Origin of the sequence: Nocardia sp. NPDC019219 (assembly GCF_040632645.1) — a bacterium.
GTDB lineage: Bacteria > Actinomycetota > Actinomycetes > Mycobacteriales > Mycobacteriaceae > Nocardia > Nocardia sputorum.
The window spans coordinates 1-230686 of the sequence record NZ_JBEYCG010000006.1 but is presented as its reverse complement, the minus strand read 5'-3'; the positions used below and the strand labels follow the sequence as shown (position 1 = coordinate 230686).

Here is a 230686-nt window from a genome sequence, read left to right as displayed (position 1 = left end):
GCCCGACACGGTCTCCGACGAGACCGCGGCCCAGTTGCTGGCCATGCCGTTGAGCGCGCTGATGCTCATCGACGACCTCGGGCTGCGGCCAGGCGAGTGGCTGGCGATCAATGCCGCCAACGGCGCTGTCGGGAGGCTGGTGAACGTCTTCGCCCGGCAACGCGGTCTGCACGTGCTGAATCTGGTTCGCGGTCCCGGCTCCGTGGCGGCACTGCGCGAACTCGGCTACGAGCCGGTGCTCGATACCGAGAGCGAGGGCTGGCGCGAGCAGGTCGAAGCCGCCACCTCGGGTGCGCCCATCGTCCGGGCCGTCGATCAGGTCGGCGGGCGCGCCGCGGCCGACGAATTGGCGTTGCTCGCGCCGGGCGGGCAGCTGATCTCCTTCGGCGCGCTCTCGGGTAAGCCGCTGTCGCTCGACGCGGGCAGTCTCATCTTCGGCCAAGTCGCGGTGAAGGGCTTCTGGGGCGCCAAGCGGATCGAGGAGATCGGCGCCGACCAGCGCGGACGGCTCATCGGCGAACTGATCGATCTCGCGGCCCGCGGCGAGCTGCGGCTCGACATCGAAGCCGCCTACCCCCTCGAGGCCGCGGCCGACGCCGCTGTCGCCACCGAGACGCCGGGGCGCGCCGCGAAGATCGCGCTGCGGGCTCAGCCCGCCTGACCGGCGGCGAGCACGGCCATCGCGGCGTTGTGCCCGGGAATCCCGCTGACGCCGCCGCCCCGGATGGCGCCCGCGCCGCACAGGAACACGTTGCGGTGGCCGGTCGCCACGCCCCACCGGACGGCGGGGTCGGCCGGGTCGGCGTCCTCCGGGAGGTAGGGGAAGGCCAGATCCCGGTGGAAGATGTGTCCACCGGGCAGGCCGACCTCGCGCTCGAGTTCGATCGGCGTCTTCGCCTCCAGGCAGGGCGCGCCGTTCTCGTCTTTCGCCAAGCAGTCGGCGATCGGCTCGGCTAGTACCGAGTCCAGTTGGGCCAGCGTGGCTTTCACGAACTCGGCTTTGACCGACGCGTGGTCGGCGGCGAAAAGCTTCGCGCGAGCATGCAGGCCGAACAGGGTGAGGGTGTGCGCACCCTGCGCAGCCAGATCCGGTGACAGGATCGTCGGATCGGTCAGCGTGTGGCAATAGATCTCGGCCGGCGGCGCGGACGGGATCCGGCCGATCGCGGCCTCGCCGTAGGCTCGGTCGAGCTGGGCGTACGACTCGCCGATGTGGAAAGTCCCGGCGAATGCTTCCCGGGGATCGACTTCGGCGTCGCGCAATCGTGGGAGGCGGCGCAGCAGCATATTGATCTTCACCTGCGCGCCCTCGGGCTTCGGCGGCGGGGACTCGCCGAGCAACCCGGCAAGGGTGTACGGTGCCACATTCGCCAGGACGTACCGCGCTCCGATCTTGCCGTCCGCGTAACCGACTTCCGCTGTCCCGCCGTCGGTTTCGATGCTCGTCACCTCGCGCCCGGTGACGATCTCCGCGCCTGCCGCGCGCGCGGCCTCGGCCAGCGCGTCGGTGAGTGCGCCCATGCCGCCGATCGGCACATCCCAGTCGCCGGTCCCGCCGCCGATCACGTGATACAGGAAGCAGCGATTCTGCCGCAGCGACGGATCGTGCGCGTGGGTGAACGTGCCGATCAGCGCATCGGTGAGCACCACGCCGCGCACCGTGTCGTCGGCGAAGGTCGACTCGATCGTCTCGCCGAGCGGCCGCTCGAACAGCGCCTCCCAGGTGGCCGCATCGTCCACGATGTGCCGCAACGCCTCTTTCGACGGAAGCGGCAGGGTCAGCGTCGGGAAGACCCGCCGGGCTAGCTGCCCCGTGGACGCGTAGAACCGCCGCCATGCCCGGTATTCGCTCTCCGAGCCGGTCGCCCGCGCGAAACTCGCCTCCGTCCGCGCGGGCGCCGACGAGACCAGCAAACCCCCTGCCCCGACCGGTGTGTAGGACGAGACCGCCCGCCGCCGCGTCTCGAACCGTAAGCCCAGATCCGTCACGATCGACCGCGGCAACAGGCTCACCAGATACGAGTACCGCGACAACCGGGCGTCGACGCCCGCGAACACCCGCTCGGACACCGCCGCACCACCGACATGCGGTTGCCGCTCCAGCACCAGCACAGAGCGCCCGGCCCGCGCCAGATACGCGGCGGCCACCAAACCGTTGTGCCCGCCGCCGACGATCACGACATCGTAGAAGGAGCGCGTCGGCGTCATCCGTTCTCGATAGCACGAATCGGCGCCGGATGGACAGCGACGCCGCCGACAACGGCGAGGAATCGATTCCGAACCGACCACGGCCGTTGCGACGGCGATCGGATGACGCGGCCCTCCACCCTGGCCGCCGATGGCCTCTTCCGGGCGTCCGACCGGCGCGGTACAGGTAAACGGTCGGCGGAATATCGATGGTGGCCTGGGCGGATGAGAAATTCGGGCTGCTGCACCGACAAGGCGTGATAGCTTATGCGGCAAGGGGAGTCTTGATTGTGGGGGGGTACTCAATTGGTTACCGACCATGCTCGACCGGGGCTAGTCGATGTGCGCGCGCCAGCGGCGGATGCGGTGAATCGCCGGTCTCGAAGGAACGCCGACGAACCGGTGTTGCGGCTTCGGAGGAACGCTTTCTACACAGCTGCCGATGACCGGCTCGCGGTTCTGTCGCACCGCGGATTCGTCACGAGAACCGTTCCCGATGCCGAAGGGTGGATGACCCTTCTCGCCCCACTGCTGGACGGGCACAACACCTTGCGTGATATCACTCAGCCGTTCCCGCAGCAGCATCGATGTTTCGCGGAGAAGCTGATATCCCTTTTGGTCGATCTGGGCGTGGTTCAGCAGAAGTCGGCCGACGATCCCTACCCGGATGACCCGGAAGTCGATCTCATCGGCTACTCCGTCGCGGACCCAACTGCCGCGCTCGCTGTGCTACGGGGCGCGCCGACGGTCGTCATCGGCACCAGCCCGCTGGCCGAGGCAGCCGCTGCGGCCCTTCGGGACTCCGATATCGAGACGACATGCATCGACCCCGCCGCCCTGGAAACGGTCCAATTCTCGGCCTGCAACGCGGTCGCGTGCCTGGCGATCACCGATGTCGGCCGCATCGCCGCGGTCGAGCAGTGGTGTCTACACAAAAACGCGCCCTTGGTGCTGGCGGCACTCGGGCAGTCGTCCGTGTGGATCGCGCCGCCGGGCGTCACCTTCACCGAAGTGCGTCCACGCTTGGATGCCATCGACTCGGCAGCCCCTTTGGCTGATTACGCGGCCGCTGCCCTTGCCGCGGTTGCCGCCTATCTGGCCCGAACCTTGATCCAGTGCGCGACCACGATCGATGACGACAGTACCGATCGACGACTTGCGCGCATAGACACCGAAACCTTGGCGACGACCACACATCGTTACCTACCCTTCCGGCGAACGCCGCGACCACCTGATCCGGAATCATTTCTGCGGCGTCTGGCTACCGCACGATCGACGGCTTCGTTGCAAGATGCAGACTTTGCTCGCCGAGCCGTCGGAATCACGGATGACCGAGTGGGCGTCATCAGCACGGTCAGCGAGGGACCATACGCGCAGCTGCCGCTACGCGTCGCCGAGTCGGTGGTTGCCGATCCGGCCGGCGAAATCAAAACCAAGATCCGGGCCTTCGGGGTCGGCAAGAACACCGCCTCTGCACGGCTGTCCGCGGCGCGTGCCGCGTTGCGAACATCCGCGGCGCTCGCGGCTCCACGCGACGGATCCGTGTTCGGCTACAGCCTCGATGATCGCACGCCAGTCGCGATGAGCGCGGCCACTGCTTTCGAGATAGCAGCGATGAAAACTACGTATGGGCTGCCGGTCGGCACCGCCTACGGTGACAGCCTCGACCAGGCGGTCCTGGCCGGCCTGCTCGATCATTGTCGTTCCATCACCGTCTCGACGGTGCGAGGTCGAGCCGGGTACCTGTTCCCGGAGATCGATGCTGCGGCATTCGTCGGCGCGCTCGGCCGTTACTGTCTGTCGGCGCTGGAGGCGATGCGTGTCACGGTGCAGCTGTTCGCCCTCACCGAGGTTCTGGGCGCACCGGTCGTTGCTGTCTTGGTCGACGGGGTCACCCTGGCCTACGGGTGCGGGGTCGACCTCGCGGGTGCGGTCGAGGACGGAATCATCACCGCGACCGTGTGCCAGCAGTCGCTGTACCACGACGAACCGGACTACCGTCCTGCCCCGGTGCCCGAACTTCCCACCAGCGTACGTGGAACTCGTGGCGAACCCCCGACGGCAGCCGTGCGGCAGGGAGAATTGGTTCGGTCTTTGCATGCGCGGGGCTATACGTCGTCGTTCGTGTTGCTCGATGATGATCCGTGGATCAGCGCGATCATGCCTCATGTGGTTCGCGTCATCGTAAGGAAGCGTTCGTGAAGAGGGCGGATCGAGCCGAGGAACCTGCCCTTTGCGACGAGTCGGCTTACTGGGCAGCGATATTGCTGCAGTACGCCTTGTGCGCCCCGGCCTGGTTGGTCCGATCATCCGAACCGGATCCGGCTGAGTACGTCGATACGTTCGCGTGGTCGCCTCGTGAACAGGACACGCCGGGGTGGCGAGCACCGTTGACGGCGTTGACGATGGCGATCGTGCGAGCTCGGCCTGCGCGTGGAGGGGAAGGACCCGCGGAGGCATCCATCGTGCTGAACATCCCGACTGCGGACGACCTCCGCACCGCCGATACGGCCGCTCGGTACGGCGATGTCACCACGTTTCCGGCGAACCTGGTCTTGGAAGGTCTGGATGTCGCCGCGGCCTTCCGAGGTCGCCTGCATGCGGTCCGCTCGGTGATCGACGAGGTCGACCGCCAACTCGACAAGGTTCCAGCCGCGGGCGCTCGGTACCGGCGATTGCGGGATGCCGATACCGCGACGGGTCCGATCCTGCGATCGTTGCCGGAGCCCCCGGTGTCGTACACGTACCAGCACAAGCAGGTGCCGCACGAGCGCGCACGGAATGCGGCGGACAAAGGCGGCCACGCGGAAAAACCCGCCCCCGTCATCGACTTGAGCGTGACGATGAACAGCCGGGTCCCGGAGATGACCGCGCGTTGGACAATCGACCGAAATGTAATCTCCGAGAACGACATCGCCGCGCTCAGGTCGGCGTGGCGGCTGGCGCTGTCGCGGATCGTCTTCGAGAACTCGAGCACGCACGAACCGGCAATCGGAGGATGACCCACAGCGATGATCAAGGCACGTGAACTCGAACAGATCTTTCATTCTCGACGGCGTCGCGGGCGTACCGCTGAGCGGGTGCACGCGGTGAAAGGGGTCACCTTCGATGTTGCGGAGGGGGAGATCGTGTCCTGTCTCGGCCCGAACGGCGCCGGGAAGACGACGACGTTGCGGATGCTGACCACGCTGCTGCCGCCGACATCGGGGGAGGCGCTCGTCGCCGGATTCGATATCGCGACCGATTCCCGGCAGGTCCGCCGCAACATCGGGTACGTATCCCAAGCCGGATCGACAAACGCCGCGGCGACGGCGCTCGACGAGGTCACCGATCACGGGATGCTGTACGGGCTTTCGAAGAAGGAGGCGCGCGACCGCGCAGGGATTTTGTTCGAGCAACTGGACCTGATGGGGCTGGAGAGACGGCAGTGCAAGAGCATGTCCGGCGGGCAGCGCCGTCGGCTCGACCTCGCCATCGGGATGGTGCACGATCCCCGGTTGCTGATTCTCGATGAACCGTCGGTCGGGCTCGACCCGCAATCGCGTGCCAACCTGTGGGACCACATCCGCCGGCTGCGCGCTGATCGCCAAGCCACCGTGTTGTTGACAACCCATTACTTGGACGAGGCGGACGCACTCAGTGATCGCGTGATCGTCATCGACGATGGTCGAATCATCGCTGATGACACACCGGAATCGCTGAAGGCCCGCTACGGGGAAGAGACGTTGGACATGGAGGTGACCGACGTGGCGATGGTTGCGAGCACCGTCGGGGAGATACGCATACTCACCGAGTCCGGCGATGACATCCGGGTCGACGGGTGTCGGGTGCGGGCCAGTGTCGGTCACGGCAAAACGAATATGCAGCAGCTGATGCGGCAATTGGAGCGCGCCGAAGTCGAGTTGCGGTCGGTCTCGATCCACTCGCCGTCCTTGGATAACGTCTTCCTCGAGCTCACCGGCCGCTCCCTGCGGGAGGACCGTAGCGGAAGTGGTGCGGTATGAGGTTCGCGCGTGAATGCTTCATCGTCTACCGGCGGCAGATGCGGATCATGTTGCGCTATCCAGGGTGGCTGTTGGTCACCATGAGCAATCCCGCGTTGTACCTCGTTGCGTACGGGCCGTTGCTGTCACCATTGGCCGATCGGATCGGGACAACCGACACAAACGCGTTCTTCGTGCCCGGGATGCTTGTCATGCAAGCGCTGTTCGGCGCTACCTTCGCAGGCTTCCTCGTGATAACGGAATTGCATGACGGTGTCATCGAGGCCGAACGGGTGACGCCTGCCAGCCGTACGGCTCTGCTGGTCGGACGGATACTGCGGGTAGTCACGCTGGTGGCTGCCCAAGCGTTGGCGCTGATCGCGATCGGCTATGTGATGGGTATGCGACCGGCCTTCGGTGGTGTCCTCGCGGGGCTCACCCTGGTGCTGTTGCTGGCTGGAGCGCTCACCGCGGCCTCCTGCGCTCTCGGGCTCACGATGAAGGACGCCAACGCGATGTCCCCGATCACCCAGGGCCTCAATATGGTTCTCTTGCTTCTGTCCGGCATCTTCCTGCCGATGACGATCGCTCCGACCTGGCTGCAGGTGATCTCCGACTTCGTGCCCACCAGGCACATAGTCGATGCCGTCCGTACCTGTTTCGACGGGTCCTTCGATCTCGCAGTGATCGCCCGAGGGGGCACGTTCGCCGTGGTGATCATGGCCGCCGCGTTGTGGTGGGGAACGCACACGTTCCGTAAAGCGGCTGCTTGAAACGTCAATCGTCACTCTTCAAGACTGATGGGGCCGTTGTGCGCGGCACCAACCCCAACAGCGGCAACTCCGTCGGATCGTTACCGCCGAACACCGTGGTCTCGACGTCGAGCCAGCCGGTGGAGAAGTGCGGCGGCACCCCGATCGGGCCGGTTTTGCCGTTCGGAAGTCGCGGCAACTTGTCCATGCTTACGGCTTCTGGGTCGTCAACGATATAGATTGCCCCCCACACACCGGTGCTCTCGTAAGACACCCACGTCTTCAAGCGAACGCCTGGGAATCCGGTGAAGTCACTCCGCGCTTTGTCCGCCACCCACTTTCGGAGTTCATCGAAAGTGACGGTGTGGTCGAGTTTGTGCAGCTTCCAGCCGAGAAACATGAAATACATCGCGGTCCTTCTGTCATGCGAACGGGTGCGGGTCCTGGTTAAGTTCGGCCGTCGTGAGGGGGCGTGCGGTGTACCCGAGGCGATGCGGGACCGAAAGAAGCCGCGGGATGCCCTCGACTCGTCGATTGGCGTGGCCGAACGCGAGGGGGACGGCACCGGTGACGACGGCTCGCACACAGCACAGGTCGGCGGCGGTGTGCTCCGGCCCGGTGAGATCGACGATGACTGATTCCATCCCACTATCCCCGAGCATCGACACGATGGTGGTGAGCGCTTTACTGATGTCGGTGATGGCGTCGAACCGTGCGGGCGTTTCCGGCACACGGCGTAGGGTGGCGCGAGTTTCGGTCAGGAAGCGCAGCCGGTCGAACGCTTCAGGCGCGAAGTACATGTTGGCGTGATCGATCAGCAGACGCACCGAAGAGGGGTTTGCAGCCAGATCTGCGCACCGCTGTCGGTACTCGGGCTGCTCGCTCGATTCTGAGTTGTGCGCGAGCATCGCACTGACTTCGGTGAGTGCGGCTAGTACGGCCGTACCAGGCACAGGATGTGCCGCGGCGGCGACCGCGGCCTTGGGCCAGTCTGTCTCGACATTGACGCCGAGTGCGCAGACGCTCGGTACGCCGTGCTCCATGGTGGTGTCGAATACCCGGGCGTCGAAGCCGCGCTCTCGCAAGCCGGCGACGATCAGGCGTGCATCGGTGGAAAACGTGTCGACATCCAGTTCCGGCACGGGTAAGGAGCCGTACCACGTGATCAGGAACGCGTCGCGTTCGATCACTTCGAGCAAGGCGTGCAGCGCGGCTTCTTCTTTGCTGGCTCCGAGCGCGGTGCCATTGGACGTTTCGTGGACGAAACGGGTGTGCGTCGCCGGTGGTAAGCCGAAGTAGACGAGAGTCTCGGGGACCAGAATCGGCCGACGCTGGATCATCGAGAATCCCCAGACCCAAGTACAAGGGGTGTCCGGCGTGAAGGGCTGCAGCTTGTCGTCGGCGTCGTACGCGGCCTGCGCGGGAAGGCCGGTGCTGCGGGGGTCGAGAGCCACTGACGCCAGCTCGGCGTAGCTGCCGCGAACGGTGGTGCGCCTGCCGCGCGGACACAGGTTGGCGTACCGCTCGAGGGCCTCGAGAATGGCGACTACTTCGGTATCCGGGAATCGCCTGCCGCGACCGGCAGAAGACTCCAAGGCTCCGTTGGGGCGGCGGAACTGTGCACTGGTGCGAGGCAGCACGTCGGTGTAGGTGCGGCGTAGTACAGCTATGAGACCGGTCTCGCTGTCGACGTAGGTGGACTTCAATCGCTCCCTGTCAGTCATGATGTTGCGCGTCCGGAAAGCGCCAAGCCCGACGAAGGGCTCCGATCGCGGGGTTATTTGTGTCACCTCTGGGGTGTCGACAGGAAGCGGATGGCATGCGCAGCCGGGCACCGGCAGGAACGGGTGGCGGGAGACCGTGAGGTCGGCCAAATCGATGATGAGCAAGGCACGGACGGTTCTCGGCTGTCGCCCGGTCGCGCAGCGTTGGTACTCGTCTGCCACGAGGACCGCCACGAGCTTGCCTGCTTGCCGCGTCAGCCATCGCGAGGGCTGGTCTTCCAGCGCGGCTCGGTGTTCCCGGATCAGACGCGCATAGATATCGCGCTCGACCCTGGCTTCGGTCCGGCGCACGTCCGCACAACGCGGACACCCCGGTTCACCGGGCAGCTTCATTGGGCCGATGATGACCCGGCCGAGTTCGGTGTGAACCCCGAGTTGGGGTCGGTCGCCGGCAGCGTCGAGGTGTGTGCTCGCCCATTTGTCGCTGACTGTGAACAAGACCGAGGGCGAGGTGACGTTCATCAAATCGGCGAGCTCTGCGCGGACCGCATCGGCGAGCACCCCGTCGCCGCGGACCTCCGCTACGAGCGGTGAATTTTCCGTGGTAACAGGGTTCTTCATGTCGAATTCTCCCGAGATCGTTGTGCGGTGCCGACGACCATGGAACCGATGCCGCACAACTGCCATGGAGCGCGGCGCGTGGCTTCGGCGAGCGCAGCGATGTCGACCGGACCCCATGCCAAGGCCCCCAGCCCGAGCGCTGTGGCTACGAGATACAGGTTCTGTGTCAGAACACCGGCATTGCGGAGCATCAGGGAGTAGCCGATCTGCGCGTATTTGCGCAGTACGGAATCCTCTGCGGCGACGATCAGCAGCGCCTGCGGCGTGGCCCCACCGATCGTGGGGCCGATCGGCCGGAGAAACTGCGCGAGCGCAGGGTGCTCGCCCGTTGTGACCGGACACAATGTGTGATCGACCGGACGGTAGTGATAGATGCCTTGCTCAATACCGGTGACCGCACGCGCCACCAGGTAGATCTCGATCTCGTAAGCCGCGCCGCCGGACGGGTAGGGGCGGCTGAGCTGAGCCGTCCGCGTGCGGTCGCGGGCTCCTGCAGCTCGAAACAGTAGTTCGCCGAGCTGGGTCACCGTGACCGGGTGCGCGTCATCGAATCGGCGGCACGATCGGCGATCCTCGAGTGCTTCGGTCAGCGTCATATCGAGCTTTCGCAAGGACCGTAGATCCGGTTCGTGCAGCTTGATCGACTTATCCGTGGCGGGCGGTGGCCGAACCGGCTCCTCGCGTGCCGACGTGGTCGCGGCGAATGCTTCGGCATGCCAACCACGCCCGCTCAAGGAACTGCGGTGATGGAACCACAGTTCGTGAGCGCTCCACGGGGGCTCGTCCGAGGACGCGTCCGCCTCTGATAGCCGCGGACGGAGATGCTTCGACCAGGCGAGGTCGGCGCGGACATGATCGGCGACCGGAGCCGGGAGCCCTGCCCGCGACGGAAGGAGCAGCAGTGCCGCGATCCGTACATCGTGTAGTCGGATATCGCACCAGGACGTCGGATTCTCCGATACCAGATGCTCATGGTGGCGTCGCACGATGGTGTATTTCGACAGCTCGAGTTCTTCGGCCCGAGGCCGGAATGCGGAGGGCCGATCGAACGGCACCATGGTGTACAGCGGTGCACCCTCCCAGTCGACGGTGACGGCGAGAAGCCCTCGTGCCCAAAACGACCGGAGGACTGCTCGGACCTCCGCACCGTGCATGCGGGTGAGTTCGTCCACTGTGTGCGCGCCATGGGCGAGGGTGCGCAGCACTTCGGTTCGTGCGCGGACCCCAAGTGGAAGTGGGTGGATTCGTGGCCACGCGATCAGCGCAACAATATCTCCGCTCTTGTTGCCGGCGGACAACCCGGGGCGCAAGCAGTAGCGCTCACGGAGCTCAGCGGCGAACGGGCGGTCGGTGGCTGTCCATCCCGGAGAAGGTGCCGTCACGAGCGAACTCCCACCAATTCGCCGAGCAACCGCTGGACCAGATGTCGCAGATAATGTTCCTCGTGGGGTGCGACGCCGATGCGGTTGCAAAACAGGTGCGCGCAGACATCGAGGATCGGCAAGGCTGCGCATGACGTGGTCGCGGACACCGGAAGTTCCAGTGGTGCAGCGGCTTCTATCGCGGTCAGGTCGGCGGCGAGTTCGGTGACGGTGTCCCACCAGCGAGGAAGGGTGGAGCCGGGGGCAGCGATGACGTCGCGAACCACCTCGATGAGCCTGCCCCGCTGTCCGGTGTACCGTTCGTGGAGCAGTGCGTCATAGTCGGCGGCGACAGGGCGGAAGGAATCCCACGGATTGTTCACCGCCCATGCGTGCAGGCTGGTGGCGTCGCGGGTCGCGGCGAGCCACGACTGTAGAATCGCGACCAAGGCGACCGCGTTGAGCTGCCCATCGGACGGAGCGGCGCTCACGATTGCTGTCGCGATTCGGCTGGATCGGCCGAAATGCTGCTCGACCGCGACGATGGCTCGTCCGGTGCCGTACCTGTCGTGTTCTCGTGCGTACTCGATGAACCGCACCGATTGATTGGGAAACAGTGTGTCCGAGAAGGTTTGCGCGCCTTCGCGGGCCGCGAGCCGGTGCGCGTACGAGCGGTAGTCGCGCTGGGACAAGTGAGTGCGCGACGGGTTGACTTCGAAGAAGGTAGTCGCAGCGGAGAGAACGCCGCGGCGTATCGGGCCGGCAGCGACGCCGTGGGCAGGCAACAGCCGCAAGCGCACATGCGGACCGCCATCCCAGTAGCGGAGATAGAACCAATCCCTGATCGAGCCACCGCTCGAAAGCTGCTGGGTGAGTGGAGCGACGAGATCGGTGAGAACCGTGGTCAACGAGCCGTGATAGAAGATGTGCGCACTGACCCACGGTGACGCCGCGGTTCGATCTGCCGAGGACAGTCGGCTTGTCATGGCCGCGGCCCAGCGGTAGGAAGTTCGATGACGTACTCCATGACGTGCCGCAGTTGAGAGTTCGCCAGCGGCAGGGGATCTGGAAGGGCTTCCTCGAGAACGATCTGCGGCGAATCGGGAAGATTCCGGAAGGCGTCGAGGGCGGCGATGATATTGCGGACGTCGATGTACAACGGTTTGCGGCGCTTGTCGAATACCTGCTCGGTCGTGAGATATGCCCGTACGAAGAACCGCTCGGGAAGCGCCAGTTCGTGCAGCCAACCGGACAGACGGAGCAGGAATTGCGCGTCGGTTTCGGTGCGGTGGGGGCGCGGCACGAGGCCGGTATCGATGACCCACGCCTGCCGGCAAAGGACCACTGATCCGATGCTGACTCGAGGATGCCGGCGCACGCCGGGAGCGATCTCCCGGCCGAAGGGAGCGAACGGCGTGACGACGGATGCCCGAAAGGAGTGGAAGGCGCCGAACCACAAACACAATGTCCGCGCTGCGGACGGCAGCAGCCGCGTGTCCATCATGCCGTTGTGGACCGGAAGCACCTGAGTGCGCAGCGCAGCGGAGTGCAGGGTCAACCGGCGGGCGTCCAACCGAATCTGCAGATCGGACATCGGGATGCACTGCTCGGCACTGCGGCGCGGCGTCACGCCGGGGTAGGCGATCGCGTACGGAGCCGCTGGAGTGCACTGATTGAATGCTGCTCCGAATATTCCTTCGATTTCCGCGAAGACGACGCCGTCCGGGTTCTCGGGGCTGACCAGCGGCCGCGGATGGTGCCCGGCGCGCTCACGGAGGTGGTGGATACGCGAGCGGTTCCGCCCCCACCCGGGGTGGATTGCGTTCAGCACGAATCGGCACCTGCCTCCCGTGTGGTCCGGCTGGACGTAGTAGGCCACTGACGCCGATCCAGCCATGTCTTCAGGCCATTGGGACGCGGAGGCGTACACCGTCTCCGGCGAGAGTTCGATGCCGCCGGGAGTCTGCCCGGCGCGCAGTGCGGCGAGCATCTGCTGGCGCACTGAATGCATATGACGCAGCCTCGGATGCTGCCAGGGTGTATCGGGGCGGAGCAGCAGGTCGACCTGACTGCGTATCGACGGCGCTGTGACCATCAGCCGGAGGTCCGCCTCGGCGGCACTGTCGATGTCACCTCGCTGCAGGATCTGTTGCAGGTGCAGGTGCGCTTCGACGAAGGGAACACTGCGATCATCACCGAAGGCATCGCACAACAGCTCGTGTACGCAGACCCGGGTGACAGTCAGCGGATCAAGAGCGGTGACAACGCGGTTCACCGCTAGGAGATCGTGCAACGGTTCGTCCCACTCCGCTGACGACGCCGGTACGGCCGTTGCGAGCACCGCTGTTTCGTGCACCGGGGACGAGGTGAGCACCGGCTCGATCGGCGGCAGGTGTAACCGGTTGCGGATTGCTTCCACACACTGGGCGGTCCGGTGTGACCATCGCCGATAACCGATTACGTCACCCGAGGCCGGTGGACTGGCGAGCAGCCGCGCCAGCGCTTGCAACTCAGCGGTCAAATCCCAAGTGGGATGATGTACCGACAACCACGACGACAGAGCCGTGACCGGGTCCACTGTGGTATCGGCTGCCGGGCCGTCCAGTATCAGCACATCGGCATCGATGAGCTTGCCGAAGAGCGCGGCTGCGCTGGAGCGGTCGATGCCGAGATGGTTCGACATATCCCGCACTGCCGCGTCGAGCGGACGTGCGGGGCGCGTCGCACCGAGTTCGGATACCACGGCGTCCACCAGCGGAGTCACCCGAACGGAGACGACCGCCTCCCGCTGTGTGACAAGGAGGATGTGCTCGCCGACCCGGGTCGCTGTGGGGTTGACCCGCACAGTCAGGTGCGGCCTGACCCGCGGGTGATCCGCTACTCTTGCCGCGATCGAGCCGATCAGCCGGGCTTCCAGGTCGACGACGAAAGCCGGCGCGAGGTTTTGGACTGGAGATGCTGTGGCGTCGCCGGTCCAATCGACCTCCGCCGCAATGGTGAAACCACTGTAGAGTGTTGTTTTCGTCGCCGCACGGACGACGAATTTGCAAACGCGTTCCAGTTTACGGCGTTTAGGCGCTATGCCTCTGGCAAGCCAGAGTTCGACCTCGGCGGCAAGGGGCTCGCTGCTGGCCGCGATACCGCGGCGAACACAGTCGTAGCCGGCCAGTCGAGCAAGCACCGTGCTCAGCCGCTCCCGCTCCGCCGCGACGGTGTTTTCCAGTTTCGAGAGGGCATCATGCAGCTCACCGAGCGTTTGCTGCCAGAGCTCGACCTCGGCCACGAGTCGCGCCGGAATCGCAGTCCGAAGCTCCGGATTCCATTCGTCCCCGCTGAGTCGTCGCTGATTGTGAATCGACCGTCTCAGGCCGATGAGTCGGCGACGACGAATGTCGCTCGGGGGCAGCACGCCTATGACCTCGTACAGCTGGTCGCCCAGCACTACACCTCGGCCGGTGAGCGCCCTTTGCAAGCCGTGAATCTGTGCGAGCGCAGCGTAGGTGGCGTTCGAGCGGAGGCCGGTGAGCGCCTCGGCAGGCAATGCCGCGATCCTGGCGATCGCCAGTGGGCGAAGCGTCGCGGTTCCGCCTCGAGTGGACCTCGAAGGTTGTTCGCGCACCTGGAAAGACATGATCGCCCCGTCCTCATCGCTCAGATGGAATTCGTACTCGGTGCCGTGACGAAGAAGTAGCAAGTCGGCAGACCCGGTCCCGCTTCGCGAGCGGGACCGGGCTTCGATCTCGGCTGCTCTTACGAGCTGCAGCCGCCACCGGTGTTTCCATCGACCGAGGCGACCGGCTGGCTGCCGTGCGGCGCGGCGTCGCTGGTCAGGGTCTCCACCTGAAGCTCGTCGAGGAGATCGACATCGGCGGACAGGCGGCTGAGGTTGTTGTGTGCGGGCATGATTTCACCCCCTCTTGCGTCTACCGCAGCGGTGACACACGGCAGGGCCGTGAGTGGGCATTGGCTACGTCATGCTGCAGATCTTCTGCCGCCCCCGCTGCTATTCGATAGCATGACATTTCATATGCTATAGCATAGAGCGCCGATTGGGAACCCCCGGCGATGCAGGACCGGACATCACTTCGGGCACCCATGCGGTCACTCGCCTAGGATTCGACCGCGGCGAACGCTTCCGCTGTCGAACTCCGACCGATGCGCCCACGTCTCGGGAATCACAGGCCCTGCGCAAGAATGGACATGACATGCCGGTCAACGAACATCCGACAGAGAGACCCGGTTTCGCCGAGCGACTGAGAGTGCTCCTCGATCAGTCGGCCACCGACCCCGAGGCGCGGATCACCGTGAAGGAACTGTCGCGACGCACGAGAGCGGCAGGCGCTCCCGTGTCGGAGCCGTATCTGTATCAGCTTCTGGACGGCCGTCGTAAGAACCCATCGCTGGCCGCTGTGCGCGCGATCGCAGCGGCGCTCGGGGTGCCGGCCGCTTACTTCGTCGACAGCGCCGAGCCCGAGTCGTTACCCCGCCAACCCGCGAGTAGCGACCTGGCCGATCTGGAGGATGAACTCCGACAGTTGAACCCCGAAAACTTCCGTCAGGTACGCGAATTCGTCGCTTTCCTCCTCGCCAGGCAGCGACTTCGAGACTGAGCTGGCCGAGGTGCGGATTCGAGGTTGCATGCCGAACTACGCCGCGGCAGTGGCGGCCGTTCGCGTCCGCTCGCCCTAGGCTCCGATCAGCGGCTCGCCATCCGGCGCACCGGACAGGTTCGGCCGCCCCGGACAGGACTCGGCAGCGCCTATCGGGAGCCGCGCCGAGGCGGGGAGACTCCGGTTCATGTTCTGTCGAGGGACGCGCGGGCGCGGAGGTGCGCGACAGCGGATTCCGGGTCCTCGGCGAAGTAGCGGAAGGTGCGAGCCTGCGCCGGCTTGCCCAACGGCCGGCTGAAGGTGACCGGTTCGGTCAGTGACACGGTGACCGTTGTCTGGCCGGACACGGCGAGATCCGCCGCGTCGCCGTCCACGGCCGCCAGCCGGGTGTCGGGGTAGCGGCGGTGGACGCGGACGGACGCGATGCGCTCAGCGGGGATGTGGATGTCGAGAAGCGCTCCGTAACGCAGCCGCAGCGAGCCGTCGGCGCCGACGACGTGCGGGCGCACGACACAGGAGGCATGCAACGCGACGACGAAGAAGACGCCCCATACGTCGACGACGAGGACGATCGCGTGCACCGGCGGCCAAGGGATGACGTACGCGAGAGCCGCTGTCTCCACGACACAGACGACGAGGAAGCCGTACATGACGGCCGCCTGCCCAGAGGCGTACGGCACCGCCACGTCGCCGTCGCGCACACCGTGGGGCCCGCGACGAATCACCCAGCGCAGAAAGCTGGTGACGAGAGCGAACTCGTGCGCGATGAGCTTGCGTACGACCGCGGGAACCAGATCCGCGACGGCAGCCGAGACCGCCTGACGCCAGGTCAGTGCGGCGCGGCGGTGCCGGTAGGAGTCCAGGACCAGCAGCGCGGCCGCGGCCGTCAGCACGGCGAACACCGACAGCTCCACGGCCACCCGCACGGGCGGTGCGAGGGAGATCCCCGACACCAGGCAAACGACAAGCGCCGATTCGCCGGGCAGCACCGCCGCGAACGACCACCGCACGGCCCGGCGCAGGGCCCGCAACTCCTTCATCGTCCCCGCTCCTGCAGCAATGCGATGACGCGACGCATCGCCGCCGCCTGCGCCGGTGCGAAGTCCGCGAAAAACGCTTCCGCGAAACCATTTCCGCCTGTCGTCTCCGGCTGCTGATCGCCAGGAACACGCAGCGCCTCCAGCATCCCGTCCGGCATGCTGCCGACAACGGCCCGGGCTGCCTCCTCCACCCGAGGATCGTCCTCGGGTACTCCCGACAGCTCGTCGAGCTGGGCATAGATCTCGTACGCGCGCGTCATGGCCGCCGGATCGGACCTCAGCGCGCGCACCATCCCGTCGAGCCAACCGTCACCGATCGGTGCGCTGGTCTCCAGCAGCGCCAACAGTTCACGTTCCTTGACCGCCATCGCGGGCTCCGGCCCGGGACGCCCGGCGCAGGCACGGGCCATGTCGTCGAACAGCGCGGCGAGCGCCGGGGAGACCGGCGCGTCGGCGGACAGCCCGCCGCCCTCCTCCGCCTGCCGCAGCAGCTGCGCCAAGCGGGCGCGCCGCTGCCGGAGGGACGCCTCTTGGCGCGCCAGGTCGGCGTCCAGTTCGACGAGCACCTCCACCAAGTCCTTGCCCGCGTCCTCGGCCAGGACGTCGCGGACCTCGTCCAGGCTCAATCCCAGCTCGGTGAGCCTGCGGATGCGGGCGAGCTCGACCGCGTCGCGCAGGGAGTACCGACGGTAGCCGTTGGGTTGGCGCGGGGGTTCCGGAAGCAGTCCGATGCGGTGGTAGTGCCGCACGGCGCGGGTGGTGATGCCGACCGTGTCGGCGAGTTCTCTGATCCGCATGGCATCAGTGAAAACGTTGTCGTCGCGACAATGTCAAGCGAAGGTGCGCGCACCGGTGCACCGCCGTGCGATCCGGCGTGCAGAGGACGGCGGGTGCCCGTTCAGACGACCTCGAAGACTCGATAGGCGATGCCGCCCTCGACCGGATATCCCGAGCCGACGCACACGACATCGTTGAGCCACCGATAGTCTCGAGCGCCGGTTTCGAACACCGGGGTGGTGCGGAAGTAGTAGCTTCCGGGATCGACGAGATGTCGCGTGGCCGGATTCCCCATCCGGTCGCGCACCGATTCCGGAATGGTCCACCGTCCACCGTAGGTCATCTGCACCAGGGCGTCGTCGTCGGTGCGCAAGGTCAGCCGGACATCGAGCGTCATGCTCCCGTCCTGCCGGAACGTCGCCCAATCGCCGCCGCCCGGCAACACCGCGCCGCGTAGCTTCGGACCTTCGAAGGACCCGCCTACCGCACCGAACAGTACCCGGCCCCGTCCGATGTTCAGCGGCGGCGCCAGATCCACCACGACGTCGAACAGCTGCCTGGTCTCGATCCCGGCGATGTCCTCGACCCGTGCGTCCATGTCATCTCCCTCCGAACAGCTTCTGCCGTACCGCGTCGGTGGAGACGCCCGATTGGGCGCACAGCTCCGACAGGTCGAAATGGAAGTACTCTCCTGCGATCAGCCCGTCGGCGAACGCGAAGCGAAGGAACACCGGTAGCTCCGCCCGCCGGCCGTTCGGCTCGACGCCGAATCTGTTGCCCGTCATGGTCATTCGCACCGTGCCCCAGCAGGCCAGCGTCTCCCCGTCGGCTGCGTTCCCGCCCAGCTGGACGTCGTAGTCCGGAAACGAGGCGAAGAAGGTTCGTAACGCCGCCTCGTTCGCGTCCAGCCCGCGCGCCACCGTCCCGAACGCCGGTGCTTCCAAGACCATTTCGTCGTGCATGAGCCGCAACGCCGCAGTGACGTCCTGCCTGCTTTTGACCACCGCGAGTTCCGTCGCCAGGTCCATCATCCAACCACCGCCCATGACTTAACTATACGTTCGACCGTATTTATTGTCTACATGCGAGCACGACCCGAGCGTTCGGCTCGGAGACGAGCGTTGGCCCGGAAATCCCGAAGACGGCGACTACTCCGCGCCGAAGCACCTGTGCCAGGGGTGAGTTCGGCGATCAGCTCGAAGTGCTCGGTGAACTCGACGTGCGGCGAGGTCGCGCAGAACACCGAGATATGGCACGCTGATAATTCGACTCGATTCTTTTCGCGCAGGGGGAATTTCGGTGAACGAGCCGTCGCGGACGCAGGCCGTCGTCCTGGACCCGTGGGATGTGCCGTCGGCTCGCGCGCTGGCAGCGGCCCACGGCGTCGAGGTGCAGGAGTTCCCGCGCCGCGGGATCGAGCCGGTCACGACCGTGACCCTGCTGCTGATCGGTGCGGCGGCCGCCGTCGGCGCGGTCTTGCACATCTTGGAGCAGCGCAAAGGCGGTCAGGTGATCGACCTGCGGCCGGGCGCCCCGAAAGCGTTCTACCGCACCCCGGATGTCGTGTACGGCACCGTCGTGATCGTCACCGTCGACGGCAAGGTGACCGTGGAGGTCAGGGAGCCGGAAGGCATGTTCGGCAAAGTGGTATCGACCCTGCCGCAGTTGCTTTCCAGCGGCGGCAGCGCGGAGGAGGTCACTCGAACGGTGACCGAGAGGTTCGGCGCGGACATCGCTATAGAGACGGCGGACATCGCGGTCGAGACGATTGATGGCGATCCGGCTCCCGAGGGCGGCGCATAGGTGCACGGTGACGCCCAGCGAGCAGCACAGCGGTATTACGAGCAGCTGCGGGCGGCACTGGAGGAGCCCGAGCCCGGCGATCTCGCCGGAGCCGACCTGGCCGAATTCCAGGCCCTGGCTACGGAACTCCTCGAACGGATCCTGCGGGACTACGCGGCCCCCGAGGTCACCCCGGAAATACGGGCCGAGGCGGAGCGGGTGGTCGCCCAGTTCATGCGCGGTCGCGCGGGCCGCGACGAGATCGAAGTCGAGCAGCTGAGCAGAATCCAGGACCGGATCGAAGCGGCCATACCGACCATGTTCCCGGACGGCTTGGCCCGGGTCGGCGGGCGCCCGTTGGTGCGTCCGCTGCGAACCGGGCAGCTCAATGCCGTCTGCACGCTGACGCCGGGCCGTTCGGATGCCTACCTGGTGCTCGTCGAGGACCAGATGGAGCAGTTCTGGCACAAGCTGAGCGCGGCGGTCGCCTGGGCGATCCCGCGCGGCCCCGTGCACGACGGACATCTGCACGACTATCGGCTCGGCGTGTCCGCCGTGACCGAGCGGATCGAGTCCGATCCGGATGTCCTCGCTCGTTTCGTCGACGCCGTCACCGGTTACGCCGTGACCGGCCGGTTCGATCGGACCGAGTCCTATCCCATGCTGCCGCCGGGCTACCTCAACTTCGCGAACATGTTGGGACAGTCCCTGGAAAACTTCGTGATCGGCCACGAATACGGGCACATCCTGCTCGGCCATCTGCACAAGACGGCGTCGAGCCGAGGCGTCCTGCCGATCGACGATGTCGGCACGCTGACCTACTCGTGGAAGCAGGAGCTCGAAGCCGACTTCATCGGCATGAGCCTGGCGCTCAACTGCACCGGCGAATATCCGGTCGAGTTGAGTTTTCTGGGCATCAGCCTGTTCTTCGATGCCCTGGACGTCATGGATCGCGCGGTGTCCCTCCTGGAAACCGGCGACGAGAACGTCCGCCAGCTGGGCTCGCACCCACCGTCCTATCTGCGCAGGCGACGATTGCGGGAGTCGCTCGAGCAGCTGGCTCGCGCCGACGGCACGGACGAGCGGGAGAAGGCCGAACGGTTTCGGGCGGCGCTGAGAAACGCCGAGGTGCAAGCGGACGTCGTGCGCCTGCTGTGGGAGCGCACGCGACCGCGCCTGCTCGACCTCCGCGAGCGTGGCGTGCGACCGGCCCGTACCTGGCGAACCATCCCGAAAGAAGTGCCGGCAACCGAGCCCCCGCTCGATCCGGGGTCGCTACACCCCGATGAGGCCGCGTCGCACTACTACCGAAATCTGCTGGCGCGGACCGACGCCCTGCTCGGCGCCCGCGCTCGAGTCGACCCGGCCGCTCTGGGAACCGAACTGGATCGCTTTCTCCGCGTCGAGCGAGCCGACGATCCGCGCGCGGCGACGGTGCATCTGGGTCGCGATCCGCGGGACATGGGCGACCTGTTCTCCGAGGTGCTGGACTGGACCGAGAGCGCGTTGCGGGCCGAGGTGGCCGAATTCCCCCGCCCGCTCGTCGGCCACCTCCGGACGGGTCGGCTCGACGCGGTGCTCGCACCCGTGCCGGGCCATTGGGACGCTCGGGGCACCTGCCTGATGCTCATCGAAGACGAGCTGGCGCTGTTCGCGTTCAAGTTCGGCGAAGCGGTCCTGTCGGCTCTGCCGCAGCGGCGCGCGGATGAGAACGGCAGAACCAGCTTCGTCTTCGACGAGTCCGCAGCGGCCGAGCGACTGGATGCCGAGCCGATGCTCGCCGCGCGCTTCGCCGAGATCGTCAGCGCTTACGCCATGACCGGCAGCGTCGTCGGCCACGCACTCGGCGGGCTGCCGGGTGGTCAGCTCGACTTCGCCGCGGACCTGCGTGATTCCCTCCTCCGTTTCGTCCTGGGGCACGCGTACGCGCACCTTCTGGTGCACGCCCGTGCAGCGACGCCGCGCGCGGAAATGCTGCCGGTCCCCGATGTCGAATCACTCACGCACTCCTGGCAACAGGAGCTGCTGGCCGACGAGATCAGCTTGGGCATTCTCGCGACAGCCGGTTTCGGCGATGCCGACAACGTCGACCTGGTAGGCGCCTTCCTGGGTATCGGCTTGTACTTCGATGTCGTGGACGTGATGGATCGCGCGTTGTCGCTGCTGGAGACCGGCGCGGAGGAGGCTCGTCAACTCGGTTCCCATCCGCCCTCGGACGTGCGAAAGCAACGGCTGGGTGAGCTTCTGGTGACGAGCGCCGAATCGACACGCCCGGTGGTCGGAGCAGCCGAGGCACAAGGCAGGATCGTCCGCCTGTTCTGGGCCCGTGCCCGGCCGCGCCTGCTGGAACTGCACCGGCAGGGCGCGCGTCCGGCGCCCATGTGGCGGACGATCCCGAAAGAGACCGAAGCCGACGCCGCACGCGACCGGTAGGGACTGGTCCATCCGCGGGTGAGTGCGTTGACCACGAACTTTTGCCGGTCAGGCGGCGGTCGTGCGGATTCGTGACCGGCCCCAGCGTTGCGGCGTTCGCTGCGAACATTCATGGTCGACGCACTAGCCGAAGTACCGGTGGAACCACGCCGTCAGGTCGGCTTCGTTCTTCGGTCCCTGATCCGGATGATCGGCGCGCAACGTGCAGAAATGCCCGGCGATAGCGAACTTCTGGTGGACCACGAACAGGCAACTGGGTCCCAGTGCGGGATCGGTGTTCGGGTAGCAGAAGAAGCGGCCGAGGACGTTGCCGTTCTGTCGCCAGGCGTCGTCGCCCGGGTCGCCGCTGCCGCACACATGCCCCGAGAACTGGCCGCGGTTCGCCTCGTACAGGTACATCGCGGACTCCTGGTCCGGGAAGCCGAAGAATTCCGCCGCTGGGAACCCGGCCTTCGTGCCGCAGGCCAGCATCGCGTCCACCGGGCCGGGCGGCGGATCGGCGTGGCGGCAATTGGCCGGACCGAAATCACCGGCCAGGTGGTTCAGCACCGCACGATCGGCCTGGGTGAAATAGTCCGGATCCCGGGCGGTGTCGGGAGTACGAAACCCGAAACCGTTGCGTGCGGCCACATAATCGCGGTACCGCTGGTCGGCCGGATCCCAGAGGTACACCGCGGCGGCCAACGCCTGCTCGTCCGTCACCAGCAGCGCCGGGCGCGGCGCGGCGGGATCGTCCACCTTGCTCAGGAAACACGATTTGCGGCCGACTTCCGCGCCGTCGCGCAGCATCGGTCCATCCTGCCCCGGCGGATCTCCGGGGCAATTTCGTCCCTGCAGACCGGTCAGCAAGGAGGAGATGTAGCCGCGCAACTGGTCGACGGTGCGAAACCGCAGGAACCGCGCGGCGGGATCGCTCGCGGCCGGATTCGCGGCGCAGAACACCACGGCGACGGTCGGCGAAGCGGGGTTCTCGTGCACACAGTTGGCGCGTTTGTAACCAGACGGGCCCACCAGGGACAGCAGGTCGATGTCCGGGCCGTCGGGCGCGCTCGCGTCGGGAACCGCGGCGCCGGTGGTGGGCCGGGTCGACTCCCAGCCGAGCAAGCCGAGCGCGGCGGCCAGAAGGACGACGCCCAGCAAGGCGAGCACGCGAAGCACCCGTCGGCGGCGGGGTCGGCCGCCGTCCCGGCTGCGCAGGCCGGTCGTCGCGCCCGATCGGTCCCCCGGCGGGCCCGCTGTGGTCGGCGGACCTTTGTCCTCCGGCTCCGTCGGCGTCTCCGGTGAGCGGCTCGAGGCGACCGCCGCCTGCGCGGCCGCGCCGAGCTCTCCTGCCGTGGCGTACCGGGCCTGCGGGTCCTTGGCCATGCCGCGCGCGATCACCTCGTCCAATCGGGCGGGCAGTCCGGGACGGCACTCGTGCGGGCGCGGCGGCGGCTCGAACAGGTGCGCGGAGATGATCTGGGCTTCGGTGTCCTTCGGGAACGGCCGCGAACCGGTGAGGCATTCGTACAGCACGCAGGTCAGGGCATAGACGTCGGCGGCGGGGGTCACGGCGCGGGAGTGGAACCGCTCCGGTGCCATGTAGTGGAACGATCCGATCGCCGAACCGGTGCTGGTGAGGCTCTCCCACGTGGCCGACTGCGCGATCCCGAAGTCCACCAGGTAGGCGAAGCCGTCCGCGGTGAGCAGGATGTTGTCCGGCTTGATGTCGCGGTGCACCAAACCGTCGGCGTGTGCGGCGTCCAGTGCCGCGGCGACCTGCCGGATGATCGCGACCGCCCGCTCCGGCTCCAGCGGCGCCCGCTCGGTCAGCAGCGCGCGCAGGCTGTCGCCACCGACCAGGCGCATATCGATGAAGAGCCGGCCGTCGATCTCGCCGTAATCGTGGATCGGGATGATGTGCGGTTCCTGCAAACGCGCCGCGACATGCGATTCGCGCCGGAACCGTTCCCGGAACACCGGATCGTCGTGCAGCCGCTCGGGCAGCACCTTCAGGGCGATGGTGCGGTCCTTGACGGTGTCGTAGGCCTCGAACACTTCCCCCATGCCGCCACGACCGATCAGGCGATCCAGGCGGTACGGCCCGAATCGCGACCCCACCTCGAGCGTCTGACGTCGCGTCGTCATCTCGTCCTCCGTGACGGGGACCCGGAGGGTGTCCGGCGCGGACCGAGCCGAACGCCTTCCCGGGGCCGTGACCCGGGTTCTGCGCTCAACTGTAGGCCGCGGCGATCCCTTCGGCAGGCGTATCGCGCAGCGGGCCGGTCAATCGCCGATTCGCGTCGGCGCAGGTCCCTGGCCTGTCGGCGCGGTCGGAGCCGGACGGCGCCGCGGTGCCAGGAGGCGTCTTTCACGCGTCTTCAGACCACCCGCAACGGGTGCCGCCCTCGTCGCCCGCCTTCCCGATAGGCGGGCACCGCGACGACCGGAGGCGAGTGCCGGTATTCCCCGGGATTCGAGCCATGGCGGCTCCGCTGCCACCGGGCGAACATCCTCGATCATTACCGAACGTCAGGGTGGTGCCCCCGGTTTGTGCAGTGCCCACGGCGACTGTCCGTCCGAACTGTGCACCTTCAAATCGGCGGACCTGGCCGTACCGGGGCCCATACCCTCCCCGCTTTGCCCTAGTTCCAGGTAGCCGGTGTTGGCGTGGACTTCGGTCACTCCGGCCTCGGAATGCAGAATCTTGGCCGCGCGGGCGCCCACATCGGAGAGCGGCGCGTGAGACAGCAAGGCCACCGTCCCGCCGTTCTGCTCGACAGCCCGTTGGAAATACTTGTTTCCAGCCAGGATGCGGGCGTAGTCGGCTTCACCGACGGCGACGGTCTCCCGCTTGCGGCCCGCGCGCACTTGCAGGAGGACATTGTCGACCGGCGCTGCGTCGATGTCGTCGAGCCGCGGTGACGCAAGACTGGCGTTGATGGCCAGGACTGGCGGCTTGTCACGGAACGGCACAGCCCAGGGCACTCGAGGCTGCGACCCGGACGTCACACCGTAATTCTCCTTGTACTCGCCGAGCTCGTAGTAGAAAGACCGGAACATGTCCATGGAGTCCGCTCCCGCCCATGCCTTGTACCTCCTGGCGTCCTCTTTCGACAGGGGGAACGCAACTCCTAGGTCGACAATCGTCCGGAATTCGTCCTGGTACGATCCCATGCGGCCGATCAGGCGAACGGACTCCACGTCTTTCGGGTCGATCGTCGCGGGATCAATCGTCTGGAAGAACGGATGGAACCGTAACGCCTCGGCGGAATCGGTCTCCACGTAGCGACTGACCGCTTCGCGCAGCTCATCTCCCGGGACCCGCCTGGACAGGCCCTCGCCCGCGTGCCGCAATTGCAGGGCGAGCCGCTCCGCCACCCACTTCCATTTAGCGGACAGCATCGCTAATCCCGCGTTGCCGACCCGTCGCGGTGCAGAGCTTCGGCCCGCAGCCGGAACGCCGCACGACCGTTGGCATTGAGAAGGATGTCGACGCCCGGCGGTATGACGGCAGGCAACTCATCCCCCACCAGCCGGAGCCACCGCTGCACCGGCGGGCCGAACTTCTGCGCGTGCGCAGTAACGACGAGGACACAGGGCACATCGTCCGGTGCCTTGTCGATGACCGGCCGGCCGTGTTCGTCGCAACCGATCTCCACCACCGACTGCCGCAAGGTCGGCACGAGTTCGGCGCCGGCGTCCGCGTCCCCGGCATGGATCAGATGAAGCAACGCGTCCAGCGGATCGGTCGGCGACTGTTCGTCGGGCGGCAGATACGCGGGGTTCGGTTCGAACGGTCCTACCCGTCCGTCGGCGCCTATCTTCCAGCGTCCGACGATCGTCCGAGGCGGGGGCGATTGCTCCGACTCGTTCGGCTCCCACGCCGGTGACGTCAGGACGAACCAGTCACCCTGCCTGACGGTTCCCGACTCCGAACGATCCATCACTGCTCCCGCCAGCGCTGTCCCCGAACCCCGCGGTTCTTCCTCACTCAGGCCTCCGCCCAGCCACATCGCGACTCAGCGTAGTCCGGAACTGCCGGACAACCTGTGCGGCCACGTCGATGCGGGTCAGGTGACGGGCCGACTCCGATCCGGTCACGCTACCCGTGCCGAAGTCACGGCGGCATCCCCGATTTCTTTCGGCACCGGCGATGGTGCGCCCCCATGAGGCGGCCACGCCTCGATCGTGAGCCGATAGGTAGATCGTCCGCATCGGTGTGTGCGGCACGCCTGATGGTCGGCTGCCGTCACGTCGGGGGGGCCTTGGGTGTGCGGCGGTGCAGGGCGAGCTGGATCTCCAGCAGCAGGCGGTCGGCGGGGTCGTCGAGGTCCATGCCGAGGATGTCCTCGACGCGGCGAAGCCGGTAGCGCAGCGTGTTCGGATGCACGCACAGTGCCACGGCGGCGGCGCGCACGTCGCCGTGTTCGCGCAGATAGGTCTCGACACTGTCGCGCAGGCTCGCGGAATGCTTGCGGTCGTAGTCGAACAGCGCGCGCAGCCGCGGATCGTGCAGCTCCGCCCGCGATCCGACGAGATCGAGCACCTCACCGAGCAGCACGGCGGTCCGCGCCTCGGCCAGGGTGGTCACCCGGCTCGCGGGCGTGGCCGCGCCGCTGCCGTCCAGGACCCGATCGACTTCCGCGCGCGCGTCGGCCACCCGGCCGAGATCGGTTACCGGACAGGCGATCGCCGCCCGCAGCGACAGCGAGCGCTGGGCTTCGAACTGGTCGATCAGCTGGCGCGTCCACGCCGTCACCGCCTGCGTGGAGCGGTAACCGGGCAGCAGCACGTAGACGCGGTCACCGATCGTGGTGGTCACGGAGTCACCGCGAAAAGCGCCCGCCCGCAATCGCAGAACGCCGCCTATGGCAGCCGCCTCGGCGCCCGCCGCCCGCTCGCCCGCCGCGAGCGCGAACCCGATCACCGCCGCCGGACCGGTCGACGGTAGGCGCAGCGCGTTCGCGACCGCCGCGGCGTCGATCGCGGGGCCGCCCGCGCCGAACAGCCGCCGGATCAGCAGCGTCTCGGTGGTGGGCGCGTCAAGGCTCCGGGAGATCAGCCGTGCCGCGATGGCCGCCGCGCCGCGCAGGATCTCGGCCGCGTCCGGGGCGAACGGCCGATCACCCTGCTGCAGCCAGATCGCGCCGAGCAGCTGCGGGCCGGCCGCCTGCGCGTCCGCGGGACGGCGGATGCCGATCACCAACCTGCGCTTGATGTTCAGCTCGACGTGCGCGGGCACGTCGACGACTTCGTCGGTGTTACGCAGCCGATCGAACACGCCCCACTGCCGCAGCAGACTCAGATATTCGCGCGGGCCCTCCCGGCCGAGAATCGAGCGCACGCGCAACTCGTCGGCGTTCTCGTCGGACGCCGAGTACGCGAGCACATGTGACAACGGGTCCTCGATCGACACCATCCCGTCCGCGTCGTCCGCGATCATCTGTGCCAGCGCGAACAGGTCGAGCTCCGCGGCACCCTGATCAGCATCCCCGCCCACGTTCCCGCCCTTCGGCCAACTCGACAACGCACTTGCCCCATCTTTGTCCGATCGACTCATTCTCCGGGCAGTTTTCCGGTGTTGACTTCCATCTACCGAAAAATCATCTAATGCCAGGAGGTCTCATGGACGCGGTCGTGGCCCCGCCCCCGCCGGTCAACGAACCGGTGGGCAGCTTCGCGCCGGGCACGGCGGAACGTGCGCGCCTACGGGTGAAGCTGGCCGAACTCGCCGCGACGCCGACCGACGTCGCCCACGTCATCGGCGGTGCGCACCGCCACGGTTCGGGCGAGCGCGTCGCGGTGGTGCAGCCGCACCGGCACGCCGCCGTGCTCGGCACACTCACCACGGCCGGACCGGGCGAGGTCCACGACGCCATCGCGGCGGCGACCGCCGCGGCGCCGGACTGGCGGGCGCTGCCCTTCGCCGAGCGCGCCGCGGTCTTCTTGCGCGCCGCGGACCTGCTGGCCGGTCCGTGGCGCGAAACCATCGCGGCGGCAACGATGTTGGGGCAATCCAAGACCGCATACCAGGCCGAGATCGACACCCCGTGCGAGCTGGTGGACTTCTGGCGGTTCAACGTGCACTTCGCGCGCCGGATCCTCGCCGACCAGCCGCTGTCGGTCCCCGGGGTGTGGAATCGGATGGACTACCGCCCGCTCGAAGGGTTCGTCTACGCGATCACGCCGTTCAACTTCTCCGCCATCGCGGGCAACCTGCCCACCGCGCCCGCGCTGATGGGCAACACCGTCGTGTGGAAACCGGCGATCACCCAGTCGGTGGCGGCGTACTGGACGATGCGACTGCTGGAGGCGGCGGGCCTGCCGCCCGGGGTGATCAACATGGTGCACGGCGCGGGCCCCGAGGTCTCGCGAGTAGCGCTGGCCGATCACCGGCTCGCGGGCATCCATTTCACCGGCTCCACCGCGACCTTCCGGCACCTCTGGCGCACCGTCGCGGCGAATCTCGACCGCTACGACGCCTACCCGCGCCTGGTCGGCGAGACCGGCGGCAAGGACTTCGTCGTGGCGCACAGCTCCGCCGATCCCGAGGTGCTGACCACGGCCCTGATCCGCGGCGCGTTCGACTACCAAGGCCAGAAGTGCTCGGCCGCCTCGCGCGCGTTCCTCCCCCGGTCGGTGTGGAACCGGATGGGCCGCGAGTTCATCGACCGGGTGGCCGCGCTCAGTTACGGCGATATCACCGACTTCGGTCACTTCGGCGGGGCGCTCATCGATCGGCGGGCCTTCGCCAAGAACGCGGACGCCCTCACGCGCGCCAAGGCGACCCCCGGCTTGACCATCGCCACGGGCGGCCACGCCGACGACAGCGTCGGCTACTTCGTCGAGCCCACCGTCCTGCTCGGCGACGACCCGGGTGACGAGGCATTCCGCACCGAGTACTTCGGCCCGATCCTGGCCGTGCACGTCTACGACGATTCCGCCCGGGGCTCGTTCGAGGCCACGATCGATCTCATCGACCGGGGCTCGCCCTACGGCTTGACCGGCGCGGTCATCGCCCGGGACCGCACGGCGATCGGCACGGCCCTCGACCGGTTGCGCTTCGCGGCGGGCAACTTCTACGTCAACGACAAACCCACCGGCGCGATCGTCGGCCAGCAGCCGTTCGGCGGGTCGCGCGCGTCCGGCACCAACGACAAGGCAGGCTCGGCACAGAACCTGCTGCGCTGGACCTCCGCTCGCACGATCAAGGAAACCTTCGTTCCCGCGACCGACCACCGCTACCCGCACCAGGAGTTGTGATGGCCTTCTCCGGACTGCTGCGGCCCGCCCTGCTGGCGGCCTCCCGTTCCCCGCGCGTGGAGCGCGCGATCACCCGCGCCGCCACCACCAAGAAGCTGGTCGACCGGTTCGTCGCGGGTGAGACCGAGAGCGACGCGGTCGCCACGGCCTCGGCATTGCTCGGCTCCAGCCGCTGCGTGACCATCGACTACCTCGGCGAGGACACCACCGATCTCGACCACGCCCGCGGAACCGTGGCGCATTATTTGCGGCTGCTGTCGGCGCTGGCGGAGCTGCGCGCCGCGGAGGAGACCACGGTGCCGCGGCTGGAGGTGTCGCTCAAGCTCTCCGCCCTGGGCCAGTCGCTTCCGCAGAACGGGTACGCCATCGCCCGCGAACACGCCTACGAGATCTGCACGGCGGCGAAGGCGGCCGGGATCTGGGTGACCGTGGACGCCGAGGACCACACCACCACCGACTCGACGCTGTCGATCGTGCGTGAACTGCGGCTGGACTTCCCGTGGCTGGGCACCGTCCTGCAGGCCTATCTGAAGCGCACCGAGGAGGACTGCCGGACCTTCGCAGGCCCCGGATCACGGATCCGGTTGTGCAAAGGCGCCTATCGCGAACCCGCGTCGGTGGCCTACCAGAGCCGCTCCGCGGTGGACGAGTCGTATCTGCGCTGCTTGCGGGTGCTGATGGAGGGCAAGGGCTACCCGATGGTCGCCACGCACGACCCGGCGTTGATCGATGCGGCGCTGCGCCACGTATGGGAAAGCGGTCGCAAATCCGGCGATTTCGAGTTCCAGATGTTGCACGGCATCCGCGACGCCGAACAGCGTCGCCTGGCCGCAGCGGGCCACGCGCTGCGGGTCTACGTGCCCTACGGAGACCAGTGGTACGGCTATTTCATGCGCAGGTTGGCCGAACGCCCGGCCAATATCGCCTTCTTCCTGCGCTCCTTCGGCCGCGACCGCTGAGCGCTACCCGGTCCGGGAAAACCGGATCCAGTCGCAAAGTGACCACAGACGCCGGTGACGTGGCCGTGCTTCCAGCGATCGGCCGCCGGAGGTGGACTTGCGGCCGGGGGTCGCACACCGGAACCGGATCACCAGCATTGGCACGCTTTCGCCGCAACTCGCGACGCCACGCGACCATACTTGCGAACATACGGTTTCGAGCGAAGCGAGACCGAGCATCCGCCGTTCGTGGCCCGGCTCGCGTTTGCGCGGCCGTCGCGTAGGCGACGAAGGAGCAAGCGGCGGTCGCGCACACGCGAGCCACAAGAGGACCGCGAACACCCAGCGCCGCAGGCGCTGGAAACAAGCACAGGAGTCGCATGTCCCTCGCGCAATTACGCGCCCAGATGACGCGCCGCAAGCCGCTCGGCGAGGTCGAGGACGAAGCCGCCGCGGCCGACGAGCAACTGTCGCGGTCGCTCGGATTGTGGCAGCTCACCGCGATCGGCGTCGGCGGCATCATCGGCGCGGGCATCTTCACCCTGGCCGGTGCGGTGGCGCACTCGGTCACCGGGCCTTCGGTACTGATCTCGTTCCTCATCGCGGGCGTGGCCAGCGCCGCGGCCGCGCTGTGCTATGCCGAGTTCGCCGGGATGGTGCCCAAGGCCGGATCCGCCTACACCTACGGGTACGTGTCGCTCGGCGAGATCGCGGGCTGGTTCATCGGCTGGGATCTGCTGCTGGAGTACGTCGCGGTCGCGGCGGTCGTCGCCATCGGGGTCTCCGGGTACTCCAAGTTCCTGCTGGAACAGGTCGACATCACGCTGCCGGATTGGATGCTGGGCGCTGCGGGCACCGGCGAGGGTCACGTCGTCGACGTGTTCGCCGTGCTGTTCTGCCTCGGCACGGCGTGGCTGCTCTCGCGCGGCATCCGCAGCGTCGGCCGGTTCGAGACCGTCGCGGTCGGCATCAAGGTCGCGCTGGTCGTGCTGATCATCGCGCTCGGCGTGTTCCACATCGACAGCTCGAACTACACCCCGTACTTCCCGTTCGGCACGGGCGCGGTGTGGACGGGCGCGGCCACCGTCTTCTTCGCCGTGTTCGGCTACGACGCGATGAGCACCGCCGCCGAGGAGTCCACCGACGGCAAGAAGCACCTGCCGAAGGCGATCATCTATTCGCTGGCCATCGCCATGGTGCTCTACGTGCTGGCCACCCTGGTGCTGACCGGCATGCAGAAGTACACCGAGATCAGTCCGACCAGCGGGTTCTCCACCGCCTTCGAGTCGGTCGGGCAACCGGGCGTGGCGAACATCATCGCGGTCGGCGCCATCGTCGGCATCGTCACCGTGGTGCTCACCTTCATGCTCGGCGTCACCCGGGTCTGGTTCGCCATGAGCCGCGACGGGCTGTTGCCCGCGTGGTTCGCCAAGACCCATCCGGTTCGCAAGGTGCCTACCCGGGTGACCTGGATCGTCGGCATCGGCTCGGCGCTGATGGCCGGGTTGCTGGACATCACCGTGGTCGCCGAGCTGACCAATATCGGCATCCTGATGGCGTTCATCGTGGTGTCCGTGGCCGTGATCGTGCTGCGGCGCACCCGTCCCGACGAGCCGCGCGAGTTCCGCCTGCCGTTCATGCCGGTCGTGCCGCTGATCGGCATCGGGTTCTCGCTGTACCTGATCTGGTCGCTGCCCTGGGAGACGTGGGCGCGGTTCGTGATCTGGCTCGTGGTCGGCCTGGTCGTCTACTTCGGCTACTCGCGCACCCATTCCCTGCTCGAGCGCGGCCGCCGCGCCGCGGCCGAGGGCCCCGCGTCCTTCTGATCGCCCATCCTTGGACAGGTTCGCGAGCGGTATCCATTGCGGAATGGTTGCTCGACTGCATACGGTCGGGAATGCCTGCATCGGCGTCGAGCCCGGAAGGAGCACGAGCGGATGGATCTGCGAGAGGTCGTTTCGTCGGGTGTGCTCGAACAGCGCGAACTGCTGGCCCAGGGGGCGCTGTCCGCGGAGGAGTTGGTCGAGGCGACGCTCGACGGGATCGATGCCGCCGCTGACCTCGGCGCCTTCACCCACATCCTGCGGGAGGAGGCCAGGGCCGAGGCCGTCGAGCGGGACCGGGAACGCGCGGCGGGCGGCACGGTGGGCCCGTTGCACGGGGTTCCGGTCGCGGTGAAGGACGAATTCGACGTCGCCGGCGTGGTGACCAGCTTCGGCACCAGGGCGAACGCGACGCCCGCCGTGACGGACGCCGAGGCGGTGCGCAGGCTGCGCGCGGCCGGGGCGGTCATCGTCGGCAAGACCTCGATGCCGGAATTCGGGCAGTGGCCGTTCACCGAGTCCAGCACCTTCGGCATGGCCCGCAATCCGTGGGACCCGAGCCGCTCCGCGGGTGGATCCAGCGGCGGATCCGCCGCCGCGGTGGCGGCCGGGCTGGTGCCCGCCGCGCTCGGCGGCGACGGGGGCGGGTCGATTCGCATCCCGGCAGCGTGCTGCGGATTGTTCGGCCTCAAGCCGCAACGCGGGCGAGTGCCGCTTGCCCCGAACGAGCACCTGTGGTGGGCGCTGGGTGTCGCCGGGCCGCTGACCCGCGGGGTGCTGGACTCCGCCGTCGTCTACGACGTGATCCGCGGCAGCACCCGCACCGACCGATTCCGGGCGCCGGAACCGGCGACCTCGTTCGAAGCGGCGGCGCGCGGACCGGCCCGGCCGTTGCGCATCGGCTACAGCGTCAAATCACCGATCCCGTCGGTGCGACCGGATCCGCAGCATGTGCGCGCCGTCCGCGACACCGCGATACTGCTCGCCGAACTGGGCCACACGGTGGCGGAGATCGACCCGCACTACCCGGATTCCACGCATGCTTTCTTTCCGCAGTTCTTCGGCGGGGTGCGCGCCGAATTGGCCGAGGTGGACCATCCGGAACTGCTGGAACGCCGCACCAAGCAGACGATCGCGGTCGGCTCCTGGGCGCGCAGGCCGGTCGTCGAATGGGCGATCCGGCGCGGAGAGGCGGTGCGGCGCAAAGCCGATCGGATCTTCGCCGAGTGCGACCTGCTGCTGACGCCCACCATCGCGATCCGCCCGCCGCTGCTCGGCGTGCTCGACGGGGCGAACACGGTGCGCGCGCAGCTCGCCTCGGTTCCGATGGTCGCCTACACCGCGATCTGGAACGTCACCGGCCACCCCGCCGCCTCGGTGCCCGCCGGTGTCGGCGACGACGGGCTTCCCTTGTCGGTTCAGCTGGTCGGCCCCACGAACGGCGAGACGAGAATCCTCCCGATCGCCGTACAGCTCGAGCAGGTGCGTCCGCAGCCTCGCCCGGTCCTCCCTCCAGCCGGGTAGATCTACGTGGGCCCCGTCTCGGCGGGAGCGGAAGCCGGTCGGGATGACGTGTATCTCGCGCGCCCCTCTCCGGAGCAGCTCCGGTGCTGCGCGACTATCGAGCCTGACCGTCACCGCCCGGGCGCTGGTATCACCGCTTCGGTGTCAGCAGGACAAGCGGGATCTCGCGCGTGGTCTTCGTCTGATACCCGGCGTACACCGACTGCGCGGCGGTGACCCGGGGCCACAGCTGCGCCCGCTCCTCCGGCGTGGCCACCCGAGCCGTCATCGGCGTCTTCGGCCCGCTCCGCACCGACACGACGACATCCGGATTGTCACGCAGATTCAGGAACCACGCCGGGTGCACGGGGTCGCCGCCGCGCGAGGCGACGACGACATAGGTGTCGCCGTCGATGATCGGCGCCGTGAGCATCACCGAGTGCGGTCGCCCGGACTTGCGGCCGGTGGTCGTGAGTTCGAGCGACGGCATGCCGGAGAAATCGTTGCCCAGCTTCCCGAAGCTGAGTTTCAGCAGGGCGCGATGCACCGTATTCATGGTCTTCAGCGCGAAATTCGAGGGCATGCGATCCTCACGATCGACTCGGCGGGTGGTCCGGCTCGCCGTCTCCCGCGGCGGGAAGCGGCGAATCGGACTGTACCGGAACCGGCGTGGCCGGCTCAGCTCGCGGACCATCCCGACCAGCGCGCCACCTCGATGGCGATCACCGGTCCCGGTGGCGGCTGTCGCTCGTACTGGGGGTAGCGCGCGGTCAATCGGCGGATCGCCGCTTCCGCCTCGGCGCCGTGGGCGAGACGAGCCGCGCCGTCCGCGCGGGCCCACCACAACCGGGTCCAGTCGTCGTCGTAGCTGTCGACGAGCACGGCGACCGCCGGGTTCGCCGCGATGTTGTCCAGACGGCGCAGCGCGGTGGTCGTCTTCGGCTTCGCGTCGACACTGGTGTAGACGATCTCGCCGGCCACGGCGAACACGATGGGCACCAGGTGCGGGCGCAGCCGCGCCGAAACGGTCGCCAACCGCGCGACCGGACTGGTCGCGAATCGTTTGCGGGCCTCCTCGGAACTCAGCAGCACACCCGTCTCCTCGGCATCGCCTTCCCCGTGAATCGGGGATCCAGTCGGTTACCTCCCCTATGCAACCGGACATTTGCCGTGAAATCACGGCGATCTACTACTCCCACGCTACGGTCGAGTCAACGTGTGACCCGTCAGAGGCTATGTCGCCAAAAAGTGGAGGCGGTCGTGGACATCGATATCACTGCTCGGCTGAACCTAGCGTTCGAAATGTGGGAGCGTGCGCACGGACGCCCGCTCGCCGACGATACGGTCGAGACCTGGGTGACCGCGGCCGGGTACGACTTGGAGCCAGGTCACCTGGCGAAAGTCCGGCGCGGAGAGCTCACCGCGCTGCCGGAGCAGGCCCGCGCCGGGCTGGCTCATGTCTTCGGGCTCGACCCCAGCTATTTCGTCTTCGATCCCGGCCCGGACCGGGCCGACGACGCCGAAGTGATCGCGCACCTGGACAATTCGGCGCTGCGCCGCCTGGGCCAAGCCGTGAACGGCGTGTCGCTGCGGACGCTGTTGTACCTGGAGTCCGTCGCCGAAGTGCTCCGCCAGGCCGACGGCCTGCCTCCGTGCGAGCAGACCGCGCAACTCTGATCGACGACAGCGGCTCGGTTTCGGCCCCCGGCCCGGGAAGTCCGGCGGGCCGGCCACACCGCCCGGGCGCGCCCACCGCTCACCGCCGCGGCTACCCGGCACGCCGATAAGCCAAATTTCGAATACCACCTCCCTGGCGCGAGGGTGGGAGTCCAGGTAGAGGTAGAGGGGGGATTTCTGGTGAGTAGCGAGGTGGCAGGACTGTGGGTATGGGCGGCTCAGTTGCGCCTGGGCGTTCGTGACAAGTCCATCCCGCGGGGGATGGTGCGGCGGCACCCGTAAACGGCGGATGAGGGCCAGAGAGCACCGGTTGCACGTCGCAAGGAATGGCAGGAAGAGAGTTGAATCAATGGCTCGGATCTGGTACTCGTGCGCGGCAAACTACGCGATCATTCTTGACCGCGATTCCGCCACGAACCCACCGAGTATGCATCGCTCGGTGTTCGTCTTCCAGGCTCAGGATGACCCGGACGATGCCATCGCCAAAGCCTTGGAGATCGCGAGATCCCGCGAGCAGGACTACATGGGTGGAGCGCCTGGAGACTCCGCGCGGGTCGTCTGGCGTCTGGAAAGCCTGGAAACCATCGATATCCTCGGCGAGTCCATCGTCGACGGCCGCGAGATCTACGCCGAGCCGATTCCCGTTCCCGATCACGTCAACTGGACCGTTGAGACTCGATTCACCCCAGATACGACCGACATCGGCACGAGCGGAGTTCAGCCACTGCTTGCTTTCAGAGACCAACGGTCGTCGGGTGGACACGATTAATGCCCTGTGGCAGTGCATTTCGGCTGCATGGGAGGGCCCGTCCAAAAAGCTGATGTCGTCGGCTGCGGGGTTGGCGATGATGCATCTCGGGAACTGATCCGCAGCGCCGGTTGTTGCCGTGCGTATGACCGGCGAAACCTCAACGGCGCCCCACCGGCGCGCCCAACTGCGTGAGTTCCTCCGTACCCGCAGAGCGCGGCTCACACCGGCGGATGTCGGTCTGGCGACGGGAGGCAGGCGGCGCACACCCGGCCTGCGGCGCGAGGAGGTCGCGTTGCTCGCCGGAGTGGGCGTGTCCTGGTACACGTGGCTGGAACAGGGCCGCGACATCACCGTGTCGGCGGAGGTGCTCGACGCGATCGGCACGGCACTGCGCCTGTCCGGACCGGAGCGGACGCATCTGTATCTGCTCGCCGGTCTCAACCCGCCGCCCGGCCGGGCGCGCGACACCGAGGTCACCCCCGAACTGCGCCGACTGCTCGACGCGTGGGGCGCGCGCCCGGCGGTGCTGCGCGACCGCTGTTGGAATCTGCTCGGGGTCAACGATGCCGCGCGCTCGGTCTTCGGGTTCGGCGACGCTGACCACAACTGCCTGGTCTCCTTCTTCACCAATCCCCGATACCGGGGTATGCACGTGGAATGGACCGCGATCGCGCCCGCGGTCGTGGCCGCTTTCCGTGCCGACGCGGCGCACGCCCCCGATGATCCCGCGTTCGCCCGGGTGGTCGGCGAACTCAGCGCGGCGAGTCCCGAATTTGCTCGCTTGTGGGCCCGCCACGACGTGGACGCCGCCGTGCAAGCCGTGAAAGCGGTGCGTCACCCCGACGCCGGTGACCTGGTGTTCGACACGACCACCCTCGCGGTGGCCGACCGTCCCGGATGGTTCCTGGTGCTCTACAACCCGCAGCCGGACACCGGCACAGCGCAGCGGGTCGACGGGCTGATGCGGATCAGGCTCGCCGCCCCGGCGTGACCGTAGCCTGGTGGTGCCACACCTAGGTCGACTGGACACTGTTCGGCCGCGGTGGCCTTCGGCACGCTGATTCCCATGACGCACAACATCTCCCGATTCGACGGCAAGGTCGCGCTGGTCACCGGCGGCTCGAGCGGCATGGGGCTGGCCACCGCACGACGGCTGCTCGCCGAAGGCGCGCAGGTGGTCATCACCGGCCGGGACGAGACACGGCTGGACGCCGCGGTCGAAGCGCTGCACGGCGACGAGCGAGTGCTCGCGATCCGCGCCGACGCGGGTCGTCTCGCCGATCTCGACGCGCTCGCCACCGCCATCCGTGACCGGCACGGCCGCCTCGACGTGGTCTTCGCCAACGCCGGGGTCGCGTCCTTCCAGCCGAGCGCCGAGATCACCGAGGACGAGTTCGACCGGGTCGTGGACATCAACTTCAAAGGCGTGTTCTTCACCATCCAGAAAGTGCTGCCGCTGCTGTCGGAGCACGCGTCGGTCGTCATCAACGCGTCGTGGACGCTGCACCGCGGCCTGCCCGGCGCCGCGCTCTACGCGGCCACCAAGGCGGCCGTGCACAACCTGGCCCGCACGCTCGCGGCGGAGCTGGGGCCCAGGGGAATTCGAGTCAATTCGGTGAGTCCCGGGTACATCGAGACCCCGATGTTCCACGACAACGTCAGCCCCGACGCGCACGCCGCCGTGCTCACCGAGGTGGCGAGCCGCCGGTTGGGCACCGCCGAGGAGGTGGCCGACGCCGTGGCATTCCTCGCCTCCGCCGAGGCGTCCTACGTCAACGGGCAGGACCTGGTCATCGACGGTGGTCTCGTCGCGGCCGTCTCCCGGGAGCTGCTCTGACCGTCAGGCCCGCGAACCGGCTTCGCGACGCACGGAGTCGACGATCGCTTCCCGGATGGGCCGCCAGCGCAGATCGAGTTCGGCCAGCGTGCGGGAGTCGTCGGTCGGCGTGGCGGTGGTGAGCAGCCACGCCGCCTCGTAGCTGAGCCCGGCGCTGATCGGCAGGATTCGGGCGGCGGCGTCGGTGAGCCGTCCGAGCCCGAGCAGCGCGGCCTTCGGCACCGGAATCCGCCGGATCCGCTGTCCCACAGCGCTTTCCAGGATGTCCACGATCTCGTCGAAGGCCACCATGTGGCCGCCGCACAGATAGCGCCGTGGCCCGAGGCCGGGGCTCATCACGGCGGCGTGCACCGCGGCCACGTCCCGGACGTCGATCATCTGCATGCCACCGCGGATCCGAGGAGCGACGCGGGCCCGCAGGATGACACCCCACCCGTCGGAGGTGATCCCGGCCTGGGCGCCGAGACCGGGGCCGACGACGCTGGAGGGATAGGTGATCACGACCGGAGCGCCCGCGGCCTGCAACGCCCGCGCGATCCGGTCGGCGGCCGACTTGGTGCGGCCGTAGGCACTGCGCCCCGGCGCGGTCGGGCTGTCGGGCGTGATGACCGGATCCGGGCTGGGAAACAGCGCGCTGTAGCTGGCGACGTGCACGATCGGATCCAGGCCGAGCGCGGTCGCGCGGGCCAGGACGGTGGCGGTCGCGTCGACGTTGACCTCCCACATCAGTCGCTCGCGCCGGTCATCGGTGCCGACCACGCCCGCCGCGTGCAGGACGGCGTCGCATCCGTCGAGCAACGCTTCGACCGTCTTCGGGTCCCGGATGTCGCCCGGCAGCACCGCGAGCGCTTCGGGCGTGGTGTCGAACATGCCGACGACCGCCGAGACGGATTCGCTGGGGTGGACCAGCAGCACGACGCGGTGCCCGGCCCGCAGGAGGGCGGCGACGGTGTGCGCGCCGAGATAGCCCGTGCCGCCGGTGACGGCGATGCGCAGACCCGTCTCTCGCAGTTCCCCGCCGGCGTCCGCTTCTCGCGCTGCCGTGCCGGTATCCGCCGGTATGTCCTTCGGTCCACCCATTTCGTTCCTTCGTCACCATGGATTCCGCCGTTCGGTCCACCGGCGCCGCGCCTTCGGGGCACGCGACAATGGCCGCACATCGGAAGCATCGGCACAAATTCGATGCCACTGGCATCGTAATTGAGGAAAGGAGCGGTATGGCGGAAACGGCGCGGGATCCGCACTCGGCGAACCGGGGCGCCGGCCGGCCGCGCGACGAGTCGGTCGAGCAGCGAGTGCTGGCGACCGTGCGGGAGATGCTGGTCGAAGTGGGGTGGGACGAGCTGAGCGTGCGGGCGGTGGCGGCCCGCGCGGGCGTCGGCCGGGCATCCATCGCTCGCCGCTGGCCATCGAAGGCCGAATTGGTGCTGCACGCCGTGCTGGGTGAGACGCCCGACCTGGAGCCGTTCGAGGGAACCGACCGGCAGGGGTGGCTCGAGTGGGTGCTGCGCGGCAGCCGGGAGCTGTTCGCCCGCAGCGAGGTGCGCGCCGCCGTTCCCGGGCTGTTGACCGCACTCGATCGGGACCAGCACTTGCGCCACCGGTTGTGGGCCGGATTCAGCGCCCCGGCGGCCGCGCTCTTCGCCGCGGGCGACACCACACCCGGCGCGCGCTCCGAGTTGGACGCCAGGGCCGTCATCGCGCTGGCGGCCGGTGCGGCGTTGTTCCTGGAGTTCGTCGCCGACGGGGACGACACCGCGCTGCTCCACCGGCGCATCGGCGAACTGCTGCGTCGCGCCGTGCTCGAGCACTGAACGGGGCGATCCGCGCGAAAACCGGTTGGCGACCTGTTCCGGCCGCTCAGTACAGTGGGCCGGTGATTCGCACCGCCGCACTGGCCCATGTCCGGAATCGCCGCCTGCTGCAAGCGCGCTCAGTGGGCAAGGACGTCTTCTACATGGCCGGCGGCAAGATCGACCCCGGCGAGACGCCCGAGGCCGCGCTGCACCGCGAGGTGCGCGAGGAACTCGGCGTCGGCGTGGTCTCCTGCGACGAACTCGGGGTTTTCCACGCCGAGGCGTACGGGCACTCCCCCGGCACCCGGCTGCACATGACCTGCTTCACCGCGGAACTGGACGGCGACCCGACGCCCGCGAGCGAGATCGCCGAGCTGCGCTACTTCACCGTGAGCGAGTACGCCGCCATGGACCATGTGGCCCCTGGCTCCATGCTGGTCTTCCGCAAACTCCACGAACTCGGCGCCGTCGACTGGTAGTCCGCCGAGAACCGGGCGCGGGCCGGAGCATCAGGCCGATGCGTCCCGTGGTCCGGGACGGATCCGTACCTCAAGCGAACCGTGCGGATAGTACGGCATAACACGGAAACGGCGCCGATTCGGCACGCGCCGCGCTCGCCGTCAGCGGAGCGCGGCGCTCGGTATCTCGTCGTCGAGCACTTCCACGCCGCGCCAGAAGGCGACGTGGTCTTTGATCTGCTCCGCCGCGCTTTTCGGGTCGGGGTAGTACCAGGCGGCGTCCTCGTTACGGTTGCCGTGGACTTCCAGGGTGTAGTAGCTGGCCTCACCCTTCCACGGACACGTCGTGTGCGTCTCGGAAGGCCGGAGGAATTCCTTCCGGACGGACTCGGCCGGGAAGTAGTGGTTGCCCTCGACCATCACGGTATCGGAGCTGCTCGCCAGAATTTCGCCATCCCACATTGCCTTTGCCATATCGCGATCCTGTCGCGCCCACGCGGACGAAAGAATGCTCCGCGGCAGCCGTATCCGAGTCGGTACACGGATGTTGCCGTATCGATTCGCTCCTGTAGTCGCGCGAAGGAGGTGGCGACTTACTGCCCGCACGATATCGGCCGACCGGCGGATTGCCGGCCGGCAAGACAGGTCGGGCCCCTACGCGGAGCTACTCACGGTGCGGGCGGCGAGGGGCAGCCACGCCATGAGCGAGCCCGGCGATCAGGTCACCCTCGGGCCCCGTCTCCTGTGGCGCCGGGACCGCGACGCGCATGCTCGGCCACCCACACGCCGACGCCGATCGCCCCCGCGACCGGCCACGACACCAGCCCGGTGACCGCCGCCGCTCCGAGCCCGCCGAAGTAGAGCAACGACTCCCGATCCGGTACCCGGTTGCGCACCGCCGTGGTCGCCGAGGAGACGCCGGTCGCCACGGTGCGCGGCCCGGGCGGTAGCGGAACTCGGGCCATCCGCATGCCCACCGTCGGAACCGGGATCCGCAGCCGGGCGCGTGCGGTAGCCGGGGTATCCGATTTCGTCGGCGGTTCGGTCTCGGTGTCCGGCACGGCGCGTGCCGGCTCGGGTGATTCGGAACCGGACTCGCGGACCTTCTGGGCCGCTGTCTTGGACATGACCGCTCCTTCCTTCGTCCTGAACCTCGTCGCTGGTTATGTGATCCAGCCAAGCCGTGCTCGCGCCGCGTCGCAACCCCCGCCTGGAATCCCTTTCGCGCTCGGCGAGCATCGCCCGGACGGGGAATGCGACCGCGCTGCTCGTACGCCGCTTTCCCTTACCGGATGACAGCACGGACATGCAATGGCTAACAGATTGCTGGAAGTCACAATACCTCGCCGAAACAGTGCAGATTCTGCGCATTTTCTCGATGCGAGAAAGTTTTTCATGCAATCCTGACTCACCTCCACATGTCGCTGGTAGTTTGCCGAACGAGGCACTCGGAGGCAGACCACTGGTCGGCGAATCCGCCGAACTACCCCTGGAGGTCAAGGTCGTGACTCGTCCGTTTCTTCGTTCCCCCCGCGGCAGACGCATCGGTTCGGTCCGTGTCCTCGGCGCCCTGGGCGGGATGGCACTCGCCCTCCTGCTGGCGACGACGGCCACTGCGGAACCGGTCTATCCGCAGCCCGATCCAGACCCGTTCTACGCCGCACCGGCCGATCTGGCGGCGCACAACCCTGGCGACGTGCTGGACGTACGGGTCCTGCCGCCGCTGGCCCTCTTCCCCGGCGCCACCGTCAGGCTGGTCGAGTTCCGGTCCACCAATTCGCGGGGCGCGCCGATCGCGGCGACCACCACGATCCTCACCCCCCTCGGACAACGGCCCGGGATGCCGCTGCTGTCGTATCAGCACTTCATCAACGCGCTCGGCACGCATTGCGCGGTATCGCACCTGCTCTACAGCAACGATCTGAATCTGTCGGCGTCGTCGTCGATGCTGAACGTCCTGCTGGCGCGCGGCTGGACGGTCGCGCTGCCGGATCATCTCGGCCCCCAGTTCGCGCTCGGCGCCGGGCGTTTGGGCGGCCAGATCACTTTGGACGGCGTCCGCGCGGCGAAACGACTACCCGAACTCGGCCTGCAGAACAGCCCGGCGGCGTTGACCGGTTACTCCGGCGGCGGGCTCGCCACGGCATGGGCGGCCGCGCTGCAGCCGTCCTACGCACCCGAGCTGCGGCTCGCCGGCGCGGCCATCGGCGGCGCTCCGATGAACCTGGTGGCGATGGCGCGGGGGCTGGGTCTGGAGCCGCACCCGGCGTTCGGCCTGGCCATGGCAACGGCCATCGGCCTGGAGCGGGAGTATCCCGACCAGGTGCCGATCAGCCAGAATCTCAACGAGCGCGGACGGGCGCTGCGCGACGCGATGGCCAACAGCTGCACCAACGACATCCTCGCCGTCGGCGCAGGCGGCAGCGCGCGCGAACTCGTGGACAACACTTCGGTCTTCGACTCGCCGGGCGCGTGGTCCGTGGTGGAGGAGAACAGCGTGGAGCTCTACCCCGGCTCCCCGGCAATGCCGATATTCGAGTGGCATTCGCCGAGCGACCCGCTGATTCCGGTCGCCGCGATCGACAACACGATCCACCACTGGTGCTCGGCCGGTGTGCCGCTGCAGACCGTGCACGTGCCCGACGCCGAGCATCTGACCGCGGCGGTGCTCGGCGCCCCCTCGGTGCTGGGGTGGCTCGAGGGCCGCGTTCGCGGCGAGCCCGCGCCCAGCACCTGCTGACACGGGCAGACATCCGCGGCCGCTCGGCGCCGCGCGTTCTTCCCGACCGGATTGCGCGCGAATTCCCGGGGTAAGCCGCAAGCACAGGAGGTGATGACATGCCGAAGGCTTGGACAGACAAGCAAGAACGCCAGTACGAGCACATCAAGGATTCGGCGAAGTCCCGTGGCACGAGCACGGGACGCGCGAAGGAGATGGCCGCTCGCACGGTCAACAAGAACCGTGCCCAGTCCGGGCAGTCCAAGACCGCGAGCAAGACGTCGACCGACGACAAGTCGCCGCAGCAGCGCGGCGGTCAGCGTTCGCACAGCGGCGCGCAAGGGCCGACCCGCGACCAGCTGTACAACGAGGCCAAGAAACGCAATGTCGAAGGCCGCTCGAAGATGACGAAGAAGGAGCTGGCGCACGCGCTCGGACGGGACTGAGCCCGCTCGAAGACGAAGAACCGAGAGGAGTGGAAATGGCCGAGCAGCAGGAAACCGGCACCGTGACCGGCACCAGGGACAAGGACTACAACCTGATCTGGTTCGTCGAAGCGTCCCTGGAGAACGCTCTGCGTCTGGATACGTTCATCCAGGACGCGGAACGGGACGGAGACAGCGAGCTGGTGGAATTCTTCCGCAAGGCGCAGGCCGACAGCCGTAAGGGCGGTCGGATGGGCAAAGAACTCTTGTCGAAGCGCCTCGCGAAATCCGATATGTGATCTTCGGTACAACAGGCGGGGAGGGCGGCAGTGCCGCCCTCCCCGCCTGTTCCCCTCTTTATCCAGCTGATGCGGAGTGCCCGCGTGTCGTCGTCCTGATGCTGGGTACCTCGACCTCGAATCCTGCCGCCGAGCCGAGGAGCAGCTATGCGTGTTGTCGTGGTCGGTGCCACTGGAAACGTGGGAACGAGTCTGCTGGAGACACTGTCGACCGAAGCGGGGGTCGGCTCGATCGTCGGGATCGCGCGGCGCCTGCCGGACGAGCCCCGGGAAGGGGTGGAGTGGGTGCGGGCGGATGTGCGTACCGACGACCTCGAGGCCCACTTCCACGGGGCCGACGTGGTGGTGCATCTGGCCTGGCTGTTCCAGCCCACCCACCAGCCTATGGTCACGTGGCGCGCGAATGTCGGCGGTACGGAACGCGTGCTGCGCGCCGTGGCCGCGGCACAGGTCCCGGCTCTGATCTACGCCTCGTCGGTCGGTGCCTACTCCCCCTGCCACGATGACGAGCCGGTGCCGGAGAGCTGGCCGACCGACGGCTGGCCACCTGCCGCGTACACCCGCGAAAAGGCCTACGTCGAAAGGCTGCTGGATCGGTTCGAAGCCGAGAATCCGGACCGCCGCGTGGTGCGCATGCGCCCGGCGTTCATCTTCCGCCGGGAGACCGCCAGTCAGCAGCGGCGACTGTTCGCCGGTCCGCTGCTGCCGAATCGCCTGATCCGGCCGGGGCTCCCGCCGATCCTGCCGATCCCGCGCGGACTGCGCTTCCAGGCGGTGCACAGTGACGACGTCGGCCGCGCCTACGCGCTGGCGATCGCGACCGACGCCCGCGGACCGTTCAATCTGGCGGCGGAGCCGGTGATCGATCGCGACCGGCTGGCCGAACTCTTCGATGCCCGGGTGGTATCCGTGCCGCCCGCGCTCGTCCGCGCCGCGCTCGCGCTGGGCTGGCACGCCAGGACCCTGCCAGCGGCGCCGGATCTGTTCGACGCGGTACTGCGCCTGCCGATCCTGGACACCGGTCGCGCGCGGGCAGAGCTGGGCTGGACACCGCGGTACACCGCGGTCGACGCCCTCCGGCACTTGCTGTCCGGTCTGCGGGCGGGCGCTGGGGCCGACACCCCTCCCTTGGCCCGCGAAGCGGGCGGGCCTTGGCGCTGGCGGGAGTTCGCTTCCGGGGTCGGCGGACGCGAACTAGGTGTCGGCTAGTTCGCCGGGCCGGCTCTCCGGCTGTCCGCCGCTGGATGTGGCCACCGGCTGGGATGCTCGGCGCACGAAGGGCGACGACTGCCACCGCGGCGCCGGTGGATAACCGAAGCCGACGGCTGTACCTGCGCACGGCCGGAGAGGCCGACCCCAATCGTGGTCGGCCCCTCTGGTTTTCCTGATACCTCGTTCACCTGGGCGGCACACCTGCCTCGGACTCGGGTAGGTGCGGGAGCCGCGTCAGCTATAGGTGAAGAAGACGCCGGAAGCGATACCGCCCGGCCCGGTAACCGTCACCGGCACGGAACCGACCCCCGCCGGAGTGACCGCGGTGATCTGCGTATCGGAGACCACCGTGAACGACACTGCCGGAAGGAGACCGAAGAACACGCTGGTCGCGCCGGTGAACCCGGTGCCGGAGATCGTCACCGTGGTGCCGCCGGTCACCGGCCCTGTGTTCGGGGTGATCGAGCTCAGACTCGGCACGGACACATAGGTGAACGGCACTCCCGCACTGGTGCCGGCCGAAGTGGTGACCGTGACCGGCACGGTACCCGTTCCCGGCGGAGCGATCGCGATGATCAAGTTGCTGGAAAGCGCGAAGAAGAGCAGGGCCGGGGTAGCTCCGAAGTTCACGGAGGTAACTCCGGTGAAACCGCTTCCCAAGATCAGAACCACGGTACCGCCGGTCGCGGGCCCGGAATTCGGAATAACCGCGGACACCACGGGAACCTGCACCACAGAGGTGTAGGTGTAGGGAACACCATTGCTGATACCGTCCGCATTGGAAACGGTGACCTGCACAGTGCCCGTGCCCGGCGGAGCGATCGCCGTGATTTGAGTGGGGGAATCCAGAGTGAAAGTGGTTGCGGTTCCGCCGAATCGGACCGTGGTCGGCCCGCCGAATCCGGTTCCGGTGATAACCACGCTGTTACCCCCAGAACTCGGGCCCGTGGTCGGCGATACCGAAGTGATAGTAGGCATGACATTTCCCCTTTTCAGTATTGATTACCTGCACCGGGGAGCGCTCGACCTTCAGGTAGCCCGGCTGTAACCATTAACGCCCCGAAACCACCACTACGGCAATGCAAATGGGATCCGTTTTCGTCCGTTTTCGTCTGGTTTCGCCCGTGCGCTATTCGTGCGCTCCGGCCGGCATTTCCGCGATCCGGGCGGGCAAAGCCCGGCCGCGTGCAACGGCTCGGTCGAGCGCATACGGCTGAGGACGAAAGCGCCCTCGAGAGCGGCGGATACGGCGAGGATGAACTCGTGGGCGTCGGGACGGGCGCAGGCTCGCCGAACTCATGAGGCTCGGCTGGTCGAAATCGACGACACGTACGTCGAACCTGGCGGGCTCGTCGCCCGGCTACTCGGCGAGTGGCGGTTTGCCTTGACGCCGACGAGAAGGTTTAGCGTGGCGAGGACGAAAGGCGAAGGAGGACGGATGCGCATCGGCGAATTGGCGCAGCGGGCCGGCACCAGCACGCGCGCCCTGCGCTACTACGAGGAGCACGGCCTGGTGCGGCCCCGCCGCGCCGCCAACGGATACCGCTCCTACGACGACGCGGAAGTGCTGATCGTGGCGAAGATCCGCGAACTGCTCGGCGCGGGCTTCGACCTCGACGACATCCGTCCCTTCGTCGCGTGCCTGCGGGCGGGTAACGGCTCCGGCGACGTCTGCCCGGACTCGGTCTCCACGTTGCGGCGCAAGCTGGCCGAGGTCGATTCGTACCTGGAGCGGCTGACGGACGTCCGCCGCCTGCTGAGCGACCGGCTGACGGCGGCCTGCGAGTTCGACCGGATCACGGCGGCCTGCGAGTTCGACGGGCTCGGGGAGCGGCCGTGAAATTCGCGGTCAGCTATAGCACCCCGTTCTTCGGCGTCGACCCCGATCGGCTGCTCGGCTACGCCCAGCATGCCGAACGATGCGGCTTCGAGGCGATCTACCTGCCGGAGCACGTCGCGCTGTACCCGGGCGCCGCGGTCGGGCCGATGGAATTCACGCCGACGGTCCCGTTCGCCGACCCGCTGGACGCGCTGAGCTTCGTGGCCGCCGCGACCGAGCGGATCCTGCTCGGCACCGCGGTGCTGCTGCTGCCCTATCACCATCCGGTGGTGCTGGCCAAGCGCCTGGCGACCATCGACGTGCTGTCCAAGGGACGCCTGCGGCTGCTGACGGTGGGACTGGGCACCCTGCCCGGCGAGGCGCACGCCCTCGGCGTCGAGTTCGCCACCCGAGGCCGCCGCGCCGATGAGGCCATCGACGTGCTGCGACTGCTGTGGTCCGGCGATGCGGACGGGGTGAGTTTCGACGGCGAGTTCTTCCGGTTCGAGAACCTGTGCAGCTATCCGAAACCGACGGAAGGCCGACCCCTGCCGATTCACGTGGGTGGTTCGAGCCGCGCCGCGGCGCGCCGTGCCGGATCCCGCGGCGACGGCTATTTCCCCGGCGGCATGCTCGGTCCGGCCGAACGCGCCACCCAACTGGAGATCGCCCGTGCCGAGGCCGCTGCGGCGGGCCGCGACCCCGGGGCGTTCGAGTACACCCGCTGGGGATCGATCGACATGCCGGCCGAGCGGGTCGAGGGACTGGCCGCACAGGGCGTCACGCGCATCGTGGTGAGCGCGAGCACCGGCGACCCGGAGCGCGCCCGCGACGAGTTGTCCGCCTTCGCCGAACGCTTCGATATTGCGAACGCACTGCGGTAGCGATCACGGCGCGGTTCGCGCCGGTAACCTCCTCAGACGGTATGGCCCGCAACCAGATCCGCGACGGAGTGATAATGCAGCGTCTCCGCGGCCGGTCGCAGCACGGCGCCGTCCTCGGGCTCGAGCAGCATTCCGACGTGATCGCCGAGGTCGTAGCGCTCGCGGATGTGGGCGCTGAACCAGCTCGGCACCGTGCTGAGCACCGGAATGCCGCCCGGGCCCGCGTGCCAGTCGCAGTGCACGAACTTGTCGATGTCGTCGCCGGTCTCACCGCCGAAAAGCCGCGCCAGGGAGAGCTGTTCGCTGCCGAGCAAATGTACCGCGAGCCGGTCGGCGCGCTGCGCGACCCGATAGGTGTGGTTCTTCTTCGACAGGCCGATCAAGAACCGGCGCGGCTCGATGCTGACCTGCGTCGCGAATCCGACGAGACAGCCGGCGCGCCGGCCGTCCGCCTGCGCGGTGACCAGCAGCACGGGATAGTCCGCCGCCGCGACCACCGCGTCGAACACTGCGGTCCGGTCTTCGGTAGCCATCGGTCCTCCCAGCGTGATGCGACGTCTTCCCCGGATGCCCGCGCGATCGCCGCGCAAACATGCCGGACCGGGCAGCGCTCACCCTACAACCGAGGCGCCCGAGTCGTCTCAGACGCCGACGCCGGCAGGGGTGGGGCGCCCGTACGACGGCCCTGCAGACCGGCTCTTTCCGGTCTACATCCCGTGGATGATAGTCCACCACAACGACTTCCGCGCCTGCACTGAAAACGCATGGTGGCGGTCGCCACATTGCGAGCACATCAGTGCACTGAGGGGGCGCCGGCCGATGGAGGCGTTCCAGCCGTGCCGGTCGCGCTCCGGACTCAGCGGTAAGCGGCGCTCTCGGCGGACCGGGTCACGACTCCGGGCTCCGGCGCGCGGGCACGTCGCGGGCTCGCCCCCGCAGCGTCAGCACCCCCACGGCGGCGGCGACCATGCACAGTCCCACCACCCAGAGCCCGGCCCGCCGGCTCCCCGTCACGTCCGTCAACCCACCGGTGACGTACGGAGCCACGAAACCGCTGACGTTGCCGATCGAGTTGATCAGCGCAATACCGCCCGCCGCGGCGGCGCCGGACAGGAAGGTGCCGGGCAGGGCCCAGAACGTCGGCAGCGCCGCGAGCACGCCCACCGCGCACACGGTGACCGCGACCATCGCGGCGAACGGGTCACCGAGGTACAAAGCCACCGGAATGGCGAGACCGCCCAGCAGCGCGGGCAGCGCGACGTGCCATATCCGCTCCCCGGTCCGGTCGGCGTGCCGACCCCACCACACCATCACGATCGCCCCGACGAGATAGGGCACCGCATTGATCAGTCCGCGCTGCACCACCGAGTACTGGACGCCGTACTGCTGCTGGAAGCCGTCGATGATCGACGGCAAGAAGAAGCCCAGCGCGTAGAGACCGTAGACGATGCCGCCGTAGACCAGGGCGAGCCCGAGCACCCGCGGATGGGTCAGCGCCCGGCGCACCGTCCAGTGCTCGGCGCGCCGCAACGCGGACTGCTCGGCCGCGATTTCACCTGCGAGCCAGTCCCTTTCGTCCGGTTCCAACCAGGTCGCCCGCTCCGGGCGGTCGGTCAGGTAGAACCAGGTCACCACCGCCAGCGCGATGGCGGGCAAGCCCTCGACCAAGAACATGAACCGCCATCCGCTGAGCCCGAAGATCCCGTCGCCGTATCGAATGATCAGGCTGGACACGGTCGCGCCCAGGGCGGTGGAAATCGGCACGGCGGTCATGAACAAGGCCACGATCCGCGCCCGTTGCGCTTGCGGGAACCAGTACGTCAGATACAGCAGGATGCCGGGGAAGAACCCCGCCTCCACCACGCCCAGCAGGAATCGCAGGACATACAGCACGGTGGCGTCGGGCACGAAGGCCATCGCCGTGGCCACCAGACCCCAGCTGACCATGATGCGGGCGATCCAGCGCCGGGCGCCGAAGCGGTGCAGCGCCAGGTTGCTCGGCACCTCGAGCAGCAGGTAGCCGACGAAGAAAATGCCCGAGGCGAACCCGAAGGCGGTCTCGGTGAGACCGAGATCGGTCTTCATGCCGCTGGGCCCGGCGAACCCGATGTTGACCCGGTCCAGGTAGTTGACGAAATACAGCAGCCCGAGAAAGGGCACCAGGCGAATCGTGACCTTGCGCAACGTCGTGCCGGCCACCTCGGAGGTGGAAACCATCAGCGCACTCTCGGCCCAGCACGGCCACTTCGTCAAGTGCCCGCGGCGAGCTCCCCGCGCCCCCGGGGCGGGAGGCGCGGGGGGCGGCGCTAGTCCGCCTGCTCCAGGTACACCGGAAGCCTGGCGTGCCCGTTGGAGATGAAGCTGGACACGCTGCCGAGGTCGGCGGGGCCGGCCGCCAAGCGTAGGTTCGGGAAGCGCCGGAACAGCGCGGGCAGCGCGATTTCCGCTTCCAGCCGGGCCAGTGGCGCGCCCAGGCAGTGATGCGCCCCGTAACCGAAGGCCAGGTGCTCCTTGGTCGGTCGCCGTACGTCGAACTCGTCGGCGGTGGCGCCGTGCAGTTTCGGATCGCGGTTTGCCCCGGCATACGAGGCGAGGATCGGCTCGCCCTTGGCGATGCGCAGCCCGTCGATCTCGATGTCCTCGGCGGCGAAGCGCAGCGGGAGGTGCGCCACCGGCGCCTCGTAGCGCAGCGCCTCCTCGATCAGATCCGTCCAGGCCGCGCGCCCCTCGGTCACCTCGGCGCGCTGATCCTGGTGGGTCAGCAGCGCGAAGACGGCCTGATCGAGCAGGTTCACCGTGGTCTCGTGCCCGGCGCTGATCACCAGCAGCAGCGTGTCGACCAGTTCCTGCTCGGTCAGCTGTGAGCCGTCCTCCTCGTCGCGGTGCGAGATCAGCAGGCTGGTCATGTCGTCCCCGGGCGTCTGCCGCCGGTAGGCGACGAGTTCACCGAGGATCCGGTACATCTCCATATAGTTCGCTTGCGACTCCTCCGGCCCGAGCGACGTGTCGAAGATGCCGTCGACGCAGGTGCGCAGACCGGCGTTCAGGTTTTCCGGAACGCCCATCAGCGCGCTGATGACCTGGATCGGCAGCGGGTAGGCGAAGCCTTCCCTGAGGTCCACCGCTTCCCCCGCCGGCGTCGCCGCGAGTTCGGTCAGGAGGTCCGCGGTGATCTGCTCGATCATCGAGCGCATCGCCTGGGTGCGGCGGTGGGTGAACGCGGGCGCGACGAGTTTGCGCAGTCGGCGATGGTCCGCGCCGTACGCGGTGAACATGTTGTTCACCGCGACCCACGGCAACAGCGGCCAGTCCTGCGGGATCTCCCCGTTGATGAGCGCAGGCCAGTGCTGCTTACCATCTTTCGACACCCTGGGGTCCGCCAGCAACCGCTTCAGCACGTCGGCGTCGGTGACCGACCACGCCCGCACGCCGCCCGGCAATTCGACCAGGGTCACCGGCCCGCGCGCGCGAATTCGCGCGGACTCGCCCTGGATGTCGGCGCCCGCGGGGTCGAGGACTAGAGGTTGTGTGTCCATCGGGACTCCTTAGAAGACGGTCAGCGGAGGGGATTTCGGGAAGACGACCGGCAGGGACACCAGAGCGCGGTGGAACGGGCCCGGCCGCCAGCTCAATCGCTCGGCCGGCACGGCAAGGCTCATCTCGGGCAAGGCGTCGAGGATCTGATCGATGGCGTCCTGGACGACCAGATACGCGGCCGAACGGGCGGGGCAGGCGTGCGGCCCCACGCTCCACGCCAGGTGCGCCCGGCTGTCGGTGCGCTGGCCGACGCCGATCGCGGGATCGTTGTTGCAGCCGGCCATGCTGATCACGACCGGCTGGTGCGCGGGCAGCCAGACGTCATCGATGAGGATCGGCTGTTTCGGGTAGCTGACGCAGTAGTTCGCCATCGGCGGGTCGTCGAACAGCACCTCGTCGAGCGCGTCGCGGGTCGACAGGCTGCCGCCGAGGAAGTCTCCCGCGAAACGCTCGTCGGTGAGCATCAGCAGCACCGTGTTGACGATCAGGTTCTGCATCGGTTCGATGCCGGCGCCGTACAGCGTGATCAGCTGATGGATCATCTCGACGTCGTCCAGGCCCGCTTCGTGCCGCAACAGCCTGGAGGTGATGTCGTCGCCGGGGTCCTTGCGCTTCAGCTGCACGAGCTCGAACAGCGCGTCGGTGAGCATCGCGTTGCCCTTGTCCGCGTTGACGCCTTCGAAGATGGCGGCCATACCGGTCGCGACCTGCTGGCCGATGTCCGCCGGGCAGCCGAGCATGGCGTTGAGCACCGCGAAGCTGAGCGGGAACGCGTACTGGCTGATGAGATCCGCCGCGCCGTCCTCGCAGAAGGCGTTGATCAGCGGAACGGCGATCTGCTCGACGGTTCCGTGCAGTGCGTGCAGATCGACCCCGGCGATGCTCGCCACGTTCGCCTGCCGGTAGCGCAGATGTTCCAGGCCCGAACTGCGCAGCGCGTTCTTCCGCCACTCCAGCATCGGCAGGACCGGGCACTCGCCCGGGATGTCCCTCTGCCAGATACGCGGATCGGCCGGAAAGTGGTCGGGGTCGTTCAAGATGCGCAGCGCGGTGTGGTAGCCGATCACCAAGGTGGCAGGCACGCCCGGCGACAACTCGACCGGGACGAGCGACCCGAACCGGCGGCGCATCTCACGGTACGCCTTGTGTGGATCCTCGGCGTATTCCTGCGAATACAACGCGTAGCGGGGACCGCTGGTGTCGATCGGCGAGCCGTGCCGGACGGGACATCCGTTCGCGGGCGTGGACGGCGGGAAGTGTGGCGTGGTCAAAGACGAGACTCCAGAGAAACGAACAATTCGACGAACACGACGACCTGGGCGCGTGCGCGCCGCGGCGGCGTCAGTCGACGTGATGCGTGGGATCGGTGACAGGCCGGCGCACACCCTCATCAGCTGTGTGCACGACGACCTCTGAGCGGCAACCTCCTTCTGGATTCGGCATACGGCGATGTCGGTTCGCCGGACGGAGTGCGGCTACGACGCCGAATTCCGCTCCGGCTGAAGGACCGGCAGTGGCGGGGATTCCGGAAAGCGGACCGGCAGGGCCGTCAGCGATCGATGGAACGGCCCCGGCCGCCAGGTCAGCTCCTCGGCGGGGACGGCCAGCCGCAGCTCCGGCAACGCGTCGAGCAGCTGGTCGATGGCGTCCTGGGCGATCAGATACGCCACCGACCGGGCCGGACAGGTGTGCGGCCCGACACTCCACGCGAGATGTGACCGGTTGTCGGTGTACTGCCCCGTGTTGATCGCCGGGTCGTTGTTGCATCCGGCCATGCTGATGACCACAGGCTGGTGCGCCGGTAGCCAGACGCCGTCGATCAGTATCGGCTGGCGGGGGAAAGTCACACAGTAGTTCGACAGCGGCGGGTCGGTGAACAGCACCTCGTCCAGCGCGTCCCGGGTCGACAGGCTGCCGCCGAGAATGCCGCCGGCGAACCGCTGGTCGGTGAGCATCAACCGCATGGTGTTGACGATCAGGTTCTGCTGCGGCTCGATGCCCGCGCCGTACAGCATCAGCACCTGCTGGACCATCTCCTCGTCATCGAAATCGACGGGGTGCCGCACGATGCGCGAGACGATGTCGTCGCCGGGCTGGGATCGCTTGAGCGCCACCAGATCCGCCATAGCTCCGGTGAACATCGCGTTGCCTTGCTCGGCGTCCACGCCCTCGAACATCGCCGCGAGCCCCATCGCCGCCCGCTGCCCGATGTCCGGCGGGCATCCGAGCATGGCGTTGATCACCGCGAACGACAGCGGGAACGCGTATTGCGCGATCAGGTCCGCCGAACCGTCCCCGCAGAAACTGTTGATCAGGGGAACGGCGATCCGCTCCACCGTGTTACGCAGGGCGAACTGGTCGATCTCCTCGATGCCCGCGACCGTGGCCTGCCGGTACCGGGCGTGCTCGAGACCGGAATTGCGGATCGCGGCCGGACGCCACTCGAGCAAGGGCAGGACCGGACAGTCACTTGGCACGGTCTGCTGCCACGTCCGCGAATCGGCCGGGAAGTGGTCGGGATCGTTCAGGATGCGCACCGCGGTGTGATAGCCGATCACGAGCGTCGCGGGCACACCGGGCGACAGTTCCACCGGGACGAGCGAACCGTACCGTCCGCGCATCTCACGATAGGCACGATGGGGGTCCGCCGCGAAATCGTCCGAGTACAGCGCGACCCGGGGGCCGTCTGCACCGACCGGTGAGCCGTGCCGGACCGGGCAGCCGCCGGAGGTGGACGCGGACGAGGACTGTGCGTGGGTCAAAACGTGACTCCAAAGTCGGAACGTTCGACGAGCAGGGTTGGTACACGACATGTCCGGGTTCCGGAAGCCGAATCGCCGTGCGAGCGTAGCGAATTCGACCTTACGCCGAATTGCGCTGGGGCAGAGCATAACTCGTGCGCCACATCGACGCGATCGGGCGGGCGCGGTGCGGCCGCTTGCGGTGCCAACACCTGTACCCGCGTATCGCGACGGATACGCGGGATGCCAGGCCCGACCCAAGTGTGCCGAGCCCCGAAACCGGACAGGTGTGCGCGGGATATTCGTGCGGACCGGACTACTCCGCGGCCTCCAGGAAGACCGGCAGCTCGGCGTGGCCGTTGGAGATGAAGCTGAGCACCGGGCCCAGCTCGGACGGGTCGGCCGCGAGGCGCATGTCCGGGAAGCGCCGGAAGAGGGCCGGAAGGGCGATCTCGGCCTCCAGCCGGGCCAGCGGCGCGCCCAGGCAGTGATGCGCTCCGTAACCGAAGGCCAGGTGATCCTTGACCGACCGGCGCGGGTCGAACTCGTTCGCCGTCACGCCGTGCACCTTCGGATCGCGGTTGGCCGCCACGTAGGAGGCGAGGATCGCCTCCCCCTTGGGGATACGGAAGCCCGCGATGTCGATGTCCTCGACGGCGTAACGCAGCGGCAGATGGGCGACCGGCGCCTCGAAGCGCAGCGACTCCTCCACCACGTCCGACCAGGGGATCCGGCCCGCCACCACGTCGGCACGCTGGTCCGCCCGGGTGAGCAGCGCGAAGATGGCCTGATCGAGCAGGTTCACCGTCGTCTCGTGCCCCGCGTTGATGACCAGCATCAGGGTGTCGACGAGTTCCTTCTCGGTCAGCTGCGAGCCGTCCTCTTCGTCCCGGCTGGCGATCAGCACACTGGTGATGTCGTCGCCCGGGGTCTCCCGCCGATACGCCACGAGTTCGCTGATGAGCCGGTACATCTCCAGGTAGTTGGCCTGGGCTTCCTCCGGCCCGAAGGAGGTGTCGAAGAATCCGTCGACACATTTCCGCACGCCGGGGCCCAAGTGCTCGGGCACGCCCATCAGCTCGGTGATGACCTGGATCGGCACCGGATAGGCGTAGCCCTCGCGCAGGTCGACGGCCGTGCCGGGCGGGGTCGCCGCCAGCTGGTCGAGCAGGTCGGCGGTGATCGCTTCGATGCGCGGTCGAAGCGCCACCGTCCGACGGTGCGTGAACGCGGGAGCGACCAGCTTGCGCAGCCGCCGATGCTCGGCGCCGTAGGCGGTGAACATGTTGTCGACCGCCACCCATGGGTGCAGCGGCCACTCCTGGGTGATCTCGCCGTTCATGAACGCCGCCCAGTGCTGCCTGGGATCCTTCGACACGCGCGGGTCGGCCAGAAGGCTCTTGAGCACGACGGCATCGGTGATCGACCACGCCGGCACCCCGCCGGGCAGTTCCACCAGGGCCACCGGCCCACGCTCGCGCAGCCGCGCCGCTTCGCCTTGGATATCGGAACCGGTCAGATCCAAGACTATCGGCTCTTGCGACATCGGACGCTTCTCCTTACACCATGTTCAACGGAGGGGACTTGGGGAAGACGACCGGCAAGGCCGCCAACGCCCGGTGGAATGGGCCGGGCCGCCAGACCACTTGGTCCACGGGCACGGCCAGTTGCATTTCGGGGAGAGCGTCCAGGAGCTGGTCGATGGCTTCCTGGACGACCACCGACGCCACCGACTTCGCGGGACAGGCGTGCGGCCCGACCGCCCACGCCAAGTGGGAACGGTTGCCGGTGCGGTCGCCGCCGCGGATCGCCGGATCGTTGTTGCAGGCGGCGAGGCTGACCAGAACCGGCTGATGCGCGGGCAGCCAGGTGTTGTCGATCAAGATGGGCTGCCGGGGATAGGTGATGCAGAAGTTCGCCATCGGCGGGTCGTTGAACAACACCTCGTCCAGCGCGTCGCGCGTGGACAGGCTGCCGCCGAGGACGTCGCCGCCGAAACGGTCGTCGGTGAGCATCAGCAGCAGGGTGTTGGTGATCAGGTTCTGCTGCGGCTCGATTCCGGCGCCGTAGAGGCTGATCAGGTTCGATAGCATCTCCTCGTCGTTCAGATTGGACGAGTGATGGGCCAACCGGGACGTCACGTCGTCGCCCGGCTCCGCGCGGCGCTCGTGGATCAGCTCCATCAACGCCTCGGACAACATCTGCATGCCCTTGGCCGCCTCGACGGTGTCGAACAGCATCGCCATGCCCGTGGCGACCCGCTGCCCCAGTTCCCTCGAACAACCGACGATCCGATTGAGCACTTCGAAGACGAGCGGGAACGCGTACTGCGTCACCAGATCGGCGGATCCGACCTCGCAGAAGTTGTTGATCAGCGGAATGGCGATACGCTCGACCATCGAATGCACTTCGTGCAGGTCGATGGCGTCGATGCTCGCGGTATAGGCGCCCCGGTAGCGGGCGTGCGCGGCGCCGCTGTTGCGCAGTGCGTTCGGATACCACTCCATCATCGGCCGGATGGGCGAGTCCTCGGGGATGTTCTTCTGCCAGATACGGGGATCGGCGGGGAAGTGCTCGGGATCGTTGAGGATCCGGACGGCTTCCTGATAGCCGATCACCAGCGTGGCGGGCACACCGGGCGACAGTTCGATCGGGACCAGCGAACCATGGCGCCTGCGCATCTCCCGGTAGACCCCGTGCGGGTCGGCCGCGAAACCCTCCGCGTAGAGGGGAATCCTGGGACCGTCGGTATCGATCGGCGATCCGTGCGCGACCGGGCAGGCGCCGCCGGCTAGGTGCGTGGGGAAGGTCGAGGACTGAGACATGGTCAAATGCGAGACTCCAAACGGTGGAACAAGAATTCGACGAGCGTGATCAGCGAACGCAGGCACGTGCCCCGATCACGCGCGTCCAGTGCCGTCAGCGGTGTGCCCGGTTCCAGGTCGAGGGCATCGCGCACCTCTTCCAGCGGGTAGGGCCGCGCGCCTTCGAACTGATTGACCGCCACCGAATACGGGACGCCGCGTTCCTCGAGCACCGAAAGGACCTCGTCGGACTTCTCGATGCGGCGGGTGTCGACCAGCACGAGCGCGCCGAGCGCACCGCGGGCCAGCTCCTCCCACAAGGGGACGAAACGCTGCTGGCCCGGAGTGCCGAACAGGTAGAGCGCGAGTTTCGGACTGAGCGTGATGCGACCGAAGTCCATCGCGACCGTGGTCTGCGATTTGCCGGGCAGCCCCGCCATGTCGTCCACACCGACGCTGGCTTCGGTGATGGTCTCCTCGGTGCGCAGCGGCTTGATCTCCGAGACGCTGCTCACGAACGTGGTCTTGCCGACACCGAAGTTGCCGGCCACCAGCAGTTTCACCGAGCGGGTCACGGTCTCCGGCACGTAGTCGACGGCGCGATCAGACGGCGAGAGCACGGAGCCCATTGAGTACCTCCTCCAGCAGAGCGATCTCCGGCAGGGACTCGGCCGGGGTGGGGGTGACCAGGTGCCCCCCGTCCATGAGATCGGACGCGACGATCTTCACGACGGACGGCGGGAGGTCGAGGTACGCCGCGATCTCGGCGATCGACAGCGCACCTCGACGGCTGCACAGGGCCATGACCCGGCGCGCGTCGGGCGACGCGCCGGGGAGTGGATCTTTGGCGGTCAGGACCAAAGTAACCAGGTCCAGCTCGCGAGTGGGACGCGTACGCCCTCCGGTGCGCACATAGGCCCGGACCAGGTCCGGGTCGCGCCGCGGCTTGCTCATGACGGCACCTCGCTCGTGCTCGGCTCCGTGATGCCCAGCGGCGCAGTACCTTTGACTCGCTCGCTGCGCTCGATCATGGCATTTCGCTGCCGTCTACGCGCCTGCGCGGCTGACTGCCGAGCTCGCGCCCGACCCGGCCGGCCAGCTCGTTCATCCGGTGGGCGACGAGGCCCACGTCGATGTCGTTGGTGGTCGCGACGCCGAGCAGCGCGCCCTCCCCCGCCGCGGTGATGAGGATCATCCCCTGGTCGTACTCGGTCATGTTCTGCCGCACCCCGTTCGCGGAGTCGCCGCAGAACTCGCCGAGCGCCTTGCCGAGCGAGCGCAGGCCCGAAGCCGCGGCGGCGAAGCGTTCCGCCTCGTCGCGGGCGATCCCCGCGGAGTGGGCGATGCGCAGGCCGTCGTCGGAAAGCAACACCGCGAACCGCACACCCGTGATGTTGAGATCTTCGAGTAGCCAGCCCAGTTTGTTGCTGCTGTCGGTCACGGGTGTGGCCATCAGGATGTCATCCCTTCCGTGTCATCGGATGCGGCGGCGCGGCCGCTCTTGGAGCCGGTATGCCAAGCTGCGGCGACCTCGGGGCGAGCGAGGCCGGGTTCGGTGCGCGGCCCGACCGGGGCGAGCGCGACCGTTCGGCGTCGTCGCTTGGGTAGTCCGCCGCTGGTGATCTCGCTGACCGTCAGCGAGTGCTCGTCCTCGACGGGCTGCTCGCTCGGCGCGTCCTTCGCGGGAACTGTGGCCGGCTCCGGTTTTGCCTCGGTCACGGGCGCGACCTCCTGGACGTTCTGCGGGGTGACCAGCAGCGACTCCGGGATGTAGACCATCGCGCGCATGCCGCCGTAGACGTTCGGGCCGTCGATGTAGACGGTGAAACCGTAACGGCGGGCCAGCGCGGCGATACCCGGGAAGCCGACCTTCGGCGACGGGCCGAGCTGGTGGATGTCGACGGGCCGCTCGTGCGCGAGCACTTGGCGGGCTTCCTCCATCTGCTCGGCGTTCATCCGCACGCCCGCGTCATCGATGATGACGGTGACGCCGTGATGACCCTCCTGGAAGTTGACGTCCACGTAGGAGGTCGGCGGAGAGTACCGCAACGCGTTGTCCAGCAGGGTCGCCAGCGTGTGCACGAGGGGTTCCACCGCACGGCTGATCACGACGCGGTCGAGCTGGTTGGGCCGCACCCGCAGGTATTCCCGGACGCGTCCGATGGCGCCGCCGACCACGTCGGTCAGTGTCTGCGCTGGCCAGCGGCGGCCGGGCAGGCCACCGCAGACGATCACGTAGGACTGCGCCTGACGGATCATCTGCTGCACGGTGTGGTCGATGCGGGTGAGGGTCTCGTACACCGCGTCGTCGCGATGCTCACGCAGCGCGGCGCTCACCACCTGGCTGACGTCCGCGCCGAGGCTGACCACCGAGGTGCCGAACGAGCGGACCGCGGCGCTGGTCGCCTGCCGCGACGCGGCGGCGACCTCGGTGCGCGCGGTCTCCTCGGCGGCCTTGATCGCCTGCTGCGCTTCGTTGTTGGTCAGGTCCCTGGTCTCCGAGCGCATCAGGCTCAGATCGTCGGCGTACCGCTCGGAGATCCACCGCAGGATCTGCGCGAGCCGCGAATTCTCCATGCCCGCCTGGACTTCGACCGGGGGCACCTGCGACTCGAACCGCCGGATCGACTCGGCCACCGCGGGTAGCGTGGTGGCGGCGAACCGCTCGAGCGTGTCTTCTGTCGCGCGTTGTTCCCTGATCAGCGTCTCGACCTTGGCCCGCTGAGCCCTGGCATACTGCACTGCATACAACGCCCCCGCTACGGCGATCACCACAGCGGCGGCGAGGATCCATGAAAGCACCACGGCGATATCTTGATTCATCAGTTCTTTCGTCGTTGACTGGTCTCGAGGAATCGGCCCACTGCCATCCTGCTTCGCTCGCCTTCCCTCGCCTGCCGACCATGAACGGACCGGTCGGTGGGGTCCGCGTCGGAGTACCGGAAACCCCGCGACGACACCGGCACTCACCAGAGTGCCTACCGCATAGTGCCCGCAGGACAGGCGATTACACGTGAATCGCCGACCGCCCGGATCGTGTCCGAACGGTAACCAGAACCCGACCATTCGCACATTAGCAGCATTCCAACGAAGTCTCTGCCGATCCCATCGACACTTTCCGGATTCCCGGAGCTGGGACGATACGTGCCGCAGATCGCGACATAGTTGGGCAATAATGTTGGGCTGCCATGCAACCCGCAGGCCATTTGCCCTGCGTACGGGACCGCGCGCCGGACGGGCACCGGAGACGGCCGTCTCGGCGCTTCGGTCGATGCGCCCGCCGCGATAGGGGCCGAGCAGGCAGAACAGGCATTCACTGACGCGTCAACAAATGTATTGGCGGGTGTCGCGATTCGTTTTCGCAAAGACGAGTTCGCCTGGAACCGGAAGTCCACCCGACCGGCCGCCCTCCCGGCCGGGCGCACCACCGGCGCCGGATACCATGCGCCCATGGCAAAGCTGAAGGTCTCGGTCGACGTCCCGATCTCGCCCGAGGAGGCCTGGACGCACACCTCCAACCTCGCCGAACTCGACAAATGGCTGACCATGCACGAAGCGTGGCGCGGTGCGGTTCCGGCCGAGCTGACCGTCGGCACCCAGCTGGTCGGCATCGCCTCGGTGAAGGGCCTGCGCAACCGGGTCACCTGGACCGTGCGGGCCGCCGAGCCGCCGCGTCGCCTGCAACTGACCGGCGCGGGCAAAGGCGGCACGAAACTGGGACTGCAACTGCTCGTCGCGCCGAAAGGCTCCGGATCGGAGGTCACCGTCGACATCGAACTCGGCGGCGCGCCCCTGTTCGGCCCGATCGGCTCCGGAGTGGCCCGCGCGGTCAAAGGCGATATCGAGCGCTCGCTGGACCGCTTCATCGCCCTCTACGGCTGACCTCGACCGTCACCCGCCGAGGGCGTCGAAGATCTCCTCGGCGCGGTCGCGGGTGCGGTACATGTCCCACGCGGTGTCGGCCAGGTCGTCCGGATCGAGGGTGTGGCCTTCGGGGCTGCCGAAGCGCGCCGGATCGGCGGTGACCATGGCGTGGATGTCGCCGCGTTCGACGAGGCCGCCGATGGTGAGCGTGCCCGCGTAGAGGTTGCGCCCGGCCAGCGCGGCGTTGAGGGTGAGCGCGTAGTTGCGCAGCGCGGCGGCCGCGAGAGCGAGGTGGCCGAGCATGGGCATGGGGCGGACACTGGAGAGCCCCCCGGCGAAAAACAGTGCGCCGTCGCCATGTTCGAGCATTCCGGGCAGCACGTCGCTCACCACGTCGATCGCGGGCCACACCCACTCGAACGCCGACTGTGCCGTGGCCGCGTCGACGTCGGTGATCGGCACCGGATGCTGCGCCGGCCCCGGCCCGTAGTAGACCATGCCGATCGGGCCGCCCCCGCGGATGTCACCGAGTACCGCGCCGAGCCGCGAGCGATCGGTGACGTCCGCGACGTGGGCGGTGGCGTCGATGCCGCGACTTGCCAGGTCCGCCAGATACGCGGCATGCCGCGCGTCGCTCCGTGAGACCAGCGCGACCCGGAATCCTTCCCGGCCGAAGCGCCGCGCCATCGACATGCCGAGACCGGGGCCGACGCCGACGATCACCGCTGTTCCCTGCTGTGCCATGCCTTCTCCTAGAATCTGAGGCCCCCCTCGAATTCGTACCGTAGCACGAAATCGAGGGCTGCCTCAGATTTTGTAGAATGACCGGGTGACCAAACCGCTGCGCCGCGACGCCGCCCGCAATCGCGAGAAATTGCTCGCAGCAGCGGCCGATGTATTCACCGAGCAGGGACTGGAAGGCTCCCTGGAAGAAATCGCGCGGCGCGCGGGTGTCAGCATCGGGACCCTCTACAACCATTTCCCGACCCGCGACGCGCTCATCGACGCACTCCTACCGCCCCGGCTGGCGGCGGTGGACGAGATCGCCGCCCGGGCAGCGGCAGAGCCGGACGCGTGGACGGCGTTCACCGGGTTCGTCGAAGACCTGCTGGTCCGGCTGACCGCCGATCGCGGTCTGCTCGAGGCGTTCACCGGGGATCATCCCGCCGCGGTGCGACTGGCGCAGGCCTGCCACCGCGGAATGTCGCAGCTGTCGGCCATTCTCGCGCGCGTGCGGGAAGACGGTGCGCTGCGCGCCGACGCGACCGACGAAGACGTCGTCAACTTGGTATGGGCGCTGTCGCTGCTCGGCGAGACCACGGGCTCGCCGTCGTGGCGGCGCGCCTCGCAGATCGTGTTCGACGGCCTGCGAAGCCGTCGGTGACCGGAAGGATTGCGACACGTGCCTCACGCAGTGGCGTCCGACGGGGTTCGCCTCGCCTATCAGGTGGCGGGCGCGGGTAGCCCGCTGGTCCTGCTCGCGGGTCAGGCCAACACCCACCACTGGTGGGACGGCATCCGCGCGGACTTCGAGACCCAACACCGCACCATCACCCTCGACTGGCGTGGCACCGGCGACAGCGACAAACCCGACGAGGTGTACAGCACGGCGGGTTTCGCCGACGACGTGGTCGCGGTACTCGACGACCTGGGCGTAGACCGGGCCGCCGTCTACGGCACGTCCATGGGCGGCCGGGTGGCCCAATGGTTGGCCGCGCGGCATCCCGATCGGGTGCACACCCTGGTGCTCGGCTGCACCTCTCCTGGCGGGAAGCATGCCGTCGAGCGCGGGCCGGAGGTCAGGCGCTCGCTCGCGCAGTCCGATCCGGCCGCCGCCCGCCAGGCTCTGCTGGAACTGATGTACACCCCCGACCGGCTGGCGAGTACGGCCGGCCCGTACAACACACTCGGCGATCCGGCCATGCCCGCCTATGCGAAACGCAGGCATCTCTACGCCAGCAACAAGCACGACGCGTGGGACGTTCTGCCGGACATCCGCGTCCCCACCCTGGTGGTGCACGGCACCGATGATCGGTTCAATCCGGCGGCGAACGCTCTCTTACTGGCCGAGCGCATTCCCGGTGCGCGACTGCATCTGGTCGAAGGCGCACGGCACGCGTACTTCGACGAGTTCCGTGCGGTGGCGAGCCCGGTCGTCCGGACATTTCTCGACGCGGCGCGGCCCTGACCTGCCGCCGCCGGTACGTCCTGGTGGACCGGCGTGGCGCGTGCCCGCGGGAATGTCCCGGGATCGCCTGGCGGACAGGCGATCCCGGGACATGTACCGCTACGCGTGGATCACGGTCGCCGCGTCGGCCGCCTGCGGGTCCTTCGGCTTCGTGCGCGGCAGGAAGGACGCCGGGATCAAGGTGAGCACGATCAGCACCAGCGCCACCACATAGGTGTGGCTGAACGCTTCGGCGGCCTGCTGCAGACCGGTATCGACGGCCCCGGGCGGAAGCTGCTCCGCCAGGCGGGGATCGAAGTTCGACGCGATCGCCGGACGCGCGAGCGGTTGGTTGTTCAGCAGGTTGGTCAGCACCACCGACATCGTCGCCGTGCCGATCGAGCCCGCGGTCTGGTTGACGATGTTCATCAGCGTCGACCCGCGCGCCACCTGCTGGTGGGTCAGGGTCTGGATCGCCGCGGTCATGATCGGCATCATGGTGCAGCCCATGCCCAGGCCCATCACGACCAGCGCGCCGATCATCGGCAGATACGAGCTGTCCGCGTCGAGTTGGACGAAGTAGGCGGTGCCGATCGAGATCAGCGTGATGCCGATGAGCACGATCTTGCCGGGGCCGATCTTGTCCACGAAACGCCCCGCGATCGGCATGCTGAGCATCGCGCCGATGCCCTGCGGCGCGATCAGCAGACCCGCTTGCAGCGCCGACTCGCCGCGCACCTGCTGCAGATACGTCGGCAGGAGCAGACCCGCCCCGAAGAACGCGACGGCGAACAGCACCATCGTGAGTACCGCGAAGGTGAGCGCGCGGTTGCGGAACAGATGCAGATCGATGAGCGGGTGTTCGGTGCGCAGCGCGTGCAGCACGAACGCGACCATCAGCAGCGCGCCGATGGCGGCCGGGATCAGCACCCGCGCCGCCAGCACCGTTCCCTGCTCCGGGATGGAGGAGACGCCGAACAGGAACAGGGCCAGGCCGGGCGAGGCCAGCAGCATGCCGATGAAGTCGAACGACTCCGACGGCTCCGGCTTGTCGCTGGGCAACACGATGAACGCGAGCGCCAGGGCGACCACGCCGATCGGCAGGTTGATCAGGAAGATCCAATGCCAGCTGAAGTTCTCGATCAGCCAGCCGCCCAGGATGGGGCCGCCGATCGGGCCGAGCAGCATCGGCACGCCCAGCACCGCCATCACCCGGCCCACCCGCTGCGGGCCGGCGGCATGGGTCATGATCGTCATGCCCAGCGGCATCAGCATGCCGCCACCCAGGCCCTGGATCACGCGGAAGGCGATCAGCGATTCGATGTTCCACGCCGTGCTGCACAGCAGGGAGCCGAGCACGAAGAAGGTGAGCGCCATGATGTACAGCCGCTTGGTGCCGAAACGGTCGGCCGCCCAGCCGGTCAGCGGGATCACGGTGGCCAGCGCGAGCGTGTAGCCGGTCATCGTCCACGCCGCGATGGCGTAGCTCGTGTCGAATTCGCGCTGGAAGGTCGGGATGGCGACGCTGACGACGGTGATGTCGAGAATCGACATGATCGCGCCCAGCACGACCACGCCGGCGACCTTGAAGACGGCCGCGTCCAGTTTGTCGCTCGTCGGGTCGGGCCCAGCAGCCTGGGTATCCGGAGGTTGTGTCACCGCTTAAGCGTGGCACCTTCGGGGCCGCAATACCAGTCATTACCGGTTCCTGTCGCCGGGAATTCCGCGAGCACCGACAACGCGGCCCGCGTCGCGGCCTCGCTCGCGGGTAGCAGCGGCAACCGGACCATCGGACTCGGTATGCGACCCTGCGCCGCGAGCACCGCTTTGATCACCGTCGGATTGGGTTCGGCGAACAGCGCGGCCGACAATACCGCCAGCCGGTGACCGAGCGACCGCGCCGCGCCGACCGGACCGGTGCGCCACGCGGCGACCAGAGCCGCGAACGCCGCGGTGTGCACGGCGGCGGAGGCCGTGATCGCGCCGGATGCGCCGAGGGCCAGCAGCGCCGGAGCGAACAAGTCGTCGCCGGCCAGCACGGCGAAATCCGCGGGCAACGCGCTCATCAGCGCGACGGTCGCTTCGTCGACGGCGCCGACGGCATGCTTGAGACCGATGACGTTGGGCAGGTCGGCGAGGGCGAGCAAGGTGCCGGTACCGAGGGAGAGCCCCGTCCGGTAGGGGATGTGGTAGACGACCAGCGGCACCGGCGCCGCCGCGGCGAGCTCACGGAAGTGCGCGAGCACACCCGCCTCGGAGGGCCGCGTGTAGTACGGGACCACGGTGAGGGCCGCGGCGCTCCGCGCGTCCAGACCTTCGAGGGCTTCGACGGAAGCGGCCGTCGAGTTCGATCCCACGCCGACGATCAACGGCGCGTCGTGTGCCCGGCAGACGCGCGCGCAGACGGCGACCACCTCCGCCCGCTCCGGGGCCGTCAGGGTCGCGGGTTCCCCGGTGGTGCCGAGTGCGACGAGGCCGGTGGCACCGTCGTCCAGTACCTCGTGGGCGAGCCGCTCCAGCGCGTCGGCGGCGAGTGCGCCGTCGGCGGTGAACGGCGTGATCAGGGGGACGAAAAGACCTGCGAGCGTCATGACAGTCAGCCTGATCGCTGAAAACCATCAGATCCAGTTCACGTTTCTGTCGCAGACCATAAGCTGAACTGATGCTCGATGTCCGCAAACTGCGTCTGCTGCGGGAACTGTCCCATCGCGAGACCATCGCCGCGGTCGCGGAAGCCCTCGCCTACACCCCTTCGGCGGTCTCCCAGCAGCTCACCGCCCTGGAACGGGAGGCGGGTGTGCCGCTGCTCGCGCGAACCGGCCGGCGGGTGACGCTCACCCCGGCGGCGGTGGCCCTCGTCCAGCACACCGAGCGCATTCTCGCGGTGCTCGAGCAGGCCACCGCCGAACTCGCCACGACACGCGCCGAACTGACCGGAACTCTCCGCATCGGAGCGTTCCCCACCGCCGTGCGGACCATCCTCTCCCCCGCACTCGTCGCGCTGAGCAGTGCGCATCCACGGCTGGAACTGCGCGTGACCGAACTGGATCCGGCGCTGGCGCCCGACGCGCTCCGCGCCGAGACACTGGACGTCGCGCTGATCCAGGAGTACGACTACGTGCCGGTCCCCGCCGATCCCGCGCTGCACAGCGAGCCGCTGTTCGAGGAGGTCGTCTATCTCGCCGCGCGCTGCCCCGGCCCGCTCTCCGCGCACCGCGAAAGTCCCTGGATCGCGAGCACGCCCGGCACGCTGTGCCACACGATGACGGTGCGCGCTTGCGAGGCGGCGGGATTCACACCCCGGATCCGGCATCACGCCGACGACTTCGGCACGGTCCTCGCGCTCGTGGCGGCCGGGCAGGGCGTCGCGCTGGTCCCGGAATTCGGGACGCGGGATTGCCCAGGAGGCGTCACGCTCGTCGCACTGCCGACGCGACGGCGGACCCACCTCGCCTATCGGCGCGGCGCGGGCGACCATCCCGTCGTGCGCGCCGCTCGGGTGGCGCTGCGCGAATCGGCCGAACGCTCTCCCGGCCGCTGACCACTCAGCGCAGCCGATACCGGCTGGTCGGCACGACATCCAGGTTCCGATCGCCACCGAAGGTCGCGACGCTGGCCATCAGCCGGTCGATCCGGCGGGCCAGCTCCGCCGCGTCACCGCCGCTGCCGTAGAACGCGTGCGGATCGCCGAGCGCTTCGATCGGGAACAATTCCTCCACGATTCCCGCGATGCCGGGCGCACCGGCCGTGGCGGGCCCGGTCACGACGTTCTGCACGTAGCCGAACGTCGCCTGCGTCTCGATGGCGATCGCGGTGTGGCGGTTGCGCCAGCGGTCCAGCCAGTCGGCCTGCGGCAGGCCGTCCGGCTTGCGCAGGAAGGCGATGTTCGACAGGCCCGGCGCGCGCTCGAGCGCGGCGGTGACCGGCGGCGGGATCGGCGTCACCTCCTCGACGTGCCAGCCGGCCACCCGCTCGGCGACAGCGCTCAACGCTCGCTCGGCCGCCTCCGGCCGCGGGTCACCCGCCCACCAGACGCTGACGACGGCCCGCACCGGCGCGTCGAACGTCGTGATGCGCAGCATCGCCGTCTCGACCGCCGCGTCCGCGATGTTCGCCTGCGCGGCGGCCACTTCCGGCAGGCGCGCCGCCAGATCCGCCGCGCGCAGGTCTCCGACACCCCACAGCGCAAAGATGGTCTTCATCCGCAGGCCACTTTCTAGAACACGTTTCACTATCGGTGCGAGCCTAGCCCACCGGCGCGGTTGGCCGCCGCGGCTCGGGGTATCCGACCGTCAAGCTGCGAAGGTGGTGATCCGTGCGGACCATATCGACCGACATCCCGGCCAGACTCGATCGTCTGCCCTGGTCGCGATGGCACTGGATGATCGTGATCGGGCTCGGATCCGTGTGGATCCTCGACGGGCTCGAAGTCACCGTCGTCGGCAGCGTGGCCGCCCGGCTGTCACAACCGGACAGTGGCCTGACCATCACAGCCGCACAGGTCTCCGGCATCGCCGCCGCCATGTACGTCGCGGGCGCAGGCTCCGGCGCGCTGTTCTTCGGTTGGCTGACCGACAGATTCGGGCGGAAGAAGCTGTTCCTGATCACCCTCGCGGTGTACCTCTTCGCGACCGCGATGACGGCGCTGTCGTTCTCGATGTGGTGGTTCGTCTTGTTCCGGTTCCTCACCGGGTTCGGTATCGGCGGCGAGTACGCGGCCATCAATTCCGCCATCGACGAACTGATTCCGAAACAGTACCGCGGCCGCATCGACATCGTCATCAACGGCACCTACTGGCTCGGGGCCGTCGGCGGTGCGCTGCTGTCCATCGTCGCGCTGAACACGGACCTGTTCCCGCCGAATGTGGGCTGGCGGTTGACCTTCGCGCTCGGCGCGGTCTTCGGTCTGGTCATCCTGCTGGTGCGCAGGCATGTCCCGGAGAGTCCGCGCTGGCAGTTCATCCACGGTCACGAGGACGACGCGGAACGCACCGTCACCGCGATCGAACAGCGCGTCCGCGCGGATACGGGCACGGCGTTGGCCGACGTGTCCGATCAGCGGATCCGCGTCCGGCAGCGCCGGACGATCTCCTTCCGGGAGATCGCCGAGGTGATGGTGCGGCGCTATCCGCGCCGCGGTGTGCTCGGCCTGTCGTTGTTCATCGGGCAGGCGTTCCTCTACAACGCCATCACGTTCAACTACGCGCTCATCCTGTCCAGGTCGTTCGAGATCCCGGACGACCGGGTCGGCTACTACTTCGCGGTGCTGTGCTTCGGCAACTTCCTGGGCCCGCTGCTGCTGGGCAAGCTGTTCGACACGGTCGGGCGCAAGCCGATGATCGCGGGCAGTTATCTCGGGTCGGCGGTGCTCTTGCTGGGCACCGCATGGCTTTTCGCGGGCGGTCACCTGACCGCTACGACGCTCACCGCGTGCTGGACCGCGGTGCTGTTCGTCGCGTCGTGCGGCGCCAGCGCGGCCTATCTGACCGTCAGCGAGATCTTCCCGATGGAGACCCGCGCCATGGCCATCGCCTTCTTCTACGCGATCGGGACGGTCGCGGGCGGCGTCGCGGGACCGTTGGTGTTCGCCGAGCTCACTGCGGACGGTGAGCCGGGGAAGACCGCCCTGGCGTTCGTCGTCGGCGCGCTGGCCATGTTCGCGGCCGGGTTGGTCGAAGTGGCTTATGGGGTGCGCGCCGAAGGCCGGTCGCTGGAGGACTTGGCCGAGCCGCTCAGCGCGACGCCGGAGCCGAGCCGGGTGGAGGCCGGTCAGCCGCCGCCGAGTGGATAGGGGCGGCACTGCGCGGTGTCCTCGGCGGAAGCCCGGCCACAGCCGTAGATCATCACGGGTTCGGCGTTGGTCGAGGGATCCCAGATCTGCTCCACGCTGAGCATGCCCACCCACTTGTCGTGCGCCACCCGGCCCGCGTGCGCGCCTTGACTGACCGAGAAGTCCAGCACGCCGCTACTGGATTCGATCACCGGATGCCGAGGGAGATCACGCAGCGCGGCCCACACCGCGGCCGCGCTGATCGGGATCGGCTCGGTCCACACGCCGGAGACGGCCGGAGCCAGCGCTTGCACGGCGCGCACGAACAAGCCCACCGCGTCGTAGGTCAGCGCGACCCGTTCACCCAGCGGATGTAACTGCGCGCGCTCGCCCAGCGGTTTGTCCGCCTCGGCGCAGGCGTTCCAGCTCGGGATGTCCGGATCCACGGTGGTGGCGAGGTTGTAGAACTCGACCCGGCTGCGCCGGCCCTGTCCCTTGTTCCGGCAGGTCACCAAGCTCGCTTTGGCCACGTAGACGAGCGGGCGCGCGCTGTTGGCGGCCCTACGCCGGTCCGCGCTGGCCATGAACCGGTTGACCGAATCGTCCGCGATCAACAGCACCCGCCGATCGCCGCACGCCTTGTTGAGGCTCTGCAGGAAGTCGGGGAACTCCGAATCCCGGCCTGCGAAGAACAGCACCTCGTCGCAGGCGTCGGTGTTGTCCGGCCCGGTGAAAGCCTCGCGCCGGTCCCAGGACCCGTCCCAGATCCGGCGCCCGCCCCGGGCCAGGATGTGCAGGTCGGCGGCCATGTTCTCGGTGTAGAGATCGGTCGGGTCGGGCCGGTGGTAGATCCGCACGCCGCGTCCGGCCAGCCCGGGCAGCGAATCCAGGTACTGCTCGATCATGTCGGCGATCGCGGAGTTCGGCGGAGCGATCTGGAAGTACAGCGGCGACGATTTCACCATCTCGTCGGCCGACAGGCTCGGCGCGACGATCGGAAGGCCGAGGCCGGTCAGCGCGTTGATCATGCCCAGCGTCGCGGTGCGGCTCTGGTCGAGCCCGATCGCCCCGACGATGCTCGGCTCGGCGCGGACGAGCGGCGCCAGCAGATCGACGACCTGCGCCCCCTGCAAATTGGCCGGCCCGGTGTTGGCGAGCAGCAACCTGATCAACGGGATCGTGTCGGGCGTGCGGGCGTCGGACAGCGCGACCGCTTCGAGTCCGCTGTACTGCGCCAGGGCCAAGCCCTCGATGTCCTCGCTCTGCGCCGGGTAGTCGCCCGGGACGCCGGTGAGCTGACCGAAATAGACCAGCGTGAACAGCGGCCGCGCCGGCTGCTCCCGAGCCAGCTGTTCGGCCAGCAGATTCTGTTTGTACACCCGTCGCTGCACGTCCACCAGGCGGTGGCTGCCGGGCTCGTCGCTCGCGAACAGGAAGCCCCGGCCGCCTGCCGCGGGATCGTCCGGATCGTAGGCGCTGAAACCGACGCAATTGCCGTCCGCGCCGGAAACGACGCGCACCCACCGGTCGGCTGTACCGGTCGAGCACGCGGGTGCGCCCGCACGCCACGGTCGCCACGTCGCGAAGCCGGCCGCGGCCAGTGCCAGCACGACCACCAGCACCATCGCGGTCACCGTCACCGCCCGCCGCGCCCACCACGGCGGCGCGGGCGGATCGATGCGACGGAACGGGTCCGGTTCGTCGTCGTTCGGGCCGGTCGCGGGGACCCCGAACCACAGCTGCCACGCCCGCTGCCGCTGCCGCTGCCGCGCGACGGGCAATTCGTCCAGCCAGATCTCGTACAACCGCCGCACCCGGTACGCCGGTCGCGCGATGACGCCCAGCGGCGGGGTCCGCGTGCCTGCCACCACCAGCAGCGGATCGTCCTTGCCGGTCTCGTTGCGGACGTCGTTGATCAGATCCAGCAGCCGGGGACCGGCTTCACCGTCGAGAGCGCGCAGGATCGCGACCGGATAGGTGGTGCGCCGCGCGGCGGCGATGCCCAACCAACGCCGTTGGTAGGCGACCCGCAGGTCTTCGACGAACGCGTGCACCAGCAGCTTGGCCAGCTGGTCGCCGTTCTCGCGACGGCGGGCGCCCTCGGTGAGCCGGTGGGCGAAGCCGAGGAACTGGCTGGACTGTTCCGGCGCCAGGTACTGCTGGCGCATGAACCAGCGGAACTCGCGCCCCACCCCGGGTATCCGGCCGCCGGTGCGCGCCCGGAACACCGCCGTCGGGAGCACGATGCGCAGCAATCCCAGCACGAGCCGCTGCACCACACCCACGGTGGCCTCGGCTTCGCCGAGCAACTCCTCACCCCAGCGGCCGAAGTCTCTGCGCAGCAGCGACGCCAGTTCGTCGAGCTCGTTGTCGGAACTCAGCCTGCGGGCCATCAACCACTCGGCCAGCCGGTAGCGCCGGAACAGCAACGGGCTCGATCGTCCGAAGCGGTCGGCGGACAATCCTTTGCAGAGGTTGTAGAGCAGTCGGCGCAGATCGGTGAGCCCCGGCGTGGTGTCGTCGACTACCGAACTGCCCTCGGGCAAAGGGTCGAGAGCATCGACGTCCACGGCCACGTGCAAGGCGCCGCCCAGTGCCGTCCCGAACATGTCCAGACAGGCGTCGACGTTGGTGAGATCGCCGCACAGGACCACCATCGGCAGCGTCAGCTCACCCCGCGACGGCCGTCGTACCAACCAGCGCAGCAGATCCTCGAGCACATCGACTCCCCGAAAGGAGACAGCTCTGGTGCCGGACATGACGCCCCCGTGTCCTCCGCCGAATGTGACCACCCATTGAAGCAGAAGCCAAAGTCTTTGACAGCCACAGCGGTTGGCTGGAGGCAGCGGCAGGAGAGCGCGGCAACCGGGCAGCAGGCACGCCGCACAAGCCCGGGATACGCGGGAGAGCACGGTCGGGAGGGGGCGTACAGTTCAGCGGAACTCGAAACGAGCCTGCGATTTCACACGGCTCGGAGTGTGTTTCACGGGAGCGGCCGGCGAATTCGCGGCGCGTCCTGTTCGGTGCTCGAGCCGCGACCGGCTATTCACCCGCCGCCGTCGCGTTTACCGGTGTCATCGGCTCCATGTGAAAGTACTTTTGCACGTGCATTCGCGAGCGGGACGCCGGGTCCACAATTACGGCGCCACCGTCGCGACCCTGGGCAGGGCCGCGCACGGTATCGGAATCCAGCCGTCCGGACGTCACGCAGGACCGGAGGACGCCGCCGGCTCGCTCAGTTGTGGCGCGGGTCGGCGGAGGAGTGGGGCCGGGTGATCCGGCGATGGGCCATGACCTCGGCCCACCAGCCGCTGAGCGGGCTGGGGTCGGGCCATACGATCCGATCTCGTTCGTCGTCGTCCGCGACGGGCGCTTCGGGCTTCTCGATCACGATGACATTCCTCTGCGCTGGTGCACGTAGCCGTACACATACTTGCGGAGAGCCCTCGTGTTCGTGCGCGCCGGTAGTCCGCGACAGAGCGCTTCGAAACGGCTGAACATCGAGCAGCGCGGGTTCCTCGCCCCTTTTATCGGATGACCGCGCTGTCGATCCGATACATCCCACATTTACCACAGCCGCCATGAAACAAACCGATCTTTTCGGTTTACGATCCGGACACCAACTGGTCACTTGGTAACATTTCTGCCCGCTGAACAGTGAAAATAGCCGCTGGACCAGCTTTCTTACACGAAACCGAAAAAGGGCCCGGGTGGCGAAACGCACCCGGCCGCCGCGCCCCGCCGACGGACGGCACGCGGACCGGCGGAATCGCGCTTCCCGACGGCTCTCGGTACCCGGCTCGCCGCAGAGCCACGCCTGCTCATCGTTGGCCGAACCCGGCCGAGTGCGCACCCGGTGGCCCGCGTACCCCTCGGCGAGGGGTGATGCCACCCGGGTGCGGCCCGAGCCGCCGGTCGGCGGGCAGGAGCCATCGAAAATCCCACGGTCACAAACCATTCGACTATCGACCGGACAGCCCCGGGCACCACGCGAAGTTTTGCGTCGACTGATTCGGCTCGAGCCACCCGGGTATCCGCCGATTATGGTTCGCCGAACCGAAGCCGTTGGCACACACGACGGAGTCACCAGGGCGCCGAGGCCCACGGACCGGGTGGCGCCCGATGGTTGCCGAAGACGATCGGCGCGGGCGTCCATGGCCGACGAAACCAGGTGATACCGATGGCCGACCTCCGCCGGATAATCCGAAAGCACGGTCCCTTCGCCTCGGTCTGCTTCGACAGTTCGCAGGACACCGAGGACGCGGCGCGGGAAAGCGAGCTGCGCTGGCACTCGATCGACACCGAACTGGAACGCAGCGGAGCCCGGCCGCGCCTGCGGCGGCTGCTGGCCCAGGCGATCGCGCTGCACCCACCACTGCGGGGCCGCTGCGGCAGACTGCTCATCGCCGACGAGACCGAAGTGCTCGCCGACGAACGCTTGCCGAGCCCGCCGGCCACCCGGATCGTCCGGGTGTCACCGCTGCCCTATCTGCTGCCGCTCCTGGAAGCGCAGGCGGAGAAGGTGCCGCACGTCGTCGCGCTCGTGGACCGGGTGGGCTCGGAACTCTACTCGCTGGACGGCCACGGCAGCGAAGCGCGGGAAGCCCTGCGCGGTCCCGCCCACCCGGCGCAGCCGATCCGGCACGACGACTGGTCGCATCGCACGCTCCGGCAGCGGGTCGAGGACACCACGCGGCGCAACATCCGCGAGTTCGCCTACGAGCTGGACCGGCTGGCCGAGACCGTGCGCGCGGAGGTCGTCGTGCTCGCCGGGGAAGCGCGAGCCCGTTCGGAATTGCGCGCGGCGTTCGACGCGAAGGGCCGCGACGTCGTCGAGGCCGAAGCCGGTCCGCTGGCACCGGGTTCGGACCCGAAGGCACTCGACGCGGAGATCCGCGAGATCCTGCATCGGGTGGTGGCGCAGCGCCGCCGCCGGGTGCTCGATCGCTTCGCCACCGAGATCCGGCTGCCGGACGGCTTGGCGGTGGCCGGGCTGGCCGCGACCACGACCGCGTTGCGCGCCGCCGCCGTGGAGCGGCTGCTGCTCGACCCGGGGGCGCTGGGCGACCGCCTGGTGCTGGCCGGGACCGCGCCGAACCCGCTGCTCGGCCCGGCCGTGCACAGCTCGGCCGGGGAGATGCGCCGCGCCGACGAAGCCCTCCCGGTGGCCGCCCTGGCGATCGGGGCCGAGGTCATGCTGGTCGAGGCCGTCGCCGCCCTGCGCGACGGGGTCGGCGCCGTGCTGCGGGACCGCTAGGACTCCAGGCGCGGCGACCTCACGACTTCGGCACGCGCTCGTGCAGCGTGAGCAGCATGTGGTCGAAGGCGGTCTGCACCGCGGGCGGAGCCTGCGGCAGACAATCGAGTTCGGCGATGAGCTGGGCGGCGAGGTCGCGCAATTTGACGTTGGTCTCCTGCGAACGCCACTGCAGGACGTGGAACGCCTGGTCGGCGTTGATCCGGTAGACCCGCATCAGCACGCCTTTGGCCTGCTCGATCAGCGCGCGCGCCTCGAACAGTCTCGGCAGCGTGCCGTCGAGCAGATCCTGGCGTTCCTCGGCGATGGTGGCCGTCAGGTCGACGTAGTAGCCCGCGGTGCCGACCACGATGCCGTCCTTGTCGGTCATGGTGTCGCCCAGCACGAGGACATGGTGCGGCACACCGGCGGTGTCGATGATGCGGTGGCGGCTGCAGAACGGTTCGGCGTTGCGGACCGACTTCTCGATCGCCTCGGCGACGTGATCCCGGTCCTCCGGATGCTTGTGCGCGAGGAGCAACTCGGTCGTCGGCGTCACCGTGTCGGGCGCGTATCCGTGCATCGCGGCGACCTCGTCCGACCACTCCCACCGCTGATCGGCGAACCAGAACCGGAAGCTTCCCGTGGTCTGCGGCGTCCCGGCGCCCACCACCCGGGCCACCGTTCCCTCGGCCGTGTCCACGATTCGGCCGCCCGATTCGTTCATCGCGTCCGTATGCTCCTGCCTGCAGCGTCGTACCGTGCATCCCTTCGGTCGAGACAGCCGTCCCGACCTGCGGTGACGACATCATCTTAGGCCGATCGAAGCGAGTTTCCGGCACGGCCGGGGATGCTCGGCGACACCGCCATCCCCCGCCGTCGTCAGAACAGACCTCTGGTATGCGAACTGCCTATGACAGAGGAAGCGCACCTCGTCTTCACGCGGCGCGATGGAGCCACGCCCGGATTGGCGAAACGGGTTCGCGCAGCGACACGCGCAGGCCGCCGGGGCTCCGGACGGCCGGTTCCCCGCACGCCGAACGGAGAGGGACGGCTGCCGCGCCTGCGTGGGTGCGGATAGTCTTGGGTGTGTGCCGGGGCAGGTGGAGTCTGCCCCGGGACACCCGTGCCGAGCGTCAGTCAGCGTGCGCCAGAGAGACCCGCTGCCTCTCGGCATCGATATCGAGAACGCGCACCGTCAGAGTGGCACCGATCTGCGGCTCGGTAGACCACTCGGTTCGGTGCAGCAACCCGTGAACGCCCGGAGCGACCTCCAAGAACGCGCCGAACGGCGCGATGTGGACGACGGCAGCCTCGAGCACGGAGCCCTGCGCGTGCGCGGCGACGAAATCCGGCCAGCCGCGCTGCGGCGATGATTCCGAAGGGGACATGTGTTCACCTCCTTCCGATGTCCCTGTAGTTCATGGGATTTCGCGAAGAAGGCGGGCGGGCCCCTGGCCCGCCGGAAGATCACAGCGCGGCCGGGTAACCGTTCTGTGTGCGGCGTGTCGCCGACCCGGCAGTCATCGCGACGACCATAACCCAGCGCGTCGCCATGGAACAAGGACGAAATTCGGAAAGCAGCGAAAAGTACGGTCGGAAAGCGATTTTCGCGCTCCCGAGACGTCCTCCCGCGGGTGTGAGAGCGCGTCAGCGCGAACGTCCGGACCAGAACGCGCAGTCGTGGCGGGCGGCGAAATCGTCCGTCATGAAACTGCCGGTCGCGCGCATGGTCAGCGCGGGCCCGTCGGTGCCCTGCCCGGCCGATTCCGGCCAGGCCGACCATTGCGGCGAGCCGGGAGCGTTCGGGTCGCCGGTATGAGCGAAGGTGGTCCACCATCGTTGCATCTGCGCGGCGAACGCGGCGGACGCTCCGGTCCAGGGAATCGGCAGTCCCATGAATCTGGTGAACAGATACAACAACTCGGAGGAGTGGAAGGCCCCGGGCAGAATCGGATCGGCCGCACCGAGGGGCGCCTGATCGAATTCGTACTGCCACAGTGGATGGCCGGCCTCGCGCGCCGTCCGGCTGGTGATCAGCGCCGGACAGGCGAATCGGCTGTCGGTGATCACGGCGATCTGGGCAGCCGCCGGTGAGGGGTACCGGGCGAGCGGATATCGAGCCAGCACCTGGTCGGCGTCGGCGCCGAAAGACTCGCGCACGTAACGTTCATAGCTTGCCGCGTCCGGGACATGGCCGACGGCATAGTCGGTTTCGGCGACGCTCAGTGCGCCTTCCGCGCTGGTGCTCCCGACGATCAGCGGCGCCTTCCTCACGTCTCCCGTCAGGGCCGCGTCGAGTGTCCGAGTGATGACGACACCGTCGATACTCGGCACCCAGATGGGAGTCTGCCCGTCGGATTCGACGTTCGGCGCGTCCAGGAGGGTCGCCGGGGGCAGCGCGCGCAGGCAGGCCAGCCGGGTTGCGGCGTCGGCGCATCCGACGCGCTCCGCATAGCGCCGCGAGCGCGCGAAGGCGTCAGCCGGATCGATGGGGGCCAGGGGCGCTTGCGCGCAGGCGCCGCTCTGCACGATCGCTTTGGCGAACAGGGCGTCGGACCCGGGTGCGGCGAAATGCGTGCAGACGCTCACGCCGCCGGCCGACTCACCGAATATCGTGACATTGCCCGGATCGCCGCCGAAGGCGGGCGCGTTGTCGCGCACCCACCGCAGAGCGGCTTGCTGGTCCTGGATACCGGCCGTTCCGGTGGCGCCGCCGGATTCGGCCGTGAGTTCGGGCAGCGACAGGAAGCCGAACGGTCCGAGGCGGTAATTGGGGATGGCCACGATGACGTCGCCGTCGGCGGCCATCCGGGTGGGTCCGTCGTATTCGCTGTTGGAGCCGTTGATATAGCCGCCACCGTGGAGGAACACCATGACGGGCAGCGGGCGCTCCCGGGCGCGGTCCGGCGCGTATACGTCGATGGTCAGGCAATCTTCGCTGGTGGGGCCGAGCGGCGGTAGACCGGGCAGGTATCCGTTCTGCGAACACTGCGGCCCGTGGTCGCGCGCGGGGCGCACGCCGGGCCACGGCGGAACCGGACGCGGCGGGCCGAACCGCGCTGAGCCTCCGGTGGACGCGGCGAACGGGATGCCCAGGTATTCGACGGTTCCGTCGACGACGCGACCGGAGATCGAGCCGCCGGTCACCAGCACCTCCAGCGGCGCCGACGCGACCACGGACGCCGGGATACCCGCGAACCACGAACCGGTGACGACCGTCAGGGCGATCACGGTTCGCACGATCCAACGAATCATCGCTGCCCCATACCTCCGATGCGGTCGCTGCGGTCGGCGGCGGGGCTTCCGGCCTCGTCCGCCGCGGTAGCCCGATCGGCTCGGCGTCGCGGTGCGCTGCCGGATCGGCAGTCGACCGGCCGCACGCGACGGAAGCCGAATCGTCGCTGCAACCCTCATCCGGTGGATCACACGCACGGCGCCCGTAGACTCCGGTCCGACTCCGCCGACGATGTCCGAATCCCTGCCCGGGGCAGCGGACATCGCGCCCGGCCCTCATCGTCTGCTCACTCCATGACGTCCCCGCAACCCATCTGAGCTGGAGCGATAGCACCTCGGGTGATGCTACAGCGGTCCGGTGCGCGGCGCGGGACATGACGCAACTGTTCGGATCGCCCCAGTCGGCATCGCCGCGTGTTCCGGTCCGATCGCGAGAGCCGGATCGGGCGTCAGTTCTCGGTGAGCACGGCCAATTCCTCGGTGAGGATCTTGATCGTTTCGCGGATCTGATCCTCGGTATGGCAGGCGGTGACGAAGAACCGCAGGCGCGCGAGGTGCTCCGGTACCGCCGGGTACAGGATCGGGTTGACGTTGACGCCGCGGCGCAGCAGGGCGTTCGACAGTTTCAGCGTCTTCAGCGAGTCACCCACGATGCACGGGATGATCGGCGTGTCGTGGCTGTCGCCCGTGTCGATGCCCGCCTCCCTGGCCAGCCGCAGGAACAGCCGGGAGTTGCGGCGCAAACGTTCCAGCGGTTCGCCCTCGGACCGCAGCTGCCGGATGGCCGCGGCCGAGGCGGCCGCGTTCATCGGCGTCATGCCGACGCTGTAGACGAAGCCCGGCGTCGTGTACTTCAAGAAGCGGATCAGCTCCGCGCTGCCCGCGACGTAGCCGCCGCACCCGGCCAGCGCTTTCGACGTGGTCCCGGACCACAATTCGACATCACCGCGATCGACGCCGAAGTGCTCGCCGATGCCGCCGCCGCCCGCGCCAAGCACGCCGACGCTGTGCGCCTCGTCGATCATCAACAGCGCCTTGTGCTTCTTCTTCACCGCGATGATCGCGGGCAGGTCCGGGATGTCGCCGTCCTGGCTGTAGACGCCCTCGATCAGGATCAGCACCCGCCGGTACTGGTGGCGGATCTCGGTCAGCAGTTCGTCGAGGGCGGCGTGGTCGTTGTGCGGGAACGGACGGCGCGTCGCGCCCGACAGCTTGCAGCCCTGCATGATGCTGTCGTGGGCGAGGCTGTCGTGGATCACCAGGTCCTCCGGCCCGACCAGGTGCCCGATGATCGTGACGTTCGTGGAGTGGCCGCCGACCAGCGCGATGGCGTCCTCGGTGCCGAGCAGGCCCGCGAGTTCCGCCTCGAGTTCGCGGTGCACCGGCTTCTCGCCGGAGAGGATCCGGCTGGCCGAGCACGAGCTGCCGTAGCGCGCCACCGCGTCTTGCACGGCGGCGACGACCGCCGGATGGCCGGACAATCCGAGGTAGTTGTAGCTGGAGAAGTTGATCGCGGGCGCGCCGTCGACCACGGAGGTGTCCCGGGTGACGCCGTCGTTGATCAAGAAGTAGGGGTTGCGCAAGCCGAGCGCTTCGGCGCCGGAGACCCGCTCGGCGAGCGCCTTCACCTCCGCGAAGTCCGCGATCCGGTACTCCGGCTCGACCGCCGTGCGCTGGGGTTCGGGCGCTTCGGCAGGGACGGGTTCGGGTTGCCGCGGCGCGGGCGCGCCCGCCTGTCCGGTGACGTAGGCGAGGACGTCACCGAGCGTCGTCGTGGGCGTGAACCGGGCCGGGTCGATGGTCACCGCGGGCAGCTTGCGAACGAGCGCGGCGATCAGATCGGTCAGCATGAGCGAGTCGAAGCCCAGGTCGTCGCCGAGGGTTTGGGCCTCGCGGAGCCGATCGGCCGGGAACCCGCTCACCCTGGCGAACTCGGCGCGGACGACACCCGCGACGGCTTCCGCGTCGACCGGCCGGTCCGCGGCGGTGGTCCGCGCCGCGGCCGCTTGTGCCGCCGGCGCAGCGCTACCCACCTGCGGGACGCGCCCGGCGGGCGGAGCGCCCACCAGGCTCGCCAGTACGGCGTTCTGTTCACGGAAGAGTGCGATCAACTGGTCCATCGAAGTTTCCTCTGGTGCTGCGGAGGGCGCAGGCGTAGTGCTCGGTTCGAGCCAGAAGCGCTGGCCGGTGGCGAACTCGTAGCCGGGCAGCCGACGCCGGACGCGCTGTTCGGGTTCGTAGAGCCGGTCCCACTCGGGGTCGAGGCCGTCGCGATACAGGGCCGCGACGGTGGCGGCGAGCTCGTCGCCGGTCGCGCCCGGCCCCGGGCTGGGTGTCAGGCAGCGCGCCGCGAGATCCGGGCGGACGCGGCCGACCAGCCCGGTGAGGATGCGACGCGGCCCGATCTCGACGACATGGCTTGGATCGGTGCCGAGCGCGGCCTCGACGGCCGCGCCGAATCGGACGGTGGCACGGACGTGCTCGGTCCAGTACGCGGCGTCCATCGGCTCGTCGGCCTCGAGCAGGCGCCCGCGCACGGTCGAGTAGAGGGGCAGAGCCGGCGTGCGATAGACGCATTCGCGGGCGACGGCCTCGAACCGCTCGAGCATGGGATCCATCAGCGGACTGTGGAAGGCGTGGGACACGGTGAGCGCCTTGGCGCCCACCCCGCGCGCCGCGAGTGCCTCCCGCACCCGGTCGATCGCCTCGGCGGCGCCGGACAACACGATCTCCTTCGGTCCGTTGATCGCGGCGATCGCGACCCCGGAACGATCGGCGAGCAGGTCGGCGAGGTCGTCCGCGTCCGCCCGCACGGCGAGCATCGCACCGCCCGCGGGCAACCGCTGCATCAGCTCGCCGCGCGCGACGACGAGACGGCAGGCGTCGTCCAGGTCGAACACGCCCGCCACCGCCGCGGCCGCGAACTCGCCGATGCTGTGCCCGAGCACCCAGGCGGGACGAACGCCGGCGTCGGCGAGCGATTTCGCCACGGCGTACTCCATCGCGAAGATCGCAGGTTGCGCGAGATCGGTGCGGTCGAGCTCGATGTGCTCGTCGAGCATCAGCTCGCGCACGGAGCGACCGAGCGGGGCCCGCATGGCCTGGTCGACCAGTTCCAGCGCGCGCCGGAACAACGGACTGGCCGCGTTCAGCGCACGCGCCATGCCCGCGAATTGCGATCCTTGCCCGGTGAACATCCAGCCGACGCCGAGCGGGCGCACCACCCCGGTTTCGGTGCCGTCGCGCAACCGCGCGATCGCGGTGTCACGATCGGCGGCGACCACGGCGAGCCGGGCGCGCCCGGACGCCTTGACGTGGTTGCTCGTCCAGCAGAGTTGCGCGAAATGGTCCGGCGAGCAGGCGGCCAAGGCATCGGCGAGGCGATGAGCATTGCGCCGCAACCCTTCGGCGTCGTTCGCCGAGACCGTCAGCACTCCCCCGCCGGACGCCGTCGGCGTTGCGGCGGCGGGGGCGCTGCCCAGCACGACATGGGCGTTCGTGCCGCCGATGCCGAAGCTGCTGACTCCGCCGTAGCCGGGACCCGCCAGCGGCATGGGCTCGGCGAGCAGCCGCAGCCCCTGCTGCGCCATGCGCAGGCGCGGGTTCTCCTGATCGGCGAACCGCGACGGCGGTACGACGCCGTGCCACAGGCCGAGGGCGACCTTGATCAGGCCCGCCACGCCCGCGGCGCCCTCGGTGTGGCCGAGATTGCCCTTGATCGAACCGATTCCACACGGCCGTGTCCGGTCCCGCCCGTGCAGCTGTCCCAGCGCCTTGACCTCGATCATGTCACCGAGCACTGTTCCGGTGCCGTGTGCCTCGAGGAAGTCCACCTGCTCGGGCCGCACCCCGGCGCGCTCGCACGCCTCGCCGATCACCTGCTGCTGCGCCCACCGGTTCGGCGCCGTGATGCCGTTGCTGCGCCCGTCGGAATTGACCGCGCTGCCCTTGATCACCGCGTAGATCGGCAGGCCCGCCGCCTGGGCGTCGGCGAGCCGCCGCAGCACGAGCACCGCCACGCCCTCCCCGCGCACGATTCCGTCGGCGCTGCCGCTGAACGGCTTGCACCGCGCGTCCGGCGCGGACAGACCCGCCTGGGTGTAGAAGACCCCGACCGCGGGCGTGAGCACGAGGTTGACCCCACCGGCGACCGCCTGGTCGCACTCGCCGGAAGCCAGTGCGCCGCAGGCGAGATGGACCGCGACCAGCGACGACGAGCAGGCCGTATCGACCGCGACACTCGGCCCCTCGAGATCGAACTGGTAGGACAGCCGGTTGGCGGTCATGAAGTACCCGTTGCCGGAGCCGTGCTGCGGCGTGATCGCGGCGTAGTCGCTCATCTGCAGGTTGGCCCATTCGTTGGCCATCACGCCGACGAAAACGCCGGTTCGCGAACCCGCCTCGCCGCGCGGGTCGAGTGTGGCGTCCTCGAAAGCCCGCCAGGTGGCTTGCAGCAGCAGCCGCTGTTGCGGATCCATCGCCTCGGCTTCCCGCGGGGCGATACCGAAGAACTCGGCGTCGAACGCGTCCGCGTCGTCGAGGAAGCCGCCGCTGCGGGTGTTGATCGTGCCGGGGGCACCGGCCGGATCGTGGAAGTCGGCGGCGTTCCAGCGGCTCGAGGGGACCTCGGAGATCGCGTCACGTCCATCCATCAGCAGCCGCCACAGCGCGGCCGGATCAGGCGCTTGGGGGAATCGGCAGTCGATGCCGACGATAGCGATGTCGGTCATGCGGCCAGGGTGAACTCGGCGGCGAGGTAGGCGGCGATGTCGGCGATGGTGGGGTACTCGAAGACCAGCACCGGGTCGACCTCGAGCGACCACCGGTCCTCGATCTCGCCGCACAGTGTCACCGCCGAAACGGAATCCAAGCCCAGCTCGGCGAGCGGGACGACCGGATCCACCTCGCGGGGGGCGCGTTCGGTGTAGTCGGCCACGCGCTCGACGAGCCAATCCTGGATCGTGGTCGAACGGGTAATCGTGCTGCTGAACATGTTTGGGCTCCTCGGCGGATTTCGGTCGGTCAGGCGGTCATGGCCCGGCGCAGCGCCGGTTCGAGGTCGTCGTGCAGGACGCCCTCGACGCGATGCGCCGAGAACGCCTCCCGCGCCGCACTGCGCTGGACCTTCCCGCTGGTGGTGCGCGGTACGGAGTGGGGCTCGACGAGCACCACGTTCGGTGCCGCCACGTCGAACCCGCGGGCGACCGCGATCTTGATCGCGGAAGCCAGCTCGGCGAGCGTGGTGGCGCCCTGGCGTGCCGTCTTGACGCCCTGCACCACGACAAGCCGTTCCCGGCCGCCCGCGTCGACGGAGACGGCGACACCGGCGGCGCCGAGCGCTGGATGCAGGCCGCGCACCAGTTCCTCGACGTCCTGCGGATACAGGTTGCGGCCGTTGACGATCAGAAGGTCCTTGCGCCGCCCGGTGACGAACAGCTCACCCCCGTGCAGCAGGCCGAGGTCGCCGGTGCGCAAGAAGGGCCCGTCGGCTCCGAGGTACGCCTCGAATGTCTCGCGGGATTCCTCCGGGCGGTTCCAGTAGCCCGCGGCGACACTCCCGCCGCCGATCCAGATCTCTCCGACGGTGTCCTCCGGCAGCTGCCGCCGGGTATCCGGGTCGATGATGCGGATGTCGAGGCCATGGGCCGGCCGGCCGCAGCCGACCAGCCGCGCTTCGCGGCCGACGTCGAGGTACACCGGCTCCGCGTCGATGGACCCGACGGCCGCCAGCAGTGTCACCTCGGCCAGCCCGTAGGCGGGCAGCAACGCCGTCGGCCGCAGCCCCGCGGGTGCCAAACGCTCGGTGACGGCCGCGATGGTTTTTTCGCGGATCGGCTCCGCACCGCTCATCGCGATCTCGAGGGTGGTCAGGTCGAGTTCTGCCAGCTGTTCGTCGGTCACCCGGCGCGCGATCAGGTCGTAGGCGAAGTTCGGTGCGGCGGTCAAAGTCGCGCGGTAGTCGCCGATGGCCCGCAGCCAGCGCACCGGGTGCTTGAGGAAGGTGGTCGGCGCCATGAACACCAGATCCGCCCCGATATACAACGATCCGAGCAGCATGCCGATCAGGCCCATGTCGTGGAAGTGCGGGATCCAGCTGACGGCGACCGACTCGTCGTCGAACCCGATCGCGGTGATGGCCGCTTCGTTGTGCATCAGGTTGCGATGCGTCACGACAACACCCTTCGGGTCGCCGGTCGAACCCGACGTGTACTGGAGGAACGCGATCGTTTCCGGGCCGATATCCGGCATACGCCACTCGCCGGGGTCGCCCAGCGGGCCATCGGTGGCGACGACGGCCGCGCTGAGCGCGGTCTCGAGGAGCGGTCGCACATCACCGGTGGTGAGCACCAGCTCCGCGCCGGAGTCCGACACGATGCCCGCGACGCGGTGGGCGCTGCGCTCGTCGTGCGGCAAGGGAGCGGGTACGGCGATCACGCCCGCGTACAGGCAGCCGAGAAACGCCCGCAGAAAGGCCAGCCCGTCGTGATAGAGCAGCACGACCGGTTGCGCCGCCTCCGGACGGTCGGCCAGCCAGGCGGCGACGGCTCGCGCGTCGTGGTCGAGCTCGAGGTAGGTGAGGACCTCTTCGCGTAGCTCGCGCCCTGCCTCGTGCAGGTAGGTGTACGACCTGGTCGTCCCATAATCAGAAATTTGCTGCCTGACGTGGTGAACGTAAGTCGGCTGCATCTCGTGGTTCCTCGGTAGGGGTCGGCGTCTGGGGTCGGCTACTACTTTTCGCCGCCTATGTCCGCAGAACCAGGGACCTCAGGGAGGATCCGGCAAACCTGTGGGTGGGCATGGGCCCACCCTGGGGTGCGTTGCCGTGCCTACGTTAGCTACGTGGCTGCTACCCCCCGGCTCCATGAACCACACCACTCCGAGCCACTATTTGCTTAGCACTAGCAATTACTATATAGTTGCATAGCGCAAGCAACTTATCTCGTCTGGAGGGGGACATGGCGGTCTCACCCGATACGGCTCAGAGCCTGATCAAAGAGCTCTATCTGATGGGCCGGGCAATCCGCGTCGCACTCGCGCACCCTGAGGAAGGACACCTTCTCCCGGGTGGCATCGGGGTGCTCGGCACCCTCGAGTCGAAAGGCCCGTGCAGGCAGGTGGACCTCGCCATGGACCTGTGCATCAGCCCGAGCGCGCTGAGCAGGCACGTCACCGAACTCGTCGGTGCGGGCTACATCAGCAGGCACGCCGATCCCACCGACGGGCGGGCCACCCTCATCCGGGTGACGGACGAGGGCCGCGATCTGCTCTACCGCGTTCGCGGTTCACGGGCGCGGGGCCTGCAGAACGTCCTCGCCGACTGGAGCGAAGACGACGCCGAGGCCGCCTGCACCGCCGTGCAGAAGCTCCGCAACGCATTGACCGCGCACGCGCAGAGCGGCGCCGTGCACGCCCACCAGCCGGTTTCGAAAGAGAGTCAGGAAGTAGATGTCTAGTTCAGTCGAGTCGGTGACGCGACGCGACCCGTACGCGATGACCCACCGCGAAGTCCTGGAAGCGATGACCGGACTGCTCGCGGCGTTGTTCACAGCGCTACTGAGCACGACGATCGTCGCGACCGCGCTGCCCACCATCATCGGCGACCTGCAGGGCTCGCAGACCGCCTACGCGTGGGTCATCACCTCGGCGCTGCTGGCCAACGCGGCCTCCACGCCGATCTGGGGCAAGTTCGCCGACCTGTTCAACAAGAAGGCACTGGTCCAGTCGGCCATCGTCGTCTTCGTCCTCGGCTCGGTGATCGCCGGATTCGCGGGCAACGTCGCCCTGCTGCTGGTCGCGCGCGTCATCCAGGGCATCGGCATGGGCGGCTTGACCGCGCTCGTCGTCGCGATCATCGGCTCCATCGTCGCGCCGCGCGAACGCGGGCGCTACTCCGGGTACATGGGCGCCGTCATGGCGGTCTCGATGTCCGGCGGACCCGTCCTCGGCGGTGTCATCGTCGACAGCCCGCTGGGCTGGCGCTGGTGCTTCTTCGTGTGCGTGCCACTGGCCGTGATCGCGCTGGTGCTGCTGCAGCGGACGCTGCGGCTGCCCACCGACCGCAAGGAGGGCGTGTCGATCGACTGGCTCGGCGCGGCGCTGCTGACCGGAGGTGTCTCGGTGCTGCTCATCTGGGTGTCGTTCGCCGGCAAGGCCGGCTACTACGAGTGGATGTCGCGGGAATCGGCGATCTATGTCGGTTCCGGTGTGCTGCTGCTGCTCGCGACCGTGTGGGTGGAGTCGCGCGCCGCGTCGCCGATCATCCCACTGCCGATCGTCACCGAACGCACCACCGGCCTCGCGATCATCGCCTCCATCGCGGTCGGCGTCGGCATGTTCGGCGCGACCACCTTCCTGGGCCAGTACTTCCAGACCGCGCGCGGCTACTCCCCGACCGCGGCCGGCGTGCTGACCATCCCGCTCGTCGCCGGCATGCTGATCGCCTCGGTCGGCTCCGGCCAGCTGATCACCCGGCGCGGTAAGTGGAAGGGTTTCGTGGTCGCAGGCGCCGCGCTGCTGGTGGCCGGATTCGCCCTGCTGTCGACCATTGATCACGCGACGAGCCTGTGGCTGGTCGGCGGATACATCACCGTCGTCGGGTTCGGTGTCGGCATGATGATGCAGAACCTGGTCCTGGCCGTGCAGAACACCGTGAGCGTGTACAACATCGGCGCCGCGTCGAGCAGTGTCGCCTTCTTCCGTACCTTCGGCGGCGCGATCGGGGTCTCGGTGCTGGGTTCGGTGCTGGCCACCCGGGTCGGCGAACTATCGGCGGAGGGATTCGCCGAGCTCGGTATCCAGACCAAGTCCTCCGGCGGCAGCAACCTGGATCTCGATGCCCTGCCCGCGCCGATCGCGACCATCATCCGCGCCGCCTACGGCGACGCGACCGGGCGGATCTTCCTCATCGCCGCGGCCGCGACGGTCGTCGCGCTCATCGCGGCAGCGCTGCTGCCGAACCGGCCGTTGCGTCGCACGATCGACATCGATCCCGCCCTCGACTCGATGCAGGCCGAGGCAGGCACCGCGGCCCGGACGGAAGGCGCCAAACAACCGGCGCTGCTCGACTGAGCCACGCCGCACGCGCGGAGCCCCGAGAAGCCCTCGGGGCTCCGCCCGTCTCGCCAGGATGCGTCGCGAGATCAGTACCGCGGACGCTCGCCCGTGCGCGCGGCCACGGTCGTCGCCGAGGTCACGGCGACGGCCAGGCAGCGCAATTCGCCAGGAATCAGCACCGATCGAATCGCACCCTGGAAACACTCGAGCACCGCTCCGTCGGGCCATCGCACGTCGTAGCGGTACCAGCACCGGCGCGCCCCGCCGGCGCGCTGGATGTCGCGCTCGACCCGGACGGCGAGTTCACTGAGCGCGGCGTGCACCTGACTCGGCGCGCCGGTGCTGGCGATCTTCCACCACGGCCGGTTGAAGTAGCCCGGCTCGGAGATCTCGACCAGGTAGAGCAACGGCATCCCCACGGCGTCGGAGGCGGTCATACCGCTCAGAGTGCCGCAAAACGGACTGGACAAATGGGTGAAACGCCGGAGGTGTACCAATGCGATACCGAGCTCCGGGCGCCCGCCGATCACGACCCCAGGCGGTCCAGGAGCCAGGTCGGACCCACCGTCTCCGCACCGGCGGCCGCGACGCGATCACGCAGTCCCCGATCAGCCGTCACCACCGTCACCGGACGGCTGCTATCCTCCGCCCGCGCAGCGGCCACAACCCCGACGATCGCGTCGTCCCCCGACCCGTCCGCGCACACCACGCACACGCCGCCGGACGAAGGTTCCCCCGCGTCGACCGCGGCCTTCGCCGCCCCCTCGAGCACCACGACCACCTCGGCCGCTTCCGCCAGACGCGCGCGCAGCCCGGTCATTCGCTCGAGCAGTCGCCGGGTGGCGCCGGAGCGATCCCGCCACCACCCGTCGGGCCGCGAACCGACGACGTTCGCGGCGTCCACCACGATCAGCCGAACACCGTTGGCCGCCACCCGCTCAGTCTCCTCCCACGGTGAGCACCGCACCCGCCGAGGGCTCGGCGGCGCCGGGCCCGGCCGCCCGCACGGCGGCGAGCGCGTTCAGCCTGCCGTACCCGTATTTGTCGCTGTGCCCGTCGGTCCCGTAGCCGCCGCCCTGCGGGTCGATCTTGTCGCAGGCGCCTTTGAGCAGGTTCTTCACCGCCTCCCAGGTGAGATCCGGGTTCACCGACAGCATCAGGGCCACTACACCGGCCGCGCCGGGGCACGCGCTGGAGGTTCCGCCGAAGTCGTTGGTGTAGTCGCCCGCCGCGTCACCCGCCGCCACCGTGCCGGGGTTGTAGCCGCTCGCGCCGTGCCGATCCACCGTCCAGATCCCGGGCGTCAGGGCGTCGGGATGTCCGAAAGGCCGGTGCCCGAAGTCGCTGCTGGGGAACGCGCACCACACCGCCTTGCCGAAATCGCTGTAGACGCTGCGTTTGCCGGTGTCGTTGCACGCCGCGACCGCGATCACCTTCGCGAAACTGGCATAGCCGTCGTTGTCGACGGATTCGTTGCCGTTGCCCGCCGCGAACAGCACCACGCAGCCCTTGCCGCCGCGTCCGGTGGTGACGGCGTGTTCGATCGCCAGCCTGGTGCTCGCGGGCAGCGCAGCGACGCGGTTGTGCACCGGATCGTCCGGCTGGAACCACTTGCCGTCGGCTGGGCCCCAGCTGCACGAGATGACGTCGGCCCCGTGCTCGGCGGCCCACCCGAAAGCCTCCGCCTCGGCCTGTGAGCCGAGCCCGGAGGCGAGCCGGATCGGCATCAGCGCCGCTTCCGGCGCGACCCCGGAGGCACCGGCCGTGCCGTTGGCGCACGCGACGCCGGCGCACGCGGTGCCGTGGTTGTCCCCGTTGTCCGGGCCGGTGCCGTAGGTGTCCTTCGGACGCGGATCGCTGCTGTTCGCCGTGACATCCCGGGGCGCGACGATTTTGGCGGCGCCGGCGAATTCGGGGTGGTCGATGTCGACGCCGTCGTCGATGACGGCGATCGTCACCCCGGCCCCCCGGGTGACCGCGTGCGCGGCTTCCACCGCCGCGTGCGCGTCGACCACGACACCGCCGATGGTGGTCTTCTTCAGATGCCACTGCTGGGGGAAGATCGTCTTCCTGGCCCGGTGCCGGATCAGCTCCGGATGGCAGTATTCGACGTCCTCGCGCGTCAGCAGCGAGGTGGCGATGTCGAAGACCCGCTGGCCGGTGCCCTCGGGCGCGGCCGTGAAATACGCGTTGGTCGCATACGACACCGCCCGCCGCACAGTCAGTTCCGCCGCGTTCAGGACGGCGAGGCAGTGCTCATGGTCGACGCGGTCGACGAATTTCACGAAGATGTTCTCCGTATAGAGCACCGGTTCGCCGGTGGCCGGGTCCACCAGCACATGTCCGGCGAAGCGCACCTCCGGCGCGGCGTCGAGCGCCTCCTTGCGTTCCTCCACCGACCGTGAACCCGCGGGGAGCCGATAGACCTCGACCCCTGCCTCCGGGTAGGCCTGTACCAGTGTCGCGTCGTCGAGTTCACCGCTGAGCGGCGTGCGCACCGATCCCGACTGCCGCCGGATCCCCCGACCGCTGTGCGTGCGCACCGCGATCAGATCGGGACTCTGCCGCAACTCGAAACCGGGATCGTCCTTCGTACCGAAATTCGCGGTTGGCACCATGATCTCCTTCGCCGTGGGGACCCGAGCACCAACTATGAACCACGTTCCGGCAACCACGAAAACACCCGGACACCGCGGCGCCCGGGCGGGTCTTCGAAAACGACCGGTACCCAAGTGTTCTCGCCGCGGATTCGGATTCTCTTCGCGAATCCACGGCGAGCACCGGTTACCAGGCCGCGCGACCGGTCAGCGGAAGGCCCGCCGGTACGCCTGAGGCGTCACCCCCACGGTCTTGCGGAAGACTTTCCGGAATGCGGCCACCGAGGCGAACCCCGTTCGATCGGTGATGCATTCCATCGTGAGGATGGTCGTCTCGAGCAGCACTTGGGCCTTGCGCACCCGGGCGGTCTGGAGCCACTCGTTCGGTGTCATCCGGACCTGCTCGTGGAAGCGCCGGATCAGCGTGCGCTTGCTGACTCCGGCTCGATCCGCGAGATCCAGCACGGTGATCTTCTCACCGAGCATCGTTTCCGCCCACTCCAAGGTCGGATTGATGGACTTGCTGTCCGCCTCCGATCGCGGACGTTCCGCGATGAACTGCGCCTGCCCCCCGTCCCGGGTCAGTGGCATGACCGAGAGCCGGGCGGTAGCCGCCGCCACGGCGGTCCCGTAGTCCTGCCGCACCATATGGAGGCACAGATCGAGCCCAGCCGCGGCACCGGCCGAGGTCAGGATGCCCCCGTTGTCCACATACAGCACCGTGGGATCCACGCGGACCCGCGGATAGCTTCGCGACAGTTCGGTGGCGGCCATCCAATGCGTGGTCGCCCGCCGTCCGTCGAGCAACCCGACGGCGGCGAGGGTGAACGCCCCCAAGCAGATCGATGCCACCCTCGCGCCACGTTCGTGGGCCCGCACCAACGCCTTGCGCAGCCGATCCGACGGCCGCGACCGGTAACTCATCGCTCCCGGCACGACGATGGTCTCGGCCTTCTCCTCGAGATATTCGATGTCGCCCAGACATGAGATCCCGAAGAACTTCGACGGAACGTCGGAGTTCACCCCGCAGACCTGGACCTCGTACGCCGCGGTTCCGTCCTCCTGCCGGGTCCGGCCGAAGATTTCCAGCGGGACCGCGAGATCGAACGGAATCACGTCGTCGACGGCCAGAACAGCCAATGACCTCATGCCTCGGACCTAGCCGACCCGCTGTTCCGCTTCCGGCCCGGCCACCACCAATCCGGCGCGAATCAAGCGCTTCAAGGCTCGTCCCTGCAGCACCGTCAACCGGGGCGCCAGCTCCGACCACCGGGCGGGACCACGGTTCAGCGTTTCCCACAGCTCTTCACCCCCATCCCGCTCCAGGCACCGCACCTCGACGCCCGGGTCGGCCGCGGAGTAGATCCGGTAGCAGGGAACGGTGTCGGCGAGCGGCGACGGCGCCGCATCGCTGTTCGCGATGGGGTCGCGCCAGTACATGGCCAGCCCGTCGCGCGCCTCCTGCGGGATCTCGAACGGCGGCGACATCCCCTTGAAGCCCGGAATGTCCGCTGCCACGCCTGCGCGGATGCGCGCGTCCGGCGACAGCGCCACGATGTCGCCGGCCGCCAGGTCGACCGCGTCGGCGGCGGTGAAGGCTCGCAGGTAGGGCCCCTCGGTGGCCAGGTCACGCGGGTCGCGGGAGCCCTTGGTCATGATGTTCAGCAGGTCGGGCACCAGCGCGGTGTTCAGCAACGCCTGGAACGTCCCCTCGGTGGCGTTGTCGGCCTCCACTCGCCGGCCTTCCGCGCTCCAGTAGGGGCTGTCCGGATGCGAGCGTGAGATCTCGTGATACCACTGGTCGATGCTCAGTGCCCAGGTCTGCGCCATGCCGCGCCACTCGACGTCGTAATTACGCCAGAGGTCTTCCTTCGATCGCTCGTCCAGGTCCTTGTCGAACGTCTTGCGCAGGACCAACGCGGCCGCCCAGGCTTGGGTGACGGCGAAGGACATTCCGGAGGAGAACAGCGGATCGACGAAGTACGACGCGTCCCCGACCGCCATCCACCGATCCTCGTACGAGCCGAAGCATTCGCTCACCCGGGAATAGTTGGTGGCCGTCAGCATCTCGGCACGAATCGGCTCCGCGTTCGCCACCAGATCCTGCAGCACCGGAATCGACTTGATCGTCTTCAGGAAGATGTCCGGATCACGCAGGTCCACGCGGGCGATCGACTCCGGGTTGGTGACGATGCCGATGGACCACACGGTTTCCCGGGTGCCGTCGACCAACCGAGGCGTCGGGATGTACCACACCCATCCGTGCTCGAAGGCCACCGCGTAGATCGGTGACAAGTCGTCGTCGCGGAAGACGTTCCAGTCGCCCGCCGCCCGCTGTGCGGGCACGCAGTTGCGGTAGTGCGACCAGACGGCCACGTTGCGGTAATCCGACAGCCATTGCTTGTCGCGCTGTGAACCGCGGGCGGCGACCTGATTCGCCCGGCCGGACGCGTCGACGAAATAGCCTGCGGCGACCTCGGTTCCGTCTTCCAGCACCACCGTGGCCTTGCCGTCGCCGGGGAGGAACCGCACGACCCGCACGCCCTGGAAGACGTGGGCGCCGCAGGCTTCGGCGTGCTCGAGCAGCACCGTGTCGAATTCGGCGCGATTGACGTGCACCGACCACCGGTAGACGCCGTCGACCAGGTAGTCGGCGTGCTCGAAGAAGCCGACGAACGGCCGGGCGGTGTCCCACTGGTAGATTCCGCCGAATTTCTGGATCCAGCACTCACTCGCGAGCACCTTCTCCAGCGCGCCGCTCGCTTGCAGAACGGGGACCAAAGGGTGCGCACCCGATTCGCCGATGTGCTCCCGGGGGAACACCTCGCGATCGAAGATCGCCACACGAAGATCGGTGTCGCGGCAGAGCATCGCGGCGAGCGTGGACCCGGCGGGACCACCGCCCATGATCACCACGTCGTACTCGTCCGCCGGTCTGGAGATTGGGGTAGCCATTGACATTCCTCTCTGATGGCCGATTGCTCAGATGATCTGGATGCGTTGCAGATGCCGGGTAACCGAGCCGGTGAACGCATTCCTGCCGTGCAGCAGCGCGTGGTTCTCGGCCACCACGATGTCGCCGGTCCGCCACTCGTGGGCGTAGCAGTAGCGAGCGTCGTGCAGCCGCTCGCGCAAGTCCTCCATGACCCGGACGCCGTCCTCGGCCGAGATGCCGTCCACGGTCAAGAACAGCGGATTGGCGTAGCGCGCGGGATCCAGTGGTTCGGCATATCGGATCGTCGTCTCACCGGTCGCCGGATGGGTGCCGAGCAATGGCCATTCGGCCAGGCCGCCATAGTGCGCCAGCTTGTCGGTGCGGTACGTGATCGTGGTTCGTGCCCACAGTTGCCTCAGGTCTTCCGGCGCGTCCCGATAGGCCTGGACACTGTCGCAGAACACGGTCTCGCCGCCCGCGCCCTCTCCTCGCACGCATTGGAAGAGGAAGAACCGCGGCACTTGCTCGGCGAACGCGCCGTCCCAGTGGAACGGGACGTCGCCTTTGTCGAACAGGTAGTTCTCGGCAGTGTCCCGGACCACCAGATCGAGGATCGAACCGAAGTTCCACTGCAGGATCTCTCCCGCAGCGCGGCAATAGGTTTCCAGTTCCGGCTTGTCGAGCAGGCCGAATCCGCGGAGTACCACCACTTTCGCCTGGAGCGTCAGCGCGAGCAGCTCCTCGATCGGCACGTCGGCGAGGGTGCGCCCCTCCGTATCGGACGCCACCAGACGGCCGAAGGGCCGCAGCGGCTCGCTGTCCAGCAGGACCTTGTTCACGCTTTTCGTCATGGGTCTCCTCACCCTCGCTGTGCTTCGGTCTCGGGCATCCGTCCGAGGACGAAATGACTGGGACGGCTGTTGCGCCACACCACACGCGCCCCCAGTTCCTCGGCATGCATCCGCTTGACCAGCGTGTAATTCGCTCCGTCGTCGAGCACCACGCCGTGCCACGGCGTCAGCCAGCTGTCCTGGGTGCGCAGCAGATGGAAGCCGATCTTCTCGGAGTGGTTCGCCTGCGGATGGATCGACAGCCGGACCGCGTCCGTGAAGATCTCCGCCATCAGGCTGCTCCACGCTTGACTGCGTTGCACCACCTCGTAAGCCGTCTCCTTCGATCGGTTCCGCCGCTGCGTGGCGGACAACTCGGGCAGCAGCACGGCGTTGTCCTCGACCATGAAGCGATGGATCCCGTTGAACATCCGCCGGGCCGCCGGATCGGTCCGGACCGCCTCACGCAGCACGTCGATGCCGTCGGAGTACTCCTTCAGCAACCGCTGCCTGCGTTCGTCCCAGGTCATCTCCGGCATGGCGTCGCGCAGGCCGTACAGACCGATGGAACCCCCGCCGGTCGACCGGATGATGCGGCGCAGTTCGTCGCCGTAGTCGTCGACGTGACCGTCCGGAATCCCCAATGCGTCACTGAAGACGTGGCCGTCGGAGCAGATCGTGACGATGGCGCCCGGCCGGTAGACGGCCGAGATCTGATCGCAGAACCCTTGCAGTGACTCGATCGCCAGGGTCTCCGCCCTATCGGGCAAGCGCCCCAGCGTCTTCCGGCGGTTTCGCGACTTCGCCGGGAACGCGGGGATGATGAAGTGGACCGGCACGCCGGCCTCGAGGTATCGGATCACCTTGCCCAGGTGCGGTGCGAAACAGTCCGCACACGGGGCCAGGTCGCACAGGGACTTCGATTCCGCGCTGCGCCGGCGCGCGAAGACGATGCGCAGTATCTGCGTAGCAACGGATCCGACGTCGTCGCCGGGTCTGTGGTGTAGTCGTGGTCGTCCGAGCTCCTGGACGCGCTCGGAGCCGTTGTCGACAGTCGTGCTCATTACTACCTTCCGGACACACAAACGAGCGCACGCAACGGACCGCACGGTGACAATTCCGCCATCAGCGCGAAAAGAGCCGTCGGTAGCTGCCTGCGATCAGAACGTCGTAGTAGGACACGGATTCGGATCCCGGATTTCATCCGATATCCAGGATCGGCGAGCCCCGATGCTCACAGCCGAATCCGAATCACGTGGCCCATTCGATGAAACAACCCCCGTATTCACAATCTAAACTGTGGTTTATAACACCATCAGGATACCGCTGCCCGGACGGTAGGGCAACCATATTGCCAGGCATGGGGATACAAATGAATCGGAGGCCCGTGGCAACGCCACGGGCCTCCGAACAGGCATTTCGATCTCCGCCGATCATGTACTCCGGAGCGTCTGGCCTGCCATCCTTTCTCCGGCGACCGCAGGTCGTTTCGGCCGGGCAAAGCGGCGCATTGCCGGAGATTCCACGAAGGTGAACAACAACCATGCGGCGAAAATATTCAGGCAGAACAGGCCGACAATCAACAGCACCGCGACCGGAGCACCGAACGTGGCGGCGTTCATCAACCGGCGGACGTAGAACAGCGTCACGCCCTGACAGATGTAGAAGGCGAACGAGATCTCGCCGAGCCGCACGGAGAGCCGGCTGGACAGGAATTTCGAGGTACCGTCGAGGTCCGACTGTGCCGCCGACGCGATCAGCAGCGCGAGCGGAACAGCGGTTGCCAGGATGAAGCCGATGTAGAACGGCGTGTACGTCGCCACCACGTATCCCGCGCCGACCGCGGCCACGGCCGCCCACAACGGAATCCGTATCCACCGGCCCTCCGCCACTATTCTCGCCATGAACACGCCGAGAAAGAATTCGAAGAGACGCGTCGGCGGAAAGAGATATCCGAACCATAGCTGCAGCACCGGTATGGGCGTGAGTTCCGATTTCTCGGAACCCGGGATGACGAATACGGTCAGCAGTACGATCACGCCCATGCCGACCACCATCGCCGCGGCTCCGTACCACAGATACTTTCCGTCGATACGTAGCACCAGCGGAATCAGGAACGGAAACAGAACGTAGAAGAGCAACTCGCACGACAATGTCCACGACGGCGTGTTGACACCCGCATTGATATAGTTCTGCGGGAACCAGGCATGCAGCAGGAAGAAATTCGGCAGCCATGCCTTCCACGGCGTGATCGCCGCCGCGAACAGCACCATCGACGCCACCCAGAGCGTCAGGTGGTTGGGAAATATCTTGACCACGCGCCGCCGGATGAACTGCAGCTTGCTCGATCCCGGTTTCCACGACCAGGTCAACACGAAGCCGCTCAGGATGAAGAAGAACGAGACCCCCAGGAAACCGGCCTTGCCGACCACCCACGCCGCGTCGTACGCGATATCCGGGTCGGCGAAGAGATTCACCGGCTTGTAGGGCGGTATCGGCGAGTTGGGCAGCATCACGTGGAAGACGAAGACCGAGAACGCCGCGAAGAACCGCAGCCCGGTCAACGACGGCAGCCGCTTGCGGTTGTCGATGTCCATCGCGATCAACCCAGACCCACGACGAAGGGGAATTCCGGCCTGCCGCCCAGGACGAAGGCTCCGGTGGACTGGATCACCTGGTCGTGCGCGATGATGTGCCGTGCCATGGTGTTCGTGTCACGCAACCAGATGTCGAGCGGATTGGGCCGGTAGATCGAATCGGTGCCGACGAGTTCGCACAGCCGGGTGACGATCCGTTGCGCGGCACGGAAGGCGTTCGTTCTGGCCAGCGCGGTCGCGATCCGCAGGTCGGTGGGCAGGTCGGCGAAACGCTTGCCGTCCAGCGCGTCCCACAGTTCCGCCACCGTGTTCACGACGGCGCCGCGCGCGACGATGTACTCCATCTCGCACTCGCCGAGCAGGTACTGGGCACGATAGTTGTCGGCCCACTTCTGTCGGGTCGCGGTCACGATCTTCCCGTCCGCGAGGCCGCGCACGTAGTCCAGCGCCGCACGGGCGGTTCCCAGCGGCACACCCGGCATGATCCGGGCCAGAGCCTCCGGCTCGGAGAGCCTCCCGCGACAGCTCTTGCGTTCGCTGAACGCGAAGGAATGGTGTTCGGGAACGAACAGATCCTCGACGGCGTAATCGTTACTGCCGCTACCGCGCAGGCCCGTTGTATCCCAGGTGTCGAATACGGCCACCTGATCACGGCGCATGAAGAAGAGCCGGACGAGCGGCCCGCCCTCTGCGGTCTCCTCCATGCGGCCGCCCGAGGTCACGAAAGCGCCGCCGATGACCAGATCGGCGTGCGTGATCGCACTGCCGAACTTCCACCGTCCCGTCAACCGGTAACCGCCTGCCACCCGTTCGGCGCGGCCGGCCGGAAAGATCAGTCCCGCGGTGATCAGATCCTGCGTCGGCATCAGCTCCGCGACGGCCCGCTCGTCGAGATATCCGGCGTAGATGCCGGTGGCGGCGCCGATCATGGCGCACCAGCCGGTGGCGGTGTCGCCGTAGGACAGTGCCTCGACGACTTCCAATTGCTCGAGCGAAGTCAAGCCGGGACCGCCGATCTCCGCGCTGAAACACATGCGGTAGACGCCGATGTCGCGGAGCCGTTCGACGATGTCCATCGGGAGCTTGCGCTCGGCATCGATCTCGCTGCGACGCGCCGCCAGGTCGGGGGTCAGCGAACGCACTGCGGTCAGCAGGGATGTCGCCGAGATTGTTGCTGCAGTCATTGTCCGAACTCCTAAGCCAGAGAAGGTGCGTGCGATGGCGGCCGCTCACGCAGCAGAAGCTCGATCGCCGAAGTGGTCTGCTCGGGCCCGAGAGCCGAGTAGCCGCCGTCCACGGTCCACTCGGCGCCGGTCACGAAACTCGCCTTGGGCGAAGCGAGGAAGGCGGCCACCTCGCCGATCTCGCGCGCGTCGCCCGCCCGGCCCAGCATGTGGAACCGGGACGCCACCGCGTCGGTGCGGGCCCGGTCCCCCTCGGTGATCTCGTTCATCACGCGAGACCAGGTCCAGCCCGGCGAGACACTGTTCACCCGGATCCCGTCGGCCGCGTATTCCAATGCGAGACTGCGGGTCAGTTGCAGCAGGGCGGCCTTGCTGACCGGATATCGAATCCGCCCGGCCTGAGCGACGCGTCCGCTGGGCGAGGTGAAGGTGACGATGGACCCGGACGTGTCGCGCAAGGCGCTGCGCGCCTCCGCGCACAACATCGCCGTACCGGCGACGTTGGTGTTCAGGACCTCGAGCCACTCGGCCCGCGCGTCCGTGCCGGGACCGTCGTCACCGTAAACGCACGCGATGTTGACCAGCGTGTCGATCCGTCCGTGCCGGTCGATCGCGGCTGCGACGAACGACCTGACCGACGGGTCGCTGCGCAGGTCGAGGGGGACGAAGACGGCTCGGTCGCCGATCGCCGCGGCCGCCTCCTCTCCCCCGTCCGTATCGATGTCTCCCAGGACGACATTCGCGGAATATTCGGCGAATACCCGGGCTACTTCAGCGCCGATGATGGTCGCCGCACCGGTTATGAGTACTGTCTTACCTTCGAACAACGTCGACTCCCCTCGGCTGCGCCCTCCGACCGGCACAAGCCATGGATGGAAGTATTCCCGCCGAAAAGAGCGACCAGCCAGTACGATCCGCGACAGAGATGCACTCCTTTGCGCCAGCAGGCGCGCGGTCACGGTGAGGGTGGCGTAGCTCACTGTCCGCTCTCGCCGGCCGGTCGGGTGCGATATCGTCGCAGAACAGACAGTCCATGTTTCGGGGGTTCCGCGCTGCGATCGATGCGGTAGGCGGATGTCCCGTGCCCGTGTCGAATCCGCTTCCGCGATGTCCTCGATGTCGAACGGAGTCGAGGCCTTGCCGAGCGACCAAATGATCTTCTTGCTTCTGGATCTCGTCCTGATCGTGGCCGCCGCGCGCCTGCTGGGCTGGCTCGCCGCGAGGGTGGGCCAGCCCCCGGTGATCGGCGAGATCGTGGCAGGCATACTCGCGGGCCCCACGGTCCTCGGAGTCCATCTGTCGGAGACGATCTTCCCGCACGACACGCGTTCGTATCTCACGGCGTTCGCGAACGTCGGCGTGATGATCTTCATGTTCTCGGCCGGACTCGAGATGGATCTCCGGTCGGTCGCCGGGCGGCGGCGGTCGGTCACGGCGATCGCGCTGTCGGCCTATCTCACGCCGTTCGCGCTCGGTTCGGTCATCGCGCTGTGGGCGCTGGCCCGGCACGACGGCGGCAACCAGCTCAGCTTCGCGCTCTTCATCGGTTGCGCGCTCGCCGTCACCGCGTTCCCGGTGCTGGCGCGCATCCTGCACGACCGCAAATTGCTCGGCACCCGACTCGGCCAGTCCGCCATGACCTGCGCCGCACTCGACGACATCCTCGCCTGGTGTGTCCTGGCGGTGGTCATCGGCATCGCCCGACCCGGCCTCGGCCACCACTGGCGATTGCTGCTGTTCGTTCCGCTGGTCATGATGATGTGGTGGGCGGTACGTCCCGCCCTGGACCGCCTCGCGGGCACCGGATCCGAGAAGAACACCGCCAATATGGTCTTCATCGGCGTCTCCGGCGCTCTACTGCTCGGAGCCGCCACCGAATGGATCGGGTTGCATCTGATCTTCGGCGCGTTCCTGTTCGGCGTCGTCTTCCCCCGACGACTGCGCGCGGCCGTCGACAGCGGCGCCCAACTGCTCAGCAGCATCTTCCTGCCCGCGTTTTTCGTCGTGGCCGGCCTCCAGGTGAACCTGGGCGGACTCGACCGCGCCAGTATCGCCGAGTTCGCCGCGATCATGGGCGCCGCACTCGCGGGCAAACTCGGCGGCACCTACCTGGCGGCTCGCCTCAGCCGCACCGACCGGACCGAGTCCGCGGCACTCGCCGCGCTGATGAACACCCGAGGCTTGACCGAACTGGTCATCCTCAACATCGGACTGACGATCGGCGTTATCGACCAGCGGCTGTACTCGCTGCTGGTCATGATGGCGTTGATCACCACCGCGATGACGGCGCCGCTGCTGAAACTCTTCGGTGTCCCGCGCGTCCTGCCCGACGGCGACCGGGTAACCGGGGCGAAAGGGCCGCGCACCGATTCCGCCGTGCACACCGAGGTCACGGCCCCATGACCCAACGGGGCATTCCGGAAACCACGGGGGCAGGTGCGCCGCTGGGATCCGAGAGCTGCGCTGTGCCAGCCGCTTTCGTCGATGTCGACGAAACGTTGGTGCGTGATGTCACCTTCTTGTCCTTGTTCTCCTTCGACGCGCGGCAACGCGGGCGCGGCGCCGTGGCCGACGCCGTGATCGAGGAGTTCCGGGCGCTGCGGGCGGCGGGAATGAGCCGCGGCGAATCCCATCGGTGGTTCTATCGGCACTGGGCCGGCCGCGAGGTCGCCGAGATCCGGCGCGTCGGCCGTGCATGGTTCGCGTCCCGCGCCGCGGACCCGGCGTTCTTCAATATCGCGGTGCGACAGCGGCTGGAGGTGTTGTCCCGCTCCGGGAGCCGGATCGTCCTGGTGTCGGGCTCGTTCACCCCGGCGCTGCGCCCGATCGCCGAGGCAGTCGGCGCGACGTCGGTGCTGTGTACGACCTTGGCGACGACGGCAGGGCAGTACACCGGCGAGGTCCTCGCGACGATGGTCGGCGCCGACAAATCCGCGGCCTTGCTCCGGTACGCCGAGGAGGCGGTCATCGATCTGTCGTCTTGCGCGGCGTTCGGCGACCACCACTCCGACATCGCGATGTTCGAGCTGGTCGGCCATCCCGTCGTCGTCGGCGACGCCGATCCGCGGCTGCGCGGCTATCCGGCGCGGCGGCTGCCCGGCTAGACCGGGGGCACCCGTCAGTCGCGGATCGTGAACGTGCGCCGATACTGCCCCGGACTGACACCGAGATGGCGCTTGAACACCGCCCGGGTATTGGCCGGGTTGCCCAGGCCGACGCGGTAACCGATCTGGTCGATGGGCAGCTCGGTCGTCTCCAGCAGCTCTCGCGCCTGGTTCAGGCGCGCACTGGTGATCCAGACGTGCGTGGAGGTTCCGGTCTCTTCCCGGAATCGGCGGATGAAACTGCGGCGCGAGAGATTCGACCGCCTCGCCAGGTCCTCGAGCGAATGCCTGCGGTCGAGGTTCGCGAGGATCCACGCGCGTGTCTCGGAGAGCACACCCGCGGAGGTCTGCTTGGGGAACTGCCGGGTGTACTGGGCTTGACCGCCCTCGCGGACCGGTGGCGCCACCAGGTCGCGGGCACGTTCGTTGGCGGCGGCCGCACCGATGTCCTTGCGCACCACGTGCAGGCACAGGTCGATCCCGCTGGTCACGCCGGCGGAGGTCAGCACGTCGCCGTCGTCCACGAACAGACGATCGGCATGGACCTCGACGTCGGGATACCGGCTCTGCAGCAACGCCGCGGCCCGCCAGTGCGTCGTCGCGGGCCGGTGGGCCAGCAGCCCCGCGGCGGCCAGCGCGAACGCGCCGGTGCAGATCGACAGCATGCGCGCGCCTCGGCCGTGGGCGTCGCGAAGCGCGCGGAGCACCGGTTCCGGCGGCGGCGTCGCGTAGGAGGCGTAACCGGGCACCACCACCGTTTCCGCGTGCCGCAGAGCCTCCAGCCCGGCCACCGCCACACAGGACAACCCCGGCACCGACGTCGGCGCCGTCGGCGAGACCGCGCACACCTCCAGCCGGTAGTGGGGGTCGGAGCCGAACACGTCGATCGGGATCGCGGCATCCAGAACGACCACTTCGTCGGGGATGACCACGGTCACTCGGCGCGCGCCCCCATCCGATTGCATGGCCCGATCGTAGCGGTGATCGGCACTCGGGCTACTACCCCGGCCTTCCGGCGCGCACATAGCCTCGCTGGAGCATCCGAGCCGACAAGCCGAAAGAAGGGGTTTGATGTCCGATTTGACGGACTTCTCCACCAGCAACGGAGGGTTCCGGGGTGTGGTCGTGACCGCCGTGGAGATGTCGACCGCTGTCGGCGCCGACACCGATGCGACATGGAAAGGACTGCTCGCCGGGGAGACCGGGATCGCCAAGGTGCAGGACCCCGACTTCGAGCGCTTCCAAGTCCCCGTCGATATCGGCGGCCAGTTCAAGCTCGATCCGACCGACGAACTCAGCCGAGTCCAGAAGCGTCGCATGTCCTACGTCCAGCAGATCGCCTATGTCATGGGCAACCGGATCTGGGACACCGCGGGCCGCCCCGAGGTCGATCTCGATCGGCTCGGCGTCTGCATCGGCACCGGCCTCGGCGGCGCCGACACGATCATCGAGTCCAACGACCAGATGCAGAACGCGGGCTACCGCAAGGTGTCCCCCTTCGCGGTGCCGATGGCCATGCCCAACGGCGCCGCCGCGGTGGTCGGGTTGGAACTCGGCGCGCGCGCCAGCGTGATCACCCCCGTCTCCGCGTGCGCGTCGGGATGCGAGGCGCTGGTGCACGCGTGGCGTTCGATCATCCTGGGCGAGGCCGACATCATCGTCGCGGGCGGCGTGGAAGGCCGGATCAACCCGCTGGCCGTGGCCGGATTCTCGATGATGCGGGCGTTGAGCACCCGGATCGACGAGCCCGAGCGCGCCTCCCGCCCGTTCGACCGGGACCGCGACGGTTTCGTGTTCGGCGAAGCCGCCGCGCTGTTCGTGCTGGAGTCGGAGGACCACGCACGGGCGCGCGGGGCCAAGCCGCTGGCACGACTGATGGGCGCGGGCCTGACCGCCGACGGCTACCACATGGTCCTCCCGCATCCGGAGGGCGCGGGCAACATCCGGGCGATGCGCCGCGCGATCGAAACGGCGGGCGTGAGCCCCACCGACATCGACCACGTCAATGCCCACGCCACGGCCACCCCGTTCGGCGACCTGGCGGAAGCCAAGGGCATCCGCGCGGCGGTGGGCGATCACGCCTCGGTCTACGCGCCCAAGTCCGCGTTGGGTCACTCGGTCGGCGCGGTCGGCGCGGTCGAAGCCGCCTTGACCGTGCTCAGCATCCGGGACGGAGTGGTGCCGCCCACGCTGAACCTGGACAACCAGGACCCGGAGATCGAGCTCGACATCGTCCACGGCAGCGCGCGCACCCAGAATATCGAGTACGCGCTGAACAACTCGTACGGTTTCGGCGGCCACAACGCGGCGGTCGTCTTCGGCCGCTGCTGACCGGAGAGCCGTCACCCGCAGGGTCACGCGTGGCGGGCGCGGCGGCCGGACTCCTCTTCGCCGGTTCGATCGCTTCCGGCGCTTCGACGGGCGCGCTTTCCGCGCGCGATCTCCGTCGCCAGCGCGTCGAGCGGTTGCGCGAACCGGTGCAACGGGTCCGCCAGCTCGGTCAGCCAGGCTCGGGCGGCGTCGAGGCCCGAGGGGTCGAGGGCGTACCACCGTCGCGTGCCCTCGGCGCGGACGAGCACCAGCCCGGCGTCGCGGAGCACCTTGAGGTGCTGGGAGACGCCGGGCTGCGAGATCCGCGTGTGCTGTTGCACGGCGGCGACCACCGCGCCCGCGGGCTGTTCCTCGGTCGCCACCAATTCGAGGATGAACCGGCGGACCGGGTCGCCGAGCGCCTCGAAGATCTGTGCGGGAGCCCGATCCATCAGGACTCGGTGCCGTCCTCGGGAACGACCGTGTAGAAGTCGACGGTCCGCAGCGCCGCCGCGTTCGCCGCGGCCGGTTCGTCACCGTCGCCGACGGCAGCCTCCGCCCAGCCCAGCGCCGCCGTCCGGACGAACGTCACGCCCTCGGGGGTCGTCGGGAAGGCAAGGGCCTCGGCCGCGTCCACCGGCGCTCCGCTCGAAAGATGCAGCCCGAGGCCCACCAGAGCGAGATCCCACCCGACGCCGACCGCGCCGGGTCCGTACTGGTCCCAGAACTCCGGAGCGACCGGGGCCTCGTGCCGCAGCTCCAGCTCGGTGCCGTCCTCGATCGGCGTGAGGGTGACCGTCACCCATGAGATCTGCGGACCCATCTCCCATGTCACGGCGAACCGTTCCGGCGCATCGCAGTGTTCGACGACACCGTTGGCATTGCCCTCGAGCTGATAGCGGCCGCCGACCCGCAGGTCACCGCTGACGGGCAGGAACCAGCGCGGGATCCGGTCGATATCGGTGAGCGCGTCCCACAGATCCGCCTGATCGGTCGGGTAACGGCGGCGGGCGACGGCGATCCGGGTCGGCGCGCCGTCGCGCGATCCGGTGCGGACTTCACGGGTGACGAGCCCGGCGACGGCGGCGGGATCGGACAACAACGGCATGAGCTCCTCCTTGATAAGTTTTAACTTATATTAGCGAGCGACAGCGAGCGCGCAAGCACCCGACCGCATCCGGCCGCGGCGTGCGGGCCATGGATCCGACGAACTGCCGGCCGATCAGCCGCTCGGGGACACCCCCGCGATGGCGCGCAGCGCGGAGATCATGCCCGCGACCGGGATGCCGGGGTCGATGGATCGGAACAAGCCCAGCCCGACGCCGAGCGCCAGCACCGCGACAGCGGCTTCCGCCTGCGGCATCGGCGCGGGGTGATCGCCGGTCGCCGTCAACGCCGCCCCGACCATGCCCGTGATGTTGCCGAGCCGGGTCGCGAGTTCGGCGCGGAGGTGTTCGTCGCGCCGCGCCTGGACGCCGAACTCCAGTTCCAATCGCGTCCAGTCGGGATCACCGACCACCCGTTCGGCCCATTCCGTCATCCGCTCGAGCCGCTCGGCGGCCGTAGGCGCGGCGATGATCGCGGCGACTTCCGCCGCCCGCTCGCCATGGATTTCGTCGAGCACGGCCAGACACAACTCGTCTTTGGTGCGGAAGTTCGAATACACCGCCCCTTTGGTGAAACCGGCCGCTTTCGCGACCTTCTCCAGAGTCGTCGCCTGATAGCCGTCCGTCAGAAAAAGCCGTTTGGCGGTCGCGATCAATACGGTGCGCGTCCGCGCTTGACTTTGCGCTCGTGTCGGCCGCGAACGCCCTGTCCCCCGAAGCGGCCGACACTCATCGCTATTCCCGGACAATCTCTACCCCTTACAGATACTCTCAGTATCCGATTCTAGATGCCCTGGGTATCCCAATCGCAGGAAGGATCGCATCGTGAGGAGCCGAATACTCAGATTGGCCACAGCTTTGACGGGAACTTTCCTCGTGGTCGGGGGCGGGGCGATCGCCGCCCCGCAAGCATGGACGGAACCGGCCGCGGAGACCGTGGCCGGCGACGATTTCTACATTCCGCCCGCGTCACCGGCGGGCGCGCCGGGCTCCATCATCCGCGCCGAAGCGTCGCGCCTGGCGATTTCGGTCCCCGGACAACCGGGGCAGATCCCCGCGACGTCGACGCGGATCATGTATGCCAGCAGTGATACCCACGGCGAGCGGGCGGCGGTGGTGGGCACCTATCTGGAGCCGGCTCAGCCATGGACCGGTCCGGGCGACCGCCCGCTGATCGCGTACGCGGTCGGCACGAAGGGGCAGGGCGATCAGTGCGCGCCCTCGAAACTGCTCGCGCAATTCATCCAATACCAGCCCCCGTTCGACGTCATCGTCGAATACGACGTGCTGGCGCTGTACACACTGCTGGCCCGGGGCATGGCGGTGATGGTGACCGATTACCACGGTCTGGGCACACCGGCGGTGCACGACTATCTCAACCGGAAATCACAGGCGTACGCACTGCTCGACGCGGCGCGTGCGGCGCTGCAATTGCCCGGCACCAGCCTCCATCCCGGCTCGCCCGTCATCCTGTACGGGTACTCCCAGGGTGGCATGGCCTCCGCCGGCGCGGCCGAACTGCAGCCGAGCTACGCCCCCGAGTTGAACGTGCGGGGCGCCTACGCCGGCGGACCGGTCGTGGACGACGAATACTTCATCGGATTCAACGACGGCCGGGCTCCGCTCGGACCCGCCTTCGCGTGGATTCTCAACGGCATCGCCGCGAACTATCCCGAAACCCGACCGGTGCTCGACGCCGAACTCAACGACACCGGTAAGGCGATCCTGCGCGAGTCGGCGGACAAGTGCGCCGTACCGCTCGGACTGGCCCAGCAGTTCCCGAACACCTCGCAGTGGACCACCAGCGGGCAGCCGCTCACCGCGGTGATCGATCAGTCCCCGGTCCTGAAGGCGGCGTTCAACGATCAGCGCGTCGGAACGCTCACCCCGCGGGTGCCCGTCCTCATCGCCTCGAGCCCGATCGACGAGGGTGCGCCCTACGTGCCCGTCCGTGAACTGGCTGCCGGATGGTGCGGCGGCGGCGCGCCGGTCCAATTGAACGCGAACGGCGAACTTCCCAGCGTCATCAGCGGGTTGCGGGCCACCCACGTGCTGGCGTTCTTCCCGTCCCTGGTGGCATCACAGGACTGGATGACACAGCGGCTCGCCGACCAGCCGGCACCGTCCAATTGCGGGGCACTGCCCTGATTTGCGGAAACACCGAACAGTCGGATACCGTCGGTATCTCGATCGGAGTCTCGGCGCAGCGCCTCGCGCAGCGGTTCCACCCGTAGCGCCGTGATCTCCTCGCACAGTGGTCGGCCGCGGTTCGGTCCCACGACCGAGCCGCGGCCGACTTGCTGCCCGGGACGCGCGAATCCCCAGGCGGCGAGTAGCTTCACCCGCAATCGTTCATACGCCCGCCGGAGTCGGCGGATGATGTGCACTGAGTCAGCCGTGTCGCTGTTCCACCGTTCGTCAGCTAGATCGATTTCGGTACAGAAAGGTTCGAATGTCGGAGTTGGCTCATCCCCACCGGCCTGAGCCGCTCGGGGGCGCACAGCGGTGACTCTCGGAGATCCGGCCCGGATCGACTCGTCCCCGACATGGCGGCGCGGACCGGCGCGCACTGCCCGCTCAGCCGACGGTTTCGACGGATCGCCACCAGCCAGCGAACTTCTAGCTATTCTTGAATCGCGTGCACGGTGTAGGTGTTCTCCGCAGTCGGAACTGTCGGTTGAGTGTTGTCCTCACGGATCGGCGAGATGACTATGACGATCTTCGAGCACACGCAAGCCCGCGACCCCAAACGCTATCTGTGGGTTCTGGGTCTGATCGCCCCGGGTTGCGCGCTTCTTCCCTCTCAGCTGGTGGTACACACCGGGCTGGAGGTGTTCTGGTGGATCGGGCCGATCATCGTGCTGGTGATCATCCCGCTGCTGGATTGGACCATCGGCGACGACGGAAGCAACCCTCGCGACGAAGACTACGAGGCGTTGTCCAACGACCGTTACTACCGGTGGTGCACCTTTCTCTTCCTGCCGCTGCAGTTCATCGGCCTGCTCATCGCCTGCTACTTGTGGGCCAGCCATGAGCTGAGCCTGGCCGACAAGCTCGGCTTGGCCGTCACCCTCGGCTTCGTCTCGGGGATCGGCATCAACGCGGCCCACGAACTCGGCCACCGCTCCGAACGTCTCGAGCGGTGGCTGGCCAAGATCGCGCTCGCGCAGTCCGGGTACGGGCACTTCTTCGTGGAGCACAATCGCGGCCATCACGTCCGCGTCGCCACGCCCGAGGACCCGGCCAGCGCCCGCTTCGGCGAATCGCTGTGGCAATTCCTGCCGCGCACGATAACGGGGGGATTCCGCTCCGCTCTCGACCTGGAGCGCAAGCGGCTGGCGCGCAACGGCAAACGCTGGCTCAGCCCCAGCAATCATCTCCTGCAAGCGTGGGCGATGAGCGCGGCGCTGTTCACCACCCTGATCGCGGTTTTCGGCCCCGGCACGATCCCGTATCTCGCCATTCAGGCGGTCATCGGCGCGGGGCTACTCGAGACCGTCAACTACGTCGAGCACTACGGACTGCTGCGCACCCGGCGCCCGGACGGCCGGTACGCCCGCTGCTCGCCGCGCGACAGCTGGAACAGCGACCGCTTGGTCACCAACATCTTCCTGTTCCACCTGCAACGCCACAGCGACCACCACGCCAATCCCGGTCGCCGTTACCAAACCCTCCGTAGCTGCGACGTGGCGCCCCAGCTACCTGCGGGCTACGCCACCATGGTCGTGCTCGCCGCGATCCCGCCGCTGTGGCGCGCGGTCATGGACCACCGCGTCCTGGACCACTACAACGGCGACCTCACGCTGGTCAACACCAAGCCCCACAGGCGCAGGCTCGTCCTGCCGATCCGGCGTCCGCGTGCGGAAGCGCCGACGGATGCGAGCCCGCGCGCCCACAGCTCGAACCCGTCCACCGACACCGACGAGGACTGGTTCCCAACCGAGGCGAATCGGTGACGCCACCGCCTGCGGAGCAAGCCCTCCGCAGCCGAACCTCGGGGCTCACAACAGCGCGGATCGGTGCCGAGCATCGGGTTTGCGGCAGGTGAACTGCATGACGTCGGTGTGTCCACGGCGGAAGTACTCCGCGGACCCGGTCAGATACCGCAGGTAGGCGTTGTAGGTGTCCTGCCCGGCGAGCCGGACCGCCTGATCCCGGTGCTCACGCAGGGCGTCGGCCCAGCGGTCCAGGGTGGTGGTGTAGTGCGGACCCAGTGCCTGCACGTCGGCGACGGTGAATCCGGCGTCCTCCGCGTATTCGGTGATCCCTTTGGGGTGGTGGCCGGTCGGTAGCGGAAGCTGGCCACCGGGGAAGATGGTCTCGCGCAGGAACCGCAAGAACGCGAAATCGTCGCTGGTGATCCGGCCTCCGTGCGCCCGCAGATGGTCGCGGCTGTGACTCACCACGGTCTGCAGCAGCAGCACCCCGTCCGCGGGCATGATCCGGTAGGCGAAATCGAAGAACTCCCCGTAGCGGTCCACCGGCAGGTGTTCCAGCGCTCCGATGCACACGATCCGGTCGGCGCGCCGGTCGAAGTCCTCCCAGCCCTGCACGCGCACCCCGCCGTACGGGCGCCCACGGATCAGCCGGTCGACGAGCATGTCCCGCACGTAACGGTACTGATTACGGCTTCGGGTCAACCCGATCGTGTTCACCCCGTAGGTGTCCATGGCGCGCAGCATGGTCGAACCCCATCCGCAGCCGACGTCCAGCAAGGTCATCCCCGGCTGCAGATCGCATTTGGCCAAGGCGAGATCGATCTTCGCCATCTGGGCTTTTTCCAGGGTGTCGTCGGAGTGGGTCCACAGCGCGCAACTGTAGGTCCGGGTCGGGTCGAGGAACAGTCCGAAGAACTCGTCCGGCAGCTCTTCCCGGCAGAGGACTTCGCGGTAGAGAGGGGCTTGAACACTCATGACGGCGGAACTTTCTCGCAAACCAGCACTGCTGTTCAGCGGGAGCCGCCGGGCCGTGACGGCTTCCAGCCGGATGCGACCACGATGTCCGTAGACGCACCGACCACTCGCTGCCGACGAGGTCTCCCGCGCCGACAGCAACGTCGCCGACGTGTCCGGACCTCGGCCGGCACTCCTTCACGCTACCTCGACACCCGAGAACCTGTTCTCGTAACCGGCCAGATCAGCAAACACACGGCGCCACCATGCCACCCGACCGCTGGGCGATCTCGGGCCTCGCCCCCGCCATAGGACCGCGCGTACCCGCGTGGGCAAGTGCGCTCGGGGCGCGGAAGGCAGCACAGGTCAGGTAGCGCACTACTCGGGTCAGGATGCCCTCGGATAGCTACATTTGCCTCATATCGCATCCAGCACCTGCCGCCCGGCCTCGGACGGATCGGTCACCACTCGGCGCGGAGTGCGGCACGCCGCCGTGACGACGTTGTCACGGCTCGCGGGCGGGACCTTTCGGCAGGTGCTCGGCACCCGATCACAAGCGGCGCCCTGAACGTCGGGGCGTGCGCACGACCACTCCTGATCTGATCATTTGATCAGGTATGATTCCCGTACCGATGGGGAAGGTGGGAGAGGTCGATGACTGCGGAGCCGGTAGTACGTACTCGGACCGATCGACGCCGGGAACGCACCCGCAACGCGCTGCTGGCGGCCGCACGGAAGTTCCTGTCGGAAGGCAGGTCGGCGGTGAGCATCCAAGAGATCACCGACGCCGCCGACGTCGGTTTCGGCTCGTTCTACAACCACTTCCAGACCAAAGAGCAGCTGTTCGACGAGGCGGTGAGCTCGGCGCTGGAGGTCTACGCCCAGATGCGCGACGAGATCGTCCGGCTCTACGACGATCCGGCCGAGGTGTTCGCGGTGAGTTTCCGGATGACCGGCCGGTTGCAGCGGCAGGTGCCCGAGATGGTGCGGGTCATCCTGCATTCGGGCATGTCGGTGCTCTCCCGTGACGAGGGTCTGGCCCCTCGAGCGCGCCGCGACATCCTCGCCGCCCAAGATGCGGGCCGGTTCGAGGAGATGGATCCGGAGATGGCGGTGATGGCCGCGGGCGGCGCGCTGCTGGGGTTGTTACAGCTGCTCGAGCAGCGCCCCGACGCCGATGCCGGGGCGCTGTCGGACGAGATGACCTTCCACGTCCTGCGCATGTTCGGGATGCCGAAACGCTCGGCCCGCAAGTTGGTGTCCGCGCCGCTTCCTCCCCAGCCGCCGTTGTGAAGGCGTTCGGCGCGCGGCGTTACCCCGATCACGCCGGTGGTCATCGAGTCTCCTCGTATTGCGGCGTTCCGTCGGCGCCGGTGACCGGCTGGTCGACCGTGAGCCGTCCTGGAAGTGCGGATATGCCCAGTTGCCGGCGCAATTCGGCGACCAACGGCCCGCCGCGACCGGGGGCGGCGACACCGAAGACGAACCGGTCGGGGCGCAGGACGACCACGCCGCCGGTGCGCAGTCCCGCCTTGGCGAACCATCGGGTCAGCGTGCCGGTGTGGTCTTCGACATCGATGACGTCGTCACGTCCGTCGCCCGGTTTGCCCTGCGGGCGTCCGCCGATCGGGTACACGGTTACGAAAGCGGCGCCGAGACAACTCAGCACCGCCGAATCCTCCGGCCCCAGAACCCGGCGGGGATCGGTCCCATAACCCAGCACCGCGAACCCGACCCCCAATACGTCGTCCAGGCGCCGATGGCGTCCGTCGTAGTCGCGGACGTCCGGCTGCGGGGCCAACGTTCCTTCCACACCGCGCAGGCGGCGCCGGGGTAGACCGAGGTATGCGCCGCAGCGGAAACGCGGCCGCGGTTTCATCTTCGCGCCGCGGATCCAGCCGCCGAGCCCGGGCACCCGCAAGGCGGTGGTGAGACCGACGTCCCTGCCCGCCGCGATCATCTTGTTGTCGATCGAGACGAGCTTCTTGTTCAGCACGGACAGATCGATCATCGCCTTGGCGTGCGGCCGTCGTTCCGACTCGTAGCTGTCCAGGATCTCCAGCGCCGCACCGTGTTCCAGGATCGCGGCCAGCTTCCAGGACAGGTTGTCCGCGTCGCGCACCCCGGAGTTCATGCCCTGCCCGATGAACTGCGGGGTCATGTGCGCGGCGTCGCCCGCGACGAGGATTCGCCGGTCGCGCCAGCGGTCGGCGACGACCGCGTTGAAGGTGTAGACCAGCTTGCGCAGCACCTCCACTTCGTCCGGATCGACGAACCGGGCGATGTAGCGGCGCACCGTGTCCGGGTCCTCCATCTCCTCCTTCGTCTGCGACGGCGACAGCATGAACTCGAAGCGGTGATGCCGATCCGGCTGCGGGCAGGACACGATCGGCAGTTCGGGATCGCACACGAAGTCGAAGTACGGCAGATGCCGGAAGGCATCGACACCGTCGCGGGCGCGCAGATCGACCACCAGCCACCGTTCCGGAAAACTGGTGCCGGACATCTCGATACCGAGCTTGGTGCGCACCACACTGCGCCCGCCGTCGCAGCCGACCAGGAACTCGGCCCGCACCCGTTCGGCAGTGCGCGGATCGGTGTCCGCCGGATGCTTGCCGTATCCGGTGCCCCGGCATTCGACGTGCTCGACGCTCACGCCGTCGGCGTCCTGCTCGAAATCGACGACCGCGCGGCCGCGCCGCACCGTGACGTGCGGATAGCGGCCGAGCGCCCGTTCCAGGGTGTTCTCCAGATACGGCTGGTACAGGAAATTGACCACCGGCCAGCCCAGCGGCCGATCGGTCTGATGGAACTGCGCCAGCACCGAGCCGTCCGCGCGCACCCACTGCACGGTCGAATCGATGTTCATGTCCGCCGCCAATTCGTCCGCGGCGCCCGCGGTCTGGAAGATTCGCATACCTTCGTCGTCGGTGTAGACCGCACGAGCCAGCCCGTAGTACTCCGGTTCGCGTTCCAGCGCCAGCACCCGCACCCCACGCCGTCCCAGCAGGTTGGCCAAGGTCAACCCGGTCGGGCCGAGGCCGACCACTACGACATCCACATCGAAAACGCTCATCGCGATGGTCCTCCCGCCAGTTGGGGAACAGTGGGTTCCGGTGTGCGCACGGTCCGCAGGGCGTGCCGGAATTGGGCGAACTTGTCCAGCACCGTCTCCCCCACCGTCGTGTGGCCCCAGACGCTGATGCCGTGATAGGTGCTCGGTTCCCAGGTCGATTCCAGTTCCGGACCGATCACCACCGGATTCCAGCCGACCTCCAGCTCGAAGCCCGACGGCGTCACGCAATAGAACGACAGCTCACGATCGTTGGTGTGCTGGCCGACCGACCACGCCATACGGAAACCCAGATCGGTGACCCGCCCGTACGCGGCCAGCATGTCGTCCAGGCTCGCGGACTGGATGTTGATGTGCTGCACGCGCGTGCGCAGCGGATCGATCTTCACCCCGCGCAGGTTCGCGATCGCGATCGAGTGATGGCGCTCGTTCACCCTGAGAAACCGGATCTTCATCTTCAGGCCGGAGACGTTCTCATCGATGTAGTCGGTCAACCGCGCGTCGAACACCGTGTCGTAGTAGCTGCGCATCGACTCCGGTTGGCGGGAAACGATCGCCACGTGACCCATCCCCGCCTCCCCCGTGACCCAGCCGGAACCGATCATCTCCAGCGGCTCCGGAGTCGTCACCGGGGTGGCGAAGATTTCGGTGGCGATGCCTTTGGGGCCCGGGAAGCGCCACAGCCGCTGCACGCCGCGTGCGGCCGCCTGCTCGGCGGTGCCTTCCTCGATCGGCACGCCGCGGTCGCTGACCCGCGCGAGGATGCGTTCGAAGGTCTCGTGGTCGTCGACCTGCCAGCCCAGCGCGGTGACGTCCTCGGCCGGGCCGCGCCGGATGAGGAAACGGCAAGCGTGGTCGTCCAATCGGAAGCGCAGCACGTCGGTGTCGAGTTCGTCGACGTGCATCCCGATCGCCGACGCGCCGAACCGGCGCCAGTCGGCCTGCCGCTGGGAGTGCACCACCACGTAGCCCAGGTGCACCGCACCGAACACCGAGCCCGAGCGCATCAGACCGCTCCCAGGAACGCGCCGGCCAACTCGTTGAACAGCTCCGCGCGCTCCCACTGCACCCAATGGCCGGTCTCGGCCGCCAGGTACAGATCGCAGTGCGGCATCCGCTCGGCGAGCATGCGCCCGCCCGCGGGCCGGTTCACCTTGTCTTCGGCGCCCCAGATCACCAGGGTCGGATGCTGCACTCGCGACAGCCGGGGGTCGCGGGTGAAATCCATCCGCCACAGCGTCCGCAATGCCGACGGGCCCGAGGGACGCCGCAAGGGCGGGTCGGCCACCACGTCCGGATCGAGACTGGCTCGGTAACGCTCGTCGATGACGTCTTCGCCGACGTCGCCTGCATCGTAGACCAGGTATTCGCGGACGAACTCGGCCAGTTTGGCGCGGCTGGGCCCATCGCCGTCGTAGTAGGACAGCAGCGACTGCAGGCCCTTGGTCGGCAACGAGCGCGTGGTGCCCACGCCACCGGGGCCCATGAGGATCAGCTTGCGTACCTTCTCGGGCCGGTCCATCGCCAAACGCAGCGCCGCCGCTCCCCCGTAGGAATTCCCGATCAGGTGTGCCGAGCCGATGCCGAGGGCGTCCAGCAGGCCACCGATAGCCGCGGCCAAGTCACCGAACGGGTCGGACTGATCGATGTGTTTCGTCGAACGCCCGTAGCCGGGCATATCCGGCACGATCACCCGGAAACGCCGGGCCAACGCCGCGACATTGCGGGCGTAGTTCGACATGCCGCTCGCGCCCGGCCCACCCCCGTGCAAGAGCACCACCGCATCGCCGGCGCCGGCCTCGCTGTAGAAGATGTCCCGAGCGCCGACCCGGACAGTCCGCCCGGTCTCGGCGGCGTTGTCGATTGTCATCACTGCCTCCGATTCACTGATCTGATGCAATCATCAGTTATGCGGAAATACTCTGTCAAGCAAAAATGATGAAATCATCAGAATCGGTTGCGTGACGCTCCGGGGTGCGCCAGAGTGAGGGTTCGGACCCTTCGGGCACCCATCGGACCCGGCGCGTCCGGAGAAAGGACTGCTCAATGAACCGCATCGATGTGCATCAGCACCTGATCCCTCCGAGCTACGCCGACGCGCTCCGGGAGCACGGTCTCACCGCTCCCGGTGGACGTGCGCTGCCCGAGTGGAGCGCCGAAGGGGCGCGGGCGTTGATGACGCAAGCCGGGATCGCGGCGGCGGTGCTGTCGGTGTCGACTCCCGGCACCACCTTCCTGGCCGATCCGGCCCAGGCGGCCGCGCTCGCCCGCGCGCTCAACGACGACACCGCCGCGCTGGCGCACGCCGACCCCGACCGGTTCGGTTTCCTCGCCACCCTCGCCATGCCGGACGTCGACGCGGCCGCCACCGAGGCCGAGCGCGCCCTCGACGACCTGGGCGCCGACGGTGTCGTGCTGCTCGGCAACGCGGCGGGGACCTATTTGGGCGAAGAAGGGCAGGACGCCCTCTTCCAGGTGCTGGACCGGAGAGCGGCCGTCGCGTTCGTCCATCCGGCCGACCTGCCCGCGCCCGCCGTGCCGGGTGTTCCGCCGTTCGCCGCGGATTTCCTCCTCGACACCACCCGGGCCGCCTTCCTCCTCGTGCGCAACGGCATCCGGCGCCGGTATCCCAACATCCGTTTCATCCTGAGTCACGCCGGTGGGTTCGTCCCGTACGCCGCGCACCGCATGGCGCTGGCCATCGTCAACGACACCGGGCGCAGCCCGTTGGACATCCTCGACGATTTCGCCGGATTCTATTTCGACACAGCGTTGTCAGCCGGCGCCGCGACGTTACCGAGCCTGCTCGCGTTCGCTGAACCCGGGCACGTGCTCTACGGCAGCGACTGGCCCTTCGCCCCGGAGCCCGCGGTCCATTATTTCAACGCCGGGCTCGACACCTTTTCCGGATGTGACGACACCACGCGGCGAAATATACAGCGCGACAATGCCCTAGCGTTGTTTCCGAAGTTCGGCGACGCCGCGCCGACGCCGGAGCCACCGCTGCTCACCAGGGCGCGAGCGGCCTTGCGGCACCAACTCTTCCGGAGTGTGGCCAAGGCGATGGCCCGCCGCTGAACCGGCGGGTCGGATCGTCCGACCGTCGGGTGGATCGGCGGTCCGGCGTCAGAGGCTCAGCCGCTCGAATTCGGTCGCACAATGCGCGGAGAACACGGTCACCACGTCGCCGTGGTCACGGACGAGTTCGCGCAGCCGCTGCTGATTCTCGATCCGAGACTGCCGCTCGGTGTCCACATACCACTGGAAAATTCGCGTGCCCAAAGGCATGAACGGCTCGGCACACATTTGTCCGTGATAGGTGTAGGCGTCGCCGGCGTGCAACAACCAACCGTTTCCCGTGTCGACAGCGACACCGACATGACCGCGCGTATGTCCGGCCAGGGGAACGAGGAGTATTTCCGGAGGCAGGCCCCGCAGTTCGCGGACCGCCCGGAAATCGAACCAGCTCGACATACTGCTGTCGGATTCGTCGTAAACCGACCACTTGGGTCCGTGCTCGAATTGCGCTCGGCGGTAGCGGAATTCTTCACGACGGCCGTAGGCCCCTTCGGCGGCGTCCAACTCCGCACGGTGGACGTGCACGGTGGCCGCGGGGAAATCGGCTAGGCCGCCCGCGTGGTCGAGATCGAGGTGCGTCACGATGATGTCCCGGACGTCGTCGCGGGCGAAGCCCAGCGCCTCGATCTGCCGGGCGATCGGGTGGTCGAGGGCCGGGTTAGATTGCCGGATGAGCTGCCGCCCGACCCAGGCCTCCGGCCGGATCAGCGCCTGTTCGCCGTATCCGGTGTCGATCAGGGCCAATCCGGCGGAGTGCTCGATCAACAAGCAGTGACACGCGCCGACGGCCCTGCGCCGAACCCCCGGCCGGCCGTCGAACAAACGGCCTCCGAAAGGACGTGTCCCCCCGGCATCCAAATGATGGACACGCACCAGTCCGCTCCTATCCGCGCCGTCCGGTCAGCCACCCTACTCGCCCGTGTCGTCGCGCGCGACAGACGCCGAGCATGCTTGTGACCCGAAACGGCAGTGCGCGAACAGGTTCGGCGCGCCGTTCGCCGCCTCCTCGACCGATATCAGGCGATCTTCAAGGTGCCGCCATCGATGACGTAGTCCGCACCGACGATATTGGCGGCTTTCGGCGACGCGAGGAAGGCGACGAGGGCGGCGACCTCCTCCGGTTCGCTGATCCGGCCGGACGCGATGCCGAACTGCTCGGGGACGGCCGCGAGCAATTCCTCCTGCGAAACGCCCTGCGCCGCGGCGAACTTGGCGCCGACGCCGTGCGGTCCGCGCCACATCGGCGTGCCCACCACACCGGGAGAGACGGTGTTGACCCGCACCCCGCGCGGGCCGTACTCCTCGCTGAGCCGCTTGGTGAGCGCGGTCAACGCGGCCTTGGCCTCGCTGTAACCGACCGGTCCAGCGGCCGGGAGATGCTTGTTGATCGATGAGACGGTGACGATCGAGCCGCGCCGCTCCAGCAGGCTGGGCAGGGCCGCGCGGGTGATCCAGATGGCGCTGAACAAATTCAGATCCAAGAGTTCTCGCCATTGCTCGTCCTCGACGTCGAGGAAGCCGCCCAATTCCAGACGAGCGGCGTTCACGGCGCCGACGTTGTTGACGAGGATGTCGATGCCGCCCAATTCGTCCAGTGCGGCGCCGATCAGCCGGGCCGCTCCCGCCGAGGTGGCAAGATCGACGGAAATCGCAGCGACACTGGATTTTTCGAGTTCGGGGGTGATGGTGCGCGCGGCGCCGACCACTCGGACACCTTCGGCGGACAACGCTTCGGCGACGGCCAGGCCGATGCCGCGACTGGCGCCGGTGACGACGGCGGTCTTGCCGGACAGTTCGAGATCCATGATTGATCCTCTCTTTTCTTGAACTACAGGTCAAAAATATGGGCAGCAAGCGCGGCGGCGGTGGAAAGCGGAATTCAGAGGCCGGTCAGAGCGGTGTCGATGATGCGATGCAAGGTGGGCGCGTCGTAGGTCTTCGCCATCACGCGAAGGCCGACGATGGTGTTCATCAGGAATTCGGCCATCTCCCGCGGGTCGGTGTCCGCGCGCACGTCACCGTCGCGCCGCCCCTGGTCGATTCGGGCCTCCAACGCCGCCATCACGTGGTCCTGCATGGTGCGCACCGCCCGGGTGATCTCCGCATCGTGCCCGGCCAATTCCATGGCCGTGTTCACCGCCAGGCAGCCGCGCCGAACCGGCTGCGCGAGATCGGCGTCGACCATTCCGCGCAGGAAGGCGGCCACGCACTCACGGGTGGTGCCCGGGCGGGTCAGGATGTCGGCGGCCAGCTCGACCCCCAGCCGGTCGTAGCGGTCCAGAGCCCGGTCGAACAACGCGCGCTTGCTGCCGAAAGCGTGGTAGAGACTGCCCTTCCCGATACCGGTGGCATCGGCCAACTGCGCGGGAGAGGTGTTGGCGTACCCATGGGTCCAGAACGCCTCCATGGCCCGTTCCACCACCGTGTCGGGGTCGAAGTTGCGCGGCCTGCCCATGACCGGAACAGTAACGGTTTTAGACCTTTGGGTCAACAAAGTCGGTGGCCGTTTCCGTGGCCAGTGGCGCTATCGGATCGCGCTGAGCGCAACGATGCCCGTCGGTCATGCGCCCGGCTAACCTTCCCGGCAGGACGCTGTTACGGAGGAGCGCGCGGTGACCACTGAGTCGACCATCGACGCCGATACCGCACTACACCCGCTCGACGACCCGGTCAGGGCGTCGCTGCGTGGCGCGCACCGCCGGTTCGCCGGCTGGGTGGGACGGATCGGCCGTTACGACCCGCAGGTCGCCAGGTTCGTAGGCCATCCGCCGGTGCTGAACGCGCAGGACTGGGCCGACTTGGCCACACTGCTCGGACCGGGCGGCAGTACCGCCTTGCGCGGCCACGGCCACGTGCCGCCGGACGGCTGGACAGTGCTGGAGGAGATGGACTCGGTACAAATGGACGGCGCCGCGCTGCGCGTCGCCCAGGACCCGGAATTGGAAGTTCTCACCGCGGCCGATGTGCCCGAGATCCTGGAACTGATCGCCCGCACCGAACCGGGCCCCTACGCGCCGCGGACCATCGAAATGGGCACCTATCTGGGCCTGCGGGTCGGCGGCAGACTGGTCGCGATGGCCGGAGAGCGCCTGCACCCGCCGGGTTGGACCGAGATCAGCGCCGTGTGCACCGACGCGGAATTCCGGGGCCGCGGGTTCGCCACCCGCCTGATCCGCGCGGTCGGCGCAGGCATCCGCGCGCGCGGCGAGACCCCGTTCCTGCACGCGCTGGCCCGCAATACGACAGCGATCGGTCTGTACGAGACGCTGGGCTTCACGCTGCGCAGACGCTCGAAATTGACGGTCGTGCAGGCGCCGACGTCGTTCGGCAGTGCCCTGCGCTGACGCGTGCCGGCTGGTTGCCACTGAGAGTTCGATCACTCCTTTTCGACGGCCCGGGACGGGCGTTCCACAGAGCGCGGTGGCCGAATTCGATACAGATGCGCTGAATCCAGCGCATATCCGACGGACGATCAGTTCGACAGACAACCGACCGGCGCTGAAGCACTGCGCGCCGGTCCACCGACGTTTGCCGTCTCGGACAGTTCGCGCTGCGGATCCAGACAGAGTTGGGTATGCTTCCGCGACGTAAGTCGAATTATGCTGCGGTAGAACACTTTTGGTAGACCGGTCGGTATGACGGCAGGGTCCGGCCGCAGCGCCAATTGCCGGCGACGTAAGCAGGGGAGTTCAGACGTGTCGAGGTGGCACCGGGCACACGGATCGTCGGGATACACGACCCGCCCAGCAGGCCTGCGACCATTCTCCCCCGCGGCGCCTCAGCGGCTTCTCGCACACGCATTCCTTCGGTAGCCGACCGGCTGTCCACGCCGGCCGGATCCGCCTACGCCAGAGAAGCCGTGCGGAGTCTGCCGTCGATCTCGCATTCCTCCTCCAGGAGTCCGTTGTGACTATTCCCCCTTCCTTTTCGCTGCCCTTCGAGCCCTCCGGTGCGCACACGTGAAGCTGTATTCGGACGAGTTCGCCGCCGACCCCCATGCCGCGTACCGGCAGATGCGAAGCGATCACGGCCCGCTCGTCCCGGTCGAAGTAGCGCCGGATGTGTCGGCGACTCTGATCATCGATTACCGAACAGCATTGGACGTCCTCACCGACTCGGCGCGTTTCTCCGCCGATCCGAGCGAATGGGAACAGCATGTGCCGCCGGAGTGCCCGGTGCCGTGGACGATGCGGTGGCGGCCGGACGCCTCGCGCGCAGCGGGAGACGAGCATGCCCGCTACCGGAACGCGGTCACCGGCAGCCTCGACCGGATCGATCTGCACCGGCTGCGCGACACAGTGGAACGCACCGCCGTGTCGCTGATCAACGGTTTCTGCGCGGCCGGTGCGGCAGATCTGCTCAACGAGTACGCGATTCCGCTCACCGTCCGCGTGCTCGAGGAAGTACTCGGATTCCCACCGGAAATCCGCGAAGACGCCTACACAGCGATGATGAACCTGCGCGACGCCGTCGACCCCGGCTCGGTGGACGAGAACCGGCGAACGCTCAACGCGGCCATGCTCGAGGTGATCGCGGCCAAGCGGGCAGCGCCTGCCGGAGACGTGGCGTCCTGGCTGGTCCAGCATCCGGCTCGGCTCAGCGAAACCGAACTCGTCCATCAGATGGCCTCGCTGTACACCACGGGGGCCGAGCCGACCTGGAACCTCATCGCGGTCACCGTGCTGTTGCTGATGACCGATGACCGATTCGGCGGCGAACTCCTCGGCGGAGCATTGTCCACCCGCGACGCCATCGACGAGGTGCTGTTCACCGATCCCCCGACGGCGAATTCGTGTGTGCGATACCCGAATCAGCCGCAGATCGTCGGGAACGTGTGGCTGCCGCAACATCAACCGGTACTGATCGGTTTGGCGGCCTGCAACAACGATCCCACGGCGGTAGCGGGCGACCGCCAGGGCAACCGCTCCCACCTGGCCTGGGGCGCCGGTCCGCACACCTGTCCCGCCCAGTCGGTCGCCATGGTCATCGTCCAAGAGGCGCTCGACCAGCTGCTCGACGCGCTACCGGAGATCCGGCTCGCGATCCCCGCCGCGGAAGTGAAGTGGCTGCCGAGCTCCTTCCACCGGGCACCGGCCACCGTCCCGGTCACTTTTCCGGAGTCGCCGCCCCTCGCTCTGCTCTGAGACCCACAGGTGGGTGCCGGTGCCCCGCGGCGAGCGAGAGGCTTGTTACGAATCACCTGAATGTCTAAAACAATTACCCATCTGTAAAATAACGCCCTACTCTGGGGAGGTGCCGAGTCATCGCACCCCGGATCCCGCCCACCGCGTCCGCGACGCCGAACGGACGAAACGCTGTCTGCTCGAAGCGGCCTTGGACGAGTTCGCCGCAAAGGGCTACGCCGGCGCCCGAGTCGGCGACATCGCCGAACGAGCCGGCGTCAACAAGCAGCTGATCACCTACTACTTCGGCGGCAAGGAAGGCCTGTACCGGGCGCTCCAGCAGAGCTGGCTGGAGCGCGAGGCCGCATTCAGCGATCCGGCGCTGCCGTTGGCGGAGGTGGTCACGAACTATCTGCGCGACGGGTTGCGCGACCCGCGCGGCATCCGCCTGCTCATGTGGCGCGGACTGTCGGATGCCGCACCGCCCGGCGAGCACCCGATATCACGGAGCGATCTCGCCGCGACCAGGCGCAGGCAAGAGGACGGCGAGGTCGCCGCCGACCTCGACCCCGCCGCCTTCCAGCTCGCGGTGATGGGGATGGTCATCGCCCCCCTGCTGCTACCGGTGCAGGTTCGCGAACTGTTCGGCGTGGATGCCCAGTCCGCCGAGTTCGAGCACCGCTACGGCGCACAGTTGCGCCGCATTCTCGCCCATCTCACCGATTCCCCTTCCGAAGGAGAAACCCCATGACCTACCTCGTCACCGGCGTTCGCGGCATCGTCGGCCGCGCCGTCGTCGATCAACTGCGCGAAGCCGGAAAGCCGGTGCGGGCGGCCAGTTCCCAACCGGCCGAAACCACCGTGCCGGACGGCGTCGACCTCGTCGGGCTCGACCTGACCGATCCCGGATCGGTCACCGCCGCCCTCACGGGTGTCGATAAAATCTTCTGCTACGCCGCCGCCGAGGGCATCGACAACTTCGTCGACGCCGCGAAGGCCGCCGGAGTCGCCCACATCGTGTTGCTGTCCTCCATCGCGGCCGAGAACGACCACAACCCCATCGGCGCAAGGCATCTCGCGGTCGAGAACCCGCTACGCGGGTCCGGCCTGCCGTTGACCGTCCTGCGGCCCGGCGCCTTCGCGGCCAACGCCCGCTTCTGGTTCTCCACCATCAAGGCCGACCGCGTCGTCCGCGTCCCCTTCCCGGACCTGCAACTGACCCCGATCCATGAGGCCGACATCGCCGCCGCGGCTGTCACAGCGCTCGACGACCCCTCCCACGCGGGCAAAATCTACCCGCTGACCGGCCCGGAATCCCTCTCGCATCGCCAACAGGTCGCCGCCATCGCCGCTGCCCTGGGCGAGCGAATCAACCTGATCGAACTGAGCTACGAGGAAGCGGCCGACATCTACTACCGCCCGGTCCTCGACCTGTGGGCGAAGGCCGGAACGGAACCGAGCCCCGTCGGCCCCACTTCCGAATCGATCACCGGCACCCCCGCCCGCACCTTCGCCCAGTGGGCGGTAGACCACGTGGACGACTATCGCTGAGCGCCCGGCCTTCAGTCCCCGCGCCACGGCCCCCGCCCGCACCGGCGAGCCCAAGCCACCGCCCACCCCGCCAGGCACCACAACCCACTCTGACTAGGCGATTAGCACCGCCCCACCCTCGTGCGGTAATCTCTTCGAGCGCCCGCACAGCGGACGCGACGGGCTGTGGCGCAGTTTGGTAGCGCACTTGACTGGGGGTCAAGTGGTCGCAGGTTCAAATCCTGTCAGCCCGACACAGAAAACCCCTTCCGACCAGCGTCGGAAGGGGTTTTCTCGTTCCGTGGAGGGGTGCCGGGATTCGACCCATCTCACAGAAATCTCACGTTTTCGGGCTCTGCCCACGCGCCCAGGCTTCCAGGACAGCACGGTTGTCGGGCACGGTCTCAGGCACGTCGATGTAGTGGGTCTTGGCGACCTCGCGGGTGTTGCCGAGCTGGCGGGCTGCCCGTTCGGGGTCGTCGAAGGCGTGATCGACCGCGGTCGCCACGCCCTTGCGGAAGGTTCGCGGGGTAACCCAGGCGAAGTCCTCACCGCGCGCGGCCCGCCAGGTGCGCCCGAAGTTGTTCGGGTTGCGCAGCGACCCGTTGCGTGCCGGGAACAACAAGCCCATAGGGTTCGGGCGGTCGGTGACCTCGAGGTCTTTGATCGCCTCCCGGATCGCTTCGACGGCGTGTTCGGGCAGCAGGATCCGCCGCCAGCCGTTCTCCGACTTGGGCGCCGGCTTGCGCACCCACCCTCCGGCTCCGGCGCCCTTCTCTTCGACCAGTGTGCCGGTCACGTCCAGGTACGGATCGCTGGCGTCGAGGTCGATGTCGTCGAGCAGCAGGGCGAAGACCTCATGCGGGCGCATCCCGGTCCCGGTGATCACGTCCACCACCCACACCACCGTCCAATCCCGCGGCGGACCACTCTTGTACGCCGGAGTCCCCGGGATAGCTTCCCCACGCGCCCACGCTCGCACCTGGGCCCGGAACGCCGGCAGCGCAGCGTGGTCTTGGACCTTGCCGCGCGCGGGTACGCGGCGGCGGGTGAAGGCACTCACGCCGTCGATCGGGTTGGCGTCGAGGACGCCGTGGCGGACCGCGATCTGCATCATCGCCCGCAGGATGATCTTGTGCTGCTTGGCCTTACGCCGCAGCCCCAGCGACACCAGTCGTTTCAGGTGTCGGTCGAGCTCGCCTGCGGTGGCCTGCCAGATCTGCAGGTTCCCGATCGAGTTCTCGATCTTGATCGTGTCCCGCTTGGCGCGCCGGTCCTTGGAGACGTAGATCTCGCGGCGGTAGTCCTCGACGTTGCCCGCGGTGTAGGCGTCGTCGGCCTCGAGTTCGTCGAGCAACTCCTTCGCCAGTTGGACCAGCTTGGTGTTGCGGGTGATCCGATCGTGCCCGAGCTGTTCACGAAAATCCCGCATCGCCTCGGCCAACCGGTTTCTCGCGTCGTCGGCACTGACACCCATCCGTTCCAGCTGCTGCGACCCACCCGCACCGTAATAGCGGACGGTGGTCCTGTACCGCCCGTTCTTCTGCTTCTTCGGCCTCGTCGGTGTCCCGAACGTCCCGACCGGCTTCGGCAACCTCCCACCCATTACACCCTTCCCCACACCTGGATAACCATCGATTCACAGGCGCAGCCCACGGCCCGATCGGCGGCGCTGCCGCACCGCTGGAAACGCCGAGTCGTAGGTGAACGCACTGCGGAAGCATGGGCAGACGACCACATGAGCCTCAAGAGGTGAAAAGTAGCTAGAAGATAGCCTGCATGCGGATTGACGCTTACAGCTCGCTAGGCTCATGCAGCAGCGGCCCGCCCGAGCGTGGCTCAACCGTGCGTAGAACCGGCGGCTCCGCCACCGCGATCGAGTCGGTCTTGCTCCCAGGCCAGCAAGTCGCTGAGTCGGTAGCGTCGGTAGCGTCCCATCCGCGCGTACCGTGGGCCGCGACCAGCGGATGCCCACGACGCCAACGTCTTGAGCGGAATCTTCAACCGCTCCGAAACTTCCCGCGTACTCAACCAGACATCGTCACCCGCAGGCACGGGCTCGGACCGGGAACTTGCGTCGCCCCTGTGGGTCGGCCGCGATGGTGTAGGACGGGATGCCGGGGACTTTTCGGACATGACGAGGTACCTCTCTCCAGTCCCCTGGCAGCAGACGTACCCGACAACCATTAAACCCTCGACCGGTCCCTGATGCCACGACCACCCATCCGGAGGCGGTTCGAACCTCCTGCAGCACCGTTCTTTTCGACCGCAGTGTGGCAGCCGAAGTCTGTCATCAGTACGCCCGCCATGACCGCGCACAGTGACGTGACCGCGACACCCACTCCCTAGGCAGCGAGCCGCCCCAGTCCAGGGGCGTAGCGGCTCGGACTGATCAACTCCGCGTTGCGAACGACCGGAAACCACGCGAAATGCATTCCGTTCCACGTAGGCCAATGCAATTGGGATGCGCCTCAATAGGGCTCACAACAGCAGGCGTGGGAAGCTGATCCAGTTGTGGACCTAGACTCATCGACGGACTGCATGATTTCACCGCGGCGGGCCGGACCGGGTTCTCCGTCGGCTGCACCCCGGCCCTGATGAGGTGGTGCTCCAGAGTTGGTCACCCGCCCGGCAATACGGTGAAGACCACGCGCCCCACGGCTGTTTTACGAGGAATGCGAACAAGGGGCCACTACCGCTTGGGGGAATCTAACCCCCGAGCGAACCACCGCACACGGCCTGGTCAGCGAGCTGACCTTACTGCATCGCCGCCGCTCAACTGCCGTTTCACGACGTGTCGCTACATTTCAGTACGAAATGTACCACCCCAGTCGATGACACGGTCATCACCAGATGAAACACGCGGATCACAGGCATAGGTGATGACGGCGTCATCACCTTGTCATCAGCCACCGAAACTCCGCATCTAACCTGGCCCGAGTAACCCTATGGATGGTGAGTTCGATGCGTCCCGGTTGGGCCCATTCCCGTGGCCCATCCGGTTGGGTATTGACCCTCCGGTTCCTCGCGGACGGACTGGGTCGGAATTCAGCTAAACGTTAAACCCCGCGTGCGCGGGGGCCTCTGCATCAATCACTTGGTCGCTCAGCGCTCCGCGCTCATCCCGCGTGCGCAGGGAGCACCACGTCCGCGCTGGACGCCAGTGCCTTTCGAGGGCTCATCCCCGCAGACGCGGGAGCACACCGCTTCGACCTTGCCCAGTCCGCCGGACCGGGCTCATCCCCGCGGACGCGGGGAGCACGAGATCGGCATCGACGACGCGTTCGCCGAGGTGGGCTCATCCCCGCGGGCGCGGGGAGCACAGGAACCGATGCCGCGGATTCGCCGGGTCGCAGGGCTCATCCCCGCGGGCGCGGGGAGCACGAGCTGCCGGGTGATCCGCTGGCGGATGCGCGGGGCTCATCCCCGCAGGCGCGGGGAGCACTTGCAAACCACGTCCGCAAACCGGCCGCGCCGGGGCTCATCCCCGCAGGCGCGGGAGCACACTTGTTGACCAGCGACTTCCTAGCCGGATAAGGCAATTTTCATTCACTTTTGTCGTTTGATCTAAAGCCTGCTCTGACGCGAGCCTTGAAGATGGTCTGGTCCTGCATCTCGTCGAGCCTAATGTCTCGCCGCCCTTCGAGAACTGGCACTGTCGGGCATGCGCGTTTAGCTCTGCACAGCGGGCAGGGTGGATACCGGCACAACCAAACGGCTGGAACGCGGATAGGTGTCGTGAGCCGCCTAACCCGCACGCGCACGCCGATCCTGGGATTCCAGTGCCATGCACTCCGACTTGTCAGGCCAGCGGCCACCGCATCCATGGATGCGATTCCGTCTGGCGCGATGCACTCCCCGTCGAGGCTGAAAGTGGAACCCGGTCCGAAAACCAGCCCGAGGTTGGAGGCCTGACCGAGACTCAGCAGGCGCGGTGTAGACCTCCTTGATCATCGCGGCCTGACCCACCACGACGGCCGGGCCCAGGATTGGAACGTTCACCCGGAACAGCGGACTGTTCTCTTTCCCAGCCGGACCCAGCCCGGTAGTACCCGAGTCTCACTGCAGGAGAACGAGACCTAACGGGCACCTCGGTCGGCAACGACGTGGGCTGCGGAGATCGCGCGCCGAACCGTTCGCGACGACCAACTGATGACCGCGACAATAACTCGGAATCGGCTCGGGCGTACCGGAAAGATGCCTGATCTGGCATTAAGGGCCTCGGCCCAAGAGGACTTGAACCTCGTCGGGACACTCGGCGTTACACCAGTTCAGCGAGCTGATCCTTGCGTAATACGGCCGCTCAACTGCCGTTTCACGACGCGTCACTACATTTCACGACAGACCATACCACTTGTGGTGATGACACGGTCATCACCAGGTGAACGCAACGATTCGATGCTCCGGTGATGACGGCGTCATCACCGGAGCGGGCGGAGCGGAGTGCAGATCTTCACAGGGCCGGTGCCACCCGCAGCTCACCAGCCCGACTTGGCGGCCGAACGAGTTCGCGTGGAACTGTGTCAGTCTGGGCTGCTTCGAGATCCGTCTGATCGCAATGCCGAAGCAAATGTGGACGATGACGCCGCTGCCGAGCCACTGGCAGCAGAGTCACCCAACTAGCAGCAACAGGGAAGGATCACCCGATGCAGAAGCTCTCGAATCCCCCTCGACAGGAAGTAGTTGACGGTGTTGGATACCCGACAAGGCTTTCGTTGCAGGTACCAGCACCACAGGCGCGCCGCTCCAGCGCAACGGCTTGGGAGGGGGTTTCCCGCATGGACATCGACCTGGCTTGTCCACACTGCCATCAACTCGATCTGGTCCAGAGTGTGCCCGCTGTCCGATCCGACGGCGTGTCGACCGCTTTTGGGACGAACGTCTATTCCGGCGTAGGGATAGCTTCGACTGGCCTGATACCGGTGTTCGGCACCTCCACCACAGAAAGCACCCACACCACAGCACTCGCCCGAAGCCTCGCCTGGGAACCTGTCCAGCGACCGGTCGGGCGCCTGCTTTTGGTTGGTTTCCTGCTGTTGCTTCCAGCGTTGTTCGCTTTGGCTCCAGCTTTCGCCGCCTACCGCACCATCGAATCCGAGTCGCAAGATTTGGCCGCGATACTGGGGATTCTCTTCGTCTCCACCGCGATCGCCACCCCAGGACTGCTTGTCGTGACGGTTGCGATCCAGCGAGCACGCCGTAACAGCAAGATCGCCCGAGGGCGTCACGCCGCGTACACACTATGGCGGGCTGCCTTCTATTGCCATCGCTGCGGTCTTGCGTTCTGGCCGCGCTCTCCGACGCCGGGGGTTCCCGCTCGGCAGGGTTTCGCGCCGCAGCACTTCCGTTGGTTCGTGTGGACTGCCGGTGGCTACGCGAACGCCTGAGTTCGACGAACTCAGCGGGGGCTCATGCTATTTCGGTGCTTTGACCTCGCTGGGGTTGATCTCGGTCCGCAATCCTCGCCAGCTCGGATGCCGCAGCGCGCCGACGAACTCTCGATATTCGACCGTGCCCACCAGCTGCGGTTTCACCCAGCGCGCCGCCCTCACCCGCCAGGATGGTGCCGGTCGGTCGAACGGGCTGTCGGTTGTGGTCAAGTCCATCAGCCGCTCGAGCAGTGCCCGGCGCACTGCCGTGGTGAAGCCCGTGCCGACGTGCCCGACGTAGACCAACCGGCCCGACTCGTCGTAGGCACCCAGGATCAGGGAGCCGAGCGCTCCGCGCTCTCCACCACTGCTGCCGGGAACCCAGCCTGCGATGATCACGTCCGTCGTCTGCCGGATCGCCGTCTTCAACCACAGGCGCGAGCGCGTCCCAGGGCGGTAAACGGAGTCGATACGCTTGCTCACCACACCTTCGAGACGGTGGGAAGCGGCGGTATCGAGCATGGTGGCGACCGGGATGTCGGTCCAGAACGGCGGGACGCGCACCCCGGCCCCGGTGAGGTCGAGTTCGCCCAAGCGGGCGCGTCGATCGACATAGGGCAGAGCCATGGTGCCGGCACCGTCGAGTTCGAGCAGGTCGAACACGAACAGTTGCACGGGCACCACCGCGACCAGTTCACGGGTGGGCCGGGTCAGGTGCATGCGCTGCTGGAGCCGGGCGAACGACGGCGCGCCGGTGGCCGGGTCGGGGGCGACGATCCCGCCATCGAGGATCATGTCGGTGCCGTGGGCGCACTCCGCGAGCGCGGCGCTCAGTTCCGGGTAGGACGCGGTGACGTTGTTGCGGTTGCGGCTATACAGTTCCACCCGACCACCGGTGATGCCGCAAATGGCGCGCATCCCATCCCACTTCATCTCGATCGCCCACCGGCCTGGCGCATCGGGCGGCCGACCAGGCGTCGCCAGCATCGGCGCAGGCACGGACACATCAGTCAGCGTACATAGAGCAAATACCGACCTGTGGGTGTTGTTCGATAGTCTCGCAGCTGTGCAGTTCGAGGAAGGCTCCCTCATTCACCTGGTCGCAGGCGGGGTGAGTGTGTTCCGCATCATCGAGGTAGGCGTCGACGGGGATCCGAGCAAAGCTCTCGTGCAAGCGGTCGCCGACACTCCCGGGACCTACCCGTTCCCGACCGATCTCGCCTACGCCGTGCCCGCCGAACATCCGTAGCAGCGCACTCCCCTTTTCCCCTCGGTGCCGCCGGATCAGCTCGCGTGCTCGCCGTCCTTCGTGGAGCGGTCCGCCGTAGGTGACTCGACGGTATCGACTGCATCGGTGATCTGTTCTGTCGAGTGACCGGAATCCGTGGTGCCGTGTCGAGCACGCTCGAGCCGCCCGGTTGGCGCGACCGTCGGCGCTGGTACTGCCTCCGGTGAGGTCGTGTCGCGGTGGGCGCGGGCGGTGGTGATCAGTTGCCGGACTTGCTTGGCGCTGATTTCGAGCAGGTCCGCCAACTCGTCGTCGGAGGCCCCGTGGTCACGGATCACGGCGGCGGCCTCGGCTTGGTCGGCGCGGTACCGGGCGATCTCCTGCGCGGCGGCTGCCTCGACGTTGCTGATCTGCTTGTGTAGCGCCGCGATGTGTTGATCGCGTGTGGTTTCGCACGCGGTGATCGCCGCCCAGTCGGTGAGGTACCGCTGCACCGCCTCATGGATGGTGCGCTCCCGCTGGCGTGCCAGTTCGCGGCGTCGTTTGTTACGTGCGCGTGCGCGTTCCAGTCGCGCGACAACTTCGGGGGATCGAGCCGTGCGCGGGGAGCGCGGGGGGCGACGCGACGACATGGCCGGCCTCCTAATTCTGGGCCCGCCTGCTGATTCTCCGCCGACGATTTTACCGGCCTCGATTGTCTGCACCCTGGGTGAATCTCGCCGACGCACCCGGCGCATCGATGACACCACCTCGTCCCGCCCCTTCGTCTGAGAGGACTTCACGTATGGCTGATGCCACCGAGGGCTTGTTCGCCGTGCCGGACCTTTTCGGCGGCGCGGTGGCCGTGTGCTGGTCCTACGGCATGGGGGTGGAAAGCACCTGCGGAGTAGTACGCACGCTGCTCGAGCCACAATTCCGGCCCACGGAACTGCGAGGCGACCTGTCGAATCGTGTTGGTCGCCCAGACCGGTGACGAGTGGACCAGCACCTGCGACCTGGTCGCCGCCCACGTCCTGCCGTTACTGCGGCAGCATTCGGTTCGCCTCGTCGAAGTGGCCCGCAAGGGCCCCTCGGCCGCGGACGGCATCGTGGTGTTGCAGGACACCCGGCAACCAGTGCAGTTACACCCTGACCCGGAGAAGTCCGGCTTCTACGCGCTCAGCGACGAGCACCGCGGCAACGGCGTGTTGCCCACCCTCGGCGGCAACCGCACCTGCTCAGTTAACTGCACCATCTCCCGTCCGTTGACTATCGCGGTCTACGCCGTAATTAGGTCCCGATTCCTTGTCCAATTCCAGGGCGGCTCCGCTCGATGATATACCGGAGTTCTTCTCAATCCATCGAAAAAGCCGACCGGTATTGTTTTCAGCCGCCACGAGTTGTCCGCCCGGAAGAATTGCCATGTGACAGTCGATGGTGATTAGCACCAACTCCATGGAATCGCTCGATCGCGCAACGAGCGTTGTGCTCAGTAGGTCGGACCAGAAACGATCCAGATCTATCACTCCTTCGCCAGTCAGATATTCAATCAACCGTTCATCATCAAACCTGACTTTCTCGCCGTGACAGAGCATATTCACAATGACCCACTGCGGTACCGAAAGATAACAAGGTGACCACTCCTCGTGGTCACCTAGCTTCGACAGGGAGGCTGCAGTATTGTTCACAAACGCATAGTTCCAGCCGGAACGCCCCTCCACACTCTCACCAGCTTTGGCGAGTAGAAAAGCGTGAGGAACCTCCAGTTCCAAATCCTCACCCCATAATCCGCCAATCTCATATCGGCAATCGAGCCGTGTCCATATAAGTTCGAGAATCATGAGAACTGGATTCACCGTCGTGGAGAAGTAGAATGGCCACCAGTCATCGTCTATCAGTTGCGCTGAGAACGGCTCTCCGTTCGCCTTTACCAATGAGAAGTTTCCGGAGACAATCAAATGCGGGAACCCTGCGACGCCGAAGCCATCCTGCCCGAGATTTTCTTCGAGGTACTCATAAAGGGCCGCGCGAAAACGGTGTTCGGACTTGAACCCGTGGTACCCGATAATAATCCGTAGCGGACTTATATGCTCGACGACCAGCGTATGAAAAAGAACATTCAGGTGGAATGGAAGAGACTCGATAGAATCGTAGGAGGGTACGGCACTACGAGTTGTCTCCGCAAACGAACGCGCAACACACTCAAGATCTACTGGATCGTCGTCACTCTCGGCTGATCGTCGATATGAGCGTTCGATTCCCCGAACCTCATTCAAATGCTGGAACGCTTCCCGCAACTGACTGCCATAAAGCGACTTCTTAATCTCAAATACAGCTATGACGTCTTTGACATGCCAAGCGTAAGCCCTTGTATACGGGATCGGCAAACCTTCGCCCCGGACAAGCATACAGTCGATCTGGCCCGATGTGTTGCCAAGTCCATCAACTATGAATCCGCCGATCAGTCGTAGATCAAGTCCTGACGGTATCGCTCGTCGTAGCAGATCTTGAGATAGTCCCTCATACATTTCACCAATCGTGGGTCCGTGCTTCAGAGGGACCGCGTCCAACAATTTCCGCTCATTTTCCATGAGCTGACGAAGAAGCTCTGCGACGGTCTTGATCATTGGCCCCCATTTCGTGTCTGTCATCATGTCCTGGACTCAGGTTACCGACATTAGTAATTGTTCGCTACACGGCAATTGCAGCGGTTCTGCGCTTCCGGGGAAGCCGCGGTCCGCGATCGGTAGACTCAGCCCCGAACGAAAGAGGAACAAACCAGGCAGTTCGGAGCCGGAAGGTCGAATGGCTGCACCACATGACCAGGGCACTGCCGAGGAGGACGATAGCCAGCCTCGGCGAAAGTGCTGATGGCCGTTGGCTGCCAAGAAGAACCTCGCGCCGGATTCCGCGACCGAGTGCTGCGGAGTTCCGACTCTACGGAGTGCAGTGAAGTTCGGCCAAGGCGAAAGGGGTGCCCCTCGACAGTTGGCGGGCCACCCATCTGGGTTGCGCGCCGTATGTGCATGCGGTCGGCTACAACGCCGAGGAGACCCGGCGGATCGCGATGGATTCGTCGGTGACCTTGGGTGGGCGCCGTCGCCGATCTCCCCGCTGCACGCCGCTGGCTGGTCCCTGGCTCGCTGCCAGGGATATCTGTTCGGGTTGTTCGGGGTGTGGTGGCCGAAATCCTGCTGCCGCCAATGCTGCTTCGTTTCCCGGCCCGGGTGGCCTGAGCAGCTGGCGCGGTTTGAGGCGGCGCCGGCGGAGGCGTTCAAGCATGTGGTGGACGAGTATGTCGCTGTCGCGCTCAACCGCAACTCCGGGCTGTTCGGGCCCGGTAAGTCGCTGACCGATCGGCTGCGCCGCGACGGCGCCCACGACGTCCTCGCGCTGGCCGAAGCGGAGCTGGATCGCTGCCGGTGGGCGGTCTACCGGGTGCGGCGCTGCTACACCGCACCCGCGCGCGCCAGGCGGGCCGTCGACACCGTCGCCCATGGCAGCCGCGCCGAAACAGTGGAGATCCTGCACCGGATGGCCGCAGGGTTGCAGGTCCCGTGCGCGCTCGACGGTGACCACACCCGGGTGTGGCTGACCGACCACGCGGCGACGTATCCGCGGTTGAAGGAGTTCTTCGTCGCCGCACCCGATTCCGTGAGACCCAAACAGCGGGCGGGGTTCGAAGCCCGTTGGCACGGCCACGCCGACGACCTCCTGCTCGCTCTCGAACACACCGCCCACGCCGCCGTGACCGTCCGCGACGCGGCATAGCAACAGTCTCCCCGACTGGTCGGGAGACTTGACTTCACCGACGAATGCGGTGACCACTCGCCCGCGCGAGCCCGCCGACCTGCGGCTTTGCAATTCACCACATCACCAACATCCTGTTGCCCCTGAACGCCAGACCGGGAACGTCTGGCGTTCTGTCATTTCCGGAAGGTGGCCCCGTCATGCCCGATACCCTCCTTGTCGCGCTGTGCGCGGTCTGCGGCAGTGGTGATCCCGGTGACCGATACCCGGTCGAGGAACAGTTCGTCTGCCCTTGCTGTGCAGGACAGATCTCCCTATGCGATCACTGCCGCGAGCCCTCGCTCGCGCTGACCGAAACCGCCGACGAACAGCAACTCTGCGCCCGGTGTGTTTCCGGTTGGCGGCCGTGCGTGTCGTGTCGCAAACCCACCAGCCCCGCGGTGCGCACCGACAGTGACGAGCCGGTGTGCCTGCGCTGCGCGACAGTGCTGTTCGACATCTGCTTCGGGTGCAGCCGCTACAGCGGCGACGGCCGTTACGTCGCTGGCGGGCACCGCGCCTGCCCCTCCTGTGTCGGCCGGTTCCCCGCGTGCCCGCAGTGCGGCACCCTGACCCGTCGCGGCTACGCCTGTGACTGCCGGACAGGCCGGGACCACGTCTGGCACTACAGCTACAAACCCGACCCCCGCTTCGACGGCGACGGACCCCTATTCCTGGGTTTGGAGCTGGAGATCATCGTCCCGAACTACCGCTACAGCGAATGCGCCTCCCTCGCCACCGAACACCTCGGGCGGCTCGGCTACTTGAAGCAGGATTCCTCGATCCGGCCAGCCGGATTCGAACTCGTCACCCACCCCATGTCCTACCGGTATGCGATCGACCGGTTCCCGTGGCCGCTGCTGGAAGCGCTGGAAGATCTCGACTGCGACACCGACTCTTCTGTGGGGCTGCATGTGCATGCCAGCCGTGACGGGTTCGACTCCCCCGCCCACATCTACCGGTGGATGAAGTTGTTGTACCGCAACGAATCCGCCGTCTCCACCATTGCCCGGCGCCGTTCCCGGTACGCGCCGTTCGACCGCATGGCGCGGGCACGCGCGAAGGACACCGCCAAAGGCCCGCAGCACGCCCTGGGTCTGGAGCGGTATCAGGCGATCAACCCCTACCCGCGCAAAACCCTCGAGTTGCGGGTGTTCGCCAGCTCCCTGGATGTCCAGCGGGTGCAGGCGGCGCTGGCGTTCACGACCGCGTCCATCCACTACACCCGCGGCCTGCGCATCGCCGATGTCCGCACGGGCGGTTGGGAGTGGTCGCGCTTCGCCGCCTGGGTCGCTGACCACCCCGACTACCAGCCCCTGTGGGCGGAGATGGAGGACCTCGCATGTGCCTGCTGACATACCTGCCCGCCCAAGTCGCTCCCGATCCCGACGCATTGGCCTACGGGGCGCGAGCCAACCCGCACGGTCACGGGTTCGCGATCGTGGCCGGAGGCCGGATTCTGGTCGGGCGTGGGATGAACGCCGACCGGGTGATCACCGAGTTCATCAAAGCGCGCGGCGAGCATCCGACCGGTCCGGCGTTGTTTCATTCCCGCTACGCCACCCACGGCAGCATCGGCATCCGCAACTGTCACCCGTTCCGATTGGGTGGCGACGCTCGAACGGTGCTGGCGCACAACGGGACACTGCCCAAACGGGTGCACCCCGGACCCTATGACCCGCGTTCGGACACCCGGATCGCGGCGGAGGAGTACCTGCCCAAGCAGCCGTTCGGGTCGATCGACACCCATCGCGGGGCACGAGGTCTGGCGTCGTGGCTGGGGTCGAGCAAACTGCTGATCCTCACCGTCGACCCGGCCTACGCCCATCACGCCTACCTGTTCGGCCACCACAACGGGTACTGGCAGGACGAAATCTGGTACTCCAACAACAGCTACCTACCCCTGGCGCTGCGCTGGCCGAAGCGACGCCGATACCTGTGTGGGTACTGCCAGAAATTCGACCTGCACCGCACCAGCCGCTACTGCGGTGACTGCGGCTGGTGCTTCGACTGCGAAACCGCATTCCCCGACTGCACCTGCCACACCGCCTCAACCACCGCCACGTCACGCCATCGGGGGCCGCGCGCACTGCCGTCGGCGCATCACCATCCCCACCAGCAAGCCAGCGCTCCCTGAACTACCAGCGCGCCACCACGGCTTGCCTCCGATACAGAACCCCGCACACTGCCTTCCTCTTGGGCTGGGTGCGGGGTTCTTTCCATTCCACGAGAAGGGACCTGATTCGTCATGCCCGCCTCCACACTCCCCGCCGCCTCGTGCGAGGAATGCTCCAGCCCCGTCCGCGGCGAGGACCTGATCACCATCGCCGACGGCGATCGGGTGTGCCCGGGTTGCGCGGCCGGACTGTCGCGCTGCGACAGCTGCGCGACCCACGCCCGCGCCGACACCCTCGCCCGCACGATCGAGGACACCTTGCTGTGCGGTGAATGCCTGACCGGCTGGCAGCGGTGCGGGGAATGCGATGTCTACACCCGCGTCCTCCGCGGTGTCGTCGGCACCGACATCGAAGTCTGCGCCGAGTGCGCGTCTGGTTACGAGAGCTGCGACGACTGCGACAGCCTCGCCCAGGAACTCTATTCCGTCGACAGCGGCAACCGGGTGTGCGAGCGATGCGCGGACCAGGACTACCACGAATGCTGCGACTGCTTCACCCTCGTCCCGGTCGACACCACCTACTGCGACAACTGCGCCGACACCTACTCCACCGCCCATCACGCCGCCGTCCACGACTCCTACTACACCCCTGAACTGCGGTTCCACGGTAACGGACCGCTGTTCCTCGGGATGGAACTGGAGATCAAAACCCCCGACCGCAGTTACCGCGATGCGGTCGACACCGCCGTCGCGCACGTCCGGGATCTGGCGTATCTGAAGGAAGACGGCTCGATCTCCTGCGGGTTCGAGCTCGTCACGCATCCGATGTCGTATGAGTACGCCCTCGAGCGGTTTCCGTGGCAGCTGCTCAACAGGCTGCGGTTGCTGGGCTGCTACACCGACGACGGCGTCGGCATCCACGTCCACGTCTCCCGCGCCGGGTTCTCCTCCCCCGCGCATGCCTACCGGTGGCTGAAATTCGTGTACCGGAACGAGGAGTCGGTCACGACGCTGGCGCGGCGGTCCTCGACCTGGGCGCAGTTCTCCCCGCAACAGCGTTCCAGCGCGTTGGAATACGCCAAGGGAGGCCAAGCCGGATACGGCCGGTATCAGGCGATCAACGTCTGCCCGGAAGACACTTTCGAGCTGCGGGTCTTCGCCAGTTCCCTACACCCCCAGCAGGTCCAAGCCGCGTTGGCGTTCGCCGCGGCGTCGGTCGAATACACCCGCGCGCTGTCGGCGGCCGATATCGCGCGCCGACGCGGCTGGGAATGGACCGCCTTCACCACCTGGGTGCGCTCGCGCCCGGTCTACTCCCCGCTGCTGGCCGAAATGGAGGCCCTCGCATGTGCATCCTGACATTCGTCAAACCCGGTATCAGCCCCGACCTCGACGCCTTGGCCAACGGTGCGTTGGCCAACCCGCACGGCCACGGCTACGCCGTGCTCACCGACACCGGCATCCTTGTCGGGCGCGGCATGAATGCCGAGAAGGTGATCACCGAGTTCGCCGCCGTGCGTCAGCGTCATCCGGAGGGTGCGGCGTTGTTCCATTCCCGGTTGGCCACCCACGGTCTTCGCACCGTCGCCAACTGTCATCCCTTCCTCGTCGGCGCCGACGAGCGAACCGTGCTCGCGCACAACGGGATCCTGCCGGACAACGTCCACCCGACCAGAGGCGATCAGCGCAGCGACACCCGTATCGCCGCCGAGGATTTCCTGCCGACCCAACCGTTCGGGTCGCTGGATTCGTGGGCGGGACGGGAGCGGCTGGAGCGGTGGCTGGGCAGCGACAAGATGGTGCTGCTGACCATCGACCCCGCCTACAAGCATTCGGCCTACATCTTCAACGAAGGCTACGGGCACTGGGACGGCGGGATCTGGTACTCCAACCGCACCTACCTGCCGCACACCTGGGGCTACACCGGCGCCGTGGACTGGGAGTACTGCCTGGGCTGCGGCGAAATCGACCCCGAACAGCCCGGACCGCACTGCACCACGTGCGGATTCTGCGCCGAGTGCCTGCGCCGCGTTCGACGGTCTGGACCGCTACGCCGACCTCATCGAACTCGAGAACGCCTGACCGCGCACACCTGGCTCTGATCGCCGTCCAACGGCCGCGAACCCACTTCGAGAAAGGCAGATCCTGCCGTGCCCTACTACCCGAATCTGGCCACGATCCTCATCCACACCCGCGACGTCGACGGCCACGCCATCATCGTCAGCACCGACGGCCAGCACCTGCGGGTGCTGCTGCGCGACCGCGATGAACCCGACGACGACTGGCGCTACGCCGATCTCGACGCTCACACCGCCGACGCCCTCGCCACCGTACTGTCCGGCCACGCCCGACCTCGCCCGCAACGGCGTGGCGGGTGGTGGCGGCGCCTGGGAGGCGGTCGCTGATGACCGACCACCACCTGCCACCGGCACCGCATGCTGACGCATCCGAGCCCGAGTTCCTTCACCAGGTCCTCGCTCGAATCGACCGCTGGTTCGACGACGCCAACCCCGACGACCTCCATGCCGCCCGCGACCTGCTGCGCCAGCGCCTGGCCAGCACCATCGCGGCCGTCGCTGCCGCTGACGACAGCGACCGCGGTGATCCAGTGGTCGCCCTCATCGCGACCGAACTGCATCGGCTTCGCCGAACCCGGGTGACGGCCACGGTCATCACCCGCGGCGGCCACGTCCACGACCACGTCCGCGTCCATGCGGTGCACCGCCACCACACCGTGCTCTCCCGCGCCGGCGAGCAGGCCGGGGTGCTGCTGCCGCTGACGTTCATCGAATCCGTCACCCCGCTCAGCGGGGGCACGGCCGACGCTGTGTCCGCCGTGTTCTCCCACCGGAAGGAGTGCTGAGCATTGGCTTCGGTCGCACTGTGGTTCCCGCTGTCGAAGGTGATCGACCTCGCCGAGCACGCGATGGCCGCTTCGCAGCATTCCCGCTCCCCGTATGCCGATCCCGGCCCAGCGGTGCCGTCCCTGATCTGGGTCAAAGACCACGGCATCTACCTGATGAGCAACGGCATCCCCCACCAGCCCGGCGAACCCGACAGCCCCGACTACCAGGCGCACGTGGTCTACGCCCTCCACCACGGCCCCGGAACCCACTGGATCCACGGTGACCCGCTCGGTGACGACTTCGTCGAATACCTCCATCTCACCGAGAACTTCGACGGCCACACGCTCATCGAACTCATCCGCACCTACGCCGCGATGAACGGCTGGCTGTCCATCACCGTCTCAACCAAACGCTTCACACTGATGTTCAGCCCCACCGCGCCCACCACTCCGCTGCGCAGCGCTGACCAGCGCCCCTCCCGCGGAGTGAGGTGATCGTGGCGGGAATCGACTCCACCCATTACCTCGCCCGTCTCCAGACCGATCCTCAATACCGGTCGGTCCTGCCCAACCTCGCCCCCACCGCACGGGTGCTCGTAGCGGGCTATCACGCCGCGTTCGCGACCCCGCCGCGGCCGGGCGCCCCGATCGGCGTGTTCCCCGGCGTAGACCCTGACGCGGCCAGAGCAGGGGCGGCGGTCGTCATGGCGTTGGTGCGCATCGAATACGCAACCCGAGTCACCGTCGATGCGGACGGCGGCAGCCGAGACATCTGGCAGCAACAGCTGTTCGATCGGTTGCCGACCGGGTACGGGTGGCGGCTGCTGCCTGCCCAGCTCGATGAGCGTGGCCGGTGGCTGATCGCGCGCGGCAACCTCGCAGCCAGCGGCCTCCAGGCGTTGCTGCCGCGGTCGGTCAGCATCCAGGTGCCCGGCGCACCCGTCGCGGTCGCGGTGCACGACCTCGACCCGCACACCGGCCGCCGCTGGCCGTGGTGATCACCAACGCCACCGAACTGGTGGCCTGGATCGAAACCAACCTTCCCCACCTCGACCCCGACCGGTTCGAGCCCTGGGTCGTCGAACCTCCGGTCCCGGGCGCGCTACGCGCGGTGATCGAGATCCGCATCCACGCCCCCGGCGTCACCGAGCGGGTGCTCCGCCTCGAGGTCTCGGCCGCACCGACCCAGCCCACCCAGTCCTGACACTCCGCCCGTCTGCCACTTCAGGTGGGCCCATCCTCCGATCGATTCGAGGTGATCTTCGTTGACTGAACCCGCACTACCGGCGCGACCGCCGATCCCTGTGCGGTTGGCACACGCACCGCTGGCGCAGGGGCTGGTGGTCCCCTACATCACCCTCGCCCACCGCGACCGCACCCGCCCAGTCTGGGGCAAACTCGACCAGCGACGACTGCGAGACACGCTGGCGCGCAAGCTGTGCCAGGTCTGCGGGCAGCCGCTGGAGGACCGGGTCCTGCTCTACATCCGCCCCGCCGACCACCTGCGCGGTATCACCCCGGAACCGGGCGTGCATCCCGAATGCGGCCACTACTCCCGCCGCGCGTGCCCGATGCTGGCGGGACGGCAGACCCGCTACAACCCGCACCCGCCCGCGAAGTTCGCCCGCTGCGAGGACCCGGCCTGCCACTGCTGGCGGTGGCAGCCCAACGAGCGGGATCCCCGCGAGGCGCCGCGCGAAGGCCAGCCCGCCGACGCCTGGTACGAGGTGTGGATCCCGATCTCGGACTACATCGTCGTCCACGACCCCGGAACCGACACCGCCCCACCCGGCATCGGCATCAACCTACGCGGAGTCATGCTGCTGAAGATCCGCAAGGTCCGCGACGCCGCGGCGGCTGTTGACGGGTCATCCCTTCCGATCGATCTGCTGCCCTCTTACGCGGCCTTCGCGAAACTATTCGGCCTCAAAGGCATGCGGCTGTGACGGCCTCGCGCAAGACGCTCGCCCCCATCGGTGGGGCTGCTGCAGAACGCCGAGCGCACCACCAAGTGCGGTTTGCCTGTGGCCTCTTGGGCGGCCTGCCTCCGCCCTTTGCTGCCCGCGCTGAGCTATTGCGCGCTGCTTCACCCGACGCCGAGGCGCGATCGTGGATATGCCCGTCCCCTTCCAGGACACGATCACTATCCCGCGCCCTCTGGTGATCCGCCACCGTCACACGAGACCGCGCCACTCGGTGCGCGTGTCTTCCCTGCTGTGCCTCACCCGCTGTGGGTGAGGGATGCCCCTGTCCTAGTGATCGAGGAGGCTTGTCGTGTCGTTCGTTGATGATCCCGGCCGGTTCATCGCCGAGGCGTTGGCTACGTTGCCGGAACCACCGCAGCGGTCACTGGTGGTGATGACCTTGCGGGAACCGGCGTCCGGACCGGACGGATATATCGCCGTAGAACGCATCCGCCACGAAGACCTGCACAGGACGCGCCACTACCTGGCCACGAGTCCGATCCTGGACCGCACCCGCCGGTGGTGCGCCCGGCACCGCCCGGAGGTCGTCGCCGTGGTCGTGGTCGACGGCCCGACCCCTGGCACACCGTTTCCCCGCGACGAATATCGCGAGCTCATGGCCCGGTTTCACGATCAACTCACCGCACTGGGAGTCGGTGTGTTCGCGGCGTGGTCGGTCACCGGCCGCGACCCGGGCCACCCCTGGGCCGACCTGGTCGGCAGCGAGCACGGTCTGCTGCCCTACCCACCACCACGCGGCGGCAGCGTCGAGAACCTTCCCCCCGATCTGGTGCCGGATGCCGAGCTGGCGGCCGAGGTCGCCGCACTGGTGACGGTGCGTGACGGGGACCGTGAGCTGTCGCGGCAACGGCTGCGACTGACCCTGATACAGGTCGAGGCGGTCCACGCCGGGGGTGTTCTGTCGGCCGCGGAGATCGCCGAGCTCGCCGACGCACTGAGCGACGGCCTGGTCCGCGACAGCCTGTACGCCTTCGCCGCCGGCCCGAAACGACCACGCGGACATCGGTTGTGGGCGTTGCTGGTGCGGGCGTTGCCCTCACCCCACCGCACTGCGGCGGCGATGTTGTGTGCGGTCACCGCCTATGTCGACGGTGACCGTGACCGGGCGCGTGCGGCGATCGGGATCGCGGTGGCCGACGACCCCGACAACCCGACGGTGCAGGCGATGGCCGCCGGAATCCACCGCACCGTCCCGGTCGCGCTGTTTCGCGCCGCGCTGGGTGCCGGACGCGCCGGCACCGCTCAACTCGGCATCGACATCGACTGAAACTCCCCACCCGCATCGACCCTTCGTGGAGGCTTCATGATTCCCGCATCGCAGTCCCCCTCGCGCCGGCTGGCGTGGGCGATCCTCGCGCGCGCTGCGCTGACTGCGGCGCCGGTCGTGCGCGAGCTGCTGCACACCCTCGAGGTCGAGGAGGCCGCCGCACGGCTCACCACCGGCCAGGATGTCGCGGCCGATCTTCCGCGGGATCTGCGGGGGCTGGCCGCGCGGGATCTGGACCGCGCGGATGCGCTCGGCGTTCGGCTGCTCACCCGTGACGATGCCGAGTGGCCAGGGAATGCGGGACTGTCCGACCTGGACGCACCCGGCATCAGCGGTGGGAGTCCGGTGGCGTTGTGGGTGCGCGGGGCACCGCGGCAGGCCCCGCTGTCGCAGTTCACCGTCGCGGTCGTCGGTGCCCGTGCCGCCTCCGGCTACGGGGTGCGTGTTACTCATGACCTGGCCGGTGATTTGGCTGAGCGTGGTTGGACGGTTATCAGTGGCGGCGCGTTCGGGATCGATGCCGCCGCTCATCGCGCGGCGCTCACCCGTGGTGGTCGCACGATCGCCGTTGTCGCGACCGGGCTGGGTCGCGCCTACCCGGCCGCGCATCGCGAGTTGTTCGACCGGATCGCCGAGTCCGGGATGCTCATCTCCGAGTATCCGCCCGATACCCCGGCGGCCAAACACCGGTTCCTGCAACGCAATCGGCTCGTCGCCGCGCTGTCGAGCGCCGTCGTCATTCCCGAATGCGTCTTCCGGGGCGACACCCGCAATACCGCCAACTGGGCGCGTCAGCTCAACCGCCCGGTGCTCGCGGTCCCCGGACCGATCTACTCCGCGGCCTCGACCGGCTGCCACGAGCTGATCCGCGCTGGTCATGCCCGCCTGGTCACCGATGCCCAACAGGTCATCGACGACATCACATCCACCCCCGCCCCGCCGCACAGCGGTGACCGGCCCATCGCATAACCATCCGGCGCTCGTCGGCTCATCCGGGCGGCCCGATCGCGGTTCGCCCCTGCTTCACTTCCCCGCTCCGGCGGCAATCGTCCGCCGACCCATCACAGGAGGTTTCCTCATGTCCGCGTCCACCGTTGCCGTGCAGTCCCTGCCCCGGGGCGAGTTCGAGCGTCTCGAGCACCTCGGCTACGCCGGAGCCACCCCCGCTATCACCGACTCGGCCGTGCTGGACCGCTGGCGCGGCGAACACCCGGCCTGGCGGGGTCGCTACTGGGCGTTCCTCGACGACGGCGAGCACGGCGTGCTGCGACTGCGCCCGATCAACGTCGCCCGCCACAGCGCCCAGCCAGCCGCCTGACCTCTCATCCACGCGGGTGCTCGCCCGTGCCCTGTCGTTCCCGTTTCCGTCCTCCGGCGCGGCGGCCTCACCTGTGACTGGTGGGGTCGTCGCGCCGCTTGCACTGAGGAGCCGTGTTGACTACTTCCACCCTGACCGCCGTTGCCGACCCGACCACCGATCCCGGCCCTGACACCGACCCGGTGGCTGTCGAAGAGACCCCCTCCGTTGCCGCCGAACAGCCCGCCCCTCCGGTCGAAGAGCCGACCGTCATCGAGGAGCCGCCGGTGCTCGACCTGCCCGAGGCCAAGGCGGAGTACCTGGATCCGGCGCAGTTGGTAATCGCCGAAAACGTCCGCAAGAGTTTCGATCTCACCGCCCACCCCGACGAGGCCGCGTCGATTCGCGAGTTCGGTGTCGGCAACCCGATCCGCGCCGAACGCGAGCCCGACGGCTCCGTGCATGTCGTCGACGGGCAGATCCGCACACTGATCGCCCGCGAAGTCGGCCTGACGCGAGTGCCGGTGTGGGTCACCGACGCCCCCACCGACATCGACGCCAAGGAACGCCGGATCGCGCGGACGTTGACCCAGATGAACCTCAACGACCGCCGTATCCCGCTCACCGACACCGACCGCGCCACCGGCATCGCGTTGATGCTCGACCTCGGCGCGTCGGCCACCCGGATCGCGAAAGGATTGCAGCGCAAACGCTCAGAGATCCAGAAGACTGCCGCGGTCGGCGCCTCCGATACCGCCAAGCAGCTGCTCGAGCAGCGCCAGTACGGCCTCGATCAACTCGCAGTGATCGCCCACTACGAGAACCTGGGCGACACCGACGCAGTCGAACGCCTGGCGACGGCGGGCCGGTGGAGCTTCGCCTCCACCGCGAAACGGATCGAGCACGACCGCGCCGAAACCCGCGCCCGCCTCCAGGAATCGCTGCCCTACGGCGCGTACGGGTTCGGCATCCTCGCCACCGAACCCAACACCAGCGAACCGGACCCGGACTACATCCCGGCCAGCGATCTGGTCACCGCCGCGAGTGAGCCGGTCAGCGAGGAGCTCATCTACGCCGACCCGGGCCAGTGGGTGGTGTATCTCGAGGTGCAGGACAACGGGCTGCTGGTGGACAAGGACACCGGCGCGATCATCGACCCGGGCACCGTCGACTGGAGTACCCGCGGCGATCTGTCCGCCGAGCCCGCCGACGGGCGGGTGCACGCTGAGCAGGTGCAGTGGCGCGACCGCTGGATCCCCATCTACTTCCTGCCCGCCAGCGGACTCGCCGACAGCGGCCTGCAACGACTCATCCCCGATACCGGTGAGAGCTCCGAAGAGGCCGCCGCGAAGGCGGCGGCTGAGCGGGAGCAAGCGCGCCAGGACCGGCGGCGGGTGATCGAGCTGAACAAACGCGGGGACGCGGCCAACGCGCGACGGCAGGAGTTCCTGCCGCGCCTGCTGGCCGGGCGCACCCCGCCGCGGCAGGCCGCGGCGTTCGTCGCCGAATCCATGGCCCATTCCCTGGATCCGAGCGTGTTGCAGAAGGTGACCAAGCTGCTCGGGGTCGGTGGTTCTACCCAGCAGCTGGTCGCAGCGATCCATGCCGCGGCACCGTCGCGGGCGTGGATGATCGTGCTGGCCATGCAGGTCGCCGCCGCCGAGGCGCCGATCGGCAAGAGCTTCTGGCGCGACAGCTCCGCGGCGACGAAACGGTATCTGCATTTCCTCGCCGACGCCGTAGCCGGAACCGAGCTGGACTTCGCGCTGGTCGATGTCGAACAGGCCGCCGCCGGAGACATCGACTACCGCGACATCGACCTCGCCTCCTGACCACCACCTCTGATCTGCCCGGAGGCACTCCGCTGTTCGTGCTGCTGCCACCGAGGCCACCACCTCGGTGGCAGCCCGATCGCCGATTCATCCCCACCTGTCTACACCTTGTGAAGGAGCATGCTCATGGCCGCAGACACCCCGCTGACGGTGATCGGGAACCTGACCGCTGATCCAGAGTTGAGGTTCACCCCCGCCGGTCACGCGGTCGCGAATTTCACCGTCGCCTCCACCCCACGGTATTTCGACCGCAACGCCAACGAGTGGAAAGACGCCGAGGCGTTGTTCATGCCGTGCAGCATCTGGCGTGAGGCCGCCGAGAACGTCGCCGAATCGCTCACCCGCGGTGCAAGGGTCATCGTCTCGGGCCGGTTGAAGCAGCGCAGCTGGCAGACCACCGAAGGTGAAAAGCGCAGCCGGGTCGAACTCGAGGTCGACGAGATCGGGCCATCGCTTCGGTTCGCCACCGCGAAAGTCAACCGCACCAGCCGCAGCGGCGGCACCGGGGGCTTCGGCGAGCAACGTGACCGCTCCCGCGACCTCGTCGGGGCAGCCACCGGCAGCCGCGGCGGTGACGACAATCCCTGGGCGACCACCAGCAGCGGATTCGGCGGCGGATTCGGCGGCAACGAGGAGCCCGGGTTCTAGAAACCCGTCCCGCGTGACGCCGACCTCCCCGCCCCCGTAGCGATCACGAGCAGCTCGTCGCGGTGGCTGGATATACCCGCCCCCGATCGGGTGTATCCACCCACTGTCTCACTCGACATCCGGGCATCCAGCGTCGGCGGCGCGCACCGAGCCAATCGCGGGGCATCAGCGCCGCGGAGAACGGGACCAGCTTCGCCCACGCCTGGCAACAGGCGTGGGCGGCCCCTCGACCGGCCCGACGACCCGCACATCTGATGCCGACTCCCGCCCATCCAGGAAACGTGCGGCCCACCGTCGCTGCCCTGGTCGGCTACCGGCCCGCTCGACCGAGACGGTGACCCACCGCAGGTGCTGAGCGGGTGTGGCGGTTGGTGAGGGCTGGGTGTCTGGCCGTCGGCCCCGCCCTTCTGAGTGCTACCAGGACGTGAACCCGCCACGGCTGCGGGCCCGCGCCCGGCCGTCACCGAATTCGCCCGGCGCGCCGCCTCTCTCGAATCCGGCAGACCGGTGGTGTGCGCAGCGAATTCGCCGCCGACCGTTCCGGCGCGTTCCCTCCGCCGTGTCGGACTCCCACCCTGGTCGATCGCACTCAGGCGGGTCAGACGACCAGCCGCCCAGCCCCGTGCCGGGGTTACGTACGTGGCGTCCGGCACGGGGCCGAGCTGTTTCCAACGACAGAACAGGACCCAGTGATGACCGCAACGTTGAACGCACCCGAGACCACCGGCACTGTCATCGAAGTCGCTGAGACCGCTTCTCCGTTCGCCGCCGCACTCGGCGAGATCGAATACCTCCTGAACACCGATCCCGACGCCGCACGGGAACGCTTCACCGCCGTGCTGGCCCTCGCCTCCCCGGCCGAGCGTGAATTCCTCGACCGCGCCGCCGAGATGTTGACCCGCTCCCCGTGGAAGACCGCAGCGCGGCAGCTGGGATGGATGGCCAAAAGCCGCCCCGAACTCCGATCGCTGATCATCGACCACACCGCCGAGGGAGACCCGGGCCTGTACCGGCCCGAACTGCCCCAGCCCTCCGAGGTGTCGATCGAGGCGTCCGAATGGGTGCGTCGCTCCATCCGGGATCGCCGCTCCCGCGACCGTGACACCGCCACCCCGTCGGCGGCCACCGACGCCGCCCGCTACCAACCGGAGAAGGTCGCCGCCCGCCGTGCCCGTATTCCCGCGCCGACCCTCGGTGCGGTCAGCCTGCGTCACCGTGCACGGGATCTGGCCGTGGCCAAGCGCCGCGACCGCGAGTACGCGGCCTATGCCGCGCAGCGGCTCTACGCGATCGACACCGCCGCAGACGAGGATCGCACCCCGCCGGTGCCCGAGCCCCGGAAGAAGGCCGGGCAGGTGTGGGCGCACGTGCAGGCCGAGTTGTGGGAGCGTTCCTACTTCCTGCACGTCGCGCAGTGCTACACCGAAGCCGACCGGCACCTGCTCGCTCCCGAGCTGCCCGAACGCCACATCGCGACCGAGCGTCCTCACGCCGGGCTCGAGGACGCGACCCGGAAGTTCCTGCGCGAGCACGGCACCGAACCCGAACCTTCGGGACGCACGCGCGGCACGCGTGCCCGACGGACCCGCCCGCAGTTCCCGCCACGAATCACTCCGGCCGACCAGTCCCGCTTCGCGGCCCGGCGCACCGGGCTCGCGGTCCCCAGCGACCGTGACGAGTATCTGCCCTACAGCGAACTCGATGTCCGCGAGTCCACCTGGCAGGGCTCGGGGTTGGACTACGACCTGGCCGCGATGACCCCGTATCTCGGGTGGCCGTGCGTGGGCTGCTGGATCGACCGGCCCGCCGCCGACCGCCGTCCCTTCCACACCCGCGACGGGGTGGTGGTCAGCGACGACGGACTCTGCGATGTCTGCCGCGCCGACGGCCACCCCGGAATCCCCGAACTGCCCACCGGATTCGGGATGCGCACCTTCATCGACTCCCGCTGCGCCCACATCGCCGCCGCGCATCCCGTCCAGGTGCGGGTGTTGCTGGACCGGGTGCGCGCCGCCTCGGCGAACACCGGGCCGACCTGGCGGCTGATCACCCGGTGGATGGCCATGAACCTCGAACAGCCCGAACGCGCACCCCGCCACGCCGCGCGTCGGCCGCGGCGGGGCGCGTCCGCGCTCGGGGCCGGGCAGCGGATCGGGCGCTGCGACGCCTGCGCCCGCAACGGTGTCGTGCACGCCGACAACTACTGCACCGACTGCCGCATCGACCTCGGCCTCGTTCCCACTGCCCGCCGCACCAGCGCGGTGGCCTGACCGACCCTGCACGAATCTCCTCTCCCGTGTTCGCCGGTCCGCCGCGGTGTCGACCCCTGCGGCGGACCGGTCCACCATCCCCCAACCGACAGGAGCCCCCCTCGTGCGTCGACTCCCGAACCGAGCCCGCCGCGCACTGCGCGCCCTCCGCGACGCCGTGTCCGCACCCGCACCGCACCCGGGCGAGGTCCGGGTGCGGGTCTACCTCAACACCGACCCGACCGCGCTGCTGACCGGATACCGGCCCGACGCACCGGTCACGCTGGCCTACACCTACCTGCTGCGCGTCGACCCGGTCACCGACACCGACGCGGTTGTGCTCGAACGTGTCTTCGCCGCGTTCAACGATCATCCCGAACACGCCGACGACCAGATCCACACCGACACCTGGTACGCGAAAGGGATACAGGGTGTCACAGGACTGCGGTCACTGTCGGTCGGCGACCTCGTCGGACTCGACGACCGTCACTACGCCTGCGCGTCGACCGGATGGTCGCCCGTTCCCACCCCACCCGTCTGACTCACCCGTCGCCACCGCGGCCCCAGCCGAGACAGATCTCCCAACGCAGCCCGCGCAGCACCGCGCCGTTCCCAGCACCCGAACCGGAGGAAGACGCCACCATGGTTCACTACATCGATCCTGTACAGCTGGACACCACCGAACTCCAACAGCACCTCGCCGCTGGCACGCCGGTCGTGGTGTCCATCCGCGCCGAGGCCGGACACACGCACCTGATCGACTGGGCGCGACGCCACAACCTATTCGTGCGCATCGACCGGGCCAGCGACTGGGGCAACCCCTACATCATCGGCCGCCACGGCAACCGCGACGACGTCATCACCGCCCACGCCCACCACATCCCCCGCCGTGTCGACCTGCTCACCCGCCTGCGACGCGGCGCACTCGCCGGGCATGTCCTCGGCTGCTGGAGCGCACCCAAACCCTGCCACGGCCACACCCTCAGCGCACTGAGCCTCGATCCCGACCTCGACCCGCTCGCGGCCGTCCGGATCCAGCAGCGCAGGCGAACGTGACCGCACGGCCGTCAGACACCCGACAGCCGTCATCACGGTAGGAACCGGATCAACCCGCTCCAGTTCCTACCTCCCCATGCCCACGCACTCACCGATCACCCGCACACCGCTCCCAATCTCTCCCCAGCCATCCACAATCCCACCTCACCACCCACCATCTACATCCATCCACCCCCTTTCATCCACATCCCTTTTCTCAAGCAGACCTCTTGCATCGAGGATAACTTTCCGGACTCACTCCTAAAACACGACAACTTCGAGGTCGCGCAGGTGGACTATCGCGAGGGTGTGACTGATCAAAAATTTGTTGCCCCGAACCCGTTTGCGAGGGCCGCGATGCCGCTACGGCCAAGCAGCATTGGCGTGGAATCTCACACGCCGCCTTCGACGACTCCCAGCCAGCCGCGCAATCAGGTCCGTCCGCGACCTGCTCGCCGCCGCCGATGTCCTCCCGCCATACCGGCCGGCGGTCGAACGTATCCATCCCTGGTGCGAGAGACCCTCGCACCTCTGCCGAAACCGCATGCCGACCTACTCGGCCGCTTCACACGCTGGAACCTCCTACGCCGCCTGAGCAAACTCGAAGCACACGGCAACGTCACCCGAGGCGCGGTCCAGCATGCCCCCGCCACCATTCTCGCTTCGATCCGCTTCCTGACCTGGCTCGAGGAGCACAACATCGCAATGCCCGATCTCACCCAGAGCATCCTCGACCACTGTCTCATCGACCACCCCGAAACAGGCCCAAGCCTCGCCCTTTCCTCGACTGGCCCAGCAATACCGAACTAACGCAGTCCTTCACGATCCTGGCTCCGAAACGCCCCGAACCACAGGCCGCCCTCTCCGACACCGGACGTTGGCGCCACGTCGAAACACTGCTGCACGACAACACCATTCGCCTCTATACCCACATCGCCGGACTATTCCTACTGCTGTTCGCGCAACCACTGTCCCGCATCTGCCGCACGCACCCCGAGCAAGTCACACCCCATGACAACAGCACAGTCCTTCAATACCGACCCCATCGAGATGCCCGAACCACTCCTACGCGACCATCTCGCCCACGGCGCGCCCACCTCCTACGCCAACACCGGACGCTGGCTCTCCGTCGGCCAACAACCTGAAAACAACTGGTGACCAGAGACATTAGCCCGAACTCGTCGCCTGCGGCATCCAACCGTCCCACGCCCGGAAAGCCGCCTGTTTCCACCTCTCCGCCGAAATGCCCACCCCAGTCCTCGCCGACCTCCTGGGACTCAGCACCATCACCGACAACCGCTGGGGCAAACTTGCTGTCGAGCCTGGAACCACTACACCGCCCTCCGCCCACAACAACCTCAAACACGAGTGAACCCAGCCCAACAGTCGTCATCCTCCGGGCAACACTGGCCAATCCTGACCACCATGGATCAGCCACACAAACAGACCATGACCTGCAAGTTTGATCCGAGAACGGAACTAGTGACTTCACTACATTCACGAGAGTGCGCTACAACCTTGTCCCCATTTGGGGGTAAGGTGCGTAAGACTCAATGATTAGAGACACCAGCCGAACAGGTCCGAGCCGCCATCTCAGCAGCGACCCGGACCTCCTCAGTCACTGCCGCCTGTGATCTAGCCCTCCAAGCTTCGAATCACATGCAGCAGCCACGCCCCTAGCTCGGTGGGAATCTCTCCCACCGAGCTAGGGGGGCTATCACCCGCCCTCCTCGGCAGGGTACGCACCACCAGATCAACGATCGTTACGGCAGTACGCGCCCACAGGATGGACTCCAACCAGCGTCGAGCCCCGCTACGGCGACTTTCGTGCCGCGACGGATCTGGTTTCTCAGTTGTCACTTCACCTCCCTGACTCTCAACGGAACCACCACCGAGCGGTGGTGGCTTCAGCCGACCTGCACAGCAGGACTCGGTTGAAGCCACCCCACCTAGCAGAGTGACTCACCCGCCGCACGCCGAGTACGCACGCACGCGAGAGTCAGGCGACAGGCAACGCCGATCGACCAGACGGCAAGAGTCTACGCAAGATTCGGCCATGGACACACCCGCGATGGCAGCGCAGGCGATGGCAGGGCCAGCCGGCCTAAAAGTCCACACCCAGAGCACCAGGTTCGCTGTCGGCGCGTTCCGGTTGGATATTGGCGCCTCGAATACCGTCCTCCCCGTTACAATTAAGTACCAGCGAGGCTATAGTTGCATTTTCGTGCGAACAGACAAATTTACCCCTAGGCGAGATGGCGCACTGCATGTCTTCATAGATACATGACCGCGACCATCCATAAAGTCGTTGCAGGCAATGGCTTCCAGTACTACCTACGTGATGTTGCCGCGCAGGATGCCACCTCGCGTGGCCGGTCGAGCCTGGCAGACTACTACTCCGCCAAAGGGGAGACTCCGGGCCACTGGCACGGCGCCGGCCTGGCTGCTCTCGGCATCGCTGTCGGGGACGAAGTGACCGAGGAGCAGATGAAATCGCTGTTCGGGCTGGGTCGTCACCCGAATGCAGACGTGATCGAAGCCGCGGTGATCGATGAGCAGATCTGGCGTGGCGCCAAGCTGAAGGACGCCGACCGTGCCGCAGACAAAGCATCTCGGTTGGGCAACCCGTTCCGGGTTTATGCGGAGGTGTCGGAGTTCCGGAAACGGTGCGCGACCGCCTTCGAGGAACACAATTACGCGCGTGGATATGACCCACATACTGCTATCCCCGATGCCGAAAGAGCGCGCATCCGCACCGTTGTGGCGACGGAAATGTTCACCGAAGAATACGGTCGCGCACCCTTGGATGTACGGGAATTGTCCGGCTGGGTGGCACGCAACTCACGCCCCAACACGACTGCGGTCGCGGGTTTCGACCTCACGTTCTCCCCAGTGAAAAGTGTGTCGGCGCTGTGGACACTGGCCCCGAGGGCCGTCGCGGAGAAGATGGAAGCCGCCCATCATGCCGCGGTCGACGACGCGATCGAGTGGCTGGAGCGCCACGCGACCTTCACCCGGCTGGGCCGCAACGGCGTCCGTCAGGTCGACGTGGAAGGCGTTGTGGCGGCCCGGTTCACCCACCGGGACAGTCGCGCCGGCGACCCGGACCTGCATACTCACATGCTGATCGCCAACCGGGTCCGCACTCTGGACGGGCGCTGGCGCACCCTCGACGGGACGGCGATCTACCAGTCAGTGGTCACGGTCTCGGAAATCTACAACACCCGCCTGGAGCACCACCTGCGATACCTCATCGGCGTCGAATTCGCCGAACGCTCATCCGCGGACGTGTCGAAACGTCCGATCCGAGAGATCGTCGGAATCCCAGAATCATTGATTCAGATGTGGTCGCAGCGCGACGCCGCGATCACAGGACGGTTGGATGAACTGGCCGCGCAGTTCCAACAGCAACTCGGACGCGAACCCACTCCCGGTGAGGTGTACGAGCTTGCCGATCTCGCGACTGTTCAGACACGTCCCCGAAAGCACGAACTACGTACCCTCGCCGAACAACGCGCCACTTGGCGCGCCGATGCGATCGCGCTGTTCGGTGGCCGAACGGCACTCTCTCGGATGGTGGCCGCAGCACTGGATCCGCCCCGAACGCCGCCGCCGATAGTGTCCAGCGAGTGGATCACTCGCACGGCCGAGCAGGTCCTCGCGGTGGTCTCGGAGCAGCGTTCGACCTGGCGGCGACACCACGTGCGAGCGGAAATCGAACGCCAGACCCGAGGCCAGGTACAAGGCGAGCACTGGGAACACGTCACGGAAGCCATCCTCGCAGAAGCACTTTCACCCAGAAACGTGATCTCACAACACGATCCCGACATCAGCGACGAGCCCGTACTGGGCGCGGTGCCCCAGCTGCTGCGCCGCAGAGACGGCAGCAGCGTCTACGCCACCGCGGGTGCACAGGTGTACACCTCCGCGCATACGTTGGCAGTCGAGCGGCAACTGATTGACCTGTCGGTGCAACCCGGCGAACGCCAACTGCCACGCCACCTGGTCACCGAAGCAGTGCATGCCTACAACCAAAAACATCCGGATCGGCCGCTGAACCCGGGTCAGATCACGGTGATCGATCGCTTCGCCCAGTCGGGATTGCGCGTACACACGGCCAACGCCCCAGCCGGATCGGGCAAGACCACCGCGATGCGTGTGCTCACCGATGCCTGGCATCGCAGCGGCGGCTACGTGCTCGGATTCGCACCCACCGCAGCCGCGGCCGCAGTGTTGAGCGACGCGATCGGTACCCGAGTGGAGACCGTCGACCGGCTACTCACCATCCTCGACCGCCACTCACTTACTCTCGACGACGGCGTGCTGGAGCCCGGATCGCTGCCGCAGTGGGTCGTAGAGATCAACACCGACACCTTGGTGATCGTTGATGAGCACGTCAAACTCGGCAACGCCAAACGGTTACGCCTGCTGAAGTTTCTGACCGAGCGCGGCGCGACGATCCGCTGCATCGGCGACGACCACCAGCTGCCCGCGATCGAAGCCGGCGGCGCCGATGCCGACATGAACTCCGCCGCTCCGGACCACACCCTGACCCTGCCCCACGTCGTACGTTTCGCCTCTACCGCCGAAGCCACCGCCAGCCTCCAGTTGCGCAGCGGGGATCCCGCCGCACTGGGCTGGTATCTGGACAACGGCCGCGTAAACGCCGGGCATCACGGCGCCACCCACGACGACGCCTACACCGGGTGGATCACCGACCACCTCAGCGGCCGCGACAGCATCATGCTCGCCGCAACGCACGACGTCGTCACCGCCTTGAACTCACGCGCCCGAGCCGACCGCATCGCCCGCACCGAGGCGGACACAGGGCCAGAATGTGTACTCGCCGATGGACTGCGCGCTTCGGTGGGTGACGTGATTCGGACCCGCCGCAACAACCCGCGACTACGTCTCGGCGCACACGATTGGGTGCGCAACGGCTACACCTGGCTCATTACTGCCGTCCACAACGACGGCAGCCTCACCGCCACACACCTGCATCCGCGCGACGGAAAGCACAACGACAGCGTGCGGTTCCCCGCCGACTATGTGCGCGCGCATGTGCGTCTCGGATACGCCACAACGATCGATTCCGCCCAAGGAATCACCGCCGACACCTGCCATATCGCGCTCACCGGAGCCGAATCGCGACAGCAGCTGTACGTCGCCATGACCCGCGGCGTCCACGGGAACTACGTGTATGTTCCGACCGCGGTCGACGGCAGCGAAGCCTCTTTATGGAGCGAACCCGCGGTGTCTCCGCATACGGCTGTCGAAGTTTTGGTGTGCATCCTCGACCGAGACGGTACGCAGAAATCTGCGCACACCCAGGTGCGCGACGCACTCGACCCATTCGCTCGACTCGGCCGTGCGGTCGACATCTACCTCGACACCATCGGCCTCGCCGCCGAAGACGCCCTCGGTCCTGCGGGTCTTGCTCGTCTCGATGCTGGCGCCGACATCGTGCACCCGCATCTCACCGACAGCCCTGCCTACCCAATCTTGCGCCAGCACCTCGCGGTCATCGCGATGACCGGCCGCGACCCCCTCACCGCACTACACACCGCAGCCGCAGCACGCGAACTCGACACCGCACACGACCCCGCCGCCGTACTCGACTGGCGCCTCGACACCACGGGAACCCACTCCAGTGGAATCGGACCACTCACGTGGATCCGCGGGATACCCGACGCACTCGACACCCATCCCCTCGCCGACCAGCTGCTCGCACGCCAACGCATCATCACCGACCTCGCCCACCAAATCCACGACCACACCCGCACCTGGACACTCACCACCACGCCCCACTGGGCACGCCCACTCCGCGAAGCCGACCCGCAACTGGTTGCCGACCTCGCCGTGTGGCGAGCCAGCCTTCACATCCCCGACCACGACCCACGCCCGACTGGACCACCCCGGTACGCCACCATCGAAGGCGAGTATCAACAACGCCTGCGGGACCGCCTCACAGCCGAGCACGAAGACCTCGACCTGCCGGTCAACAAATGGGCGCCGGTTGTTCGACACCTCGACCCGCGCATCACCACCGACCCGTACTGGCCCACCCTCGCGACCAAGCTCGAGGCCGCCGAACGCGCCGAAATCAACATCGTCGGCCTGCTCACCGACGCCGCAAGCAATCGCCCGCTGCCCGACGAGATGCCCGCCGCAGCGCTGTGGTCACGCCTGGAGTGCTCGATACCCGACCTCGAGATCGGCCTCGGCGACCGTCCGGCACCCCGTGATGCAGCTGGGGATGCTCTGCACTCAAGTCCCGAAACCAACGCGTTGGTGATGCTCACCGACGAGGAACTCGACCGGCACATCGGCGAACTCGAGCTGGGACTCGCGCTGGTCGACACCGACACGTTCATCTTCAATCCTGCCACCTACAAGCCCCTTGAATCTGACCTTGGAGACGCCGCCCACCGTCACCACGCTGCCCAAGAAGCGATCCGCCACGCCCGCCACGCGGACCAACAGCTTCAAACAGCGATCCGAGCAGCGGACAACGTTGCTAACGATCTTCACTCTGCCCGAGCGGAACTCGACGCGGCTCCCCGCTACCGCCGCGGCCACCGTCGCCGACTACAAGCTCGTATCAACACACTCGTCGTAGAACGCAACATCCGTGATCGGGAATGCAACTCCGCCCACGACTCCACGCGCAGTGCCCACCGACACGCGGCTTTGCTCGCCGGGCCGGAACAAGACTGGGGCCGCATACTCACCAGCCACCCGGAGCCTTCGGCCAACGAACTTCCCCAACTCGACACAGCCCTCATCGACGAAGAAGCCACCGAGCACACCGCCTACATCCGAGAGCAACTCGGCGAATACCGCGCCGAACAGCGCCGCCGCAGCACGCTCAGCGCAGCTGAGCGCGCCGTCGAAGAACAAGTACGGCATCGCGTTGCACGACCCGGTGAATACGCCTCTGACGCCGACAAGTCGATGGGCATCTTCGATCGGGAACATGACACCGATCTCGGGCTATGACGGCGTCGCATTGCAGGCAAATCAGTCGGCTCCAAGATTCCAGCCCCCGTGCCCAAACGGGTTGTCGGGCGGACCCAATCGCGCCCGACAGCCTGTACGTCGGCTATCGCCACGGAGCGACTGCTGGCATGAGATCGTCGTCTCAATTGGCCGCCGCTAGTACCAGGTCCCGGTAGGGCAGCCTGATGATCGGATTATCGGCGATGCCAAGTTCTCCTTCGACCTGACCGAGGTGAATGGTTGCCACGTCCGTGTCGGCCGCCGTGATTTCCGTCTCGACGAATGTTCCAGCATCGGTGACGGCATCGATGCTGACGATGATGTCGTCACGCTCCGGGTGCTGGTAGATGGTTCTGCGCTTCTCGACACGGACGAGTTCGACCATGCCGATCGCGTCCAGTAGCCGGCTGGCCGACTCGGCTTGCTCCGGCCCGCTGAGGGTGACGTTGGTTTCACGCTTGGCGATCACGTCGGTGTCGCTGTGGGTGGCAGCATTGGACGGCGGCTTGTAGGTCATCTCAGCGAAGCCATCGCGACGCCGGATACGAAGGCATTCAACAGTCTTCATGTAGTCGACGTCGGGTCGGCTGTAGTAGATGTCGACCTCGGTGAGGTGTCCGGCCTCTCGATATCCGAGTTCGGTGAGGCGCTGCCGAAGGACATGAGGGTCGGGAAGTTCCCGTTTACGCTCGACCTCGATCAAGTGCATGTGCTGGATCATCCTCTCGCATGGATGGCGGTGTGCACGCGGGCCAGGTTCGGTTTGGAGCAGTGTCGACGGATCGTTCCCAGCGCCTGTTGCAGAACTTCGGAGTCGGCGACAGGAACGTTCTGGAACAGAACCATCTGCTTGGCGTCGATCAAGGGGTTCGCAAGACTCTTGCGCAGAAATCGGTTGTAGTAGTGGCGCTCTCGGACGAGCACGTCGGTGGCTTGCACAGGAACAAGCACGGACGGACTGGATTCTGCCTCTACGGAGTTGGTGGCGAACGCAGTCAGAAGCTCATCTGCTGTGAGATAGGCATAGGTCTCTCGGCCCTCCCGCTCGAGCCAAGTACCCCATACGTGGCTGCAGTCGCCGTCGCCGCGCTCCGCCGCGGCGAGGAACAGACTGAGCGCTACGTCGGTGACAGTGTCAAAGATGTCGCTGTCGATGACGTGGTGATGGCCGTAGCGTTCGCTGACCGCCTCGATCGCGGCGCGGTCATTCTGCGATAACCATCCGTAACCGGTGAATGAGAAGTGCACACGTTTGTGTCCAGCGCGGAAGTCGATCCAGTCGCCCGACAGTTGGCCGTCGAGAGTCGGCGTGAATCCGAGGACTCCCGACCTCCAAACGTGATCGCGCAGCGTGATGTAGTGACGCTGCAGTTCGCGAAAAAGCCCGATCGGCGCATGGATGACCGCGCAGACCCGAGTGTCCAGCTCTTCTGCCGCCACGATGCAGGAGTTCTGGCGAATGACCAAGTCGTCGTCGTGGCGATGGTAGGGATGCGTGCCTTCCCGTAGATAGTGCGGCACGAACAGACGAAGAAACTGCAGCCACGACTGGGCGTTGTAGGACTGGACGACGCGCTCGTGCAGCGATACGGCATCGACTGCGTAGACGTCACGGTAGACGAAGAATCCATAAGGCTTCAGTACCGTCGGAAAGGTCCGCATCAAGCTGTGCAGGCCACTGTATGCACCACCGTAGGAGTACACCTCGTGCAGCAGTGCCGATGCGCTGATCACATCGACGGGTTCGCTGACCATTGATCCGATGTTCTGGGCCCATCCATGAATCAGCTCGCAGGTACCGACTGCGTTGAACTGGTCGATAGCCTGCGTCAGCGACTGAGATGCGATTCCGGGCGCCTCTATCAGAGTCAATCGCACGTCGCGGGGCTGGTCACGGAGCTGAGAAGCGAGAAACTCGACCGCAGCACCGCCACCAGGGCCGATCTCGATGATGTGCGGCTCGGTGCCTGCTACGCGCGACAGAGCGCGGTGCACGAGCATGCCTTTCTCGTGGCCGTGGTCGTTGGCTGCGATATCGAGATAGGTCCGCTCCGCTTTTCGCTCGGAAGCGAAGGGGTTAGTTGTTCCGATCATTGCGCACCAGTGATGGTCGTTACGTGGTTTCGGGCGGTCGACCCGGATGTGGCTAAGGCTCGAGGTAGAGGCGTTCATTGGGGAGCCGGGGCAGGTGCCGGGGATCGTCCGAGATCACATGGATGGCGTTGTGATGGTTGTGGGCGTGGAAATCCTGGACGAACAGCAGCGCGGCCGTCAGGCAGGCGGCGAAGTCCAAGTGCACGTCGTTCAGGTAGATCGACAGATGGACATCCCGTTCCATCGGCCGCGGGGACCCTCCCGGACCGGTCACGAGGCGCGACTGCGGGACTGGCCGGAAGACCAGCGCGGGCCGACGCACGCCCGCACCGAGGAAATCACCACGGCGCCCAGCGGGCGGTAGGTATCGCGCGCCGGCTCGATCCACCGGCGGACTCCTGCGGGCATGCCTACTGGAGATGGCAGAGCGATCAGTCCGCCACTACGGATGACCTTGACCTGGTGACGGAACAACATCGCGAACAGCCGCGGGTCGTCCGGAAAGTCGGGACGAATCAAGAACGTCCATGTCCCGGACCGCGGGTGAGTGAAGATCGGCCCCAATGGGTGCTGCCTGACCTGCATGTGATGCCGCACGCCAGCGCCGATATGTGCAGGCATCGTCACGGCGCCGACCGATCCGGCCACCAATTCGATCCGGCCGAGGGCCGGATCGACTCGAGTCGGTAAGCCACACACTCGCCGGTAGAAGGCGCAGCGCTGTTCGGCTGACTCGCCGACCCGCACATCGGGCGACTCGTGTTCAGCGACAGTTCGGCGGCCCCTGCCCACGCCGCGGACTGACGACGCACCCTCGCCAGCGAATCTTCCTGCACTGTTATGCGAAACCATGCTCTGCCTCCCTGAGATTTCGAATCGCGCCCGACGCCGGGGGCTTACGCCACCAGCCAGCGGCATTGCGGGTCGGTGTGCCGAGAAGAAGATCGGCATCGACCCGGCGTCGGACGCGACTTCAGTCTGTGACGGAGGCAACGGAAGCCGGTATATCTTGGATGCGGACAAGAAACTGTCCCCGTTCGAGGCTGTCCCGGTAGTGGTCGCATCCGACCAGGTCACAGAGGATGTAGCGATGGCCCAACAACCGCGTGAACTGGCCGCCATGGAGTCGGCGCGACAGTTCTTCGGCGCCGAGCTGCGGCACTGGCGGCTGCTACGGAAACTGTCTCTGAACCAGCTCGGGGCAATCAGCCACGACAGCGGTTCGCTGATCGGCAAAATCGAGAAAGCTCAACGCCGTCCGACACAAGCGTTCGCCGCGCGAATGGATAGAGCGCTGGACACCGACGGCATCCTCCAACGCATGTGGCTCGACATGAATTCTGCCGCAGCAGAGATGAGTACATCTCCACCCTTGGTGGCCGCAGAAACCGCTGCGCCCTGGGTCGGCCTGGAAGCCTTCGACCCTGTCCGCGAATGGTTGGAGTCAGCCGTTCCTACGTTCGGCCGCGGCACAGGCCATCGGCGTGTAGGAAGCACCGATGTCGCGGTGATGTGGTCGATGTGCAGCGTATTCGCCAACGCAGATCATCACCTCGGCGGAGGCTACGCTCGCGCGACTCTGGCAAGGCTCATCGATGACGTTGTCACACCAGCGTTGCGCGGTTCCTACGACGACCAGACAGCCTCGCAGCTGTATGCCGTCTCCGCCCGGTTATGCAACTTGAGCGGCTTCATGTGCTTCGACTCTGCGCAGCAGGGTCTTGGACAGCAGTACTTTCAGCAGGCCCTCCAACTCGCCAAAGCGGCCAGAAACACCGCCTTGGGCGCACACATCCTTACCGATATGTCCATGCAGGCCCACTACCTCAGCCGACCTACCGAGGCCGTGCGATGCGGTACCGCCGCAGTGCAGGCCGCCGAGCAGTCAGGCTCCCCCAGTACCGCCGCACGCTGCAACGCGCTCCTGGCGCGTGCACATGCGCTCAATAACGATGCCAGCGTGAGCGCGAGAGCGATGCACGACGCCGAACGGCATCTCGGCCGTGCTCGGCCAGATGACGAACCGGACTGGATTCGGTTCTTCACCGACCGCCAGCTGTCGGCCGAGTTCATGTATGTCGCTCACGATGGGCGACGTCCGACAGACGTACGCGAACAGGCACCTATTGTTCTGGCGGACTCGGTAGGGATGGAGCGAAGGAAGGTCCTGGTCGCCGCAACGCTGGCAGCCTCCTTCGTGCCTGAGGATGGAGAGCGCGTGTGCAAATCAGACGTCGATGTCGAGCAGGCGTGCCAGGTACTACTGGACACGCTTCCTGCGGCGCGCGGACTGACCAGCTCCCGTGCGATCGAGTCGATCAACCTCGTTCGGCGCCGACTCGCGCCCTTCGCGAGCATGCCTGCAGTTCAACAGGTCGAACACGAGTTCCAGACCTCCGTTGCGTTAGTGGGATAAGGCTGAAACATGTCATCAACGATCGGAACCGTGCTGCGCCAAGGATGCGAAGCTCGTGGGCTGGACCCGACAGACGCAGTCCTTATTCATCATTCGAGCAACGCCGTCTATGTGCTACCACGCCATGACGCAGTCGCACGGGTCAGCCGGACAGAGGCGGATCCAGACCGACAGATCCGCACATACGCCGTAACACAATGGCTGACCACCGCATACAATTTCGATGCCACAGCTCCACTTCCTGGGGTGGAACCGATCGAGATCGCCGGACACACCATCGGATTCTGGACCTACTATCCACAGACAGACGACACCCCGGCGCCGACCTCCACAGAACTCGGACGGCTGCTGCGCACCCTGCATGACCTCCCCGCACCGTCGGCCCTGGAGTTGCCGACGTGGACGCCCCTGGAGTCGCTGCACGGGGCGCTACTGGAACAGCATGCTCTCGACTCGATCACACACGACGAACAGTCCTGGCTTCTCGAACGCATCGACGAGATCCGCAAAGAGCTGAGTGAGCTCGACTGGCCCCTCGGACTCGGTCTCATCCACGGCGATGCATGGGCAGGAAACCTACTGTGGGACAACGGAGCCGATCCCAAGACGGCAATCCTCGGCGACTGGGACTGGGTGAGCGTCGGCCCGCGCGAAGTCGACTTGATCCCTACATGGCACGCTTCGGTCCGCTACGGACGCGACCACACCTGGGTCCGCAACTTCATCGACGAATACGGCTACGACCTGTCCGCCTGGTCCGGCTACAACTTGCTGCTGGACATGCGAGACCTCGTACAACTAACCGGCCCCCTTCGCCGAGCTACGAGTTCACCCGCATACGCCCAGCGACTACGCCAACGACTAGACGACATCCGCGCAGGCAACCGAACGACACAGTGGAGCCAGTACCGAACACAAGGCAGCTGACATCGCCGACCCACCGCAACCCGAGGGTCCGGGCAGCCGCCACCCCAAATATGTCGGTGGAGAGCCAGCACGGCAGTTGGCAGGGTCCGCGACAGATCGACGCCACCGCCATCCGGTTCACACGCACCGGCGCCACAGTGACCAGCTCAGTCGACACCACGGTAGTGCCGACCCACGCTCCGCGAGGGGCGATCTCTTCTCGAGCTGCGGTGGCGCGATTGTCGATGATCAGCTTTCATGGAGATAGGGAGAATCGGCAGACTGGACCGAGAAAGAAAGTGTCCATGTCTATTCAGCCACGTGCAGGCCTCCCTCTGCCCGCAGATCCGGCCCTCGCCACACGCAAGCGCCATATAGGGCCTTCGACGATCGCGGTATCCATCATCAACGACCGTGCGCGACTATCCGGCCGCCGCATATTCGCTGAACTACGTTGGCCAGCAGGCCAACCCATCACCTATACCGTCGCTGGACATCTCATCGCCATCCGGTCGGCCCATCCCCACGCAACCCGCCATAGGATCAGCCGACTAGGACAGATACGACTGCCCGCAGCGACACGGCGCGCCACCGGCATCGTTCTCGGCGATCCCCTCCTCCTCATCGCCATACCCAATGCCGATGTCGTCGCCATCGTCCCGGCGCCGATCGTGTACGAGGCCCTGTCATCTGCTTTAGCACTCCTCCACGGTGCGGCATGATCCCCGACGACCACGAGGTTGCCCGGCTGTTTCTGGAGCGGTTGGGAATCCGCCCGGAAGAACTACTGCACACGACAACCCCCGCCAGCAAAACGCCAACCTTCGCTGAGTACGTACCGCGAGTCGCCGAAGCGGTTCCCGCCGGAGCCCGACGCACCTACCTTCCCTACTGGCGTCAACTCAGTCGGCGTTGGCCGGACCGCCCAATCGACCAACCAACACACCTCGAACTACAGGGTTTCGTTGAGCAGGCTCGACGTACCGCCGTCGTGCGCCGCAATAACCGCGGAGGGCGATCCGCCGCCGAACACATGGTCTGCGCCATTCGCTGCCTCTACCGATACGCCAGCAACGACGGGCACATTTCCGCCTCCACCAACCCGTCCGCGCATCTGGAGAAGCCACCACGACTTCCCGGCACACGTCGCGCACTGTCCACCCGCCAACTCGAACAAATCAACCATGCCGCCGCAACCACAGGAGACGACCCCGAACTCGACACCCTCCTCCTGCGACTACACCTCGAAACCGCCTGCCGCACAGGTGGCGCCCTCAAACTTCGCCAAGAAGACCTCGACCCCGAGCAATGCTTGATCCGACTGTCCGGCAAGGGCGGAACCCTGCACTGGCAGCCGGTCTCCCCCACCTTGATGACCCGATTGATCGCACACGGTGAACGAAGCCCCGATCCAGGACTCCAACTGTTGCGATACCAACACGGCCGTCCGATCACCCGACGCCGGTACGACCACCTCTGGAATCGAATCGGCCGCCACCTACCCTGGGTCGCCACCCAGCAGATAACAACCCACTGGCTCCGACACACCACCCTGACCTGGGTCGAACGCAACTTCGGATACGCCACCGCCCGCGCATTCGCGGCCCACGCCGGACCAACCGGCCAAGACGGCGCCACCCTCACATACGTCCGAGCATCCATCGAAGAAGTCGCATCAGCCGTAACCGCACTCACTGGCGAACCGCACCCCCTCGCAATCTAACGTCCAAGCGCGCCTCACCGAAGGTCTCGACCAGACCTATCTCACCAAGACCGGTCCGGAAGTTCCGACCCAGCGCTGCGAGGGCGATGCAGTCACGCACTCCCGAAGCGAAAGGCGTTGATTCTCGCCGGGCACTTCAGCCCGACGCAGTCTCGACCATGCGAGCACCACGAACCACACGATGCCGTTGAGATTCTCGCCGGGCGCTTCGGCCCGGCGCTGCGTGGTGCACTTCAACAACCAAGTGACCATGCTCGCGTTGAGATTCTCGCCGGGCGCTTCGGCCCGGCGCTGCCCGATGCGCGGTCATTTTGGCAGCGATGGTGTGGTTGAGATTCTCGCCGGGCGCTTCGGCCCGGCGCTGCCAGCTCGGGCGCTGCGAATGGTGGTCATCTGCTCAAGTTGAGATTCTCGCCGGGCGCTTCGGCCCGGCGCTGCGCAGGGCGTGCCCGACGACACCCGCGATCTGGTTGTTGAGATTCTCGCCGGGCGCTTCGGCCCGGCGCTGCGGGGCCCCGTTCATGCATTACGGGGTTACGTTGGTGTTGAGATTCTCGCCGGGCGCTTCGGCCCGGCGCTGCTGCCGTCCACCGGCCCCCACGTCACCCCGTCGGGGTTGAGATTCTCGCCGGGCGCTTCGGCCCGGCGCTGCCACCCGCGCGGCTGCCGCTGCCGCCTTGGCCTCGTTGTTGAGATTCTCGCCGGGCGCTTCGGCCGGGCGCTGCCCTGGATGAGCTGCGAATTTTCGCCTCAGCATATGGAACAGATGGTGCTTTCGGCTTATCGAACTATCGCTTGCCCTGGTCGCGGGTTGAGAACGTTCCTGTTGTTGTGGTTGCGTTTGGGGTTCCGAACCGAGTCGTTACAGGACCAGGGGCGTGGAGTGCGGCGGTTGCACCGCGGCACCGAGGTGTCGGGCTGTCCGAAAGGCGCCGCGGTCGAGTTGGTAGATGCGGATGCTGTCGTGTGCCGAGTCGATGATTCTGGCGAGGGCAGCTTCTAGCAGTAGGCGGGTTGTTGGGGTACATGTGACTTCAAAGACGGATTTTTGGACGCGGTGTCCGTATCCTTCGCAAGTCTTCGCGACGTGACGGAGTCTGCGGGTGCCCGCTGGGGTGGTGGTGTCTACGTCGTAGGTGATGAGAAGTTCCATCAGGACACTGTCCAGGGGATGTACGTATCGGTGTCGCCACGTAGGTGGCGGGCCAGTAGTCGCGCTTGGACGAGTGGGAGAAGCGCAGCGGGGATCTCGCGGTCGAGATAGGCGTGGGGCCACGTACGTTCGCGTGCTGTGGACCATTGTTCGAGGAAGAATTTGCGGCCTTCGTCAGTCAGGTGGATCTGTCCGCCTGGGAGTTGTTGCATATAGGTTGGTTTGATTTGTGTTCGGTTGAGCAAAGTGAGCACGAGGCGGTCGACCAGCAGCGGCCGGAATTCTTCCATAAGGTCGAGTGCAAGTGCGGGTTTGGCCGGACGGATACCGTGAAGGTATCCGATGTAGGGGTCGAGCCCGACTTGTTCGAGGGCGCCGTGGACAGCGGCACGGAGCATGCCGTAGCCGAATGACAGTAGGCAGTTGACCGGGTCGGTGGCTGGTCGTTTGTTTCTGCCGACTTTGGCGCCAGGCACCAGGGTGGGCATTGCTTGGAAGTAGTCGCGGGCGGCGCGGCCTTCGATGCCGCGTATCTCGTCCAGCGTGGCGGCATCTCGCAGGGTGATCAGTGATGTGCCGTGGCGGTCTGCGATGGCGCGAAGTGTGGTTTGCCGGTCTCTGGTGAGATCGCGCGCTGACCGCAGCAGTAGCTGACGGTAGTTGTGCAGCTTGCCTGCGACCATCGATCGGGCGATGGCCAACCGCAGGTCCGGGTTGTGGTGGGCGTGGATTTGCTGGATGCGCAGGTGTGGGTTGCCGGTCAGAGGTCCGCTGACTCGCGCGAGGAACTTGCCGTTGCGTGTCAGCCACGTCACGCCGCGTGCGTCGGCGGCGCATCGGTGCATGAGGTCGTCGGTAATGGTTACGCCGTTGAAGGCAACGATGTGATCGAGGCGGATGAGAGGCAGCAGATGTCGACCCGGCTTGTCCGGGTGATAGACGCGCAGCGCGTCCCCGTCGAGGTGCAGGCTGGTGCCTGGTGTGGTGACGTAGAGGGTTTTGAGCAGCTCAGTCATCGTGGTTTCGGATTGGTCGCGGTGTGAACAAGTCGATCGAGTTTCGCCGTGCTGTTTCTGGTAGGCAGCCCGGGCGTAGCGAGCATCGCGTGCAGCGGTGGTCGTTCGCCGGTGGCGGCGGTGTGAATTCGGTGATGCGTCGCCGCAACTGCTCAATTGCGTCTCGCACTGCAGCTTCGAGGGCGCTGTCGACGGCGATGCGGTAGTGTCGGCGGCTCTTTCCCGCGAACAACTCTCCGTGCGGCACGGGTTGGTCGAACATTTCTCGCAGACACAAGACCTGCGCTGCCACCTGTAGGTCGGCTGGGCCGCCGGGGGTGTAGCGGCCGGATTTGTGTTCGACTGGTATCGGACCGCCCGGTGTGCGGTGAACTGTGTCGCAGATGCCGTGGATCCCCAGTTCGTGGTTGTGCACGGGCAGCGCACGCCATATGCGTGCGCCTGTGCGTCCGGTCAGTGTGCCGCCGCGGTCGACTGCCTCATGCGCAAGGTCGCCGCGGACGGTGTCGGTGTTGGACTCGAAATAGGTTTCCTGCCAGATCAGCACCGCCTGCCTGGGGCAGTAGGCGTGATGCTCGATCGCCGAGATCGGCACACTCCATCGGTCGTTGGTGAGAGACTGCTCCGGCATCACCGGTCAGCTGAACACTTCGGTGTAGGTGACACCGGACGGCAGGGCACCGGTGTCTACCGGTGTCACGGTGTAGTCGCTGAACTGGCGTGGGCTCCAGTCAGCAGTCTCACGTTGCTGTGGGTCTCGGTTCGCGTCGATCTTGACGTGGGCGAAAAGTTTGTGGGCGGGAGCGTTGCCGAAGACGTTGTCGTGGCTGAATACGTGCAGTCCGCGCGCGCTCATACGGCCGCGAGTTGCCGAGGCATCGTGATCGAACATCATTTCCATCACTTGGTAAAGCAGTTCGAAATCTTTGGTGTCGACGCCTGTCTGGCCGCCGCGGGCGGCGGAGTAGGTGATCTCGACCCGGTACAGTCCGTAGGGCACAGTCCATTTGGAGCCCATCTCTGTGCTTTCCCCGTTGTCGATGTCTTCTTGGCGGGTTTGGGTGACACGAGTAATGGCGTGTTCGGTGGGGATGACCGGGTCGAGTGAGCGGGCCATCCCGAACTGCAGCGGGCCACGGATGCTGCCCAGCGCGTTGGTCTCGCCGGTGGACAACACCGCCCCGAACAATCGGATATCGGCATACCGGTCGCACAGCCAGATCCTCGCCGCCGCAGCTTGGTCTGCCGTCAGTTTCGCTTTCTCTCTGCCACTCTTCCGAGTGTTGCTTGCGGGTGTCTCGACCCCGGTGGCTGTCAGGGATTCTTTGAGCCGGGTGTTCAGCGCGTGACCGGCCTCGACGAAGATGCCGTAGCGCGGATTGCCCGCTGCGGCCAAGGCCAGGCCGTCGCGGATCTTACGTTTCAAGCACACGTCGGTGACCAGTCCGTGGCCGGATTCGAGGTCGACGCGTGGCTGGTTGCCTGCGTCGGGGTCGCCGTTGGGGTTGCCGTCGGTGACATCGAACAGAAAAACCATGTCGTGACGCACCGCAGGGTTCAGGTGTGCGGCAGGGTGAGCAGTCATCGGAGTGGGAGTCCTTCCTGAAGGGTGTCGAGTTGTCACGCCTGGTCGGTGGCTGTGCTCGTGGGGATGGTCCGGTGGGCGAGCTGATGGTGGTAGCCGAGAATGAATTGCTCCTGCTGGCGCAAGTTGTTGCGCATCGGAACGCCCCCTGCCTGTTCGAGCAGGTCATACAGCTCGGTCAACCGGTTCTTGTACCAGCCAGCGCGTCTGGAGCTGTCGCGGCGGCGGATCTTAGTCAGCCACGCAGCGGCTTCTTTGCGCCCCTGCACCAGAACGGGTCTGGGCGTATCGACGGCGCGGCGCAGAAAGCGGTCACCGAAAGTGCTGTTGACCTCGCGCCGCGCGACATCGCCTGCCGCCTCTTGGTCCGGCTCGGTCGAGCTGTCCGGCTCGCTCTTGGGTTTGCGGTGTGCGGCTCGTTGAGTGTCCTCCAAGGCGGCGAACAGCCGGCCAGCGATATAAGCGGGATCGGTGCAGGTTTCGTCCAGGGACATCGGTACCGTGTCGTCCTTCGGTCGGTGCGGGTTTCGGGATAAGGCGAGCCGCACAAGCGCGGCGCGGTGGTCGTCGATCCGGCTGTCGCTGCGGATGCGGTGGATCAGGTGTGAGCGCATTGCCACCGGTAACGGCTCGTTGAGCACCGCCACCCGTAAGAGCTGATGCAGAGCATGGTCGGGTCGGTCGGCGTTCTTAGCGCCGAACGGTCGGTAGCGCTTACTGTTCTCATCCCAGCGGCCCAGACACGCCGCGAGAGCAGTTGGGCTGTGCACCCACTTGCCAGCGGGAATTTCGGTCCCGTCCCGCCGCCGTAGCGGCTGGGTCCTCCGTGGGGTGTTCTTGTGATCGGTGAACCATGCCAGGATGTTGGTGTCGTGGTTGACGACGCCATCGTCTTTGCTGGTCAGGGCGATATCGAGCCATTCGCGGACCATGATCCGGGCGACGTTGCCGCCGACAGCCAACCAGCAGAACCGGCCGTGGAGACGCTGGGTGCGTTCGCGAGCCTGGTGTACCGATTCGAAGAACGCGTCGACCTCGGCCGGATCGGGTTCGAGCATCAGTTGCATGCGGTCGGGTTCGTCGGTCTCGGCGACCCACCACGCAACTCGCGTGTCCTGTCCTGAGTAGGTCAGCGCGTGGTCAGAAGATAAAACACCGGTCAGCCCGACCATCACATCGTCGGCGCACGTCAAGCAGATCGGAGTGTGGGTCAGTTGAGGGGCCAAGTCGTAGCCGAACATCCGCTCGTTGATGCTGACCAGCGCCGTGTCGTTGCTGGCGCCGGGTACCAGCGTCGCAGGGACTTTGCCCGGGATCGTGTTCGCCAGCGGGGCCAGACGTCGGCATACCATGCATACCCCCCTGCGCCCACTGCCTTTCGTCAGGCCGACACGGGTCCGCCAGAACTCCGCCGCGCTCGGACTGCGGTAGGCATACCGGCCGTCGACCGCGATTACCACGCCGTCCTTCGCGCGCACCTCCTCTGGACGCGCCAGCGCTGCCAAGGCGCCGGAACGATATAGATCGGCCAAGAGGTGCGGTATCCGGTCCTGCTCGGCGGGTACCTCGGCAGCCCAGTCATCGATCAAAGCGACGAACGCGCTGTGACAGTCGGCGACCCGCGACTCGTCGGTACTGTCATCTCCCCAACCCAGAACGTACTGAGCATCGTCGGCCGCGAGATTCGGCGATATTCCCACGGTGCGAGTCGACGCCGGCACAGTGTGCACGACCCCTCGCTTCGGCCTGTCCTGATCGCGCAGCGGCTGCAAAGTCGGCGCAACGTTGGTGCGGATATCCAACTTCCACCGAAACTCTCGATCTCGGTGAAACGCCGGCACTGCGCTGCGATTCTCCCTCGCATAGGAGGTCAAACGTTCCAACAACATTCAGGACACCCCCACCGCATCGTCTCCGATCCCGCGCCTGGGGACCTCCAACACACCATGCATAAGGCGGGCACGAAACCACATGGACCGACGCGGCGTAGTCGAGTAGTCGATGCTGTGCAGCATCATCCCCAGATCGGCCGATACCTCAATCGGTGCGCGATCGTCCGGTTCCTCGAACGCCGCGGGGAACTCCCGCGTACCCAGGTACGGCTGGCTGAAGCACTGCCCGCGGGCCACCCGCCGCCGCAGCTGATCCCGATACGCCGCCTCGGGCTTGTCCGCATGCGGCATCAACTCGATTTGCGCATGGATACGGTAAGCGACATCCTTCAAGCACAACGCATTCCGTTGCACGCGATGTGCAACGGTGTCGACCGTCCGACCCGCGGACACCGCATCGGTCAGCGAAGCCAGGTCCGTGGTCTCGTTACGGCGCAACGTAAACGTCCTGATCGGACTAAGAACCTCGATCTTCTGTATCCGATACCGGAACTCCGGTTTCCAGTAAATCGCCGTCAACACCCCAGTCGCTGCAGTCGGCGTCATCACCGAATACGTCAACCGCTCAGCAGTCAACCCCGGCTGCGTGAACAACGCGCCCGGACCGTGAACTTGAATAACCAAAACCATGAACCACCCCATCCTTCCGGAACCCATTGAGCAAGACGTGATCGCGGTGGTAGATCACGTATGCCCTCGAACCCGTTGCGGGATCATGCCTTATGGCACCGACAAGTTCGCAGCGATTGACGGATCTACGCCATCAGCCGCACCATGTCGCCCCTCGAGCCACCAGAGGAGGGAGAATTCAACCGACCAGTCGCTTTAAACGAGCCGGAAAACGTCATCCGAAAAGAACTGTTCGGCGTGAAATGTCGAGCATTCGACAGGTACTGCTCGAACCGCGTCAGCAGGCCCTCTTATGCGACAGCCAGGCAGCTCCGGCTTCCGGTCAGAAAACTGTTGAAATACTGCCCTCATCGAGCCCGACGCCGCGGGCAGTTCGGGGATCCCAGTCGTAAGCGCCCTTCCATACACCAAGATCACCGACAACAGCATCGATCAGGGCCGCCACTTCAGGCCGTTGAGTGATGCTCGTGCGCAACTGGACGATCCACGGTTGCAACTGTCGAAGCGCAGCGCCAGCCCGCACGGTGCCCGCAGCGAGGTCAGCCAGCATCGCTTCTACCCGTGCGGCGTCCTCGTGATCAAGGACGGCCACCGGCATCGACTCGTCAGTGATCATCCGGAACGCTCTTTTCCGATCGCGCCGCTTCGAACCACCGGCGTCCACGAGCGGACCATCGGACACCGCGATGAAGTCCAGCCCTTCTCGATTACGTTGAACAACTTGACCTACGGGCGCGTTCGATGAATCCACCCGATGCTGGTCGAGCTGCAGATCGGCGTATAGCTCTTCGTAGTAGCGAGCCAACGCCCGTTGATCGTCCAGTGCGGCTCCGTCAGGCCCGAAATGCGTCACCGTCAGCGAGCACGCCAGCTCATACTCGGTAGGGCGACGACCCTCTGCGGGGTCGAAGACAACAACCAGCCCACCTTCGTCGTGTTCGCCGTGGCGGTTGGCGCGGCCGGCAGCCTGTTGCAGCGAGTCAGCCGGAGCCAACGCGCGCCACACCGTCGGGAAGCTGAGATCAACACCGGCCTCCACCAACTGCGTCGCGACGAGGACTGTCGGCCGACCCGCCCGTAACCGCTCGGTCACCTTCGCCAGAACAGCGCGGCGGTGAATGGGGCACATTCGAGTCGACAGGTGCCACACATCGTTCCGATGCCGCGAAACCAACCGGAACAGGCCTCGAGCATCAGCAACGGAGTTGACAACCACCATTGCTTGGGCTTGCCCGATCACCGCATCGGCGATCTCCTGCCAGGTCGGTTTCGGATCCAGCCGCCACTCGTAGCGCACTCGGCGGGCTCGATGAAACAGCGGTTGCGGATCTGCGATGATCTCTCTGATACGAACCTCGTCGTAGGTCTCGGACGCCTTCCACACCGACAGCGCCTGAAACTGCGGCTGCGTCGCCGAGGTCAACAACACTGTCGTACCGAAAGCCTCCGCGAGAATCCGCAATCCACTCAAGATCGGCAGCAACAGCCGCGTCGGCAGTGCTTGCACCTCATCCAGGATCACAACCGCGTTCGCCAACCGGTGCACCTTGCGGACCTCAGAAGGTCTGCGGCCGAACAATGACTCGAACAGCTGCACCGTGGTGGTCACCACGAACGGCGCGTCCCAGTTCTCCGCCGCCAACCGCGCCCACCGATCACGGGTACTGGTCACGGCCGGGTCTTGGCTGTCGTCGCGTTCATCGAAGCGGACGCTCGAATGATGCTCCAGTACCACCGGCTCGTCACTGTCATCGAGCAATCGCCGGTAGACATCAGCGTTCTGCTCGGTGATCGTGATGAAAGGCACCGCCACAATCACCCGCGATTTGCCCCATTGCGCTGCATGATGCAGCCCGAACGCCCCCTGCGCGAACGTCTTTCCCAAGCCCGTCGGTGCCGCCAGCCGGTACAGGCCGGGTTCGCCAGCGGCAGCCGCCACCGCGGCCTCATACACCTGCGAACGCAACTGACCGATCTCGTCGCCCCGATCATCAATCAGCGCCGCACGACGGCGTTCGAACCGCTGCACAAGCATCCGCATATCCGTCGGCGGCGCGACCTGCGGGCCCGGCAGGCCACGTTGGTGTGCTGCGGTATCCAGATGATCGGCATCCACCAACGCCGAAAACACCATCCGCAGCCGCATCTCCCACACCAGCTTCTCCGACACCCCCCGCCACCTACCCGGATACAACCGCCGCCCAGCGAACACACCAGAAGCCTCTGGCACAGCGAACAAGAACCGAGCCGCAGCCTCATCATCGTCATCGCTGAGCAAACTGGTCAGGACATCCCTCAGCTGTGAGGGATTCGTCAAACCTCCGTGATGACCCAACACCGCCATCGCTGCCAAACCACAAACATCGAAGACCAACCGCGCACCCAACTGCTTATGCGCAACCCCCACCCGGTTCGCGGTGCCCTCCACCTCCAACAACCGCTGCTGCCAAGCACACGACGCCTTCCCCGCATCATGAAACAACCCCAACACATACGCCAACTCCCCCGCGCCGAACACCGAAGCGAAGCGAGACGCCCACAGCGCAGTCGACCTGCAATGCTCATCGAGCCCGTGGCGAACTCCCGACACCGCACTCCGGCTGTGCGCCCAAAGAACCATTCCGCCAATCTATCCCCGAGCACCGACCGTTCATCCGACCAACGACTAGGCAGCGCGACGCTCGGCGTTGGCGATGGCAAACCCACGGGTGTAGACGTTTCCGCGACCGTGGAGAGTCTCGCCGAGCGCGGACGCTCGGCGCTGGGTGCGCCACCGGAGCGCAACGGGAGCTGACCGTGCTGTTGAGATTCTCGCCGAGCGCGGACGCTCGGCGCTGGTCCAGAACAGTGGCGCCGTGTCGAACCAGTGGCAGTTGAGATTCTCGCCGAGCGCGAACGCTCGGCGCTGGACCGACGTCGGTCTGTTGACTGTGCAGACGGCCAGCCTGTTGAGATTCTCGCCGAGCGCGAACGCTCGGCGCTGGCAGGTTCTGCTCCAGTTTCTGGGCCTGCTCCTTCTGTTGAGATTCTCGTCGAGCGCGAACGCTCGGCGCTGGCGGGGAGTACTCGGCGATGTCACCTTCATCGCCCGGATGTTGAGATTCTCGCCGAGCGCGAACGCTCGGCGCTGGCGGAAACAGCCGCTCGGGCACCCCAAGATCGTTGATGTTGAGATTCTCGCCGAGCGCGAACGCTCGGCGCTGGAACAACGTCTACAGCGTCTACATCAACGGCGTGAAGTTGAGATTCTCGCCGAGCGCGAACGCTCGGCGCTGGTGTACTTGCGCAGTGCCTCATCGACGTCGGTCACATTGTTGAGATTCTCGCCGAGCGCGAACGCTCGGCGCTGGTGCGTCGACTTCCCGCACTCACGCATCGATGTGGCCGACGTTGAGATTCTCGCCGAGCGCGAACGCTCGGCGCTGGGTCGAGTAGTCGCCGCAGTCGTCGCATCGGTCGGTGTTGAGATTCTCGCCGAGCGCGAACGCTCGGCGCTGGTTCGGACAGCCACGGCAGCGGCGCCGGCTCCTCAATGTTGAGATTCTCGCCGAGCGCGAACGCTCGGCGCTGGACAAAGCGCGAGCTGTTCGAGCGCGCGCTGCTGCGCGTTGAGATTCTCGCCGAGCGCGAACGCTCGGCGCTGGTCCGGGTCGAGCGGATGTATTGCGATCCGCCGCACTGGTTGAGATTCTCGCCGAGCGCGAACGCTCGGCGCTGGCACCAACCGCATTCCCTGGTTCTGGCGAGTCAGGGTTGAGATTCTCGCCGAGCGCGAAGCTCGACGCTGGCAACAAGATCGGTGTCGTCCTGCCCGATCTGGTGAACGTTGAGATTCTCGCCGAGCGCGAACGCTCGGCGCTGGCTCTTCGGGGGAGGGTGCGGACCAGCTCAGGGCCGGGTTGAGATTCTCGCCGAGCGCGAACGCTCGGCGCTGGCATAGGGGCTCACACCGCCATCGAACCTTCCTTCGGAGTTGAGATTCTCGCCGAGCGCGAACGCTCGGCGCTGGGCTCGATGACCTGGGCTTTTCACCGGAAGCATACAGATTGCATCGCGATGCATTGGTCATCAGATGTTGTTCTCCCTGGTCACTGGTTCGGAACCCTCCTGGTGACTTCGTCGCGCTTGAGGTTCCGAGCCGAGCGTGGATCAATACGAACGAGGTTTTGGTAATTCATGCGCCGCACCGCACTTGTCGGCAGCCGGACCGTGCCGCCAGCGGCGCGGTCCGGAACTCGCAGCGGCCCAGCACGCTGATCAGGTTCTTGCTCCTGAGTCTGTCAGCATGGGAATTCCGTTCCGACCCGTTTGTCATTTCGCCCGCTGGGAATGATTCGCATGCAATGGATTTCACTCATTGGGGACGCTCGAGCGGGGGTTAGCTCGGACATCTCTGATCTCAGCAACGTGTCGCAGTACGGTCGGCCACGAGGCTGCCCGAGCCCCTCGGAACCCGCAATGATGGCACGAAACCGCGCAGCTACAACTCCAGGGATTCGAATACGCGGCTATCACAACTAAGTACGTAAATTGCATTGCATTCCAATTCATTCCGTTCACGGTGATATAAACTGCAATGCAATGGATTTCGCTCGGATCGATCGGGGGGTTGCGGCCGGCTGCCGGTCAGGCAGCCAGCGCGAGCATGTTCGCGCGGACCCGAGGAAGCCGGTGCGCGATGACCTGGGCAGCGGATTCGCTGGCACGGCGGTCGTTGTGACCGTAGATGCGGTCGGTCACGGCAACCGATTCGTGCCCCGCGTCACGAGATACCACGAAGATGGGCACACCGTCCTGCAACTTCCACGAGATGCCAGTGTGGCGCAACGTGTACGGCGGCAGGTGCTTGATCCGCAGAGTCTTCACCGCCGTGCCGTACTGCGCGATCAGCGCCTCGGGGTCGGCGCCACGCCATTGCGCCTTCTTCGTGAACGGGCTCAGCTGGGCCCGCGCGCGGATGTTCTCACCACACTCGAACGCCGCAGCCGCAGAGGCGAGCGCGTCGAGGCGCCGCAGCGCCGGTTGCCATGCCTTCTCGTAGAAGTAGGACGCCCGGATCGGCGTGTCGTGGCGGGTGTGGAACAAACTCGTCCGCTGGACGAGAAAGATCCAGCCGCTCCAGGGTTTGCACCGGGATGTTGACGGTGCGGGTACCGCGCGCGGTCTTGGGGGCGCCCAGAACCAGACGCGACCCGGCGTCCTTCCACGCCTTGGTGATCCGCACCGCGCCGGTCACGGGGTGCACGTCACGCACCAGCAGCGCCCCGACCTCCGAGGGCCGTGCCATCGACACCAGACCGAACTCGGCCTGCGGACGCCACCGAGCAATAATCAGCTCCTCGAACAACTCTCTTTCGTCGTTGTCGAAGATGTCGTGCTCGGTGCCGCGATCGGCGGGCAGCCGCACCCCGGAGCATGGGTTGAACGGCAACAACGGCACCGGACGCTGCTCGACCGCCGCGCGCATGCCGCTGGACAGGAAGCCGTGCTTGTTCTTGATCGTCTTGGGCGCGTTGCCCTTGTCCTGGCTGAGGAACACGATCCGTGGCGTCGGTGTCCTGGGTGACCGCGTCCAGGCGCGCGGTTTCCCCGAAGAACGGGGTTATGTCGTTGCGGACGTAGCCAGGTAGTGGCGATGCGTGGGCGCGTCGATGCTGCCGACCTTCAGTAGCCGGTCGGCGTGGTCGTTGAGCCAGTCCGCCAGCAGCGTGCCATCGCCGGATCCGCCGCGTTTGGCGTCGAGGATCAGCCGTGCTTGGTCCAGGCCGTGGCGGGCGACGTAGTCGCACCACCATACCGCTTCCTCATAGTCTTCGTAGAAGCTCTCGGCTGTACCGCGACGTACGCCGCCACCCGACGAAGCAGTCGCTACCCGACCACAAATGTAAGGGAACATATCCTGCCGCTAGTCGGCGAGGGCGGCTACTCGTCTGTCGCCTGCCACGAGAAGCATATCGACCATTCGTTGCCAGCGTCTGGTCTGATCCTCGGTCGATAGATCGTCGCGACGTTCCCGAAGCCAACTCGGCAGCGCATGGCTCTGGGCACGGATTGCCGCACAACGATCGAGAAGCCTCTCCACCCAAATCATTCCAGTTTCGGCTTGGTCTGGGCCGTCAAGTTGCATAATGGCGCTGACCAGACGATCCAGACTATTCGACGTGCACGGGGTGACCTCTAGCCAGCGCTCGACCTGCGCCGACCAACCGAGAAGGTTGGTCCAATTGCTCGATATAATTTCATTCTCTGACGTTGCATAGCCCAGTCCAGGAGACCGGTCGGGGATCAGATATGGTGCTACTTCCTTCCAGCCGCGTTTTGACAGTATTCCTGAATCATTCTGCGCGGCATCGAGAATACGATCCATGAGATCGGGCCAGAGTCGACTGACATTTCTGCCAATCGTACTGTTTTCTCCGGCGGCGGCCGCAATGGCCATCAAGGATTCCGCAAGCAGTTCACCGTCGTTCAGATAGCGCTGCACGAAATCCAGTATGGTTTCACCATTTTCGTCGAAGGCTTGCCTAACCGCCGCACGTGCGGCCACAAGCGTGTCCCAACGGCCTCGACGCCGGTTCAGTCCACCTGCCAGCCTCGCGCGTTGATGTGCTGACAGAAGCACATCAAGCATCTTGCGGATCTCATCTTGGTGGCACACGCTACCCACCGCGGCCGAACCGACCGCACGGATAGCAGGAGTGAGCCGCGCCACCAGAATCGTTTCGGCGTCGGCGTTGTCGAGCGACTCGATCACCGGCGATCCGAGGCGGGCAAGACGGCGCTCGTGCCGATCTGTCCCCTCGCCGGTGGAGACGACGATAGAGTCCGCGCAAGACTCCTGCACTATTTCTATTGCGACCTGGTGGTGACAGCGCCCGTCCAGATGATCCGGATCGCACGGCGTCGACCAGATCACATCGAGTGCTTGGGCAAGAAACAGGCGGGCTTCGTCCGCTGCCCAGGACGCCACGGTCGCGATCACATCATTGAACTTCTGCACCCGTTCGGATGAATTGATACCGACAGCTCGTCTGAGGTCTATGGCTTCGGGAAGTAGGAGATATGGCAGAACTCCAGCTGCGGACCGGTCGACGCCTTGACTGAAAAACGAGTCGTCCCATCCATCAGTCGGATGCGCCGCGATGTGTTCTGCCACGCCGAGGACAGTCCTGACACTCCATTGCAGGTCCTCCACCGAGACGTCGGTTCGGCCGGTCAACGCAAGCTCGATGGCCGTCGCTGCGACCGCAACCGGCCCGTCAGCCGTCGGAATCATCACTGCCCGTGGAGGATTAGTCAGCAGATCTCTCGCTGATACGAGATCAGCAGCGAGATCCTCAGCACTCATGTCCGGCGCACGGCCGCCGTTCTGCGCACGGGCATGCGCATGACGAACGGTCAGGCCGACGACGTCATTCACTCGACGTAGGTCAGCGTCCGAAGTTTCGAAGACATCATCGAGTGCACGATCTACGATCGGACGCCACCAGATCAGGCCGCCCGCTTGAACCGCTTCATAGCGACCGCTATCGAGTGCCGCGGCACGCTTCTGGCCGATCGCAAGTTGCTCTCGTCCCTGCTGCGTGGATGGGTCGTCGATTCGAGCTATAGCCCTGGCCAGCAGCTGTTCACCGAGCAACTTCAACTGTCGGCTGCGGCCCTCCGATACACCGTGAGTGAGATACGCGGCGACTTGCCATAAGCTCCATGTGCGACGGTCCAGGTTGGATAACTCAGGAACTTGCGCTGCCAATCCACTTGATTCGTGTCCAACACGCTGATTCTCCATTTCCCACACCAACGGCTCAGACAAGAACGGCTCGATCGTCTCGCCCACCAATTCGAGGTGGCGCACCAGCATGCCAAACACCAGAGCCAGCATGGCGAGGCTCTCCGCGTCTTCGAGAAGTATCGACGTGATCTCGGCGATCCCGACCCCGGCTCGAACGCGTTCTTCGGTCACATACTCCAGGGCTTGCAACGCACTGATACACGGCACCGGACCGACTGCGGTGTTGCGGTACCACCTCCATACAGCTTCATCGCCGATATAAAGTTTCTCAGCGCCAGTGATAGACAACGGATGACGTGATGACCGCTCCTCCTCATCGACGGAATCACGTTGAAGGGCAACGTCCTTGAGCATGCGGTGTTCGACTGCGTGGTTCAGCATCGCATTGACGAGGCCGACGCCGCCGCGGTAGTCGCTGCGTAACATCGCCACGAAGGGGCCTCGGTCGAAGGCCGGAAACGGGGATACTCCGATGGTGTGATCGCGAATGCCGTCTTCGAGGGGGCTCAGTGAGCCGAAACCATCCGTGTCGATGTAGTAGGCGTCCGCTAGTTCTACTAGCAAACGCGGGTCGTAGGAGGCCAGACTTTCGGCGACACAGTCCGCCTCGATGACGGGCCCGATAGATTCCGGCTCGTCGGCCGCGATGCACGCCAACAGGACCGCAGCGTCGGCCCCGAGATCCGGGCCCGATAGCGCGAGAAGTTCGACCTCAAGTGGGCTGATCCATTCACTCGCTCGGCGGCGCTCCAATCGAGTCGATCCCCGCGCGTCCTCCGAGCACCGCTTCAAAATCGCCGTGCGGATCGACAGGCGGGTCGATTGCCCCGATTCGGTCCGTCGCGCGACATGCGCACGAAGCCAGTCACGAACCAGATTCGAGGTCGCCACGACCGAAACATACGACTGCCATTGGTCGACCAACCGCTGCACAATGGGCTCGGCGATCTCTGGGGCGAGTTGTCCAGCCCGCCGAAATCTCGTATCGAGAATTCGTAACGTTCTGGTGAGCGCGGGGGGCATACCCGGCTCCATCGTTGTCCACGCTTCGTCTAGAAGTGGTTCGGATCCCGGCAAGGCGAGCAGCGCTTCTGTGGGGACGTCGGCCCAACGTTCGCTGTGTCCGCCGGTGGCCAATTGGTCGAATCCTATTTGAAGGGCGGCGAACCGCCCAGCGCGTGGATGCTTCGGAGCCTCCGGTGCCGACAGAACGATCTCGCAGGCGATGCGAGCGGCAGGCAATGTCCACCGTGGTGTCCCTGCCGAGATCAACGCCGCGCTCAGATCAAGCGACTTGAGCAGATACCTCGCGATCGAATAGGTGCGCACCAGATCATGTTTGAATTCGGGAAGAAGATCCCATGGTAAGCCGCTCGCAGGCTGCAAAAGCCCAGTGCGGCGCAAGCCCTCAACAGCCGTCTGGTCGAGGCTGCCAGCAACCTCATCGATGTCACCTGGGCTGACGGCCTGAGCGGCGAGTTTCAACATGACCTGCTCGCGAGCACCAGCGGCCCCACCGCCAGGCTGTCCACCGTTGAAGACGAGGTGGCGCCACACATGACCGAGCGCCTCCGACTCACTCAGCGGCAAGCCGAGATCGCTGACCCTGCTGAGCAGATCGATGATGATCGGCCGCTTGAGCAGCTCGCGGGCGCGGGAATCGTCTGCCAACCGCTGAAGGCCGGGGAAGCGGCGAGCGGCAATCATCACGTCATCGTCGGTCAGTCCCGGAACCCTGTGTTCCCGCGGAGCGACACCGTCGAAGGTCAGCATTCCCGACACAACTGAAGCATTCTCGGCCGCTGTGACAGCGACCACCCTCATCCCAGCATCGTGCGCGCACCGTACGAGATAGGCAAAGACAGCACCGTGACCTTCGGCAACGGCGTCTGCCCCGTCGACAACGAACAGCCATTCCGAGGCTGCGTGTTCGCCGAACAGCTGTTCCAACGGACTATCGAGATGCGCCGCCAAGGCAAGTTGGTTGTCCGGCAACTGGCGCAGGTTGACAGCGATCGCTCGTTGATTCACATCCAGCGCCGCCGGTTCGATGATGTCCAAGACCAGCGCGCTCTTACCGACGCCGGATTCTCCGGTCACCACCACGTGACCATCGCCCAATACTGCCGCCAGCAGCTCACGACGCTCAAAATCTCGGGGCAGGCGTAACGCCGCTCCGCCCTCGGCCGGGATCACCTCCCGAGACACCGCCCTGCGGGCTTCGTGATCCAGGGCGAGGAGTCGACTCCAGCCAGTCGGGTGGACATACGCTGCGGACTCGTCGTCTCCGTGCAAACCTCGCCACGGCCGTCCGGTGTCGCTCGTCTCTTCGGTCTGGGCGAACGCGGCGGACAGTTGTTCGCCGGATTCTTGCTGGCTGGATCGCATCCCCCTTTTAGAACCACGCCATTGCCGAGCTTTTGCTCGCAATTCTTCCCAACTGGCCTTCTTTCCCTCGATCAGATGGGACTTGGTGCCCGAGTCGATCAGCAATCTCTCGACCAGAGCGCCGAAACCGCGGACATCACGGGGAATACGCCGTGGCTCTGTCACCCCGAGCCAGCCTTCGAGAGTTTTCGCCTTGACCGGCGTCTGCTTCGCAAGCCGCGCAGGCGTGGGCCTGCCAGCCTCCGTGTACAAGCGATCCAGCGACTCGGTGAACTGCCGGTAAGGATCGACGTCCGAACCCGGCCTACGCTGACTCACCACCCGAGCGCCCCCGAGCGGCCCCCCGCCCGACATCCAGCGACTCGCAGCGACTCGCAAAACCATTCCGCCTGCATACGAGCACTTTACCCGCGATCATGCTGTGCTCTGTCACCACCGATCGACTGCACTGGTTCCCGTACCGCCCACTACGACAGCGAACGGAACCCCCATGCCGATCTCCACCAAGATCTTGATCCTCGCCGGATTCGTCCTGCTGGCGATCATCACCGGCTACGCCACCGGGCACCTGGCCCACGCCGACGGCGCCACCGTGCCCGCCGCCATCCGCGCTGGCGCCATCGGCTTCGGCAGCACCCTCACCCTGCTGCTCGCGCTCCTCACCGCCTGTGCCCTACTCTGACCGCCCCGCGGCCCAACCGCCGCGCGGCCCAGCAAGATTATGTCCACCTTCAATCAGTGACGGCGTACGAGAAATAGGGTGACGAACTCGACCCGCCGCCCCTTCCTGTCAACAACCGCACAAGGCACAGGAGATCGTCGAGGTTGAGGGCGAGCCAGTCCATAGGGTGGGACCAGGACGGTGCCGCCGTCCCGGACGAAGCCGAGAAGTTCGCCGAAGCGTTGCCCGAAGAGTTGAGCCGCTGATGGTGGGTGCGACGGCTTCGGGTCAGAGGCGGGAGAGTGCCGCGGCGACCGTGATGTCTACTTGATCCACTTCTACGAGGGCGCGACGCGGATGCTTTTCTCAGGTTTTCGGGCCGATGTCGAAGACAACGACCTCGACATGTCGTCTCGGAATATGACGCCTTGCCTGGGTGCGGAGTTGTTCGGCAAGTGCATCGGCGTCGGGATGTTTCTTTGATCTCCTGAATTTGGTTGCGGTCCAGTAGATGATGTAGATGCCGTGAGTGAACAGAGCCGAGTCCATGTACTGGCCGACGAGTTGATCATCGATCGCGGTCAGCAATGAAGTGTTGGTGACGAGTTTGGCTTCGAAGGCGACCCGCCCGACAGGAGCGCCCCCGGATGTAGCGGTGAGGTCGATCCGGGTGCCGACGCCTTTGGGTTTGCGGCGAGTCACCTGTATCTCGCGGTCTACAACAATGTGGGGTTGAAGCCGCAGTGACAGTTGCTCGGCCAACCAGTCGGAGATAGTGTCCTCGCCCTTCGGTTTCGCGCCTGCGGTACCAGGGTCTCCGTCCCACAGGCTTCGAAAGGTGCCGCGTTCGCGGATGTCGTGTTGGATTCGGTCGAGTTGTTCGAGCAGAACGGTGAGCAGTCCGGCGCTGTCGCGAACCAATCGAGCGTCACCGCTTGTCAACAAGCCCATGAGCATCCCGGGCTGCACCGGTCGCCAGCTCGCCAGCGCCTCACGAATGCGAGCCTCCTGCAACAGGTGCCGAATCAACTCGAGATCTGGTGCTGGGCGGTCGAGCGCGAGCGCGGCCAGGAGAGGATCCATGCCACGCCCGGCCATCGTTTGCAGCAGGGACATACGCAGTCGACGCGCTGCCGATTGCGGAGTGCTTTCGGTGAAGTCGATGGTTTGGGGTGGGTCCTCGGCGAAGGGGAACTCGTCGAGAAGCATGCGGGTCAGTGTGATGAGTGATTCGTCGGACAGACGGGCGGGATCGACGTCGCCCATAGGCTCCACAGGGTCGAGGTGACCCCGCGCGTTCCATGTCGTCACCAACTCGTCAGGTGCCAGCCTCGCGAGGACGGCGAGGGCTGAGGCAGGGGCAGTGTCTTCGTCCAATGCTGAGTGTGCGACATCGAGGGCCGTATCAGGCGCGTGTTCAACAAGCACTTCGAAAGCCTCGTCGCGACGAGCTGCGGAGCCGTCGGTGTCGCGCGCCACCTGTTCGACGACCGCGATAAGGCTGGGATCGGCGAAGTCGGCCAGCGGGTGGTGAGCGAAGGAGAATCCGTCCGCCTTCTGCACCTGCTCGCGCAGCGCTGCATCGATCGCCTCGCGGCCCGCCTGCGGCGCCGCGTCTCGGATCCCGCGATGCCAATTGGTGGTGCCCGTGTAGGGGAAGGTCACAGTGAGCACCGGCGCCCAGACCGTCCACGTAGCCGGCTCGACCTCGGCCAGAAGGTTCGGGTGATGTTCGGCCAGCGTCGCGAGCAGGAATACTCCGGCCCAATCGGGCACCGCGTCATCGACGCTGAACTGTTTACGGCCCGCCCAGCGGCCGACGTCGGGCTGTCTGACTGCGAGATAATCCATCCCGAGCCGTAGGAGTGCTTGCTGCTCCTCGATTGCCAGGATGGACCACATCGGTCCGCTCGTCAGGTCCCAGTGTGTGAGCACTTCCGGGTCTGTGCGCCAATCACCGGCGAGCGCGAGGACAATATTCCACCACTCGCCAAGGTCGTCGCCTGCGCGCGTGATGGCATTACGCAGTACTGTTTCGAGTTCTGGCGCCGTCGGTGAAGGGTCCTCCTCGACCTCGACCTCGACCTCGGGCTGGCTACTCTGCTCGGGTAGTTGCTGTGAGGAGATCTCCTGGTGCTGGCGGTATCTTTCGAGTTCGGCATGCGCTGGATGGTCCTCGTCGGTAGCGGGAAGGCTGTCTGCCGATCTGAGCGGAGGACTCCACAGCAGACTTCGCAGTGTCACTCGTGCGGGGGCGAGTGTTTCGGGTGGCGCCGTTGTCATCCAATCGATGAGCCACTCGATGTCCGCAGGTGTGAGCAAGTTCAGGTCGAGGACAGCGACGAAGGCGTGCTCGTTGGTTACCAATGCGGTAGCGGCCATCACGCGACGTAGATCCGGATCGTCGTCGCTCTGCCATGGGAGCAGACGTTCGGTGTCGAGCATGTGCCGTCTGGGCAGTCGCCCATTGCCCAGCGCCGCGCCGATTTCTGCGGCGATCGCTGAATCTCTCATCACCCACGCACGGTGCAGCAAGCCGCCGATCAGCTGGTCGAAAGCGGAGTCGGTCCACTCGGGCCGGTGGTTCACTGCATGGATCAACGCGGGGACGACACCCTGGCTGGGGACGAGCTCGGCCAATTCGCCCAGTAGCCGGTGATAGCCACCGATGTAGTTCCGTGTGCGACGGGGCCTAAACGCCTTTCGAATGAGACCGAACTCCACCGCATCAGGCAGCACCGCTCGCAGCACCGCTGCGAGAATCTCGTCGTGAGGATCCTCGTCGGAGCTCAGCTCCAGCAGCGGCACCAACTCCGCCATCCGCTCGTGTGGCGCGACCGCGGCGAACGCCTTCACAGCTTCGGCTCGCATGGGATCGGGCCAAGTCGAACCAACGGCGATTTCGAGTAGATCGTCGGCGGACTCGCGCACAACGCACTGACGGGCGATACGACAAACCCAGAAGGCGACCCAATGATTCGATACGTCTGCCGCGGCCTCGTGGAGCTGGGCGGCCAGTTCGGGGTGACCCAGCACAGAGGTGTCGATTTGCCAGCCTTCGTCGATCGTGCCGGACGCCGCTCCGTGCAGTAGTGCCTCGACGAGGCGCCGACGAATCCGATCGCTGACCAGTTCCACACCGGTCGTGCTCAGCAAATATTTGGCGTTGTCGGCGAGCAACGTGTCAGGAACCGGCGCTCCCGAAGCGAGAAGCCAGCCGAGCACCTCGATCATCGGACCGGGAACCAGACCATTGACATCGGCCCCCAGCAGCGACACCAGTCGCTGTCCAATAACACCGCGGCGCATAAGATAATGCGCCGCAAGATACTCCGAGTAGGACTGGTGAACGAAGATCACCGTGCCTGGCACCCCCGCCGTAAACAATGCGGTATCGAGCACTTCGCGCACATCATCGACAGTGAGCAACGTCCCGGACAGGGCGGGTTCTGTCTGGGTCGGCACAGCGTTCACCGCGAGAACCGGCGTTTGAGAACTCGCGGCGGTGATGGTCTGCCCCGAGCTGGGGAGCGGCCCTGTGGCTGGCCGGAGCGCGAAGTTGCTGACACCGCAGAACATCGATATCGCCGCCAAGCGCTCGGCTACGAGACGTCGGCGGTAATCGTCGACCTTGCCGGGCTGGCGAGTGATACTGGTCTCGGTCAGCCTGTCGGCGACGGCGTGCCCCATCGCCTCGGACCGGCTGGCGGGAAGCTCACCGGATTCCCGCCACTGCCTCAGCAGGTTTCCTGCCGATAGAGGGTAGGCGAGCAGACGTGTGAGACGAGCCTCCGCGACCGCCTTCAAGAACCCGTCGGTATCCGAGCCGGCCAGCTCGCCGATCCCCGCCACGCTCAAGGGAAGAAGCTCCAGCCGCTCGAAACCGGATAGTGCCGTCCGCAGCCCGTCCGCCAAATCAACCGTCCACGACGCGGGGCGACAAGCCAGCCGCCACGACAGCTGCTTGGCTTCAGGACGACTCAGAACCCTGATCAGGACATAACCGATGTCGGGATCGGTCTGGAGCGCTTCGTCTACAGCATCAATGAAGACACTGCCGCTCGGACCGCCGGACGGAGCAACATCGCGGGACGACAGCGAGTTCACCAAATTGATGAGAGCCTGTCGACCTTCCAACTTAAGGTCGACCGACCGGCTATCAGGCTCGCGGACCTTCAAATCCTCGATCAGTGTGGACTTGCCTGCTCCACCCGGCGCGAGCAGCACATACGACCTGTGCGTACCGACAAGGTCTTCGGCCCGCTCGGGTCGATCACCATTGTACCAGTCGCGGGCCAGCGTCCTCGAATCCACAAGACCGTGCTCGGTACGCGGGATATCACTGTCCACCGAAGCTACCCAACGAGATACCAATCCACTCACGCCAACTCCTCACGTGCCGCCGCACCGGCCAGCGGCAGGAATTCTTCAGGATGCGCTACGACGCTGGCAGCCTAGACGAACAAGTCCGAAGTCATGGTGATGCCCAAACGATGACGGAGAGCGAAAATGCACATCACGCTGCGGGTGTGCCTCTATCAGCTCGGGTCTGTGCAATACGGAAGCGGCTGTAGGTGGAACCGATGTCACACGAAGTCGGAGATCGGCGCACGCAGAGAGAGCCACCAGAACCATCCACTCAGACAGCTAACTGGCCTGACTGCTCGAAAGTCCTTCTCTGCAAGGAGTTACGCGAAAACCGGGTTGACTGCCAACGATTAGCGAACTAGATTAGACGTCACTCCAGCACCCTTTGGTGTCAGCTCTGTCGGGATTCTGTGCGCAAGTCCCCTCTCGCGCACAGATTCCCGTCGTTCGTGACACTTTTTCGTGCCGCGTGTTGGAGTGCACTCGCACACGCGCAGGCCGACCAGTGAAAACACGATCTGACCTGCACCGATTCCTGGCACATCTGCCAGACCACGACACATCCGACCGCTCGGAAAAGTTTGCTGGCGGGAGTGATCGCCGATGATCCGGCCGTCATCCCGCCCCAGTCCCCGCTGCAGGAACTCATCCACGGGCCGCTGCCGACGGCCCGGACGGCGCGCCGTGCCGACAGTCTCTACCTGCGAGAGAAGGACGGCACCGACCGCTGGCAATCAGTCTGCCCAACCCTGATGCAGCACCTGCTCGATCACGCCACCCAACGCAATAGCCTGCGGTCGGGGCAACTAATGCGCTACCGCAACGGAACACCCTTCACCGCACGGCGTTTCGACTACCTCTGGAACCGCATCGGCGACACCTTGCCCTGGGTCGCCGCCCAAGGCATCAGCATGCACTGGCTGCGCCACACCACCTTCACCTGGGTGGCGCGCACCTTCAACTGCGCCGTCGCCGCGAATACGCCGCACACCAAGGCAAAACCGCTGGCGCGACCGCTACGTACGTCAAGTCCCACCTCAGGAAGTCGCCGCCGCCCTGTCCGTGCTCACCGGCGAACCGCACCCACTCGTGCCCACACACCAGCCGAGCGCACATCTGTCGTCCGCATGCTGACCACGTCGCACAAGGACCGTCCATGACCGAGACCATCGATCCACCCACCCTCAACAGCGTGCACCCCGCACAGCCTGCACTCACCGCGCGCGGAAGCCGCGTGCGCACGCCTTCTTCTGGACCGTGCTCGCTGCGGCGGCCGCCGTCAGCATCACCGGCAACGCCACCCACGCCCTCCTACACAGCAGCGCGGCGACCGGAAGTTCATGGACTTGGCAGTGCTGCCGTGCGCACGCGACCCGTCCCGTCGCCGCGACCCTCAGTTGGTCGCACAGGTGTTGGCGCATCACCACGTCGACGGCTGGTCACCGACCCGAATCGCCCGGGAGATCAACAAGGGGCTCCCCGCCAAAGTGGTGATCGTCGCGCACTACTGGGATATCGAAACCGAACCGACGAACGGGCTGCTGACGGCAGTCACCCGCAACGTCATCCAGGCTGCCCTGGATGCGGAGACGACCGAGCATCTCGGGTATGCCAGGGTGACCGGGCTGCGGCGGCCGAGGCCGGTGGCGACAACCACCGCAATGGCACCAGCCGCAAAACCGTGCACACCGATATCGGCCCGGCCCCCTTGATGTTCCCCGGTGGCTGGTCAGTTCGAGCCGCGGATCGTGCCCAAGCACGGCCGCCGTGTCAGCGGTTTTGACGAGGCCGTGATCAGTTTGTGCGCCAAGGGCTTGACCACCGGCGAGATCCGCGATCACCTCGCCGAGCTCTACGGTGCAGATGTCTCGAGGAAGACGATCTCGAAGCTCACCGACGCAGTGGCCGCCGAGCTAGCCGAATGGCAGTCCATGGATCGCGTGTACGCGGTGGTGGTGATCGACTGTATCCGGCGTCGAGATCCGCGATGGCCAGGTCGCCTCACGCCCGATCGACGTCGCTGGCGGCATCGGTCTCGACGGTGCCCGTGACGTGCTCGGGCTGTGGGTCGGTCTGTCCGCGCCACCTGTCCGCAACCGTCACAGCGACCGACCGCGCCGTCAGCCGCACTCTGCGCCACGCCGGACACAACGACGGGATCTCCCGCGTGAGCTGCTCCCGTGCCAACTTGGCTACGGCCGGCCGGGTTGTAGCGCTTGCGCCAAACGGGTTTCGGCAAACCAGGTGCGGCCGCTTGTGGCCGGGCCACGATCAGGCTTCGTTCGACGTGTCGCGTACTCCGGCGGCACGCATTGCGGACCTGATGGCCAGTCCGAGCACCAATCCCACCCCGGCTACCGCTGCGGCGATTTCTCCGGCTCCCGTAGCGAAGGCAACCACCAGCACAACTGCCAAAGCAAGCGCCCCCAGTGCGATGAGGGCGTTCACCACCCAATCTGGCAGTGGCTTGCGTAGCTTGTCCCAGATGGATTCCTGCTCAGATTCCTCAGCCTCGCGCATGGTGCGTACTGGTTTGGTCGGGTAGTCTTTCCCGCCGAATTCTTGTGCCTCTCGTAAATCTTCGCGCTGCAGTTCAGACAGGCGGAACGGTCCGCAACTGTCGTCCCATTCCGATAGTTTGCGACGCAACTCGCGTTGGTCCTTGTAATACCTATCGCGGTGCCCGTCCCATGAACCGTGTTTATGGTGCGCCTCGTTACGGTGGCGGTGAAATTTGAACAGCTCGTTTTCATCTTCCTGAGCATCCCTGAAGCGCTTGGCGACCTCATCGAGCCAGTAGACGATAGCCTGCAACAAATCCAGGCACGGATCGCGACCGTTTGCGCCTCCGCCGGCGGGCACGGCCGTTTGCCGCAGCACTAGGGCGGGACTCGTCGTGTGCCAAAGTGGAGGTGTGGCCCCCTTCGGTTCCGCGGTGCCGTCGAGTATGTGCAGTGTCGCCTGGTTACCGCGAGTTGCTTTTAGCATCGCGATTGGCGACTGTCTGATCGTCTGCGCCTGGTACGCGGCCTTCCGAGTGCTCGGTTCCGAGGTACTACGGGCCGGGACGTGTGTGAGGTGCGCCATTTCAATGCTCCAGACTGCTTCTACTGGTTGGAAGACTCAATCTCGGAAATTCCGCCGTTCCGATGGCTGGCGGCGCAGCAGACAATTGCACGGGGTGCCGATTCCCTTCCTTGGAGGCGACGGCAATTTATGGTCGACTGCGAGATTATGTCATCGCCGATCCCCCGGTGCGGGTTATGCGGGCGGCTGCGGATAATCGGATTCCGCCGAGGTGCAGTGTGTCCAGCTATCCCGGGCCGACGTGACAATCCGTCGGCACGCGCAGTTCTTGATTGTCGTGATCGCCCCGTCGTCGTCGACGCTTACTTCGGCGAGCACCACCCAGGGGCTGTCCGGGATGGTGGGGCAGGTGGGGTTGCCGGATGCCGCGTCTGGGTCCCCCTTGTGTGAGGTCGGGCAGGCGTCGAGGACGCCGATCTCGTAGCCGTCCCGGTAACGCGAGTACTCGCACTGGGTTTCGTCGCATCCGCAGCCGGCGGGCTGGGCTCGGACTGGTCGTGTCGGTATCTCCCGGTAACGAACCGCAATATAGCGTGGGCCGTCTGGCTTTTCTGCGTAGGTTTCCGTGCACCACGGGTCGGCGAACTCGTCGGTGTGCCCGGCCGTACCGGCGTGCAAAGACACCTCATAGGGCCGCTCGATGACGATTTCGTCGCCGAATGGACCGAGGATGTATCCGGGCTGCACCTGCACGACCCATGGTGTCGGGTCGCTGCCTTCGATGGTGCGAACAGGGCATACCAGCGCTCCGCACACGACGCCCCAGCCGTGGAGATAGATATTGTGCCGCCGCAGTCGGTTGCGAAAGTACTCCGCCTCCAGTGTGAGATCGTCGGGGGTCATGAGTTGCCGCGGAAAGTACCGGGGACGTTCCAGTGGTGTTGTCTGGTGTTGCATGCTTGCTCCTGTCGGGGTGTGGGGATCTCGCACCTTCGGTTACCGCCGGTCGTGGCTGCCCGCGCGTTCCTCCTCGACGATCCGGGTCAGGATGTCGATGAGGATGTCGTTGCCGAACACGATCGGGCGGATCGTGATGTCGACGTCGTCGATGTCGCAGGCGTCGTCGCGGCAGTTCAGGTGGATGTTCGCCAGCGGGATGCAGGGGTTGCGGGGCGGGTTCGGGCAGTCGCGGGTGATCCATTTCGCCAGTGCCGCGTAGTCGAGTTCCCCGTGGGCGAGGACGTCGGGGAATCGGCAGCTCAGCTCGATGGGGTCTGCCGCGCCCGGCTCGAATTCGATCCGGTACTGCTCGCGGATCGCGCCTGGGGCGCACGGGGTTGAGGTCGAGCAGTCCCCGGCGAGCACCGCGACCGGGTCCGTCTCGCATTCGTGGTAGCAGAGCACCACCGTGACGCAGGCGGTCGGCTCGTACTCGTCGTCGGTGTGAGCGGGCGGGGGCTTGTCGCGGCGGTCCTCTTCCGTAGGGATGATCTCCTGTTGCCCGCACACGCGGTCGATGAGCGCGGGCGGGATCGGGATCGGTGGGGTGCGGGTCGGGATGACGATCTCGCGTCCCCAGCGATCGATCGCCACCCCGGAGGTGATCTCGACCGCGCAGCCACTGCTTGGGACCACGTCGAGACCGCACACGACACCACTGCCGGTGACCAGCCGGTTCAGCAGCCGCCGCATCCCAATGCCGTAGGCCGTCTCCATCTCGAAGTGGTGAACGTCCATCATCTTGCCGTGGAAGAAACGGTTGCGCCGGGGCGCCGTGAGCCCCGTCCGTTGCGCCGTTGCGGGTGTTCCGTTCATGGCTCCTCCTGATCGTGTCTTGTGGCGTGTCGTCAGTGGTCCCGCAGTGAACCCGAGCCGAGGAGTGTCGTCACACCGAGCTGCGAGGACTCTCCGATCCTTCCCGGCGGCGCGCCGCCAAGGACGAAGCCGGCACCGAGCACCGCCTCGCCGTCCAGCCGGGCGGGGGGTGCGTCGCCGCCGATCACGGTGTCGATCCCGACCCGTGCCGTCCCGACCGCGAGGCCGGGATCGACCCGGCAGATCACGTAGTCGGTGTGTGCCGGTCGTTCTCGCTCCAGGAGCGCCTCGACCGCTGCTGCACGCTCCGCGCTGTAGTTCGCGCCTTGGTAGAGGCGCACGGTGAAGCGGTGGGCGACGGTGTCGAACAGCGGCATTCCGTACTCCGCGTTGTCGATCAGGTGGGAGCGGTCGACGGTGGCGGTCGACCCGAGCACCGCACCTTGGGGTTCGGCGGCGGCGAGCATGGTCGTGACGCCCAGGACCGAGGTCTCCCGCTCGGCCGCCGGGCTCGTTTCCCCCGCGGCCAGTGCCCACCAGGCGCCGGTGACGATCGGCTCCTCGATCCAGGCGTCGACACCGGTGTGGCGGCGCAATGCTTGGCGCAGCCCGGCGGGGGTGCCACGGTGCGCGGACTCGGCGTAGGAGTGGGTGACCGCCTCGCGCAGCGCGCCGGTGTCCCACTGCGGCGCCCGGTCGACGGCGAGCCAACGCGCCAGCGTGGTGAGGAACGGCTCCGCCACGGCCGGGTCCAACAGCCGGGATAGGCCTGTCGTCGCGTCCTGCACCTCCCCAAATAGGCTTTCAACGAGCGCGAGGTAGCGCCGCAGGAACGTGTGGGGCTGCTCGTCGCGGTAGATTGCGGGCAGGTGCTGCAGGTATCCCGCATGGTCGAACTCAAGGCGGATCTGCTGCAGTTCGGCTGTGCTGGTTCCGTCGCCGGTGAATCGTATGCCGACCCAGGCGAACCTCGTCGCGGGCCGGTCGATCAGGAATTCTCCCAGTTCGGGTGGCCCGGGCGACCAGGCGGGCGCAGGGAATGGGTCCGCTGCGGTCTCCTCGACCGCGGGTTCGCTTGCTGGGTCGTTGGTGGTGTGCACGAAGAACTGCACGTGGGCATCGGCGGGCAGCGTGACCATCGTCGTGACGAGGCGGTGCCAGGTCTTCGGGCGGTCGGTGAAGCCGCCGAAGGGTCCACCCCAGGCGATGCCGTGCCGGACGAACGCCCCGTGCAGCGCCAACCGGACCGGCGGTCCGGACCCGCCGGGATGGACGATGAGCCCGCCGCGCCCGTCCAGGGCCAGCGCCGCGACCGGAGCGGACCAACCGGCCGCGATCCCCAGTCGGGTACCGTTGCGATCGAATGTGACGACCGAACCGCCCGCACCGATGTAGAAGGCGTCCGACGTTGCCGCTAGCCCGAGCGGGTCGTCGGTGAGGTCGAGGTTGTGCTCCGTGAGCAGGTGCCCGGCCGGGTCGAGGACGAGCAGCGCGCGACGGCTCCGGTCGAGGACGCATATCTCCGGTCCCGGCCGGACGGCGATGGCGACCGGGTCCCGCAGGACCGCCTCGGCAGCCAGTGTGTCGGCGAATGCGCGATTTTCCGCCCCGCCCGCGGTGAGCTGCCGAACCCGCCCATGCTCGGCGACATAGATCCGGCCTGCCGGATCGGCGGCCAAGCCCGAGGGCCGGTCGAACCCGTCCCACACGTCGAGCAGTTGGTGGGTGCGCAGGTCGAACAGTTGGATCCGGTCGTTGCCGGTGTCGGCCACGATCAGCGCGCCCCGGTTGCGGTGTACCAGCAGGCCGGTGGGTCCGCGCAGCTCGGTCGGTTCTGATCCCTCGCCGCCGACACAGCTGAATGCTTCCGAGGATCCGTCGCAGCCGTCGACGCGACCGATGGTGTGTCCGTCGGTGAAGAAGATCGTTCCGTCCGGGCCGACGGCGAGCCCGGCCGACGCGTCTGGGCCAGAGGGGGGCCCGGTTGGGGGTGGTGTGGTCGCCGCCGGCAATGTGGCGAGCCGAAGCGTGGTCTGGGTGGGATCCAGGCCGCGTCGGTGAAAGTCGCGCCACACGTTGTCGCGGTTGAGATGAACGAAAGTGGGTTCGCTCATCGGGCTTCCTCGCGACCGTCCGGCTGTCGCCGCGCGGGGCGCGGTGAATGATTCGCGGAGCCGTTCATCCCTCGACACCCATCCAGCCGACTCGCCAATGACGCTCGGCTAGCTTGACCAGCTCCTCCGGGGACAGCTGTGCGGGCTCACCGTCGTCGGCGCGGAACTGCAGGACAATGACTTGAACCCGGAAACCGACGGCCGTCGGTTCGACGATGCTGAGCTGCCCGTCGAGGATGATGGTCCGGGTTGGCGGCTCATCGATCGGGATCGGGAGGTCCCGTCGGCCGTCGATTCGGGCGAAGTAGCCGGGCACCGTTCGGAACCCGCCCGAGCGGGTGTGGATCTCGGCTTGGAGCCCGCCAACGATTTGGTAGAACATTCTCCACCCATTAGTGGTGGTGTCGTCCCCCAGGATCCATTCCTCCCAGTTGTCCGGTTCTTGGATGCCGCAGGCGATGTGCGGCTGCGTGGGCGGACGGGCGTTGCGCCGCTGGGCAATGCTGATGTCTTTGGCCAGCGTGCAGTGATGCACCGCGATATCGGCGAGCACCAGCTTCCGCCCGCTCAGTATGTCGGCGGGATCCTGCGCCGGGCTGCCATCCGGATTCAGCGGCACCCAGCAGAAGATCGGTTCCTCGCGCAGGCGCACGGCCCCCCGCGTGTCACAGATCCCTTCGCGGCGCTCGAACTCTTCCAGGTCCTCGTCGCTCGGGTACTGGACGGTCAGCACGTAGCGTTGCGGCTGCCCGACCCCGTCGTCGGCCACCGGTGGCACCGGGACCATGCGGGAGCTGGTCAGCACGATTTCGCGGCCCAAGTCGTCGATGGCGTAGCCCGGCTCGATTCCTACCTCCCGGTCGCCTTTGCGGCCGGTCACGGAGAAGCCGTTGCCGATCCCCGGCTGGTGCAGACTCTGGTTGTGCAACCAGCGCATCTCCCGGTTGAACTCCTCGATCTGCTGCAGGTCGTCGGCGAAGAGACGCTGACCGTCGAAGAACCGCTGCCGCTCGATCGAGCGGGTCTCATGGGGTGAGCTCATGGGTGTCCCTCACTTCGATGCTCGATACCGATCCAGGTAACGGCCACGGTGGTGCTGGCCAGGCTGCACAACTTCTCTACGAGAGCGGATATGGAGTCGGGCACGGGAGCGAGTACGGAGAACGGCTGGGTCAGTTTGAGCCAGTTGAGCCGCGGCATCAACAACCGGACGGTGAAGCCGTCCTTGTCCGCCTGGGCGATGTGGTCGAACAGAACGAGCAGCTTCAGTTCGTGCTCTGGATGAGATATGGATCCCGTGATCTGGGTGAAGTAGCAGGGCACGTCGGTGAACCCGGCCGCCGACGTGTCAACCTCGACCTGGAGTCCAAGGTGCCACTCCGCTTTGTTGATCACCTCGGTCCACGGCGTCCAGGCAGTGGCACCTGGAATTGTCGCTCCGCGGCCGATCCGGGAGCGGGAGAATGGTCGGACCTGCGCGGCGGACACCTCGGCGTCACCGACGAGCAGTCTCACACCGTCGCTGTGGGCCGCTGCGTCGGGCGGCAGCCAGCACAGCGTGACTGCACCCGATTCACCGGGTTTGCTCGCGAGCACTAGGTAGCGGCCACTCGTGTCCGCAGGGACATCAACTGGCTGGTCGAGCTTCAGTTCGCGTCCGCGACGGTCGTAGGCCAGCCCAGGTGCGACAGTGGCGACGCCGTCCTCGGGCGGCATGACCTCCAGGCCCGACACGATCCCGTACGCCCGGTGCAGCGCACGGTTGTGCCACCAACGCAGCTGCTCGTCCAGAGCGGACTGATCGGTGAAGTCGCATCCGAGCAGCGCCTCGCCGTGGATGTGCCGCAGGCGGAGCGGATCGACCGGATGCAAGGGGTCGGTCATCGGCGGGTTCACCTCACTTCGATTTCGTGTGGGCCGGCGTCGACCAGTCCGAGGGGGCCGATGCAGACGTCGGCGCAGCTCACTTGCCCGTCGGACACCAGTTCGAGGGCGAGGACATGAGCGATCCCCGGCACCTTGCCGATGACGGTCAGTACCTCCGAGTGGTGGACGTCGCGGCCGAACGGCCACCCGGCGCCGTCGGGGCCGCCGGTCAGCGGGTGCAGGAAGCCATCGAGGGCGGCACGGACGGCGGTCGCAAGTCCCGCGGTCGGGGTGCCCGCTGTGGCCTGGACCGTGGCCCGGACGGTGACGTGGACGTACTCTGGCTCAGCCACCTCGACCCGGGTGCCGATCATGCGTCGCCGGTTCAGGTAGGCGGCCACCGCCCTCCGCAGGCCGGGAGTGGGTACCGGGCGGTCGGCGGGCAGGTGCGGGAGGACTAGCACCGTGACGACACCGGGCGCGGTCTGGAACGGGAATCCGGGGTGTGTGTTGGCTCGGGCTTCGGCGCGGGCGAGACGGACCCCCGGCGTCTGCCGGGCCAGCGCGGCGTAGTCGTCCAGCGTGACGGCGCGCGCGGCGTCCTCCCGTTCATCGCGGGCCCGCGCGATCGCGGCCGACACCGACTCGGCGGCGGCGCCATCCGCGGCGGGCGTGATGTTCGCGATCCACACCAGCCGACCGGCGAGTGCCTTCAGGTCACCGGCGACGGCCCGGTTGTGTGCCGAGTCGGCCAGCCGGTCGATCGTCCGCGTCGCGAGGTTGCCGTCGGCGGCGCGGGTGATGTCCGCGGTCACCAGCAGCGTCGTCCCTGCGGGGGCGGTACGGCCGTGCTCGCCGTCGCCGAGCAAAATCGTTCCAGCGGTCGGGTCGGCGGTGAGGTGTGCGTCGGAGCGGGTGGAGGCGTCGAAGTCGGGCCGGGCAGACCAGATCCGCCACGTTCCGTCCTCCAGTCCGGTGACCCGCAGGGACGCCGCGACCAGTGGCGCGTCGGGCACGTCGATGCGCTGCCCGGGCCCGCCGGTGCCGCGGGCCACCGCCGCGGCTTCGACGATCAGCGAGCGTTTCACCCTGTCGAGGGCCAGCAGCCGGACAGCGGGGATGCCGGCGCGGGGCGGCCCGAACCGGATCCGCCGCACCTGACCGCGGCGGTCCAGGTCCACGTCCAGTTCGACGAACTCTCCCGGGACCGGCTCCTCGCCGCTCACCTGCGCGCCTTGGGCGAGCTGCAGCCGGGTGGTCGCAGGGACGGCCTGCTCCACCTCTACAGGGTTGTCGGTCAGCCCTTGCAAGACAGGTGGGGCGTCGAATCCGCCGTGGATCAGCCGGGCTCGCAGCCAGACCAGAGCCTCTGGGTGGGCGCCGAGGCTTCCTGCTGGTACCGGTCCGGGTATGCGGAGGACAACCCGCCCGTCGAGGGTCATGGCCCGGGTGTCGTCGTCGACTTCCTCGGGGGCGAGCCGGGTCCAGTGCCCGGCACCGTTGCGCAGTTCCCACGACAGCACGGCACTGTGGTGGACGGCTCGGCGCGGTTCGGTGGTTTCTTTCTCCTGCTCATCGCAGTGCAGGATCTTCCAGGGCGGGACGCAGTCTGCGGTTGCGGCGGCTGTCTCGGCCGAGATCCTTTGCCGCTCGGCGTTTCCTGATCGGCCGTCCGGGTCCCCGATGGCTATACCGAGGCTGATGAGGGTGCCGGGTGTCCATGGTGCGGGCAAGTCGAACCCGAGGTACAGGGCCGCGCCGGGCCGCGGGTCCGGTCCGAAGGGCAGGATCGGCTCGCCGCGCAGCCACGCTGTGGTCAGGTCCCGGGGGGCGGCCGAGTGCGGGTCTTCGGCCAAGACTGCCGCGAGGCGACCGGGCTGCACCGTCAGGTCGTGTCGGGCGCGGAAGCGTATCGGTGTCCCGAACGGGTCGTGCCCGGTGAATTCCAGCCCGGCTGGCAGCGGGAGCGGGGCCTCGCCGGGGGCGAGCCGCAGCCCGAGGATGGTCGTGGCCGGGCGCGGCGGCGCCGGGGTGATCCCGGCGAGGGCGAGGAATTTGCGGCGGTGGGCATCGGTGATTCGGTTGACGCGGTAGAGGTCCATCTCCACGATGAAGGCGAACAGCTCGACGAGCGTGATGCCCGGGTCGTGGGCGTTGTGGTCGGTCCAGCCCGGGGCGTGGAACGGGATCAGCGCTCGTGCCTCCTCGACCAGGTCGATCCAGCGCCGGTCGTCGAGGTTCTGCAGTGGTAGTGCGGTCGATATCACGTGCTGGCTACCCTTCCGCTCGTGCGGGTCTGATCCGCAGCTCGCCTGCGACCACGGTGCGGTGGGGCGCCACCGCGATGCGCTCGCCGCCGATCTGCCCGCCGGTGGAGATGGTCAGCTGCTCGACGAAATCGACACCGTCGACGCGCTCGAGGACGGCGGCGACGTCGGCGAGGTACACGGTGCGGCCCGGCGGCCAGCCGCTACCGTCGGGCCCGCCGTGCACGGGGTGCAGCAGCCGCGTCAGCGCTGCGGTAGCCCGCTTTTCGACGGGCCCGGCTTCGGCTGGGTCGTGTGGGACGACTGTCACTTCGACGTCGATGGGCAGGTACTGCGGGCCGGTCACCTCGATGCGGCCGAGCGCGGCGAGGGTCGCCTCCGCCCGCGCCTCGACGTAGCGGCGGACCTGCTCGCGCAGACCGAACGACGGGAACGGCCTCGGATCGGCGGTCGCCGGGATGACGATCAGTGTCACGTAGCCGGGCCGCCGCCGCCCGTCGGCCGAGCGTCCGGCCAGCGCGGTGGCCACCGCGACCGCCGGGGAGGCTTCCCGGGCGAGGGTGACCAGGTCGGTCACCGACAGCCCACGGCCGCGGTGCCGCAGCGTCTGCGGTCCGCGCACGCGCAGCGCGTCAAGTGTCTCTCCGTCGGCGCCGCCCTCTGCGGGCATCGGGTTGGTGACAGCCTCGACGCCGCCGATGGATGCCTGGAGCTGCGAGATGGCCCCGGCCGCGACATTGCCGATGCTGCCTCCACCGGTCTGATAGCGCCGCGCGAGGATCGCCGCACCTGCAGGCGGAGCCTTACCGGTGGCGCCATCACCGAACTGCAGTCGGCCCCGCGAAGGCTCCAGCGCGTAGTGCCGGTCATTCGGCCCAGAGCGCACCAGATGCTCGACCGGGTACCAGCGCACCCAGACCTCGGTGACCTGCTTGGCGCGGTCCCGGCGCAGCCGCAGCGGACCGTAGACGATGTCGCGTGTGCTCTCCTGACCGAGCAGTCCCTCGATCTCGCGGACTGCGCGCTGGTCACCGCCGAACAGTTCCAGTGCGACGATCCGCCACTCGACGCCCGCGCGTGAGCCTGCCAGTTCGCGGACCTCGATCTGCTCCCCGGGCAGGACCGGGACCTGCCGCATGACGAGAACCTGGTCGGGCAACCCGGTACCGGCCCCGATCGGATCGTCGAGGATCGTCTGCTGTTGCACGGCCCACGTCGCGTTCGGGAAGATCGCGCGGATCGTCGGCTCGCCCGGGGGCCCGTCCTCGGCCAGGCGGGCGCGCAGCCACGAGCGGGGGCTGCCGAAACGGTCCAACGGCACGCTGTTGCGCGGACCGATCAGGCTGACCAGGCCAGGCAGCCGAAGTCCGCGGGTCCCGTCCTCCACCCGCACCGGGCGCCAGCTGCCGCCGTCCCAGTACTCCCACACCAGGGTGGGACCGCGTGAATCCGTCGGGTCTTCGGCGATGTCGATCAGGATGCCAACCTCATCGGCTGGCAGTGGTTTGTCGAAGCCGAGATATAGCGCCGGCGTGAGGTCTACGGGCGGGGTGAAGGGCCGGAAAATCCGGCCGGGCCAGATCGCCTCGTCGGTGCGGTCGGCGTAGCGGAAATCGTTGTAGGTCAGCACCCGCTCAGGGGTGAACGGGCCATGCGTCCAGGTGTAGCCCAGCTTGAACTCACTCAGCGCAGGAGGCTTGCTGACGATGTAGCTGAACGTGTTGGAATTCCCAGCCGAGTCGGTCCAGGTGACCTCTTGCCTGACGCCGAAACCACCACTGACCAGTCGGACCCGCATCCAGCGAGCCTCGATATCGGCGACCTTGGTCGGCGCGATGTCCTCGGGCACGGTGAGCGAAACGGATACGGAGGCTTTGGCTGGGTCGGTGGGGTCAAGGTCGGCGGGGGCGGACCTGAGGTCGGCGGTGAAGTTCGGCACCCTGGCCCATTCCCGGCCGTTCCAGTATTCCCAGGCGACGAGGTGTGGCAACGAGTCTCCATCGGACAGCTCATCCTGCGGGGTCCTGGTGCGTGTGAAACAGACGTCTAGGTGAGCCCTCGGTTTGGTGAATGCTTCCTCCGAGGAGAAGTAGAAGATCGACCCCGGTTGGGGTGCTGGGCCGAACGGGTAGAACAGCGCACTGGTGTCGACCTCCGCGCCGGCAACGATCGCTGTATCCGGCAGGAAGCCACCGGCGAGCGTGGTTGAGACTCCCGCAATCGGTGGCACGATCTGGACCCTGCGAATGGTGGTCGTGGACAGTCGGATCTGCTTGATCTCGGGGAGCAGTTGAGCTGGGTTCGGCGGCAGCGGCTCGGTGAGCCGCCCGCGCACCCAGAAGCTTTCGATTCCCGCGACGGTGGCCGGCGTGGTTTCGGCGCAGTCGGTGAGTAGGTGGATTGTCCCGCTCTGCTGAAACCGTGCTGTGCTGTCCTCCTGCGCGGCGGCAGTGCGGTCGCATGCGGCGATGGTGTTGCGGAACGGGCGCCAGACCTTGCCGTCCCAGTATTCCCACACCGTGCCGAGTTCCTCGGAGGACCCTTGGGAGAGTTCGAATTCGACTGCGACATGGCTGGTGGCCGAGATCGCGAGCAGGGTGGAGTGGGCGAGGTAGAGGTGGTGGGGAATGTCTTGCAGATCGGCAGGCCGCCACGGCCGAAAGGGTTCGCCCGCCGTGATCGCCGCCGTGTGATCGATGGACTGGTCGCGGCCGGGCCAGTGGCTGCGCACCTCGACGAGCCGGCCAGAGGTGAGCCCTATGCTGCGCTCGGTCTCGAAGTTCACCGGTTGCGGCGGTGTTGTCATCGGGGAGTCGGCAGGTTCAGCGGGGCCTATGTTCGTCGGGACCGGTTCGGGGGGCGTTGCGGCCAGCCGTGTTCCTGCGGGGACGCGGATGTTGCCTGTGTCGGCGCCGACGCTGAACACCACCAGGGCCCGGGCGGCGCGTGCCGGGACGAGCGGCACGCCCAGCGCGTCGAGCATGGCCAATTGGTGCTTGTCAGGTATCTGGTTGAGTCTGGCGGTGATCGCGGCCAGGTAGCGGCCCACGATTTCGGTCAGCGCCACGTCGGGACCGTCGGGGCCGGGCTGCCACTCCGGCACGTAGCCGGACCGGCGTGCCAGCATCGCCGCGACGAACGCGGCGGCGTCGCGAGCATCGACGAGCGGTTGCTCGGTGCGGGTCATCGCGGCGTTCCTTCGTCCAGGTAGAACGGGTAGACGAGGTTGTGCAACGAGTTGGTGGCGCGAACCCGGTACCGGACGTCGATGAGGAGTTGGTTGCGTTCGTTCGGGTCGGTGGTCACGGCGACGTCGAGCACGTCGATGCGAGGTTCCCAGTCGATCAGCGCGTCGCGTACCTGGTTGCGGATTCTGGTCATCGTGGTGGGGCTGACGGGTTCGAACACGAACGTGCTGAGTCCTGCCCCGAAGTCGGGTCGCATGACCCGCTCCCCCGGGTCGGTCCCGAGGATGATCATGATCGCCTGCCGCACGTCGTCGGAGTGGGTGACCATCGTCGGGGTGCCGTTGAGCTGGAGTGTCGGCGGGAACGCCCAGCCGACGCCGAGGAATGCTTGCGGATCGGCGACCATTCTCAGCCCCCGATCTGCACGCTCGGCAACCCTGTAATGATCGGGGCACCGCAGCCGGTGATATCGCCCATCCGCGCCGCGCCGCGCCCACCGATGAGCACGGTGGCGCTGCCCATCACGATGGGGGTGGGCGGATGTGGCCCAGCGGTCGGCGGCATGGAACAGGCGTGCAGGTCACCCAGCACCGCGGCCGGCATCCCGCCGATGAGCACCATGGGCACGCCGGGGCCGGTGATGACGCCGGGATGCCCGGTCGGGTCGAGTACACGCGCGGCGGACGGCATGGGGTGCCCTTTCTAGTTGATCTTCACGAGGGGGGCGGTGACGTTGCAGACCCCGCCGGATTTCACCTCAGTGGTGGCGGCGCCGTTGATCTCGACGTTCGCGCCTTTGAGGCTGATCTGCGGGGCTTCGAGCGTGATACTGGCCGCGGCCTTGATGGAGACCGACTGTGATGCGTTGTCCAGCGTGATCGTCACCGAGCCCGCGAGGTTGGACAGCTCGATCTTTGCTGGGTCCATCGTGATTTTCTGGTCGGTGGAGGTGGAGATTGTGACCGACTGCAGCAGGTCGTCCATCTCGATCTGGTGGCCTGCGCCGGCGGTCAGTCCGCTGCGCAGGATCCGGCTGGTCAGCGCGGTGAGGGGGTCGTCGACGGGGATGCGGTCGCGGGCGTTCCATAGGCCACCGAGGACGAAGGCGTCGCGCGCGTCATCGTGCGCCATGGCGACGAGCACCTCGTCATCGATGCGCGGGACGTAGAACAGGCCCGCCCTGGATCCCGCGCCCGCAGCGACGAGCCGCGCCCAGACTTCCTGGTCGATGGACGGGATGCGGACCAGGACCCGCCCCTGCATGGGCACGTCGATGTTCTGGGTGACAATGCCTGCGGCGATACTGACACCGGGGCCGCGTCCGCCATCCTCTCGTGCGCCCTCTAACTCGAACAGGGACACCATGCTCGCCTCCCTCCGTCGGACCGGGTGTGTTTCAGCCGATGCGCTGTCCGTTGACACGAGCCAGGCCCGCGATGCCCTTCGGCGTCGGTATCGAGCCGAACCAGACCTCCTTGCGGACATCGAAGGAGGTCTTGAAGCCGCCGCCGTCGATCGTGTGGGTGGCCGATGTGATGCGGTAGAGCCCGCTGAACTGCTCGCCGAGGCCCTTTAGATCGATGACCCGGCCGGCCTTGATCTCCAGGTTGCCCACCGCGCTCCCGCTGCCGGTCAGGCGATTGTTCAGCCGCGGCAGTAGCTCGCTCAGCAGCGTCTTGGGCATGGCCGCGGCACCGACGGCGTCGATCTTGACCAGCTCGCGCGCCGCAGCCGGGCCCACGATGTCCTCGATGCCCTCGAACCCGGGGAAGATCTGCAGGTCGAAGGCGGCGCGGTCGAAATCCCAGCCGAGGACCACGACGAGTTCGGTCTTGATGCTGGGGACCCAGATGCGTGTCTGCACGCCGAGCACCTGGCCCACCGTGCTCAGCCGAGGGGTGAACTCGGCGAGGGAGGCTCCCCAGGTGAGGCTCACACTCGGTGCGAGGTCTCCGAGCAGGAATTGGAATCGCAGGACGAAACCCCGGGGCTCGGCGGTGTGGTCGATGTGCATTTCCCACCCGTTCTCCTTCGCGATCCCGGTCAGGAAGTCGAAGTCGCTCTGTGAGCCTTGTAGGCGGACGCCCTTCTTCGCCTCATCCGGATCGATCGCGTAGGCCATCAGCAGGGCAAAGAACGACAGCGCCGCGCCCACCGGGTCGTTGTGTGGGATGAGCAGATTGCCGGCGGCGACGAGGGAGGTCACCGCGGGGTCGGGCAACGGGAAGTGCCCGATCGTCGGGATGTCGATCAGGAACCCGCGGTCCTTGGTCCCGGTGGTCAGTCGCTGCAGGAAGTCGTGCGCGACCACCGTCAGGGTGGGCATCCCGCCGCCGGGAAATGCGGCGGAGATGCCGGTGATCTCGCCGACGAAGACGCGTTCGAGCGGGTCGGGCGCGTAGCCGAGCGACAGGGCGAACGGCTGGTCGACTTGCAGGAGCGGGTGGTCGAGCCAGCGCAGTCCTTCGTTGGCGAGGGTGATCTCGACGCGGTCCGCGCCTTCGATCCCGTCGGTGTGGCTGATTCGCGAGATCGACCCCCGTAAGGCGGGCGGGATGGCTTCGCCATCGATTTCGATCGCGAACTCCGGCGCGTAGGACGGGTAGCGGGCCATCAGCGCACGACCTCACCGGAGTCAGGGTCGTGGAAAGGCAGCGACGGAATCCGCAGCGGTTGTCCGGTGTGGATCTCTCGTGGATCGGCGAGCGCGTTGGCCAGCGCGATCGGCCGCCAGACGCGTGGGTCCTGGTAGTGCTCGGTGGCGATCCGAGTGAGTGTCTCGCCTTGGCGCACGATGTGGATCTTGGTGAAGTCCGCCGTCTGCCGGTCCACCTCCTTGGCCTCCCGCTCGGCGTCGATGAAGCGGTTGAACGTCACCGACACCCTTGCCCGGACGGGTCGGCCGTCGTCGGCGAACATCTGGAACTTCTGATTCGCCTTGGCCAGCACGCATCGGAAGTCCAGCGACCCCCACTGCACGCGCAGTACTGGCGGCGCATGCAGTTCCTTATCGATCTCCAGTAGACCGACAACCTTGCCGGTCAGCTCGCGGACGTCCCGTTTCTCGACGTCGTCGGTGTCCCAGGTGTCGAAGAACAGCTCCATCTCCAGGGTCTGCATGTTGCCGTTGACGAACTGCAGAATGGGGCCCGACAGCCCGGGGATCGCCTGGGAGGCGAACATGTTGTCCTGGTTGAGCGTGTACTCCTCCGGGTTGAACGGTAAAAGGAATTCCTGCCCGGTGTGCTCGACCGTAACTTTCAGCTTCTCCACCACGCACCTTTCCCTTCACCGTTCTCAGAACGCTCGGCCGAACCGCTCGCGGTGGGCGGTGAGGCGGTCGTCGAGCCGGGTCACGATCTGCTCGGTTAAGCCATCGAGGTCAACTGGCGGTGGGAGCGCCGGGCTCGGGCTCGATGCGACGGGCCCGAAACCCGGAATACCGACACCCCGGCGAGCGACATCCCTCGACGCCCGATCGACCTCGACGCCGACTGCCGGGCGATTCCGAGGAAGGGCGGTGGGGCGAACTGGAGACTCGATGCGTCGGTGCCCGTAGGCCACTCGCATGATCATCTTGCGGCATACCGCGGGCAAACGAGCCTCGGCGCGGTCGGACGCCGCCACCGCGACCGCGGGCGGCCGGGTCGCAGGAAGGAGTTTGGGAGTGGCGCGAGTCTGGGGATCCCAGCGCTCGTAGCCAAATGCACGCGCCCGCATCGGCTCCGACGACGGACGCCCCAGTCCCACGCCGGGCACCGCCGTATCGTGACGGTATGCGAGCACCGATCGCGTTGTGCTGCGCTGCTCGATCACTACATGCGAGCCGTGCCCGGCCGGTGGCCGGGGCATGACTGTTCGCGCGCGGACGGTCAGGTGCAGGTGAGCGGTGAAGCTGAACTGCTGTCGAGTGCGCGATTGCTCGGCTCGGACGACAGGGCGACGTAGCAACGTCATCTGAGATGGCCGGTGCACCCGCCCGTGGCGTCTCGCGCGCCGGGTTTTGGTGTGCGCCCATGCTGTCCAGCGCTTGAGGTTGGGGCCGCTTGCGAGTTCGCTCACCTCGGGATCCCTTCGTTGCAACGCTCGTTGATGGCGGAAATCTCGGCGACCCATCGGCGTCGGTCGGCGTGCTCCATCCGCATGACCGAATCCGGTGGCCAATGGAAGTGATAAGCGAGGAAGGCTACCTCCTCGTAGAGCGAGGCGAGGGGGTAGCCTACGATCCCCCCTCGCCGTTCACCGCCGCGTTCGTTGCCGCTGCGAATGTGTGCTCACACCGCGGGCACGACACCTTTCCGTTCGTCTTTTCCGGTTGATTGACGGTGTTGTAGAGCTCTTGCAGATACGCCAGATCGGCGGCGTACAGGCTCTCGATCACCTTCGGGTTCACCTGCCCGAGGGTGCCGAGGGCGGTGACCACACGGGCGAGGATGATCACGATCAGGTACGCCTCGTTCTGCTGCACTCGATGGTCTCGCAGCGGTTGGATTTCGTCGGCCGCGGTGGCCAGCCGCATCATCCCCTCGCGGTGCAGTGTGCCGTCCTCGTCGACATAGCCCAGCGGCAGCGTGAAGGGGTACTCGGTTTGGAACACGGCTAGGCCCTCTCGATTCGCTCGTGTGCGATCTCGAGCGTTTCGATCGCGACGTCGGTGCCCTTGGCGCTGAAGTCCGCGCCGTCCCATTTGGTGGGCCATCCCTCGAAGAAGTTCCAGCGGGCGACCTCGGTGCCGTCCAGGTCGTTGAGGATGATGCTGCCGTTTCGGCGTGACACCTTCCCCTTCGTGACGTCCCTGAACCATTCGTACAGTTCCCGGGAATCGGTCAGCCCCCATTTCAGGGTGATGTTCGGGTACTTTGTCGGGCCGGGCAGTTTGCGGTTGGTGGTGTTGTCGCCGCCCTCCCGGTACTCGATGGGGTCAGCGCTGGCGCCGAACCCTGAGCAGTCGGTGAAGCCCGCTTGAGTGATTCCGTCGATCTCGACCAGGAAGTTGAAGTTGCGATACGGGTCGACCCGTACTCCGTTTGCCATGGGTGCCGCCTTCTACGCGGGGATCTCGTTGACCTGAGCGATACGGAACATCACGAACTCGGCCGGCTTCACCGGCGCCACCCAGACTTCGGTGACCACCTGTCCGCGGGCGCGCACATCGGGAGGGTTGGTGGTCTCGTCGCAGATGACGCGGAACGCCTCCTCGGGGACGGTCCCGAAGAGGGCTCCGTCGCGCCACACCCCGGTGAGGAAACCGTTGACGCTGCGGGTGATCCGTTGCCAGAGCGGTTCGCTGTTGGGTTCGAAGACCGCGAATTGGGTGCCCTGGTCGATCGACTCGCGCAGGAAGTTCATCAACCGGCGGATGTTCACGTACTTGATGCCGCCCGCCGCCTCGTTCAGGTCGCCGCCCATCGTGCGCGCACCCCAGATCCGGATGGTGCCGTTGAGCAGACGGATCGCATTGATTCCTTCCGGGTTCAACCCGTCCTGTTCGGCGGTGGAGAGCCGGTAGGTCAGGCCCAGTGCCCCGTTGACCTGTTCGTTCGCCGGGGCCTTGTGCACGCCGCGCTCACCGTCCACCCGGGCATAGATACCGGCAACCAAACCGCTCGGCGGGATGGAAACCGTGCCACCGGACACGGGGTCCGACACCTCGATCCACGGAAAGTAGATGGCCGCGAAGTCGCTGATTTTTACAGCTCCCTTGATCGCGTCCACGGTGATCGTTTTTGTGTCGTTGCCATCCAGAACAGCAACCCGGTCCTTGAGTTTCTCGCAATGGTCCACAAGCTTGCCGCGAACGGCGTCGTTCAGGGCGCCAGGTGCCGCGACGATGGCGATCTCGTCGATCGCCGCCATCCTCGTCAGCACGGCATCCACCTCGGTGGCGTCGTCCAAGTTGCTGACCCTGGCCACCCAGCAGCGACTGCCACCGTTGTTGAAAAAGCCGTACACCGAGTGCGCGAGGTTCAGGTTGCCGGCGTCGAAGTCGCCGAACTGACGCTTGAACTGCTCCCAGTTGGTCACCGGGAACGGCACGCCCTGAGCGACGAGGGTGTAAGGCTTGCCGTCCGGGCCAACGGGCATTTCGTTTTCGGCGACGGTCGATACGCCGATGAACGCGGCCGTGCTGGTGCCCACACCGGCGATCGAAGGTGTAAGGGGTGTCTCGCGGACGTAGACGCCGGGGGAAAGCGGAACAGTCATCGGCAGCGGCTCCTTCTCGATGGGGTTGGCTGGGGTGGTGTGTGAGATGGTCGGCTATGGCGGGAACGTGATGTCGTAGCCGTCGGGCGCGGTGGCTGGGACGGTGATCACCTCGTCCCGCGGAACATGGCCTGTCGCCGTCGCGCGCAGGATGTGCTCGCCGGCAACCAGACCCGAGAGCCGGAAACGGCCGTCGGCGTCGGTGGTGGCCGCCCGTCCTCCGGTGACCGTGACGACAGCACCGGCGACGGTCCCGGCGGGGTCGCGGACGACACCGCCGATCGCGAACATCGGCTCGCCCGGGGTGGCTGGGTCCAGGTCGTCGTCCAGATCGATCTCGCTGGTGATCACCTGCGGTCCCTCCGCGGCAGTCACCTCGAGATCCATCGCAATCGTCACCACGAGCCGGAACGAGGTGCGCGGGGAGATGCCGAGCGCGGTCCAGAACTCGTCGAGGTTCATCCCGTCGCCGGACTGCGCCACCCACATCGGGACCGGAAACGGTTGGCCGACAAGGGAGTTCTGCAGGTAGATCGGCGGGATCGTCGGAAAGCGGCTCAGCTTGCGCAAAGCGTTGGCGAGGATCAGCTGTTCCTCGGCGACCGCGGCGTCGTCGGTCTTCTTCGACCATGCCGTGACGAGATAGTCGCAATCGACCCGCAGAGGCGGTGTGCGCCTGACATACGATCCGCCAACGAGATCCAGGATTGGCTCAGGGTCACGCAGCATCCGGTTCTCGCGGACACCGTAGAGGAACACATCCAGCGTCGTCACCGACGGGGCGAACGCCTTGTCCGGGGTCTTGAAAGTCACCTCGACACCCGCGAGCGAGGGTGGCGCGGTCGCGTCGTCGAGAATCTTGCGCAGCGTCAGGCCGAGATCGTCGAACATCAGCCCTCCCGACCGAGTATGTCGGCGTAGGCGCCCGCATCGCTGTCGGAGAGCACCCGGCCGATCTTCTGGTGCTCGCGCCGCGCCGCGCGCATGACGTGTCCCATGTCGATCCGCCCGCTGTTGGCCGAGGCGAGGTACGCCGCAGACACCACGATGTTCTTGATGTTGCCGCCGGGCAGGCGAAACTGGCGGGCGAGGAAGGGGTAGTCGATGGCGTCGTCCACTGGAGCCTGAGCGGGAATGAAGCGGCGCCACATCCGTTCTCGGTCCGCCTCGTCGGGTACCGGGAAATCGATGACGAACTGCAGCCGCCGTAAGAACGCTGCATCGAGGTTCTCGCGCAGGTTGGTCGCGAGAATCGCGATGCCGTCGTATTCCTCTATCTTCTGCAACAGGTAGGCGATCTCCACATTGGCGTAGCGATCGTGGGCATCGCGCACTTCCGAGCGCTTGCCGAAGATCGCGTCCGCCTCGTCGAAGAACAGCACCGCGTCAGCGGTCGTGGCCGCGTCGAATATTCGTTTGAGGTTCCGCTCGGTTTCACCGATGTACTTGCTGACGACCGTGGCGAGATCGATCACGTAGAGATCGAGCCCGAGCTCACCCGCCACGACGTCCGCGGCCATCGTCTTGCCCGTGCCCGACGGCCCCGCGAACAGCGCGCAGATCCCGCGCCCGGAGGCCAGAAGCCGATGGAACCCCCAGTCGTCGAGGACGCGGCGACGGTGCGCTACCCGGCTCGCCACCTCGCCCAATTGCGCCTTCGTGTCGGCGGGCAAGACGAGGTCATCCCAGCCGTACACATGGTCGATCTTGCGGGTCAGCGTCCCGAGTTCGCGGCCGGATCGCGCGCGAGCGGCCGCGAACAGATCGTCAGACGCCGGGAGCGCACCCATCCACGCGCCGCGGTGCACCGCGCTTGCGACGACCTCCCGGATGTGCGCATCCGTCAGCCGAAAACGACTGGCAAGCGCCTGAACAGCCCACTCATCGACAGCCATCCCCGCGGCCTCGACAGTCGCCCTCCAGCACCGCGCGCGGCTGGGCGCCGACGGCACCGGAAAAGGCACGGCCACGACACCAGCGGCCAGCTCCCCACGAGTTGACGCCGGAATCCACACCTCCTCACCCGACAGCACCGTGAGCACGCGCGAGCACGCGACCTCTTTGGTGAGCGCGGCACGCAGTCGGCCCGCAGCTGCGGCAGGCACCGCGTCGACACCGCCGAGAAAGATCCCAGTTCCCCGAAACCACGCCTCACGAAACGCGATCCGGAGGAGTTCCTCGACCGGTCGCTCTTCACCGGATGCCCGCTCGAGATCCACGACCAACAGCCGCCGACCGGCCTCGGCAGCCAGCGCCTCAGCCGCAGCCAGCTGGCCGACCCCGCCCGGGCCGCAAAAGAACAGCCGTGGCGGAGGGTCGCCACCAGTCCGCATCACGTCCGCGGTCGGCAGCGCATCCAGAGTGCAATCGTCCAGTGGGAGCTCCGCGCGAGGCCGCCCGGGCTCACCGAGAAACGCACGGCCCACGAGCCGTGGGTCCAGGGTGGACTCCGACAGCAGCAGACGCAGCACCTGCCCGTCCACCAGCATCTCCTGCGCCAGCAACGGCTGCTGCGGCCGCGCCGGATCGACGACAAGATGCAGCAGACCGTGGTGCACCAGCGGCGCGTCGGGCGCCACCCTGGCCCTGGCCGCTATCCGCTCTGCAGCATCGGCACACAGCAGGTGCAACGCAAGATCGACTGAGGCGCGGCGCCGGCTGACGTCATCCTGAAGATAGCCGAACAGCCGCTCGTACCGAAGATCGATCTCCGGTGCGGCCGCGATCAGCAGAAGATCAAGATCGAACGCCGTGAGATCGAACGCATTCGCAAGCCACTCACACACCTCGCTATGGGCATCGGTCACAATCGCGCCACCGGACAACACCGGTTGCCCGGGGCTCCGGCGCAGCAACCGGGCGACCTCCTCAGGCCGGATCACCAGACCGCGATACGGATCAGCCGCCGCATCCGACCCGAACACCTCGGCTGCCGCGTCCACGGCACGCGTCAGCAGTGCGTCGAGTCGCCGCAGCGACTCGACCAGCCCGGACACCGTCACCGCTCGGCCATCACGACCGGTAGCGCTGAGTCACCCGCGCGGAGCGGGACGATTATCGCGACGGACCTGACGACGAAGCGATGAAGCCGTTCTCGAATATCCACGTCAGTCGACATTGCTGTTTCTCCCTTTGGAGATTTGGCAATCCGGCCACGGCCGCGAACTCGCGACCATCAGAACCCATTTCCAGCCACGATCCGAAGACAATTCCGAGACTAGAATGTTACCAAATAGAGGTAGCGGGGGAATTCGAGCAACTTAACTGTCGGGCGCAGTGCAGATGGGAGTGTGCCTCACCTTCGGGACGATGTCAAGGATCTCGTCGGCCATCAAAATTTCAACCAGGTGTTCCCTGCCTCACCGAGAAGGTTCGCACAGAGCGGCTACGCGAACTGCGCGAGGCAGAGGTGCTCGAACCCAGTCCGGTTTCATAACGCCGGAGTGTCCGCGATGGAAGTCGTACCGGGACCAATCCGTCACGTTTGGGTGCGACTTGGCGCACATGTTCGGTAGCCAAGGAAAGGACGTTGCCGTGAGACATGCCCTTCAGTCAGCCCAAGCACACGGTCACCAACGCGAACCGCGCGGGACAAACTTGGTCGACCACCTCACTGGCTAGTGTGCGAGCGTGGACGGCTGGATCGATCCAGCCGGTTCGCGGTACGCTGGGTATGCACCGAGGGCAGGATACTTGATAAAGATCGATCGACCTCCTCATGAGAAACCACCTACAGAAAAGATGGTGCGCCTAGCCCATGGAGCGGTTGCGTACGCATTCCACAACAATAGACATGCCGTGGAAACAGTGATGAGACGATCGGAGACACTATGCACGCCCTCGTGCAGAGACCGAAGTCAACTCAGCAGGCCGTGTCGGTCCAGCCTCCAAGTCTCGCTCGAGGATGCCCTGAACTTGGCCGCGACTTGAACTGGCTCCATCACTTGCATCACAACATGGGGAATCAAGCGGTCCAACGAATATTGCAAGCGCAGACCGAAGAACCTAATGCCGGATTGACCAGTACCGCAGCACCTCGATTTGGAAATGATTCAAATTGTATCGCCACAGGCCTTCGAACCGCGTATCCTCCGCTGCAAACGAAGCTCAAGGTCAATGCGCCCGGGGATAAATACGAGCAGGAGGCAGACCGCATCTCTGAGAAGTTGATGCGGATGGAGGTTCCCGACCGTACACATGCGACGCCGCCGGCAATTCAGCGGGCCACCACCGGATTCCGGGAGGAACCTGCAGCGACGTATCTCCAACGCCTTTGTACCGACTACGAGGAGGAGGCGCTCGAGCGGAAGGTTGTGTCAAAGTATGCGACTGTGGGTGGGGTTCAGACATTGACTCGAGCCGAAGCCAATGTGAAAGCCGTCAGCGGTGGGTACCCGCTGACCCGCGAGCAACGGGAATTCTTTGAGCCGCGCTTCGGTGTCGACCTCAGCCGCGTGCGAATCCACACCGATTGGTCGGCGGATTCCGCAGCGCGCTCAGTGGGCGCACTAGCCTTCACGCAAAGCAGCGATATCTACTTCCGAAATGACCAATACTCCCCCGATTCCTTTTCGGGGCGAAAACTGCTAGCACACGAGTTGACTCATGTCATACAGCAGGGAGCTGTACCAGAAATTGGGAATCCATCGTCTAATGGGGATAGCATCCAGCAGCGATCCACCGACCCCTCGACGGTCGACCGACAACCCAACGACGAATCCGCGTCAGTCGAATCCGGCGCGTGCTGCGCCTCGTGTGCGAGCGGCCGCCTCTGTGAGGACGACCAGCGGACCGGATTGAAGCGTCCTTCTTCGATCGGCACTACACATGGGGGCGTCCTTCAGCGAGCCTGCGGCCCGGCCGGTATCGGCTCGCCGTCCGGCTGCATAGGATCATCAGAATCGTGGCGAGACGACGCCGTGCCGTATCGGTTCGATGCAGGCTGCGATTCGTTCAGACCGGGTGAACGGGCTCGGCTCGCCGCAGAAGGCGTAGCCGCCGTACAAGCCGGGCGTGTGCTCGCGGTTGATGGATACGCGAGCACCGAAGGCGAATCTTGGTTCAACGTAGACCTCTCCTGCGCGCGTGCTCTGCAGGCCGCGTCCGTTCTCGCTAATGCCGGGGCGAGGGTCGCTGGCGTGTATTCGCATGGGCCTGTCACTGGCGACGCGTATCTGCGGCGGTCGGTCGTGGTCCGATCGACGTCCGATCAGCGCAGGAATCCCCTGCAACTAACCGGGAAACAACTGGCTTCGCCGCAGTTCCCGCAGGTCTGTAGGCCCGCAACCGGAATCGGCAATACCGACTGCGGTACCTACGCGATGGAGAACTGGTGGCTGCCACAGGCCTACGTACATAACGCGACGTGTGCCTGCCAGGAGACTCCGAACGATCCGAAAGCGAACTGCATAAGGAAATTCCTGCAAGACCGGGTGAGCCGGGTCAATCGAGAGAAAAAGGTTGAGGCCGCGCACTGGCTCGGGGCGTTGATGACTGGCCATGTGAGCAAAGGCGCCTACATCAACTATGTCCAACTCAATCTGACACCGATGATTTACCAGGACCACGTCGATGCGTACGGGACATGCTGCTGTCCTGCTGGCCCCGCCCCACTGGCGGCGTGGCGCGGCGTGACTACCATCCCACTGCCTTGCTCGCTCGTCGGATGGTCGATCCGGCAATACGGATCCTGCCACGCTACGCCGGGAAAATGGTGAACCAGCCTGCGAATTGTCCTGCCCCATTGATCATCAGGCAGGGCATCTTGTCCTCGTAGAGGTCGTCGGCTGCGAAGTCGTCGAGGATCAACACGGCGGGCCGGACGAATTCACGCAGCCGTTTGTCCCAGGTCCGGTCGGCGTGACCACCGGCGAGAGGCCAGCAGGCGGCTGGTCTTGGTGAACCGGACCTCGGGGCCTTGACGGCTCGCCAGATGGCCGAGTCCTTGCGCTACATGGGTTTCTCCCTCTCCGACCGGCCCGGTCAAGATGACCGACTCGCCGATGGGCAGCCGTCTCACTGCGGCGAGGTCGCGGATCTCGGCGGCGGGGCAGTTTCGGGCTGGCGGCGATGTCGAACTCCTCCAGGCTGACCTGCTGTTCGAACTGGCCGCGACGGATGCAACGGGCGATCGCTTGGGATTCCCGGCGGGTGATCTGGTCATGGCACAGGACCTGCAGGAACTCAACATGCCCGAGATCGCCGGCGCGGGCCTGGGTAAGTCGGGAGTCCAAGGTCGGCAGCTTCAACGTCCGCAGCGCCTGCTCAAGGGCGGCTTCGACAATCATGCCGACACCTCCTCGCCGCGTTCGTCTGCGCCCCGCTCGATCGTACTCGCCACCGGGCGGTGACTCGCCGTGCATCTCGGCGCACTTGGCTGTCAATTCGCTTATCAAAGCGGAGTGCGTCTTTTCGATTCAGACCGGGCAGTTGAGCGGTACATCCGGTCACCGCGACGGGACTGTCTTCGTCGTCTTGAGACCATTCGCCCCGCGTGTCAAAAGTCCCAACGCCATCCCGGCAAACGCTCGAGTAGCCTCCTACGCTCATCGTCGAGAGCATCCCGACGCATACGTTGTTCACGAACCCAGGCTCCAAGTGGCATGCCTGATTCAACCTGTCCCACAGGAACCCGGGAATGACCCTCCCGGCGAACGTAGTTCACAAGCAAAATGAACGATTGGACCCAGCTGCGGTCCTTTTCTTGACTTCTCACAGATGAGGGGAGGCGGCCGGCAGTCCGCAGTCGCCGCAAATTGACAAGGGCAATATTTGCGTCAACATTACCTGCGGCAATTGCCTGCCGGTACCACCATTCGGCCTCATCGAAATTGTCGAACAAATCAAGAATTATCCCTGTAATGAAGATCTCCTCAGGAGACAATCCCTCGATCTGACGGTGCGCGATAGATGGAATCTCGAGCTCAGAGGATGACAGTGCCGGCGATGCCGCAACGTTATTCGATTGTTGGAACCGATCTTCGACTGTCGCAGCAAGACCAGTGACGGAAAGACTCTGGGTGTTCGGCGTTAAGCCGACTACCTTTTTCAGCTGTTCCTGATCGGACTCCGCAAGATCTACCATCATGGCCCAACTAGCCCAAAGCAAGTCGGGAGCACTCAATCGCGCGGCAGCACCGCCGAATGCGGTGCTGCTCACGAAATCAATCGTTAGCGGCTTCCGCGCCTCAATCGAAGTGGTTGCTCGTTTGACAACCGCGCTGTTTCCAATCATCTCTTCGAGAGATGTAAGAGTCTCTCCGATGTCGGAACTTCCATCTGAACCATAGCTCAAATTCTTACCGTTTCCCGCAAGCTCGACCGATACTATCGGCAAATCTCCCCTCTTGGAGCGCTTCAGGAGAGCGCTGGGAGAAGGGCGCAAATCGACATAAATGTCATGACGGCGCGGGAGCTCATCACCACGGAAGCCGATCCATGCCTCCTTACCGAGTCCGGTCATGTAGATGCGCCCGTCCTCGACCTGCCAAGCAAGTTCTCGCGACCTATTCTGATGGTAACTATTCAGAATCCTGCAAGTTCGAGCGGTGATATTTGGAAGTGCAGTCTGCATAATGGATTGCAGCGCTCTTTGTTCGCCAACGAGATTCAGAGATTTAAACGACTCCAGATTGACACTGCGCCCAACTTGGCGCCAGAAGTCTGTGAGATCCTGCGAAATCGTACCAAGAAGCAACTGTAGCCTATCCGGCGAAAAATTCAATCTAAGGTTCCGGAGCTCTCGAGGGAATTCGTGGGCCGAGCCGCCAGCGGCGACCCACACGGTTTCAAAAATGGATGTCAACTCGGATGCTTCACCGGGAGAAAGCCAGTCATCGATTGCGTTCAGTGCAGATTCAGTCAATTGCCGGTCGGCATCCATTGCGCCCGAAAAACCGCGACTGACCCTGATCGCGGCGTCCTCTGCCGCTTCTGTTTCAAACAGGCCGAGCCCGCCTCGAAGCACCGATGCGGGGAGCAGGTGCCCTCCGGAGTTTCCTGAAATACTGCTCATGCGATCGAATGCTTCGACTTCGGTAACCAACGACTGCGTTGACCGAGCGGTACTCGAAAGTTTTGCCACTCCGGATTCCGCGACGGAATATCCTTCCTCGAACAATTCCGATAGATGAACAAATACGGGCTTCGATTCAGCATGTTCCTGAACATCTTGCTCAATAATCCAAGGGTCCTGAGTGGGCCGAAGGTAGATCGGCCTGATTGCGCCGCTGCCTCGCGATGGCCACTCGACGACTAGATCCGGGATATAAGTATGATTAAAATACTCGGTCTGCACAATTTTTGCAGAAGGATCTGTTGCCAGAAGCGTCTCGGTAACAATCTCCTTGAGGCGCTGAATCGATGCGACAGCATTTTCGATCAGGAAGGCGTCATACAACTTCGCTTCGATCTCTGAAGTCATCTCAAACCCCCTTCCCAATCTTGTACTGAGCGATGACCGACAGATACTCGCGACTCATGGATAGGTGCTCGATCTGCTCCCGGGAGATGACCAAAGGTCTCCAAAGCCTTTTCGAGACCTGCTGGACCACTTCTGGATCCAACCGACTGCTAGCTGCCTCATCCTTGCTCGTAAAGTTGAACTTCCAGTGCTCCCGAGTGCATTCCTCGACTCGTTCCGGGCTCTGAAGCTTCGACCACTCTGTAGAACTGAACGGCGCCCAGGTGAGCCACAAGAAGTGGTCACACCGCTCAGGCGACACACTGAAGGCGCGATAGCATTTCGCGAGGTATTCGCGATACAACGACCGCTGATCCCCCGCATCCCTGTAGTTCTTTACCTCCGCGAGGAACAGCTGATTGTGCACGGCGCCCTCCTGCAGGAGGCCGCCGAGGTCGTAGGAAAAGGTACCGCCCGGTCTTGTGAAGGTCAGCTCAGAGACAGCCACCGGGTCAGGCTGGACCCAGCAGACCTGAGCTCTGGTTGTGCTCTCCAACCATCGTTTAGCCAGCGAAGTTCCCTCTACCCCAGGCATGAAGGAACTCCCCTGACATGGAGGGAAGACTACTTCACGGTTCGCAGCCTTGCGTTCTTGTTCGACATCTCGGAACTCTCGGAGGTACTGAGCAGCAAGAATGCGCACGCTCATCTCGGGCAGCGTTATCGAGACGATTTGGCCAAGCCCCCGGCAAGACGTCGGCGATGGAACCTGACCGGATCGGCCACGGCACGACCCGTATTCGCATTGTTTCTCGGAGGGTGCGGTAGGTAGCGACGACAGCGCGGCGCTGACGCGCGCACTTCCATGACAACCACCGGATCCCGCCACCGAAGGTGGCGATGACCCCGCACCAGATCGCTGGTCCATTGTCGCCGCGTCTGCGGCCCCTGCGCTGTCCTGTCGAACGCCAGGTTCGAGCGATGCCCTCGCTCGGACCTGGCGTTGTTTCGTTTCCGCGAAACGTATTCTGCCATACCTGAATTCGTTACCACCGTGCGCCCGGGGCACTTCTCCGAACCATCCTGCGGCAAGTACAGGGTCTGCCCCCGCTTCCAGGGCGGCGCGGTGTCTGGCGAGTTTCCGATCGATGGCAGCCAGCGACCCGCGGGCCACTTCGAGTGCTGGCGTGTTGTCGGGTTCGGAGGCCTCGAGCATGGAGAGCGAGTGCGCGAGCTGATCGGGGTGGAAGACATCTGCGAGCAATGTGTCGAGGGGCCGCTGGCGGGATGCGCCAACCTGGCGGATTCCAGACTGAGGCGTTGTTCATCCGCTGATGTTCATGCGGGATCGGTGCCTTCACTGCTCTCACGACGCACGATCTGCAGTGTTCTACGGCTACGCTCCTTGGCCTCCGCTTTGGTGATGGGTGTAACCGTCACGTCCGCGGCAATCGGACCGACCTCTGCAACTGTTTGCAGCACACTGCTAGTGCCGCTTCCGGGAAGGTTGATGCTGTAACCGTGCTCGGGGTGGCGGGTTGATCGCGGGCGGGTGAGCGGTGATGCTGCCGGTGGAGGTGGTGCCGGTGGCTCGCGAGCCGGATGTGTTCGTCAGAGCGGTGACGCCGGAGGAGGGCCGGAGGCTGGCTCAGATCGCGCGGCGCAGCAAGCAGCCGGTGCGGATGCGGCGGGCGGTGGTGGTGATGGCGTCGGCGCAGCATCAGCCGGTCGGGTTGATCGCGAAGCTGATGCAGGTGTCGGAATCGTATGTGCGGCAAGTGATCCATGACTTCAACGAGAAGGGTTTCGACGCGCTGGACCCAAAATGGAGAGGGGGCAGACCGGCGAAGACCGATCAGGCGACGCGTGATCGGATCTGTCAGATCGCCCGGTGCTGCCCCCGCGACCTGGGATGGCCGTTTGCGACATGGAGCCTGTCGAAGCTGGCAGAAGTGCTGCGGATCAATAAGATCGCCGACATCAGCCGCGAAACCGTGCGGAAGATCCTCAACGCCGGTGGGGTGTCGTGGCAGGCCACGAAAACGTGGAAGGCTTCGGGCGACCCGGATTTTCAGGCCAAGATGGCGCGGGTGCTCGACCTCTACGACCACCCGCCCGCTGACGGCCGCGTGGTCTGCGTGGACGAGTTCGGGCCGCTGAACCTGCAGCCCCGCCCCGGCCGCGGCTGGTTCACCGTCCGCCGGCCACGCCGGCTGCGCGCGACCTACCGGCGCACCCACGGGGTCCGGCACATGTTCGGTGCCCTGGACCTGTCCTCGGACCAGTTGTACTACCGGATCCGGGACCGGAAACGGTGGACCGAGTTCCTGGCATTCTTGAACTCGCTTCGAGCCCGGTGGCCGGGTGAGACGTTGTATCCGATCTGCGACAACTACTCGGTCCACAAACGGTCCGAGGTCCGGGCATGGTGCGCAGCCAACGCGGTCGAGCTGGTGTTTCTGCCCACGTACTCGTCGTGGCTCAACCGCATCGAGTGCGAGTTCGCCGCGCTGCGGTACTTCGCTCTGAACGGCACCGACCACCGCAGCCACGGCGAACAAGACGACGCGATCGCCACCTACGTCCGCTGGCGCAACCAGCATGCCGAACCCGTCCGCGACTTCGCCGTCGGATCCAAGATCCGGCACCCGGATTACCTACCGAACGTTGCGTGACACAGCACTAGCTTGGCGTGTCGTACTGTTTGACAGGATTTGTATGTACTCATCGTCCAGGTTCGCCGCATGGTTCCGTAGCTCGCGCATACGGATCTCTCGTTCGGGCCCGAGCGTGGATACGCGTATTCCCAAATCAAGCAACTTCGGGACCATTCCGAGTCCCTGCGCGATCGCGAGGCCGAGGCCGCCGGTGGCGATGTACGAAATTACCTCGATCCACGGATTGACCATGACGCTGGTCGCAATTCGGAGCTGGGCGTCCGTCCGCTGCCATTCCTTCTGATGCTGTGAGCTTTCTGCGAGTATGCGGGAAAATTCCTCTTCCTGTGTTTCCCCCATCGGAGCCCTCGGAATGTCCCGCATCTCTCGGTGCTTCTCATCAGCATCGCCGAGTATCTCGCTGACCGAGAATCGAACCGTGACCGATACGAGCTGACGCATAACCCTCTGGACCCGATCTACGTCCATCATCGCCGGGCTTTCCCCAAATGCCTTCCGGATGAGCAAGCCGCCGGGAGATTGGTAGGGGTCCAACTTGAAGACATCTGGTTCCCCCACGCCGGAAGCGCGAGAACCTGGACGGTGCGACTCGGAGGACTCTCGACGGAAGGGCACAGCTAATCATAAGCAACTCTGCCCTCCGACTGCGGTATCACACGTATCTTCACGCGTCCGGACCGCCAGTGCAGCTCACGATTAGTTCCAGTATGTGTATCGGGCGGTTTTGGTTGGGCCTTGTTCTCGTATCCGGCCGGTGTGCACGCGGAGACCGTTCAGGGTGAGGGCCGTGGGGTCACAAGACGACACGCAGGAAGTGCGAGCGAGTGCTGAGGTGCCGGAGGAGTGCAAGGCGGTCAGCAGGTTCACCTATGACGTCGCCGAGCAACTGAGGTGGGGGTCAGTGTCGTTGGATCGGAAAGTTCAGGCGCTGTTCGGTAGCTGGACGGGCAGTGCCGCCAAGCGTACCGCGCCGGATGGGGAGGACATGCAGGTCGGCGAACAGAAGCGTGGGACGCACCTACCGACTTGGCGGCAAAGCTTGGTGTCACCTCATCGACGTTTCAGGACCGGGACAACGCGAACACGGTGTCGTTCAGCTCGCTGCAGTCGGACTCAGAACATGTCCGCGAATTCGAGGTTGACCTCGATCACATCGACCAGGCGACCACCCGCGCTGTTGGCCACGAGACTTCTCCGCCGACCATCTCGATCACTTGGTGGGCCGCGTGCAGGAACTGGTGCACACCGAGTAATGGAAGGGTGATGTGGCAATGGCCTACGTCCAGGACAATCGGCACTGGATGGCCGCGGCGCGTGAGGTCCTATGACCCAATCATCATCTTGCGTTAGAGCAGTTCGATCTGACCGGGTTCGGGCAGCGTGTGTGGGCGTTCGTCCGTATACCAGGCGTACTCGATTCCACTGAGCCAGCCGTTCTCGACCCATAAGATGACCTCGCCGATCGGTGTTCCGTTGCGGTCGGTGACCGCTCCGCTGGCGAAGATCCCGTCGGGTGAACCGGATGCTTGCACCGCACCGGGCCGCACCGCCAGATCGACACTAGGTGAACCGACACCCCACGTTGCGACGACCTGCGAATACGGCACCTGCGCCAGATACTCGGAGGCGCCGGGGGCGTTCGACGACAGCAGCTTGGTGACGACGCTGGTTTCGAGGTCGGTCAACGCTCGCGGCGGAATCGGTGTACTACTCATCAATCTCCTCGGTTCTCGCGCTACATCATGGAATGTATGCGGTGCCGATTTTGAAGACACCGTCGATCATTGCGCCGCGAATATGGACGGTTTGGCCGTTGATTGTGCGCACCAAAGGATTCGAGCCATTATATACGCCGTCCGGAACGCCTTGAACGCTCTCGATGATCTTCGTCATCGTCGCTTCTTCGCCACCCAGTGACTTCACCAGTCCATCCAGTTTGTGTTTCGGCACGAAGACATGCTCCATTGCCTCTTTGTCGAGCGCGTAATCCAGCGAGCTCTTCAGCTTGTCGCGCGCGATCCTGGCGATATCGGCGGTGCGCTGTGCGAGGAGGTCGGCGATGCGCTGGAGCTCGGCTCGCCTGGCTGCGAGGTCGTCGCCGGTTTCGGTGACTTTGTCGACGAATTTGGCCGCGCGTTTGGCGGCCACCACGCGGTCGACATACTTTTTCATCTTCACCGCGAGCTTGCCCGCTTTGGCCGCGGCGATTGCGGCCGCGCCGAATCCCGCCGTCAACGCGCCGGCGATCACACCGATGACAACGGTCTCGGCGACCTCCTGAGCGAGGTCCTTGGCGAGATCGACCAGCAGCTGGCCCAGTTGCGTACGGAACTCCAGGATCGCAGAGCGGTGGGCGCGACAGGATTGCGCGAGATCTTTGTAGAGGGTGAGCACACCCTCGGCGGACTTCTTCAGCTCCCGGATGTCCTCATCGACATACGCGGCGTCGGGAGCGGTCTCATTCTCGAATGTCTTCGCCAGCTGGTCCAGCAGGGCCGGCAGGTTGCCCACGCCCGATTCGGAGGCGAGTTTGTCCCACGCCTCAGCGGCAGTCTGCAGATCGTGCGGTTCCCCGTCGGGCATCGAAACGCCGAAATCCTCGAGCGCCGACACCGCGAAACCGACATCGTCGAACAGGCCACTACCCGGCCCGCCTGCCGAGGGCGGCGGCACGAGACAGACTGACCAGGCCGGCGACAACGGTGCTGGTTGTCCCGGTTCCGGTCGGCCGGTGCCGGCAACGTAATCGGCGAGCGCGTGGTTGTAGCCGAGCTGGTTCAGGATCCCGGCGTAGTTGCCCATTGCGGTGACGAGCAGCTCGGTCATACTCATCGCCGTGGTGACGGTCGAATCGTAGGACGTGGCCCATGCCTTGGATTCGCCCACATTTCCGCCCATATTGGCGGTCTCGCTCAGCGCGGCGATCTGTGCGGAGAATGCCCGCTGGAACGCGGTTGCGTACGAATACAGTGACGCGCCAGCCGAGGAATACACCGCGGGATCGACTACCAAGGTCGTCATCAGGTGTTACGACCTGCCCAGCATCGAAAGATTCGCGGAGATCGCCGCCGTGTACCGGTCGTGGGCGTCCCGGACAGCCTGGCGCATGGTGTCGATGCCTTCGGCGACATCGGTTGCCCCGGTGTGCCATTCCCGGAAAGCATCGGCCTGGGCGTCCGCGGCGGCACCGCTCCAGTTCTGCTGGACGGCTGAGATGCGCTGCTGCAATCCGTCGAGGCTGTCGTTGAGGAATCCGATGAAACCCGAGATTCGGGCGACAATCTGTTCCAGCTCGTCAAGGTCGACGCGATAGGGCTGAGCGTTGTCGACCATCACAACTCCGGAAGGTCCAGCGACCCGGTGAGCGTAACGGTGGTATCCGCCCGCGCCCGGTCCTGATCGTCGAGGGTCTTGCTCGTGACACCGAGCAGTTCGGCCATGTCGGCCAAGGCGTCGAGAATGGTATCCGCGCCTTGCTTGGCTTCGATCCACCCCGCGCTGAACGAGTCGGCAGAGGTGCCACGCCAATTGGAGAGCAGCGCTGCGATGTCCGTGTCGAGCGAAGTCAGGCCGTTGATGAGGGACTCGGCGACCTGCTGAACGTACCGACCTGCATCGGTGACTTCATCGGGCACCAGCGCGAAGTCGTTGGTGGTCGAGCCAGGTTGGCCAGTCATGCAGCAATCCTTGAACGTCGGTGCGGATCACGAGGTTGGACGCAGGTGGGTTCTATCTGGTTCCTCGGTGGAATGGTGCCGTCAGTCACAGTCTGGGGGCGGACCGGCATAGGTTCGGTCAACGGTGTTCGCGATACTCTCATGCCGCCCTGTCTCCTTGTCGAATAGGTGCTCGCGTCGGGTCACGACCTGGGTTGCGCCCACGGGGAAGAGTTCGGCGATGTGCGAAGAAGCGAACTCTATTCCAGCGTAGAGGGTTTCATCCCTCGGGCGCGGTGCGAGCAACTGCTGACCGGGTCGGGCTCGGTCGTAGTGCCGCCATCCGGAGCGCTGGATGCGACCGGTCTACTTGGCGAATGAGCCGATGCCAGCCAGAACTCAATCAGCCCTCCTGAGCGGAGAGCGCTCAGCACTTGACGCACGGTCGGCAGACTCACCCGGAATGGGGGTGTCGTATTAGCTTGAGTTTCAACGTTTCGGGTCGTAGCTGGTGTCGTCGACTGCCTCCGGTTGATCATGGGCACCGAGACCCGAGGTGGCGTTCGCCGGATACTCGGCAGCAGCAGTCCAGGCCCCCTCGTCGAACGCCGCGCCGGCGTCACAGGGCGACCCGGTCGTCGGCTCGGACCGCCTTCGGTGTTGGGGTGGCTATCGATACAGCACCCCTTCGACCCGGTCGAACACGGCAGTCATGGCACTTACGCCAGGGTCAGTACCTGTCGTCGACGAACCGCGTGTGCGCAGTGGCGACTCCCCCTCCCGGCACGATTACCCATGCCACCCGACGACTCCGCCATCCAACCCGTACACACGACCCGCCGAATCCCGGAAACGTAGAGAGACCACAGTGATATTTGCCAGACAGTAGCTGCGGTGCAGGATTCGTCGGCGTGTCTTGTCGGCGACACGCTGACGAGCGAAGCCGCTTCCAATGCGGCCGGATCGCTCCGACGTCGAGCAGCCGATTCGATCCATCTCACCGAAATCTCACACTTTCGATGCGAAATGTCCGGATCCGATGGGACGCGTCCAGCGCCAGGCTTCTGCGAAGCATGCCCTTGACCAGGCTTGATGAGGAGCGTCGGGATCGGCTGGGGAGACTTGAACCTGTGTCAAGTGGTCGCAGGTTCAAATCCTGTCAGCCCGACACAGGAAGCCCCTTCCGACCAGCGTCGGAAGGGGTTTTCTCGTTCATCGACATACGGCCGGATTCGACCCGAGCCAGTCAGAATCTCCTACTTCGCCCTCGTCGCCGCGAGCCCAGCGTTCCGGGACGTCCCGATTGTCCGGAACGGTCTCCGGCACGTCGATGTAGTGCGTCTTGGCCACCGCGCGGGTGTTGCCGAGCTGGCGGGCGGCGCGTTCGGGATCGCCGTAGGCGTGGTCCACCGCGGTGGCCGCGCCTTTGCGGAACGTACGCGGGGTCACCCACGCGAAATTCTCCCCACGTGCCGCGCGCCAGGTGCGGCCGAAGTTGTTCGGGTTGCGCAGCGACCCGTTGCGCGCCGGAAACAGCAGCCCCATCGGGTTGGGACGGTCACCGACTTCCAGATCCTTGATCGCCTCGCGGACCGCCTCGACGGTGTGGGCGGGCAGCAGGATGCGCCGCCACCCGTTGTCGGACTTCGGAGCGGGTTTGCGCACCCACTTGCCCTTCACCTCGACCAAGGTGCCGGTGACGTCGAGGTAGGGCTCGGGCGCGTCGAGATGGATGTCCCCGAGCAGCAGCGCGAACACCTCATGCAGGCGCATGCCGGTGCCGGTGATCACGTCGACCACCCACACCACCGTCCAGTCCCGCGGCGGACCACAGGTGTAGGCCGGAGTGCCGGGAATCGCCTCCCCATTGGCCCACGCCCGAACCTGGGCCCGGAAGGCGGGCAGAGCGCCCTGGTCCTGCACCTTGCCGCGAGCAGGGTTGCGCCGCCGCGGTGGCCCCGCCGCCGCGATCGAGTTGGTCTTGCTCCCAGGCCAGCAAGTCGCTGAGTCGGTAGCGTCGGTATCGGCCCCATCCGCGCGTACCGCGGGCCGCGACCAGCGGATGCCCACGACGCCAAGGTCTCGAGCGGAATCTTCAACCGCGCCGATACTTCCCGCGTACTCAACCAGACATCGTCATCCGCGGATACGGGATCGGTCTGGGAACCCGCACTGCCCCTGGGAGTTGGCCGCGATGGTGTGGGACGGGATGTCGGAGGCTTTCCGGACATGACGAGGCACCTCTTTCTCCAGTCCCCTGGCAGCAGACGCACCCGACAGCCATTAAACCCTCGACCGATCGCTGATGCCACGACCAACCGCCTGGACGCAGTTCGAACCTCGTGCAGCACAATTCTTTCACCGCAGCAGGGCAGCCGAAGCGCTGTCACTAGTACGCCGGCCATGATCGCGCCCAGTGACGTGACCGCGACCCCACCCCGGGCAACGAGCCACCCCACTGCAAGGCGTGGCGGCTCGGACCGATCAACTTCGCGTTGCGAACAGCCGGGCATTGCGCGAAATCCCCCTCCTTCCCACGTAGGCCAATGCAATCGGGTTGCGCCTCAATGGAGTTGCGAACAGCAGGCGCGGGAGGGCCGGACCGTGTTCTCCGCCGACTGCACCCTGGCCCTGATGAGGAGGTGCCTCCCAATCGGCTTGGATCCCCGCCGCCTGAGTCGAGCAACGGACATCCTGTAATTCCGCACCCAAGCCTCCACGCCGATATGCTCCTCCACGCGGTGATGCAGTGATCCCTTCAGCCCAAGATCGTTTTGCGACAACCGCCCAAGGGTGCTCGAACCGAGACGAATCAATCAGCTGAGCTTCTCCGATCCTGTTGCACGCTTCGGCGCCGTCGAGACTCTTCTTGGACATGAGCGCACTGGGGTGGGCGGGCCTACTGCGGGCAGAGGCCGCCGGAAACGCCCTAGCTGTCCTTGGCACAGTCTCTCGACGATCCTGTCCCTCCGCAGGATGCTCTCGGTCACGGCGCCGTCCTGTACGCGCGGCTCACGAAACCGTCGGGGCGGACCAGCACCGTCCCGTACGGCCAGCCGTCCACGAGGTACACCGGAACGTCGGCCTTCACGCCGGGATCGGCCGTGAATACGCACCACTGCGATCCGACGAGATCCAGCGTGGACACTCCGTCGGCCACCCACATGTGCGGTAGGCGCGATCCCGGGGAACCGTCGAGGTCGAGGGCGACGTCCTCGGTGGAGGGCAGTTCCGCGCCGCCGTACCGGTAGCCCAGGTGTACCACCGGCGCGTTGATCGCCCCCGCCGCCTTGCGTGCCGGTGCCATGTCCTTTCCCCAGTGCAGGGACGGATCGTTGAACCGCAAGCGCGCCTGCTCCATCGTCATGAGGGCCACGGGATGCCGTTCGTCGTGATAGGTCTCCAGCAGTTCGGGCCCGGCCGCACCGCGCAGCACGTGCGCAAGTTTCCACGCCAGATTGTGCGCGTCGGCGATGCCGGCGTTCAGCCCGAACGCGCCCAGCGGGGGGATCGCGTGCGCCGCGTCGCCCACCAGGAAGACCCGCCCGACCGACAGGCGATCGGCCACCTGGCCGCGCCCCCGGAACCTCAGCACACTGCGGATCTCCACCTCGATCGACGGGTCGCCGAGCGCGGTGCGGATGAGTTCGGGAGTCGGCTCGGTGTCGAGGACGGTGAGGAACACCCACTCACGTTCGCCGTCGACGGTCACCAGCAGGCCGGTCGCATCCGGATGTTCGATATCGCACATGGCGAACGGCTCGCTCGGACGCAGATCAGCGTGGAACAGGACGCTCGTCGTCTCCCGACCCATCACACCGGGGCCAGTGAGGCCGACGCCGAGGACCTGACGGACCCGGCTGCGCACCCCGTCCGCCGCCACCAGATAGCGCGCCCGCACGACCCGCCCGTCGGACAGGGTCGCGGTGACGCCGCTGGCGTCCTGGTCGAACGACTCGAGCGCCACGCCGAACTGCACGTCGCCGGCCTTGGTGATCAGCACGCGGTCGAGCAGGTTCTGTCCGCAAGTGCCGCGGATCCGGGCCGGTGTGTAGGTGAGCTCGGCCGCGGTTTTCGCCTTCCACGCCATGCCTTCGGCGAAGTCGGCCTCGGCGAGCGTGCGCCCTTTGATCTTCCCCGCCCGCAAATCGACCGCCGCCTCGTCGACCGCGTGGTCCAGGCCGACCTCGCGCAGGATCTCCATCGACCGCGACCCGATGCCGGTGGCCCTGGGGTGGTGCGACAACTCCGGCTTCGCCTCGACGACCAGGGGCTTGACGCCGTGGTGGCGCAACAGAACCGCCAGCATCAGCCCGACGGATCCGCCGCCCGCGATCAGAACATCAGTGGATACAGTGTGCCCGCTCATGGGCACACTGTATCCACTTCGGTAGACTCCTGTCCATGTCGCTTATCTGGGAACGTGAGCCGTACCGGTCGAAAAGGCAGGCACTGAGCGTGGAGCGCATCGTTGATGCGTCCGTGGCCATCGCCGATGCCGAGGGGATCGACGCGGTATCGATGCGCCGCGTGGCCGCCGAACTGTCGACCGGTACGACGTCGCTCTACCGCTACGTCGACAGCCGCGACGACCTGCTCGACCTCATGGTCGATGCGGTACACGACGACCACGTGCCGCTGACGGGAGACTGGCGCGCCGACCTCGAAGCGTACGCCCACCACGAGCGCCGGTTGTGGTTGCGGCACACCTGGCTCGCTCCGCTGCTGGCCACCCGCCCATCGCTCGGCCCCAACTGGCTGCGCGGCCTGGAACACGCCCTCGCCGCGGCCACGCCGCTGACCTCCGACATCGCTGAAGCGGCCTCGGCCGTCGGGCTGATCAGGGACTACGTGCGCGGCGCGGTCATGCGCGAGCTCGCCGAGAAGCAGACCCAGCAGCGCACCGGTCAGACCGAGGACCAGTGGCGCGCCGCCGTCGCCCCCTACATGCGCAAGGTCATCGAGAGCGGCGCGTATCCGATGGTTTCGCGCATGATCGAATCCGCCGACCTGAGCCCGGCCGAACAGTTCTCGTCCGGGTTGCGCCGCATCCTCACCGGGATCGCGAACTCTCAGCAGACGGCACGGTGATCACGAACGAACCGAGGCCGGCCCCATCCGAACAGGGAACCCGTATCGATGCGGGCCTGGCGGGACACCACCGGCGGTGTCCGGTGACGCGGCCACGTGGTGAGCAGTGGATCAGCGTGCCCGTGGAAGTGGCCGCGAAGCCGGACCAGCAGTCGACGTCATGTCACTGCGGCGGGAGGTCCGCAGTCAGCCGGTTCACGAGAAAGGCGATGATCTCGTCGCAGACCGCGGCGGTCGGCTCCCCCGCTGTATCGACCAGATGCGCGGTGACCACACTGTGCGGGCAGCCGACGATCTGTGAGAAGAACGGCGGCGGAGAGGGATTCGCCGCGTCGGCGGGCAGCACTCGCGGCTCGAAGCGCGGGCCGAGCGCTGCGGCATAGGCAGCGATACGCCCCGGCCCCGAACCGCGAACCGCCCGCGTTACCGCGCTCGCTGCGACTGCGCCGTCCAGGCGGCGACCTGCGCTCGTGACGAGAAGCCGAGTTTTGCGAGGATGTTTTCGAGATGCCGGTCGACGGTGCGCGGCGATACGACGAGCCGTTCCGCGATCTGCCGGTTGCTGAGGCCCTGCGCGACGAGTTCGGCCACCTGCTGCTCGCGTGCGGTCAGTACGGTGTCGTCCCGCTCCGCCGGTTCGGCGGCACACTCGTGACGGGCGAGTGTGTAGGTGATCGCCTGGTCGTGATCGAGGGCTTCCCCGCGGGCGCGTTCGGCCCGCAGCACCGCCCCGGGCAGGGCCGCGCCGGTGGTTCGCACGCAGGTGTCATGCGGCGTTCCCATGTGGGGCCCGAACGCCGTGATCGAGGTACCGATTCGCCGCCATTCGGATCCGACCGCGCCCAGCAGCCGCGCCGCACGCCGGTATTCCCCGCGCGCGGCGGCTATCCAGGCCATCAGCTCGATCATCAGCGACGTGGCCACGCGGTCGTTGAATCCGGTCTGGATCTCCAGTGCCGCGCAGGTCGTGGCAACCGCCTTGCCGTACTGGCCGTGGACATACTGGTCGAAGCCGAGGGCCCACAGGGCCAACGATTTGCTCCATTGTTCGCCGCACATGTCGGCCAGCGCGATCGCCTGCCGGGCCGTCTCCGGTGCTCTGTCGTCACGGCTGTGTGCTTGCGCCATGGCGAGCTGGAACAGGGTCAGCCGCGCCACATCGTCATCGTCGGGGAAATCGGCGAGGACGCGTTCGAAGATCGCTATGGACTCCGCCAGGCGGCCCCGGAACAGCTCTGAGGTGCCGCGCAGAGTGTTCGCCCAGGCAATGGCACGGCGGTCGCCCACGGCGGCGGCACGGGCTACGCACTCGTCGAGTGCCCGGTCGGCCTGGTCGCGGTCGCCTTGTAGCAGCATCACCCAGGCCGCGACCCATAGCGCCGGGATCCGGCCGGGGCTGTTCTGGTCGGCGCAGCGCAGCGCTCGCTCGACCCACCGCCGTCCGTCGCCGAGGAATCCATCGGCGCACCAGTGGTAGCGCAGCGCGGTGACCAGAGCCAGCGCCTCGCGTGCGGCGGCCGGCTCGTTGGTCGCCCAGTCGAGCGCCGCTTGGAGGTTGCCGTGCTCCGCGCGCAACTCCGCCACGCCGGCCGCCTGTCCGGGCCCGTTCCATGCCTCGGCGCACCGTTCGGCGAGTGCGAGATAGTAGTCGCAATGCCGCTTATGCAGGGCCTCGGTCTCACCCAGCTCGCGCAGCCGGTGCCATCCGTACTCCCGGATCGTTTCCAGCATCCGGTACCGAGGCAGGCCGTCGGTCGGGGCGAGCACCACGATCGACTGCGCGACCAAATGGTCGATCAGGTCCAGAATCTGTTCGCGCGGCAGGTCGGGACCAGCACAAACGCCCTCGGCGGCGGCGAGGGTGAATCCTCCGGCGAACACCGACAGGCGCGCCCACAGCATCCGCTCCGCGGGCCGGCACAGCCCGTAGCTCCAATCGATCAGCGCTCGCAGTGTCCGCTGCCGTGGCGCCGCGGCCTGCGTGTCGGTGGTCAGCAGGGTGAACCGGTCATCGAGTCGCTCCAGGAGTCCCTTCATCGTCAGTGACCGCAGCCGGGCGGCAGCGAGTTCGATAGCGAGCGGGATCCCGTCCAGTCGGTGGCACACCCGCGTGACCGCGTCCATGTCGCGCTCGGTGACCGTGAGTTCCGGGCGCACTGCTCGGGCACGTTCCAACAGCAGCGTCGGCGCTTCGAAAGCGGTCAGTGCCGTCGGCGTGATCGTCGTGTCCGAGGTAGGCATCGACAGCGGCAGCACGGGATACACGTGCTCGCCCACGACCCCGAGCGCCTCCCGGCTGGTGGTCAGAATCCGCAGCCCGGCGCAGGATCGGAGCAGGCGCTCGCACAGCGCACCGGCCGTTTCCACCAGGTGTTCGCAGTTGTCCAGCATGAGTAACGCGTGCAGGTCGGCCAGGTGGTCGATGAGCTGCTCCTCGGCGCCGCGGTTCGACAGGTCGACTATTCCCAGGCTGTTCATCACCGCCCGCGCCAGCAGTTCCGCGTCGCCCACGTCGGCCAGGTCTACCAGCCACACCCCGTCGGCAAACGACTGGCGGGATGCGGCGGCGACCTCGGTGGCCAATCGTGTCTTTCCGACGCCGCCCACACCGGTGAGCGTGACCAGCCGTGCGGTCGCGAGCAGTTCCCGGACTTTGCGGAGTTCACGCTGCCGCCCGACGAAGCTGGTGATCGGAAACGGCACGTTGCCGATCACGCGAGCAGGCTTGCGACGCGCCATGAAACCAATCTAGTCGCCGCGAAGACTCGCCTGGGAATTACTCGGCTCCCATCTCCCCCCTCGGGCCGTTTCCACCGGGCAAGAGCCAAGCGGCCACGGCTCGCCAATCGGCCGGAGTCAGTCCCGCACCGGCACGTTCCCCCATGACACAGTGCAAATGCAGACGTAGATATCTATCAGTTTTCGACAGCAATGCCTCTCGGCATCGCGGGCAATATATCTCGGTCATGCCGTCAACAATTCGAGCGTGCTTTACAGGTTATTGTCTGTCTAGAGGTTCACACCGTTGGGAACCGCCGTCGGCGCCGTTGCCGGGCAGCGGGGATCGGGGATCGGGTATCCCGCACCTCGGGACAGACGAATTCCGGAGTCGGCAGCGTTGAAACACACTCCGGACGATGGGCCGGTGGACCGGCGATCTGAGCTCTCAACGGCCGGGCTGCCGAGGTCGTATTCGCTTCCTTCATCGGAAGGACCGCGGATTCGGCGAAGTGATTTCGTTCCAGAAATCGTGGCGTACCGCGTCCCACAGCGTCGCCAGTTCCGGACGGAGTTCTCGCGCTCGCGCGAGATCCGGGTACTCGTCCGTTCCGAAGGAGACGACCGCCAAGGTGTCCGAGGTGTCGTGCACCGCGACGACGGAGATCAGATGGTCCCAGGACAGTAACCACGTCGCGCACAGTCCGTCGATTTCGCTTCGACGCACCCTGATCATCTCCGACCACCCTTGTCGCACACGCGGCTCGTAGCTCTTTCGATCACTGCCGACGCGCCGCCGCCGGGTGACGTGCGACCAGGGCTCCGTCGGCGATCCGACATTCAGGCTTCTTTCCACGTCTGTTGTCACGGTCGACCTCCTCTTCGCGAATGACGGCAGTCAGCATCACAGCTGCGCCCACGCACCGACATGCGTGAACACACCCACTTACGCACCCATATCCGCTGCTCGTGGGCCTGGGAGGTCACCGGGCGTCAGGGCCGGTCCACGGCGGTTCCCGCTGATCGGTGGGTTCCCGCAGATTGGGTTTTGCGCCGCCGCGCACTGCTGTTCTTCAGCATGATGCTCGTCCATTTCCGGCACAGGTGGATGACAGGCCTAGGGTGATGACGGCGTCATCACTCTGTCATCAGCCACCGAACGGTGCATCTACCCCCTCGCCGAGCAACCCCATGGACGGTGAGTTCGATGCGTCCCGGTTGGGCGCATACCTCCAGTCGCATCCAGTTGGGTACCGACCCTCTGGTTCCGCGCCAGCACACAGGGTCAGATTTCAGCTGACATTGAAACCCGCGTGCGTTGCGGACCTCTACATCAATCGCTTAGTCGCTCAGCACTCCGCGCTCATCCCGCGGGCGCGGCGAGCACATCTTCCGCGTCAACGACGATCCCGCCGACCGGGAGTCCTCCCCGCGCGCGGGAGCATGGACGCCCAGTTCCGCGACGTGCTGGGCGATGGGCCTCATCCCACGAGCGCGGGGAGCACGGTGTCGTTCGATCTCTCGTACGACGGTGTGCAGGGTTCATCCCCGCGGGCGCGGGGAGCACTACGACGGGCACACGGTTCGCCTTGGCGATCTGGGTTCATCCCCGCGGGCGCGGGGGGCACACTTGTTGACCAGCACGTACTCCGCTGGCCGAGCTGGTTTTCATTCACTTTCGTGAGCGATCGACAGCTCCGGCTCGGTTCGGATCTCGTGGGCCTGGCACCGCTTGTCCGGTTCGCTGCAGCTCTATCGTGCCGTACAACCAGCCTCAGATCGGACACCTCTCGTCGAGCTTGAATGGCTGCGGTCCCTGGAATCGTCACCCTGTTGGTCGTCCGTGTACAGCCCATGAGTAGAGGTGAGGGTAGCTTGCGACGCCTACGGTTGGAGCGGGAGTCGTAGCTGCCTGAGGCTTGCTGTGGGCGGTTGAATCGGGGGATGGCGAGTTCTGTGATCGTGGCAGTGGTGACTCCGTTTCGAGCCTCCGGGTCGATTGATTTCGGTGCGTTGAGTGACTACTTGGAGTTGCTGTCGACCGCTGGGGTCGACACGATCTTGGTGAACGGTACGACGGGCGAGTTCGCGAGCTTGACCTTCGGTGAGCGGCGTGCGGTGATCGAACATTGTCGGCGCGCGTGGACGGGCACGCTGATCGCGCATGTCGGCGCTACTGCCGCTGGGGAGGTCATCGAGGCGGCTCGTCATGCCGAGGAGTATGCCGACATGCTGGCGGTGATCTCCCCTTTCTTCTTTGCCGCCGCACCGGAGGCGGGCATCGAGCAGTTCTTCGGGCAGGTGCTGGCCGAATCAGTGAAGCCGTGGCTGCTGTACAACTTCCCCCGGCACACCGGCAACCCACTCACTGCGAGCATGGTGACCCGCTTAGCCGAGAAGTTCCCGCAGCTGCATGGAGTGAAGGACTCCGGCAAGGATCTGGCCCTCACGAGGCAGTACAAGGCCTGCTGCCCGCGGCTGTCGGTGTATGTGGGCGATGACCGTGTCCCGGCGCGGCTGAATGAACTGGGAGTTGATGGTGTGGTTACCGGTGCGGGCGGCCCGGTCGCGGAACTACCTGTCGCGATCACTGCGGCGGCCGAGTGCGGCGAGGTGGAATGTGCCCGTTCGCGGCAGCAGGTTTTCGACGACTACAGCGATACCCGCAAGGCAATGGCGTTGTCGGACATCGGGTTCGCCAAGGCAGCGGTCGGTGCGCGGCTGCCCGGGTTCCCGCCTCATGCTCGCGCCCCGTTGGTGGCTGCTGACAAGCAGCAGCTTCACCACATTCGCCGATACATGCATGCCAGCGCTATCCCCGCGATCCAGGGTCTTCGCCGCAGCATGTGACTCTCGGAGTCCGGCAATCGGCTGTTTGTTCAGGTAGGGATGACGAGGTCGCAGAGGGTGTGGGCGAGTTCGCGCACGCCGCTATCGAGGACGCTTGCGTGGTAGGCGTCCCAGTCGGCGAGTTTGGGTGCGTCACGCTCGGCGCGGCGGACGAGCATCCGAGACCGGATCACCGCCGCACTGCTATCGAGCCACACGGTCACCACCGGCACTGCCCGCGTCACGCCGGTAGAGGCGCGCAGATAGTCACTCAACCGTATCCCGCGCGCGGCGGCGGCACGGATCGTCGACAGGAACGGTGCGTCGAGCACGATGGGGAAGGCCGAGGCGAGGGCCAGGCCGGTGCGGATGAGTCCGTCGTAGATACCCGGGGCGACAAGCGTCCGGTAGGTGTCGGAATCGCGGTCGAACCGGTCACCGGTCAATCTGGCCATCACCGATTCCTCGAGTAGCGGCGCGAACCGATCCTTGTCCAGCACCGCCGTACCGAGCACGCGCGCCAGAAAGTCCGCGGCCGTCGATTTTCCCGAGGCCGGAAACCCACAGACCACAACCGCACCGCAGCTACCCAGCCCGCCGACCGCGTCGCGCAACACCTGCCGCTGCGACTCGGTCAAAACATCCTCGGCCCGGTCGTGGTCATCTGTCACCTGCCCAGTCCACCACACGAGATCGCCTTTGCCCCGGACAAGCGCATCGCTATGCCGAAACGCACTGGGTCACAGTCTATTCCGTCTTCGCCTCCTGTGCTCTGGCCCCGCGTGTTCTCGATGCACCAGGCCGCGGAGTCGTTTACTCGGTGGGATCGGGTCTGGTTTGAGGTCGTGGGCGAACCCTTCAGTACGCCGACTACCACCTCGCCGAGCCGACCAGGAGGGTGACGTTCTGACGGTCATCTGCGCCGGTAGTTGTCATATTTGTCATAGCCGGTGCCGACGTGCCCGATGTAGACCAAACGGTTCGACTCGTCGTAGGCACCCAGGTTATGGACAGAGTTTGATCTCTAACCGTTGACCGCTTGTTAGGACACATCTCGAACGTTCGTTCGAACAGAATTCCTCTGCGGCAAAGCTGTCCGGACGATTCCCGCGGATTTGGGGAGATGCCCAAGAATTGATCTTCTACCGACGCCGGTGCGCCGGCTTCGGCCGCTCGATGAGCGGCATTTGAGGATGCTCGTCGGACCGTGCCTTCCTGACAGTTCCATGTCGGAGCTGTTCTTGGGCGCTGGTCAAGATAGCATCGAGGCCTGGTACTAGGTCAGGACTGGAGATGCCTCGCAACAGACGTCCGCAGGATCGGGAAGAGAAGCGCGCGGAGATCGTGGTGGCTGCTCGGCGGTTGTTCGTCGAGGAGGGATACGACGCGGCGTCGATGTCGCGGATCGCCCGCGACGCGGGAGTGGTGTCGAACACGCTGTACTGGTACTTCCAGGACAAGGACGCGGTATTGATCGCGGTCCTGGACGCGGTCCTGGCCGACTCGATGGCCTCCTACAGCGAACTGCTGGGCTCGGGGCTGGCTGATCGGCTGTTGTGGCTGGTCGAGGAATTGGAGCAACTGGGGCGGTTGGTCAGCACGGTGCACATGCGCGCCGAGAAGTCCGCAGCCATTCACGAATGGCACGAGCAGTTCCACGCGCTGGCCGAAGGATTGTTCCGGGCAGAGCTGATCGAGCTCGGCGTGCCCGCCGACGAACTGGATCCGCTGGTCGCGATCGGCGTTTTCGTTGTCGAAGGCTTGCTGACGCATCCGACGGAGCAGCCCCAGCGGCGCGCGGTGATCGAGACGTTGCTCAACAGCGCTCGCAGTCTTGCCGCAGCCGCCGGCTGAGTGCCTGCTCTCCGCACGTCCACCAGCCAGGGGCGACCTATTCCATGTTGTGTGCGGTTTTGTCGAATTGTGTTGCCAGGAAATCGAGTTGGTCACGCACGGCGCGTTCGAAGTGCTCGCCCAGGTAGATGCCGAAGTGGTCGCAGGGGTAGTTCTGGACGTGCACGTGTGCCAGGCCCTGCGCGCGACGCTTCGTGGTCTTCGCGGGCGCGGCCGCGTCGTTGTCGCAGACACACAGCAGCGTCGGAGTGCTGAAGCGAGCCAGCGCGCGACCGGGCCGATCGAGCGGAAGGTGCAGCACCAGCCGTGCGGCCAGGGCGTTGGCGGCATCGAATTCGCCGTCTGGGCCGCGCAATACACCCCACATGCTGTCGCGACCGACACCGGTCACGGGTTCTTCCCCACCGTCGATCTCGGTCAGCTCGATGTTCTTCGACACCTGAGCCCGCACCGACGGCAGCCGTTTCAACAACGTGCTGGTGCGCCGCGAGAGCCGGGTCCCCGCAGGCAGGAGCGCGGAAGCACCGGCGAGGGCGTCGGGTGAGGCCACGAACGCGGGCATCCAAGCCGTCCCCGCCATCGGCACCAGGATCGGCTTCGCGCCGAACCAGGAACCGACCGTATCGAGGATGCCCGCCACCATCAGCGCCACCACGCTCAGCGGGCCGGTCCGGATACGCGAGCGCAACGACGCCGGTCCGTCGGTGAAGGGGCACTGGGCCACGACAGCCGCGATACGGGTGTCTTCAGAGGCGACCTGAAGGACATGTCCGCCACCGAAAGAGCTGCCCCACAACGCGATCCGGTCGACATCGACCTCCGGAAGTGTGCGTACGAAGGCCAGGGCGGCATGCCAATCGGCGCGTTGCCGACCGATATCGAGGAGCTGGCGCGGTGCTCCACCGCTGGCCCCGAGGTGACGGTAGTCGAACACCAGCACCGACCACCCCGCGTCGACGAACCGTTCCGCGTAGGCATCCAGGCGCATCTCCCGCACCGCCCCGAGCCCGTGCCCCATGATCACCATCGGACGCGGGCCGTTCAGATCGGGTGCGGTGTACAACCATGCCGCGCACTCGTCCTGGCCAGAGGCGAACGAGACCTCACGTCGCCGCACCGCTGCCGACTCGCGCCGATCGGCCGGCCCACTCATTTCCATGACTCGCGTCCTCCCGCTTCACCACCGCTCTTCTTGGACGCCATCCAAGAAGCAGGTCGCGGTTACGGTAAAGCCTTCTTGGACGACAGTCAAGAAATCGGCTGAGTATGGATCTGCCGTCGCGTGAGCCGACAGGGCGTAGGCGGCCGCAGCGCGTGCAGTCGGCTACCCGCGCGCGGCGAGCACAGTTCAGGCACCGCGGTGCGTCGGAACCGGCATGGCGGCAGGGCTTGCGTTGACCGCAGATCGAGCACACCGCGATCGGGATCTGGTGACACTGTTCGCAGATCGGGGAGCCGCCGCGGTGGGTGGCGATCACGGCGAGATCGCCGCAAACTGAACATATTCTCCGGTTGAATGCTTCACGGCGGCCGCACTGGTCGCACAACGGGTCGCCCTCGGGCGTGCGGGTCGCCACCGGGCGGCGATGACCGCATCGCACACATTCGCGCGCGGTGGTCTTGTTGTGGCAGAGCTGGCAGCAGCCAGGGCCCTCCCGCAACCCGGTGATCACCTTCGTCTTGCCGCAGAACGGGCAGCTCGCCGACACGACGCCCGCCACCCCGGCGTCCACCAGCGCCTGCACCGATCGACGGACCGAGCCCGAAGCATCCGCGGCCGCCCCGGTCAGCAACTGTGGGCGTGCCTCGAGGTCCCAGGCCACCTGCCGCCGTCGCGCCGCCTGAACCACCGTGGCCACCACCAGTTCCCGAGCACGATCACGGCCGGCGGCCGGGCTGACCGACGCGATCAGATCACAGATCATCTCGACGTGGTCGACCCCGGGATCCGGCGGGCACAACTCGCAGCGCGGCAGGCCGTCACGGTCGTAGAACCGCGGCGTCAGTACCCGGCCGCAGACAGCACACGGGCGCGGCGCGAACGTTCCCCGCTCACGGTTGTTGCAGGTGACACACACCCGCACCCCGTCGCTGTTGTGGCGGCTCATCCGCAGTCCCGGCCGGTCACACGATCCGCAGCGCGGTGCGACCACCTGCCTTCGGCATCGTCATGCGTTGTCTGGCGGAAATCCCGCGTGTCGACGCTCTTCGAAATGTAGGCCGGTGGCGCTCGTTGAAGATCGGCCACTTGGTGGTTGTTTAGTCTGCCGTGTTGTCTGTCCGCATGGACG

General features: G+C 66.6%; 201 protein-coding genes, 1 tRNA gene and 2 CRISPR repeat arrays (1 of these 204 cut by a window edge). Of the genes, 81 read left to right on the top strand and 121 right to left on the bottom strand.

The features are described from left to right. Positions 1 to 661, top strand: partial view of a zinc-binding dehydrogenase gene (locus ABZ552_RS14490; protein WP_281873789.1) — the 3' portion only. 326 nt of this gene lie to the left of the window's left edge; the window shows 661 of its 987 coding nt (coding positions 327–987); its start codon lies beyond the left edge, outside the window; its stop codon occupies positions 659 to 661. On the opposite strand, the gene ABZ552_RS14485 is transcribed toward ABZ552_RS14490, so the two are convergent. Further along, positions 649 to 2208: an NAD(P)/FAD-dependent oxidoreductase gene (locus ABZ552_RS14485; protein WP_281873790.1), complete on the bottom strand. Its 1560-nt coding sequence runs from the start codon at positions 2206 to 2208 to the stop codon at positions 649 to 651. The two genes, ABZ552_RS14490 and ABZ552_RS14485, sit on opposite strands and share 13 nt — an antisense overlap. Before the next feature lie 489 nt (positions 2209 to 2697). Here ABZ552_RS14485 and ABZ552_RS14480 point away from each other — a divergent pair, with 489 nt between their 5' ends. From ABZ552_RS14480 to ABZ552_RS14465, 4 genes are all read left to right on the top strand, one after another. Further along, entirely contained in the window at positions 2698 to 4389 is a 1692-nt protein-coding gene (locus ABZ552_RS14480; protein ID WP_357437441.1) for a hypothetical protein, read from the top strand. Between the two features lie 263 nt (positions 4390 to 4652). Continuing rightward, positions 4653 to 5189: a hypothetical protein gene (locus ABZ552_RS14475; RefSeq protein ID WP_357437438.1), complete on the top strand. Its 537-nt coding sequence runs from the start codon at positions 4653 to 4655 to the stop codon at positions 5187 to 5189. A 9-nt stretch (positions 5190 to 5198) separates the two neighbouring features. Further along, positions 5199 to 6191 carry an ATP-binding cassette domain-containing protein gene (locus ABZ552_RS14470; protein WP_357437435.1) on the top strand — a complete coding sequence of 331 codons (993 nt, stop codon included), beginning with the start codon at positions 5199 to 5201 and terminating at the stop codon, positions 6189 to 6191. Then, positions 6188 to 6943: an ABC transporter permease gene (locus ABZ552_RS14465; RefSeq protein WP_281873795.1), complete on the top strand. Its 756-nt coding sequence runs from the start codon at positions 6188 to 6190 to the stop codon at positions 6941 to 6943. The genes ABZ552_RS14470 and ABZ552_RS14465 overlap by 4 nt, the downstream gene beginning before the upstream one ends. Before the next feature lie 4 nt (positions 6944 to 6947). Here the strand turns inward: ABZ552_RS14465 and ABZ552_RS14460 are convergent, their stop codons facing one another. From ABZ552_RS14460 to ABZ552_RS14435, 6 genes are all read right to left on the bottom strand, one after another. Next, a complete protein-coding gene (locus tag ABZ552_RS14460; RefSeq protein ID WP_281873796.1) occupies positions 6948 to 7331 on the bottom strand; it encodes a hypothetical protein in 384 nt (127 codons plus the stop codon). Positions 7332 to 7344: 13 nt separating this feature from the next. Continuing rightward, positions 7345 to 9267 carry a TOMM precursor leader peptide-binding protein gene (locus ABZ552_RS14455; RefSeq protein WP_357437431.1) on the bottom strand — a complete coding sequence of 641 codons (1923 nt, stop codon included), beginning with the start codon at positions 9265 to 9267 and terminating at the stop codon, positions 7345 to 7347. After that, positions 9264 to 10565: a SagB/ThcOx family dehydrogenase gene (locus ABZ552_RS14450; protein WP_357437428.1), complete on the bottom strand. Its 1302-nt coding sequence runs from the start codon at positions 10563 to 10565 to the stop codon at positions 9264 to 9266. Before ABZ552_RS14450 ends, ABZ552_RS14455 begins: the two co-directional genes overlap by 4 nt. 80 nt (positions 10566 to 10645) lie before the next feature. After that, on the bottom strand, positions 10646 to 11614 hold the full coding sequence (locus ABZ552_RS14445; protein WP_357437425.1) for a lantibiotic dehydratase C-terminal domain-containing protein: 969 nt from the start codon (positions 11612 to 11614) through the stop codon (positions 10646 to 10648). Continuing rightward, positions 11611 to 14259 carry a lantibiotic dehydratase gene (locus tag ABZ552_RS14440; protein WP_357437422.1) on the bottom strand — a complete coding sequence of 883 codons (2649 nt, stop codon included), beginning with the start codon at positions 14257 to 14259 and terminating at the stop codon, positions 11611 to 11613. Before ABZ552_RS14440 ends, ABZ552_RS14445 begins: the two co-directional genes overlap by 4 nt. A 119-nt stretch (positions 14260 to 14378) precedes the next feature. Beyond that, the gene (locus tag ABZ552_RS14435) at positions 14379 to 14531 is read right to left on the bottom strand and encodes a hypothetical protein (RefSeq protein WP_159839920.1); all 153 of its coding nucleotides are present in this window, start codon (positions 14529 to 14531) and stop codon (positions 14379 to 14381) included. Positions 14532 to 14833: 302 nt separating this feature from the next. Between ABZ552_RS14435 and ABZ552_RS14430 the strand changes: the two genes are divergently transcribed. After that, the gene (locus tag ABZ552_RS14430; protein WP_281873806.1) at positions 14834 to 15238 is read left to right on the top strand and encodes a helix-turn-helix domain-containing protein; all 405 of its coding nucleotides are present in this window, start codon (positions 14834 to 14836) and stop codon (positions 15236 to 15238) included. A gap of 185 nt (positions 15239 to 15423) precedes the next feature. On the opposite strand, the gene ABZ552_RS14425 is transcribed toward ABZ552_RS14430, so the two are convergent. From ABZ552_RS14425 to ABZ552_RS14410, 4 genes are all read right to left on the bottom strand, one after another. Next, positions 15424 to 16278 carry a hypothetical protein gene (locus tag ABZ552_RS14425; RefSeq protein WP_281873807.1) on the bottom strand — a complete coding sequence of 285 codons (855 nt, stop codon included), beginning with the start codon at positions 16276 to 16278 and terminating at the stop codon, positions 15424 to 15426. Further along, positions 16275 to 17075, bottom strand: a complete 801-nt coding sequence (locus tag ABZ552_RS14420) for a MerR family transcriptional regulator (protein WP_281873808.1) — start codon at positions 17073 to 17075, stop codon at positions 16275 to 16277. The genes ABZ552_RS14425 and ABZ552_RS14420 overlap by 4 nt, the downstream gene beginning before the upstream one ends. Before the next feature lie 101 nt (positions 17076 to 17176). After that, positions 17177 to 17653, bottom strand: coding sequence for a DUF3237 domain-containing protein (locus tag ABZ552_RS14415; RefSeq protein ID WP_281873809.1), 477 nt, complete (start codon positions 17651 to 17653; stop codon positions 17177 to 17179). Between the two features lies 1 nt (position 17654). Continuing rightward, positions 17655 to 18101, bottom strand: a complete 447-nt coding sequence (locus ABZ552_RS14410) for a nuclear transport factor 2 family protein (protein WP_281873811.1) — start codon at positions 18099 to 18101, stop codon at positions 17655 to 17657. A 253-nt stretch (positions 18102 to 18354) separates the two neighbouring features. Between ABZ552_RS14410 and ABZ552_RS14405 the strand changes: the two genes are divergently transcribed. Both ABZ552_RS14405 and ABZ552_RS14400 read left to right on the top strand, forming a co-directional pair. Beyond that, positions 18355 to 18858: a hypothetical protein gene (locus ABZ552_RS14405; RefSeq protein WP_281873812.1), complete on the top strand. Its 504-nt coding sequence runs from the start codon at positions 18355 to 18357 to the stop codon at positions 18856 to 18858. Next, positions 18859 to 21270, top strand: coding sequence for a hypothetical protein (locus ABZ552_RS14400; protein WP_357437415.1), 2412 nt, complete (start codon positions 18859 to 18861; stop codon positions 21268 to 21270). Between the two features lie 123 nt (positions 21271 to 21393). Here the strand turns inward: ABZ552_RS14400 and ABZ552_RS14395 are convergent, their stop codons facing one another. From ABZ552_RS14395 to ABZ552_RS14380, 4 genes are all read right to left on the bottom strand, one after another. Beyond that, positions 21394 to 23397 (bottom strand): serine/threonine-protein kinase, encoded by a 2004-nt coding sequence (locus tag ABZ552_RS14395; protein WP_357437412.1) that lies wholly within the window; start codon positions 23395 to 23397, stop codon positions 21394 to 21396. Positions 23398 to 23781: 384 nt separating this feature from the next. Further along, positions 23782 to 24630 (bottom strand): hypothetical protein, encoded by an 849-nt coding sequence (locus tag ABZ552_RS14390; protein ID WP_357437409.1) that lies wholly within the window; start codon positions 24628 to 24630, stop codon positions 23782 to 23784. Between the two features lie 26 nt (positions 24631 to 24656). Beyond that, complete coding sequence (locus ABZ552_RS14385) at positions 24657 to 25196, bottom strand: type VII secretion system-associated protein (protein WP_281873819.1); 540 nt, start codon at positions 25194 to 25196, stop codon at positions 24657 to 24659. 305 nt (positions 25197 to 25501) lie between these two features. Beyond that, the gene (locus ABZ552_RS14380) at positions 25502 to 26752 is read right to left on the bottom strand and encodes a helix-turn-helix domain-containing protein (RefSeq protein ID WP_357437406.1); all 1251 of its coding nucleotides are present in this window, start codon (positions 26750 to 26752) and stop codon (positions 25502 to 25504) included. Between the two features lie 125 nt (positions 26753 to 26877). Between ABZ552_RS14380 and pruA the strand changes: the two genes are divergently transcribed. The 4 genes from pruA to ABZ552_RS14360 all read left to right on the top strand — a co-directional run bounded on the left by pruA (position 26878) and on the right by ABZ552_RS14360 (position 32800). Continuing rightward, positions 26878 to 28515 carry an L-glutamate gamma-semialdehyde dehydrogenase gene (gene pruA / locus ABZ552_RS14375; protein WP_357437403.1) on the top strand — a complete coding sequence of 546 codons (1638 nt, stop codon included), beginning with the start codon at positions 26878 to 26880 and terminating at the stop codon, positions 28513 to 28515. After that, the gene (locus tag ABZ552_RS14370; RefSeq protein ID WP_281873822.1) at positions 28515 to 29474 is read left to right on the top strand and encodes a proline dehydrogenase family protein; all 960 of its coding nucleotides are present in this window, start codon (positions 28515 to 28517) and stop codon (positions 29472 to 29474) included. Before pruA ends, ABZ552_RS14370 begins: the two co-directional genes overlap by 1 nt. Before the next feature lie 359 nt (positions 29475 to 29833). Beyond that, a complete protein-coding gene (locus ABZ552_RS14365; RefSeq protein WP_357437399.1) occupies positions 29834 to 31279 on the top strand; it encodes an amino acid permease in 1446 nt (481 codons plus the stop codon). 111 nt (positions 31280 to 31390) lie between these two features. Further along, positions 31391 to 32800, top strand: a complete 1410-nt coding sequence (locus ABZ552_RS14360; RefSeq protein ID WP_281873825.1) for an amidase — start codon at positions 31391 to 31393, stop codon at positions 32798 to 32800. 130 nt (positions 32801 to 32930) lie between these two features. On the opposite strand, the gene ABZ552_RS14355 is transcribed toward ABZ552_RS14360, so the two are convergent. Both ABZ552_RS14355 and ABZ552_RS14350 read right to left on the bottom strand, forming a co-directional pair. After that, positions 32931 to 33362: a nitroreductase/quinone reductase family protein gene (locus ABZ552_RS14355; RefSeq protein WP_281918875.1), complete on the bottom strand. Its 432-nt coding sequence runs from the start codon at positions 33360 to 33362 to the stop codon at positions 32931 to 32933. Positions 33363 to 33457: 95 nt separating this feature from the next. Then, entirely contained in the window at positions 33458 to 33865 is a 408-nt protein-coding gene (locus ABZ552_RS14350; protein WP_281881032.1) for a TIGR03668 family PPOX class F420-dependent oxidoreductase, read from the bottom strand. 174 nt (positions 33866 to 34039) lie between these two features. Between ABZ552_RS14350 and ABZ552_RS14345 the strand changes: the two genes are divergently transcribed. The 4 genes from ABZ552_RS14345 (at position 34040) to ABZ552_RS14330 (ending at position 37044) form a co-directional block, all read left to right on the top strand. Beyond that, positions 34040 to 34456 (top strand): hypothetical protein, encoded by a 417-nt coding sequence (locus ABZ552_RS14345; protein ID WP_281873829.1) that lies wholly within the window; start codon positions 34040 to 34042, stop codon positions 34454 to 34456. 349 nt (positions 34457 to 34805) lie between these two features. Beyond that, positions 34806 to 35225, top strand: a complete 420-nt coding sequence (locus ABZ552_RS14340) for a hypothetical protein (protein WP_281873831.1) — start codon at positions 34806 to 34808, stop codon at positions 35223 to 35225. Between the two features lie 124 nt (positions 35226 to 35349). Then, positions 35350 to 36198 (top strand): helix-turn-helix transcriptional regulator, encoded by an 849-nt coding sequence (locus tag ABZ552_RS14335; RefSeq protein ID WP_281873833.1) that lies wholly within the window; start codon positions 35350 to 35352, stop codon positions 36196 to 36198. A gap of 75 nt (positions 36199 to 36273) precedes the next feature. Further along, entirely contained in the window at positions 36274 to 37044 is a 771-nt protein-coding gene (locus ABZ552_RS14330; RefSeq protein WP_281873835.1) for a glucose 1-dehydrogenase, read from the top strand. 3 nt (positions 37045 to 37047) lie between these two features. Here the strand turns inward: ABZ552_RS14330 and ABZ552_RS14325 are convergent, their stop codons facing one another. After that, on the bottom strand, positions 37048 to 38040 hold the full coding sequence (locus tag ABZ552_RS14325) for an NAD-dependent epimerase/dehydratase family protein (RefSeq protein ID WP_357437659.1): 993 nt from the start codon (positions 38038 to 38040) through the stop codon (positions 37048 to 37050). A gap of 221 nt (positions 38041 to 38261) precedes the next feature. Here ABZ552_RS14325 and ABZ552_RS14320 point away from each other — a divergent pair, with 221 nt between their 5' ends. Beyond that, complete coding sequence (locus ABZ552_RS14320) at positions 38262 to 38858, top strand: helix-turn-helix domain-containing protein (RefSeq protein WP_357437394.1); 597 nt, start codon at positions 38262 to 38264, stop codon at positions 38856 to 38858. Positions 38859 to 38920: 62 nt separating this feature from the next. Then, positions 38921 to 39319, top strand: a complete 399-nt coding sequence (locus ABZ552_RS14315) for an NUDIX domain-containing protein (protein ID WP_281873839.1) — start codon at positions 38921 to 38923, stop codon at positions 39317 to 39319. Between the two features lie 141 nt (positions 39320 to 39460). Here ABZ552_RS14315 and ABZ552_RS14310 read toward each other — a convergent pair whose 3' ends face one another. Further along, positions 39461 to 39772 carry a DUF427 domain-containing protein gene (locus tag ABZ552_RS14310; RefSeq protein WP_281873841.1) on the bottom strand — a complete coding sequence of 104 codons (312 nt, stop codon included), beginning with the start codon at positions 39770 to 39772 and terminating at the stop codon, positions 39461 to 39463. Between the two features lie 248 nt (positions 39773 to 40020). Next, positions 40021 to 40425: a hypothetical protein gene (locus ABZ552_RS14305; protein ID WP_357437391.1), complete on the bottom strand. Its 405-nt coding sequence runs from the start codon at positions 40423 to 40425 to the stop codon at positions 40021 to 40023. 452 nt (positions 40426 to 40877) lie between these two features. Here ABZ552_RS14305 and ABZ552_RS14300 point away from each other — a divergent pair, with 452 nt between their 5' ends. From ABZ552_RS14300 to ABZ552_RS14285, 4 genes are all read left to right on the top strand, one after another. Continuing rightward, positions 40878 to 42038, top strand: coding sequence for a lipase family protein (locus tag ABZ552_RS14300; protein ID WP_281881034.1), 1161 nt, complete (start codon positions 40878 to 40880; stop codon positions 42036 to 42038). Positions 42039 to 42136: 98 nt separating this feature from the next. Beyond that, entirely contained in the window at positions 42137 to 42463 is a 327-nt protein-coding gene (locus tag ABZ552_RS14295) for a plasmid stabilization protein (protein WP_281873845.1), read from the top strand. 35 nt (positions 42464 to 42498) lie between these two features. Then, positions 42499 to 42741: a hypothetical protein gene (locus tag ABZ552_RS14290; RefSeq protein WP_195089743.1), complete on the top strand. Its 243-nt coding sequence runs from the start codon at positions 42499 to 42501 to the stop codon at positions 42739 to 42741. Between the two features lie 147 nt (positions 42742 to 42888). Further along, entirely contained in the window at positions 42889 to 43950 is a 1062-nt protein-coding gene (locus ABZ552_RS14285) for an NAD-dependent epimerase/dehydratase family protein (RefSeq protein ID WP_281873861.1), read from the top strand. 237 nt (positions 43951 to 44187) lie between these two features. Here ABZ552_RS14285 and ABZ552_RS14280 read toward each other — a convergent pair whose 3' ends face one another. Further along, positions 44188 to 44931: an IPT/TIG domain-containing protein gene (locus tag ABZ552_RS14280; protein ID WP_281873863.1), complete on the bottom strand. Its 744-nt coding sequence runs from the start codon at positions 44929 to 44931 to the stop codon at positions 44188 to 44190. Positions 44932 to 45391: 460 nt separating this feature from the next. Here ABZ552_RS14280 and ABZ552_RS14275 point away from each other — a divergent pair, with 460 nt between their 5' ends. Next, positions 45392 to 45793, top strand: coding sequence for a MerR family transcriptional regulator (locus ABZ552_RS14275; RefSeq protein WP_281873864.1), 402 nt, complete (start codon positions 45392 to 45394; stop codon positions 45791 to 45793). Further along, a complete protein-coding gene (locus ABZ552_RS14270; protein WP_281873866.1) occupies positions 45790 to 46656 on the top strand; it encodes a TIGR03619 family F420-dependent LLM class oxidoreductase in 867 nt (288 codons plus the stop codon). The genes ABZ552_RS14275 and ABZ552_RS14270 overlap by 4 nt, the downstream gene beginning before the upstream one ends. Before the next feature lie 32 nt (positions 46657 to 46688). Here the strand turns inward: ABZ552_RS14270 and ABZ552_RS14265 are convergent, their stop codons facing one another. The 11 genes from ABZ552_RS14265 to ABZ552_RS14215 form a co-directional block, all read right to left on the bottom strand. Next, positions 46689 to 47189: a flavin reductase family protein gene (locus ABZ552_RS14265; RefSeq protein WP_357437385.1), complete on the bottom strand. Its 501-nt coding sequence runs from the start codon at positions 47187 to 47189 to the stop codon at positions 46689 to 46691. Between the two features lie 355 nt (positions 47190 to 47544). Further along, the gene (locus ABZ552_RS14260) at positions 47545 to 48873 is read right to left on the bottom strand and encodes an MFS transporter (RefSeq protein ID WP_281918878.1); all 1329 of its coding nucleotides are present in this window, start codon (positions 48871 to 48873) and stop codon (positions 47545 to 47547) included. An 89-nt stretch (positions 48874 to 48962) separates the two neighbouring features. Beyond that, the gene (locus ABZ552_RS14255; protein ID WP_357437382.1) at positions 48963 to 50192 is read right to left on the bottom strand and encodes a cytochrome P450; all 1230 of its coding nucleotides are present in this window, start codon (positions 50190 to 50192) and stop codon (positions 48963 to 48965) included. 9 nt (positions 50193 to 50201) lie between these two features. Continuing rightward, positions 50202 to 51464, bottom strand: a complete 1263-nt coding sequence (locus ABZ552_RS14250) for a cytochrome P450 (protein ID WP_357437379.1) — start codon at positions 51462 to 51464, stop codon at positions 50202 to 50204. A 204-nt stretch (positions 51465 to 51668) separates the two neighbouring features. Further along, the gene (locus ABZ552_RS14245) at positions 51669 to 52955 is read right to left on the bottom strand and encodes a cytochrome P450 (RefSeq protein ID WP_281873872.1); all 1287 of its coding nucleotides are present in this window, start codon (positions 52953 to 52955) and stop codon (positions 51669 to 51671) included. 295 nt (positions 52956 to 53250) lie between these two features. Continuing rightward, complete coding sequence (locus tag ABZ552_RS14240; protein WP_357437376.1) at positions 53251 to 54480, bottom strand: cytochrome P450; 1230 nt, start codon at positions 54478 to 54480, stop codon at positions 53251 to 53253. A gap of 13 nt (positions 54481 to 54493) precedes the next feature. Beyond that, positions 54494 to 55759, bottom strand: a complete 1266-nt coding sequence (locus ABZ552_RS14235; protein WP_281873875.1) for a cytochrome P450 — start codon at positions 55757 to 55759, stop codon at positions 54494 to 54496. Between the two features lie 2 nt (positions 55760 to 55761). Next, positions 55762 to 56367, bottom strand: a complete 606-nt coding sequence (locus ABZ552_RS14230; protein WP_181721799.1) for an ATP/GTP-binding protein — start codon at positions 56365 to 56367, stop codon at positions 55762 to 55764. Next, on the bottom strand, positions 56342 to 56692 hold the full coding sequence (locus ABZ552_RS14225; RefSeq protein WP_039805398.1) for a DUF742 domain-containing protein: 351 nt from the start codon (positions 56690 to 56692) through the stop codon (positions 56342 to 56344). The genes ABZ552_RS14230 and ABZ552_RS14225 overlap by 26 nt, the downstream gene beginning before the upstream one ends. Before the next feature lie 73 nt (positions 56693 to 56765). After that, on the bottom strand, positions 56766 to 57191 hold the full coding sequence (locus ABZ552_RS14220) for a roadblock/LC7 domain-containing protein (protein ID WP_159839877.1): 426 nt from the start codon (positions 57189 to 57191) through the stop codon (positions 56766 to 56768). Beyond that, positions 57191 to 58543, bottom strand: a complete 1353-nt coding sequence (locus ABZ552_RS14215) for a sensor histidine kinase (protein WP_281873878.1) — start codon at positions 58541 to 58543, stop codon at positions 57191 to 57193. The genes ABZ552_RS14220 and ABZ552_RS14215 overlap by 1 nt, the downstream gene beginning before the upstream one ends. A 645-nt stretch (positions 58544 to 59188) precedes the next feature. On the opposite strand from ABZ552_RS14215, the gene ABZ552_RS14210 reads away from it, so the two are divergent. Further along, the gene (locus ABZ552_RS14210; protein ID WP_063020775.1) at positions 59189 to 59620 is read left to right on the top strand and encodes an SRPBCC family protein; all 432 of its coding nucleotides are present in this window, start codon (positions 59189 to 59191) and stop codon (positions 59618 to 59620) included. 9 nt (positions 59621 to 59629) lie between these two features. Here the strand turns inward: ABZ552_RS14210 and ABZ552_RS14205 are convergent, their stop codons facing one another. Then, a complete protein-coding gene (locus ABZ552_RS14205) occupies positions 59630 to 60346 on the bottom strand; it encodes an SDR family NAD(P)-dependent oxidoreductase (RefSeq protein WP_281873881.1) in 717 nt (238 codons plus the stop codon). 85 nt (positions 60347 to 60431) lie between these two features. Here ABZ552_RS14205 and ABZ552_RS14200 point away from each other — a divergent pair, with 85 nt between their 5' ends. Further along, a complete protein-coding gene (locus ABZ552_RS14200) occupies positions 60432 to 60986 on the top strand; it encodes a helix-turn-helix domain-containing protein (RefSeq protein ID WP_357437369.1) in 555 nt (184 codons plus the stop codon). An 18-nt stretch (positions 60987 to 61004) separates the two neighbouring features. Beyond that, positions 61005 to 61790, top strand: coding sequence for an alpha/beta fold hydrolase (locus ABZ552_RS14195; RefSeq protein WP_281873884.1), 786 nt, complete (start codon positions 61005 to 61007; stop codon positions 61788 to 61790). A gap of 99 nt (positions 61791 to 61889) precedes the next feature. Here the strand turns inward: ABZ552_RS14195 and ABZ552_RS14190 are convergent, their stop codons facing one another. Continuing rightward, positions 61890 to 63428 carry a DHA2 family efflux MFS transporter permease subunit gene (locus ABZ552_RS14190; RefSeq protein WP_281873885.1) on the bottom strand — a complete coding sequence of 513 codons (1539 nt, stop codon included), beginning with the start codon at positions 63426 to 63428 and terminating at the stop codon, positions 61890 to 61892. Next, a complete protein-coding gene (gene dapA, locus ABZ552_RS14185) occupies positions 63425 to 64360 on the bottom strand; it encodes a 4-hydroxy-tetrahydrodipicolinate synthase (RefSeq protein ID WP_281873886.1) in 936 nt (311 codons plus the stop codon). Before dapA ends, ABZ552_RS14190 begins: the two co-directional genes overlap by 4 nt. Positions 64361 to 64431: 71 nt before the next feature. Between dapA and ABZ552_RS14180 the strand changes: the two genes are divergently transcribed. Then, positions 64432 to 65310 carry a LysR substrate-binding domain-containing protein gene (locus tag ABZ552_RS14180; RefSeq protein ID WP_281873887.1) on the top strand — a complete coding sequence of 293 codons (879 nt, stop codon included), beginning with the start codon at positions 64432 to 64434 and terminating at the stop codon, positions 65308 to 65310. A gap of 4 nt (positions 65311 to 65314) precedes the next feature. On the opposite strand, the gene ABZ552_RS14175 is transcribed toward ABZ552_RS14180, so the two are convergent. After that, positions 65315 to 65971 (bottom strand): EthD domain-containing protein, encoded by a 657-nt coding sequence (locus tag ABZ552_RS14175; RefSeq protein ID WP_281918885.1) that lies wholly within the window; start codon positions 65969 to 65971, stop codon positions 65315 to 65317. Positions 65972 to 66084: 113 nt separating this feature from the next. Between ABZ552_RS14175 and ABZ552_RS14170 the strand changes: the two genes are divergently transcribed. Further along, complete coding sequence (locus ABZ552_RS14170; protein ID WP_357437363.1) at positions 66085 to 67560, top strand: MFS transporter; 1476 nt, start codon at positions 66085 to 66087, stop codon at positions 67558 to 67560. Here the strand turns inward: ABZ552_RS14170 and ABZ552_RS14165 are convergent. After that, entirely contained in the window at positions 67539 to 70259 is a 2721-nt protein-coding gene (locus tag ABZ552_RS14165) for a hypothetical protein (RefSeq protein ID WP_357437360.1), read from the bottom strand. The two genes, ABZ552_RS14170 and ABZ552_RS14165, sit on opposite strands and share 22 nt — an antisense overlap. Positions 70260 to 70774: 515 nt before the next feature. After that, positions 70775 to 70930, bottom strand: a complete 156-nt coding sequence (locus ABZ552_RS14160) for a hypothetical protein (protein ID WP_281873894.1) — start codon at positions 70928 to 70930, stop codon at positions 70775 to 70777. A gap of 789 nt (positions 70931 to 71719) precedes the next feature. On the opposite strand from ABZ552_RS14160, the gene ABZ552_RS14155 reads away from it, so the two are divergent. Next, complete coding sequence (locus ABZ552_RS14155; RefSeq protein ID WP_281918888.1) at positions 71720 to 72796, top strand: hypothetical protein; 1077 nt, start codon at positions 71720 to 71722, stop codon at positions 72794 to 72796. Between the two features lie 19 nt (positions 72797 to 72815). Here ABZ552_RS14155 and ABZ552_RS14150 read toward each other — a convergent pair whose 3' ends face one another. The 6 genes from ABZ552_RS14150 to ABZ552_RS14125 form a co-directional block, all read right to left on the bottom strand. After that, a complete protein-coding gene (locus ABZ552_RS14150) occupies positions 72816 to 73502 on the bottom strand; it encodes a PAS and ANTAR domain-containing protein (protein ID WP_281873897.1) in 687 nt (228 codons plus the stop codon). Between the two features lie 409 nt (positions 73503 to 73911). Next, on the bottom strand, positions 73912 to 74166 hold the full coding sequence (locus ABZ552_RS14145; RefSeq protein ID WP_281918889.1) for a S1 RNA-binding domain-containing protein: 255 nt from the start codon (positions 74164 to 74166) through the stop codon (positions 73912 to 73914). Between the two features lie 259 nt (positions 74167 to 74425). Further along, positions 74426 to 76033 (bottom strand): carboxylesterase family protein, encoded by a 1608-nt coding sequence (locus ABZ552_RS14140; RefSeq protein WP_357437355.1) that lies wholly within the window; start codon positions 76031 to 76033, stop codon positions 74426 to 74428. A 428-nt stretch (positions 76034 to 76461) separates the two neighbouring features. Then, the gene (locus tag ABZ552_RS14135) at positions 76462 to 80742 is read right to left on the bottom strand and encodes an aminotransferase class I/II-fold pyridoxal phosphate-dependent enzyme (RefSeq protein WP_281918891.1); all 4281 of its coding nucleotides are present in this window, start codon (positions 80740 to 80742) and stop codon (positions 76462 to 76464) included. Beyond that, the gene (locus ABZ552_RS14130) at positions 80739 to 81005 is read right to left on the bottom strand and encodes an acyl carrier protein (protein WP_281873904.1); all 267 of its coding nucleotides are present in this window, start codon (positions 81003 to 81005) and stop codon (positions 80739 to 80741) included. Before ABZ552_RS14130 ends, ABZ552_RS14135 begins: the two co-directional genes overlap by 4 nt. Positions 81006 to 81034: 29 nt before the next feature. Next, entirely contained in the window at positions 81035 to 82699 is a 1665-nt protein-coding gene (locus ABZ552_RS14125; RefSeq protein WP_281873905.1) for a fatty acyl-AMP ligase, read from the bottom strand. Positions 82700 to 82968: 269 nt separating this feature from the next. On the opposite strand from ABZ552_RS14125, the gene ABZ552_RS14120 reads away from it, so the two are divergent. Then, positions 82969 to 83466, top strand: a complete 498-nt coding sequence (locus ABZ552_RS14120; protein WP_281873906.1) for a MarR family transcriptional regulator — start codon at positions 82969 to 82971, stop codon at positions 83464 to 83466. Continuing rightward, entirely contained in the window at positions 83459 to 85081 is a 1623-nt protein-coding gene (locus tag ABZ552_RS14115; protein ID WP_357437350.1) for an MDR family MFS transporter, read from the top strand. Before ABZ552_RS14120 ends, ABZ552_RS14115 begins: the two co-directional genes overlap by 8 nt. 71 nt (positions 85082 to 85152) lie before the next feature. Here the strand turns inward: ABZ552_RS14115 and ABZ552_RS14110 are convergent, their stop codons facing one another. From ABZ552_RS14110 to ABZ552_RS14065, 10 genes are all read right to left on the bottom strand, one after another. Continuing rightward, positions 85153 to 85503, bottom strand: a complete 351-nt coding sequence (locus ABZ552_RS14110; RefSeq protein ID WP_281873909.1) for a hypothetical protein — start codon at positions 85501 to 85503, stop codon at positions 85153 to 85155. 89 nt (positions 85504 to 85592) lie between these two features. Next, positions 85593 to 86000, bottom strand: coding sequence for a hypothetical protein (locus ABZ552_RS14105; protein ID WP_281918893.1), 408 nt, complete (start codon positions 85998 to 86000; stop codon positions 85593 to 85595). Between the two features lie 4 nt (positions 86001 to 86004). Further along, entirely contained in the window at positions 86005 to 87681 is a 1677-nt protein-coding gene (locus ABZ552_RS14100; protein WP_281873911.1) for a S8 family serine peptidase, read from the bottom strand. Between the two features lie 189 nt (positions 87682 to 87870). After that, the gene (locus ABZ552_RS14095; RefSeq protein WP_281918895.1) at positions 87871 to 88812 is read right to left on the bottom strand and encodes a helix-turn-helix domain-containing protein; all 942 of its coding nucleotides are present in this window, start codon (positions 88810 to 88812) and stop codon (positions 87871 to 87873) included. Between the two features lie 9 nt (positions 88813 to 88821). Then, positions 88822 to 90618, bottom strand: a complete 1797-nt coding sequence (locus ABZ552_RS14090; protein ID WP_357437345.1) for an NAD(P)/FAD-dependent oxidoreductase — start codon at positions 90616 to 90618, stop codon at positions 88822 to 88824. 27 nt (positions 90619 to 90645) lie between these two features. Continuing rightward, positions 90646 to 91449, bottom strand: a complete 804-nt coding sequence (locus tag ABZ552_RS14085) for a TauD/TfdA family dioxygenase (protein ID WP_281873915.1) — start codon at positions 91447 to 91449, stop codon at positions 90646 to 90648. An 8-nt stretch (positions 91450 to 91457) separates the two neighbouring features. Further along, positions 91458 to 92492, bottom strand: coding sequence for an isocyanide synthase family protein (locus ABZ552_RS14080; RefSeq protein ID WP_281873916.1), 1035 nt, complete (start codon positions 92490 to 92492; stop codon positions 91458 to 91460). Between the two features lie 369 nt (positions 92493 to 92861). Beyond that, on the bottom strand, positions 92862 to 94025 hold the full coding sequence (locus ABZ552_RS14075) for an acyltransferase (protein WP_281873917.1): 1164 nt from the start codon (positions 94023 to 94025) through the stop codon (positions 92862 to 92864). 5 nt (positions 94026 to 94030) lie between these two features. Next, positions 94031 to 95209 carry an acyl-CoA dehydrogenase family protein gene (locus ABZ552_RS14070; RefSeq protein ID WP_281918898.1) on the bottom strand — a complete coding sequence of 393 codons (1179 nt, stop codon included), beginning with the start codon at positions 95207 to 95209 and terminating at the stop codon, positions 94031 to 94033. Positions 95210 to 95220: 11 nt separating this feature from the next. After that, positions 95221 to 96036 carry an SDR family oxidoreductase gene (locus ABZ552_RS14065; protein WP_281873919.1) on the bottom strand — a complete coding sequence of 272 codons (816 nt, stop codon included), beginning with the start codon at positions 96034 to 96036 and terminating at the stop codon, positions 95221 to 95223. Between the two features lie 325 nt (positions 96037 to 96361). On the opposite strand from ABZ552_RS14065, the gene ABZ552_RS14060 reads away from it, so the two are divergent. Together ABZ552_RS14060 and ABZ552_RS14055 are read left to right on the top strand one after the other, a co-directional pair. Beyond that, positions 96362 to 97612 (top strand): cation:proton antiporter, encoded by a 1251-nt coding sequence (locus ABZ552_RS14060; RefSeq protein ID WP_357437339.1) that lies wholly within the window; start codon positions 96362 to 96364, stop codon positions 97610 to 97612. Next, entirely contained in the window at positions 97609 to 98313 is a 705-nt protein-coding gene (locus tag ABZ552_RS14055) for an HAD-IB family hydrolase (RefSeq protein WP_357437336.1), read from the top strand. Before ABZ552_RS14060 ends, ABZ552_RS14055 begins: the two co-directional genes overlap by 4 nt. A gap of 14 nt (positions 98314 to 98327) precedes the next feature. On the opposite strand, the gene ABZ552_RS14050 is transcribed toward ABZ552_RS14055, so the two are convergent. Next, positions 98328 to 99278: a helix-turn-helix domain-containing protein gene (locus tag ABZ552_RS14050; RefSeq protein ID WP_281918901.1), complete on the bottom strand. Its 951-nt coding sequence runs from the start codon at positions 99276 to 99278 to the stop codon at positions 98328 to 98330. 106 nt (positions 99279 to 99384) lie between these two features. On the opposite strand from ABZ552_RS14050, the gene ABZ552_RS14045 reads away from it, so the two are divergent. After that, on the top strand, positions 99385 to 100644 hold the full coding sequence (locus tag ABZ552_RS14045; protein ID WP_281873923.1) for a KasA/KasB family beta-ketoacyl-ACP synthase: 1260 nt from the start codon (positions 99385 to 99387) through the stop codon (positions 100642 to 100644). A 23-nt stretch (positions 100645 to 100667) separates the two neighbouring features. Here the strand turns inward: ABZ552_RS14045 and ABZ552_RS14040 are convergent, their stop codons facing one another. The 3 genes from ABZ552_RS14040 to ABZ552_RS14030 all read right to left on the bottom strand — a co-directional run bounded on the left by ABZ552_RS14040 (position 100668) and on the right by ABZ552_RS14030 (position 102385). Further along, the gene (locus ABZ552_RS14040) at positions 100668 to 101075 is read right to left on the bottom strand and encodes a metalloregulator ArsR/SmtB family transcription factor (protein ID WP_357437332.1); all 408 of its coding nucleotides are present in this window, start codon (positions 101073 to 101075) and stop codon (positions 100668 to 100670) included. After that, entirely contained in the window at positions 101075 to 101731 is a 657-nt protein-coding gene (locus ABZ552_RS14035) for an SRPBCC family protein (protein ID WP_281873927.1), read from the bottom strand. The genes ABZ552_RS14040 and ABZ552_RS14035 overlap by 1 nt, the downstream gene beginning before the upstream one ends. A gap of 114 nt (positions 101732 to 101845) precedes the next feature. Continuing rightward, complete coding sequence (locus ABZ552_RS14030; protein WP_357437329.1) at positions 101846 to 102385, bottom strand: TetR/AcrR family transcriptional regulator; 540 nt, start codon at positions 102383 to 102385, stop codon at positions 101846 to 101848. Between the two features lie 169 nt (positions 102386 to 102554). Between ABZ552_RS14030 and ABZ552_RS14025 the strand changes: the two genes are divergently transcribed. Both ABZ552_RS14025 and ABZ552_RS14020 read left to right on the top strand, forming a co-directional pair. After that, a complete protein-coding gene (locus tag ABZ552_RS14025) occupies positions 102555 to 103877 on the top strand; it encodes a lipase family protein (RefSeq protein WP_357437326.1) in 1323 nt (440 codons plus the stop codon). A gap of 557 nt (positions 103878 to 104434) precedes the next feature. Next, on the top strand, positions 104435 to 105685 hold the full coding sequence (locus ABZ552_RS14020) for an alkane 1-monooxygenase (RefSeq protein WP_281918904.1): 1251 nt from the start codon (positions 104435 to 104437) through the stop codon (positions 105683 to 105685). A 45-nt stretch (positions 105686 to 105730) separates the two neighbouring features. Here ABZ552_RS14020 and ABZ552_RS14015 read toward each other — a convergent pair whose 3' ends face one another. Then, on the bottom strand, positions 105731 to 106642 hold the full coding sequence (locus tag ABZ552_RS14015) for a class I SAM-dependent methyltransferase (protein ID WP_281918905.1): 912 nt from the start codon (positions 106640 to 106642) through the stop codon (positions 105731 to 105733). 633 nt (positions 106643 to 107275) lie between these two features. Here ABZ552_RS14015 and ABZ552_RS14010 point away from each other — a divergent pair. Then, a complete protein-coding gene (locus tag ABZ552_RS14010; RefSeq protein ID WP_281873932.1) occupies positions 107276 to 107914 on the top strand; it encodes a TetR/AcrR family transcriptional regulator in 639 nt (212 codons plus the stop codon). A 40-nt stretch (positions 107915 to 107954) separates the two neighbouring features. Here ABZ552_RS14010 and ABZ552_RS14005 read toward each other — a convergent pair whose 3' ends face one another. From ABZ552_RS14005 to ABZ552_RS13995, 3 genes are read right to left on the bottom strand one after another with little or no spacing between them, the layout of a single operon-like run. Next, the gene (locus tag ABZ552_RS14005; RefSeq protein ID WP_357437321.1) at positions 107955 to 109697 is read right to left on the bottom strand and encodes a bifunctional 3-(3-hydroxy-phenyl)propionate/3-hydroxycinnamic acid hydroxylase; all 1743 of its coding nucleotides are present in this window, start codon (positions 109695 to 109697) and stop codon (positions 107955 to 107957) included. Beyond that, complete coding sequence (locus ABZ552_RS14000) at positions 109694 to 110701, bottom strand: VOC family protein (protein ID WP_281873934.1); 1008 nt, start codon at positions 110699 to 110701, stop codon at positions 109694 to 109696. The genes ABZ552_RS14005 and ABZ552_RS14000 overlap by 4 nt, the downstream gene beginning before the upstream one ends. Further along, complete coding sequence (locus ABZ552_RS13995; protein WP_281873935.1) at positions 110701 to 111564, bottom strand: alpha/beta fold hydrolase; 864 nt, start codon at positions 111562 to 111564, stop codon at positions 110701 to 110703. The genes ABZ552_RS14000 and ABZ552_RS13995 overlap by 1 nt, the downstream gene beginning before the upstream one ends. 176 nt (positions 111565 to 111740) lie before the next feature. Between ABZ552_RS13995 and ABZ552_RS13990 the strand changes: the two genes are divergently transcribed. After that, a complete protein-coding gene (locus ABZ552_RS13990) occupies positions 111741 to 112772 on the top strand; it encodes an amidohydrolase family protein (protein ID WP_281873936.1) in 1032 nt (343 codons plus the stop codon). Positions 112773 to 112820: 48 nt separating this feature from the next. Here the strand turns inward: ABZ552_RS13990 and ABZ552_RS13985 are convergent, their stop codons facing one another. From ABZ552_RS13985 to ABZ552_RS13975, 3 genes are all read right to left on the bottom strand, one after another. Then, positions 112821 to 113645, bottom strand: a complete 825-nt coding sequence (locus tag ABZ552_RS13985; RefSeq protein ID WP_281873937.1) for an MBL fold metallo-hydrolase — start codon at positions 113643 to 113645, stop codon at positions 112821 to 112823. Between the two features lie 143 nt (positions 113646 to 113788). Further along, entirely contained in the window at positions 113789 to 114577 is a 789-nt protein-coding gene (locus ABZ552_RS13980) for an oxidoreductase (protein ID WP_281873938.1), read from the bottom strand. A gap of 74 nt (positions 114578 to 114651) precedes the next feature. Then, positions 114652 to 115227 (bottom strand): TetR/AcrR family transcriptional regulator, encoded by a 576-nt coding sequence (locus tag ABZ552_RS13975; RefSeq protein WP_281873939.1) that lies wholly within the window; start codon positions 115225 to 115227, stop codon positions 114652 to 114654. Between the two features lie 157 nt (positions 115228 to 115384). Between ABZ552_RS13975 and ABZ552_RS13970 the strand changes: the two genes are divergently transcribed. The 5 genes from ABZ552_RS13970 to ABZ552_RS13950 all read left to right on the top strand — a co-directional run bounded on the left by ABZ552_RS13970 (position 115385) and on the right by ABZ552_RS13950 (position 119679). After that, on the top strand, positions 115385 to 116116 hold the full coding sequence (locus ABZ552_RS13970; RefSeq protein WP_281873940.1) for a GNAT family N-acetyltransferase: 732 nt from the start codon (positions 115385 to 115387) through the stop codon (positions 116114 to 116116). Positions 116117 to 116731: 615 nt separating this feature from the next. After that, entirely contained in the window at positions 116732 to 117916 is a 1185-nt protein-coding gene (locus ABZ552_RS13965) for a cytochrome P450 (protein WP_281873943.1), read from the top strand. A 109-nt stretch (positions 117917 to 118025) separates the two neighbouring features. Further along, a complete protein-coding gene (locus ABZ552_RS13960) occupies positions 118026 to 118646 on the top strand; it encodes a TetR family transcriptional regulator (RefSeq protein WP_281873945.1) in 621 nt (206 codons plus the stop codon). Beyond that, a complete protein-coding gene (locus tag ABZ552_RS13955; RefSeq protein ID WP_357437312.1) occupies positions 118643 to 119446 on the top strand; it encodes an NAD(P)H-binding protein in 804 nt (267 codons plus the stop codon). The genes ABZ552_RS13960 and ABZ552_RS13955 overlap by 4 nt, the downstream gene beginning before the upstream one ends. A 159-nt stretch (positions 119447 to 119605) precedes the next feature. Next, a tRNA-Pro gene (locus tag ABZ552_RS13950) sits at positions 119606 to 119679 on the top strand. Positions 119680 to 119765: 86 nt separating this feature from the next. On the opposite strand, the gene ABZ552_RS13945 is transcribed toward ABZ552_RS13950, so the two are convergent. Beyond that, a complete protein-coding gene (locus ABZ552_RS13945) occupies positions 119766 to 120902 on the bottom strand; it encodes a tyrosine-type recombinase/integrase (protein ID WP_281873947.1) in 1137 nt (378 codons plus the stop codon). A 362-nt stretch (positions 120903 to 121264) separates the two neighbouring features. Then, a complete protein-coding gene (locus tag ABZ552_RS13940; RefSeq protein WP_281873948.1) occupies positions 121265 to 121561 on the bottom strand; it encodes a helix-turn-helix domain-containing protein in 297 nt (98 codons plus the stop codon). Positions 121562 to 124203: 2642 nt separating this feature from the next. Here ABZ552_RS13940 and ABZ552_RS13935 point away from each other — a divergent pair. After that, the gene (locus tag ABZ552_RS13935; protein ID WP_281873949.1) at positions 124204 to 124812 is read left to right on the top strand and encodes a hypothetical protein; all 609 of its coding nucleotides are present in this window, start codon (positions 124204 to 124206) and stop codon (positions 124810 to 124812) included. A 27-nt stretch (positions 124813 to 124839) separates the two neighbouring features. On the opposite strand, the gene ligD is transcribed toward ABZ552_RS13935, so the two are convergent. Further along, positions 124840 to 125799 (bottom strand): non-homologous end-joining DNA ligase, encoded by a 960-nt coding sequence (gene ligD, locus ABZ552_RS13930; protein WP_357437307.1) that lies wholly within the window; start codon positions 125797 to 125799, stop codon positions 124840 to 124842. Between the two features lie 61 nt (positions 125800 to 125860). On the opposite strand from ligD, the gene ABZ552_RS13925 reads away from it, so the two are divergent. Further along, a complete protein-coding gene (locus ABZ552_RS13925; RefSeq protein ID WP_281873950.1) occupies positions 125861 to 126043 on the top strand; it encodes a hypothetical protein in 183 nt (60 codons plus the stop codon). 35 nt (positions 126044 to 126078) lie between these two features. On the opposite strand, the gene ABZ552_RS13920 is transcribed toward ABZ552_RS13925, so the two are convergent. Both ABZ552_RS13920 and ABZ552_RS13915 read right to left on the bottom strand, forming a co-directional pair. After that, positions 126079 to 126726: a hypothetical protein gene (locus ABZ552_RS13920; RefSeq protein ID WP_281873951.1), complete on the bottom strand. Its 648-nt coding sequence runs from the start codon at positions 126724 to 126726 to the stop codon at positions 126079 to 126081. 513 nt (positions 126727 to 127239) lie between these two features. Beyond that, entirely contained in the window at positions 127240 to 128628 is a 1389-nt protein-coding gene (locus tag ABZ552_RS13915) for a DUF6602 domain-containing protein (RefSeq protein ID WP_281873952.1), read from the bottom strand. Positions 128629 to 129286: 658 nt separating this feature from the next. Between ABZ552_RS13915 and ABZ552_RS13910 the strand changes: the two genes are divergently transcribed. From ABZ552_RS13910 to mobF, 22 genes are all read left to right on the top strand, one after another. Further along, positions 129287 to 129772: a hypothetical protein gene (locus ABZ552_RS13910; protein ID WP_357437302.1), complete on the top strand. Its 486-nt coding sequence runs from the start codon at positions 129287 to 129289 to the stop codon at positions 129770 to 129772. A 179-nt stretch (positions 129773 to 129951) separates the two neighbouring features. After that, a complete protein-coding gene (locus ABZ552_RS13905; RefSeq protein ID WP_281873955.1) occupies positions 129952 to 131145 on the top strand; it encodes a hypothetical protein in 1194 nt (397 codons plus the stop codon). Next, positions 131133 to 131927: a class II glutamine amidotransferase gene (locus ABZ552_RS13900; RefSeq protein ID WP_281873956.1), complete on the top strand. Its 795-nt coding sequence runs from the start codon at positions 131133 to 131135 to the stop codon at positions 131925 to 131927. Before ABZ552_RS13905 ends, ABZ552_RS13900 begins: the two co-directional genes overlap by 13 nt. A gap of 111 nt (positions 131928 to 132038) precedes the next feature. Beyond that, complete coding sequence (locus ABZ552_RS13895; protein WP_281873957.1) at positions 132039 to 133265, top strand: hypothetical protein; 1227 nt, start codon at positions 132039 to 132041, stop codon at positions 133263 to 133265. Next, positions 133253 to 134008 carry a class II glutamine amidotransferase gene (locus ABZ552_RS13890; protein ID WP_281873958.1) on the top strand — a complete coding sequence of 252 codons (756 nt, stop codon included), beginning with the start codon at positions 133253 to 133255 and terminating at the stop codon, positions 134006 to 134008. Before ABZ552_RS13895 ends, ABZ552_RS13890 begins: the two co-directional genes overlap by 13 nt. Positions 134009 to 134056: 48 nt before the next feature. Further along, positions 134057 to 134311: a hypothetical protein gene (locus ABZ552_RS13885; RefSeq protein ID WP_281873959.1), complete on the top strand. Its 255-nt coding sequence runs from the start codon at positions 134057 to 134059 to the stop codon at positions 134309 to 134311. Further along, positions 134311 to 134769, top strand: coding sequence for a hypothetical protein (locus tag ABZ552_RS13880; protein ID WP_281873960.1), 459 nt, complete (start codon positions 134311 to 134313; stop codon positions 134767 to 134769). The genes ABZ552_RS13885 and ABZ552_RS13880 overlap by 1 nt, the downstream gene beginning before the upstream one ends. 3 nt (positions 134770 to 134772) lie before the next feature. Next, positions 134773 to 135246 carry a hypothetical protein gene (locus ABZ552_RS13875; protein ID WP_281873961.1) on the top strand — a complete coding sequence of 158 codons (474 nt, stop codon included), beginning with the start codon at positions 134773 to 134775 and terminating at the stop codon, positions 135244 to 135246. A gap of 2 nt (positions 135247 to 135248) precedes the next feature. Next, entirely contained in the window at positions 135249 to 135749 is a 501-nt protein-coding gene (locus ABZ552_RS13870) for a hypothetical protein (RefSeq protein WP_281873962.1), read from the top strand. Beyond that, positions 135746 to 135955: a hypothetical protein gene (locus ABZ552_RS13865; protein WP_281873963.1), complete on the top strand. Its 210-nt coding sequence runs from the start codon at positions 135746 to 135748 to the stop codon at positions 135953 to 135955. The genes ABZ552_RS13870 and ABZ552_RS13865 overlap by 4 nt, the downstream gene beginning before the upstream one ends. 106 nt (positions 135956 to 136061) lie before the next feature. Continuing rightward, positions 136062 to 136697, top strand: a complete 636-nt coding sequence (locus ABZ552_RS13860) for a hypothetical protein (protein ID WP_281873964.1) — start codon at positions 136062 to 136064, stop codon at positions 136695 to 136697. Between the two features lie 328 nt (positions 136698 to 137025). Next, the gene (locus tag ABZ552_RS13855; protein ID WP_281873965.1) at positions 137026 to 138003 is read left to right on the top strand and encodes a DUF4192 family protein; all 978 of its coding nucleotides are present in this window, start codon (positions 137026 to 137028) and stop codon (positions 138001 to 138003) included. Positions 138004 to 138039: 36 nt separating this feature from the next. Continuing rightward, positions 138040 to 138972, top strand: a complete 933-nt coding sequence (gene dprA, locus ABZ552_RS13850; RefSeq protein WP_281873966.1) for a DNA-processing protein DprA — start codon at positions 138040 to 138042, stop codon at positions 138970 to 138972. A gap of 109 nt (positions 138973 to 139081) precedes the next feature. After that, positions 139082 to 139321 (top strand): hypothetical protein, encoded by a 240-nt coding sequence (locus tag ABZ552_RS13845; RefSeq protein ID WP_281873967.1) that lies wholly within the window; start codon positions 139082 to 139084, stop codon positions 139319 to 139321. A gap of 116 nt (positions 139322 to 139437) precedes the next feature. Continuing rightward, positions 139438 to 141132 (top strand): ParB/RepB/Spo0J family partition protein, encoded by a 1695-nt coding sequence (locus ABZ552_RS13840; RefSeq protein ID WP_281873968.1) that lies wholly within the window; start codon positions 139438 to 139440, stop codon positions 141130 to 141132. A 126-nt stretch (positions 141133 to 141258) separates the two neighbouring features. Beyond that, positions 141259 to 141780, top strand: a complete 522-nt coding sequence (locus ABZ552_RS13835) for a single-stranded DNA-binding protein (protein ID WP_281873969.1) — start codon at positions 141259 to 141261, stop codon at positions 141778 to 141780. Between the two features lie 692 nt (positions 141781 to 142472). Then, complete coding sequence (locus ABZ552_RS13830; RefSeq protein ID WP_357437293.1) at positions 142473 to 144050, top strand: hypothetical protein; 1578 nt, start codon at positions 142473 to 142475, stop codon at positions 144048 to 144050. Between the two features lie 103 nt (positions 144051 to 144153). Then, positions 144154 to 144570: a hypothetical protein gene (locus tag ABZ552_RS13825; protein WP_281873971.1), complete on the top strand. Its 417-nt coding sequence runs from the start codon at positions 144154 to 144156 to the stop codon at positions 144568 to 144570. Positions 144571 to 144671: 101 nt separating this feature from the next. Continuing rightward, positions 144672 to 145085 carry a DUF4326 domain-containing protein gene (locus tag ABZ552_RS13820; RefSeq protein WP_281873972.1) on the top strand — a complete coding sequence of 138 codons (414 nt, stop codon included), beginning with the start codon at positions 144672 to 144674 and terminating at the stop codon, positions 145083 to 145085. 489 nt (positions 145086 to 145574) lie between these two features. Beyond that, entirely contained in the window at positions 145575 to 145874 is a 300-nt protein-coding gene (locus ABZ552_RS13815) for a hypothetical protein (RefSeq protein ID WP_281873974.1), read from the top strand. Between the two features lie 201 nt (positions 145875 to 146075). Next, positions 146076 to 146222 (top strand): hypothetical protein, encoded by a 147-nt coding sequence (locus tag ABZ552_RS13810; protein ID WP_281873977.1) that lies wholly within the window; start codon positions 146076 to 146078, stop codon positions 146220 to 146222. Positions 146223 to 147347: 1125 nt separating this feature from the next. Beyond that, positions 147348 to 152063 carry a MobF family relaxase gene (gene mobF, locus ABZ552_RS13805; protein ID WP_357437289.1) on the top strand — a complete coding sequence of 1572 codons (4716 nt, stop codon included), beginning with the start codon at positions 147348 to 147350 and terminating at the stop codon, positions 152061 to 152063. Between the two features lie 142 nt (positions 152064 to 152205). Here mobF and cyaB read toward each other — a convergent pair whose 3' ends face one another. From cyaB to ABZ552_RS13785, 4 genes are read right to left on the bottom strand one after another with little or no spacing between them, the layout of a single operon-like run. Next, the gene (gene cyaB / locus ABZ552_RS13800; RefSeq protein WP_281873980.1) at positions 152206 to 152772 is read right to left on the bottom strand and encodes a class IV adenylate cyclase; all 567 of its coding nucleotides are present in this window, start codon (positions 152770 to 152772) and stop codon (positions 152206 to 152208) included. A gap of 8 nt (positions 152773 to 152780) precedes the next feature. After that, positions 152781 to 154157, bottom strand: a complete 1377-nt coding sequence (locus ABZ552_RS13795; protein ID WP_281873981.1) for a hypothetical protein — start codon at positions 154155 to 154157, stop codon at positions 152781 to 152783. A gap of 52 nt (positions 154158 to 154209) precedes the next feature. Continuing rightward, a complete protein-coding gene (locus ABZ552_RS13790) occupies positions 154210 to 154401 on the bottom strand; it encodes a hypothetical protein (RefSeq protein ID WP_357437285.1) in 192 nt (63 codons plus the stop codon). Positions 154402 to 154427: 26 nt separating this feature from the next. Next, positions 154428 to 154805, bottom strand: coding sequence for a DNA-directed RNA polymerase subunit beta (locus tag ABZ552_RS13785; RefSeq protein ID WP_281873983.1), 378 nt, complete (start codon positions 154803 to 154805; stop codon positions 154428 to 154430). A gap of 442 nt (positions 154806 to 155247) precedes the next feature. Here ABZ552_RS13785 and ABZ552_RS13780 point away from each other — a divergent pair, with 442 nt between their 5' ends. The 3 genes from ABZ552_RS13780 (at position 155248) to ABZ552_RS13770 (ending at position 159202) form a co-directional block, all read left to right on the top strand. Beyond that, complete coding sequence (locus tag ABZ552_RS13780) at positions 155248 to 156573, top strand: helix-turn-helix transcriptional regulator (protein ID WP_281873987.1); 1326 nt, start codon at positions 155248 to 155250, stop codon at positions 156571 to 156573. 9 nt (positions 156574 to 156582) lie between these two features. Then, positions 156583 to 157500, top strand: coding sequence for an aminoglycoside phosphotransferase family protein (locus ABZ552_RS13775; protein WP_281873988.1), 918 nt, complete (start codon positions 156583 to 156585; stop codon positions 157498 to 157500). A gap of 697 nt (positions 157501 to 158197) precedes the next feature. After that, on the top strand, positions 158198 to 159202 hold the full coding sequence (locus ABZ552_RS13770) for a site-specific integrase (protein WP_281873989.1): 1005 nt from the start codon (positions 158198 to 158200) through the stop codon (positions 159200 to 159202). A 114-nt stretch (positions 159203 to 159316) separates the two neighbouring features. Further along, a CRISPR array of direct repeats spans positions 159317 to 159927; the repeat unit is 37 nt; unit sequence GTTGAGATTCTCGCCGGGCGCTTCGGCCCGGCGCTGC. A 137-nt stretch (positions 159928 to 160064) separates the two neighbouring features. Here ABZ552_RS13770 and cas2 read toward each other — a convergent pair. The 11 genes from cas2 to ABZ552_RS13715 form a co-directional block, all read right to left on the bottom strand. Beyond that, a complete protein-coding gene (cas2, locus tag ABZ552_RS13765; RefSeq protein WP_350356338.1) occupies positions 160065 to 160355 on the bottom strand; it encodes a CRISPR-associated endonuclease Cas2 in 291 nt (96 codons plus the stop codon). Beyond that, on the bottom strand, positions 160355 to 161371 hold the full coding sequence (gene cas1c / locus ABZ552_RS13760; RefSeq protein WP_281873991.1) for a type I-C CRISPR-associated endonuclease Cas1c: 1017 nt from the start codon (positions 161369 to 161371) through the stop codon (positions 160355 to 160357). Before cas1c ends, cas2 begins: the two co-directional genes overlap by 1 nt. After that, positions 161364 to 162002: a CRISPR-associated protein Cas4 gene (gene cas4, locus ABZ552_RS13755; RefSeq protein WP_281873993.1), complete on the bottom strand. Its 639-nt coding sequence runs from the start codon at positions 162000 to 162002 to the stop codon at positions 161364 to 161366. The genes cas1c and cas4 overlap by 8 nt, the downstream gene beginning before the upstream one ends. A 6-nt stretch (positions 162003 to 162008) precedes the next feature. Beyond that, positions 162009 to 162956 (bottom strand): type I-C CRISPR-associated protein Cas7/Csd2, encoded by a 948-nt coding sequence (gene cas7c / locus ABZ552_RS13750; RefSeq protein ID WP_281873994.1) that lies wholly within the window; start codon positions 162954 to 162956, stop codon positions 162009 to 162011. 35 nt (positions 162957 to 162991) lie between these two features. After that, complete coding sequence (locus ABZ552_RS13745) at positions 162992 to 164845, bottom strand: type I-C CRISPR-associated protein Cas8c/Csd1 (RefSeq protein ID WP_281873995.1); 1854 nt, start codon at positions 164843 to 164845, stop codon at positions 162992 to 162994. Beyond that, positions 164846 to 165478 carry a type I-C CRISPR-associated protein Cas5c gene (cas5c, locus tag ABZ552_RS13740; protein WP_281873997.1) on the bottom strand — a complete coding sequence of 211 codons (633 nt, stop codon included), beginning with the start codon at positions 165476 to 165478 and terminating at the stop codon, positions 164846 to 164848. A gap of 322 nt (positions 165479 to 165800) precedes the next feature. Beyond that, positions 165801 to 168098, bottom strand: coding sequence for a CRISPR-associated helicase Cas3' (cas3, locus tag ABZ552_RS13735; RefSeq protein ID WP_281873998.1), 2298 nt, complete (start codon positions 168096 to 168098; stop codon positions 165801 to 165803). A gap of 108 nt (positions 168099 to 168206) precedes the next feature. Further along, positions 168207 to 169487: a CRISPR direct-repeat array (repeat unit 37 nt; unit sequence GTTGAGATTCTCGCCGAGCGCGAACGCTCGGCGCTGG). A gap of 617 nt (positions 169488 to 170104) precedes the next feature. Beyond that, entirely contained in the window at positions 170105 to 170344 is a 240-nt protein-coding gene (locus ABZ552_RS13730) for a hypothetical protein (RefSeq protein WP_357437277.1), read from the bottom strand. A 97-nt stretch (positions 170345 to 170441) separates the two neighbouring features. Next, a complete protein-coding gene (locus tag ABZ552_RS13725; protein WP_281874000.1) occupies positions 170442 to 171017 on the bottom strand; it encodes a hypothetical protein in 576 nt (191 codons plus the stop codon). Positions 171018 to 171080: 63 nt separating this feature from the next. Further along, positions 171081 to 171374, bottom strand: coding sequence for a hypothetical protein (locus ABZ552_RS13720; protein ID WP_281874002.1), 294 nt, complete (start codon positions 171372 to 171374; stop codon positions 171081 to 171083). A gap of 9 nt (positions 171375 to 171383) precedes the next feature. Then, complete coding sequence (locus ABZ552_RS13715; RefSeq protein WP_281874004.1) at positions 171384 to 176042, bottom strand: hypothetical protein; 4659 nt, start codon at positions 176040 to 176042, stop codon at positions 171384 to 171386. A 106-nt stretch (positions 176043 to 176148) separates the two neighbouring features. Here ABZ552_RS13715 and ABZ552_RS13710 point away from each other — a divergent pair, with 106 nt between their 5' ends. Continuing rightward, positions 176149 to 176340 carry a hypothetical protein gene (locus ABZ552_RS13710; protein ID WP_281874006.1) on the top strand — a complete coding sequence of 64 codons (192 nt, stop codon included), beginning with the start codon at positions 176149 to 176151 and terminating at the stop codon, positions 176338 to 176340. 345 nt (positions 176341 to 176685) lie between these two features. Here the strand turns inward: ABZ552_RS13710 and ABZ552_RS13705 are convergent, their stop codons facing one another. Beyond that, complete coding sequence (locus ABZ552_RS13705) at positions 176686 to 180702, bottom strand: hypothetical protein (protein WP_357437272.1); 4017 nt, start codon at positions 180700 to 180702, stop codon at positions 176686 to 176688. 578 nt (positions 180703 to 181280) lie between these two features. Here ABZ552_RS13705 and ABZ552_RS13700 point away from each other — a divergent pair. The 3 genes from ABZ552_RS13700 to ABZ552_RS13690 all read left to right on the top strand — a co-directional run bounded on the left by ABZ552_RS13700 (position 181281) and on the right by ABZ552_RS13690 (position 182738). Beyond that, a complete protein-coding gene (locus ABZ552_RS13700; RefSeq protein WP_281874010.1) occupies positions 181281 to 181847 on the top strand; it encodes a hypothetical protein in 567 nt (188 codons plus the stop codon). Between the two features lie 180 nt (positions 181848 to 182027). After that, complete coding sequence (locus ABZ552_RS13695; RefSeq protein ID WP_281874011.1) at positions 182028 to 182399, top strand: hypothetical protein; 372 nt, start codon at positions 182028 to 182030, stop codon at positions 182397 to 182399. 9 nt (positions 182400 to 182408) lie between these two features. Further along, the gene (locus tag ABZ552_RS13690) at positions 182409 to 182738 is read left to right on the top strand and encodes a transposase (protein ID WP_281874013.1); all 330 of its coding nucleotides are present in this window, start codon (positions 182409 to 182411) and stop codon (positions 182736 to 182738) included. A gap of 220 nt (positions 182739 to 182958) precedes the next feature. On the opposite strand, the gene ABZ552_RS13685 is transcribed toward ABZ552_RS13690, so the two are convergent. The 19 genes from ABZ552_RS13685 to ABZ552_RS13595 all read right to left on the bottom strand — a co-directional run bounded on the left by ABZ552_RS13685 (position 182959) and on the right by ABZ552_RS13595 (position 204170). After that, complete coding sequence (locus ABZ552_RS13685) at positions 182959 to 183567, bottom strand: hypothetical protein (RefSeq protein WP_281874015.1); 609 nt, start codon at positions 183565 to 183567, stop codon at positions 182959 to 182961. A 381-nt stretch (positions 183568 to 183948) separates the two neighbouring features. Then, on the bottom strand, positions 183949 to 184671 hold the full coding sequence (locus ABZ552_RS13680; RefSeq protein ID WP_281874016.1) for a hypothetical protein: 723 nt from the start codon (positions 184669 to 184671) through the stop codon (positions 183949 to 183951). Between the two features lie 39 nt (positions 184672 to 184710). Next, positions 184711 to 185529, bottom strand: a complete 819-nt coding sequence (locus tag ABZ552_RS13675; RefSeq protein WP_281874018.1) for a hypothetical protein — start codon at positions 185527 to 185529, stop codon at positions 184711 to 184713. A 32-nt stretch (positions 185530 to 185561) separates the two neighbouring features. Further along, entirely contained in the window at positions 185562 to 187643 is a 2082-nt protein-coding gene (locus ABZ552_RS13670; RefSeq protein ID WP_281874019.1) for a phage tail protein, read from the bottom strand. Between the two features lie 64 nt (positions 187644 to 187707). Further along, on the bottom strand, positions 187708 to 188685 hold the full coding sequence (locus ABZ552_RS13665; protein ID WP_281874021.1) for a hypothetical protein: 978 nt from the start codon (positions 188683 to 188685) through the stop codon (positions 187708 to 187710). Further along, on the bottom strand, positions 188682 to 189527 hold the full coding sequence (locus tag ABZ552_RS13660; RefSeq protein WP_357437266.1) for a hypothetical protein: 846 nt from the start codon (positions 189525 to 189527) through the stop codon (positions 188682 to 188684). Before ABZ552_RS13660 ends, ABZ552_RS13665 begins: the two co-directional genes overlap by 4 nt. An 8-nt stretch (positions 189528 to 189535) precedes the next feature. Continuing rightward, on the bottom strand, positions 189536 to 191776 hold the full coding sequence (locus ABZ552_RS13655; RefSeq protein ID WP_281874025.1) for a putative baseplate assembly protein: 2241 nt from the start codon (positions 191774 to 191776) through the stop codon (positions 189536 to 189538). A gap of 7 nt (positions 191777 to 191783) precedes the next feature. Beyond that, entirely contained in the window at positions 191784 to 194963 is a 3180-nt protein-coding gene (locus ABZ552_RS13650) for a putative baseplate assembly protein (protein WP_357437263.1), read from the bottom strand. Beyond that, positions 194960 to 195370 (bottom strand): GPW/gp25 family protein, encoded by a 411-nt coding sequence (locus ABZ552_RS13645; protein ID WP_281874029.1) that lies wholly within the window; start codon positions 195368 to 195370, stop codon positions 194960 to 194962. The genes ABZ552_RS13650 and ABZ552_RS13645 overlap by 4 nt, the downstream gene beginning before the upstream one ends. Positions 195371 to 195372: 2 nt before the next feature. Next, positions 195373 to 195654: a PAAR domain-containing protein gene (locus ABZ552_RS13640; protein WP_281874031.1), complete on the bottom strand. Its 282-nt coding sequence runs from the start codon at positions 195652 to 195654 to the stop codon at positions 195373 to 195375. A gap of 12 nt (positions 195655 to 195666) precedes the next feature. Continuing rightward, the gene (locus ABZ552_RS13635) at positions 195667 to 196329 is read right to left on the bottom strand and encodes a phage baseplate assembly protein V (protein ID WP_281874033.1); all 663 of its coding nucleotides are present in this window, start codon (positions 196327 to 196329) and stop codon (positions 195667 to 195669) included. A gap of 31 nt (positions 196330 to 196360) precedes the next feature. Next, positions 196361 to 197578: a hypothetical protein gene (locus ABZ552_RS13630; RefSeq protein ID WP_281874035.1), complete on the bottom strand. Its 1218-nt coding sequence runs from the start codon at positions 197576 to 197578 to the stop codon at positions 196361 to 196363. Continuing rightward, positions 197578 to 198240, bottom strand: a complete 663-nt coding sequence (locus ABZ552_RS13625) for a LysM peptidoglycan-binding domain-containing protein (protein ID WP_281874037.1) — start codon at positions 198238 to 198240, stop codon at positions 197578 to 197580. Before ABZ552_RS13625 ends, ABZ552_RS13630 begins: the two co-directional genes overlap by 1 nt. A gap of 782 nt (positions 198241 to 199022) precedes the next feature. After that, entirely contained in the window at positions 199023 to 199190 is a 168-nt protein-coding gene (locus tag ABZ552_RS13620) for a DUF6760 family protein (RefSeq protein WP_357437656.1), read from the bottom strand. Further along, a complete protein-coding gene (locus ABZ552_RS13615; protein ID WP_281874038.1) occupies positions 199184 to 199561 on the bottom strand; it encodes a hypothetical protein in 378 nt (125 codons plus the stop codon). Before ABZ552_RS13615 ends, ABZ552_RS13620 begins: the two co-directional genes overlap by 7 nt. A gap of 2 nt (positions 199562 to 199563) precedes the next feature. Continuing rightward, complete coding sequence (locus ABZ552_RS13610; protein ID WP_281874039.1) at positions 199564 to 199998, bottom strand: phage tail protein; 435 nt, start codon at positions 199996 to 199998, stop codon at positions 199564 to 199566. 12 nt (positions 199999 to 200010) lie between these two features. Further along, positions 200011 to 201168: a phage tail sheath subtilisin-like domain-containing protein gene (locus tag ABZ552_RS13605; protein WP_281874041.1), complete on the bottom strand. Its 1158-nt coding sequence runs from the start codon at positions 201166 to 201168 to the stop codon at positions 200011 to 200013. 54 nt (positions 201169 to 201222) lie between these two features. Further along, positions 201223 to 202059 (bottom strand): Pvc16 family protein, encoded by an 837-nt coding sequence (locus ABZ552_RS13600; RefSeq protein WP_281874042.1) that lies wholly within the window; start codon positions 202057 to 202059, stop codon positions 201223 to 201225. Continuing rightward, on the bottom strand, positions 202059 to 204170 hold the full coding sequence (locus tag ABZ552_RS13595; RefSeq protein WP_281874045.1) for an ATP-binding protein: 2112 nt from the start codon (positions 204168 to 204170) through the stop codon (positions 202059 to 202061). Before ABZ552_RS13595 ends, ABZ552_RS13600 begins: the two co-directional genes overlap by 1 nt. Positions 204171 to 205124: 954 nt before the next feature. Here ABZ552_RS13595 and ABZ552_RS13590 point away from each other — a divergent pair. Then, complete coding sequence (locus tag ABZ552_RS13590; protein WP_281874046.1) at positions 205125 to 206885, top strand: DUF4157 domain-containing protein; 1761 nt, start codon at positions 205125 to 205127, stop codon at positions 206883 to 206885. Positions 206886 to 206995: 110 nt separating this feature from the next. Here ABZ552_RS13590 and ABZ552_RS13585 read toward each other — a convergent pair whose 3' ends face one another. After that, positions 206996 to 207187 carry an ATP-binding protein gene (locus ABZ552_RS13585; RefSeq protein ID WP_281874047.1) on the bottom strand — a complete coding sequence of 64 codons (192 nt, stop codon included), beginning with the start codon at positions 207185 to 207187 and terminating at the stop codon, positions 206996 to 206998. On the opposite strand from ABZ552_RS13585, the gene ABZ552_RS13580 reads away from it, so the two are divergent. Next, positions 207156 to 207518 (top strand): hypothetical protein, encoded by a 363-nt coding sequence (locus ABZ552_RS13580; RefSeq protein WP_281881290.1) that lies wholly within the window; start codon positions 207156 to 207158, stop codon positions 207516 to 207518. The genes ABZ552_RS13585 and ABZ552_RS13580 overlap by 32 nt on opposite strands. 146 nt (positions 207519 to 207664) lie before the next feature. On the opposite strand, the gene ABZ552_RS13575 is transcribed toward ABZ552_RS13580, so the two are convergent. Then, on the bottom strand, positions 207665 to 209590 hold the full coding sequence (locus ABZ552_RS13575) for a helicase associated domain-containing protein (RefSeq protein ID WP_281874049.1): 1926 nt from the start codon (positions 209588 to 209590) through the stop codon (positions 207665 to 207667). A 1-nt stretch (position 209591) separates the two neighbouring features. Next, on the bottom strand, positions 209592 to 210278 hold the full coding sequence (locus ABZ552_RS13570; protein ID WP_281874050.1) for a hypothetical protein: 687 nt from the start codon (positions 210276 to 210278) through the stop codon (positions 209592 to 209594). Positions 210279 to 211131: 853 nt separating this feature from the next. Here ABZ552_RS13570 and ABZ552_RS13565 point away from each other — a divergent pair. Then, complete coding sequence (locus ABZ552_RS13565) at positions 211132 to 212244, top strand: IS630 family transposase (protein ID WP_281874054.1); 1113 nt, start codon at positions 211132 to 211134, stop codon at positions 212242 to 212244. Here ABZ552_RS13565 and ABZ552_RS13560 read toward each other — a convergent pair. The 7 genes from ABZ552_RS13560 to ABZ552_RS13530 all read right to left on the bottom strand — a co-directional run bounded on the left by ABZ552_RS13560 (position 212227) and on the right by ABZ552_RS13530 (position 220272). Then, positions 212227 to 212781 (bottom strand): hypothetical protein, encoded by a 555-nt coding sequence (locus tag ABZ552_RS13560; RefSeq protein ID WP_357437254.1) that lies wholly within the window; start codon positions 212779 to 212781, stop codon positions 212227 to 212229. The two genes, ABZ552_RS13565 and ABZ552_RS13560, sit on opposite strands and share 18 nt — an antisense overlap. Before the next feature lie 812 nt (positions 212782 to 213593). Beyond that, positions 213594 to 213962 carry a hypothetical protein gene (locus ABZ552_RS13555; protein ID WP_281874058.1) on the bottom strand — a complete coding sequence of 123 codons (369 nt, stop codon included), beginning with the start codon at positions 213960 to 213962 and terminating at the stop codon, positions 213594 to 213596. A 25-nt stretch (positions 213963 to 213987) separates the two neighbouring features. Further along, positions 213988 to 215268 (bottom strand): hypothetical protein, encoded by a 1281-nt coding sequence (locus ABZ552_RS13550; RefSeq protein ID WP_281874060.1) that lies wholly within the window; start codon positions 215266 to 215268, stop codon positions 213988 to 213990. A 6-nt stretch (positions 215269 to 215274) separates the two neighbouring features. Beyond that, positions 215275 to 215580, bottom strand: a complete 306-nt coding sequence (locus tag ABZ552_RS13545; protein ID WP_281874062.1) for a WXG100 family type VII secretion target — start codon at positions 215578 to 215580, stop codon at positions 215275 to 215277. Beyond that, positions 215580 to 215924: a WXG100 family type VII secretion target gene (locus ABZ552_RS13540; protein ID WP_281874065.1), complete on the bottom strand. Its 345-nt coding sequence runs from the start codon at positions 215922 to 215924 to the stop codon at positions 215580 to 215582. Before ABZ552_RS13540 ends, ABZ552_RS13545 begins: the two co-directional genes overlap by 1 nt. Before the next feature lie 1191 nt (positions 215925 to 217115). Continuing rightward, positions 217116 to 217973: a hypothetical protein gene (locus ABZ552_RS13535; protein ID WP_357437249.1), complete on the bottom strand. Its 858-nt coding sequence runs from the start codon at positions 217971 to 217973 to the stop codon at positions 217116 to 217118. 916 nt (positions 217974 to 218889) lie between these two features. After that, the gene (locus tag ABZ552_RS13530; RefSeq protein ID WP_357437246.1) at positions 218890 to 220272 is read right to left on the bottom strand and encodes an FAD-dependent monooxygenase; all 1383 of its coding nucleotides are present in this window, start codon (positions 220270 to 220272) and stop codon (positions 218890 to 218892) included. Positions 220273 to 220307: 35 nt separating this feature from the next. Between ABZ552_RS13530 and ABZ552_RS13525 the strand changes: the two genes are divergently transcribed. After that, positions 220308 to 220994 (top strand): TetR/AcrR family transcriptional regulator, encoded by a 687-nt coding sequence (locus ABZ552_RS13525; RefSeq protein WP_281874071.1) that lies wholly within the window; start codon positions 220308 to 220310, stop codon positions 220992 to 220994. A gap of 163 nt (positions 220995 to 221157) precedes the next feature. Here ABZ552_RS13525 and ABZ552_RS13520 read toward each other — a convergent pair whose 3' ends face one another. From ABZ552_RS13520 to ABZ552_RS13510, 3 genes are all read right to left on the bottom strand, one after another. Continuing rightward, on the bottom strand, positions 221158 to 221340 hold the full coding sequence (locus ABZ552_RS13520; protein ID WP_281874073.1) for a hypothetical protein: 183 nt from the start codon (positions 221338 to 221340) through the stop codon (positions 221158 to 221160). 77 nt (positions 221341 to 221417) lie between these two features. Further along, a complete protein-coding gene (locus ABZ552_RS13515) occupies positions 221418 to 223733 on the bottom strand; it encodes a LuxR C-terminal-related transcriptional regulator (RefSeq protein WP_281874074.1) in 2316 nt (771 codons plus the stop codon). A 463-nt stretch (positions 223734 to 224196) separates the two neighbouring features. Next, entirely contained in the window at positions 224197 to 224448 is a 252-nt protein-coding gene (locus tag ABZ552_RS13510; protein WP_281874075.1) for a hypothetical protein, read from the bottom strand. Between the two features lie 1208 nt (positions 224449 to 225656). Between ABZ552_RS13510 and ABZ552_RS13505 the strand changes: the two genes are divergently transcribed. Beyond that, on the top strand, positions 225657 to 226562 hold the full coding sequence (locus tag ABZ552_RS13505; RefSeq protein WP_357437243.1) for a dihydrodipicolinate synthase family protein: 906 nt from the start codon (positions 225657 to 225659) through the stop codon (positions 226560 to 226562). A 29-nt stretch (positions 226563 to 226591) separates the two neighbouring features. On the opposite strand, the gene ABZ552_RS13500 is transcribed toward ABZ552_RS13505, so the two are convergent. Next, a complete protein-coding gene (locus ABZ552_RS13500; protein WP_357437241.1) occupies positions 226592 to 227212 on the bottom strand; it encodes an ATP-binding protein in 621 nt (206 codons plus the stop codon). Positions 227213 to 227834: 622 nt separating this feature from the next. On the opposite strand from ABZ552_RS13500, the gene ABZ552_RS13495 reads away from it, so the two are divergent. After that, entirely contained in the window at positions 227835 to 228395 is a 561-nt protein-coding gene (locus ABZ552_RS13495; protein WP_357437239.1) for a helix-turn-helix domain-containing protein, read from the top strand. Between the two features lie 37 nt (positions 228396 to 228432). Here the strand turns inward: ABZ552_RS13495 and ABZ552_RS13490 are convergent, their stop codons facing one another. Then, positions 228433 to 229554 carry an alpha/beta fold hydrolase gene (locus tag ABZ552_RS13490; protein ID WP_281874082.1) on the bottom strand — a complete coding sequence of 374 codons (1122 nt, stop codon included), beginning with the start codon at positions 229552 to 229554 and terminating at the stop codon, positions 228433 to 228435. Next, positions 229499 to 230503, bottom strand: coding sequence for a hypothetical protein (locus tag ABZ552_RS13485; RefSeq protein WP_281874084.1), 1005 nt, complete (start codon positions 230501 to 230503; stop codon positions 229499 to 229501). Before ABZ552_RS13485 ends, ABZ552_RS13490 begins: the two co-directional genes overlap by 56 nt. Between the last annotated feature and the right edge of the window lie 183 nt (positions 230504 to 230686).

Coding starts and splice junctions, on each gene's coding strand:
- ABZ552_RS14485 (WP_281873790.1), bottom strand. CDS start 2,208: ATGACGCCGACGCGCTCCTTCTACGATGTCGTGATCGTCGGCGGCGGG.
- ABZ552_RS14480 (WP_357437441.1), top strand. CDS start 2,698: ATGACCCTTCTCGCCCCACTGCTGGACGGGCACAACACCTTGCGTGAT.
- ABZ552_RS14470 (WP_357437435.1), top strand. CDS start 5,199: ATGATCAAGGCACGTGAACTCGAACAGATCTTTCATTCTCGACGGCGT.
- ABZ552_RS14465 (WP_281873795.1), top strand. CDS start 6,188: ATGAGGTTCGCGCGTGAATGCTTCATCGTCTACCGGCGGCAGATGCGG.
- ABZ552_RS14460 (WP_281873796.1), bottom strand. CDS start 7,331: ATGTATTTCATGTTTCTCGGCTGGAAGCTGCACAAACTCGACCACACC.
- ABZ552_RS14455 (WP_357437431.1), bottom strand. CDS start 9,267: ATGAAGAACCCTGTTACCACGGAAAATTCACCGCTCGTAGCGGAGGTC.
- ABZ552_RS14445 (WP_357437425.1), bottom strand. CDS start 11,614: ATGACAAGCCGACTGTCCTCGGCAGATCGAACCGCGGCGTCACCGTGG.
- ABZ552_RS14440 (WP_357437422.1), bottom strand. CDS start 14,259: ATGTCTTTCCAGGTGCGCGAACAACCTTCGAGGTCCACTCGAGGCGGA.
- ABZ552_RS14435 (WP_159839920.1), bottom strand. CDS start 14,531: ATGCCCGCACACAACAACCTCAGCCGCCTGTCCGCCGATGTCGATCTC.
- ABZ552_RS14430 (WP_281873806.1), top strand. CDS start 14,834: ATGCCGGTCAACGAACATCCGACAGAGAGACCCGGTTTCGCCGAGCGA.
- ABZ552_RS14425 (WP_281873807.1), bottom strand. CDS start 16,278: ATGAAGGAGTTGCGGGCCCTGCGCCGGGCCGTGCGGTGGTCGTTCGCG.
- ABZ552_RS14420 (WP_281873808.1), bottom strand. CDS start 17,075: ATGCGGATCAGAGAACTCGCCGACACGGTCGGCATCACCACCCGCGCC.
- ABZ552_RS14415 (WP_281873809.1), bottom strand. CDS start 17,653: ATGGACGCACGGGTCGAGGACATCGCCGGGATCGAGACCAGGCAGCTG.
- ABZ552_RS14410 (WP_281873811.1), bottom strand. CDS start 18,101: ATGGGCGGTGGTTGGATGATGGACCTGGCGACGGAACTCGCGGTGGTC.
- ABZ552_RS14395 (WP_357437412.1), bottom strand. CDS start 23,397: ATGACGACGCGACGTCAGACGCTCGAGGTGGGGTCGCGATTCGGGCCG.
- ABZ552_RS14385 (WP_281873819.1), bottom strand. CDS start 25,196: ATGGATCGTTCGGAGTCGGGAACCGTCAGGCAGGGTGACTGGTTCGTC.
- pruA (WP_357437403.1), top strand. CDS start 26,878: ATGGACGCGGTCGTGGCCCCGCCCCCGCCGGTCAACGAACCGGTGGGC.
- ABZ552_RS14370 (WP_281873822.1), top strand. CDS start 28,515: ATGGCCTTCTCCGGACTGCTGCGGCCCGCCCTGCTGGCGGCCTCCCGT.
- ABZ552_RS14365 (WP_357437399.1), top strand. CDS start 29,834: ATGTCCCTCGCGCAATTACGCGCCCAGATGACGCGCCGCAAGCCGCTC.
- ABZ552_RS14360 (WP_281873825.1), top strand. CDS start 31,391: ATGGATCTGCGAGAGGTCGTTTCGTCGGGTGTGCTCGAACAGCGCGAA.
- ABZ552_RS14355 (WP_281918875.1), bottom strand. CDS start 33,362: ATGCCCTCGAATTTCGCGCTGAAGACCATGAATACGGTGCATCGCGCC.
- ABZ552_RS14340 (WP_281873831.1), top strand. CDS start 34,806: ATGGCTCGGATCTGGTACTCGTGCGCGGCAAACTACGCGATCATTCTT.
- ABZ552_RS14335 (WP_281873833.1), top strand. CDS start 35,350: ATGACCGGCGAAACCTCAACGGCGCCCCACCGGCGCGCCCAACTGCGT.
- ABZ552_RS14330 (WP_281873835.1), top strand. CDS start 36,274: ATGACGCACAACATCTCCCGATTCGACGGCAAGGTCGCGCTGGTCACC.
- ABZ552_RS14320 (WP_357437394.1), top strand. CDS start 38,262: ATGGCGGAAACGGCGCGGGATCCGCACTCGGCGAACCGGGGCGCCGGC.
- ABZ552_RS14310 (WP_281873841.1), bottom strand. CDS start 39,772: ATGGCAAAGGCAATGTGGGATGGCGAAATTCTGGCGAGCAGCTCCGAT.
- ABZ552_RS14305 (WP_357437391.1), bottom strand. CDS start 40,425: ATGTCCAAGACAGCGGCCCAGAAGGTCCGCGAGTCCGGTTCCGAATCA.
- ABZ552_RS14300 (WP_281881034.1), top strand. CDS start 40,878: ATGGCACTCGCCCTCCTGCTGGCGACGACGGCCACTGCGGAACCGGTC.
- ABZ552_RS14295 (WP_281873845.1), top strand. CDS start 42,137: ATGCCGAAGGCTTGGACAGACAAGCAAGAACGCCAGTACGAGCACATC.
- ABZ552_RS14290 (WP_195089743.1), top strand. CDS start 42,499: ATGGCCGAGCAGCAGGAAACCGGCACCGTGACCGGCACCAGGGACAAG.
- ABZ552_RS14285 (WP_281873861.1), top strand. CDS start 42,889: ATGCGTGTTGTCGTGGTCGGTGCCACTGGAAACGTGGGAACGAGTCTG.
- ABZ552_RS14280 (WP_281873863.1), bottom strand. CDS start 44,931: ATGCCTACTATCACTTCGGTATCGCCGACCACGGGCCCGAGTTCTGGG.
- ABZ552_RS14275 (WP_281873864.1), top strand. CDS start 45,392: ATGCGCATCGGCGAATTGGCGCAGCGGGCCGGCACCAGCACGCGCGCC.
- ABZ552_RS14265 (WP_357437385.1), bottom strand. CDS start 47,189: ATGGCTACCGAAGACCGGACCGCAGTGTTCGACGCGGTGGTCGCGGCG.
- ABZ552_RS14260 (WP_281918878.1), bottom strand. CDS start 48,873: ATGGTTTCCACCTCCGAGGTGGCCGGCACGACGTTGCGCAAGGTCACG.
- ABZ552_RS14255 (WP_357437382.1), bottom strand. CDS start 50,192: ATGGACACACAACCTCTAGTCCTCGACCCCGCGGGCGCCGACATCCAG.
- ABZ552_RS14240 (WP_357437376.1), bottom strand. CDS start 54,480: ATGTCGCAAGAGCCGATAGTCTTGGATCTGACCGGTTCCGATATCCAA.
- ABZ552_RS14235 (WP_281873875.1), bottom strand. CDS start 55,759: ATGTCTCAGTCCTCGACCTTCCCCACGCACCTAGCCGGCGGCGCCTGC.
- ABZ552_RS14230 (WP_181721799.1), bottom strand. CDS start 56,367: ATGGGCTCCGTGCTCTCGCCGTCTGATCGCGCCGTCGACTACGTGCCG.
- ABZ552_RS14225 (WP_039805398.1), bottom strand. CDS start 56,692: ATGAGCAAGCCGCGGCGCGACCCGGACCTGGTCCGGGCCTATGTGCGC.
- ABZ552_RS14220 (WP_159839877.1), bottom strand. CDS start 57,191: ATGGCCACACCCGTGACCGACAGCAGCAACAAACTGGGCTGGCTACTC.
- ABZ552_RS14210 (WP_063020775.1), top strand. CDS start 59,189: ATGGCAAAGCTGAAGGTCTCGGTCGACGTCCCGATCTCGCCCGAGGAG.
- ABZ552_RS14205 (WP_281873881.1), bottom strand. CDS start 60,346: ATGGCACAGCAGGGAACAGCGGTGATCGTCGGCGTCGGCCCCGGTCTC.
- dapA (WP_281873886.1), bottom strand. CDS start 64,360: ATGACGCTCGCAGGTCTTTTCGTCCCCCTGATCACGCCGTTCACCGCC.
- ABZ552_RS14180 (WP_281873887.1), top strand. CDS start 64,432: ATGCTCGATGTCCGCAAACTGCGTCTGCTGCGGGAACTGTCCCATCGC.
- ABZ552_RS14175 (WP_281918885.1), bottom strand. CDS start 65,971: ATGAAGACCATCTTTGCGCTGTGGGGTGTCGGAGACCTGCGCGCGGCG.
- ABZ552_RS14155 (WP_281918888.1), top strand. CDS start 71,720: ATGGCCGACCTCCGCCGGATAATCCGAAAGCACGGTCCCTTCGCCTCG.
- ABZ552_RS14150 (WP_281873897.1), bottom strand. CDS start 73,502: ATGAACGAATCGGGCGGCCGAATCGTGGACACGGCCGAGGGAACGGTG.
- ABZ552_RS14145 (WP_281918889.1), bottom strand. CDS start 74,166: ATGTCCCCTTCGGAATCATCGCCGCAGCGCGGCTGGCCGGATTTCGTC.
- ABZ552_RS14140 (WP_357437355.1), bottom strand. CDS start 76,033: ATGATTCGTTGGATCGTGCGAACCGTGATCGCCCTGACGGTCGTCACC.
- ABZ552_RS14135 (WP_281918891.1), bottom strand. CDS start 80,742: ATGACCGACATCGCTATCGTCGGCATCGACTGCCGATTCCCCCAAGCG.
- ABZ552_RS14130 (WP_281873904.1), bottom strand. CDS start 81,005: ATGTTCAGCAGCACGATTACCCGTTCGACCACGATCCAGGATTGGCTC.
- ABZ552_RS14125 (WP_281873905.1), bottom strand. CDS start 82,699: ATGCAGCCGACTTACGTTCACCACGTCAGGCAGCAAATTTCTGATTAT.
- ABZ552_RS14120 (WP_281873906.1), top strand. CDS start 82,969: ATGGCGGTCTCACCCGATACGGCTCAGAGCCTGATCAAAGAGCTCTAT.
- ABZ552_RS14115 (WP_357437350.1), top strand. CDS start 83,459: ATGTCTAGTTCAGTCGAGTCGGTGACGCGACGCGACCCGTACGCGATG.
- ABZ552_RS14110 (WP_281873909.1), bottom strand. CDS start 85,503: ATGACCGCCTCCGACGCCGTGGGGATGCCGTTGCTCTACCTGGTCGAG.
- ABZ552_RS14095 (WP_281918895.1), bottom strand. CDS start 88,812: ATGAGGTCATTGGCTGTTCTGGCCGTCGACGACGTGATTCCGTTCGAT.
- ABZ552_RS14090 (WP_357437345.1), bottom strand. CDS start 90,618: ATGGCTACCCCAATCTCCAGACCGGCGGACGAGTACGACGTGGTGATC.
- ABZ552_RS14085 (WP_281873915.1), bottom strand. CDS start 91,449: ATGACGAAAAGCGTGAACAAGGTCCTGCTGGACAGCGAGCCGCTGCGG.
- ABZ552_RS14080 (WP_281873916.1), bottom strand. CDS start 92,492: ATGAGCACGACTGTCGACAACGGCTCCGAGCGCGTCCAGGAGCTCGGA.
- ABZ552_RS14075 (WP_281873917.1), bottom strand. CDS start 94,025: ATGGACATCGACAACCGCAAGCGGCTGCCGTCGTTGACCGGGCTGCGG.
- ABZ552_RS14070 (WP_281918898.1), bottom strand. CDS start 95,209: ATGACTGCAGCAACAATCTCGGCGACATCCCTGCTGACCGCAGTGCGT.
- ABZ552_RS14060 (WP_357437339.1), top strand. CDS start 96,362: ATGATCTTCTTGCTTCTGGATCTCGTCCTGATCGTGGCCGCCGCGCGC.
- ABZ552_RS14055 (WP_357437336.1), top strand. CDS start 97,609: ATGACCCAACGGGGCATTCCGGAAACCACGGGGGCAGGTGCGCCGCTG.
- ABZ552_RS14050 (WP_281918901.1), bottom strand. CDS start 99,278: ATGCAATCGGATGGGGGCGCGCGCCGAGTGACCGTGGTCATCCCCGAC.
- ABZ552_RS14045 (WP_281873923.1), top strand. CDS start 99,385: ATGTCCGATTTGACGGACTTCTCCACCAGCAACGGAGGGTTCCGGGGT.
- ABZ552_RS14040 (WP_357437332.1), bottom strand. CDS start 101,075: ATGGATCGGGCTCCCGCACAGATCTTCGAGGCGCTCGGCGACCCGGTC.
- ABZ552_RS14035 (WP_281873927.1), bottom strand. CDS start 101,731: ATGCCGTTGTTGTCCGATCCCGCCGCCGTCGCCGGGCTCGTCACCCGT.
- ABZ552_RS14020 (WP_281918904.1), top strand. CDS start 104,435: ATGACTATGACGATCTTCGAGCACACGCAAGCCCGCGACCCCAAACGC.
- ABZ552_RS14015 (WP_281918905.1), bottom strand. CDS start 106,642: ATGAGTGTTCAAGCCCCTCTCTACCGCGAAGTCCTCTGCCGGGAAGAG.
- ABZ552_RS14010 (WP_281873932.1), top strand. CDS start 107,276: ATGACTGCGGAGCCGGTAGTACGTACTCGGACCGATCGACGCCGGGAA.
- ABZ552_RS14005 (WP_357437321.1), bottom strand. CDS start 109,697: ATGAGCGTTTTCGATGTGGATGTCGTAGTGGTCGGCCTCGGCCCGACC.
- ABZ552_RS14000 (WP_281873934.1), bottom strand. CDS start 110,701: ATGCGCTCGGGCTCGGTGTTCGGTGCGGTGCACCTGGGCTACGTGGTG.
- ABZ552_RS13995 (WP_281873935.1), bottom strand. CDS start 111,564: ATGACAATCGACAACGCCGCCGAGACCGGGCGGACTGTCCGGGTCGGC.
- ABZ552_RS13990 (WP_281873936.1), top strand. CDS start 111,741: ATGAACCGCATCGATGTGCATCAGCACCTGATCCCTCCGAGCTACGCC.
- ABZ552_RS13980 (WP_281873938.1), bottom strand. CDS start 114,577: ATGGATCTCGAACTGTCCGGCAAGACCGCCGTCGTCACCGGCGCCAGT.
- ABZ552_RS13975 (WP_281873939.1), bottom strand. CDS start 115,227: ATGGGCAGGCCGCGCAACTTCGACCCCGACACGGTGGTGGAACGGGCC.
- ABZ552_RS13955 (WP_357437312.1), top strand. CDS start 118,643: ATGACCTACCTCGTCACCGGCGTTCGCGGCATCGTCGGCCGCGCCGTC.
- ABZ552_RS13945 (WP_281873947.1), bottom strand. CDS start 120,902: ATGGGTGTCAGTGCCGACGACGCGAGAAACCGGTTGGCCGAGGCGATG.
- ABZ552_RS13940 (WP_281873948.1), bottom strand. CDS start 121,561: ATGTCCGAAAAGTCCCCGGCATCCCGTCCTACACCATCGCGGCCGACC.
- ABZ552_RS13935 (WP_281873949.1), top strand. CDS start 124,204: ATGGACATCGACCTGGCTTGTCCACACTGCCATCAACTCGATCTGGTC.
- ABZ552_RS13915 (WP_281873952.1), bottom strand. CDS start 128,628: ATGATCAAGACCGTCGCAGAGCTTCTTCGTCAGCTCATGGAAAATGAG.
- ABZ552_RS13905 (WP_281873955.1), top strand. CDS start 129,952: ATGCCCGATACCCTCCTTGTCGCGCTGTGCGCGGTCTGCGGCAGTGGT.
- ABZ552_RS13900 (WP_281873956.1), top strand. CDS start 131,133: ATGTGCCTGCTGACATACCTGCCCGCCCAAGTCGCTCCCGATCCCGAC.
- ABZ552_RS13895 (WP_281873957.1), top strand. CDS start 132,039: ATGCCCGCCTCCACACTCCCCGCCGCCTCGTGCGAGGAATGCTCCAGC.
- ABZ552_RS13890 (WP_281873958.1), top strand. CDS start 133,253: ATGTGCATCCTGACATTCGTCAAACCCGGTATCAGCCCCGACCTCGAC.
- ABZ552_RS13880 (WP_281873960.1), top strand. CDS start 134,311: ATGACCGACCACCACCTGCCACCGGCACCGCATGCTGACGCATCCGAG.
- dprA (WP_281873966.1), top strand. CDS start 138,040: ATGATTCCCGCATCGCAGTCCCCCTCGCGCCGGCTGGCGTGGGCGATC.
- ABZ552_RS13845 (WP_281873967.1), top strand. CDS start 139,082: ATGTCCGCGTCCACCGTTGCCGTGCAGTCCCTGCCCCGGGGCGAGTTC.
- ABZ552_RS13835 (WP_281873969.1), top strand. CDS start 141,259: ATGGCCGCAGACACCCCGCTGACGGTGATCGGGAACCTGACCGCTGAT.
- ABZ552_RS13830 (WP_357437293.1), top strand. CDS start 142,473: ATGACCGCAACGTTGAACGCACCCGAGACCACCGGCACTGTCATCGAA.
- ABZ552_RS13820 (WP_281873972.1), top strand. CDS start 144,672: ATGGTTCACTACATCGATCCTGTACAGCTGGACACCACCGAACTCCAA.
- ABZ552_RS13810 (WP_281873977.1), top strand. CDS start 146,076: ATGACAACAGCACAGTCCTTCAATACCGACCCCATCGAGATGCCCGAA.
- mobF (WP_357437289.1), top strand. CDS start 147,348: ATGACCGCGACCATCCATAAAGTCGTTGCAGGCAATGGCTTCCAGTAC.
- cyaB (WP_281873980.1), bottom strand. CDS start 152,772: ATGCACTTGATCGAGGTCGAGCGTAAACGGGAACTTCCCGACCCTCAT.
- ABZ552_RS13795 (WP_281873981.1), bottom strand. CDS start 154,157: ATGATCGGAACAACTAACCCCTTCGCTTCCGAGCGAAAAGCGGAGCGG.
- ABZ552_RS13790 (WP_357437285.1), bottom strand. CDS start 154,401: ATGGAACGGGATGTCCATCTGTCGATCTACCTGAACGACGTGCACTTG.
- ABZ552_RS13780 (WP_281873987.1), top strand. CDS start 155,248: ATGGCCCAACAACCGCGTGAACTGGCCGCCATGGAGTCGGCGCGACAG.
- ABZ552_RS13775 (WP_281873988.1), top strand. CDS start 156,583: ATGTCATCAACGATCGGAACCGTGCTGCGCCAAGGATGCGAAGCTCGT.
- ABZ552_RS13770 (WP_281873989.1), top strand. CDS start 158,198: ATGATCCCCGACGACCACGAGGTTGCCCGGCTGTTTCTGGAGCGGTTG.
- cas2 (WP_350356338.1), bottom strand. CDS start 160,355: ATGGAACTTCTCATCACCTACGACGTAGACACCACCACCCCAGCGGGC.
- cas1c (WP_281873991.1), bottom strand. CDS start 161,371: ATGACTGAGCTGCTCAAAACCCTCTACGTCACCACACCAGGCACCAGC.
- cas4 (WP_281873993.1), bottom strand. CDS start 162,002: ATGCCGGAGCAGTCTCTCACCAACGACCGATGGAGTGTGCCGATCTCG.
- cas7c (WP_281873994.1), bottom strand. CDS start 162,956: ATGACTGCTCACCCTGCCGCACACCTGAACCCTGCGGTGCGTCACGAC.
- ABZ552_RS13745 (WP_281873995.1), bottom strand. CDS start 164,845: ATGTTGTTGGAACGTTTGACCTCCTATGCGAGGGAGAATCGCAGCGCA.
- cas5c (WP_281873997.1), bottom strand. CDS start 165,478: ATGGTTTTGGTTATTCAAGTTCACGGTCCGGGCGCGTTGTTCACGCAG.
- cas3 (WP_281873998.1), bottom strand. CDS start 168,098: ATGGTTCTTTGGGCGCACAGCCGGAGTGCGGTGTCGGGAGTTCGCCAC.
- ABZ552_RS13720 (WP_281874002.1), bottom strand. CDS start 171,374: ATGTTCCCTTACATTTGTGGTCGGGTAGCGACTGCTTCGTCGGGTGGC.
- ABZ552_RS13715 (WP_281874004.1), bottom strand. CDS start 176,042: ATGGTTTTGCGAGTCGCTGCGAGTCGCTGGATGTCGGGCGGGGGGCCG.
- ABZ552_RS13710 (WP_281874006.1), top strand. CDS start 176,149: ATGCCGATCTCCACCAAGATCTTGATCCTCGCCGGATTCGTCCTGCTG.
- ABZ552_RS13695 (WP_281874011.1), top strand. CDS start 182,028: ATGGACTTGGCAGTGCTGCCGTGCGCACGCGACCCGTCCCGTCGCCGC.
- ABZ552_RS13680 (WP_281874016.1), bottom strand. CDS start 184,671: ATGCAACACCAGACAACACCACTGGAACGTCCCCGGTACTTTCCGCGG.
- ABZ552_RS13675 (WP_281874018.1), bottom strand. CDS start 185,529: ATGAACGGAACACCCGCAACGGCGCAACGGACGGGGCTCACGGCGCCC.
- ABZ552_RS13670 (WP_281874019.1), bottom strand. CDS start 187,643: ATGAGCGAACCCACTTTCGTTCATCTCAACCGCGACAACGTGTGGCGC.
- ABZ552_RS13665 (WP_281874021.1), bottom strand. CDS start 188,685: ATGAGCTCACCCCATGAGACCCGCTCGATCGAGCGGCAGCGGTTCTTC.
- ABZ552_RS13660 (WP_357437266.1), bottom strand. CDS start 189,527: ATGACCGACCCCTTGCATCCGGTCGATCCGCTCCGCCTGCGGCACATC.
- ABZ552_RS13650 (WP_357437263.1), bottom strand. CDS start 194,963: ATGACCCGCACCGAGCAACCGCTCGTCGATGCTCGCGACGCCGCCGCG.
- ABZ552_RS13645 (WP_281874029.1), bottom strand. CDS start 195,370: ATGGTCGCCGATCCGCAAGCATTCCTCGGCGTCGGCTGGGCGTTCCCG.
- ABZ552_RS13640 (WP_281874031.1), bottom strand. CDS start 195,654: ATGCCGTCCGCCGCGCGTGTACTCGACCCGACCGGGCATCCCGGCGTC.
- ABZ552_RS13635 (WP_281874033.1), bottom strand. CDS start 196,329: ATGGTGTCCCTGTTCGAGTTAGAGGGCGCACGAGAGGATGGCGGACGC.
- ABZ552_RS13630 (WP_281874035.1), bottom strand. CDS start 197,578: ATGGCCCGCTACCCGTCCTACGCGCCGGAGTTCGCGATCGAAATCGAT.
- ABZ552_RS13610 (WP_281874039.1), bottom strand. CDS start 199,998: ATGGCAAACGGAGTACGGGTCGACCCGTATCGCAACTTCAACTTCCTG.
- ABZ552_RS13605 (WP_281874041.1), bottom strand. CDS start 201,168: ATGACTGTTCCGCTTTCCCCCGGCGTCTACGTCCGCGAGACACCCCTT.
- ABZ552_RS13600 (WP_281874042.1), bottom strand. CDS start 202,059: ATGTTCGACGATCTCGGCCTGACGCTGCGCAAGATTCTCGACGACGCG.
- ABZ552_RS13590 (WP_281874046.1), top strand. CDS start 205,125: ATGGGGAATCAAGCGGTCCAACGAATATTGCAAGCGCAGACCGAAGAA.
- ABZ552_RS13580 (WP_281881290.1), top strand. CDS start 207,156: ATGACCGACTCGCCGATGGGCAGCCGTCTCACTGCGGCGAGGTCGCGG.
- ABZ552_RS13575 (WP_281874049.1), bottom strand. CDS start 209,590: ATGACTTCAGAGATCGAAGCGAAGTTGTATGACGCCTTCCTGATCGAA.
- ABZ552_RS13570 (WP_281874050.1), bottom strand. CDS start 210,278: ATGAGCGTGCGCATTCTTGCTGCTCAGTACCTCCGAGAGTTCCGAGAT.
- ABZ552_RS13565 (WP_281874054.1), top strand. CDS start 211,132: ATGCTGCCGGTGGAGGTGGTGCCGGTGGCTCGCGAGCCGGATGTGTTC.
- ABZ552_RS13555 (WP_281874058.1), bottom strand. CDS start 213,962: ATGAGTAGTACACCGATTCCGCCGCGAGCGTTGACCGACCTCGAAACC.
- ABZ552_RS13550 (WP_281874060.1), bottom strand. CDS start 215,268: ATGACGACCTTGGTAGTCGATCCCGCGGTGTATTCCTCGGCTGGCGCG.
- ABZ552_RS13545 (WP_281874062.1), bottom strand. CDS start 215,580: ATGGTCGACAACGCTCAGCCCTATCGCGTCGACCTTGACGAGCTGGAA.
- ABZ552_RS13540 (WP_281874065.1), bottom strand. CDS start 215,924: ATGACTGGCCAACCTGGCTCGACCACCAACGACTTCGCGCTGGTGCCC.
- ABZ552_RS13530 (WP_357437246.1), bottom strand. CDS start 220,272: ATGAGCGGGCACACTGTATCCACTGATGTTCTGATCGCGGGCGGCGGA.
- ABZ552_RS13525 (WP_281874071.1), top strand. CDS start 220,308: ATGTCGCTTATCTGGGAACGTGAGCCGTACCGGTCGAAAAGGCAGGCA.
- ABZ552_RS13515 (WP_281874074.1), bottom strand. CDS start 223,733: ATGGCGCGTCGCAAGCCTGCTCGCGTGATCGGCAACGTGCCGTTTCCG.
- ABZ552_RS13510 (WP_281874075.1), bottom strand. CDS start 224,448: ATGATCAGGGTGCGTCGAAGCGAAATCGACGGACTGTGCGCGACGTGG.
- ABZ552_RS13505 (WP_357437243.1), top strand. CDS start 225,657: ATGGCGAGTTCTGTGATCGTGGCAGTGGTGACTCCGTTTCGAGCCTCC.
- ABZ552_RS13495 (WP_357437239.1), top strand. CDS start 227,835: ATGCCTCGCAACAGACGTCCGCAGGATCGGGAAGAGAAGCGCGCGGAG.
- ABZ552_RS13490 (WP_281874082.1), bottom strand. CDS start 229,554: ATGGAAATGAGTGGGCCGGCCGATCGGCGCGAGTCGGCAGCGGTGCGG.
- ABZ552_RS13485 (WP_281874084.1), bottom strand. CDS start 230,503: ATGAGCCGCCACAACAGCGACGGGGTGCGGGTGTGTGTCACCTGCAAC.